Below are 230,686 nucleotides of genomic sequence, written 5' to 3'. Positions count from 1 at the left end.
CCAAAAAGCAAATGACAGAATTAGGACTGCTAGGCCCTGCCAACACGTACCACGACATTACCAGAAAGCGGTATTTGCCACACCTTTCTTACCGATACTTCTTCAACTTCAACGATATATTTGAAGCATTGAACAATGGCACCATTGGTAAAGCACTGGTTGCCGTTAAAAACAGTTCCTCGGGCTTGGTGAACGACAACCTCGAAAGAATCTCTCAGGATTACAACCATCTCGAAACGTTCGAGCTGCCAATTAACCTGTGCTTAGGCAGCGCATTCCCCAACACGGTAGCGAGTATCAAAAAGATCTTTTCTCACCACATGGCGATTAAAGAAACACAACACTACTTCAGCAAATACCATCACATTACTTTTATTGCCAGTGCCAGTACCGCTGGTGCTGTAGACGAGTTGCTGAACAATAAAGAGAAGCATGCTGCGGTAATTTCCAGTAAAGAAGCGATTGAAGCGAACAACCTACTTTTACTTGCTGAAAACATAGAGGACGAACAAAACAATGCAACAACGTTCTATCTTATTAGCAAATAATGAGTATTAGTTTTAGACTAAACCATAATAGCAGGCCAATGCAAAACATTTCAATCGTTTTCCGAACTAAATTGAAATAAAATTTTTGACTATTAAAGAATAGTCATATGTTTAGGGCATGAACAGAACAGCAACTGCTTACTTTTACTTTTTTTACTTTATCAGCTTGGGGAAGGTGAACCGTTGCTAGTGACTATATTTTAAAGAAACTTGAAGCCCGGTTCACCAGAATCGGGCTTTTTTTATGCCAAAAAAATGGAAATTGTAGACATCAAAGATTGGGGTTTAGGTTTATCAGAACACTTGTTGATTGCCGGTCCGTGCAGCGCGGAAAGCCCAGAACAAATTGAAGCGATTGCGAAAGGATTAAAAGGCAGCCGCGTAGAACTATTCAGAGCAGGTGTATGGAAACCTAGAACTCGTCCGGGGTCTTTCGAAGGCATTGGCGAAGATGCATTGGGTTGGCTAGAAATAGCCCGCGAAACACTCAATGTACCGGTAACTGTAGAGGTAGCCAATACTGAACATGTAGAACAAGCGCTAAAAGCCGGAGTAGAAGTACTTTGGATTGGCGCCAGAACTACCGTAAACCCATTCTCAGTACAGGAAATATGTGAGGCACTTCGTGGTACCGACATTCCTGTAATGGTAAAAAACCCAATTAACCCCGATCTACAATTATGGCTTGGCGCTTTTGAAAGACTCAACAAAGTGGGCATTAAAAAGCTAGCCGGTATTCATAGAGGTTTTAGCGATCCTTACGAAAAACGCTACCGAAACAAACCAGAGTGGAGTTTACCAATACACCTTAAAAGATTGCTCCCGGGCATTTCTGTAATCTGTGACCCTAGCCACATTTGCGGAACCCGAGAAATCATTGCATCGGTAAGCCAGCGTGCCATTAACTTTGGATTGGACGGGCTAATGATCGAAACGCACCACGATCCGGATAACGCATGGAGCGATGCCAAGCAGCAAATTACGCCAGACACCCTCAAGATCATTTATGAGAACCTGAACTTCCGTGAATCTATTGAAGCTCACCCTGAAGCAATTAGCGAGCTTGACAAATTCCGCCAGAAAGTTGATTTAGTAGACACCCAGATCATCGAACTGATGGCCGACCGTTTTCAGGTAATAAAACAGATAGGAGAATATAAGAAAGGCCATAACTTAGCAGTTTTTCAGCCGAGCCGCTGGCAAGATGTAATGGAGTCTCGTATTCAAAGCGGGGTTAACAAAGGCATGACGGAGAAATTCATGAAAAGCATGCTTTTCGCCATTCACGAAGAATCTGTTAAAATCCAAGAGGCCCAGTTGAAAGAAGCTAAAACTTCAAATAAAGTATGAGCCAAATCATCATAGATGATATTCAAACAAGCCTCAGCGATTTTTTCGCAGAGCATACATTTTCTAAGGTAGCAGTGCTGGTAGACGAAAACACCGTTGAGCACTGCTACCCTAAAATAAAGTCGCTACTTCCTGCCCACCTGCTTATCGAAATTAAGTCGGGCGAGGCACATAAAAACCTAGATACCTGCACCCATATTTGGAATGCACTTACCGAGCACAGCTTTGATAGAAAAGCACTATTGGTAAACTTAGGCGGTGGAGTAATTGGCGACATGGGTGGTTTTTGTGCGGTAAGCTATAAGCGCGGCATACAGTTCATCAACATTCCCACTACCCTATTGGCGGCTGTAGATGCCAACGTGGGTGGAAAACTAGGAATTGACTTTAACGGCTTTAAGAATCACATTGGCTTTTTTAAAGAGCCGCATTCGGTACTAGTAGATGCCGATTTTCTTAAAACTTTACCTGCCGAAGAATTACGTTCGGGCTTTGCCGAAGTAATTAAACACGGCTTAATAGCCGATAGCGACTATTATACTGAAGTGTGCAAAGATGGCCTGAACCAAATTAATTGGAATGCTATAATTGCGCACTCCATTGAGATAAAACAACAGGTGGTTGCAGCCGACCCGTTTGAGGGTGGATTGAGGAAAGTACTCAACTTTGGCCACACCATTGGTCATGCTATTGAAAGCCATTATTTGGGTAGCAAAAACCATTTATTACATGGTGAAGCGATAGCCATTGGGATGATTTGTGAAGCGTACTTATCAAAAAAAGTACTGAATTTGGCGCAAGCAGAACTAGATGAAATTTGTGCTACAATTTTAAAAATTTATCCCGACCTTTCTATTGACAAGAGAGACTACACAGCTATCATCGCCCTGATGTATCAAGACAAAAAAAATGTCAATAACCTACTGAATCACTCCTTGCTTTACAAAATTGGAGAGGCTACCTACGACATAGCCATAGACGAAAAGCAGGTGTTAGATGCGCTTTATTTTTATCAAACTTTAAAGAATTAGCTTGGAATACTATTTACTGAAGCATCGACCAAATTTAAAGAACGCAGAGGTTCAACTAGAGGCTTCGAAAAGCGAGAGCAACAGAGCGCTCATTATCAATGCGCTCTCAGGAAATAAGTCTGTTTTATACAATCTTTCCAATGCAAGAGATACGCAAACCATGTTGCGACTGCTTAAGTCGGACGATGAGGTATTAGACGTACTTGATGCTGGAACCACCATGCGCTTTTTAACGGCTTACTCCATTTTTGGGGACAAACCCATTTTGCTTACAGGCACCGAGCGCATGCAGCAGCGGCCTATTAAAATATTGGTAGATGCACTGAAGAAAATTGGCGCTAAAATCAAATACAAAGGCGAAGAAGGCTATCCTCCACACAAGGTTAAGCCTTTGCAAGAACAAAAGTCTGAAACGGTAAAAATTCAAGGCGATGTTAGCAGCCAGTACATTTCTGCCCTGCTAATGATTGCTCCTTCATTGCCACAAGGACTAAACATTCATCTAAAAGGCAAAATTGGTAGCCGCCCATATATTCAAATGACATTGGATATGATGAAGCTATTTGGGGTGAAGGCAACTTGGACCAACAATACCATTGAAATTCCGAAGCAAGACTACAAAGAATACCCGTACGTAGTGGAATCCGATTGGTCGGGCGCCAGCTACTGGTATAGTTTTGTAGCCTTGGCCGATGAAGCCAAACTGAAGCTTTTAGGGCTAAGACAAAAATCGCTTCAGGGCGACATTGCGATTGTGCGGATTATGAATCAGCTGGGTGTAATGAGCACTTTCGAAGATGACGGAGTGGTACTGCAGAAAATCCCGCATAGCAAATCGTTCGAGTTCGACTTTACCGATTGCCCAGACCTGGCACAAACCGTAGCAGTAGTTTGTGGCATCAAAGGCATTCATTGCCGCATGACAGGCCTTGAAAGCTTGAAAATCAAAGAAACGGATCGTATCAAAGCACTTAAAAAGGAGCTTAAGAAATTCAAGGTAAAGCTTAAAGAGGTTGAACCGGGCGTATGGGAGATCAAGTCGAAGTTTGAGCCGACCAAAGAAGTAATTGAGGTGGAAACTTACGAAGACCACCGCATGGCCATGGCCTTTGCGCCAATCTCAACCCATCAATCCATTAAGATTTTAGACCCTAGTGTTGTTAACAAATCTTACCCAAGCTTTTGGGAGCATGTGGAAATGGTAAGAGATGAGTGAAATACTCCTCTGGGAGTTTTCATAACAAATTCAGAATGATGGGAAACCACTTAGACCGTCATTCTGAATTTATTTCAGAATCTCCCCCTACTCCTCCACCAACTCAAACAACATAAAGGAAAAATAATCCTCAAGATTGTCAGGGTGATCTGGATGGTTAATGGAAATATAAAGCCCCTTTGGCCCAACAAACACATTGCCTGGTGCTAGCTGACTTTCTTTTTCAATCAACTTCTCTCCGAGTACCTTAAACTCACGATCTAAAATCATAATGGAAAAGGCAGGCGGGAACTGAACAAGTGACCTTACATCTTCGCTGCCATTCAAATCAACTTTCGGGTAGCAAAACCGATAATAGACATTGCGATACCCGTCATAAATTAGGCTACCATAATGCTGGGTGGTTGCAAAATACCGTAACCTATCCTCGCGGGAGCCAGCTTCGGGCAAACGTTCAAAATCTGCTGGTAGGTAATTGCTTTTAGCCATAATAGGCCTCAGTTCCTCATCAAATGAGCTTGCCACGTAAATGTTATGATCCCCGTAAAAGGAAAAAGCAAACTGCCCACCATTTACTGCCGTGCTAAACTCATAAGATGTTTTTCCATCTGCCCAATAATCATCTGGAAAAGTGAAATGCGCAAATTCTACCGCACCACTAGCTACATTCACCCGATACATCAACGGCTTTTCAGATAGCTCTTCATTTTCCATCAGCATGTAATTCCCTCCAAACAAGGTTCTGGTGTAAATATACTGCCCATCCGTATAGGCTGGCGAACTGAAATAGTTCGTCATGGAGCGAATAGGAGAATATTCATCTGGTTTATTGTAAGCCACTTTGTTCAAGGCAGCATCACTAAATCTTGATTGATAAAAGGAGTTATCGAATGGCGGAAATATCAACACACTATCTAAACCCAAAATGCCAATTTCAATCAGCGTACCAACACCTTTAGGTCCTTCTCTGTCGTAGGTCATTTTATCAAAGAGTTTACCGTCTTGGAGCGAGTAGCGCTCAATCTCGTTACGAACCGGGTCAACCGAATACAGCAGCCCTGAATCTAGCTTCGCATCATAATAATAGCCCAACCAGCTACTGATGTTAGAGGTAAGACTATCCAGCTCAATCCTCAATAAATCGTCAGAGGGTTTTAATGTATAACCATTTTCAACTTTTTGTTGATTGCAAGACACCAAGCAAGCCAATACAAAAAGGGTCAACCAGAAATTTCGATTCATGTTGTTAAATCAATGATTAGTTTCTGCTAAATAAAAAATTGCATACATAATAACTAACCATTTAGTCAACTTACAACCACGACTTAAGCTTTTACACTACATATCTTTTCCTAAATTGAATCAATTCTTTATGTGTGGCGTTAGTCACCGGTTACCGTTAATTTATGGCAAAGAAAAAACTCAATAACATAACTGTTCGACAAGTATTCAATGAGATTATTTGGCCGAAAAGAGGCATGCTCCTAATGGGCTTAATCCTTATTCTGCTTAAAAGTGCAGCCACTATTATTCCACCTAAAGCCACACAATACCTTATAGATGATGTAGTAGTGAAAGGCGACATTGAAGAGCTTAAATACATAGTTGGTGCTATTGTATTCGCTATTGTAATTCAGGCCTCTACCTCGTTTATCCTTACACGAGTATTGAGCGTTCAGGCACAAAAGCTGATTGCCACGCTGAGGGTACAAGTGCAAAAGAAAATTCTCTCCTTACCTGTCAACTTCTTCGATAGTCAAAAATCGGGAGCTTTGGTTTCTCGCATTATGACCGATGTAGAAGGGGTAAGAAACTTGGTAGGCACCGGCTTTGTGCAGCTTATTGGTGGCTCCATTACCGCCATTGCCGTACTCATTATCCTTATCGATATGAATGCGAAACTCACCGCACTCATTGTTTTGCCCATTATCCTATTTGGGGTAATAGCTATACGGGCTTTTAAAATATTAAGACCAGAATTTAGAAAGCGAGGAAAACTTAATGCTGAAGTAACCGGTCGATTAACCGAAACCTTAAATGGCATTAGAGTCATTAAAGGATTTGGAGCTGAAAAGCAGGAAATCAAAGTATTTGATGATGGTGTAAATTCGCTTTACAAGGTAATAAAGAAAACACTCACGGCTACTGCGGTTGTTTCTAGTTCCGCCACTTTCCTACTCGCTGGAGTAGCTACTACAAGTATTTTGGGTGTAGGTGGATACTACATTATCCAGGGAGAAATGACTTCGGGTCAACTTTTCGCTTTCATTGCTTATTTGGCTGTGGTAGTAGCCCCCCTATTGCAAATGTCAAACATTGGTAGCCAAATTACCGAAGCATTTGCTGGTCTCGACCGAACGGAAGAGATCATGCAAACCGCCTCTGAAGAAGATGATGACGCCAGAACAGTTGCATTGGAGAAAATTGAAGGCAACGTAAAATTCAACGATGTGAGTTTTGCCTATGAAGATGAAAACGATGTAATCAAAGGCATCAACTTCGATGCACCAGCAGGTTCTGTTACAGCCTTGGTTGGCTCATCTGGCTCGGGCAAATCGACCATCGCAGGTTTGGTGGCTACCTTCTTAAATCCACGCGATGGAAAAATCACAGTAGATGGCACCGACCTTTCTACCGTTCAGTTAAGAAGTTTTAGGAGAAAGCTTGGCGTTGTTCTGCAAGACGATTTCTTGTTTGAAGGTACTATTCGCGAAAACATACTTTTCCCTAGACCCGAGGCCACAGAAGAACAATTGCAAGCCGCTGTAAAAGCAGCCTATGTAAACGAGTTTACCGATAGGTTTGAAGAAGGTTTAAACACGGTAATTGGCGAGCGTGGCGTTAAACTTTCTGGTGGCCAAAGACAGCGTATTGCCATTGCCAGAGCTGTTTTGGCAGACCCAAGGATTCTCATTTTAGATGAGGCAACTTCTAACCTAGATACCGAGAGCGAATCGTTTATTCAGGCCAGTTTGAATGAGTTAATGAAAGGAAGAACCACCTTTGTAATTGCGCATAGGCTAAGTACCATTAAAAAAGCTGATCAAATATTGGTGATTGAAAAGGGCGAAATAGCGGAACGTGGCACGCATGACGAATTGATTACCAAAGAAGGCAGATATTATCAACTTTACACCTACCAAGCCAGAATTTAAAAATGAGTGATAGAATTAAGATCATCAATGAGAAAGTGATCTCCGATAGATGGTTCACTTTGAAAGACATTTCATTCGACTATACCAAAAACAACGGTGAGGTACAGCGCCAAGATCGTGTTGTTTATCACAAGGACAACTACTCGGCCATTCTGCTTTATAACAGCAATAAAAACAGCATAATTCTTACCAAGCAGTTTCGCATGCCTGCTTATGTAAACACGCCAGCAGATGGATTTGTAACCGAGGTTTGTGCTGGTATGTTAGACAATGATTCTCCGGAAGGAGCTGTGATTAGAGAGGCGGAAGAAGAAACCGGCTATCGAGTAAAACAAGTGCAGAAAGTATTTGAATGCTACACATCACCTGGAACTTTAAGCGAATTGGCGCATTTGTACGTGGGCGAATATGAAGACAACATGAAAGTAACTGAAGGTGGCGGAACGGATGCAGATGAAGATATTGAAGTTTTGGAAACTCCTTTTAAAGCAGCACTAGAAATGGTGAAAACGGGAGAAATTAAAGATGCCAAAACGATAATGCTCATTCAATATGCACAGCTCCAAGGGCTTTTAAAGTAACACCCCACCTCCATTGACTTTACTTACAAAAAAACGGTTTTATAAAAACCTGCTTTCCCTTACTTTACAAGTATGAAACGCATTATAATTTTTTCAACACTATTGGTGGCCTTGGTTAGCACACATGCCTTCGCCCAAGACCCCGCCCGATTTGCCGAAGAGGTAAAGAAATTCGAAAACGCTGCAGCCAATTACCCTGAAGCAAATAGAATTGTATTTACCGGTAGCTCTAGCATTAGACTTTGGGTCGACTTTAAAAGTTACTTCCCAAACCACAATGTGATTAACACCGGTTTTGGTGGATCAGAAACTTCGGACCTACTTCATTACAAAGACCTTTTGATTTCGCAATTCAAGCCAAAGCAGGTGTTTATTTATGAAGGCGACAATGATATTAACTCGGGAAAAGCCCCTAACGCAGTAATTGGAGATATAGCGGTACTGGTTACTCAACTACTAGACGAAGGTGTTGAGAGCATAGTACTTATTTCCGCCAAACCGAGCATTGCCCGCTGGGAGCTAAAAGAAACCTATGAGGAGTTTAACGAAAAGCTGGCTAAGCTTTCCATGATAATTCCTAACGTATATTATGCCGATACTTGGTCTACCATGATGCTGAATGATGGCACCTTGCAGCAAGACATCTTTTTAGAAGATGACCTGCACATGAATAAAAAAGGTTACGACTTGTGGATAGATGAAATAAGACCACTCCTTATTCAAGAAAAGTAACCCTAAACGAACGGAAACATCAAAGCCTCTAGATCCAATCTAGGGGCTTTTTTCGTTTGTAATTACCTATCGATCAAGGCCTCACCTTTAGCAACCCTTGAATCGAGCATATTGTATTCAAAAAACTTTTTATGAATATATGTTGAAAATTACATATTAATTATTCACCTTTGAAACGTAGTAACCTAAATATATGAAGACCTTAGCCCTATACATACTTGTGTTAGGTGCGGGCCTAGTAACAGCTTTGACCTCTTCTAGCACTGAGGAAAACACGAGCCACTACGCCCAATTGCCTACCATAGCACTAGGTACTCCAAGTGAAATTAGCACCGCTAGCATTGAGGTAGAACCAATTGGTCATGCAAAAGAATCTCTTCGATACAAAAAGCAGTACCACATTTACTACGAAAACCGTTCGACAGAAGCCATTGAAGTAGCCATAAGGTACAAGGCATACAATGGTGAGTGGAACACCACCGGCTTACTCACCCTAAGCCCTGGCGAAAAAAAGTTAATGGGTCTTTCTGACCAGAAAACTTACTACTCCTATGCTGAAACCAAGCGAAGATGGAAAAAGAAAACTTGGCGCGGAGCACACAAATTTGCGCTTACGGAAGATTCGGCCAATAAAAAGGCTTTTAAGAAACAAGAAATTTGGGAGTGTTACGACTCACGAATGTGTAATACATTCGCGGTGTTTAAGTAACGTTTAGACTGAGGGGGTCTGCTGGGGACCTCCTTTCCTTTTCACATCAAAGTCTGGAAGTATGTCGTGGCTAATCTTAACCTGCTTCCATACCAGCTAAACATTTCACCATCCACAAGTTTAACCTCGCTATTCGGTGTAATCGCTTGTAGTACCTTCAGGTGTTTTTCCTTGAATGGATAAGGCTCTGAAGAAAGAAAGATCAAATCGGGCTTTAGGGCCTGAATCTCCTCTACGGTAAGTGCTGGATAACGACTTTCTGATGCCGCATTCACCAACCCGCATGCCTTCAGCATTTCATCTATAAAGGTTTGTGACCCCGCGGCCATATATGGTTTTTGCCAAATAAGATAAAGCACACGCTTACCCGTGTTTTTTAACTCAAGCTTTGAAAAACCGCCTTTCACATCTGCAATCAGCTGCTCTACCCTATCTTGAAGACCAGTTATTTCACCGACTCCACGCATCATCTCAAATGCATCGGCTAGCGTATAAATATCGCTCATCCAAACCGGGTACGACTGTGCCAATTGCTCAATCCCCTCCCGTTCGTTTTCCTCTTTGTTACCAATAATTAAATCGGGCTTGAGCGCATCAATTTGGTCAAAGCGATAGTTTTTGGTACCACCAACAATAGTCTTTGTTTTGCGCCAATCCCTAGGGTGAATACAGAATTTGGTTACACCAACCACACGATCTCCTAGGCCTAAATCGTAAAGCAGTTCTGTCTGTGAGGGTACTAACGAAACGATGCGCTGAGGTAACTCTGGTACCCCAACGCTTCGTCCCATTTGGTCTCGCACAAGCGACATTATTTTAGGTAACTAAAATCGTGACCGCTCTTTAATTGTACTAAGAATTCGTACATCAGGTTAATTACTTCCTCTATATCTTTTTGGTGGGCAGTTTCAACCGTTGTGTGCATATATTTTAGCGGCAGTGATATCAATGCAGAAGGTACACCCTCATTGGAGTATGCAAAAGCATCGGTATCGGTACCTGTTGATCTAGACGATGCAAATCGCTGGAATGGAATTTCCTTGTCTTCCGCCACGCCAATCACCATATCGAGCAAGTTGTTGTGTACCGCAGGACCATATGCTAGCACAGGCCCACTACCACATTTCTGATCTCCCTGCTTTTTCTTGTCGTACATTGGCGACTGCGTATCGTGGCAAACGTCCGTAATAATCGCCACATCAGGCTTAATTCTGGCTGCAATCATTTCCGCACCGCGCAAACCAATTTCCTCTTGTACAGCATTCACAACGTAAAGGCCAAAAGGCAATTCAACCTTGTTTTCCTTGAGTCTTCTAGCCACCTCAGCTATCATAAAACCACCAATGCGGTTATCTAGGGCTCTGCCACAAAGGAATTTATCATTTAGCTTGAATAGCTCGTCTTCAAAAGTGATTACCGTACCCACATGGATTCCCATTTCGAGTACCTCCTCTTTGCTTTCCGCTCCAACATCGATAAAGATATTTTCAAGAGTTGGCGATTCTTCCTTGGCCTTATCCCTTACGTGAATGGCCGGCCAACCGAACACACCTTTAACCACACCTTTAGCACCATGCAAATTCACGCGCTTGGAAGGGGCAATTTGATGATCGGAACCACCATTACGCACTACGTAGATGTAACCATTATCACTAATGTAGTTCACAAACCAAGCAATCTCATCGGCATGCGCCTCAATCACAACTTTGTAAGGAGCATCAGGGTTAATAACACCAACTGCTGTTCCGTAATTATCTGTAAAATAGCTATCCGTGAACGGCTTAATATAGTCTAGCCAAATCTGCTGCCCAGAACTTTCGAAGCCCGTTGGAGAAGCATTATTCAAATATTTAAATAGAAATTCTTCGCTTGTCTTATTCATATTCAACCTTTTCAATTCCACTTAAAGCGGAATATTTCCATGTTTCTTTTTCGGTAAAGTATCTACCTTGTTTTCTAGCATTCCGAATGCCCTGATTAGTTTTTTGCGCGTATCATGTGGCTCAATTACCTCATCAACATACCCTCTTCTGGCTGCATTATAAGGGTTGGCAAACTTGGCCGTATATTCATCAATTTTCTCCTGTAGTTTAGCCTCAGGGTCGTCCGCAGCGGCAATTTCTTTTCTGAAGATAATTTCCGCAGCTCCCTTTGCACCCATCACAGCAATTTCGGCCATTGGCCACGCGTAATTCATATCTGCACCAATGTGCTTCGAGTTCATCACATCGTAAGCCCCTCCGTATGCCTTGCGGGTAATCACCGTAATTCTCGGCACCGTAGCCTCGGAGAATGCGTAAAGTAGCTTAGCCCCGTTGGTTATAATACCGTTCCACTCTTGGTCTGTACCTGGCAAGAAGCCCGGCACATCTTCCAACACCAACAAAGGAATATTGAAACAGTCGCAGAAACGCACAAAACGTGCGCCTTTATTACTGGCATCAATATCTAACACCCCAGCTAAAGAAGCCGGCTGATTGCCCACAATACCAATGCTTTTTCCGCCCAATCTGGCAAAACCAACAATTATATTATCTGCAAAGTTCTTGTGCACTTCAAAGAAAGAATCACCATCAACCAAGTTGTTGATTACCTCGCGCATATCGTAAGGCTGGTTCGGGTTATCAGGAATAATATGGTCAAGCGCTGGTCTTAACTCTTCAGTAGCATCATAATCGTAAGCAGAAGGCTTGTCTTCACAGTTTTGAGGGATATAGCTCAGCAACTTCTTAATGTCTTTTAGGCATTGCACCTCATTAGGCGATGCAAAATGTGTTACCCCACTTTTGGTACTGTGCGTGCTTGCACCGCCCAGTTCTTCGGAAGTCACATCTTCTTGTGTTACGGTTTTCACCACGTTTGGCCCTGTAACGAACATGTAACTGGTGTTTTCAACCATAAAAATAAAGTCAGTAATGGCCGGAGAGTACACCGCTCCGCCAGCACATGGCCCCATAATGGCAGAAATCTGAGGGATCATTCCTGAGGCGCGTGTATTCCGGTAGAAAATGTCGGCATAACCGCCAAGTGAAACCACGCCCTCTTGAATACGGGCACCACCAGAGTCATTGAGCCCAATAATCGGAGCGCCATTCTTCATGGCCAAATCCATCAGTTTGCAAATTTTCTCGGCATGAGTTTCGGAAAGTGAACCTCCAAAAACAGTGAAATCTTGAGAGTAAACGTAGATCAATCGGCCGTTAACTGTACCGTAACCCGTAACCACGCCATCGCCCAAATACACTTCTTTGTCAAGACCAAAATCGGTCGCTCTGTGCTCTACAAACTTCCCAATTTCTTCGAAAGAACCTTTATCCAAGAGCAAATCTATTCGCTCTCGGGCTGTTAGTTTTCCTTTTTTGTGCTGCGATGCAATTCGCTTTTCACCACCGCCTTTTTCTGCCAAAGCATTCTTCTCGTTTAGGAGTTCATACTTCTCTTTCTTACTCAGCAGTTTTGGGTTAGAATTTGGTTTGGAATTTGTTGCCATAGGTAATAAAGTTGTGGCTCAAAGATATAGAGAACCCTTTAAAAATGAATTCTGAGCCGATTTATTTATAGGCTTTGACCTTAGTTTATTCGCAAAGAACAACTATATTCGGCCAGCCTAAAAAAGAGAGAGTTAGTGCATGCGCAGGGCCGTTATTGACTTAGGAACGAATACTTTTCACCTCTTCATCGTTGAAATCAACGACAAGTCACTCACGTCTTTATACAGAGAAAAAATAGCGGTAAAAATTGGGCAAAACGGCATTAGCAAAGGTCGAATTGCCAAAGACGCCATTAAGCGCGCACTCCATACCCTTAAAGTTTTCAAAACCGTAATTGACCAGTTTGGTGTTACCGAAGTTTGTGGAGTTGCCACAAGTGCCATTCGCAATGCGAAAAACGGCCAAGAATTGATCGATGAAATCAAATCAACTACAGGAATTCCCATTGATATTATTTCTGGAGATCGCGAAGCTGAATTGATTTTTAAAGGCGTACGTGCCGCCATGGATATGGGCAACACCAACCACTTGGCAATGGATATTGGCGGTGGTAGCGTAGAGTTCATAATCGGCAACCAGCAGGATATTCTGTGGAAACAAAGTTTTGAAATTGGTGCGCAGCGCTTGCTTGATAAATTTCACAAGCACGACCCAATGCCAAAGGAAAGTGTGGATGATATGTTCACTTTCTTCAAAGCGGAGTTAAGCGAATTACTTGAAGCCATAACAAAACATCAACCCGAAGCCATAGTTGGTTGCTCTGGCACTTTCGATACGCTTTGCGAAATTTACAGAAAGGAGCAGGAAATTGAGGAGAAAGGAAATGGCACAACTTACAACCTGCCGATCAAACACTATCGTGACATTCATCGAGAGCTGTTAATCAAGAACAAAGCTCAGCGCCTTGAGATTCCGGGCATGGTAAGCATGCGTGTGGATATGATCGTAGTGGCTTCTTGTCTGATCTCTTTTGTTACGGAATATCTTCCTGTTGATGAAATCATTGCTTCATCTTATGCGTTGAAGGAAGGACTTCTATATGAAAAAGAGCGAAAACCAATCGCTCAAGAATTATCTTAGCAATCCATATGTCTACATATTCATACCAATCACTTTACAATTTCGCTTTGTCGGTTTTTGAAAAAATGGGATGCCCTACCGAAGAAGCTGAAACCGCTACCAAAACCTTACTTTCGGCCGACCTCAGAGGAGTTGACTCACATGGCGTGGCCAGACTTAGCGGATATGTACGACTGTGGGAGAAAGGCAGAATCAACGCCACTCCTAACATAAAAGTAACTTACGAGACTCCCAGCACTGCCGTAGTTGATGGTGATGCAGGTCTTGGGCTTGTGGTGGCACCTTACGCCATGAAAGTGGCCATGGAGAAAGCCAAAGTGGCCGGCACCGGCTGGGTGGCTGTTCGTAACTCTAACCATTATGGTATTGCAGGCTACCATGCCATGCAGGCATTAAAAGAAGACATGATTGGCATGTCTATGACCAATGCAAGTCCTTTGGTTGCACCTACATTCTCGAAAGAAAGACTGCTTGGCACCAACCCAATTGCAGTGGCTATTCCGGCAGATAAAGAGCCTCCGTATGTAGGCGACTTTGCTACTACAACAGCCGCAAACGGCAAGCTTGAAATTCTACAAAGAAAGGGTGAAGACGCACCTAACGGATGGATTCAGAACAAAGAAGGTGAACCTACCAATAATGCCTATGGTGTAAAAGAAGGCGGTGCTTTGAGACCATTGGGCGGAGACCGAACTAACGGCAGCCACAAAGGCTATATACTCGGCTCGATGGTAGACATTTTTTCAGCAGTGCTTTCTGGCGCTAACTATGGTCCTTGGGCACCACCATTTGTAAGCTTTATGGATCCGGCCAAAGACCCAGTTGGTGAAGGTTTAGGGCACTTTTTTGGAGCCATGCGGGTAGATGCCTTCCGCCCTGCAGATGAGTTTAAGGCACATATGGACAAATGGATTCAGCGCTTTAGAAACTCTGAACCAGTAGATTCAAGTACACCAGTACAAATACCAGGCGACCAAGAACGCTACTTTGAGGCAGAACGCACCAACAACGGCATACCTTTGCTAACACCAGTTGTTAACGATCTAAAAGCTGTTGGGGAAAAGTTTGGGGTTGAACTTAAAGGGTAAAACCAGCCCTTAACACCCAAGCGCTAGAATAAGGCGACTTGTAATCATCGTAAAGCAGGTTGTAGAGCACAAAGAAACTTATTCCGCCTCTTTTGAATGCGGGTTGAAAAATACCGCCACCAATGTAGAAACCTGGCACCCACTCTCGGGCAAAGTCACCTGAGCCATTCATAAGTGGCACTTCATTATTCAGCGATTCAAACTCTGAGTGGAAATAGAAGTTTTCGAACACTCTATAACGTAGAAAAGTACGGCCACCATAAACGCTGTTTTCTACTTTGTAATTGTTGCTATACTTTCTGGAGAAGTACATATATGTGGCACCCGCTCCAACCGAAAAATCGGGCGTTACCATATAGCCCATTAAAGGCGAAACTTCAATATAAGTTACTGTACCAAAGCTTAAGGATAGGTTGCCACCAAAATAGGTTTTGTCCCAAAAAGTTAATCCATCATCTTCTTCAGGCTCTTCGTAATAGATTTGTGCATTGGCCAATTGAACCGTAGCCAATAGTAAAAGTGCGCTAATTAAGAGTTTCTTCATGCCTTGATAACGAAAAAGTCCTCGAATGAGGACTAAATATTTTAAGTTTTTAATCTTCAGAAACCACTATGAAGAGATCTTCGGACGATTTCTTCATAAGGTACTTTTCGCGAGCGAATTTTTCCAGTAGCACCTGGTTGGTCGTAAGCTCTTCCCTATCCTGTAGCACTTCTTGCTTCTTTTCTATGTAATACTGTTTTTGACTCTCTAGGCTACTCTTTTTCTGCTTAAGACTAATTTGTGAAACAAAGTCGTTGGAGTCCACAAAGAGCATCCAGAACAGAAAAAATGACCCAAACAGGAAGTAGTAGTTCTTTACGAATTTAGGCAGCTTGGCGAAAGGCTTCATATGTTAAAGATACGCAGTTTTCTATGACTTTGTCAATAGCGTGAAGTCAGGTGCGTGAAGCATAATGCTTGGTGACAGTCTAAAGACCGAAGACAGAAGATCGAAGTTAGATTGATTCACCCTTTAGGGTTGGGGGTAAATTAGACCGAAGACTGAAAACTAGTGGATTGGTCACCAGTCAATTGTCATTGGTAGATGCAAACTTAAATGACAAATGACCATTGACTATGACTATTAACGAAAAAAGCCTCCCCAAAATGAGAAGGCTTCTAATCTAATATCTATGTACTATATACTAATATGCTTTTCTGAAATCTTTTCCAGGGAATTTAGCCACCTCAGCCAATTCTTCTTCAATACGAAGTAATTGGTTGTACTTAGCCATTCTATCCGATCTAGAGGCAGAACCAGTCTTGATCTGACCTGTGTTCAATGCTACTGCCAAGTCAGCAATAGTATTGTCTTCAGTTTCGCCAGAACGGTGCGACATAACAGCTGTGTAACCGTTTCTGTTAGCCAAGCTTACCGCTTCGATGGTTTCTGTTAAAGTACCAATTTGGTTTACTTTGATAAGGATTGAGTTAGCGATGCCATTATCAATTCCTCGCTGAAGTCTGGTCACATTCGTTACGAACAAATCGTCACCAACCAACTGAACTTTATCACCAATTTTATCGGTCAAAGCTTTCCAGCCTTCCCAGTCATCTTCGAACATACCGTCCTCGATAGACACAATTGGGTACTTTTCGCTTAGAGAAGCCAAGTAATCGGCCATCTCTACTGGCGTAAGTTTTTTACCGGTAGAATCTTTGAAGTAATATACCTTCTCGTCTTCCAAGTAGAATTCTGAAGAAGCAACGTCAAGTGCGTAAACAATATCCTCACCTACTTTGTAACCAGCGTTTTCAACAGCAGTTGAAATCACCTCTAGTGCTTCATCGTCAGAACCAAGGTTTGGTGCGAAACCACCTTCATCACCTACGTTGGTAGCCAAGCCTTTTTCCGAAAGTACCTTCTTAAGGTTATGGAATATCTCAGCACCCATTCTAATCGCCTCAGAGAAAGAAGATGCACCAACTGGCATAATCATAAACTCTTGGAAGTCGATGCTATTATCTGCATGAGAACCACCGTTTATGATGTTCATCATCGGCACAGGAAGCGTGTTAGCGTTAACACCACCTACATATCTGTACAAAGGAATTCCAAGTTCTGCTGCTGCAGCTTTGGCTACGGCCAAAGAAACACCCAAAATAGCGTTTGCACCCAGCTTGCTTTTGTTCTCGGTGCCGTCAGCTTCGATCATGATTTTGTCGATCAAGTTCTGCTCGAATACAGAAAAACCGATCAACTCAGCTGCCAATACATCGTTTACGTTTTCTACCGCTTTGGTAACGCCTTTTCCAAGGTAAGTACCCTTATCTCCATCGCGCAATTCTACTGCTTCGTGCGCACCTGTAGATGCACCAGAAGGAACTGCCGCACGGCCTAACACACCGTTTTCGGTGATTACATCAACCTCTACGGTTGGGTTACCTCTTGAGTCAAGTATTTGTCTGGCGTGAATGCTTTCTATTAAGCTCATGATCTGTTGTTATTTAAGATTTAAAAAGGTTCAAAAATTGATCGAACAAATAACGTGAATCGTGAGGTCCCGGTGAAGACTCTGGGTGATATTGTACGGAAAACGTTTTCTGTCCCTTTACTTGCAGCCCAGCGCATGTTTGGTCGTTCAGATTGATGTGCGTAAGCTCTACCACATCAGAGTTTTCTACGTCTTCTCTGCTCACAGCAAAACCGTGGTTTTGAGAAGTAACTTCACTCTTGCCACTTACTAGGTTTTTAACCGGGTGGTTCAAGCCTCTGTGGCCATTGTGCATTTTGAAGGTGCCAATTCCACAAGCCAAAGCAATAATTTGGTGACCTAAGCAAATACCAAATGATGGTTTTCCGCTGGCCATAATATCTTTTGCAGTGTTAATAGCATACTCCATAGCCGATGGGTCACCAGGACCATTAGACAAGAAGTAACCATGAGGTTGCCATTCTTCCATTTCAGCGAAAGAAGTTTTGGCGTTGAATACTTTTAGGTAGGCACCGCGGCTAGCCAAGTGCTTCAAAATACTGGTTTTTACACCAAGGTCTAGCACTGCTACTTTATACTCAGCATTCTCATCTCCTACAAAGTATGGCTCTTTTGTACTTACAAAAGATGAAAGCTCTAGTCCATTCATTGATGGTACTTCAGCCAATTTCTCTTGCAGTTGCTCATCTGTTAAATCTTCAGAAGAAATAATGGCATTCATAGCCCCTTTATTTCTGATCTCGCGTACCAAAAGGCGCGTGTCCAGCTCTGAAATTCCAACAATATTATGCTTTTCTAAATACTCTTGTAGTGAGCTATCTCCAGTAGGTCTACTAAAATCGTTAGAGAAGGTATTAACAACCAAGCCCCTGATTTTTGGTGCATCAGATTCTTGTTCAGAATCTAACACTCCGTAGTTACCAATATGCGAGGTAGTGTTCACTACAATTTGGCCGTAGTAAGAAGGATCTGTATAGATCTCCTGATACCCCGTCATTCCTGTGTTAAAGCAGATTTCTCCGCCTACTGTACCGATTTTTCCGATGGCAATTCCTTCGTAACGCGACCCGTCTTCCAGGTATAGGACTGCCTTTGTTTGAGTTTGCTCTTGATTATGCGACATATTCTGATTGGCGTGCGATTTTTCGCATCGTGCAAAAATAATGAGTAAAGCTTGTAAGCCAAAGGAAGGCACGAGATTAAGTGAGGAAAGATGGCGGGAAGAGGGAAGTCGGAAGACGGATGACCGAAGATGGAAGATGGAAGATGGAAGTAAGGATAAAGACAAAAGTTGAAAGCACCTAATGTCTGACGCACCCTAACATGGCAGAGAATCTCCTATTCAGAAGTTTTGGTTATATTTCTTGTTAAAAGAACACACATGGGATATAAGGATTTACATGAAACTCCTTTTGGAGAAAGTACAATTGTAAAGCTTAATTTTTTTGAAGATTATACTCAGGCTTGGCTACCTACATGGATAATGACCCCTAAGATCACCGAAGTTCATATTTTCGATTTTTTTCGCAGGAACCGGCTACGACAAACGTGGTATCCCTGGTAGTCCCATAAGAATATTATATAAAATACAAGAACACCTGGACATTCTTACTAGCAATGGTTGCCATGTGACAATTCATCTTAACGAATTCGAACCCAATAACAGGAACCAAAGTAAGTTCAAGCTCCTAAAACAATCCTGTCAAACGTTCATCGAGGAAAAAACACAACTAAAACAAAAAATAACAATTGAGTATTACAATGAAGACTTTGAAATACTATTTCCGAAACTACTTCCTTTAATTGACCAAGTTCCCGCCTTAGTTTTTCTAGATCAAAATGGGATTAAATTCTTATCTGCAAAATACTTTTTAGAGCTTGAGAAAACTAGGCAAACGGACTTTCTATACTTTGTTTCTTCCTCATACATATGGAGATTCGGAGAGAGACGTGAGTTTAAACTCCACTTAGACATTGACATGGCACAAATCAGAAAAAAACAATACCATAAAATCCATAGGTCAATTACGGAGCAAATAAGGAACAAGCTACCTGCGGATTCTAGGTTAAAACTCTATCCATTCTCGTTAAAAAAGGGAGCCAATATACACGGAATAATATTTGGGGCTACACACCCTCGAGCCGTTGATAAGTTTCTTAGTATTGCATGGAAAACCAATGAGGTAAACGGTGATGCTAATTTTGACATTGATGATGAAGCCTCAAAATGTCAATTGAATATGTTTGAAACACCAAAACCAAGCAAAATAGCCGCTTTTCAAATGGAGCTAGAAAAACAAATACTATCAGGAAGTATAACGAATAATTTAGAAGCTCTAAACTTTACATTCGAGAATGGCCATATACCCAAGCATGCCAGAGACTGTGTAACTAGGTTAAAAAAATTTGGTAAAATAGACTATAATGACAAAACACCATGTATCAGTTACAACTTGGTATATAAGGAGCAAAAGTTAGTCCCTTACTCGTTATTAAAAAGATAAAGATGTCAAAAATTGAATGGACAGAACTTACATGGAACCCAACTACTGGTTGTACAAAAATATCTCAGGGGTGTAAGTTTTGTTATGCAGAAATAATGTCTAAAAGACTACAGTCTATGGGCATTGACAAATACAAAGACAACTTCAAAGTACGAACCCACGAATCCGCATTGGATACGCCTTATAAATGGAAGAAATCTAAAATGGTATTCGTGAATTCTATGAGTGATTTATTTCACAATGATGTACCATTAGAATTTATCCAAAGAGTTTTTAAGGTAATGCGGGATAACCCTCAGCATGTTTTTCAAATACTCACCAAAAGAGCTGAAAGACTACTAGAACTAGACCCTCATCTTAAGTGGTCTCACAATATATGGATGGGGGTTTCAGTAGAAGACAACCGAGTTGAAGACAGGATAGACTTTTTAAGAAAGACTTCTGCTCGTACAAAATTCCTGTCGTTAGAGCCTCTAATTGGTCCTTTACCAAATCTAAATTTAGAATTAATTGACTGGGTAATAGTTGGAGGAGAAAGCGGACATAAACCGCGCCCAATGAATCCGGAATGGGTTATTGATATTCAAGAACAATGTCAAGCTAAGGACGTGGCATTCTTCTTCAAACAATGGGGAGGTAAAAACAAAAAGAAGGCCGGTCGTATATTAAATGGCCAAACATATGACGAAATGCCAGAAATAGAACTCCAGCGCAGCATATAAAAAAGCCCAAGCTTTCGCTTGGGCTTTCATTCGTGTTTTATAAAAAACTACTCTTTGCTTATTTCTTGTCTTCAGCTTCTTCAGATGCATCGTCAGCCTTAGCCTCTGGTGCTTCTTCTGTAGCTTCAGCAGCAGGAGCTTCTTCCACTACTTCAGCTTCCTCTACTACTGGTGCTTCTGCAACAGCAGCTTCTGGCTTAGCTTCAGTAGCTTTTTTAGCGCTACCTCTTCTGCTTCTTCTAGACTTCTTAGCTGTAGATTTCTCTTCGCCACCTAACAATAGCTCGTTGTAGTCTACCAACTCGATGATACACATATCAGCATTGTCACCTAAACGGTTACCTGTTTTGATAATTCTTGTGTATCCACCTGGTCTTTGTGCTACTTTTTCAGCCACTTCATTGAAGAGTGTAGTCACAGACTCCTTGTCTTGCAAGTAAGAGAATACAATCCTTCTTGAGTGAGTAGAATCTTCCTTAGCTCTAGTGATCAAAGGTTCCACATATTTTCTCAATGCTTTGGCTTTGGCCACCGTAGTGGTAATTCTCTTATGCTGAATCAAAGAAGAAGCCATGTTAGAAAGCATCGCTTTTCTGTGAGATGCTGTTCTGCCTAAGTGATTAAATTTCTTCCCGTGTCTCATTTCTTACTCTTCATCTAATTTATACTTCGCTAAATCCATACCGAAGGTTAGGTTTTTATCAGCTACCAATTGCTCTAGCTCGGCTAGTGACTTTTTACCGAAGTTTCTGAACTTCATCATGTCAGAAATTTCAAGTCTTACAAGGTCGCCCAAGGTTCTAACATCTGCAGCCTTCAAGCAGTTGTAAGCTCTCACTGAAAGATCTAGATCGTTCAATGATGTTTTCAACAACTTGCGCATGTGCAGCATTTCTTCGTCTACCTGCTCTGGCTCATCCAACGCTCCGGTTTCTAAGATCATGTTCTGATCTGAGAATAGCATGAAGTGCTGAATTAGAATATGAGCAGCTCCTTGCAAGGCCTTTTCAGGGTGGATAGAACCATCCGTTTTGATATCAAGAACCAACATTTCGTAGTCAGTCTTTTGCTCTACACGGGTGTTTTCCACACTGTACTTTACGTTTTTGATTGGCGTAAAGATGGCATCGATCGGAATAAAGCCGAACACTTGCTCAGATGGTTTGTTTTCTTCTGCTGGCAAGTAACCACGACCTTTTTCTACGGTCAATTCGATTTCGAATCGAACGCCTTTGTCTAGGTTACAAACCAAATCTTCAGGGTTCAGAATTTCGAACGCGCTAGTGAATTTTCCAATGTCACCAGCAGTGAACTTGTTCTGACCTTCGATTACTACATTGATCTTATTATCTACAGTGTCAGAGATTTTCTTGAATCTTACTTTTTTCAGGTTAAGAATAATCTCAGACACATCCTCCACAACACCTTCTATAGTCGAGAATTCGTGCAATACGCTAGGTATTTTAATACCCGTAATTGCGTAGCCTTCCAAAGAAGACAGGAGAATTCTCCTCAATGCATTACCAATAGTAACCCCGTATCCTTTTTCTAACGGCTTGAACGTAAACAGACCGTGAAAATCGTCTGCCTTCTCCATCACCACTTTCTCCGGGATTTGAAATGCGAGTATTGACATATACTTTAAAGTTTAAAAGGTTCTTATTAAATAGATTATTTAGAGTAGAGCTCGACAATAAGCTGTTCCTTGATGTTTTCAGGAATATCTTCTCTAAGTGGCACATTTACCATGTTACCAGTCATGTCAGACTTATTCCACTCTAACCAAGGGTACTTCTGTACGCTATTGCCTGCTAAGCTATCACTGATAGCCTCTAAAGACTTAGACTTCTCTCTTACACCCACAACATCGCCTGGCTGTACGTGAAACGATGGTACGTTCACGATTTCGCCATTAACAACAATGTGTTTGTGAGAAACCAATTGTCTTGCTGCTCTTCTCGTAGGAGCAATTCCTAGTCTGTAAACTACGTTGTCCAATCTAGCTTCCAAAAGCTGTAGAAGGATTTCACCAGTTACACCAGATTTACTAGATGCTTTATCGAATAGGTTAGCAAACTGCTTTTCTAAAACACCATAAGTGTATTTAGCTTTTTGCTTTTCCATTAGCTGGATAGCATATTCAGATTGCTTTCTTCTACGTCCTCTACCGTGTTGGCCTGGAGGATACGCTTTTTTCTGTAATGCTTTGCTATGACCAAAAATTGGTTCGTTAAAACGTCTTGCAATTTTTGCCTTAGGGCCTCTATATCTTGCCATTGCTAATTACTTTCTAAATTAAACTCTTCTTCTCTTTGGTGGACGACAACCGTTGTGTGGTAGTGGAGTAACATCTTTAATAAGGGTTACTTCAATTCCAACGTTTTGGATTGTTCTGATAGCAGATTCTCTACCAGCACCAGGACCTTTAACAAATACCTCAACTTTTCTCAAGCCTAATTCGTAGGCTTTTTGAGCACAATCTTGAGCGGCCATTTGAGCAGCATATGGGGTGTTCTTTTTAGAACCTTTAAAGCCCATTTTTCCTGCTGACGCCCATGTAATTACCTGCCCTTGTTGGTTAGTCAAAGAGATGATAATGTTATTGAAAGACGCTTTAATGTGCGCCTGTCCAAGAGCATCAACTTGTACTACTCTTTTCTTAGCTTTATCTTTTCTTTTCTGAGCCATCTTAAAATATCTTTTTCGGCATTAAAAACTTACCAATTACTTAGTTGCTTTCTTCTTGTTAGCAACAGTTTTTCTCTTACCTTTTCGTGTTCTAGAGTTATTCTTAGTATGCTGACCACGAACAGGTAGGCCTTTTCTGTGTCTCAAACCTCGGTAACAACCGATGTCCATTAAACGCTTGATGCTCAACTGAATTTCTGATTTAAGAACACCTTCAATCTTAAACTCTTCGCTGATGATGTTTCTTACTGTCTTCTGCTGCTCATCGTCTAGATCACCAATTTTGGTATTTACATCAATACCTGCTTTTGTCAGAATATAAGTGGCTGTGCTTTTTCCGATACCAAAAATATAGGTTAAGCCAATCTCTGCTCTCTTGTGATCTGGAATATCAACTCCTGAAATTCTTGCCATAATTACCCTTGTCTTTGTTTGAATCTAGGATTCTTCTTGTTAATCACGTACAACTTTCCGTTTCTGCGGATTATCTTACAATCGGCACTACGCTTCTTGATAGACGCTTTTACTTTCATGTTTCGTTATTTATACCTGTAAGTAATTCTTCCTTTTGTTAAATCATATGGTGACATCTCCAACTTTACACGGTCGCCCGGTAAAATTTTGATGTAGTGCATTCTCATTTTACCTGAGATGTGTGCCAAAACGATGTGGCCATTCTCAAGTTCAACTCTGAATGTAGCATTCGGCAACGCTTCTACAATTGTGCCGTCTTGTTCTATCGATCCTTGTTTCGCCATATTAAAAATTTACAACTTCCTCTATATACTTATGAGTTGTCAAAATTTCTGTTCTGTCTTTGAAGATTGCCACGGTGTGCTCAAAGTGAGCTGAAGGCTTACGGTCTTTGGTTCTGATGGTCCAACCATCACGTTCTTGTACAATGTTTCTCGTTCCTAAGTTCACCATTGGTTCAATGGCTATCACGAGACCTTCCTGTAGTTTAGGACCTCTGCCTCTTTTACCATAGTTTGGAACTTCAGGAGACTCGTGTAAGTCGCGGCCTAAACCGTGCCCTACCAGCTCTCTCACTACGGTGTATCCTCTATCCTCTACATACTTTTGTATGGCAAAGGCTAAGTCACCGATTCTGTTACCAAACTTGGCTTCTTCAATACCTACATACAACGACTCTTTCGTTGCTTTAAGAAGTGATAATGTCTCTTGTGGAACGTCTCCTACGGGGTAAGTATAAGCGCTATCGCTATGAAAACCTTGGTAGTAGACTCCACAATCTATAGAGATTATATCACCGTCTTTTAATTCATAATCACTCGGAAAACCGTGAACGACCACTTCGTTCGTAGAAATACAGAGTGTTGCTGGGAAACCACCATAACCTTTGAAAGATCCTGTGGCGCCATGATCTCGGATGAATTCTTCCGCGATCTTATCCAGCTCTTTTGTTTTTATCCCTGGCCTAACGTGTTTGGCCACTTCACCGTGAGTTTTGCCCAAAATTAGGGCACTCTCACGTATTTTTTGAATTTCTTCTTCTGTTTTGTACTTGATCATATTACGAGGCAACAGCTACATTCTGAGATCTTCCTCTCATCTTGCCAGACTTCATCATTCCCTCATAATGTCTCATAAGTAAATAACTCTCGATCTGCTGCAACGTATCTAAAATCACACCTACCATAATTAGCAAAGAAGTACCACCGTAGAAGTAAGCGAACTGGTCGCCAACACCTGCGTTTCTTGCGAACACTGGCAATACAGCAATAATTGCTAAGAAGATAGAACCCGGAAGTGTAATTCTGTCAATTACCCCACCAATAAATTCAGAAGTTGGTTTACCAGGCTTAATACCCGGAATGAATCCACCGTTTCTCTTTAAGTCATCAGCCATGCTAGACGGGTTAACCGTAATAGCAGTGTAGAAGAATGTGAAAGCGATGATCAATACAGCAAACACAATGTTGTAAACTGCCGAGTAAGGGCTGCTAAACACATTGGTTACGCCATACCAGAATTCGCTATCTTCTGCCCAAATATTACCAATCAAAGTTGGCAATACCATCAATGCCTGAGCAAAGATGATTGGCATAACACCAGCTGAATTAACTTTTAATGGAATAAATTGTCGCTGACCACCGTATACTTTACCGCCAACTACTTGCTTAGCGTATTGTACTGGGATTCTTCTAGTAGCTTGTACCAATGCAACGGTAACTACTACTACAAAGAACAAAGCAACAATTTCAACTACCGAGAACAATGCTCTATTGATACCGTTGGTTACGAAGAACTCATTAATAGCTGCAGGTGGCAACGATGAAATGATTCCGATCATAATCAACATAGAGATACCATTTCCAATACCCTTATCGGTAATTTTCTCTCCTAACCACATACAGAACATTGTTCCTGAGGTAAGTAGAATCATTGAAGAAATGGTGAAGAATGTAGGATCGATGTTTGGTGAAATAGCCTCAGCTGGAATAGTTACTTTTAAATAACCAATCGACTGTGCTAGTGTTACCAAAATAGTCAATACTCTAGTGATTTGAGTAAGCTTTTTACGGCCTGATTCCCCCTCTTTTTGCATCTTTTGGAAGCTTGGCACTGCCACTGTCATCAGCTGAATCACAATGGATGCAGAGATGTAAGGCATAATACCTAAACCAAAAATAGATGCTCTACTGAAAGACCCTCCAAGCATGGCATTCAAAATACCAAATATACCACTATCCATATCGGATAGCTGTGTTGGGTCAACTCCAGGTAGTACAACAAATGAGCCTAAACGAAAAATCACTAAGAATCCCAGCGTAGCCAGGATTCTATTTCTAAGCTCTTCTATTGAAAAAATGTTCTTTATGGTAGTTATGAATTTCTTCATAAGATTAAAGCGTTGTAACGGTTCCTCCTTGTTTCTCTATGGCTGCAGCGGCAGTCGCAGAAAATTTGTGAGCCGTAACGTCAACCTTAGTTTTTAATTCTCCTCTGCCCAAAACTTTGATCAAGTCGCTCTTAGCAGCCAAACCATGCTCTACCAAAGTATCGATAGTGATTGCTTCAACTTTAGCAGACTCTGCTAGTTGTTGCAATGTATCAAGGTTGATTGCTTTGTACTCAACTCTGTTAGGGTTTGTGAAACCAAATTTAGGCACACGTCTCTGCAATGGCATCTGACCGCCTTCAAAACCAGACTTTCTTGAGTAACCTGATCTTGATTTAGCTCCTTTATGTCCTCTTGTAGAAGTTCCACCTTTACCAGATCCCTGGCCTCTACCAATTCTCTTTTTGTTTTTGGTTGAACCTTCTGCAGGTTGTAATGTATTTAGTTTCATCTTATGCTTCCTTTACAGATACTAGGTGACTAACTTTATTGATCATGCCAGCAATCTGTGGAGTTAATTCAACTTCTACAGTTCTGTTGATCTTACCTAAACCTAAAGCCTGGATAGTCCTTTTTTGGTTTTCCGGCTTCTTGATCGTGCTTTTAACTTGCGTGATAAATACCTTACCCATCTTCTTATCCGTTAAAAACTGTTTCTAATTCAACACCTCTTTGCTGTGCTACAGTGTAAGGGTCTCTCATTTTCAACAACGCATCGAAAGTTGCCTTTACTACGTTGTGAGGGTTTGAAGAACCTTTAGACTTAGCTAACACGTTGTGAATACCTGCACTTTCGAAAACTGCACGCATTGCACCACCTGCAATTACTCCAGTACCTTCAGAAGCCGGCTTAACAAGAACCAAACCTCCTCCGTACTTTCCTAATGTTTCGTGAGGAACGGTACCTTTCAACAAAGGAACTTTTACCAAGTTCTTCTTTGCATCATCGATTCCTTTTGTGATAGCATCGGTAACCTCGTTTGCTTTTCCAAGCCCGTAGCCTACAACACCATTTCCGTCTCCTACTACTACGATAGCTGAAAAGCTGAATCTTCTACCACCTTTTACAACTTTGGCAACACGCTTAATTGCAACTACCTTTTCGGTAAGTTCAATATCGCTTGCTTTTATTGATCTACTTAATTTTTGGCTCATCTCGATTAAAATTTAAGTCCACCTTCTCTGGCTCCGTCTGCCAAAGCTTTTACTTTACCGTGGTAGATATAACCGTTTCTATCAAATACTACACTTGAAATACCGCTAGCAACTGCTTTCTCTGCTAACTTCTTTCCTACTTCTTTAGAAAGTTCTACAGAAGTATTCTTTTCTGCACCAAGTTCGGCAGAAGAAGCTGATACAAGTGTGTGACCTTTTTCGTCATCAATAATTTGAGCATAGATTTTAGTATTGCTCTTGAATACAGAAATTCTAGGCCTTTCAGCAGTACCAGAAATCTTGTTTCTGATACCTCTCTTAATTCTTAGTCTACTTTTAGTTAAAGCCATGTCTCAATTATTTAGCAGCAGTTTTACCAGCTTTTCTTCTAATTTGCTCACCAACAAAGCGAACACCTTTACCTTTGTATGGCTCAATTTTTCTAAGTGATCTTAGTTTAGCAGCTACCTGCCCGATCAACTCTTTATCTGAGCTCTCCAATGTTACAATTGGGTTCTTACCTTTTTCCATTTTGGCAGAAGCAGCAACCTCTGCAGGAACTTGAAGGTAAATATTGTGAGAGTAACCTAAGTTAAGCTCCAACACATTGTTAGTAACTGCAGCCTTATAACCTACACCAACTAACTCCAACTCTTTAGTGTAACCTTTGCTTACACCTTCCACCATGTTGTTGATAAGTGAACGGTATAATCCGTGCAAAGCCTTATGTCTTTTCTGCTCAGTAGGTCTTTTAACCACAACCTGAGCGTCTTCAACTTCTACAATCATGTCAGGATTAACCTCCTGAGTCAACTCGCCTTTAGGGCCTTTTACTGTAACCACGCTATTAGCTACTGAAACAGTAACTCCCTGAGGGATTTCGATAGGTTTATTACCAATTCGTGACATTTCCTATTCTTTTAATAAACGTGACACAATACTTCTCCACCGATATGAAGCGATCTTGCTTCCTTATCAGTCATAATTCCTCTAGAGGTAGAAATGATGGCAATACCCAAACCATTAATAACTCTAGGAAGGTTTTCAGCACCTGCATACTTTCTCAAACCTGGCTTAGAAATACGCTTAAGGTTTTCGATTGCAGGAAGCTTAGTACCTGGTTGGTACTTCAAAGCAATTTTGATATTGCCCTGAGGTCCGTTCTGTTCGAACTTGTAATTAAGGATGTAGCCTTTTTCGTGCAGCACCCTTGTGATCTCCTTCTTCACATTTGAAGCAGGAATATCAACGATACGATGATTCGCCTTAATGGCGTTTCGTAATCTTGTTAAATAATCTGCTATTGGATCAGTCATAATTTTTTATTTTCTGCCTTTCGGCAGTGCTTACTCTAGCGATATCTCCTAGTTATAAGCGATTAGTATAAACATTAAAATACCTTCCGGCCGAAACCGGCCTGCAAAGGTATTAAATATTTTCTTTTATTAAAAGAAAAAGAAATTACCAGCTCGCTTTAGTAACACCAGGGATCTTACCAGCTGATGCCATTTCTCTAAATGTTACCCTTGAGATACCAAATTTTCTCATGTAACCTTTAGGACGACCAGTTAACTTACAACGGTTATGCAAACGAACCGGAGAAGAGTTTCTTGGAAGTTTATCCAATGCCACGTAATCTCCTTCAGCCTTAAGCTGAGCTCTTTTCTCGGCATAACGAGCTACAAGTTTTTGTCTTTTTCTTTCTCTTGCTTTTACTGCTTCTCTTGCCATTGTGATTTATTTTTTACCAGAAGCGAAAGGCATACCCATCGCTTTTAGCAATTCATAACTTTCTTCATCAGTGTTGGCAGTAGTCACAAACGTGATGTCCATACCAGTAATTTTGTTCACCTTATCGATAGAAATCTCAGGGAAGATGATCTGCTCCTTAACACCTAGTGTGTAGTTACCACGACCATCAAAGCCTTTGTCTTTCACACCTCTAAAGTCTCTTACACGAGGTAGCGCGATGTTCAACAAACGATCGATGAATTCGTACATTCTGTCACCTCTAAGGGTTACTCTTGCACCAATTGGCATACCTTCTCTCAACTTAAAGTTTGAGATAGAGTTTTTAGCGATAGTTTGAACTGCCTTCTGACCAGTAATGGTAGTTAACTCTTCAACCCCAACATCAATCAATTTCTTGTCGGCTACAGCAGCACCAATACCTTTGTTCACTACAACTTTAGTGATTTTAGGCACTTGCATAACTGAAGTATACTCGAACTTCTCCTTAAGTGCAGGAGATACCTCATTAAGGTATTTATCTTTTAATCTTGGATTAGCCATTTTTAATTACCTCCCCAGATTTTTTAGCGTAACGAACTAATTTTCCATTTTCATCAGCCTTACGACCGATGCGAGTAGCCTCACCGTTTGAAGGATCTACAACCATAAGGTTAGAAAGGTGCACTGAAGCTTCAGTTTTCTCGATTCCACCTTGTGGGTTAGCTGCAGAAGGTTTGATGTGCTTAGAAACCACATTAACGCCCTCAACGATAGCTCTATATTTTGAAGGGAACACTTCCAATACTTTTCCGGTTTTACCTTTTGAGTTACCAGAAAGCACCTTAACAGTGTCGCCTTTGCGCACGTGAAGTTTTGCCACTTTGTTTTCTTTTGCTTTCATTTTACAATACTTCTGGAGCCAATGAAACAATCTTCATGAATTGCTTTTCACGCAATTCTCTAGCCACAGGTCCGAACATACGAGTACCTCTTGGCTCATCGTTCTGGTTCAGCAATACTGCTGCATTATCTTCAAACCTGATGTAAGAACCGTCCTTTCTACGAACTTCTTTCTTTGTTCTTACAATTACTGCTTTTGATACAGTACCTTTTTTCAGGTTACTAGAAGAATGAGCAGACTTCACAGAGACCACAATTTTGTCGCCTACGGTAGCGTACTTTTTCTTAGTACCCCCCAACACGCGGATAACCAAAACTTCTTTGGCTCCACTGTTGTCAGCAACGTTCAATCTACTTTCTTGTCTGATCATGATTACTTAGCTCTTTCAATAATTTCTACTAATCTCCAGCGCTTATTCTTACTCAGCGGACGAGTCTCCATGATTTTAACAGTATCACCGATACCGCAATCATTTTTTTCGTCATGAGCCGCAAATTTGGTAGTTTTCTTAATAAACTTACCATAAATCGGGTGCTTCTCTTTACGCTCAACCTGCACAGTAATGGACTTATCCATTTTGTTGCTGGTCACCACACCGATTCTCTCTTTTCTAAGATTTCTGGTCTCCATGCGATTCTTATTTTGCAAGTTCCTTTGCTCTCAATTCAGTTTTCAATCGAGCAAGCGTTTTCTTTGCTTGCTTAATTTTCATTGGATTTTCAATCGGAGAAATTGCATGAGCGAAATTAAGCTTTTGAAGGCCATCAGACTCAGTTTTAATTTTCTCTTGAAGCTCCTCAACAGTGAGCGCTTTGATTTCTGAATTTTTCATAACTATCCAACGTAATCTCTACGTACAACAAATTTTGTTGATATCGGAAGCTTCTGAGCAGCAAGTCTCAAGGCTTCTTTAGCCAACTCAACATTTACACCGGCAGATTCAAATAGAATAGTACCAGGCTTTACTACAGCTACCCAGTATGAAGGAGCACCTTTACCTTTACCCATCCTTACTTCGGCTGGCTTAGAGGTAATTGGCTTGTCTGGAAAAATTCTAATCCAAACTTGACCTTCTCTTTTCATAGCTCTTGTCATCGCAATACGAGCTGCCTCAATTTGGCGGCTGGTAATCCAACCTGGCTCTAGCGATTTTATACCAAATGTTCCGAAGGATAAAGTGTGACCGCGTTGTGCAACGCCTTTCACACGACCCTTCTGCATTTTTCTAAATTTCGTTCTTTTTGGCTGTAACATCTTCTCTTCTTTTTAAAGGTGAAAACTTACTTCTTTCTTCTGTTTGGTCTACGGCCACCTCTGCCTCCGCCACCCATTTGGTTGGAAGCACCTACGTTAGGAGAAAGGTCTCTTTTACCATAAACCTCACCTTTGAAGATCCAAACTTTGATTCCGATTTTACCATACACCGTGTCTGCTTCAGAAATAGCATAATCGATGTCGGCTCTTAATGTATGCAAAGGAATTCTTCCTTCTTTATACATTTCGGTACGTGCCATTTCAGCACCACCCAAACGACCTGAACACTTGATCTTGATCCCTTGAGCACCTACTCTAACAGCCGATGCAATGGCTTGCTTCATGGCTCTTCTGTAAGAAATTCTTGCCTGAAGCTGTTGTGCTATAGATTCACCTACAAGTTTAGCATCCAATTCTGGGCGCTTAATTTCAAAGATGTTGATTTGAACATCTTTGCCTGTAAGCTTCTTCAATTCTTCCTTAATACGGTCTACTTCTTGACCACCTTTACCGATTACAACACCTGGTCTGGCAGTGTGCACAGTAATAGTGATTCTTTTGATCGTACGCTCGATAATTACTTTAGAGATTCCGCCTTTAGGAATACGTGCGCTGATGTATTTTCTGATTTCCTGATCCTCTACCAATTTGTTAGAGAAATCTTTTCCACCGTACCAGCTAGAGTCCCAGCCTCTTACGATTCCTAATCTTAGACCTACAGGGTTTACCTTCTGTCCCATGTCTTAATTATCTTTTTCGTTTGATTCTACTTCAGTTTCGTCAGCGGTAACAGCAGCCTGATTCTTAGCATCAACTACTAGTGTTACATGATTCGATCTTTTTCTGATACGGTGAGCTCTACCCTGAGGAGCAGGTCTCAAACGTTTCAGCATTCTGCCACCGTCTACACGGATCTCTTTGATGAAAAGGTCAGCATCTTCCAAACGAGCATCTTCGTTTTTCGCTTGCCAGTTAGAGATTGCAGATAACAAAAGTTTCTCAAGTCTCGCTGCACCTTCTTTAGGCTCGAACTTCAAAATGTTCAGGGCCGTGTTCACTTTCTCACCTCTGATCAAGTCTGCAACCATGCGCATTTTACGAGGAGAAGTAGGAACGTTATTTAATTTAGCTACTGCTTCCATGATTATCTCTTCTTATCCTTTTTAGCAATGTGACCTCTAAAGTTTCTTGTAGGTGCGAATTCACCTAGTTTGTGGCCCACCATGTTCTCTGTTACAAAAACAGGGATAAACTTGTTACCGTTGTGCACGGCAAAGGTGTGGCCTACAAAGTCTGGAGAAATCATTGACCTTCTTGACCAGGTCTTGATTACTGATTTCTTACCTGACTCATTCATGGCATCTACCTTATTCTCAAGTCTGAAATCAATGTATGGTCCTTTCTTTAATGAACGTGCCATGTCTTATTTCTTTTTACCGATGATTAGTCTGTTAGAATACTTCTTAGGTGTTCTGGTCTTTTGCCCTTTAGCGTACAAACCGTTTCTAGATCTTGGGTGACCTCCTGAAGATCTACCCTCACCACCACCCATTGGGTGATCAACTGGGTTCATAGCTACACCTCTTACTCTTGGTCTTCTTCCTAACCAGCGTTTTCTACCGGCCTTACCAAGTTTTACGTTCATGTGCTCAGCGTTACCAACAGAGCCAACGGTAGCCATACATGTAACTAACACGTTTCTCATTTCTCCTGAAGGAAGTTTTACCGTAGCATACTTACCATCACGAGCAACTAACTGAACATAAGATCCTGCGCTTCTTGCCATAGCTGCTCCTTTTCCAGGTTGCAATTCCACGTTGTGGATGATTGTACCCAAAGGAATTTTCGACAAAGGCAGTGCATTACCCACTTCAGGAGCTACAGACTCACCAGAAATTACTTGCTGGCCAACCTTGATTCCTTCTGGAGCAATGATGTATCTTTTTTCACCATCAGCGTAGAACAAAAGTGCTACTCTTGCTGAGCGGGTGGGATCGTACTCTACAGACTTCACAGTAGCAGGAACATCGAATTTCTCACGCTTGAAGTCTACGATTCTAATTTTCTTCTTGTGACCACCACCAATGTAGCGCATGGTCATTTTACCTGTATTGTTACGACCGCCAGATCTCTTTGCAGGAACTAAAAGTGACTTTTCCGGAGTTGATGAAGTCAAATCCGCGAAGTCAGGAGCTAGTCTGTTCCTGGTACCTGGAGTCATTGGTCTAAGTTTCTTAACGCCCATTTTTCTTCAATTAAATTCCGCTGTAAAAGTCGATTACTTCTCCTTCTGCAACTGTGACGATTGCTTTTTTAAATGAATTCGTTCTACCAGACACAATTCTAGACTTTGTGTATCTAGACTTAGCTTTGCCTTGGTATTTCATAGTGTTTACGTCTTCAACGGTTACACCATACATATCTTCTACAGCCTTCTTGATTTCTACTTTGTTGGCGTTTACGTCAACAATGAAACCATACTTACCTTTTTCGTTTAAGGCTGATACTTTTTCCGTTACTAAAGGCTTCTTCAAAATGCTCATCTTGATATTACTTTAGAAGGTTTTCAATTTTCTCTATTGAACTCTCACTAAGCACCAAGCTTTCAGCATTCAATACATCGTAAGTATTTAATGAATCGGCTGTAGTAACCTTAGCATTCTGTATGTTTCTACCAGAAAGGATTACATTCTTATTGTTGTCGCCCAACACTACCAATGTTTTCTTTCCGTTTACAGAAATGTTATTCAGCACGTTGATGAAGTCTTTAGTTTTTGGTGCCTCGAAGTTGAAGTCTTCCAAAACCAATACGTTCTGATCTTTAGCTTTATAAGCCAATGCTGATTTTCTAGCTAACTGCTTAAGTTTCTTATTCAGTTTGAAGCTGTAGTTTCTAGGTTGAGGACCGAATACACGACCACCACCTCTAAACACTGGAGATTTGATACTACCCGCACGGGCTGTACCTGTACCCTTTTGTCTCTTGATCTTTTTTGTAGATCCAGCAATCTCTGCTCTCTCTTTAGACTTATGCGTACCTTGGCGTTGGTTAGCCAAGAATTGCTTAACATCTAGGTAGATCGCGTGATCATTTGGTTCAATGCCGAAGATTTCGTCAGAAAGATTTACTTTTCTTCCGGTATCTTCTCCGCTATTTTTTAATACTGCAATCTCCATCTTCTTATTTCTCTAGGACTACGATTGAATTTTTAGCACCAGGGATAGATCCACTGACTACGATAAGGTTCTTTTCAGGAACCACTTTCAACACTTCAAGGTTGATCACTTTAACGCGATCGTTACCCATTCTACCTGCCATTCGCATTCCTTTGAATACTCTTGCAGGGTATGAAGCACCGCCAATAGAACCAGGAGCTCTCATTCTATTGTGCTGACCGTGAGTAGCCTGACCTACACCACCGAAGTTGTGTCTCTTCACAACCCCTTGGAAACCTTTACCTTTAGAAGTTCCAATGGCGTCTACAAAATCACCCTCTTTGAAAACCTCGTCTACTTTGATCTCGCTACCGAGCTCTACTTGGCCTTCAAATTCCTCACGGAAATTTCGGAACTCAACTACATTCATCTTAGGAGTAGTGTTCGCTTTTTTAAAGTGTCCTTTTAGCGCTTTAGGCGTGTTTTTTTCTTTACGCTCACCATACGCTAACTGAACTGCTTTATAACCGTCTTTCTCCTCATTTTTTACTTGCGTTATTACGCAAGGACCAGCCTGTATCACTGTGCATGCGACATTACGTCCATCGGCACCAAATACGCTAGTCATTCCGATTTTTTTTCCGATTATTCCAGACATTTTCTTAACTGTTTAAAACACTGTACACACAGTGCTCCCGAGAAACGGACTGCAAAGATATGGAATTAATATTTTCTTCCCAATAGGTTAGGAAAAATTTCATCCAATATTTTAGAATCAGTTACAATACCGTAACTCCTTAATTATTAACCATAAAAAAGAGGCTATTCCTAAACGGAAAGCCTCTTTTGTATTATTCGTTTATAGGTATTAAACCTTGATTTCTACATCTACACCAGATGGCAATTCCAACTTCATCAAAGCGTCTACAGTTTTAGCGCTTGAAGAGTAGATATCTACCAATCTTTTGTAAGTACAAAGCTGAAATTGCTCACGCGACTTCTTGTTCACGTGTGGTGATCTCAACACTGTAAACTTCTCCTTTACTGTTGGCAATGGAATTGGACCACTAACAATAGCACCGGTAGTTTTTACGGCTCTCACGATTTTCTCTGATGACTTATCCACCAGGTTGTGATCGTATGACTTTAGCTTAATTCTAATTTTTTGTGTCATCTTTTTCTTATTTACAGCTTATTCACCTTTGCTTTTCTTGATAACCTCTTCTGCAAGGTTATTTGGTACTGCATCGTAGTGAGAGAATGTCAATGAAGCCGTAGCTCTACCAGAAGACATTGTTCTCAAATCAGTTACATAACCAAATAGTTCAGACAAAGGAACAGCAGCTTTAATAACAGTTGAAGTACCTTTTGTATCCATACCTCTCATGATACCACGTCTTCTGTTCAAATCACCAGTAATAGAACCTGTGTACTCATCTGGTGTTACAACATCTACAGACATAACTGGCTCCATCAATTTTGGACTAGCTTTTCTACCAGCTTCTTTGAAACCGATTCTTGCTGCTAACTCAAAAGATAGTGCATCTGAATCCACATCGTGGAAAGAACCGTGGAACAAACGAACCTTCATGGTTTCTACTGGGTAACCAGCCAAAGGACCGTTAATCATTGCAGACTTGAACCCTTTTTCAATTGCAGGGATAAATTCTTTAGGAATTACACCACCTACAATTTGGTTTACGAACTGAAGACCTTCGCCTTCGAAATCCTCGTCTGCAGGGCCAAGCTCAAATGAAATATCTGCGAATTTACCCTTACCACCTGATTGTTTCTTATAAACCTCTTTATGCTCAATATTGCTATTGATAGACTCTTTGTAAGCTACCTGAGGAGCACCTTGGTTTACTTCAACCTTAAATTCTCTCTTCAAACGATCCATGATGATATCAAGGTGAAGCTCACCCATACCTCTAAGGATAGTTTGTCCAGTTTCTTCGTCAGTATTTACAGTTAGGGTCGGATCTTCTTCTACCAACTTAGCGATAGCCATACCTAACTTATCTACGTCAGCCTGAGTTTTAGGCTCAATAGCATAACCGATTACTGGATCAGGGAATACCATTGATTCAAGAACAATCTTGTTTTTCTCGTCACAAAGGGTATCACCCGTTTTAATATCTTTAAAACCAACTACTGCAGCGATATCACCAGGGTGCAATGATTCAATTGCGTTCTGCTTGTTAGCGTGCATTTGGAAGATACGCGAGATACGCTCTTTCTTGTTAGTTCTAGTATTGAATACGTAAGAACCTGAATTCAATGTACCAGAGTAAGATCTTACGAAGCAAAGGCGACCTACAAATGGGTCGGTTGCAATTTTGAAGGCCAAAGCTGCAAATGGACCATCTGCTTCTGGCTTTCTTGTAGTCTTCTCTTCTGTATCTGGATCAGTACCTACGATGTTATCTCTGTCAAGAGGAGAAGGAAGTAGCTCCATTACGTAGTTCAGCATAGACTGAACACCTTTGTTTTTGAAGGCAGAACCACAAAGCATTGGCACAAAGTCCAAGTTAATAGTAGCCTGTCTCAAGGCAGCAATAATTTCCTCTTTAGTAATCGAGTTAGGATCTTCGAAGAATTTCTCCATCAAAGTATCGTCATACTCTGCAATAGCCTCAAGAAGGTACTCTCTGTACTCTTCTACTTCATCAGCCATATCAGCAGGAATCTCGATTTCCTCGTAAGTCATTCCTTGGTCTTCCTCGTTCCAAACGATGGCTTTGTTTTCAACCAAGTCAACAACTCCTTTGAAAGTTTCTTCAGCACCGATAGGCAACTGAAGAGGCACTGCTTTAGTACCCAACATTTCTTTAACCTGCTTACACACGTTTAAGAAGTCAGCACCAGCACGGTCCATTTTATTTACAAAACCAAGACGAGCAACATTGTAGTTATCTGCAAGTCTCCAGTTAGTTTCTGATTGTGGTTCAACACCATCTACAGCCGAGAACAAGAACACTAGACCATCCAACACACGCAATGAACGGTTTACCTCTACGGTAAAGTCAACGTGACCAGGAGTGTCAATAATGTTGATGTGGTACTCGTCTCCTTTATAAGGCCAGAACACGGTAGTAGCAGCAGAAGTAATAGTAATACCTCTTTCCTGCTCTTGCTCCATCCAGTCCATGGTTGCAGCACCATCGTGCACCTCACCAATTTTGTGAGAAACACCAGTATAATAAAGAATACGCTCGGTGGTAGTCGTTTTACCGGCATCGATGTGAGCTGCGATACCGATATTTCGAGTGAATTTTAAATCTCTTGCCATTGTAGTTTAGGAATTAAAATCTAAAGTGTGAAAATGCTTTGTTTGCATCGGCCATTCTGTGGGTGTCATCCTTCTTCTTAACCGCTGCTCCCTCACCTTTAGAGGCTGCGATGATCTCGCCCGCTAGTCTTTCCATCATTGTCTTCTCACCTCGTTTTCTAGCGAACATAATCATCCACTTAATGCCGAGTGAAGTTTTACGGCCAGGTCTTACTTCTGTAGGAACCTGAAAAGTAGCACCACCTACTCTTCTTGACTTCACTTCGACAGATGGCATGATGTTACTCAATGCTTTCTTCCAAGTCTCAAGACCATTCTCACCAGTACGCTTTTCTACAAGCTCAACTGCATCGTAGAAAATACTGTAGGCAATACTCTTCTTTCCATCGACCATAAGGTAGTTCACAAACTTTGTTACCAAAGTATCTTTGAACTTCGGATCGGGAAGAATATATCTCTTCTTTGGTTTAGCTTTTCTCATTGCTTAATAAAATTGTCTATTTTTTGTCTTTAGGGCGTTTAGCACCGTATTTCGATCTTCTTTGAAGACGTCCATTTACACCAGCAGTATCGAGTGCACCACGAATGATGTGGTATCTTACACCTGGAAGGTCTTTTACTCTACCTCCTCTGATCAATACAATTGAGTGTTCCTGAAGGTTGTGACCTTCTCCTGGGATATAGGCGTTTACTTCCTTACCGTTTGTTAACCTTACCCTTGCTACTTTTCTCATAGCAGAGTTTGGTTTTTTAGGCGTGGTAGTGTAAACCCTTGTACAAACCCCTCTTCTTTGCGGGCAGCTATCAAGTGCTGGAGATTTTGACTTCGAAGTCAATTTCTTTCTGCCCTTTCTTACTAGTTGTTGTATAGTAGGCATTTACCGTTCTTTAGATTTTAATTATTCCTAGTTACAATTTTCGGACTGCAAAGGTAGTGAAAGGATTAATAAGAACAAATAGCTGAAAGTAAATTAAATAGCGAAGCAAATTCGATGATTTGAAGATATACTGATTAGGTAATTTTGTAGCGAGGTTGGAAAGTGTTGAGGTGTTTAGTTCTGGGGCAAGAAGTAATGAAGTGATTGGGTGAGTAAAGGATGATTCAGTAAACTAGATTCCAATCCAAAAAAACGAGTCAAATTACTTAAAACGAAAAAAAGCCAGTCATTCGACTGGCTTTACTATTTTTTAGGCTTCTCCTACCGTACCTCCGAAGTTCATCGGAAACTTAGGTGGTTCGTCTGCTTGCTTTATTGACCCAAAGTGTTTCTCGTACTTGTCGACATTGTCCTTTAGGGCGTAAAGCAATCGCTTGGCATGTTCAGGAGTTATAACAATTCTCGACTTTACTTTTGCCTTAGGCACGCCCGGCATCATTTTAATAAAGTCAATTACAAACTCACTGTTTGAATGAGCGATCATGGCCAAATTTACATATTCCCCTTCGGCTACTTCTTCCGAAAGTTCAATGTTTAACTGCCCCTGATTCTTCTGCTCTTTCTCTTCTGCCATAACGAATTAAGCCTCTACGTTCTCTTCTTCAGATTCAGCTCTGTAAGCTTCTTTAGCTGCCTTCAGTTGCTCGTACTCTTCCTTATTACCAACAATAATGTCGTTGTACTCGCGCATACCTGTACCAGCTGGGATTAGGTGACCTACGATCACGTTCTCCTTCAAGCCATTCAGTTCGTCTTGCTTACCTCTGATAGACGCTTCACTCAATACTTTGGTAGTTTCCTGGAAGGAAGCTGCCGACAAGAAGCTATCCGTACCCAAAGATGCCTGAGTAATACCCAACAACTTAGGTTTAGAAACTGCAGGTTGTGCTTCACGCACCTCTACAAGCTTCAGGTCTTTTCTTCTCAAAGTAGAGTTTTCGTCTCTTAATTCACGAGGTGTTACAATCTGACCTGGCTTCAAGTTGGTAGAATCGCCAGCTTCAGCAACCACTTTCATGTCGAGAATCTTATCATTTTCCTCTCTGAACACGAACTTGTCAACTACTTCCCCTTTCAAGAATTGAGTATCTCCAGAGTCGATGATCTCAACTTTCTGCATCATCTGCTTCACAATAGCTTCGATGTGCTTATCGTTGATTTTCACCCCTTGCAGACGGTAAACTTCCTGAATCTCGTTCACCAAGTATTCCTGTACTGCAGTTGGTCCTTGAATGTTCAAGATATCGTTTGGTGTAGTTGCACCATCAGATAGTTGGTAACCAGCTCTTACAAAGTCATTGTCTTGAACAAGGATGTGCTTAGACAATGGCACCATGTATTTCTTCTTCACACCGTCTTTAGACTCGATGAAGATTTCTCTGTTACCACGCTTGATACCACCGTAAGTTACAACACCGTCAATCTCAGAAACTACCGCTGGGTTCGATGGGTTTCTAGCCTCGAATAGCTCAGTTACACGTGGCAGACCCCCGGTAATATCTCTCGATTTACCCATTGTTCTAGGAATCTTAGCCAATGGCTGACCTACTTTGATTTTATCACCCTTATCTACTGCCAAGTGAGCTCCTACAGGAATGTTGTATGCCTTAGAGTCCTCTTTGTAGTTTACAACTACAGCAGGGTTTTTGGTTTTATCTTTCGTATCAGTAATTACTTTCTCTCTGTGACCAGTTTGCTCATCAAACTCCTCACGGTAAGTAATACCTTCTTCAATCGCATCGAATTCAACAGTACCATCGAACTCAGAAAGGATTACTGCGTTGTATGGATCCCACTTACATAGTTGGTCTCCTTTAGCTACTTTCTGACCATCTTTTACCTGAAGGATAGCTCCGTAAGGTACGTGGTTAGAAATTAATACTTTCTTAGACTTTGGATCGATGATTTGCACCTCACCGGTACGTCCCATCACTACATTGATCTCGTTGCCTTCATCATCAGTTGTTGGCAGTGATCTCAACTCTTCGAAAGCAATTACACCATCGAATTTCGCTTTGATGCTTGCATCTACCGCAATGTTAGATGCTGTACCACCCACGTGGAATGTTCTTAGCGTAAGCTGAGTACCAGGCTCACCAATTGACTGTGCAGCAATTACACCAACTGACTCACCTTTCTGTACCATTTTGTTAGTAGAAAGGTTTCTACCGTAACATTTAGAACAAACACCACGCTTGGTTTCACATGTAAGTACCGACCTGATTTCTACTTCCTCGATTGCTGTTTCGTCAATATGCTCAGAAATTGCTTCCGTGAATTCTTCACCAGCACCGATAATCAACTCTTCAGTGATCGGATCGTAGATATCATGAACTGATACACGACCAAGGATTCTTTCAGAAAGTGGTTCAACGATATCCTCGTTATCTTTCAACGCTGAAACTGTAAGTCCGCGAAGTGTTCCACAATCTTCCTCGTTCACCACACAGTCTTGTGCCACGTCTACCAAACGTCTGGTTAGGTAACCTGCATCGGCAGTTTTCAAAGCCGTATCTGCAAGACCTTTACGTGCACCGTGTGTAGAGATAAAGTACTCGAGTACATCCAAACCTTCCTTAAAGTTCGAAAGGATTGGGTTTTCAATAATGGCACCTACAGAACCTGCTAGGTTTTTCTGTGGTTTTGCCATCAGCCCTCTCATACCACCCAACTGACGGATCTGCTCTCTAGAACCACGAGCTCCTGAGTGCATCATCATATAGATTGAGTTGAAACCTTGACGGTCTTCCTCCATCTCTTGCATCAATCCGTTAGTCAAACGAGTGTTTACCCTTGTCCAGATATCAATTACCTGGTTGTATCTTTCGTTATCTGTAATAAGACCCATCAAGTAGTTTTGCCATACAGCGTCCACTTCTTGCTTAGCCTCTTCAATTAAGCTCTCTTTGTTTTCTGGAATATGGATATCATCCAGACCCATTGACAGACCACCTGAGTAAGCCATTTGGAAACCAAGCTCTTTGATATCATCCAAGAACTTAGCTGTTTTAGCTACACCACAGATGTTTACTACTCTTTGAATAATCTTCTGAAGTTTCTTCTTAGTCAACAATTCGTCAACAAAACCAACTTCTTCAGGTACTCTCTCATTGAATAGTACTCTACCCGCAACAGTTTCAATTACTTTATCAACTAGCTCCTCACCTTCACGAACCTTAGTTTTAACGTGAATGTGCGTATGCAAGGTGATTTTACCTTCGTTCAAAGCAATGATCACTTCCTCAGCAGAGTAGAATCTCATTCCTTCACCTGGTACTTTTTCCTCTTCAGTAGATCTACGGCCCTTAGTTACATAGTAAAGACCCAAAACCATATCCTGAGAAGGTACAGTAATTGGCGCACCGTTAGCAGGGTTAAGAATGTTGTGAGAAGAAAGCATCAACATACTCGCCTCCATCACAGCATCATGGCCTAGTGGTACGTGAACCGCCATCTGGTCACCATCAAAGTCAGCGTTAAAGGCAGTACATACTAGTGGGTGCAATTGAATCGCTTTACCTTCGATAAGTTTCGGCTGGAATGCCTGAATACCCAAACGGTGAAGCGTAGGAGCACGGTTAAGTAGTACTGGGTGTCCTTTCAATACGTTTTCAAGGATATCCCAAACAACAGGATCTTTTCTATCAACAATTTTCTTAGCAGACTTAACAGTCTTTACAATACCTCTTTCAATCAGCTTTCTGATGATAAAAGGTTTGAAAAGCTCGGCTGCCATATTTTTAGGAAGACCACACTCGTGTAGTTTCAATTCTGGACCTACAACGATTACTGAACGACCAGAGTAGTCTACCCTTTTACCCAATAAGTTCTGACGGAAACGACCTTGCTTACCTTTAAGCATATCACTCAAAGACTTCAATGCACGGTTACCATCCGATCTTACTGCGTTTACTTTTCTAGAGTTATCGAAAAGTGAGTCAACCGCCTCTTGAAGCATACGTTTCTCATTTCTAAGAATTACTTCAGGAGCTTTAATATCGATCAATCTCTTCAGACGATTGTTTCTGATAATTACCCTTCTGTAAAGGTCATTCAAATCAGAAGTTGCGAAACGACCACCATCTAGTGGTACTAGTGGACGCAATTCTGGTGGAATAACTGGCACCATCCGGATAACCATCCACTCAGGTCTGTTTTCGATTCTGGTTTTAGCATCACGGAATGCTTCAACCACTTTAAGACGCTTCAACGCCTCAGCTTTACGCTGCTGAGAAGTATCGGTAGCAGCTTGGTGACGCAATGCATAAGACATGCTGTCTAGATCCAATCTTGCCAAAAGCATTTCTAATGCTTCAGCACCCATCTTAGCGATGAATTTTTGAGGATCTTCGTCATCCATCATTTGGTTCTCTCTCGGAAGTTTATCCAGAATATCCAGATACTCATCTTCCGTTAAGAAATCCATATAGCTAATACCTTCCTCTTCTTTGATACCCGGCTGGATCACTACGTAACGCTCGTAGTAAATAATCTGATCCAACTTCTTGGTTGGTAAACCAAGTAGGTAACCAATTTTGTTAGGAAGCGACTTGAAATACCAAATATGCGCTACAGGAACCACTAGCTCGATGTGTCCCATGCGCTCTCTACGCACTTTCTTCTCGGTTACTTCAACACCACATCGGTCACAGATAATACCTTTATATCTGATACGCTTGTACTTCCCACAATGACATTCCCAATCCTTAACAGGCCCGAATATTCTTTCGCAGAATAAACCGCCCATTTCAGGCTTATAGGTTCTATAGTTAATGGTTTCCGGCTGGGTTACCTCTCCATGAGAAGACTCAAGGATAGACTCCGGGGAAGCCAAACTAATAGTGACTTTGCTAAAGTCGTTGTTAAGTTTTTTATTCTTTTTAAATGCCATAGCTTTTTAAAATTCTTTGTTAAGGCTTAAACCAAATCTTCTGTTGTAATTAGTCAAGGGTAATTTCTAGTGCCAAACCTCTCAACTCGTGAACCAATACGTTGAATGATTCAGGAATATTTGGTTTAGGGATTGAATCACCTTTTACGATAGCCTCGTAGGCCTTGGCTCTACCTATTACATCATCCGACTTAACTGTCAGGATTTCTTGAAGAACGTGTGATGCACCGAATGCCTCGAGTGCCCAAACCTCCATCTCTCCAAATCGCTGACCACCGAATTGTGCTTTACCACCCAATGGCTGCTGTGTAATTAACGAGTAAGGACCAATTGAACGGGCGTGCATCTTATCATCTACCAAGTGACCTAGTTTCAACATGTAGGCAATACCTACAGTCACTGGCTGATCGAAACGCTTACCTGTCAATCCATCGAACAAGTGTACACGGCCTGCAGAAGGAAGACCCGCTTTAGCCAATTCAGCTTCCACTTCTTCCATACTTGCACCGTCAAAGATTGGTGTAGCATATTTTTTACCTAGCTCAAGTCCGGCCCAAGCCAAGATGGTCTCGTAAATCTGACCAATGTTCATCCTTGAAGGTACACCAAGTGGGTTCAATACGATATCCATTGGAGTTCCATCTTCTAAGAATGGCATATCCTCTTCTCTAACAATACGTGCAACCACACCTTTGTTACCGTGACGACCCGCCATCTTATCACCCACTTTAAGCTTACGCTTTTTAGCGATGTATACTTTAGCAAGCTGTACGATACCAGTTGGAAGTTCATCACCTACTTCGATAGTGAATCGCTGACGCTTGAACTCACCCATAATCTCATTACGCTTCAGGTTATAGTTCTTAACCATCTTCACAATAAGTTCGTTGATGTGCTCATCATCTGTCCAACCTTCTAGGTTCAAGTCAGAAATTAGGTTAACCTCTTCCTGAACACTGTAGTTACTTTCGTCTCTGTAAATGTTCTTTTCAGGGAACATGTTGTTAGAGATATTCTTCTGGCCGAATTTCACACCTTTAGAGATAATCTCATCTCCAAATTTGTGCTTCACTCCTTGAGATGTTTTACCATCAAGAAGCTTAACCAATTTATTGATCATTTGAGCTCTTAGGCCAAGTAGGTCTTTTGAGTATCTAGCTTTCAACTCTTCTACCTCTTTCTTAGCTTTTGCTCTTAGATCTTTGTCCTTTTTAGGACGAGAGAACAATTTAGTATCGATAACCACACCTCTTAGTGAAGGAGAAGCTTTCAACGAAGCATCTTTTACATCACCAGCCTTATCACCAAAGATCGCTCTCAATAGCTTCTCTTCTGGAGTTGGATCCGTTTCACCTTTTGGTGTAATCTTACCGATTAGAATGTCGCCTTCTTTAATTTCAGCACCAACACGGATGATACCATTCTCATCCAAGTTTTTCACTGCTTCCTCACTTACGTTCGGAATCTCAGAAGTCAACTCTTCTTCACCACGCTTGGTGTCTCTTACTTCAAGTTCGTACTCATCAATGTGGATTGAGGTGAACACATCATCTCTTACCACTCTCTCAGAAATTACAATCGCATCCTCGAAGTTGTACCCTTGCCATGGCATGTAAGCCACTCTAAGGTTTCTACCAAGTGCTAACTCACCGTTCTGAGTAGAGTAACCTTCGCAAAGCACCTGACCTTTTGAAACCTTATCGCCTTGAACAACAATAGGTTTTAGGTTGATACTTGTGTCTTGGTTAGTTCTACGGAACTTAACAAGCTTATATGTTTTGTATTCGTCATCGAAGGTCACCAACTCATCTTCATCAGTTTGGTTGTACTTCACAACAATTTTAGATGCATCTACAAAGTGTACTACACCGTCTTCTTCAGCAATTACCAAAGCTCTAGAGTCACGGGCAGCCCTACCTTCAAGACCAGTACCTACAATTGGAGCCTCTGCTCTCAACAATGGCACAGCCTGGCGCTGCATATTCGATCCCATCAATGCACGGTTGGCATCATCGTGCTCCAAGAAAGGAATCAACGAAGCCGCAACCGATACAATTTGGTTAGGCGCCACGTCCATGTAAGTAAGCTCTTTTGGCTCTACCACAGGGAAGTCACCCTCAAAACGTGCTTTAACTCTATCGTTTTCGAAATTACCGTTGTCTTTAAGAGGCGCATTTGCCTGAGCAATGTTGTGCGTATCTTCTTCTTCTGCAGTAAGGTAAATTACATCTTCACCCATGTTTACTTTTCCATCATTCACCTTTCTATATGGTGTTTCGATGAATCCCATGCTATTTACTTTAGCATGCACACAAAGTGAAGAAATCAAACCAATGTTTGGACCCTCTGGAGTTTCAATAGTACAAAGACGACCGTAGTGCGTATAGTGAACGTCACGTACCTCGAAACCGGCTCTTTCTCTTGAAAGTCCACCAGGACCTAAGGCAGACATTCTCCTCTTGTGCGTAATTTCCGCAAGAGGGTTTGTTTGGTCCATGAACTGAGAAAGCTGGTTAGTTCCGAAGAACGAGTTGATTACAGAAGACAATGTTCTTGCGTTGATCAAATCAACCGGCTTAAAGTCCTCGTTATCTCTAACGTTCATTCTTTCTTTTATGGTTCTGGCCATACGTGCCAAACCAACACCGAACTGAGCGTAAAGTTGCTCACCTACGGTTCTTACCCTTCTGTTAGAAAGGTGATCAATATCATCAACAAGTGCTTTAGAGTTGATCAAACCGATCAAGTACTTCACAATTGAAATGATATCTTCAGTTGTCAATACTCTCTTCTCTGAATCGATCTCTAGGTTCAATTTCTTGTTGATTCTGTATCGACCAACTTCACCTAAATCGTATCGCTTATCTGAGAAGAAAAGTGATTGAATAATATCTCTTGCAGTCTGCTCATCTGGCGCTTCAGTGTTTCTCAACTGACGATAGATTTGCTCAACCGCTTCTTTTTCCGAGTTTGAGTTATCTTTCTGAAGTGTATTGTAGATAATGGTGTAATCTGCAATGTTGATGTCTTCTCTGTGAAGAATAACCATTTCAACACCAGACTCAATGATCAATTCAACGTCTTCTTCAGACAGCACTGAGTCACGCTCTAACAATACTTCGTTACGGTGAATAGAAACTACCTCACCAGTATCTTCATCTACAAAATCTTCAACCCAAGTTCTAAGCACCCTAGCCGCTAGTTTACGGCCGATCGCCTTTTTAAGGGAAGTTTTTGTAGCTTTTACTTCTTCAGCAAGACCAAATAAGTCTAGGATATCCTTATCTGTTCCGAAACCAATTGCTCTTAAAAGCGTGGTTACCGGGAATTTCTTCTTTCTATCGATGTAAGCATACATTACGCTGTTCACATCGGTAGCAAATTCAATCCAAGAACCTTTGAAAGGAATGATACGTGCAGAATAAAGTGCAGTACCGTTTGTGTGCTTACTTTGGGCAAAGAACACACCAGGTGAACGGTGCAACTGAGAAACAATTACACGCTCGGCTCCATTAATAACGAAAGAACCTTTCTCCGTCATGTAAGGAATATTTCCTAAGAAAACCTCTTGTTCGATGGTTTCGAAATCTTCGTTGTCCTCGTCATTACAAGTTAAACGAAGCTTAGCTTTCAAAGGCACAGAATAGGTTAACCCTCTGTCAATACACTCATCAACATTATACTTTGGAGGATCTACCAAATAGTCGATGAATTCTAAAACAAAGTTTTCTCTAGAATCCGAAATAGGGAAGTTTTCAGAAAAAACCTTGAACAATCCGTCTTGAGTTCTTTTTTCAGCAGGAGTTTCTAGCTGAAAGAAGTCTTTAAACGACTTTACCTGAACATCAAGAAAATCAGGATAATCTAATACTGATTTAATGGATGAGAAATTAATTCTGTCTGATTGATTTGCTAGAATAGCCAAGACTTTAAAATTTTTGTTACCAATGTTTTGTGCACTTATAAAATGCACAATAAGATAAAATAAGTACTAAACAAGTACAAACAGGAAAAGACCCGTGATCGCGAAGTCCTCGCAACCAGGGCCTGTTCCTAAATGCCATAAGAACTATGGCTAAACAAATTACTTAAGCTCTACTTCAGCGCCAGCTTCTTCAAGTTGCTTTTTCAACGCTTCTGCTTCGTCTTTAGCAACACCTTCTTTTATAGCTTTAGGAGCGCTATCTACGATTTCTTTAGCTTCTTTAAGACCTAGACCAGTTAATTCTTTAACTAGTTTTACCACTGCTAGTTTAGAAGAACCAGCTGCCTTAAGTACAACATCGAATTCTGATTTTTCCTCAGCACCGCCTTCGCCATCAGCACCACCTGCTGCTGGACCTGCTACTGCTACTGCAGCTGCAGCTGGCTCAATACCGTACTCATCTTTAAGGATGTCAGCTAACTCATTTACTTCTTTTACAGTCAAGTTAACTAACTGCTCTGCAAATTCTTTCAAGTCTGCCATTTTGATTATTTGTTATAAAGTTTTTAAATCTTGTTTTAATATTAGTTTTCGCGTTCAGATAACGTCTTAAGAATTCCTGCCAATTTACCTCCAGAACCTTTAAGGCCAGAGATAACGTTTTTAGCAGGAGATTGAAGCAATGTAATTACCTCACCGATAAGCTCTGCCTTAGATTTAAGTGAGCTTAACATATCTAAATTCTCTTCTCCGATAAAAAGATCAGTATCGATGGAAGCACCTTTCAATACCGGAGATTTACTACCTGATTTCTTACGGAATTCTTTGATTGTTTTCGCAGGAAGGTTAGCGTTCTCACCAGAGAACATAACACCTGAGAATCCTCTCAAAACACTCTCATCAAATGGGGCGTAGTCGGTATCCATTTTCTCCAACGCCTTTTGAATAAGTGTATTCTTAACTACTTTGTACTCGATTCCCTTCTCAAAACATAATCTTCTAAGAGCATTTGTTTGAGCTACCGACATTCCAGAAGCATCAGTAATGTAGAAATTATCGTTCGAAGAGAACTTAGCGTACAATTCGTCTATAACAATTGCTTTTTCTTCTCTAGTCATGATTACAATCCGGAAATAGAGTTTTTATCAATTTTAATACCTGGACTTTGTGTAGTCGATAGGTTGATGCTCTTAAAGTAAGTTCCCTTAGCTGAAGCTGGCTTCAGTTTAGAGATTGTTAGGATTACTTCAGCAGCATTCTCAGCAATCTTCTCTGGAGAGAAAGATGACTTACCAATGCTAGTATGAATAATACCAAACTTATCTACTTTAAAATCTATCTTACCGCCTTTTACATCGGTAACCGCTTTACCTACTTCTAAAGTCACAGTTCCTGCTTTAGGGTTTGGCATAAGACCTCTTGGCCCTAATACTCTACCTAAACGCCCTACTTTAGCCATTACTGTTGGCATTGTAATGATTACGTCAATATCTGTCCAACCACCTTCAATCTTAGTGATGTAGTCATCTAGACCTACGTAATCTGCCCCAGCATCTTTGGCTTCTTGCTCCTTATCAGGAGTACAAAGTACTAATACTTTTACCTCTTTACCAGTACCGTGTGGAAGGGCAACAACGCCTCTTACCATTTGGTCTGCTTTTCGAGGATCCACTCCAAGACGAACGTCAATATCTACTGAAGCATCAAAACTAGCGCTGTTAATTTCCTTAACAATACTAGCAGCTTCATTCAACGCGTACTGCTTGGCAGGATCATATTTAGTTAAAGCTTCTTTTTGCTTCTTTGTCAACTTTGCCATCTGTCAAATCTTTAGTTTTCCCAAGGTGCTGTACCAGTCACTCTTAAACCCATACTACGTGCAGTACCTGCTACCATTTTCATAGCAGATTCTACTGTGAATGCATTCAAGTCTGGCATTTTCACTTCAGCAATTTCCTTGACTTGATCCCAAGTTACACTACCTACCTTGTTACGGTTAGGCTCAGGTGACCCCTTTTTCTTCTTCGATGCTTCTAAAAGCATTACCGGAGCAGGAGGAGTTTTGATAACAAAGTCAAATGACTTATCAGAATAGATAGTAACGAGTACAGGAAGAACCTGACCCATTTTATCCTGACTACGTGCATTGAATTGCTTACAGAACTCCATAATGTTAAGTCCTTTAGCACCAAGTGCTGGACCTACCGGTGGAGAAGGGTTGGCTTGGCCTCCCTTTACTTGCAACTTCAGATAACCAGAAATTTCCTTAGCCATCTTAATCTTGTTTTTCTACTTGCATGTAACTTAATTCCACAGGAGTATTTCGACCGAAGATTTTAACCATAACGTTAAGTTTTCTACGCTCTTCAAATACTTCCTCAATCGTACCCGTAAACCCACTGAAAGGACCGTCCATTACTTTAACGGTCTCTCCGACTATATATGGACTATCTAGTTGCTCGTCAAAATCATCAATCTCCTCGACCTTACCTAAAATACGATCGACTTCGCCTTGACGTAATGGAACTGGCGGAGTGGAAGCATCGCCAGCCTTTTGACCTAAAAACCCTATAATACCGGGAATATTTTTAATTAGGTGAACTACTTCACCGTTGCTCAAATCAGCCTGAACCATAACATAACCAGGGAACATGTTACGATCTCTTGAACGCTTTTTACCGTTGCGGATTTCGTACACTTTTTCTGATGGGATTAAAACCTGTGGAATGTGGCTAGAAAATTGCTCTCTTTCGACCTCGTTTTCTAAATACTCCTTGGCTTTTCTCTCCTGACCAGAAACGGCCCTTACCATATACCATTTAAGTTCAGACATATTCTAAGCGCTTAATTTCTTATAGGTTGTAAAACAAATCCATGACATTGTCGAAGCCCAAATCAATTACACCAATCAACAGTGCAAAGATCAAAGAGGCTACTAGCACCAATACTGAACTACTCTGAAGATCCGAATATTTCGGCCAGCTTACTTTATGTCTCATCTCATCTGCAGACGAAACGATAAAAGACTTCAACTTACTCATAGGTTTTTACTTCTATTTGCACGGGCGGTAAGATTCGAACTCACGACCCTTGGTTTTGGAGACCAATGCTCTACCAGCTGAGCTACACCCGTGTATGTATATTCACTAAAAATTTTACGATTACCAGCCTTTGCCAGCTCCCGTTTTAAACGTCTTTTTCAGTTTGAAAAAGACACTTGCCACACTACAGCAACCACAAACGGGCTGCAAATGTAGAGAAATATTATTAATGAAACAAACGCGCTCCCGAAAAATCGAGAACGCGTTTGGAATTATTTATTTCTATTCCTTAGAAGGATTAGTCTAGAATCTCAGTTACCTGACCGGCACCTACTGTTCTACCACCTTCTCTGATAGCGAAACGAAGTCCTTTTTCAAGAGCAACAGGGTTGATCAAGTTAACTTCGATAGTTACGTTATCACCTGGCATTACCATTTCGATATCTGCAGGAAGTTTGATCTCACCAGTTACGTCAGTTGTTCTTAAGTAGAACTGAGGACGGTACTTGTTAAAGAAAGGAGTGTGACGACCACCTTCTTCTTTAGAAAGAACGTAAACCTCTGCTTTGAAGTGAGCGTGAGGAGTTACAGAACCTGGCTTACAGATGATCATACCTCTTTTGATATCAGTTTTCTCGATACCTCTAAGCAATAGACCTACGTTGTCACCAGCCTCACCTCTATCCAAAATCTTACGGAACATCTCTACACCAGTGATAGTAGACTTAAGGCCTTCTGCACCCATACCGATGATATCTACAGGATCACCAGAGTTGATTACACCTCTTTCGATTCTACCAGTAGCTACAGTACCACGACCAGTGATCGAGAATACGTCCTCAACAGGCATCAAGAAGTCTTTGTCAGTCAAACGCTCTGGAAGCGGAATGTAATCATCAACAGCAGCCATAAGCTCTTCGATCTTACCTACCCACTTGTCATCACCGTTCAATCCACCAAGAGCAGAACCCTGAATTACAGGAATGTCATCACCTGGGAATTCGTAGAAAGAAAGCAATTCTCTTACTTCCATTTCAACTAGCTCAAGAAGCTCTTCGTCATCAACCAAGTCAACTTTGTTCATGAACACAACAAGAGCAGGAACACCTACCTGGCGAGCCAAAAGGATGTGCTCTCTTGTTTGAGGCATTGGTCCATCAGTAGCTGCAACCACAAGGATAGCACCGTCCATCTGGGCAGCACCAGTAACCATGTTCTTTACGTAGTCAGCGTGACCTGGACAGTCAACGTGAGCATAGTGTCTGTTTGCAGTTTGATATTCAACGTGCGAAGTATTGATAGTGATACCTCTTTCTTTCTCTTCAGGAGCGTTGTCAATAGAAGAGAAGTCTCTTAGTTCAGCAAAACCAGCTTTTGCAAGAACTGTAGTAATCGCTGCAGTTAAAGTGGTCTTACCGTGGTCAACGTGACCGATAGTACCAATATTAACGTGCGGCTTGGAACGGTCAAAGGTTTCTTTAGCCATGATTGTAAATTAGTTAATATTAATTGTAAATTTTAATTTCTATTTAAGAGCAAACACTCTTATTATACCGTAATGCGATACAAAACCCAATCCTTTCAGTATTAAGTCCTGATCGCACAAATAATTCAACATACACAGCCCCTAAGGACCATTGAGCCAATGACGGGATTTGAACCCGTGACCCCTTCCTTACCAAGGAAGTACTCTACCCCTGAGCTACATCGGCTTTTCTGTTTTAAGCTTAAAGTCTCTCGTTATTAAGTTCTTAAAAACCGAAACTCAAAACCTTGAACTTTCAACTCAAAGGATTGAGCGGGTGACTGGGTTCGAACCTGCGACCTACAGCTTGGAAGGCTGTCGCTCTACCAACTGAGCTACACCCGCTTGTTCATCGAAGCCTTGCGTAGAAGAACTTGTTCTTCAATATCAAAACTCTAATGAAGTGTGCTCTTTGCTAAAGCTTAAGAGCACAATGTGGGGGGAGAAGGATTCGAACCTTCGAAGTCATAAGACAACGGATTTACAGTCCGTCCCAGTTGGCCGCTTTGGTATCCCCCCAGTTGATTTCTCAGTATGTAAATGAACTTTTCAAGTGCCCCTCTCTGCAAAAGGGACTGCAAAATTAGACCCTTTTTTATTTTATTCAAACATTTAGAAAAAAAAGATCGTTGCTTTTTGTTACCGGTGCAATTATCGGGCTTTACGCTGAATAAACATCGATTTTCTTCAAAAAAAATCTTCTAAAAAAGAGTTCAACATTTACTCCCCCCAATTTTCAAATAGTTATCTATATTTGCGTGGTTGTCTTTACAGCATTGCACAAGTTTAATCTTAAAACCTAAAGCAACTCCTTATACAACATATGTATACTTCTAAGACAAAAGACGGCAAAGAAGCCACACTTGAGTTTTCCAATAATCAGTTACTTTTTAACGGACAGTCACTCGACTTTCAGATTAGCAAAAACCAATACGGTCATTATCAATTCACTAAGGATGGAACGACTGTAAAGGCAGAGATATTGGAAGTGGATGAAGCCAAGAAAAAATTCATTATTCAGGTAGGTAGAGGCCGCTACCCAATTAGCTTAAAAGACGACACGGACTTGCTACTAGAAAAGCTTGGCATGTCGCACTTGCAAGAACAAACATTAAAAGACATAAAAGCACCAATGCCTGGGTTGATTCTAGATATTTTGGTTGAGCCTGGTCAAGAAATTAACAAAGGCGACCAAGTTATGATTCTGGAAGCGATGAAAATGGAGAACGTTTTAAAATCTCCGGGCAGCGGAACCATTTCTTCTATTGAAGTAGAGAAAGGGCAAAGTGTAGAAAAAAATAGCATTCTGATAAAATTTTAATCGAGGGAGAGGAAATGGCATATAAGAGAATACTCTTAAAACTTAGCGGTGAAGCACTAATGGGCGAGCAGAATTATGGAATTGATTCTGCAAGACTAGAACAATACGCTAAAGACATAAAACAAATACACGACCAAGGCATAGAAGTAGCTATAGTAATTGGTGGTGGAAATATTTACAGGGGTGTTCAGGCCGAAAAATCTGGTATTGACCGCGTACAGGGCGATTACATGGGCATGCTAGCCACTGTAATTAATGCCATGGCCATTCAGAGTACACTGGAAAAGCACGGCATGTATACCCGCTTAATGTCGGGTATTAAAATGGAAGCTGTTTGCGAACCATTTATTAGAAGAAGAGCCGTGCGTCACCTAGAAAAGGGGCGCGTTGTTATTTTTGGAGCAGGTATTGGTAACCCATACTTCACTACCGACTCTACGGCCAGCTTAAGGGCCATTGAAGTAGAGGCCGATGTGGTTTTGAAAGGTACACGTGTAGACGGAGTATATACAGCAGACCCAGAAAAAGATCCTAACGCAACTAAATTTGATAACCTGACCTTTGACGAAGTGATTAAGCAAGGCTACAATATTATGGATATGACAGCCTTTACACTTTGCCATGAAAACAATGTTCCAATCATTGTTTTTGATATGAATAAAAAGGGCAACCTTCAGAAATTGGTTTCTGGAGAAAAATTGGGAACTTTAATCAGCTAATTAATCATGGAAGAGATAGAATTATATTTGGATACTGCCAAAGAAATGATGGAAAAGGCAGTGGATCATGCCAAAACCGATTTAGCAAAAATTAGAGCAGGTAAAGCCATGCCAAGCATGCTCGATGGACTAATGGTTGAATATTACGGCACTCCTACTCCAATTAACCAAGTAGCTTCTGTAACTACTCCGGATGCGCGTACCCTATTTGTTAAACCATGGGAGAAAAGCATCATATCAGAAATTGAAAAGGCCATAATTAACAGTGACCTAGGCTTTAACCCACAAAATGATGGTGAAAGCATTATTATAAACGTGCCACAGCTTACTGAGGAGCGCAGGGTTCAGCTTACTAAGCAAGCCAAAGCGGTAACCGAAAACGGCAAAGTTTCTGTAAGAAATGCACGAAAAGAAGCCAATGACGAGCTGAAGAAGCTTTTGAAAGATGGAGTTTCTGAAGATATGGTAAAAGGTGCTGAAGACGATGTGCAGCAGCTCACTGATAAGTTCACCAAAAAAATGGACGACCTTCTAGAGCACAAGGAAAAAGAAATTATGACCGTGTAAACGGCAACCTCAAATCAACAACTAAAAAGCACTCAATCGAGTGCTTTTTTTATTTAAAGATATAGGTCTTTAGAAACTCTTCCGAAGAAAGCACAGGCATCTCCGAAAAGTAAAAATCACCTCCGTTTTCTGTGACAATACAGCTACAGCCAGCTTCAACAGCTGCATAATATTGAAATCCATCCTCCACATCTTCTACTTTAAGGTTTCTCATAGCTTTATGAATTGCAGCGGTATCAATGGATGCAACAGTAATGTGCTCGCTCAAAATCGCTAGCTTCTTTTTGGCCATCTTTCGCCCCGATTTCTTTGAGGCAAAGTAAAACCCTATGGCCAAACAGAGTGGGCTGGTATAAAGCTCAACCCCTTTCAAAGCGCCTGAAGAAAGTACCCTTGAAGAATAAGTAAACAGCGGATACTCCTTATTGAGTACCGATACAATCACATTGGCGTCAACGAAAGCGCTAACCATTACTTCTTTTCATAAAAATCTGCCTTGGAGATTTTACGGGGTTTGGTATGGTACTCGGCCTGCCCCTCGGCAACTGCATTTACCCAATCTGCAATCGGAAAGTCTTCCAGCGAATTGTAGCTATTGGAAGTTATTTGACGATAGAGGTATTCTGTAAGGCGCGAAAGGCTAATATTATGCTGTTCTGCAAATGCCTTTGCTGACGAAATTACTTCTTGATCGAAACTGAGGGTAACCTTTGCATCCATAGCTTTAAAGTTATACGACAAAGTTATAAATTTTATACGTAACTGAAAACAGGCTGCATAGCCAAAGGTTCGGGGCACCAACTGGCCAACTCAGCACCAGTAATTTACAACTCAGTACACTAGGCTTTTACAAAGCAAAGATGATCCTTACCTATGCAAGGTGAAGATTGAATCAAGCATATATTCACTATTTGTATAAAATTGATTTTAGCCATATTTATTTTTTATACATTTAATGAATAAATAAAATAATATGAAAGGAACGAACCTTGGAGAGTTTGAAGAATTGGTACTGCTAACCATTGCAGCCCTAATGGAAGAAGCTTATAGCGTTTCTATTTGCGATGAGATTGAAAAGGTATCGGGGCGCGAGGTAAAACTTAGTGTGGTACACGCTGTATTGAATCGACTTGAGAAAAAAGGCTTTGTTAATTCTCACCTAGGCGAGCCTACATCCGAAAGAGGCGGTCGCAGAAAACGCTTCTTCACGGTAACGCATGCCGGAAAAGTAGCCCTAACAAAAATAAAGGAACAGCGCGACCAGCTTTGGAGCGTAATTCCTGAATTCAAACTCAACTTTATATGAACAATAAAAGTATTCAACCACCCAAATGGGCCAATCGATTACTCGAATGGTACTGCAAGCCGAGCCTCTTGGAGGATCTGCAGGGTGACTTATATGAATACTTTGAACGTGACTTAAAAGAAAAGGGTAAACGAAGAGCAAGAATCAATTACACGGTCAATGTATTGAAGTTCTTCAAACCCTATACCATTAAAAAACTCGAAATACTAGATCAATTAACTCAATTCATCATGTTTAAAAATTACTTCAAAACATCGCTAAGGAGCATAGCTAGGAACAAGCTATTCTCTGCCATTAACGTTTTTGGCTTGGCCGTAAGCATGTCAGTATGCCTGCTTATGATCTCTATTTACACCGAAATATCGGACTACGACCGCTTTCACCAAGATGTTAATAACCTGTACAGGATCAACAATTTTCAACAGTACATGGAAAGTGAGCCAAATCGCTTTGCCTCCACCTCGCTGTACTTGGGCAAACGCATGAAAGAGGATGTGCCGGGAATAGGTGCAATTACCCTATTGAGACGCAATGCAGGTGGAGATGCCACGGTGGGCGAAAACACCTTCCCCATTTCGGCCATATATGCAGATGAGGGTTTCTTTGATGTGCTGACCTTCTCTTTAATAAGAGGTAACAAATCTACTGCGCTTTTAGAGCCCAACAGCATAGTAATTACCGATGAAACAGCAGAAAAGCTTTTTAAAGGATTAGACCCCTTAGACCAAGTGCTGAAGCTTGGTAAGGAAGATTTTAAAGTTACAGGCGTAGTGGAAAAGCCTCCATTCAACTCACACATGAAGTTTCAGGCATTGGTATCCATGGCTACGCATGAAAAACGAATGAACGAAGAGTATGAAGACTCCAATTGGCTAAACTTTAGCAGCATGTGGATGTACTATATCTACTTCCGCCCAGAGCAGGGAGCCGCCATTAGCGATATTCAGGCACGGCTCGACATAATCTGTGACGAGGAAAACGAAAAGATGGAACACACCACCATCACCACTACTATTCAGCCCATTACCAACATAATGACCGGCCCTTCTAACATCTCCAACCAAATTGGGAGTAGTATGGGCAGAGAGGTACTTTTGATTCTTGCCGGCCTCTCATTCATTGTAATTCTTTCAGCTGCTTTTAATTACACCAACCTTTCCATTGCCCGATCGCTCAGGAGATCAAAAGAAGTAGGCATTAGAAAGGTTGTAGGTGCCAAAAAGGGTCAAGTATTCAATCAGTTTATTGTAGAAGCCTGCATTATATCTATCGGTTCTTTAATCATTTCCTATTTCCTGTTTTTCCTACTAAAGCCCCTGTTTTTAACCGTAAATCCTAATATTCAGGAAATTGTAAAACTTGAAACCAACGCGAGTCAACTCGTTTACTTCTTGCTATTTGCCCTAATTGTGGGTTTGGTAGCCGGTTTTTTACCAGCCATGTTTCTTTCCAAACTGAAAGCCATAACCGTACTCAAAACCGATTCTAACACTAAACTCTTTTCAAGGATAACGCTAAGAAAATCGCTACTCGTTGTTCAGTTCACCTTATCGCTAATGTTCATTATTGCGGCCTCTATTGCGAACAAACAGTTTAAGTACGCCATGAATTACGACCTTGGCTTTACTACAGAAAACGTGCTAAATGTGCAACTTGAGGGCAACGATGCAGCAGACATAGAAGCTATCTTTAAACGCATACCAGAGGTTCAAGAGATTTCAAGAACCTCACACGTATTGAGTGTTGGCAGTACTTATGGCACGCAAATGTTTAGCGAAGACAAGCTCGATTCGGGCACAGTATATTACTCCTCTATAGACCATAAGTATATTCCGATGATGGAGCACCGCCTATTGGCAGGCAGCAATTTTCCAGAAAAAAGCGCTGTAGAAAAAGAAGAGAGCATTATACTAAACGAAACAGCTCTTAAGAAGTATAACCTTGGCACGCCTGACGAAGCCATTGGTAAAATTGTGGAGTTTGACGACCAAGACTTAATGATTATTGGTGTTGTTGAAGACTTTAACAATCAAACAATACTATCGAAAATTGAACCCTTTGCCTTTAGGCACAACTTAAGTGACACTTATGTATTGAGCCTAAAGCTTTCTTCGAACGACATAATTGTTACCAGGGATAAGATTAAAGCCGAATGGGACGCCTTTGATAGCGTTCACGAATTTAACGGTTCATTTTACAAAGACAATATTGAACGCGCCTACCAAGAGTTTTCAACGCTGACCACCATCATTGGTTTTTTGGCCTTCTTAACCATATGTATTGCATCGCTTGGTTTGCTAGGCATGGGTGTATATACAGCTGAAACAAGGCTAAAGGAAATTAGCATTCGCAAGGTACTGGGCGCTACAGAAGGTAGTTTGGTAAAACTACTTTCAAAAAGTTTTATGCTGCTGCTATTGCTTGCCGCAGCCATTGCACTTCCCATAACTTACTTCCTATTCGATGCGGTAATTCTTGTAAACCAAGCTTACAGGGCGCCTATTGGCGTACTAGAACTCTCAGTAGGTGTAGTCATCATTTTTGCCATCGGATTTGTAACCATAGGCAGTCAAACATGGAAGGCAGCCAAAGCTAACCCTGCACAAACGCTACGCAGCGAATAACTCTTTTTGATTTATCAACCAGGCGGCTTGAAAATGAACATTCCCTTTTCAAGCCGCCTTGCTATTCCGCCCTCCTCCTAAAACACTTAAAGTCAATATTTCCCTATTACCTCTTCATTTAAGAATTTAATATTCTATATTTAGTCTTCATTTAAGAACTAAATAAAATGAAGGGTACATACCTCGGTGAATTTCAGGAGATAGTCTTGCTCACAATTTTAGTGCTGGACGAAAATGCCTATGGCGTTTCCATTCAAGAAGAGATTGGTGAACGCACTGGTAGAGCTGTAAGCCGCGGTGCATTACACACGGCACTCACAAGGCTTGAAGAAAAAGGCTTCATCCAATCGGAATATGGTGGTGCAACTGCCGAGCGTGGCGGTAGAAGAAAGCGGTTTTACCAAGTAACCAACTTGGGTAAAAGTGCGCTGGAAGAGGCCAAAACTTTAAGAGAAGATTTGTGGAGCAGCGTTCCGAAAGTGGCACTTCAAAAAGTTCAGGGCTAATGGAAAGCAATCAAACACCACGATTCTGGAGTAAACTCTTTAAATGGTTCTGCAACGATAGCCTTTATGAAGAACTACAGGGCGACTTAGAAGAAGCATACATAAACAACACCAATACCAGAGGAGCAAAAAAAGCCCGGTCCATTTATCGGAAAGAGGTGCTTCGCATGATCAGGCCTTCGGTAACTAAAAAAACAAAACTTCCGCACATGATCAGTCAAGCCTTTATTTTCCATTACTTCAAAGTCAGCTTTAGAAACCTAAAGAAACACTTTGCTTACAGCATACTTAATGTGTTGGGATTTGCCGCTGCCTTGGCTGTTTGTCTTTTCTGCATTAACGCCATTTACTCTAATCATCAGCTTGATCAAAAATTCACTGATAAGGAGCGTATTTATCGCGTATCACTAAAGATAAACGATCAATTTGGGCCAAACCTTAGCGCCAAATCTCAAATCCCGCTAGCCAATAAACTTGAGACCACTTTGCCTGAAATTGAGTCACTGGGTTTGATTCAAATGCAGGGAGAACCTATGAGTGCCTACTTGCTGAAAGGGCAGCGCGTAACGTTTAAAGTAGACAAAGTGAACGAAGACTTTTTTAAAGTCTTTGATTACGAAATGATACTTGGCAATGTGAATGACCTATTCGCCAACCCAAGTAACATTATCATTACCAAGTCAATGATGGACAAGTATTTCACCCCAGAAACAGTCATCGGGAAAAAACTTGGGAAGTACATTATCAGCGGAGTGATTGAAGACCCATCCAAAGTTTCTCACATCGACTTCGAAATCCTGAACAGCCAATACAAAGACCACACTGCGTCTAGTTATTATACTAGCTGGAATTCGTACTATTTTCAGCAACTATACATCAAATTACAGCCGAATACTTCTCACGAGTTGGTGAGTGAAAAACTTCACAGCATGGCAGCCGAAGTAAATGAGGAACTGAAAGGTAACAAGCAAAACGCTACTTATGATTTTGTGCTAGAGCCATTAACCTCGCTTGCCCAATCAGACGCCAGCTTTAACAATGCCGTACTCTTAAACAGCAACGCGCAGAAAGCTGCGAAAATACTGATCGTGGTTTTGCTGGCCATCGCAGCATTTAACTACACCAACCTCGCCATGGCAGGCGCACTTTCTCGCACTAAAGAAGTTGGCGTAAGAAAGGTAATGGGTAGTAAAAGAACCCAGCTTATCATTCAATTTTTGATAGAAACCACTTTGCTCACCCTATTCGGTTTTGTCTTTGGCTTGTTGATATTTTGGCTACTCGCACCAAGTTTCGCTTCTTTTTCTGATTTCACTTTTCAAACGACCTTAAGCTTTGGTCAAGTAGCTATTTTCTTTGGTTTCGCTTTAGGCGTAGCGTTTATTTCTGGGCTTATTCCAGGCCTATTCTTCTCTCGAATATCTGTGCTTGGCCTATTTAAAACAAACGTATCGCAGCGTAAACTTTCTTTACAAACCTTAAAGAAAGGCCTCATTGTGTTTCAAGTATCACTGAGCCTATTGGTTTTTACACTAGGCTTTATCTTGCTTAATCAAGCTCATTTGATCAACAAACAGAAGTCTCCGTTCACAGGTGAAAACATTGTAGCCATAGAACAACCATCATCAGACTCACTCGGTATAGTTTTCCATCACAACCTTAACAAAATTTCAGGAGTAGAATCTGTAACCAGCCTTAGTCAAGTTCCATTTGGAACAGATGCGCCTTCCTATCGATTAGAAAAGCATCACTTAGAGAACAAAGAAAAGTTTGAGTCTGTAAGGATATTACAAGCTGATAGCGGTATTATTAGCATTTTCAAAGACCAGATAGAATGGCACAGCGGTAATGACTACAAAAATGAAAAAGCATACTTTCTTGTCAACAAGGCGTTCGAAGAACAAATAAGCGATTCGTTAAAAAACTATAGAGAAGGAAGCTATTCTATTGGCACAGACTTTTTTCCTGTTTTTGGAACAATTGACAATCTAAACTTAGGCGACCCAATTAGTGAAACTAGGCCTTCTGCAATTTTGGTCTACAACGCTCACAGGTATTCGACCTTATTGATAAAGCTAAATAACACCAGTTTTAAAAACACCCTCTCGGAAATTGAAGCCATGTTCCAAAATAGCTTCCCTGAAGAATCATTCTTTCCGCTCTTCTTAGATGATATCCTTTACAATCGCCTGAGACAATTTAGAAGCATTGTCCGTTCATTCATCTTTATCTTTTCTGCCATTATCGCTATCACCTTAATGGGGCAAATCGGCATGGCGATGTACAGTGCACAAACAAAGGAAAAAGAAATCGGGATTAGGAAGGTGCTTGGCGCCAGCTTTAAGCAAATCACCAGCTTGTTACTGAAGGGAACATATGTGCAACTGCTTATTGCAGGTTTAATTGCCTGCCCCCTAGCCTACTATATTTTTAATGAGTTAAAGCCCGATTTCACTGTGCCATTGCAAGTTCAATTCTATCATTTACTGGCAGCGTTTATCAGTTTCGCCCTACTTATTATTGCTTTGGTTACCAGTCAAACCTGGAAAACCAGCAATGCTAACCCGAGCGAAATACTCAGGAATGAATAGTTTTGTTTGAAGGCGAATCGATTAGAAGATTTGAGCATATAGTAGACACTACTCAAATCTTCCAATCAACTTTCAAATCCTTTATTTTTTAAACATGCCTGAGCCAACAAAGCTCTCTGCACTATTCCAAAGCGGCCTCCAATAAATGGTCGTCTCATGCATTTTATCTTTGTCAAAATCGGTCTGATAAGCATTAATGCGCAGGTACTTCCAATTAGCCCCCTGTTGTTCCATCACATAGCTTATTGGAATCGCAACTTCAACAGTATAGCCATTATTGGCTGGTTTAGTTACTACTTTGGTGCCTTCCGGTAAGCGGTTAGCTCTAAATACTTCATTGTTCAATTTACCGTTGCTCAATGGACTTGTGCTTATAGCCAAAGCGCCCCAAGTAGCCTGTGCGCTATCCATGCCCTTGGCATCTAAAATGAAATGAAAGCCATCTTGGCGTGCAGGATTTACACTTCGCACACCATCAATATCATCATCCTGCACATTGGCAGCCAGGTACACATAGTCCTTGTCATAAGCCACATCAAATTGAAAGGCAGCATCCTTACTACCTTGATGTGAAAACGGATCAGTCTTGATTGATTTCCCAACTCCCGACTGTTTGCTCAGCTTTCCCCAGTCACTCAAGTCGCCATCAACTTGAATCGTTTTGGAGGCAATAGCAGACCAACTTTCAGGGCGAATACCATAATTGAAATCAGCCTTTACTTCTGGTGAATTACTCGGCTTGTAAACAAAGTTCCCTTTAAGAGTAAGATTGTTAAACTCGGCTACCAAATCGGTTTTAAAAGACTCCAATTCAACGTCTATCAGTTCGACTGAGTTGGGTGCCACCTCTATGCTACGCTTGCCCCATGTGGGAAGTAAATTAGGGTTATAATCGAAAGACAAGTCGGCCGTCATTGGCACATTGCTGTCGTTGGTCAGCTTCAATTTTAATACAGCATTTTTAAATTCGCCACCATCAATCAATACAGGGCTAATTTTTAGCGGGCTGTTACTTACCATTGGGCTGAAAAAAGCTTTGCTCTCATCCGTTACCATGTCTTCCCTCCAAATTCCTTCCAATTGAAGGTTCGCCATAATTGGCCCCTCGTCTGTCATGGTAATCCAAACCACATGATCGAACTCTCCTAACTCCGGACCTCGCAAAGAACTACCGCCACCGGTGGTAGCCAATATGTAATATTTACCATTATTGCGCTCATACTGCACATAAGCATGGCGGTGCCCGGCATAAACAGTGTGTTCTCTGTCTACTAGAAGTTTTTCAACTTCAGGCCACATAAGCGTTTCGGCCTCTTGCGCCCAAAGCGGCTGATGTAAAAAGAACATCGTCCATTTTACATCTTGGTTTTCGGCCAAAGTCTTTTTTATCCAATCATATTGCTCTTTGCCTATCGTTCCCCTGCCCGACCCTCGGTAATTATCCTCCGAATTCAAGCACATAAAAAGTACATCTTGGTAAACAAACGAGTAATATGTTTTGCCATACAATTCCTTCCACTTATCCTCCATCACCTTATTGGTGATATCGTGATTGCCCGGCACATAAAAGAATGGCATTTGCAACTGATCAATGAATCCATTGAACTCTTCCCATTCTCTATCCAGCCTTTCCTCATTAGTGGTATAGCCCTCAATCAAGTCGCCCACACTCATTACAAATTCTGGCTGAAGCAGATTGAGTTTCTTCACACCATCTAAAAATACACCCGGTCTGTGCCCTCCCGTTCTGTCGGTTACAATGGCAAATTGAAAATTTTTGGGATTGTTGTTTAGGTCGAGGCTAGTGTACGGCTTGGGACCAGTAATAGACTCAATTTTTACGGTAGCCTGCTGCCCAATTGCCGTAAAAGTGGCAATAAGTAAGGCGATGGAAAGTAGCTTTTTCATAGTTAAGGTTGATGTATGGTAAATTTAGTTTTCTCAAAAACCTCAATTCTAATCAGCGTATTAAGTTTTGATTATCTAATTTCTAAGCACTTAAGCAGAAAAGTTTTAGTTTAGAATGCTCTTCAACCAAAGCACAAATGTCAACACGCAAACTGAAACTTAATTGGCGCTACGCCATTGGCGAAATCATTCTCATTTTTATCGGCATAAGCCTAGCCATTGCCTTTCAAAACTGGAACGACAACAGAAAGGAAAATAGACAACTGGCAGGTTACCTTTCTACCATCTCCAAAAACCTGCAATCAGATGTGGTTGCCATTGAAGTTTACGGCAACTTCAGAAGACAAATTGCTAAAAATGGCCAGCGCCATATGGAGCTGTTTTTAAAAGACTCTGTGTCTTTAGAAGTATTCACCGAAACCAGCAGCATCTTAGGAGAAAGCTACCTAAGGCTAGACATGACAGGATTTGAAGCACTCAAAAACTCGGGCTACTTTAGCAACCTGCAAGGAACAGAAATTGAAAGTTCTCTTTTAGAATATTACCAACTCTTTAACGACATTCACGAGCAAGAAATAAGCTTTAACAACTTTGTGGAGAACATGGAGTATAGGATTTACAATATCGACTCAGATGACCTGAGAAACTTCTTTTCGGCATCCGAAGGACTTCAAAGCGGACGAACTTCTCTAACTCGGCAAGAACAGAAAGCTGTTGAAATAGCCTTTAACAACGCCAACATTATTGCCATTATGCAGCGTGCTGCAGACCTAAACGAGCCGTATCTTTCAAAATACGATAGTCTAAAGAGTAAAGCAGAAACATTAATAGAACTGATAGATAATAAAATTAATTAAGGCCAATCTGTCACCCCATTAGAAAAAAGCCCCTTCTACTTTTATAATCTTTTGATTAGCTTAAGGTTATCACAATTCAACCTTAACTATTATGCTTAAAAGAATACTCTTCCTTTTCGCATTTGTCATTTTTCATCAGACATATGCACAAGAAACAAGCCCTAAGCCAATAGAGCGGCCAACTCCTCCCGTTAGCTCTTCAGGCGCTGTAAAAATCGATGGAGAAACCATCAATTACACCGCCAAAGCTGGCACCATGCCGCTCCGCAATGAAAACAACGAAGTAATCGCGCACTTTGGCTTTACAAGCTATACTAAAGAAGGAGGTGCTAGCGACCGACCAATCATGTTTGCTTATAATGGTGGCCCTGGCTCTTCATCATTTTGGTTGCATATGGGGCTTTTAGGACCAAAGCGCATTGCCGTTGACGACCCTAACTTTAACAAAGCAGCCCCTTACCAGATAGTAAATAACGACTATTCAATTCTCGACATAGCAGACTTGGTTATGATCGACCCTGTGGGTACTGGCTTGAGTGTTCCTGCCGGGGAGGCAGAATTCAAAGACTTTTGGGGTGTTGATCAGGATAGTAGAAGTATTGCGCTTTTTATTACTCAATACTTAATAAATGAAGGCCGAATGAATTCCCCTAAGTTTTTACTGGGAGAAAGCTATGGGACTTTTAGAAATGCTACCGTAATGAATAGGCTGCTAAACCAAGGAGTAGCTATGAATGGCGTCATCATGGTTTCGGCAGTTTTCGACCTAAGAACATTGATGTTCCCTCCAGATGATGACATTCCTTATATTGTAAACTTCCCTACTTATGCTGCTACCGCCTTCTACCATAAAAAAGTGCAAGGCAATTGGAATAACATGGACTCTTTTGTACAGGAAATAAGAACTTTTACTGAAGAAGAATATATGCCGGCCTTGTTTAAAGGAGACCAAATAAGCGGTGCTGACAAACAAGCCATGGCAACAAAACTAGCCAACTACACAGGCACTAAAGCCGACTATTGGTTGAAAGCCGACTTAAAAGTCACGGCAAGCGAATTCTTTGCAGAATTTTTAAGAGATGAAGATAAGATCGTTGGCCGCTTAGATTCTAGATACATAGGCCACAGCTTTGATGGCATTGCACAAAACGGAGCCTACGACCCGCAGAGTTCGGCCATTTCACCCGCTTATATTCAAGGCTTTTTGCACTACCTACATAACGACCTTGGGGTGAGCAAAAATCAAATGTACACCATTACTGCTGGCCGCAGACCCGGCTTTAACTGGGATTGGTCGCATGCAGGCAATGGTGGCTGGGGCGGAAGCATGGCAGCTATTAACACCGGACCAGATATGGCCGAAGCGTTAACAAAAGACCCGAATATGAAGATGTTGGTTCTAAACGGCTATTTGGATATTGCCACAGTATTTTATGGTGTGGAGCATTCTTTAAATCATCTCGGTTTACCAAAAGCTGTAAAAGACAACATTACAATGAAGTACTATGAGGCTGGCCACATGATGTACACGGATATGGCCTCATTAATCAAAGTAAAAGAAGATCTTTCCGAATTCATTAAAGGCGCACTGAATTAAACTTTCGGTAACAAGACCAAACAATTACAATGGATATTTGCTTTAGCCACTGGTGAAAAAGCAGATATCCATTGTTTGGTTTAAGCGGGACCTCCGCCTAAGGGATCATGCACCACTCAAGCAAGCCATTGAGTCTCAAACTCCACTAGTGCTCTTATATTGCTTCGAGCCTGATCTAATAAAAAACCCTCATTATGATATTCGTCACTGGCGGTTTGTTTGGGAGTCTCTTGCCGACATGCAAGTACTACTCTCCAAATTCAATCAAAACTTGGAAATTGTACACGCACCATTCACCAAGGTACTTTCAAAGCTAAACGAGGCCTATGGCATCAAAGCAATTTATTCCCACGAAGAAACGGGACTCCAAGTGACTTATAATATTGACAAGTGGGTGAATAGATTCTGTCAAGAACACAGAATTGATTGGCATGAAACACCCAACAACGGAGTAGTTCGTGGGCTAAAGAACAGACAATCGTGGGTAGACAATTGGTACAAATCAATGCAAGAAGATATTCAAACGCCCGATTTAAGTCGACTTAAAACCATAAAAACAGATAAAAGTACATTCACTAGTTTCGCCAATAGTATCCCACCAGTATTCCAAGAGCGTAACGAGTACTTTCAACCAGGCGGTGCAACTTATGCGAATAAGTATCTCAAGAGCTTTCTCAACGAGCGAGTTGCCAGATACAACAGTTCCATTTCGAAGCCTGAGGCCAGCCGAACAGGCTGCAGTAGAATTTCGCCTTACTTAGCGTGGGGAAACATTAGCCTGAAGGAAGTTTACCAAGCCAGAATGGCTGCAAAAAAGGCAGAACAAAACCTAAGAAACCTAGCAGCTTTCGGTTCGCGCTTACAGTGGCACGATCACTTTGTTCAGAAATTCGAGTCGGAAGACCGCTATGAGTTTGAAAACATTAACCGCGGTTACAACCAATTGAATAGAACGCACAGCCCAACACTTTTTGAAGCTTGGAAGAATGGCCGTACTGGAATCCCCATGGTTGATGCTTGCATGCGCTGCCTTCATAAAACAGGCTATATCAATTTTAGAATGCGGTCCATGTTAGTCAGTTTTCTAACACATCATTTATGGCAACACTGGAAAGAAGGAGCCGTTTATTTGGCCTCTCAATTCTTAGACTTTGTACCGGGTATTCATTACACCCAATTTCAAATGCAAGCCGGAACAACTGGGATAAATACCATTAGAATTTACAACCCAATTAAACAGGGGCAAGACCATGACCCCGATGGCGTGTTTATTAAAAAATGGCTGCCTGAACTCGCAAATATTCCTGCACAATACATTCACGAACCATGGAACATTCCACCAATTGAAGCGCAACTTTTAGGCATATCGCCATCAGTCCTAAAGCCACTAGTAGATATAAAGCAGGCTGCCGAACATGCCAGAAAAGCACTTTGGAAGCACAAAAAATCGGATTTAGTTAAGAAAGAGGGACAAAAGATATTAGCCAAACACACCCTGCCCAACCGAAAAATGCAGTAACATTTCATTAAACAAGCTGTTTACAGCTAAATGAAAAAAGGACACCTGCCGACTAAAATTTGCATTGTCTGCAACAGGCCATTCGAATGGCGCAAAAAATGGAAAGACTGTTGGGAAGAAGTCCGCTACTGTAGCAATAGATGCAGGGGAAACAGGCAAACTATTAAAGCATGAAAACGCTCAGACTCCTTCTTGGTGATCAGTTGAACCAAAACCATTCTTGGTTTAAAAAGACAGACCCTCAACATATATACGTGTTGATGGAAATGGAGCAAGAGCTCAACTATACCACACACCATATTCAAAAAATCATCGGCTTCTTTTTGGCCATGCGAAGTTTTGCCGGCATGCTCGAAAACAAAGGGCACCAAGTGATTTATCTAAAACTGGATGAAAAGGAGAACCAACAGAAGCTAACCAAAAACCTAAGAAACTTAATTGAGGAGCACAACATTGAAAGGTTCGAATACCAATTGCCAGACGAGTACCGGTTAGACAAGCAACTCTGTGAATTTTGCAAAGACCTATCCATCGAAACATCAGTATTCGACACCGAACATTTTCTAACCGAACGAAACGAATTAGAGCGCTTCTTCGGGGGAAAGAAACAACTTCTGATGGAACCCTTTTACCGAATGATGCGCAAAAAGCATGATGTGCTCATGGACAATGGCGAACCCGAAGGCGGCAAGTGGAATTACGACCATAAAAACCGCAACAAAATGCCTAAAAACACTCAGGTTCCACCACCAAAAACTTATGCTAAAAAGGTAAATGACTTAGTAAACCTACTTGAATCGAGAGGAATTAAATCGATTGGCTCGGTAGCTCAAGAGAACTTCATTTGGCCTACAACAAGGGAAGAGGCGCTCGATTTACTCGAATATTTCTGCAAAAACCTGCTAAAAGACTTTGGCACATATCAGGATGCCTTAACCACCAAAGGTTGGTCACTTTTTCACTCCAGGCTTTCCTTTGCGCTCAACATAAAGCTCATCTCAACAAAGGAAGTAATTGAAGCTGTAGAAACATATTGGCGAAATCATCAGGAAGTCATTCCACTATCATCAGCCGAAGGTTTTATTCGCCAAATACTAGGTTGGCGCGAATATATGCGCGGAATCTACTGGATGCACATGCCTGAGTATTCTCGTGAAAATTACTTCGCGAACAATCGTGCCCTCCCCTCTTGGTTTTGGAACGGCCAAACAAAAATGAAGTGCCTTTCGCACAGCATCCAGCAGTCGCTCGAGCATACCTATGCACATCACATACAGCGATTAATGGTAACAGGAAACTTCGCATTGCTCGCAGGTATTCATCCCGATGAAGTTGACCAGTGGTATTTAGGTATTTATATAGATGCCATTGAATGGGTAGAAATTACCAACACCAGAGGTATGAGCCAGTATGCCGATGGTGGTATAGTAGCTACCAAACCTTATGTCTCTTCGGCCAACTATATGCACAAAATGAGTCACTACTGTGAACAGTGCCATTACAACTACAAGGCAAAAACGGGCGAAGGATCCTGTCCCTTCAATAGTCTCTATTGGAATTTCATAGATCAGCATCGTACCAAGCTTTCAAAAAACCCTCGCATGAGTATGATTTACAGAGTTTGGGATAAAAATTCTGCAAAAGATCAAAACCAAATACTTGAACAAGCAGCTCTTTACTTAGACAAAATTGAGGAGTTATGAGTACGGTAGTGTATTGGTTTAGAAATGATTTGAGGCTGGAAGACAACCCTGGTTTTAAGGCTGCGGTAGAGGAGAATACGGCTGTAATCCCTGTTTATGTTTTGGATGAAAGCTGGCTTTATAAAACACAGTTCGGCATAAAACGCATGGGTAATTTTAGGCTGAACTTCCTTTTAGAGTCGTTAAGCGAGCTAAAAGAAAACCTCAAAGCCATTGGTAGTGATTTACTCGTGAAAGTTGGCAACCCATTGGAACAAATTCCCGCGATATATCAACAGTATAACTGCGCAGGGGTATATGCACAAGCCCTGGTTGCTTATGAAGAAACCACACTTCAAACCGCACTCAACCACCTTGTTCCATGCAAATTTGTTTGGGGGCATACATTATTTCACGAGCGATACCTACCTTTTCGGATTATCGATACACCTGGCGTTTTTACAGATTTCAGAAAGGCGGTTGAAAAAAACGCAAAGGTGAGACCTGTAATCAAGTCACCCCTCAATGTCAAAAGTCCCGATAACTTCGGGAATGAAGTACCTACTCCAGAAAAGCTCGGCTTTGAAAGACCTTTTTACGATGAAAGAAGTGTGCTAAACTTTGCTGGGGGCGAATCTCAAGGCTTGGAAAGACTGAACTACTATTTATGGGAAAAGGAATTACTCTGCAACTACAAACAAACCCGAAATGGCCTGATTGGTGGTGACTATTCAAGCAAATTCTCTCCCTGGCTAGCACACGGCTGTATATCGCCAAGGCAGATATACTGGCAAGTGAAAAAATTCGAAAAATACATTAAGAAAAACAGCTCTACCTATTGGCTCATTTTCGAATTGATTTGGAGAGATTTCTTTCAGTTTGTAGCACTACAGCATGGTGCTAAACTCTACCGAAGAAAAGGCATAACCAGCAAGGAGAAAATAACATGGAGTACCAATAAGCATTTTCATCTTTGGGCCGGTGGCCAAACCACCGAACCATTTGTAGACGCCAACATGAATGAACTCAATCGCACGGGCTTTATGAGCAACCGAGGTAGACAAGTTGTGGCCTCTTACCTTATTCATCGCATGCGGATTGATTGGCGCTTGGGAGCAGCATACTTTGAAAAAATGCTGATCGATCACGATCCTGCATCTAACTATGGCAACTGGCTTTATATTGCTGGTATTGGCAATGACCCAAGAGGTGGTAGAGAATTCAATATTGAAAGACAAACACAACAGTACGATGCCGAAGGAAATTACGTCAAACTCTGGGCGTAACCATATTTTAAGCACAATACCGCATCACTGACAATTTGAAATTATTTATTCATCAAAAACCCAAGTGTAACACAACTTTCGTAAGTTAATACGTGTTAGTGTCAGGAAATACGCGGTGATGTTTGGACCATTTCAAATTACAGATGGAGGACCTTGGTATGCCGAAACGCATATTACGGACAATCTAATTGTTGAGCCTTGGAACGCTTTTTCTTCCTTGGCCATAGCTGCCCCTGCAGTTTACTTTCTTTGGAAGATTAGGAAGAATCCTCTTCAGTATAAATTTCTGCTGCTTTGCATTCCACTACTTTTCTTAAATGGATTGGGCAGCACGCTCTTTCATGGATTGCGAACGTCCAGAATATTTCTTTACATGGATTTTATGCCAGCCCTTTTGCTCACATTATGCATTACGGTTTACTTTTGGGCCAAAGCACTGCCAAAATGGTGGATGGGCCTGTTGGCTGTAGCTCCAGTTTTCCTTCTTCGTTTTGGCATTATTCAGTGGTTCCCAGGGCAAGGCGGCATCAATACATCTTATACTATAAGTGGTGTATCTTTTCTGCTCCCTATTTTTCTTATCCTCAGAAAATACGAGTACAAAAAGTCTTACAACATAGTTATAGGCGCCATATGCTTTGTGCTGGCTATTTACTTCAGGCAGGTAGATCAGGATTTCACAAACATCTTTTCTTTCGGAACTCACTTTCTTTGGCACATATTTTCTGGAATTGGCGCCTATTTTCTAGCAGATTACCTCTATTTCATAAGAAATCAAGAATTAAAGATGGAAGCCAAATTATCCTGACTTAAATTCGCACCCTCAATAACAAATAGGCCATTTGGCCATACATCAACGAACTAACCTATTGAAAATATCATGGACGATGTTTATAAACGGTCGGTTGAACTGCATAAACAAATGCAGGGCAAAATTGAAATGACCAACAAAATCCCTGTAGATAATTCCGAAACACTTTCTTTAGTATACTCTCCTGGCGTGGCCCAGCCTTGCTTGGAAATTGAAAAGGACGAAGAAAAAGCCTACGACCTAACCATGAAAGGCAACACCATTGCGGTGGTTACCAATGGTACGGCAGTACTTGGGTTGGGCGATATTGGACCAACAGCGGCTCTTCCGGTAATGGAAGGTAAAGCCATGCTCTTCAAAAAATTTGCTGGTATAAATGCAGTTCCAATCTGTATCGACAGCAAAAATACCCGCCACATTATCGAAACCATTAGGAGGATTTCTCCTGCTTTTGGTGGTATTAACCTTGAGGATATCAAGGCACCAGAAAGCTTCGAAATTGAAGAGAAGCTTCAAGATATTGGTATTCCGGTTTTTCATGACGATCAGCATGGAACAGCAATTGTAACTTTAGCCGCCCTAATTAATGCTGCCAAAGTAGTTGGCAAAGACATTAACGAAATGAAAGTGGTAATTAACGGTGCCGGTGCCGCTGGTATTGCAATTGCCAAACTTCTTCGTTGCTTTGGTATCGACTCTGACCTTTGCATGTCGGTTAAGCAATTGATTGTTTGCGATAGCAAAGGCTCAATCCACAGGTTCAGAAGAGACCTTAACAAAGCTAAAACCGAACTTTTGAAATACTCTAACTTTGATGATGTTGACGGTTCAATCCAAGAAGTAATCAAAGGAGCTGATGTATTCATTGGTGTGAGTAAAGGTAACTTGCTTACTCAGGAAGACATTAAAAACATGGCCGATAAGCCTATCATTTTTGCAATGGCCAACCCAACTCCTGAGATTATGCCAGCAGATGCAAAAGCCGCAGGTGCAGCAGTAGTAGGCACAGGCCGTAGCGATTTCGCCAACCAGATCAACAATGTGTTGGCTTTCCCAGGCATTTTCAAAGGAGCACTTTTAGCCCGAGCAAGTACAATTAGTACCGAAATGAAATTGGCCGCTGCACACGCCATTGCCAAGTATGTAGAAAATCCTACTGCCGAAGAAGTTATTCCTTCTGCCTTAGACACTTCAATGGCAAAAGTGGTAGCCGAAGCCGTAGAGCAAAGTGTTTATCACGAACGCGAAATGGCCAAGCGCATTGCCGATGCCGATGCTGAGTATGACGCACTTTAGTCGTTAATAGGACATTTTAAAACATTGGGCGCTTTTGTTCTGAACAAAGGCGCCTTTTTTATGCTTTAGTAGTAAAATAAAAAGTATGAAAGCTATTTGGAATGATGCTGTACTGGCAGAAAGTGACGAGACTATTCTGATTGAAGGAAATCATTACTTCCCTTCTCAATCAATTAACAAAGCTTACTTTAAGTCTTCCGAAACGCACACAAATTGCCCATGGAAAGGTGAAGCGAGCTATTACACCCTAATGGTTAACGGTAAAGAAAATATCGATGCAGCGTGGTATTACCCTGAGACCAAAGAACTAGCCAAACCCATAGAAGGAAGAGTAGCCTTTTGGCGTGGGGTAGAAATTGTAGCATAAAAAAAGCTGTTTCGGTAACCGAAACAGCTTTTTTTATCATTAAGATCATCAAACCTTACTCAGGCGTTTTCTCATCCGGATACTCTTTCTTAAAGCCCGACCAATAATCATTGATGGTGTTTTTCATGTCTTTACGAAGCATGATAATACCTACCAAGTTAGGCAATGTCATTAGCGCAATGGCAATTGCGGCTACTGTCCAAATTATTGTGGTATCGGCAATTGCAGCAATAAAGAATCCAGCTACGTACACAATTCTATAGTATTTTACTGAACCAGATCCAGCCAAAAATGTCATTGCTCTATCTCCATAGTAAGACCAAGAAATTGCCGTACTGAAAGCAAACAACAACAATCCAATTGACACAATGTATTGCCCTGCATTACCTAACCATCCCTTTGTAAAGGCAATGGCCGTAAGCGGAGAACTATGAACCAATGATTTTCCGTAGAAAGAGATACTGGCATCTTGCAAAATTCCATCCTTAATCTCCACCTCACCAGTTAGTGGGGCACCACCGAAAGACTCGTTAACCACCACTTCTTCGGCAACAGAACGCGCGTGAATCACAGTTACATCACTCACAATCTTTCCGTTCTCTACCTGCAACATTCCGTCAAATACTGGCAAAGGATTTTCACCCGACAAGTGCTCTTTCAATGCTTTTCTGTCTTCTTTGTTGTCGTCAGTATACTCCGTACCAACCAAAACCGACATATCCGTTACAGCAAAGTCGTTATAGTGTTTGTCTTGCCATGCGCCAGACGAAAGTAAAGTTAAACCTGTAATTGAACAGATAATGATGGTATCGATAAACGGCTCGAGAATAGCCACCATACCTTCAGACACCGGCTCGTGCGCTTTGGCCGATGCGTGTGCAATTGGCGCAGAACCTTGACCAGCTTCGTTTGAAAACAAGCCTCTACCAACCCCTGTATTAAAGGCATACATTACTGTAGCACCTAAGAAACCACCCGTAGCGGCAGTTGTGGTAAACAAACTAGAGAATATCGAAATGATAGAAGGAATTACATTCTCAATGTTGGCGAAGATTACCGAAAAACAGCCCAAGAAGTAAATTACTGCCATTGCTGGCACCAACTTTTCTGTAACCGAAGCAATCCTTTTAATACCTCCAATAATTACAAAAGCCAGAATCACTGAAAGTACTGCTCCAGTAATCCATGGTTCGATCTGGAAGGTAGATTTTACCGCCCCAGCAATACTGTTGATTTGCGGCATGTTACCCGTACCGAATGAAGAAAGAACCGTAGCTATAGCAAAAATAACTGCGAGCCACTTCATGTTCAGCTTATTCTTCATATAGTACATTGGCCCACCAGCCATTGAACCATCTGCAGCTTTCTCTCTATACTTATGCGAAAGCGTTACCTCCACAAATTTGGTACACATACCTATGGCGGCTGTAATTACCATCCAAAACAATGCAGCAGGGCCACCCAAGTGCAAGGCAAGCGCTACACCTGCAATATTTCCTGTACCCACAGTACCCGAAAGTGCAGTGGTTAACGCCTGAAAGTGAGAGGTATCACCCTCATCTCCTTCTTTATCGTACTTTCCTCTAACTACGTTAAAAGCAAAGCGGAAATACCTGATTTGTGGAAACTTAAGATAAATGGTAAAAAAGAGTCCCGTTCCTAAAAGTGCAAAAGGGAACCACCATGAGCTACCAATATAGCTATCGATTACCTTAAGAAAATCGTTGAGTTGCTGCATAAAATGTGTATTAAGTTTTATGGATGCTGCAAAAATAGGAATTATCCCATGCGAACAAAGTCATTTAATCCTTATGGCAAGGATTGTTCACAGCAAATAACATCTTGAACATTCTCCCCATCGTCTGACCAAATCTTTTATTTAAATCAGATCAACACAAAAAACCCTCACCTACAAAGGCAAGGGTAAATAACCGTCTTCCAAATACTGGATAAACGCTTGTTACTTCTTAAGCGGGAATTTCATGCGGTATTTTACATCCACCTTGCCCTTTGATATATTCACCAACTTGGCACGTAGCATTTGCTTTTTAAGGCCTTTAATGTAGTCTGTAAAAAGCACACCATCTAGGTGATCGTATTCGTGTTGAATAACACGCGCGGTTAGGTCATCAAACTCCTCTTCGTGCTCATTCCAAAGCTCATCAAAGTATTTGATGGTAAGTTTTTCCGGTCGAATAATATCTCCATGTACATCCGGAATACTCAAGCAGCCCTCTTCAAAAGACCATTCGTCCCCATATTCGTCAAGAATAATTGGGTTAATAAAAGCACGTTTCACACCCTCATGATTTTCATCTCCCATTTGGGTAGAATCAATCACAAAAATTCGGTGGCCCATACCAATTTGTGGTGCCGCTAAACCAACACCATTGGCTTTATACATGGTTTCGAACATGCTTTCCACTAATGGAGTTAAATCCTTAGCATCCTGTGGGTAATCTTCTGCTTCTGCTCTTAAAATGTTATCTCCGTAAGCAACAATCGGGTAAATCATAAACCTTTACTTTCCAAGTAAGACTGTAAGATGACCGCTGCGCTCACCTTATCAATATTACCTTTATCTCTCCTGTCTTTTTTCTTTGCTCCACCCGCAATCATTGCATTAAGCGCAATTTTCGAGGTGAATCTTTCATCATGCAAATAAACAGGTTTTTCCGGAAAGTGTTTTTGTAACAATCTGTGAAATTGCTCTACATGGGGAGTTGCATTGGTTGGCGTGCCATCGAGCTTCTTAGGCATACCCAAAACAAAGGTTTCTATACCTTCAGTTTCGTTGTATTTTTTTAAATACGCTATTACATCTTTGGAATGTACGGTATCTAAGGGTGAAGCAATGATTTGAAGTGGGTCGGTTACAGCCAAGCCCACACGTTTGGTGCCATAATCTATGGCCAAAATTCGTCCCATTAATTTAATTTAGAAAGGTCGTGAAAGCGAAGTTTCACTTGTCGTTCAAGCTGAAGCGCCTTTGGTAAAAGCACCTCATCTTCTACTTTAGCATGAATTTTCAGGTCAGATTCAAAGCGTTGCAACTCTGAAAATAGCACCTTGATCTGCAAATCGGCATCGGCTGAATAGCTATAACCATTGGTAAACTGCCTAAAGCCATCCATCTCGTTCTCGTGCATTTCATTATCAAGTGCAAATTCCTTGATAGAAAACTTCTCCATTGAGAAAATTAAATCCGAGCCTGACTTCTCACCCTTAATAAAGGCGCTCATATCTCTTACGTATGAAAAGAGCGTATCTTCCTCCTCATACATGTGCGCTACAAAATCCTCAACAAACAAGGGAAATATTGACTTCAAATCTCTTGAAAGCACCTCGTAACGCTCGTTTACTTCGGTTAATCCCTCAATTAGCTGACCGATATATGGCAGGCGCTTCTTCACAAATAAATAGTGCGCATGCTTTAGGTACTCAATCACCAAATCGACAGGAAAACGCTTGATTTGCGCCAAAGTGGTAGGCGAACCATCGGCTATTAAGTCGAGAGCATTAATCAAGGTCTCTTCCCTCAAACCATGCTTTTTGCATACTTCTGCCAGTGTTTCGCCTTTGTAATCATAATAACGTACCCCAAAATAATAGAGCACAGAGGCTCTGATGTGGTTTTCAGCGACTAAATCAACTAGCTTTCTTTGAAGTATTTTTTCCATTTGAGAGATTGGTAAAACGAATCTAATAATTTTGACCTTAATTTTTCGCCTTCAGCAGTAGAAAAGCGAAAACACAAACCAAATCAATTCGTTAGATTGATACCATGACATTTACCCATGTTTTGGGTAAGATTGTGAAATATTTAAAAAAAGATTTCAATCGCGTGAGTGACAAGAACAACTCCTCCTTTCATATAAGACTTCCGATTTTACTTTCCGTAGCGCTCATTATTGGCATTATGCTCGGAAAGAATTTTGCAGAACCTAAAGGCAACAAAAAGTACCTGAGTTCTTTCCAGAAGTTTCAACAACTGCTTGAGTATATAGAAAATGACTACGTAGATACGGTTGACACTGAGTCACTAATGGAAGAGTCTATTCAAAACATGTTGGATAAGCTCGACCCACATACAGTTTATATTCCACCAAAAGACCTAGCGTTAGCACAGTCAGAGCTGCGAGCCACTTACGATGGCATTGGCGTAGAATTCAACATTCTGCGCGACACACTTTATGTGGTGAATCCGCTACCAGGCGGCCCATCTGAAGCTGCAGGTATTTTGGCGGGAGATAAAATTGTGACGGTAGATGATGACACCATAGCCGGTGTGGGCATAAGCAACCGCACAGTTTTCGACATGCTAAGAGGGCCAAGAGGCACAAAAGTAAATGTAGGTGTGGTTAGAAGGGGCGAAGATGAAGTGCTGGATTTTGAGTTAAAGCGTGGCGCAATACCGCAGTTTTCCGTTGATGCCAGCTATATGGTTGATGACCAAATTGGTTACATCAAAGTGAACAAGTTTGCAGAAAGAACTTACGAAGAATTTAAAGCAGCCTTAGAAGATTTGAAGGAAAAAGGCATGTCGAAGCTTATTCTAGACCTACAGAATAATTCTGGTGGTTACATGAGTGCGGCCATTAATATGTGTGATGAGTTTTTGGAGGAAGGCAGCCTGATTGTAAGTCAGAAAGGGCAAAGTGCTAAATACGATAGCGAGGCTTTTGCCACTGACAAGGGGATTTATAAAGAAGGAGCGCTAATGGTATTGGTGAATGAAGGTTCGGCTTCTGCCTCGGAAATTGTTGCCGGAGCATTGCAAGACAACGACCGTGCACTGATTGTTGGTAGAAGGTCTTTCGGTAAAGGGTTGGTTCAGCTCCCCTTCGATCTGAACGATGGTTCTGAACTACGCATGACCATTGCCAGATATTACACACCAAGTGGCCGCTCTATTCAAAAGCCTTACGATGATGGTGAAGCCAGCTACAACTCTGATTACTACGAACGATATACTTCTGGCGAATTATTCTCAAGAGACAGTGTTCATTTTGATGAGAACCTAGCCTACGAAACCTCAGGGGGCAGAAAAGTATATGGCGGTGGCGGCATTATGCCAGACTATTTCGTGCCGCTCGACACAGCCGACAACAGTATCTACATTAATCGATTGGTAGCAAGCAATACCATTCGTGAATACACGCTGGACTATCGAGACGAACACCCTGAACTGAAAGACTTAACGGCAGACGAGTTCATTGAGCAGTTTGAAGTAACCAAGCAAATGATTGATGACATTGTGGCTATTGGGGAAGATAAAGGTATTCGCAGAAGCAACAAGCAATTAGCTAAGTCAGAAGAGTTTATGAAGCACCTGATAAAGGCAAGAATTGCCCGCGACCTTTTTGATGATGATGCTTTCTACAAAGTGTACAACAACACAAACGAGGTGTACAAAAAAGGTATTCAATTATTCTTAAACCCTGGCTTGTTACAAAATCAAGTAAACGGTTCGCTTTTACAGTCGCGCTAACAACATTGGCAATAGACTTGCGTTAGCCCAATACTGGGTCACAAAGCGTTTTGAACTACTGATTCGAAGCGCTTTGTGTTTTAATAATATCAGATACTATTCGCATGAAAACTCTTTTTGCAATTGCGCTTTCACTTTGCACTGTTTCATCCTTTGCGCAACAAACAACACAAGACGATATCAACAGAGACGTTTGGTATAACTTTATGCAGGCCTACCAAGACCTAGACGCAAGCCTATTCAACCAAATACACACTGACGATGTGATACGCGTGGTTATAGACCAAAATATGATGTTTGTCGGACAGGAATACAAAGACCGTAACCTAGAAAACTTTAACCGATGGAATGCCAATAATGTAAAACAGAAAATTGAGTTCAGCTTTTACAATAGGGCCAGCAAAAATGGTATTGCGTACGAAACAGGCATCTTTAAACTAACCCGATATCAGGGCTTCGAATCGAAATCGTATTACGGAAAATTTCACGTGACTCTAAAGAAAATTGCCGGCACATGGAAAATATACATAGACTCCGACACCAATGAAAGTGGCACCATAAACGAAGAAGATTTTTTAAAGGGCGATGAACTAGGGTTTTAAAAACTTGAATTTTATTACAGTTTAAATACTATAATTTCCTAGTAAATAATTATTCACCCATTCAACTAAAAACTTAAGTCAAAAAGTATTTTGAGCAGTCTAATGAATAACAATAAACTTATTCATTATGAAAAAACTCATTTTAGCAATCACTTTTTTATCATTTTACTCACTAGCCAATGCTCAAATACAAAAGGGAGACATTCAAGTTGGTGGAACCGTTTCGTACTCACACAGTACTACATCAGGAATAGAGGTCGACAATTTCAATTTTTCACCTAGAGCTGGGTTATTCTTAAGTGATTTAACCTCAGTAGGAATTCAGTTGGGATATAGCAATAACAAATATGGGGGAATTACTAACACGGCTTTTGAGGTTGGTGTCTACTCTAGGTTCCACAAACTTATTGCCGATAATTTCTACCTATTTTATCAACCCTCATTATCTCTTTCATTCCAAGAGTTTGAATCAAATGACGGAACGAAAACAGAATCTGACGCCATCAATATTGGCTTTTCACCTGGAGTATCCTACTTTTTTTCCTCCAAGTTTGCAGCAGAAGCCACCGTTGGTAGAGTATACTTTAGTAGAGATTTAACAAACGACACTTCCGATTATGGAATTGGGCTCAATTTTGATTCAATCTCATTTGGCTTCAGTTATTATTTTAGATAAAACCCTATCCCCTGTTCGGTTTGCTGTGCGGGGGATTCTTTTCTTACCCATTCAAAAACCCATTTTCAAAACTTCCGTATATTTGCCTTAGTTGAAAAAATCAGCAACCATATTATTTGCAACCCTTTACCTTTTGGCCTCATCAGGCATTTTGGTAGGCGAGCACATTTGCATGGGGCGCGTAAAAGAAACCGCACTCTTCAAAAAAGTTGAAGTGCAATGTGGCATGTCCATGGAAATGCACCAAGATATGGATGACTGCTGCAACGATGAATGGTCGCTAAAAAAGGTTGAGGACAGCCAACAATCGGTATCGGCAAAAGATGTTCCGGTTGCTAATTACTTCTTATTGGCCGAGCTCACCTTCAGTGAACTACCTCCTGTTCAGCTTACCTCAAAACCAAAAGTAGAAATTAAGAACACCGGCCCTCCGGACACCTCACAACCCGAGTTATTTCTACTTTATCAAAACCTCAAAATACCATTCGGTTCACAAGCTTAAGGTGAACCCAACTTACCCTTTATTTAAGATCAAGGCTACATAAAAAGCGTTCTGCATAACGCTTTACCATAGGTTCACCAATCCAATTTACTTTTTCAAACACAGGATTGTAAAACCTAGAATGATCAATACACTTATAAAATTCTTTTTAGAAAACCGGCTCGTCACATTTTTACTAATTGTGCTGCTGGTTGGCTGGGGCTTAGTAACTGCTCCTTTTTCGTGGAATACAGGACTGCCCAAAGACCCAGTTCCTGTCGATGCTATTCCCGACATTGGCGAAAACCAACAAATCGTTTTTACTGAATGGGCAGGTCAATCTCCTCAAGACATAGAGGACCAGATTACTTACCCGCTCACTTCATCATTGCTGGGAATTCCGGGTGTAAAAACCATCCGCAGCTCTTCAATTTTCGGAGTAAGCTCTATCTACATCATCTTTAATGAGGACGTAGAATTTTACTGGAGCAGAAGTAGAGTATTAGAAAAGCTGAACGCTCTACCCAAAGGCCTATTGCCAGATGGCGTTCAACCTGCACTCGGGCCAGATGCTACCGCGCTTGGGCAAATATTCTGGTACACTATAGAAGGACGCGATGAAAATGGACAGCCGACAGGCGGTTGGGATCCACAAGAGATTCGCACTGTACAGGACTATAATGTACGCTATGGTTTGGCTGCTGCCGAGGGTGTATCTGAAGTCGCTTCAGTTGGTGGGTTCGTTAAGGAATATCAGGTTGATATTGACCCAACAGCCATGGAAGGCTATGGTGTTACTTTAACTGAAATTGTAAAAGCAGTAAAAGAAAGTAACCTAGATGTTGGCGCAAAAACCCTAGAGGTAAACCAAGCCGAATATTTGGTGCGTGGTTTAGGCTACATTAAAAATCTAGAAGACCTGGAGAATGCCGTAGTCAAGGCCAATGAAAACACGCCAATTCTTTTGAAAGACGTGGCCTTTGTAAACCTTGGACCAGCCTCAAGAAGGGGTGCCTTGGATAAGTCTGGTGCTGAAGCAGTGGGTGGCGTAGTAGTTGCTCGCTACGGGGCAAATCCGCTAGAAGTAATAGAAAATGTAAAGGCAAAAATAGAAGCCATTAGTAGTGGCTTACCTTCCAAAATACTCTCTGACGGCACAAAATCTCAGCTTACCATTGTGCCTTTTTACGACCGCACGCAGCTTATTAAAGAAACCATTGGCACTTTAGAAGAAGCCCTAACGCTAGAGATCATCATTACAATAGTGGTGGTGTTGGTAATGTTGCTGAACCTGCGCGCCTCATTACTTATTTCATCGCTACTACCCATTGCGGTACTTATGTGCTTTGTAGCCATGCGCTACCTAGGCGTAGACGCCAATATTGTCGCGCTTTCAGGCATTGCCATTGCCATAGGCACCATGGTTGATGTGGGCATTGTGCTTACCGAAAACATATCGCGGCATATGGAAGAGCAAAAGTCAAAAACACTGCTCGACACCATATATACAGCCTCTAAAGAAGTAGCTCCGGCAATTATTACCGCGGTAATGACTACGGTGGTCAGCTTTGTTCCTGTTTTTACTTTGCAGGCCTCAGAAGGCAAGCTGTTTAGGCCTTTGGCTTATACCAAAACCTTTGCCTTAATAGCTGCAATCCTAGTAGCGCTACTCATTCTACCCACGCTCGCCTATTGGTTCTTTGGTTTTCAACCAAAATCGAAGTGGTCTAAAATCGCCATCCACACAGGCGTAAGCATTTTTGGCATTTGGGTGCTAGTCTTAGGCCATTACCTAGCAGCATTTATGCTACTGGGTTATGGTTTAGTGGGTTTGGTAAAGGCTTTAGTCACAAACACACAGCAACTACTCAAGCATGCCGAAATCACCATTGCGCTAATAGGTATTTCTATTTTGCTAAGTCAAAGCTGGCTACCGTTGGGAGTTCAGTCTACCGCCTTTACCAACTGGCTATTTGTTGCCTTGGTCATAGCCACCACACTAGGGATTTTCAGTTTGTTTATCCGCTTTTACCCACGCATACTCAATTGGTGTTTAAGCAACCGCAAGGTATTTCTCATTATTCCAACCTTTGTTATACTCTTTGGAGTTACCATTTGGCAAGGTTTCGATCGTGTTTTTGGTTTTATACCGTCTGCTTTTGGCGATAGCATTCGCACACAAAAAACATATTCCAAACTCGCACATTCACTACCTGGTATCGGCAAAGAGTTTATGCCATCGCTGGGTGAAGGAGCCTTTTTATTAATGCCCACTTCCATGCCTCATGCGGGTATTGAACAAAACCGACAGGTACTCCGAATGCTCGATATGGCCGTGACTGCCATACCAGAAATATCATCGGTAGTTGGCAAAATGGGCCGAACCGAAAGTGCTTTGGATCCTGCGCCAATTTCGATGTACGAAAATGTGATCAATTACAAAAGCGAGTACAAAACAGACGAGAATGGTCACAGAATCAGATTTAAGTATAAAAACGATGCGTTCGTAAGGGATGCAAAAGGCGAGTTAATTCCAGATAAGAACGGCAGGTATTTTAGGCAATGGCGCGACCACATTCAGTCGCCAGACGACATATGGAATGAGATTGTGAAAGCCACCAAACTACCTGGTGTAACTTCTGCCCCAAAACTTCAACCCATAGAAACACGCTTGGTAATGCTACAAACTGGCATGCGTGCGCCAATGGGCATAAAGGTAAAAGGGCCAGACTTAAAGACTATCGAGTCTTTTGGGCTAGAGCTTGAAGAAATACTGAAAGAAGTTTCTTCTGTAAAAGCGGAAGCAGTCTTTGCCGAGCGCATTGTCGGAAAGCCATATCTGTTATTAGAGCTAAAGCGCGATGCCTTGGCTCGTTATGGCTTAAGCATAGCACAAGTGCAGCAGTACTTGCAAGTGGCTATTGGCGGAATGAATCTCTCCACCACTGTTGAAGGGCGAGAGCGCTATCCCATTCGTGTGCGTTACCCTCGCGAGCTTCGCGATGACCCCGAGGCACTTAAGAACATCCTAATCCCAACTTCAAACGGCAAGAACATTCCACTAGGAGAAGTTGCTCAAATCGAATACACGCAAGGGCCACAAATGATCAAAAGTGAAGACACTTTCCTTGTAGGTTATGTGATTTTCGACAAACGGGATGGATTTGCAGAAGCCCAAGTGGTAGAAGCCGTACAAGACCTGATTGATCAAAAAGTTGAAGCTGGCGAACTGAACATTCCGGCCGGTGTGTCTTTCGACTTTGCAGGGAATTACCAAAACCAAATTAGGGCAGAACAGCGGCTTAGCTTGGTGATTCCAATTGTACTGGTCATCATTTTCTTAATCCTCTACTTCCAATTCAAGTCGGTGCCCGTATCGCTTATGGTTTTTAGCGGAGTGGCAGTAGCATTTGGTGGTGGTTTTATCATGCTATGGCTTTATGGTCAAGAGGGCTTTCTCAACTTCGACCTATTCGGCACCAATATGCGCGAGCTATTTCAGGTGCATCCAGTCAATCTGAGTGTAGCGGTTTGGGTAGGCTTTATTGCGCTGTTTGGCATTGCTACGGATGACGGAGTACTTATGGCCACTTACTTGGACCAATCATTCGAAAAAAGTCAATCGCTTTCAAAGGCAGAAATTAAACAAAGAGTGATTGAGGCAGGGAAAAAACGCGTACGCCCATGCCTTATGACAACCGCCACCACCCTGCTGGCACTACTGCCGATTCTCACCTCCACTGGCAGAGGATCCGATGTAATGATTCCAATGGCAATTCCTTCATTTGGTGGAATGGCCATAGCACTTATCACACTTTTTGTGGTGCCTGTGCTCTATTCATACTACAAAGAATTTCAATTGAAATACAAACAGAAAGGAGGCCTACTATGAAAAACACCTTCCTTATAATTCTGATTTTCTGTGCTGGCAATTTATTGGCACAAGAAAGCCTGAACGACTATTTGCGAGTTGCTGCAGAAAATAATCCCGCTCTAAAGGCAAAATACGACAGCTATTTAGCCACGCTCCAAAGGGTTGATCAATCGAAAAGTTTGCCTGACCCAACGCTGAGTTTTGGCTACTTTATCTCTCCGGTCGAGACCAGAGTTGGTGCCCAACAATTCAAGCTTTCGGTAAGTCAGATGTTCCCTTGGATGGGCACGCTGAAAACGCAAGAGTCGCTAGCAGCAGCTCAAGCCAAAGTGCAGTTCGAAGCATTTTTAGAAGCCAAAAACCAGCTCTTTTTAGAGGTGAAAAATGCTTGGCTAGCGCTTTATGCCTTGGAAGAGGAAATTAAGCTCAGCCGTGCTAACCTGGGCATTCTAAAGAGTTACGAACCCGTTACCAAAACCAAATACGAATCGGACTTGGTTTCTCTGGCCGACTTGGTGCGTGTTCAAATCTCCATTGACGATGCACAAACAAAGCTCAAGATTCTGGAGATGAAAAGGGCTCCACTCATCAGCAACTTGAACACTTTGCTAAATAGACCAATTGATAGCGAGATAACTATTGGTGCACTAAGCCAAATTACTACCGAAAGGCAGCTTTTACTCGATTCAGCACTTGCACAACACCCCAGTGTGCTAGAGGCACAGAGCCGAATAAGTGTAGCAGAAACTCAAATTGAGTTGAGCGATCTAAAACGCAAACCAAACATTGGCGTTGGCCTTGACTATGCCTTTGTGAGCAAACGAACCGATATGTCGGTACCAGATAATGGCAAGGACATTTTAATGCCTATGGTTTCTGTAAGCTTACCAATTTTCGGTAAAAAGAACAGGGCATTGAAAAAGGAAGCTATACTGAATAAGGAAAGTGCAGAATCAAACCTGATTGCCACCCAAAACAATATTAAAAACAGTTGGGAGCAAACAGCCTTTGCAGTGCAAAAAGCACAAATGGAAACCACCCTTTTCGAGAAAGAAATTGCACAAACTAATCTGCTGCTTAATGTCCTACTAAGCGAATACAGCAACGACAGCCGCAATTTCGAAGACCTTTTGGCTACACAACTACAGCTTTTGCAGTTGCAGTTGGCAGCACTTAGCGCTGAGGTAAGCTTTTACCAAGCGCATTTCAACAAAGAATATTTAACAGGTAATAACCTACAAGACTTTATTTCCCATGAAAATCAATAAATCTATCATACTCACTATTGCTGCCTCACTGGTTATAGGCGCAATATTCGGGGCGGTTTTCTTCGGAGGAAACTCACACACCGAAACTGCTACCGAAACCCACGATCACAGCGGAGAGTCCGGGCTTTGGACCTGCTCTATGCACCCGCAAGTACGACAGTCGGAACCAGGTAATTGCCCGTTCTGTGGCATGGAACTCATTCCATTGAGCAGCGAAGAAGATAGCGACCCTACTCTTTTAAAGATGAGCAATGCGGCCCTGCAACTCGCCAATATTCAAACCACCATTATTGGCAATGAGAACGCCTCTTCACAGCTCGCTCTAAACGGAAAGATTAGGCTCGACCAGAGAAATGTTCATGCCCAATCGGCTCATTTTGGCGGAAGGATTGAAAAGCTCTACAAGCAATTTGTTGGCGAAGAAGTAAAAAAAGGTGACCTCATCGCTTCGGTTTATTCACCTGAAGTATTGGCCGCACAACTAGAGCTAATTGAAGCTAAAAAGGTAGAAAGCTCAAATCCTTCTTTGTTAGAAGCTACCAGACAAAAACTAAGAAACTGGAAGATTTCTGAAGCGCAAATCAGTGCCATGGAAAACCGCACCGAGGCTTCTGAAAACATTGACATTTATGCTCACCATGGTGGTACCATTACGCAACTATTGGTAAAAACGGGCGATCACCTGATGGACGAAAAGGCCTTTATGGAAGTGGCAGACCTTTCTGAATTATGGGTGGTTTTTGATGTGTATGAAAAAGACCTCGGCAATATCAAACTGGGCGACAAGGTTAGCTTCACTCCTAACAATTCCAGCAAGGTTTATGAAGCCTCTATCTCTTTTGTTTCACCCAACGTTGACCCAACCACTCGAGTAGTTGAAGTACGTGCCGACATTAATAATCAATCGGGAGCGCTTAAGCCCGATATGTTCGTAAAAGGTGCCATTGCCAGCCCAACAATCAACGGTTTGTTGGTGCCAAAGTCGGCTGTATTATGGACGGGCAAAAGGTCGGTCGTTTACACAAAAACCGGTGAAGGCCTCTCATTTAGACTTAACGAGGTGACACTCGGCCCACGCGTGGGCGATGCCTACTTGGTTGAATCTGGATTAAATGCGGGAGATGAAGTAGTGACTAACGGAGCCTTCACACTCGATGCCGAAGCGCAGCTGCAAGGCAAAATCAGCATGATGAACCAAGTAAAAACTGCAGCAAGCCCCACCGAAAACACATTTACCGAGGTAAGCCTTCCTCAGGCTAAAAACTTCGAGAACTCTGTCAATTCGACTTTTCAAGATCAACTACTAGCGTTGGCAATGGCCTACTTACCGCTCAAAGATGCCATGGTAGAAGGAAATGCTTCAGCCATTCGCAAAGCAGCCACTCCTGTTCAAACCAACCTTGAAAAAGTAGATATGACATTAGCAAAAGGTGATGCCCACATGCACTGGATGGCACTTTTGAGCCCAATGCAAGACGCATTGGCTCTAATCACCTCAGCCGAAAATCGCGACACACAGCGCTTACAGTTTATTAACCTTTCTAAGGCGCTGATCAATGCCGTTAGATCTTTCGGCACAAACTACGAAAGCCCACTTTACGTGCAATTTTGCCCCATGGCCAATAACGACCAAGGCGCTATTTGGCTCAGTACAGAAGAAAAAATTGTAAACCCATATTTCGGTGACATGATGCTCACCTGCGGATCTATTGAAGAAACATTAACTAAATAATCATGAGAAACACCTTATTAATTATCGCACTTGCTTGTTTGGCTGCCTCTTGTGGCGGCACTCAAACCGAAACCAACCCACTAGACAATTACTTCGCTATTAAAGATGCTTTGGTAGCCACAGATGCTATTAAGGCCCAAGAGGCGGCCAATACTTTTATAGCAAACACCGACAACCCTGTTTTTACAGCGGCACTTGAGAAAATAGCCAATACAACTGACGTAAAAGCACAAAGAGCGGCATTCGATGCATTATCTGAGAGCATGTATGCTTTTGTGAAAAGTAAAAGTATAAGCAGCGAACAGCCCATTTACAAGCAGTATTGTCCAATGGCATTTAACAATGAGGGTGCCTTTTGGCTAAGCGCGCAAAAAGAAGTGCGCAACCCATATTTTGGCGATATGATGCTAACTTGTGGCAGTGTCCAAGAAACCCTAAACCAATAATGCAAAGGCTAACAAAGCTTTTTATAATAGCACTCTGCTTGTCGGTTTTTGCTTGTTCCGGTAAAAAAGAAGAAGCATTCATCGACAAGTTGAAGCTTACCAAACTTGACGGCACTCCACTTACTAGTCAAGATTTGGAAGGAAAAACCGTATTTGTAAACTTTTGGGCCACTTGGTGCGGACCATGTTTAAAAGAAATGCCATCAATAGAAAGGGCAAAAAATGAGCTGGAAGAAGAAGGCTATGTATTTCTAGCTGTTTCGAATGAAGAAATGGACAAAATTCAAACATTCGAACAAAAACAAAGCTATACCTTCACCTTTGCGCAAAGTGGCCTTGAGCCAGAAGCCTTAAACATCTACTCTTTGCCGGCCTCATATATCATCAATGCCCAAGGAGAGGAAGTGTTTAAACACATTGGTGCCAAAGAATGGGACTCTGCTGACAACCTCGCCACTTTTAGAAGTTACTTAAAGCCTTAACAATTATGCTGCGACAATCATACTTACTCCTCCTCACCATTTTGTTCTTTTCCTGTAGTTCGGGCGACAAAGATGAATTGGCAAAGGTTAATCCGATAGGAAGCCCAGCCAGCCAAAGTAGTGAAGAGCCTTTTCTGTTTACTGCCGCGGATGGAGCAGTTTATCTCTCCTGGATAGAAAGAAAGGAGAATAAAGACCAGTTTAAGTTCTCTAAAATGATCGATGGAAAATGGTCTACTCCGCAACTAATTAGCGAAGGTAATAATTGGTTTGTCAATTGGGCCGATTACCCATCTATTATGGTTAATAGCGAGGTAATGGCCGCGCATTGGCTACAAAAAAGAGCGGAAGGAACCTACGACTACGATGTGCGCATGAGCCTATCTACCAATAAAGGCAATGCTTGGAACGACTCGTTTATCCCGCACACCGATGGTGTAAGTGCCGAACATGGTTTTGTAAGCATGCTACCAATGCCCAACAACAGAACCTTTGCCACTTGGCTCGATGGAAGGTTTACCAAAGGAGAAAAGCATTCAGAAGGCAGCCACGGTGGAGTCGGAGCAATGACCTTACGCGCTGCTATTTTCGATAAAAGCGGGAAGCCCGAAAGTGAATGGGAACTTGACAACCGTGTTTGCGATTGCTGCCAAACTACTGCTGCTATGACCAGCAATGGCCCTATTGTGATCTATCGTAACAGAACGGAAGATGAAATTAGAGACATGGCTATCGTAAGGTGGGAAAACAATGCCTGGACCGAGCCTTCAATTGTACATGCGGATGACTGGAATATTGCTGGCTGCCCAGTTAATGGCCCCTCTGTTGCTGCAAATAAAGATTTTGTCGCAGTTTCTTGGTTCACTGCAAGCAATGCCAACCCTACCGTTAAGCTTTCGGTGTCTGAAGATGCAGGCAAGAACTTCGCAGAGCCAATCATAATCAGTCAAGGAAACACCAATGGCAGAGTGGGCACTACTTTGTTAGCCGACAACTCAATAGTTGTTACTTGGATGGAAACAAAGAATGATGCTGCTCAAATCCTCCTTGGCCACTTTGATAAGAGCGGAAATCACCTCGCAACAAAAACTATAGCACAATCTAGCGCTGCTCGAAGCAGTGGTTTCCCTGTTCTGAGTAGTACCGGAAATAAAGTAATTCTAGCCTGGACAGAGGTTGGAGAAACTAAACAGGTACAAACGGCTTCGGTACAATTTTAAAAACAAGCAGAGCAGTCCACAAATCTGATAGAATTTGTAAAAAAACATTAAACGTAAAGCTTACCAGATAATTGACTTTAAACTACAAAAACATGGATAATACAGCTTTAATCGGCTTTTTATCAAGAATAGTTTGGCAGTTAAAAAAAATAGCTATTAATTCGAATATAATTTGAACAAAAAGACGATAACGATCGTTTTAAAGATAATCTGGAGGTTCCATATCCTCTGGTATTGTGTGTGTTTATTGGCCATCCCGATTATGTCGGGATGGTTTTTTTATGCCCATCCCGTTTTAAACACAGGCAAATGTCGCGCAGCCTCCCTTTTTAGTTCAGTTAGATTTTTTAAAGATTTTCAATTGCCGAGTATTTGCTAAATTCCAGCACCAAACGAGATTTTCCCTTATATGAAAAATTTAATATTACTTTGCCTCATCTCTTTCACTATTCTGGCCTGCACTCCCCCGCAAAAAGAAGAATCCCAAACAGCAATTCCTAAAGCCCAAGAAGTAGTGAATAATGCAATTGAATTTCATGGCATAAGCGGCTTAGGTAATGCTAGTTTTTCCCTCACTTTTAGAGATTACAAATACACCTACACCAATAAGCAGGGCGCATACGAATACACCAGAGCCTTTACAGACAGCATTGGAGCCAATGTTTACGATGTACTAACCAACAATGGGCTCACAAGAACAATCAATGGTGACAGTACAGCGGTTGACGAGGAGAAAAAAGCAGCTTATTCCCGCTCTGTGAACTCTGTAATTTACTTTTTCAGACTACCATATGGATTGAATGACGATGCCGTCAACAAAACCTATAACGGAACCACAACTATAAAAGACAAGACCTACCATGAGGTAAAAATCACCTTTGCTCAGGAAGGTGGCGGAGAAGATTTTGACGATGTGTTTCTTTACTGGTTCGACACAGAAGATTACAGCATGGACTACCTCGCCTACCTTTATCACACCGATGGTGGCGGCCTAAGGTTTAGAGAAGCCATCAACCAAAGAAGAATTAATGGCGCCTTAGTGCAAGACTATATTAACTACAAACCGGCCGATGAAACTGTACCAATAGACACACTGGTAACCCTCTACAACGAGGGTAACTTAGAAGAACTATCAAGAATCATGAATGAAGAAGTTAAACTCGAGCTTAACTAGTGTTATTTGCCGATAACAATTAATTATTTACCGCTTACTCTGAGCCATAATTCTTATTTCCTTTTTTATGTGTTAGTTATAGTTAATTCAATAAATTGAATCACTAACCTTAAACTAGATGGGTAACTTTTCAGAATGGTGGAGTAATCTTGACACGGTCCATCAAATTTATTGGGGTTTGGCAATCCCCTTTTCGCTAATATTTCTAATCCAAATGGTGCTAACGTTTGTTGGTGGCGAGGTAGATATAGATGGTGATCCTGATTTTGATGTAGAACATGACACAGGCGGGGGCTTTCACTTTTTCACCCTCAAAAACTTCATTGGCTTCTTCACTATATTCTCTTGGGCAGGAATAGCCAGTCTTGATTCAGGCTACAGCGTTGAAACAACACTAATCATATCTACACTTTCCGGCCTATTAATGATGACCATTATGGCCTCACTTTTCTATGGCTTTAGCAAGCTTACCGATAGTGGCACAATGAACATTAACAATGCTAAAGGAGGAATTGGAGAAGTTTACCTTTTAATAAAAGCCAACAGAGGCAACGTGGGTAAAGTATCAATAAAAGTGCAAGGTTCACTACGTGAGCTCGAAGCCATAACCGATGATGATAATGACATCACCTCAGGCTCAGTTATCACAGTAAAGGAAGTAATCAACAACAACATTTTATTAGTCTCAAAACAATAACACAAGTCAAATGAGCGAGTCGTTTATCATTATTATTGCCGCAGCGGTAATTTTTGTCTTTGTTCTGTTAATCGGAATATTCAGACGCTACAAAAGATGTCCTTCGGACAGAATTCTAGTTGTTTATGGAAAGGTAGGCTCTGCCAAAGGTACCGACACTGGCCGATCAGCTAAATGTATTCACGGGGGCGCGGCCTTTATTTGGCCAATTATTCAAGATTATGCATTCCTAGACCTTACCCCTACCTCTATAGAAGTTAACTTAACCAATGCCCTGAGTAGACAAAACATTCGTGTTGACGTACCTTCTAGGTTTACCGTTGGTATTTCTACAGAAGAAGGCATAATGACCAACGCTGCAGAAAGACTTTTGGGACTTTCGCAGCAGAATATTCACGACTTAGCCAAAGACATTATTTTCGGTCAGTTGAGATTGGTTGTTGCTACCATGGACATTGAAGAAATCAACAGCAACAGAGATAAATTTTTAGCCAATGTAGCTTCAAACGTGGAAGCGGAACTTAAAAAGATTGGTCTAAAACTGATCAACGTAAACGTAACCGATATTAAGGATGAGTCTGGCTACATTGAAGCACTTGGTAAAGAAGCAGCTGCAAAGGCAATAAACGATGCCATTAAGAGTGTTGCTGAAAAAGATAGAGATGGACAGATTGGTCAAGCCAACGCACTTCAAGACCAGAGAACTCAAGTAGCCGCAGCAAATGCTCAGGCAAAGATTGGTGAGGCAAATGCAGGCAAAAAGGAACGAATTGAAATAGCTGAAGCCGATGCCATGGCGAAAATTGGTGAAGCGGACGCAAGTCAATTGGAGCGTATTAAAACTGCAGAAGCAAACGCAAAAGCCGTTGAAGGTGAAAATACCTCACAAATTGCGATTGCAAAATCTGATGCCCAACGAAGATCTGAACAAGCCGAAGCAGAAAGACTGGCTAAGGCAGCAGAAAAAGTTAAAGAAGCAAAAGCCCTTGAAGAAGCTTATGTGGCAGAAAGAGAAGCTGAAGACGCTAGAGCTGAAAGAGATAGAGCCACACAAAATGCTAACATTGTAATTCCTGCTGAAATTGATAAGAAGAGGGTTGAAATTGATGCAGAAGCAGAAGCCGAAAATGTACGTAGAAGAGCAAAAGGTGAAGCCGATGCTATTTTCTTAAAAATGGATGCAGAAGCAAGAGGTACATTCGAAATCTTAAGTAAACAAGCCGAGGGCTTTAAACAACTTGTCCGTGCAGCTGGCGATGATAGCAAAGATGCAGTCTTGATCATGATTGCCGATAAGCTACCTGAGTTGATAAGACTCCAAGCAGAAGCAATCAAGAACATTAAAATAGATAAGGTAACCGTTTGGGACAGCGGAAACTCGGAAAACGGTAAAACTTCTACCGCTAACTTTATTTCAGGACTTTACGGCTCTGTTCCACCGCTTCAAGAAATGTTCAATATGGCGGGGCTTCAACTACCAGACTACCTAAAAGGAAAGTCAACTGAAGAAATTCAGGTAATGGCTGAGGAAGCCAAAAAGAACCAGGAAGAAGAGGCTGGGGAAGAATAATGCATAAAAAAGTAAGAATCGCAGTAGTTCAGGCAGCTCCGGAATACCTCAACGTTTCCAAATCGATGGAAAAGGTTGAGGCGCTGCTAAAGGAGGCTGCCGACCAAGGCGCACAACTAGCCACATTCGGAGAAACCTGGTTTACCGGTTACCCTGCTTGGATAGACTATTGCGATGAATACGCCAAATGGGATTTTCAGCCTACCAAAGAAGTATTTGCACTAACGCATGCCAATAGCCTAGATGTAAATGGCAAAGAAGTAGCGCAAATAGGTAAATGGGCCAAATCGCTGGGGCTTTCCGTTGTAATGGGCATTAACGAAAAAGTGGCTCAGGGTCCAGGCAATCGCACCATTTACAACAGCTTACTCACTTGGAATGAAAAAGGCGAGCTAGCCAACCACCACCGCAAACTTATGCCAACCCACACCGAAAGGTTGATTTACGGCCAAGGTGATGGTAAGGGGCTACAAGCTGTTGAAACCAGTGCAGGCCGAGTTGGCGGACTGATATGCTGGGAAAACTGGATGCCATTGGCTAGGCAAACCATGCACAATAGTGGCGAGCACATTCACGTGGCAGTTTGGCCCAAAGTGCACGAAATGCTACAAATTGCTACGCGCTCTTACGCCTTTGAAGGTCGGTGCTTTGCGGTTGGTGTGGGCCAGATAATGCGCGTAAGCGACATCCCAGAGCAACTCAATTTGCCCGAAGAACTGAAAAACACACCGGATAAGCTACTTCTAAATGGCGGCAGTTGCATTGTAGGACCTGATGGCCAATACGTAATGGAGCCCGTGTGGGACACTGAGGGAGTATTTACTACAGAAGTAGACCTGAACCGCTGTTACGAGGAAAGTATGGCACTTGATGTTTCGGGGCACTACCAACGAAATGATGTATTTACGCTGAATACAACAAAAAAGAGATTGTGATTTAAGACACAATCTCTTTTTAATGAACTGGGTTAACTTCAATAACCTCCTCAATTACAGCCCGCTCTTTCGTCAATTTTCTCTTTGTATTCGCTTTCGTTTATCGTGAAAGAAGCTCCTGAAATATCGGTACTAAAGCCAGACAGCTCATACCTATATACTGTACCGAAATCATCTTCAAAAGCAACGGCTTTGATCTCATCACCCGAAAGCTCAAGCATCGCTGCAACATAAGCAGCCTCGCCAGCAGATTTTAATTTAATATGCTCACCATCAAACTCTGCTGTGTGATTATTAGCATAAAAAGTAAGCAACATAGTAAAGTTTACAATTGCTTCCTCGTTTTGGCCTGGGCAGAAGTAAAGTATCTGAGAATGATCATCCTCTTTTGTACCGATATATTCAGTTTTACCATCACTCAGCCACTTTTCAGTTGAGCCAAAAGTCAGCACATATCGCTCACTATCTACGGCTATTTTCCCGGTTTGGGTGTTTGAAAAGCCCATGCGTTCATTAACAGTTGAATAGCTCACATCTGCAGAAAACTGATCAATCCTCTTATACTTTTCCGCCAACGACTTAATTTTTTCATCGGCAGTTTGTGCCTTTGCCCCCATTGCGACAAGCAACAAGCTTATAATAAAAATCTTCTTCATGAATATTAATAACCAATAAAGTGTGTGTTGAATGCTCAAAGGGTTGAACACTCTAAAATAAAAAATCCTGTAGATTTTCACCTACAGGATGTTGTTTTGAATTATCGTTCAACTACATTTTTCTGATGTATATATCCCCATTTCTGGTTTTCATTGTCACTTCAGCGCCTCCGCCATTCAAATCGCCTTGCACCCAATTCTCATATTTCACGGAAAACCCTCTCCCTGAATCAGATTTACTTGTAGTAGGCTTTGGGTTTGAAAGCGAGAAGTTTTCGAAGTCCGTAAAAATATCTCTATTGGTTTTCATTTTGGTGGTAAACTTTGTACCATCCGGCACGCTAATATCCACATTGCCATTATAGGTATTGAAAGTCATTGGCATGTTAGCAGTTACTTTAGCGAAGCTCACCTTTACCGCGCCATTATAAGTAGATGCTGATGCGGCACCACTAATATTCTCCAAAGTAATAGGGCCATTGTAGCTCTCCACATCTAACTCACCGCTTACATCCTTAACATTGATATGGCCGTTATTGTAAGACTCGGCCTTGATATCGAAGTTTTTCGGCACCTGAATCTCAAAATCTACACGGCTACCCCAGCCTTCGTTTTCAATTTGCACCTCGTTGTTGTATTCGCTGGCTTCAAAGTTAAAGCCACCGCTACTGATCAATCGCATACCATCTCCTGAAGCTGATTTCTCCACTTTCTTACCATACTTGATCATTTTAACTTTTACTGTTACACCGTCATACCCGGTAATCGTGATTCTGCCGTTGCGAGAATCGACATGTAGAACACCTCGCTCTCCCGGCTTGGTAAGAGGAATTTCTACCTCTTGAGTAGATTGTTCATATCGCGAACCATCATCGTCATCATCACCCCAGCCACTCATTGCTGAGTGTACAGCTGCTTCGGTAATGGCTTCTACATTCACCCTAATATCAGGATCTACCTGAACATCGATTGACTGGGCAAAAGCCTGCCCCGTAACCAATAGAGCAGTAATTGCTAATACTAACTTTTTCATATTTGTCATTTTCTTTTTCATCGTTACATGATTTTATCAAGGTTCTCACGTAGCGTTGTTTTCACTTCTTCCGGGGTATTATCGCCTTCCAAAACAGGCTTAAATTCTTGTATTGCTTTTTCTTCCTGCAAATCCACCATTAATTCGGCCAAAGCCACCTGCATAATGGGCGATTGCTGCTGCGAAATACTGTTTATTAGCCCCGCTCTAATATTCGGGTCGCTTGCATATTCGGCCAACATATTAAGTGCAGCCAAACGCACGTTTGTACTTTCATCATGATTGAGCGTAACGAAAAGCGCTTCCGTCACCTGGCTGTTCGACTTAACCAACTGGCTGCTCATTTGTACACCTTTCAGTCTATCGCTCACCGATTTGTTTTCGAGCATAGCCATCATCATCATCTCTTTCATATCGGCCATCTGATTGGAAAGGTTATCCATTTTACGCTCATACGACATGCCTGAGTACAACCTGCCAACTGCTACGCCTATAATAAGCACAGCAAAACCAAACGCTAACCTGCCCTTTATGGAGCCGAACAAAGCAGCCCATAGGTTTTTAATCCCTGCTTGGTTAACCTGCTGCTTTTGCAAGGCAACCTCTTCTCCCAACGCCTGATAAAACGTTTCTTTTAATTGTGGTGTAGGTTCAGGTTGATCAGCCTGTTGCACTTTTGCATCGAGCTCCAGTAGCGCCTGCACCTCTGTCATATCAATGTGTCCTTCGGCTACGTAGCGATCAAACTCCGCTTTGCGCGCTGCAGTCAGGCTTCCATCGATATAATCGGTAATCAAAGACATATACTGATCTTCCATCATTACTAATTTTTCTTTCTGATTTTGATATTACCATTTAGGGTTTCGAAAGCCATTTCCGGACCTCCTTGCCCAATTTTATAGCCATTCGAATTGGCTACCTTAAAGCGCGTCATGTCGCCATCTTTCAGCTTGGTCATTTTAGGCGCTACTCTTTCATCAAATTCGAAATCGCTATAAACCTTTCCCCACTGGCTTTCAAAGTTGAAAACTCCACTGGCGTTGTTTGGGGCAAAAAGCTCTATATCTCCGTTTACCGTTTTAAATGAAGCGAACTCATTAGGCATTTGCAGGTATTCTACTTCCAATTTTCCGTTGACAGTGTTGGCTTTTGTATTGCCTCTAACACCTTCCAAGGTCACATCACCATTTACATTCGAGGCATAAATATCACCACCAACATTTTCAACCCAAACCTCTCCATCATTTACGGTAGAAACTTTTACGCTAATGCCTTTGGGTACTTTCACCTTATAATCTAACCGATAACGGTAGTCGGGTCTGCTCCCTGAATTATTGCGCCAATTCCAGCTGCATGCCAATGGATCGTCTTTTTCTTCTAGCTCCTGCTGATTAGAAACCACCAAGACTTTGGCAAAACCATCGCCATCAAACGATACCAATTCTAAGTCCTTCATACCTTCAGCCACATCGGACTGACTTCTAGCACTAACCTGTTTATTTACTTCCACCTCAATGGTGTTTCCATCGTAAGCTTCCACTTGAATATCACCGGTAATGTTGCACACACAAAACCAAAACTCACTTGAGTTGTCGTTTACAGCGAAGTTCTTTTTAAGCACTTCGCTATCCTTTTGCCCTAAAAGCACCAGCTGACCAAAGCAGAGCACCAAGCATGTTAATATTATCTTTTTCATCATTCAGATGGTTTAAGTCCCTATTCCTTCTGTTTCGAGTTGCTCATACACTGCCTTAAGCTCTTTCAGCGCCCGGAAAATGCGCACCTTCACGGCACTTTCCGATAGTTCTAGTACCTCGGCAATGTCCTGATAGCGCATACCTTGCAACTTACTTAGCACAAGAATTTCCTTCTTATCCGCAGCAAGCCTATCGAGCGCCATTTGCAGTGTATCCAGCTCCTCATTCTGAATCCTTCTATACTCGGCATTGTCTCCATCCGACAAGTACCTGTCGGTAACTTCTGGGTCTTCCTTCCAGCCGCGCTTTTTTTCTTTTCTATAATGATCGGAAAACAAGTTGCGCGCCATGTGGTACATCCATGTGGTGAATTTCCCGTCTCCTTTGTAAGTATGCCGGTACTTTATCATCCGCATGAACACATTTTGCACAAGGTCTTCGCTAATGGCGCCATCAGCGGTCAGGCGGAAAAAATAGCCATACAATGGCTTATGATGCCGCTCGAAGAGTAGTCCAAGTTGATCAAGTTGGCCGTCTCTGACCTTGAGCATTAATGTGTTGTCCGAAAGTGAATCCAATGCTTTGTTTTGAGAATTCAGAGGGTGAAACCGCCACTTTTCTGAATGGTTACATTCAAGTTACAGTTTTTTGAAAAAGTTTTGAAGTAAAGGATTCTGCACTGAAAATTGGCTACCGTTTCTAGAGAAACAAATTGGTTATTCTAATACCCACCCAGAGAAAAACTCTATTTTTTCGAAGAAGAAATGAGAGTACATGGAACCTCTGAATTTGAATATTAGTTGAGATGCTTTATATTCATATACCCAACACCCAAATGACAAACCCCATGGAACTAACAAAAGAACAATTAGAAAAAGAGATTGAATCTTTGAATGGTCAGTTGACTGGAGACATGTTTCAAGACATGGATATTAAAGACAAAATCCACAATCTGACGATGAAGTTGAAAGGTGTAAAGCCAATGGATTCGAGCATTGATTGTGTAGGCTGCGGAAGCTAATGCGAAAGATAGCGTCATTTTCAACCTTAAAAACCGAGCTCTTAACAGGAGCTCTTTTTTTGTTTTTGGTCTTTGGCTGTAGCCCAAAAGACCAAAAACCTGTTGTGCCAAGCGATTCGCCATACCTGATGGTGCTGGGCATTGCCCAAGATGCTGGCTACCCACAGGCTGGCTACGAGGCAGAGTGGCAAGCCATTAAAGAAGGCAAGCGACAGAGCGCACTTACTGTTTCGCTAGGCTTGGTGGATCCGGTACATAATAAGCGCTACCTGTTCGAAGCCACTCCCGACTTCAAAGAGCAGTTACACCTGATGGATCAGGTTTCTGAAACCAACAACTATCCTTTTGATGGAATATTCTTGACGCATGCCCATATTGGCCACTACACAGGCCTTATGCATTTAGGCAGAGAAGTGATGGGCACCAATAGCACGCAAGTTTATGCCATGCCTAAAATGAAGGTCTTTTTAGAAGAGAATGGCCCATGGAGCCAGTTAGTAGCACTCAATAATATCAGCATTAAAGAAATGAGAGGAGCTGCTACTGTTCGACTAGGCGGCAATATTTCTGTCACTCCTTTTTTAGTACCACACAGAGATGAATATAGCGAAACCGTAGGCTATCAGATTTCGGCAAATCAAAAATCGGTAATCTTTATTCCTGATATTGATAAATGGGAAAAGTGGAACATTGATATTGCTGAAGTAATAAAGGAAAATGACATCGTTCTAATTGACGCCAGCTTTTTTAAAGACGGAGAATTGCCTGGACGCGACATGAGTAAAATACCACATCCATTTACTACAGAAAGCATGGATTTGTTGGAAAAACTAAGCCCCGAAAACAAGGCGAAAGTTTACTTTATCCACGCCAATCACTCCAACCCTATACTGGACAAAACCAGCGCAGCCTATAAAGAGGTAATAGATCGTGGTTTTAATGTAGCCGAACAAGGACAAGTATTCCCATTCTGATCATTCCATAGCCGCAAGCACAAGCTTGTTTAAATGAAATTAATTCTTCATTTTACAATAAGGATAAAAATTTCATTCATTCACTTCAAGCTTAACTTATATGGAAATTGAACAACTAGAAACCTATGTAGACAAGGCGGTAGGCCTTGTTATTGAAAGAGGGCCAAATATTCTATTGGCTATCCTCGTACTGCTAATTGGGCTTAGGCTAATTAAATTCTTCACCAAAGTACTTCAAAAGGGGTTCGAAAAAAGGAACATTGACCCAACGCTCCGCCCATTCCTATCCAACCTTATCAACTGGAGTTTAAAAGCACTACTCTTTGTTAGTGTAGCAGGAATGATTGGCATTGGTAATACTTCATTTGTTGCCGTAATTGGTGCTGCTGGTTTAGCCATTGGCTTTGCATTACAAGGTAGCTTGGCAAACTTTGCAGGTGGGGTATTAATTATGTTATTCAAACCTTATAAGGTGGGTGACTTAATTGAAGCTGAAGGCCACTTGGGTGTGGTAGAAGAAATCCAAATCTTTGTCACCAAGATTCTTTCGCCACAAAACAGGCTTATTATTATCCCCAACGGCACCATGTCTAATGGGAACATTAAGAACCTGACAGCCAAAGACCATGTACGTGTGGACTTAACCATTGGCATAGCCTATGATGAGAATATTAAAGATGCCCGCAAAATACTAATGAGTGTAATGACAGCGCACCCTAAGGCGCTTGCAGAGCCCGCCCCATTTGTAGGTGTTACCGAATTGGCCGATAGCTCTATCAATTTAGCTGTAAGGCCTTGGTGCCACCCGAGTGACTATTGGGATGTGTATTTTGAGGTTTTAGAAGAATGTAAAGAACAGCTTGACAAAGCTGGTATAACCATTCCGTTCCCTCAGAGAGATGTTCACCTCATTCAGCACAGTACGGATACCAAATAACAAGCATAAAAAAAGCGACTTCGAAAGAAGTCGCTTTTTGATTTTATACTAAACGAGTTAATTACCCGATAGAAACCCTTTTGAAAGCAGAAACTGTCAAACCTTTCTCTACAGAGTTAAGGTATTCAGCAACCGACTGCTTAGGCTCTTTTACGAAAGACTGGCTCAACAAAGTGTTCTCTTTGAAGAACTTCTGCAATTTACCTTGAGCGATTTTCTCAAGAATTGCCTCTGGCTTACCTTCCTGACGTGCTTGGTCTTTACCAATTTCGATTTCCTTCTCAACAGTAGCAGAATCAACACCATCTTTATCAAGTGCAACTGGGTTCATAGCAGCAATTTGCATACCTACATCCTTACCAGCATCAGCAACATCAGCACCGTTAGTATTAGCCAAAGCTACCAACACACCTAGTTTACCGTTTGAGTGAATGTAAGAAGCAACTTGATCACCAGTCAATTGCTCGAACTGAGTAACCTCTAGTTTCTCACCAATTTTACCCAAAAGCTCAGTTACTTTATCTTGAACTGTTAACTCACCAAGGCTAAGGGCCTTTACTGCATCAAGGTCAGCAGCATCGTTTGCCAAAGCAGCATCAGCGATTTCGTTACCTAATGCTTGGAAGTCGTCATTCTTCGCTACGAAGTCAGTTTCGCAAGTAAATGCAACTAGGATAGCTTTAGTGCCATCTTCGCTAGTTCTTACAAATACAGCTCCTTCAGTAGTTTCTCTGTCAGCTCTTTTCTCAGAAAGTTTCTGACCTTTTTTACGAAGAATTTCGATGGCTTTGTCAAAATCACCATCTGCTTCAACCAATGCCTTCTTGCAATCCATCATGCCGGCACCGGTCATTTGTCTTAGTTTGTTAACTTCTTTTGCTGTAATAGCCATTTTATGTATCGTTTTATTTCAAGCGTTGGAATAAACAAAAATTGAACATTGAAATAAATCCAATGTTCAATTTTATGTTATGCTTATATAAAATATGTTTTGAACTTATTTTTCCTCAGGTTGAGCGTCAGCTGCCTTCTTTTCTTGCTCAGCTTTATCTCTCTCCTTTTCTTCTTTGTCTTGCTTTCTCTGGCTCAATCCTTCTTCGATAGCTTTACCGAAAGTTTTAGTGATAATTTCAACAGACTTGAAAGCATCATCATTACCTGGGATTGGGAAGTCTACGCTAGTAGGGTCAGAGTTAGTATCGCAAAGAGCAAATACAGGAATACCCAATTTCTTCGCTTCAGCGATTGCAATGTGCTCTCTTTTCACGTCTACCACGAAAAGTGCAGCTGGCAATCTTGTCAAATCAGAGATACCGCCCAATAGCTTCTCAAGCTTAGCTTTCTCACGCGTTTTCATCAAACGCTCTCTTTTCGCTAGTGCTTTGTAGCTATCTTCCTTCATCATTTTATCGATTCCGGCAAGCTTCTTCAATGATTTTCTGATAGTAGCAAAGTTTGTTAGCATACCACCTAACCAACGCTCGGTTACGAATGGCATGTTTAATCTTGCAGCTTCTTCAGAAACGATCGCTCTCGCCTGCTTCTTAGTAGCAACAAACATTACTTTTCTACCTGAACGAACAATGTTCTTAACGGCATTTGACGCTTCTTCGAGACCGTTAATTGTTTTGTTTAGATCGATCACGTGGATACCGTTCTTCTCCATGAAGATGTACGGTGCCATACGTGGATCCCACTTTCTCGTTAAGTGTCCAAAGTGAACACCAGCATCAAGTAAGTCTTTGTATTGTAATTGAGACATATATAGTTTGAAATATAAATTCGATTAACGTTTCGAGAACTGGAATGATCTTCTCGCTTTTCTCTTACCGTATTTCTTACGCTCAACCATTCTAGGGTCACGAGTCAAGAAGCCTTCGCCTTTCAAAGGAGATCTGAATTCAGCATCTACTTCGCAAAGTGCTCTTGAAATAGCCAATCTGATTGCTTCAGCCTGACCTTTCAACCCGCCACCGTCAACATTAACTTTAATGTCGAAGTTTTCAACTTGGCTAACTTTAACCAATGGTTGTTTTACGATAATTTGAAGAACATCTGATGGGAAGTAATCTGCGATTACTCTTCCGTTGATATTGATATCACCTTTACCAGGAGTCATGTATAGCCTAGCAACAGATGTTTTTCTTCTTCCGATTGTATTGATAACGTCCATCTAAACGATCTTAAATTTCTAAAGCTTTTGGTTGCTGTGCATCGTGTGGATGCTCAGTACCTTCATAAACATATAGGTTGTTGAACAACTGTCTTCCAAGTCTGTTCTTTGGCAACATGCCTCTTACAGCTCTCTCTACCAATAGCGTTGAAGACTTCTCTTTCAACTGTCTTGGAGTAGTTGCTTTTTGCCCTCCAGGGTAACCAGTGTAAGAAAGGTAAACTCTGTCAGTCCACTTCTTACCTGTTAGTCTTACCTTATCAGCATTGATAACAATCACATTATCACCACAATCTACGTGTGGAGTGAAGCCTGGCTTATTCTTACCTCTAATAACCTTAGCTACTTCACTTGCCAATCTTCCTAATACTTTTGAATCGGCATCAACGATAACCCACTGCTTCTCTACAGTTGTCTTGTTCGCTGATTTCGTCTTATAACTTAGTGTATCCACTTTATTATATTTAATTGAATTTCAATACTTTATACAGACCTTCCCCTAAAAAAGGGACACAAAGATAGATGTTTGGATTTTCAAATCCAACACAGTATCGTAAATAATTCTGTTCCTGATGGTTTAGGCTCGAAAGGTGCCGCGAAATTACGGTCTTAAATGTGAAATAAAAAGCCCTTAACGGTTATTCTCCAACTGTTTTACCAAAACCCGCATATCTTTTGGGTATGGCGCAGAAACTTTAATTTCTTTTCCGGCTGAATCTTTGAAGGCCAGTGAATTGGCATGCAAAGCAAAGCGCTTGATCAATGGCTGCTCTTCCGTATCTCTTTTCAGGTTGAAGTTTCGCTTTACCTGCGACAAGTACAGAAAGCTTCCCCCATAAGTTTCGTCATTTACAATAGGTGCATTCAGAAAAGCCAGGTGCACACGAATTTGGTGCATTCTTCCCGACTCTGGCAAGCATTCTACCAACGTGTGCTTCTTGTAAAGCTTTAGAGAATTGAAAGTAGTTTTTGAAGCCTTCCCTTTTGAAGAAGTGACCACCTTACCGTTTGAAAGCACCTGCAAAGGCAGGTCTACTGTTTTGGCTTCCCACTCTTGCAAACCCTCTACCACTGCATGGTATACTTTTAATACCCTTCTCTTTTCAAACTGAATAGAAGCGTTTCGATAAGCGTCTTCGTTTTTTGCCAACAACAAACAGCCAGAAGTCTCTTTATCTAGCCTGTGGCATAGCATTAGACCTGCCTCATGTTCTTGCGCCAACTTTTGAATATTGTAAAAGTCATTCCTGTCTTCCAAAGAAGAAATCATTGGCGGTTTATTAATGATGAGGTATTCATCATTCTCAAAAATGATCAGGTCTTTAAATTTAATCTTCATATTTCGGGATTAATCATACTCCTCTTCTTCCATCAACTCCATTTCCCTGCGGGCGTCCTCTTCCATTTCGGCTGTGGATTGACCAATAGGAAGTTTGAAACTAAATATTGAGCCTTTATTAACGGTACTTAGCACACTCACTTTAGAATCGTGCGCTTCTAGAATGTGCTTAACAATGGCCAAACCAAGGCCAGTACCGCCCTTCTCTTTAGAGCGCGATTTATCTACCCTAAAGAAGCGCTCAAAAATGCGCTTAAGATGCTCTGGTGGAATACCTACTCCGGTATCTTTCACCGCGACCTCCACTTTCTGATCTGTAATCTCGAAGCCAACAACTATTTCGCCCTCATCAGTATACTTTATTGCGTTCGAAACCAGGTTCATCACCACGCGGTAAATACGCTCGGCATCTGCATATACAAAAATTGGATCCTTGTATGGCTTATCAAATCGAATAAGCAGGTCTTTTCTCTCCGCCTTATTCTCCAGCTGGTCGATCACATCAGAAACAGTGTTTACAATATTAAAATGCTCAAAATGCATCTTAATCTCACCCGTTTCAATCTGCGAAAGCGTTAGCAAGTCTTGAATCAGTACATCCAAATTATCTAAACTACGGGCTGCACGTTTCAAGAATTTCTTTCTGATTTTCTTATCCTCGGCAGCACCATCGAGCAGGGTATGCACAAAACCTTGAGCCGCAAAAACAGGGGTTTTCAATTCATGACTCACATCGGCCAGGAATTCCCTACGGAAAGCTTCAAGTTTTTTAAGGTCTTCAATCTCCTTGTGGCGATTGATACCATAATTATAAATCTCTCGGTTGATTTTCTTAAGCGGATTGGAAACATCTTCGGCATTTCCCTCTTCAATAAAAGAGAAATCCTTCTTGCGCATTTTGTTCAGCACTTTGTATATCTCGCCAATTTCACGAAACACCAAAAACTCAAACACCACATACACCAACAAGTAAGTAGCCGCAAAAGAAATTAGGCCGGCCACCAGTAAGCCCAGTGCCGCAACCTCGGGCACTAAAGACAAAAAAGCCGTGGTCACTGCTGCTACAACTGTAGCCAGCACCAATGCCACGACTCTCGAATTATGAAGCATGTATTTAGCTTATGTCGAATTTGTATCCTACGCCCTTTACGGTTGAGATGTAACCGTCTCCGATTTTCTCGCGCACTTTTCTAATATGCACATCTACCGTTCTGGCCAATACGTAAACGTCTGTTCCCCAAATGTTTTGAAGCAGCTCATCGCGGCCATAAACCTTGTTCGGGTTTTGCGCCAAGAAGTAGAGCAATTCAAACTCCTTTTTAGGTAGGGTAAATTGGTTGCCATTTGCCGTAACCGTGTAGCTAGACCTATCGATAGTAAGGCCACCTGCCACAATTTGCGGTTTAGACTTAGACTTGCTCTCCTTACGGAAAAGCGCCCCAATTCTACTCATCAAAGCCCTAGGTTTAATTGGCTTTGTAATGTAATCATCGGCACCTGCCTCGAAAGCCGCCACCTCAGAGTACTCCTCAGCACGCGCAGTAAGAAAGGTTATGTGCGAGTCGACCAATTCTGGTATTTCACGCAATTGCCTGCAAGTTTCTACCCCATCTTGCTGGGGCATCATAATGTCTAATAAGATTAGGTCGGGGTGAAATTTTTTCGCTGTCGCCACTGCCTTCATACCATCATCAGCAGTTTCCACATCGTAACCCTCCTTCTTTAAGTTGTACTTCAGAAGCTCCAGAATATCCGGATCATCGTCTACCACCAATACTTTGGGGCTTTGTTTGTTTGCCATGGATTTTTGTATTTACGCTACAAAGATATAGTTAAATCTATCTTATGTCATAAAAATAAAGGTTAGTCGACACGCGCCAAAGGATGTCGCAAATTCTTTGCATCCGTTAGCTGTACCTTTAAGTAACCTACATAAATCTTCGCCTGTAGTTTAAGCGGTATTTTATTCAAGTCGTCAGACAGCCAAACAGTTATGGTGTTATCTTCTTCAAAAAGGCTGTCTTTTTTGATAATAGGCACCAGTACCAATGTGTTGATATCGCCCAAATCCGTATCAAGTACTTCTCTTTTTACAAGTTTCACCCTAAAGGGTTCTAGCTTATCGTCAAAGAAAGTGTCTATGGTAATAATATCTCCTATTTGAACTTGGCTAAAATCGATTGAGCGCAGATAATAGTAGCCGCTCACCATGTCTTGCACGTTATTCGGCACCGCATGCATCACGGTTTTTTCCAACTTGCGCGATTCTTTGTGCAGCTTGGCCACTGTGACCGAATCCTGTTCATGATCGAAATAAAGGATTTCGTTCTTTCTGAACCTCCCTTCTTTTATATAGCGGTAAAACTGATGAGGCACATAATTTACGGTATCGTAATAAGTACCCCAATTGTCTCGCACCGAAGAGATGAAATCGAAGATACCAACCGTTCTTGCATGAATATCAATTTTCCAAGTTGGCCGGTCATTAATATTATAGATAACCTCGCTTACACCAAAAGTTGCTTCGGCAGCCTTTACAAAACCAACGGTAGCTTTTAATTCTAGCAGTTCTCCTGGCTGAAAAGGAGGCACATCGGACAGCTTGTGCCCTTGCCCCTGCGCATTGGCAACACAACTAATACAAAGTAAGATGAGTGAAAGAAGTTGTATTCTCATTTAACTTTTTATGGGGCTTATGACAAACAGCGTACCAAATAGCTACACCGATGGATACTTCTCCTTTAAGTACTCCAAATACGCCTTAAGGTTGCCATTGAATTTTTCGTCCATTTCTTTTTTAAATACGTCTTGCTGCGCATTATACCTCAACATAGACATAAAAAATGTATTGTTAGGAGTGAAATCACTAAAATAACCCGAATACCTTTCAAATAAGAAATTTAATGTGTCATAATTGACCTTAATACGCTCAATCAGCTCTGCCTTTAACTTCTGTTTGGTAGCATCAGGCGTTTCATTCATTCCTTTATATAATGAATCCAAGGCCTTCGCGGCACCAAGCATGTACTGCTTAAAGGTAATTTCATCTGCCAATTGGTTTTGATAGCGTGTTACAGCCTCACTTCCCTTACCATACTTATTTTCTAAAAACAAAACTGCTCCGTTGTCACCGATAAACGTAGCCAGGTTTTCATTAAAGGTTACTGAATCCTTTACGAACAAAGTACCATGGGTGAGTTCATGAATAATTAGACTAGCCAAATCGCCCTCGGACCGATTGAGCATATTAGAAAGCACGGGGTCTTGAAACCAGCCTAGAGTAGACCATCCGCCCGCTGTTCTCAAGCCGGCATCATAGCCTTGCTCCTTCATATTTTCGTATTCGGCAATGGCCTTTTCTCTAATAAAGTAACCTTTGTATGGCATGCGCCCAACCACAGGGAAGTTCCACAAGTGCGAACGAAAACTGTAAGGATCGCACGCGGTTACCACAAACATGGAAGGCTTTCCTTCCTGGTCAAAAATGGTGGAGTAGTTTTCGGAATAATTGATTCCCAATTCGCCAAATGCAAACTGCTTCGCTTCCTGAATGATCTTTATTTTTTCCTTCTGTTCTTCGGTAGTTGTTGGCAGTGCTACAAACTCCTCTAGCGGCACGGCCTCACGAACAACTTTCAACTGGCCCTGCAGCTGCATCCAGCCATAACCAACCAAATCGCGATAAATTACAGCCAGCACCACTATTACCAGCAACAGCCCAAGCAAGGTCCTTCCTATTATCTTTTTAAGCTTCATCCAATCTCAATTTAGTCAAAACTAATGGTTGTGAATTGCCCACTAACCCACTATCTTCACAAACTATTCTAAATGCTAAAGACACCATAAAGATGAGTGACAATTCTGAAAAATTAAAAGCCCTTCAGTTAACGATTGACAAACTAGAGAAAGCCTATGGAAAAGGCGCGGTTATGAAACTTAGCGATGAGCGCGTGGTTGATATTCCGAGTATTCCAACAGGTTCTTTAGGTTTGGATATTGCATTGGGCATTGGCGGAATTCCGAGAGGAAGAGTGGTAGAAATTTATGGACCAGAATCTTCAGGTAAAACAACTTTAACCATGCACTGCATTGCCGAAGCACAAAGGCAAGGCGGTTTGGCTGCCTTTATTGATGCGGAGCACGCATTCGATAAAGTGTATGCTGAAAAGCTGGGGATTGACACAGAAAACTTGTTGATATCGCAACCTGACAATGGTGAGCAAGCATTGGAAATTGCCGAGCACCTGATTCGCTCTGGCGCCATCGATATTATTGTGATTGACTCCGTAGCAGCCCTAGTACCTAAAGGCGAACTAGAAGGCGAAATGGGTGATAGCAAAATGGGACTTCAGGCCCGATTGATGTCGCAGGCATTGAGAAAGCTAACCGGAGCTATTAATAAAACTGGTTGTGCCTGTATTTTTATTAACCAACTACGCGAAAAGATTGGCGTAATGTTCGGTAACCCTGAAACAACCACTGGTGGTAACGCCCTTAAATTCTACGCCTCTGTTCGTTTGGACATTAGAAGAATCGGCCAGATTAAAGAAAGTGCCGACAACATTTTGGGTAACCGCACCAGAGTAAAAGTTGTAAAGAACAAAGTTGCACCTCCATTTAAGGTAGTAGAATTCGACATTATGTACGGACAAGGCATTTCTAAATCGGGCGAAATTCTTGACTTGGGCGTGGAATACGGCATTGTGAAAAAAGCCGGCTCGTGGTTCTCTTACAACGGAGAAAAGCTAGGCCAAGGACGTGACGCTGTGAAGTCACTAATTGAAGACAATCCGGAACTAGCTGAAGAACTAGAAACTGCTATTAAAGCTTACATTAACGGAGAAACAGTAGAAACTGCTGAATAAGCGTTTTAAGAAATAATAAACCCTTTATAGGGTAACAAAAGAAAGGCTAGCCCAAATGGACTAGCCTTTCTCTTTTATATCTGTTAATGGCGGTTTAAGCCGACCTCATTGCATCAACTGGATCAAGTCTTGCCGCTTTAGCCGAAGGAATGATTCCTGAAACCACTCCAATAACACTCGACACGACCACTCCTAGCAAAATGTTCTTCATTGAAAGTGTTACTTCTAAGGTTCCAAATGGAATAAATGTGAGTAGATAAACAATAAACACACCTATTAATCCTCCAAACAAACAAAGGAAGATCGACTCAAAAAGGAACTGGAAAAGGATAAAGTAGTTCTTGGCACCGAGTGACTTTTGAATACCAATGATTTTGGTGCGCTCCTGTACCGAAACGAACATAATGTTCATAATACCAAAACCACCTACAAGTATGGCAAAGCCCCCGATAATCCAGCCGGCTGTACCCAAAATATCGAAAATACCACCAAGCGCATCGGCAATAGCTTCTGGTCGGTTAAGCGCAAAGTTGGTATCTTCCTTTGGCCTTAGCCCACGTACCTTTCGCAGCATTCCCTCCATCTCGTTTTGCAGCTCAACCATACCAATATCATCGGCATAGCCCTTCACGGCAATCTGCGGATTAATGCCCCACATACGACCTATGTAATAGGTTTTGGTAAACATTTTATAAGGAATATAAACACGATCATCGCTGCTTGGTGTACCTATAAAGCTTTCTCCCTCGCGCTCCATTACACCTATTACGCGCAATTTGTAACCTCGTATTTTAATGTCTTTACCCACGGCACTTTCGTTAGGAAAAAGTGTTTGAGCGATTTCATCGCCTATAATGGCTACGGGTCTCCCGCCTTCAATTTCTTGTTGGGTAAAATACCTGCCAGCTCCTAAGGCCACCTCGTACACATCCTTATACTGATAGGTCATCCCCCACAAATCCACACTATTTAAACTACTACTAGCGTATTTTACAGTAGTAGATGCCCTACCAACAATAGTAACTGCTGCGGCATTTCTAAGGTTAGCGGAAAGGAACTCGTATTCTGCATAGTTGTTGTTGGGTCTTCTAAAGTACTTCCACCATGGGTAATTAGGATCTGGCCCACCAAAAGGGAATTTTTCCACTGTCACCACATTGGAACCCAAGAAATCGAGGCTGTCTTTGATATTCTTCTCCAAAGAATCCACCATGGTAAACACCGCGATAATCAGCATAATACCAATGGTAACCCCAAGCAAAGAAAGTGTAGTTCTCAATAGGTTGGTGGTTAACACTTGCACCGCAAAGCGAATGCTTTCCCCCATGAGTTTTAAGAATATTCCTAACCGCATATGTACGAGCTTATAAAATCGACCTTACAATTTGATAACGTAAAGAATCAAAAAATGTAAACGCACTCAAACTGTATTTGGTTAAAAAAGATAATCGCTCTAGTGAAAGGACAATGAGCCACCTGAATGGGAGGCCTGTAGTAATTAATAAATTTGCCTGTATGATACTGTCAATACACAGCTTGTGGTGTGGGGCGCTAGTTTTTTCCTTATGCGATCTAATTAAGCAAGCCTAATTTGTTATTAGAAACTCGCCCACTTGTAAGTCAAAAAAGATTCAGTTCTATATCTTTATGAAGCTAAGGCTTTTATCCCTATCTTTGCCAGCTATTTAAATCTAAGCGACAATAGACGAGTATCTATGAAATTATCTGCATTCAAGTTTGAGCTTCCAGAAGATCGAATTGCTAAATATCCTACCGAAAACCGTGACGACTCAAGATTAATGGTATTGCACCGCGATACAGGTGAAATTGAGCACAAACAATTCAAGGATATTGTAGAGTATTTCGAAGAGGGCGATGTGATGGTCAACAATGACACTAAGGTTTTCCCAGCGAGACTTTATGGTCAGAAAGAAAAGACCGGGGCGAAGATTGAAGTATTCTTGTTAAGAGAGCTCAATCCAGAAATGCACCTATGGGATGTTTTGGTAGATCCTGCCAGAAAGATCCGTGTAGGCAACAAGCTTTACTTTGGTGAAGGTGAATTAGTTGCCGAGGTAATCGACAACACAACCTCTAGAGGTAGAACAATCCGCTTTTTGTATGACGGAACCGATGAGGAGTTTTACAACACCATCGACCAACTAGGAGAAACGCCTCTTCCAAGAACCATTCCGCGCGAAACCGAGCCAGAAGATAGAGAGCGTTTTCAAACTATTTATGCCAAGAACGTAGGTGCAGTAGCCGCTCCAGTAGCTGGTTTGCACTTTACTTTGCAGGTACTTAAGCGTTTGGAAATTATTGGTGTTGACGTTTCTCCTATCACCTTGCATATTGGTTTAGGTACTTTCCGTCCAGTAGACGTGGAAGATCTTACCAAACACAAAATGGACTCTGAGAACTACACCATTACTCAAGAGACTGCCGATTTTGTAAACCGTGCGCTTGACAATAAAAAGAGAGTTTGCTCTATTGGAACAACCTCTATGAGGGCACTAGAATCTTCAGTTTCTGCCAATGGTAGATTGAAGGCTAACGAGGCGTGGACAGACAAGTTCATCTTCCCTCCTTACGAGTTCAAAATCTGTAACTCATTGGTTACAAACTTCCACCTACCTGAATCTACCTTGCTTATGCAAGCTGCCGCTTTTGGTGGTTACGATTTGGTTATGGAAGCTTACCAAGTAGCTATTAAAGAAAAATACAGATTCTTTAGCTATGGTGATGCCATGTTGATTCTGTAAGAAATTTCAGTATAAAGTTTCAAAGCCTCCTAGTTTACTGCGGAGGCTTTTTTATTTTTGGTTGTGCAGAAATACGCCATTATAGTAGCCGGAGGCAGTGGGAGCCGCATGAAGAGTGAAATCCCAAAGCAATTCTTAGAACTGAACGGTCAGCCTATACTAATGCATACTTTGCGGGCTTTCTATTTCGATAGTACCGAACTGATCCTTGTACTTCCGGAGCCTCAATTTGCATATTGGATATCACTTTGCGAAAAACACTCCTTTATAATTCCTTACAAACTGGTTAAAGGCGGAGAAACTCGGTTTCACTCTGTAAAGAATGGACTGGATAGTATTGAAGGCACTGAAGGTCTGGTAGCTATTCACGATGGTGTCCGACCAATCATCAAAAAAGAAGTAATAGACAACGCATACCATTTGGCAGCAAAGCATGGCAGCGCCATTGCTTCAGTACCGTTGAAAGACTCCATAAGAGTAATGAACAAAGAAGGGAATAGCCATGTAGACAGGGTGAATTACCGGCTTATCCAAACCCCTCAAACCTTTCAACTACAACTGATTAAAAAGGCTTTTGAAGCTGGTTTTAGGCAATCGTTTACAGACGATGCATCCGTTTTTGAGTTTTCAGGACAAAAAGTCCATTTATTTGAAGGAGACTACCGAAACATAAAAATTACCACACCAGAAGACCTACAGATAGCAGAAACTTTTTTAGCCCTATAAAAGCGGCTTGTATTCATTGATAAATTCTTTAACTTTTAGCCCTATTTTTATGTTGAAACGCGCTACACTTACCTCAATTTGGGTTGCCCTGGTACTGTGCACCCTTTCCTGTACGGATAAAAAAGAAGACGAATGGGTTAGCCTATTCAATGGCAAAGACCTTACCGGCTGGACACCTAAAATAACAGGCTACCCGGCAGGCGAAAATTACGGAAACACCTTTAGAGTAGAAGACGGTTTGCTAACCGTTGGCTACGAAAAATACGCCAGGTTTGAGAACAGGTTCGGTCACCTTTTCTATGAAAAACCACTCTCCAATTACATTCTAAGAGTAGAATACCGCTTTATTGGCGAACAAGCCACAGGCGGAGCAGCTTGGGCCACACGCAATAGCGGTGTAATGTTCCATTCGCAATCGCCAGAAACCATGGGCGAACAGCAGGACTTCCCTATCTCTTTAGAAGCTCAGTTTTTGGGTGGCCTTGGCGAAGGTCCGCGCCCTACAGGCAGCCTTTGTACGCCAGGTACTCACGTAGATATTGATGGTAAATTGGAAATTAACCATTGCATAACTTCTACCGCAAAAACATACGATGGCGACCAATGGGTAACCATGGACATTGTGGCTAGAGCAGATGGCAGAATTGCCCATGTAATAGAGGGCGATACTGTGATGCAGTACACCAACCCGGTAATGGGCGGTGGCAATGTGAGCAATTTGCAAGAAGGTGTAATGCAGGAAGGTAAACCATTGAATAGCGGTTATTTCGCCCTGCAAAGCGAAAGCCACCCTATTCAATTCAGAAAGGTTTTGCTCAAACAACTCGATTAAGAAATTTTCGGCCATTGGCCACAACACATATATTGACTTAAACTACAACACTTATGAGCTCTAATTCATTAGGAATAAGCATTAGACTCAGTGTAATGATGTTTCTCCAATTCTTTATTTGGGGAGGCTGGTTCGTTACGCTAGGGTCTTACTTGGGCAACAACCTTCAGGCTACCGATGCCCAGTCTAGTATGGCGTTTTCAACCCAATCGTGGGGAGCCATTATTGCACCATTTATTATTGGCCTAATTGCCGACCGCTTTTTTAACGCAGAGCGTATTCTTGGTGTGTTGCACTTAATTGGTGCAGTACTAATGTACATGATGTACCAAGCAACGGATTTTGCAAACTTCTATCCGTATGTATTGGCATACATGATTCTTTTTATGCCAACATTGGCATTGGTAAACTCTGTATCGTTCCGCCAATTAACAGACCCATCAAAGCAATTCTCAAAAATTAGAGTATTCGGTACAATAGGTTGGGTAATTGCTGGTATTGTAATTAGTGCCTTGGCTTGGGATTCGCAGCAAGGTGCTCAAGAGGGTATGCTAAAATATACTTTCCTAATGGTGGCAATCTGTTCTGCCGTACTAGGTATTTACAGTTTCACCTTGCCTAAAACACCACCACAAGTTGACAAAGGCGAAAAGGTTACGATTTCTGATATTTTAGGCCTCGATGCATTGAAGCTATTGGCGAATAAAAACTTCGCAGTATTCTTCTTCTCTTCTGTACTCATTTGTATTCCGTTGGCTTTCTACTACCAAATCACCAACCCATTCTTGTTGGAAATTGGAATGAGCAACGCTACGGGTAAACAAGCCATCGGCCAAGTGTCAGAAGTTGTATTTATGCTATTGCTACCAGTATTCTTAACCCGCTATGGCATTAAGAAAACCTTACTTTTCGGTATGCTGGCTTGGGCAATTCGCTATGTATTATTCGCTTACGGCAATGCCGACTCTGGTACATGGATGTTGCTAATCGGTATTGCCCTACACGGCATTTGCTACGACTTCTTCTTTGTATCGGGTCAGATTTATACCGACTCAAAAGCAGGCGCAAAAATTCAAAGTGCAGCACAAGGCCTTATTACATTGGCAACTTACGGTGTTGGTATGCTAATTGGTTTCTGGGCTGCCGGCCAAATTTCGGGCATGTACACAAATGCAGACGGAACCCACACTTGGGAAAACATTTGGTTGATTCCTGCAGGTTTCTCTGTATTGGTATTTATACTGTTCTCTGTTTTCTTTAAAAACGAGAAAGTAGCTTACAAGCAAGACTAAGAGTAGAACTTAAAAATCAAAAAACCTCAAAAATTTATGTCTACACATAGAAAAATTAGAATGGGTATGATTGGCGGTGGACTCAGTTCCTTTATCGGAATCGTTCACCGTATAGCCGCTTACATTGGCGAAGAATACACCCTTGTGGGTGGTGCTTTCGATACAGATTATGACAAAGCACTAGAATTTGCCAAAAAGCTGGAGCTAGACCCCAACCGTACCTACCCTAACATTGATACGTTTATTGAAAAAGAACTTGAATTACCTGCTGAAGAGCGAATTGAAGCAGTGGTGGTGGTTACACCAAACTTCCTTCACTACCCAATGGCAAAACAGCTAATTGAGGCAGGTTTTAACGTGATTTGCGAAAAACCTGTTACCAACACGGCTGCTGAGGCAGTTGAGCTGGAAGAACTGGTTGCAAAACACAAAGTAGTATTCGCCCTTACGCACACTTACACTGGCTATCCAATGGTTCGCCAAATGAAGGCCATGATTGCCGAAGGTGCAATTGGAGAAATCCAAAAAGTAGATGCGCAATACTACCAAGGCTGGATCAACCCGGTAATTCACGACAAAGAAAAACGTGCTTCTGTGTGGAGATTAGACCCTGCGAAAGCAGGTCAGAGCTGCTGCATGGGCGATATTGGAGTGCATGCCTTTAACATGGTGGAATACACCACAGGCTTGAAAACCGCTAAAGTGCTTTCAGACCTAAACACGCTTTACGAAGACAATCCGCTTGATATTGACGGAACAGCCATGTTGCGTTTCGATAATGGCGTGAGAGGCTTAGTAAGGGCGAGTCAGATTGCTACTGCAGAAGAAAACAACCTTCGCATTGCGGTTTATGGCACCAAAGGTTCTTTAAAGTGGGAACAAGAAAACCCTAACTACCTATACCATTTGCAGGAAGGTGAACCAATGCATGTACTTAAGCCTGGCCATGAGTACAACAGCGAATTTGCTGCTATAAGTACTAAGATGGCACCTGGCCACCCAGAAGGAATTTTCGACTCAATGGCGAACATTTACTTGGGGACTGCCAAAGCTATTCGAGGAGAAGAGTACATTGACGGTGCTTTCCCAACCATTCGCGATGGTGTACGAGGCATGAAATTTATTGAGGCCGTGCTTGCTTCTACAGCAGACGGTAACACTTGGACTGAAATTGACGACTAGATGAAGACGATTAAAGGACCTGGAATATTTTTGGCTCAGTTTGCCGATGATGTTGCACCATTCAACTCGCTAGATAGCATAGGGAAATGGGCTAGCGACTTAGGCTACAAAGCCGTACAGATACCAACAAACGACCCACGCCTTTTCGATTTAGATAAGGCAGCAGAAAGTAAAACTTACTGTGACGAAATTAAAGGCACACTTGGCCAGCATGGCCTTGAGGTAAGCGAGCTTTCAACGCACATTCAGGGACAGTTAGTTGCTGTTCACCCTGCGTACGAGGAGCTTTTTAAAGGCTTTGCTCCAAAGGGAATGAATGCCAAACAACGTAATGCTTGGGCAATTGACCAAGTAAAGAAAGCTGCTGTAGCTTCTAAAAACTTAGGAATTGACGTGCATGCTACATTCTCTGGCGCTTTGGTTTGGCCGTATTTTTACAACTGGCCACAGCGACCTGCCGGATTGATTGAAGAAGGATTTAAAGAATTAGCCAAGCGTTGGCGGCCAATTCTTAACCACTTTGACGAAAACGGTGTAGACGTTTGTTACGAAGTGCATGCTGGTGAAGACCTGCACGATGGAACTACCTTCGAGATGTTCTACGAGGCTACTGGCAAGCACAACCGCGTAAAACTATTGTACGATCCATCGCACTTTATTTTACAGCAACTGGATTACCTGGCTTATATCGATCATTATCATGAATTCTTCGGCATGTTTCACGTAAAAGATGCCGAGTACAACATGAATGGCAAGTCTGGTGCCTATGGTGGCTACCAAGACTGGATTGATAGACCGGGACGCTTCCGCTCTATTGGCGATGGTCAGGTAGATTTTCAAGCAATCTTCTCTAAACTAACACAGTACGGTTATGGCGGCTGGGCAATTTTAGAGTGGGAATGTTGCATTAAATCTCCAGAGCAAGGAGCTCGCGAGGGAGCAGAATACATCAGCCAGTTTATTATTGAAGCAACAGAAAAAACCTTCGATGATTTTGCCGATGCTGGCATTAGCCAAGATGAATTCAAGAAACTACTAGGAATAGATTAGTATGAAATGCCCGGGTAAGGCCTTCAGCCACTCGGGCGTTCCATCTGAATTTGACAAATAATCATATCAACAGATGAAAAAGACAATTTTAACATTAGCATTGATCTTTGTGGGAAGCGCGCTTTCTGCTCAGATTACCGACCCAAAAGCTACCGAAGTTTGGGATCCGGTACCGCGTAAGGTAACCCCGGGCAAAAACGGAGGCGCACCTTCCGATGCAATCGTTTTATTTGACGGCACCAACTTAAGTGAATGGAAGTCGAAAAATGATGGATCGGCAGCAGCCTGGAAAGTTGAGAACGGCTACATGGAAGTAGTTGGCGGCAAAGGCGACATTATGACGAACAAAAAGTTTGGTGATATTCAGCTGCACATTGAATGGAGTGCACCAACCAAAATTGTTGGCGAAGGTCAAGGCCGTGGTAACTCAGGTGTTTTTCTTCAGGAAAAATACGAGGTTCAAGTATTGGATAGCTACGTAAGCAAAACCTACTCTAATGGGCAAGCTGCTTCACTTTACAAGCAATCAATTCCATTGGTGAATGCCACAGTTGCACCAGGAGAATGGAACGTTTATGACATTCTTTACACTGCACCTCGTTTCAACGAAGACGGCATTAAAGTATCAGATGGCTATGTAACTGTAATTCACAATGGTGTTGTAGTTCAAAACCATCAGAGACTGTTAGGAACTACTGAATACATCGGTTTCCCTAAAAACGATGCGCATGGCGAAGGATCAATTGTACTACAAGACCATGGCAACCCGGTTAGATTCAGAAATATTTGGATCAGAGAACTATAAAACGTTCGATATTATAAAAACTGAAAGCCGCTAAATGCGGCTTTTTTTATGTCTCTGTATGTAAGTAAAGGACATCCTATATCCACCCCATGCGAATGCACTTGGCTACCAAAGCCGTAGTGTTTGGGGCAGTTGTTTTGCTCAGAATATTCTTACGATGAGTGGTCACCGTATTCACCGACACAAACAGCCGATGCGCGATTTGCTTGGCACTGGCACCATCGGCCAATAGACTAAGAATTTCAAATTCTCTATCAGTAAACTTCTCATTGATTTCGGTAGGGTACATAATATTATCGATTTAGCTTACCCAAAGTGAGTCAAATCCAAGCTCAATTCTATCAGGGAATAATTGCATTCAAACAATTAGTGGTTTTCCGCTACCCTAATTCGGGTAGTGGTTTTCTGCCATTATTAGAACACCCGTTTTCCATCTACAAAAAACTGGTAACCAACCCGCTACCTTTATTGCAATAGCCTGAAAGAAATTGTAGCTTATTAATAATTTAATCAACCAACACTATGAATAGAAAAGTCCCCACCAGAAAACCTGGGTCACATTCACGTGGCTATAACAGGGATGAATTTAAGGAGTACACAAATCAACATGTATTGGCCTTTGTGAAAAGAGGCAAAAAGGTAAATCAAGGAGGAAAAAATTACTTTCCGGTATCTGTAGTTTTCTTTTTAGAAGGTTATGAAGAACCTGATTTCATTACTAATGTAACAGGAGTTCCTGTAGCCTCCCCAAAAATGTACGTTGTTGAGAAGCAGGACATGAAACAAGATTTAGCCAATAAGAAGTGGACACTAGAAATGAGTGCCAACCCTTCTTCAGATCCAAGAGCTGAATTTATGGTAAAACTTGAACTGTTGTTAAACGAAGAGTGGAAAGGATGCGAAACTTTATCCATTGTGGTTAATCCTTTAGACCACAAAGAGAAGAAAGAAGACTTTATACTAACCGTAGAATGCGACATCATTATTCCACCTCCAGGTGGAGGCAATGGATAATAGATCAATGAAAAAAATATTTACATGCACAGCCTTATGGCTGTGCCTTGTCTTTTCATTAAATGCTCAAGAGAGCAGTGAGAACCTTTTGAATAAGTTCACTCACTTTTCACTCTCAGATGCCGACTCGGCCAGAATTATCCAGGCCAAAATAGACACCACTTCATTTAACACCGAACAAAAAATCAGATATCAGCAATCGTTGGGGCGTGTTCTATCCCTAGAGAACAAATATGAAGAAGCCGTTGCTGTTTATATTGAATCGCTCAAAAGCATTCCAGAAAATGCCTCTTTTGCCAAACTGATAAGTGAAATCTATGATGACATTGGGTCTATTTACAATAGTAACCTAAAAGACTTCAACTTGGCCGAAACCTATTACCTAGAAGCACTAAAAGTAAGGCAACGGTTCAAGCTCAATAGTGAACTTGGAATGAGCTTTTACAGCTTGGGCACCATTGCCTTTAGAAGAAGCGAGCACTACAAAGCCATTGACTACTTTAAACAAGGATTAAATAGTATTAGCGGAGAAAGCCAGCTTTCTATTGCGGCTAATTTAAATTACATGACGGGTATGGCCTATGCAAGAATTGCCGATGAAACTGACCCTGCGAAATTAGATAGTGCCGTAACCTACCTAAAGTCTGCAAAGGGAATGTATCGGGCTATGGGCAACGCATACTACGAGGGTGTAGTTACAATGGAAGAGGCTGGTATTTTACTACAGCTTGGTCAGTATGCTGAGTGCGCTAAAAGCCTAGAGCAAATCCTAAGCAATGACAACATCAAGAAGGACATCAAAATGTACATCCGGATTTTTGCTCAGCTTTCCATAGCATATGAAGGACTTAAAGACTACAAACGAGCATTTGAATACAAACGCCTAGAGGCAGACTCCTTTCGCGTGGAGCTTTCAAATAACCGACTAAGCTCAATTGCCCAAATAACCGAAGACTTTCGTACCGATAAACAGCTAGACGAAGCAGAAGCCACTGCATTTTTTGCCAGTAGGAAGGCCCGCATATTCAGCATTGTAGTTATTGTACTAGCCATAGTGCTGGTAATCTCCTACCTTATTTTTGTCCAAACACTTCAGAAAAAGAAGTTAGAAAACCTACAAGCCATGGTAATGGGTGAAGAGCAAGAGCGCAAACGAGTGGCGAAGGATTTACACGATGGCATAGGCGTTTTGTTAACCAGCGTAAAACTTAGGCTGAGTAACTTCGAAGATAAAGTTGATGACAAAAAAGCTTATCAAGATTCGCTGCAACAAATAGACAATGCCTGCACAGAGGTAAGAAGAATATCGCATAACATGGTGCCTGCCAGCTTAACCAAACTTGGTATTGAAGAAGCCATATTAGACTTACTCGACAATGTAAAAGCCTCCACTCAAATTGAGATTAATGAAGACATACAGGTAGAAGAGGGCTTGTTAGCGGAAGAAAAAGAAGTGCTCATTTATCGCATTATTCAGGAGCTAATAAACAACAGTATTAAATATGCTGAGGCCAGCACAGTTAGCCTTTCCATAAAAAACCTCAGCAACGAAGTAAAAATCACCTATAAAGATGATGGAAAGGGCTTTGATAAATCGGAGATTAAAGCCGGAATTGGACTTAAAAGCATTGCCTCGCGTATAGACATTCTAAAGGGCAAGCTAAACATAACCACTGCCCCAGGTGCTGGTGTTCAGTTCGATATTAACTTACCACTCTATGGATAAAATTAAAGTTTTGGTGGCAGATGATCATCAAGTGATCATTGATGGACTAGAAGCCATTATTAGCGATGTGGCCGAATTGGAATTTGTAGGAGGCGCACTTAACGGCAATCAGGTAATTGAAATGGTAGAATCTAAGGCCGTTGATATGGTTTTGATGGACATTAACATGCCCGAAATGGATGGCCTAGAATGCACGAGCTACCTCAACAAACATTACCCACAAATACGCATAATAGCCTTGAGCATGCATGATAATCCTCGCTTAGCCAAGCGCATGATCAAAAATGGCGCTTTTGGCTTTCTACTTAAGAACTCAAGTAAAGAGAATATTCTAAAAGCGATTTTTGAGGTAAAAGAAGGCCGCAACTTCTTCGACCCACTCTTAATGCAGAACTTTTTAGATGTTTCCAATCAAAAGAACTCCAGCTCTTTTGCAAAGAAAGACCTGCTCACAAAAAGGGAACTGGAAATCATTCAGCTCATTTGCCAAGAAAAAACTACTGGGGAAATAGCAGACGAACTTTCAATTAGTACCCACACTGTAGAGAGTCACCGTTCCAACATCCTCCTAAAGCTCGAATTGAAAAACTCCGTTGGTCTAGTAAAATGGGCCATTCAAAACGAAGTGATAGAGTTATAGAAGTACAGAAGTTTTAAAACAAAAAAACCAGTCAGCTGACTGGTTTTTTTGTTCGATTTATGATGGTTACACATTCGACCAAGACATTTGTCCTGGCTCTAGTGGAAGACATCCTTGATATTGCACTGGAATCGGATCGTAAGGCATTACTGTCTCACCAACCAACTCTGAAGTAAAGTAAGCGTAAAAAGTTGAATCAACCACTTGGGTAACAAAATGCGTTTCTAAGAACTGCGCACTTTTTTCTCCAGCCTTATCCGAAGCAGACTCTCTGTAACTTTTCAAAATGCTCGGGTCACTATCGTACTTTTTGTAGTACTCATTAATAGCAGTAGTTACCTGCTCAGTAGTGGCTTTGTTAAATTTAACCGGCTGGTTTTTGTCGAAGTTTTCAACAAATACTGCCATTCCTTTTCTAAAATGATCTGCCTCTGGGTGTTTTTCAATCACCTTCATGCTCTGATCTAAATAGTTAGGAACACCTGCCTCAACCGCCCCTGGAGTTGATGTTGGAGGGCAAATACCTTCACAAATTTTCTCCAATTGCGCTGCCTCTTCTGGCGTGAAGAAGGTAGGTACCCAATCTACAGTTGGTGCTGAAGAACAGCCTTGCAAAGCACCGAACAACATGCTCGATGTAAACAAAGCGGCAGAACCAAACCCAATGTTTTTTAATGCTTCTCTTCTTTCCATAATTATAGATTGTTCTTTTTCAATTGATCTGCTGCGTAGTTCGCTGCTCTTGCAGAGAATGCCATATAACCTAGTGATGGGTTATGGCAAGCTGCTGAAGTCATGAACGAACCATCAGTTACAAACACGTTTTTAACAGCGTGTACCTGGTTCCACTTGTTCAGTACCGAAGTTTTAGGGTCGTGTCCCATACGGGCAGTACCCATTTCGTGAATACCAAGTCCCATGTTAGGCCCATTATCGTAAGTATAAACGTTTTTGAAACCAGCTGCTTCAAGCATTTCTGCTGCGGAAGCCGCCATATCCTTACGCATTTCATACTCATTATCATGGAAATGCCCAGCATCAAACCTCATTTGCGGAAGTCCCCATGCATCTAGGTTATCATGATCTAAGTACATGTGGTTTTTATGCTGCGGAAGCGTTTCTCCAAAGCCCATAAAGCCCATGGTCCAGCCTCCTGGCTCCATCAAAGCATCTTTGATGTTTCCACCAACTCTACCCGCTCTCATTTCGGCAATATTTCTACCCCATCCTTCGCGGGAAGCACTACCTTGGTAACCATAACCACGCTTAAAGTTTGGCATATTAGAAGAACCACCTAAGTTTCTGAAACGAGGGATATAAATACCATTCGCTCTTCTTCCTTTGTAATACTTGTCTTCATAGCCTTCAACCCTAGAGCCAGCTCCCACGCCCAAGTGGTGATCCATTATGTTGTGGCCAAGCTCGCCACTGTCGTTACCCAAACCGTTAGGGAAACGATCACTTTTCGACATCAGCATGATACCAGCAGATGCGATAGCCGAAGCACAAAGGAAAATCACTTTAGCGTAATACTCCTTAGACTCCTTAGTATTTTGATCAATTACTCTAACACCTGTTGCTTTGCCGGTGCTATCATCGTACATAATTTCATGAACGATTGAGTCTGTTTTAATTGTAAGGTTTCCTGAAGCCAAACCAGCAGGAAGAGTTGATGATAAACTTGAAAAGTAACCTCCATAAGGGCAGCCTCTCATACATCTATCTCTCATCATACACTGGCTACGACCACCTTGGTTAGGGTGGTTAGGGTTACCAACATTTAATGGTTGCGTTAAGTGTGCAGTTCTTCCAACTGTAACCCACCTATTATTCCATTTGCTTTCAACTGCTTTACGGAAGTCTTGCTCAACACAGTTCAACTCCATTGGCGGAAGAAACTGACCATCAGGCAGCTGCTTAAAGCCTCTATTTTCACCAGAAACACCAATGAACCTTTCAACTTTATCGTACCATGGTTTAATGTCCTTGTATCGTACCGGCCAATCAACCGCAATACCTTCTTTTAGGTTTGATTCAAAGTCGATGTCGCTAAGACGGTAAGACTGACGTCCCCAAGTGATAGAGCGACCACCAAGGTGGTAACCTCTCATCCAGTCGAAACGGGAATCTTCTTGATAAGGGTGCTCGCTATCTTTTACAAAGAAATGACGGTGAGCCTCAGCAGTGGTGTACCCAGTTCTGTTTTGTTTAGGGTAATCCTTTTCAATTACGTCTCTTGGTGTTCTGCCTCGGTTTGGCAAGTCCCAAGTGTCCATTGTTGCCGTATGATAGTCTTTAATGTGTTCGATCTTACGACCGCGTTCCAGTACCAGCGTTTTTAGGCCGTTTTCACTAAGTTCTTTAGCAGCCCAACCCCCACTGATTCCTGAACCTACCACAATAGCATCAAACGTTTGCTCCTGCTTTGCTTTTAGGTTTAAGTTCATTGAGATTATTTTATGGATTTCAATAGTAATTCTTCTATCCTGCGCGTTTAGGATAGTTTAGAAATATAAGGAAACATATTAAATAATCCCCAGAACTATTGGGTCAAGTGCCGATTATCGTATAACAGCGGTGCGGATATTAGACCAAAGTGTCGAATAGACACAATGACGTAAGTTATACGGTAAGTATTTAAATTTATTCTAAAAAAGAAAAAGCCTCACTAGGAGGCTTTCTTTAATATTCGTCTTCGTTAAAGAAGAAATCTTCTTTAGTCGGATAGTCTGGCCAAATTTCTTCAATATTCTCGTATGGTTGTCCGTCATCTTCCAGCTCCTGCAGGTTCTCTACCACCTCTAGGGGAGCACCCGAACGTATCGAGAAATCAATCAATTCATCTTTAGTTGCCGGCCATGGGGCATCTTCTAAATATGACGCTAATTCTAATGTCCAATACATTTCTCTTCTCTTTTAACAGGCGTGCAAAAGAATACAATAAATCATTAATATTCAAATAGATACACGCATTTATTTTTATATAATAAAATAGCCCTTTACAGGCTTATTTGGCGGTTTCTGACCTATTCGCTTCTCGAATTTGACTTAAAATCGCCTCTTTCACTTTTACTTTTCGCTCTTGCTGTTGCAATTTCTTGTCCAACAAACTGTCTAAACCCTTAGACGTATTGAACTTACCAAGGTTCTCTTGAAAATTCAAAAGCTCCCTTTTGTCTCGCTCCAATAAGTCGCGACACACCTTCAACTGCAACTTGATCAAATCGGTTTCAGAACTTCCCTTTTTTGCTTTCTTTTCTACCAAGCCAGCCATAAAGCTCTTCTCAGAAACCATTGCCGAATGGAACAAGTATTCTTCGTTCAAATCGGCAGGTGCTTTACCCGCCAACTTCCAAGCATGCTTCAATTCTTTTAGGTCAACGGTTGGCACCATTGATTTATTGGCTTCTTTCAGTTGGTCAACAATTGCTTGTTTCTTTTTCAATGAGTCGCCTTTGGAAACGGCCTTCTTTTTCTTCTCAACCTTTTTAGCCGCACCAAGTGATTTTTTAATAATTCCTTGAAACTCTTCCCAAAGTTCATTGTGCCTTTTTGGCTTTACTTTACCCAGCGATTTCCACTCCTCTGTAAGCTGAGAAATAGATTGCTTAATGGCACTAGTGTCTTTTAGTGCAGAAAGTTTCTTTTCAGCATTTTGGAGAAAGTCATTAAAGTCCTTCTCTTTTTCTTCCATCATTTGCTCCAAGTCGGCATAAAACTCGGCTCGCTTAGCATAAAAGTCATCAATAATTGCCTTGAAATTCTCTTCAATGGCCTCCTTATGTTCCTCCGCTACAGCCCCGGTTTTAATCCACTTTTGCTGAATTTCCTTTACAGCTGCAGAAGCAGACTTCCACTCCTTACTTTCAGCAATTGGCTTCAACTCATCCAGTAAAGCAGTTTTTATCTGAAGATTTTTATGACGATTGGCAGTAATGTAGGCATCAAGTTCTTTGTAAAGCTTGTCTAGCGTTTCGTGCAAGGTTTCATAAGCCCCTAAACCATCATGCTCTGGCAAAGTATCAAGCAAGTGCTTCACCTTTGTCATAAAAGAACCCTTATTAGCGTTTTCTTCTACCTTCTTTTTAATCTCCTCCACCTCATTTTGTAAGGCGGCAAAGCGTTCCTGAAAGTATGCAACTGTCTTTTCTTCGGTTTCTTTTACCTCACCAATCACTCGTTCAGGAAAGTCCAAAAAAGACTTCCTTATTAGCTTACCATCTTCAACTCTACCGAATTCCGAATATTCCACGTGTACTTTGTTTAAAGCCCGAAATTAGTTATTCTAATTTTTTAGCCTCACATCGAGCATAATTTTTACCATATTTGATGCAAAATCACCCAAAATGAGCGACAATAAGATCATTTTTTCTATGGCCGGGGTGAATAAAATTTACCCGCCTAATAAACAAGTACTAAAAAACATATACCTATCCTTCTTCTATGGTGCCAAAATTGGCGTTTTGGGGCTCAACGGAGCTGGTAAATCTTCCTTGCTGAGAATTATTGCTGGTATGGATAAAGAATATCAGGGCGAGGTGGTTTTCTCTCCTGGTTACACCGTAGGCATGCTAGAGCAAGAGCCAGATTTGGATCCTGAAAAAACTGTGAAACAGGTAGTAGAAGAAGGTGCTGGCGAAGTAACCGAACTACTAAAAAAATTCGAAGATATTAACCTCAAATTCGCTGATCCTGCAGTGTTGGATGATCCAGACGCTATGAACAAGCTGATTGAGGAGCAAGGTAAGGTACAGGAAAAGCTAGACCAGCTAAATGCATGGGAGCTAGATTCTAGACTAGAGCGCGCCATGGACGCACTACGCACCCCACCTTCAGACGCCATTATTAAAAACCTTTCGGGTGGTGAAAAAAGACGGGTTGCCCTATGCCGCTTGCTTATTCAGGAGCCAGATGTACTGTTACTGGATGAGCCGACCAACCACTTAGATGCAGAATCAGTGCATTGGCTTGAGCAACACCTTAAGCAATATAAAGGAACCGTAATTGCCGTAACACACGACCGTTACTTCCTAGACAATGTAGCCGGCTGGATTTTGGAACTAGACCGTGGTGAGGGTATTCCTTGGGAAGGCAACTACTCTTCTTGGTTAGACCAAAAGCAGAAGCGTCTGGCACAAGAGCAAAAAAGCGAATCGAAGAGACAGAAAACTTTGGAGCGCGAGCTTGAGTGGGTACGCATGTCGCCAAAAGGCCGTCAGGCAAAAGCAAAAGCACGTTTGAGCGCTTATGACAAACTTGTCGGACAAGAAGCAAGGGAGAAAGAAGAAAAGCTGGAACTATATATTCCGGCTGGCGAACGACTTGGTGCGAAAGTAATTGAAGCTAAAGGCGTTTCGAAAGCATTTGGCGATAAGCTTTTGTATGAAAACCTTGAGTTTTCACTACCTCAAGGTGGTATTGTGGGAATTATTGGGCCAAACGGAGCTGGTAAAACCACACTCTTTAATATGATTACCGGTAAGGAACAACCAGATGCAGGAACATTCGAGGTTGGTCCAACAGTTGACATTGCCTATGTAGATCAAGAGCACACCAAGCTCGACCCTAACAAAACAGTATGGGAAGTTATCTCCGAAGGCAACGAACTGATTAACCTTGGCGGAAAGGAAATTAATTCTCGTGCCTATGTTAGCCGATTTAACTTTAACGGAACCGACCAAAGCAAAAAGGTAAGCGAACTTTCTGGTGGTATGAGAAACAGGGTGCATTTAGCCCTCACCTTAAAGCAAGGTGCCAACCTACTCCTACTGGATGAGCCTACCAACGACTTGGATGTAAATACGCTGAGAGCGCTTGAAGAAGGACTGGAAAACTTTGGTGGTTGTGCGGTGATCATTTCTCACGACCGTTGGTTCCTCGATAGAATTTGTACGCACATTCTGGCTTTTGAAGGAGAGTCTCAAGTGTATTGGTTCGAAGGTTCATATTCTGAATATGAAGAAAATCGCAAGAAAAGATTAGGTGACTCAGGCCCTAAACGAATAAAGTACAAAAAGCTAATGGCTTAAATTTAAAGAGGCTGTCGCAAAAGCAAAGCGTCATTCCCGACACCGATCGGGAATCTCTTTAAACTAGGTCTAAAGCCTGAATGAGATTCCCAGTCAAGCCTGCCTGCGGCAGGCAGGCTGAGAATGACGAAAGTGGTTAACTTTTGAGACAGCCTCTTTTTTATTAATAGCGGTAAATCTACTTACCTAGATTTCGAGGGATGGGTTTTATATTTTGCAACCGCTCCCTGCCCGTAAAAGCAAGCTTCCACAAACGACTCTGTGACGCTGTGAAGACACAGCTTGTGGCGGAAAGAAATAGCTTTCTTCCGATGTAATCTAAGACCTATAAGGCTCTTTAAAAATGGAAAGTAATTTCCTGTCTTAGGCTTTCCGACAGACTTAACGCCACCGGGCAGTTTCTTCCAATCTCTTTCAACTTGGCTCTATCTTCCTCAGAAGCAGTACAACCATCCCAATAAAAATCCACTTTTAAAGCAGAAATTCTGCGCGGGCTGGCCGACATTACCTTGGTAACTTCAAGGCGCATTCCGCTCATGTCGATGCCGTTCTTTTCGCCATCTATCGCCATTACGGTCATCATACAGCTACCCAACGCTGCTGCCACGGTATCGGTTGGCGAAAAAGTTTCGCCCTTTCCGTTATTATCTACCGGAGCATCTGTTTGCATGGTGTTTCCAGACTTTACGTGCTCCATGGTGGTTCTTAAACCGCCCTCATATTTCGATTTGATCGTGATCATAAACTATGCAGAATAATTTTTCGTTAATTTAGAGACCTTGAAAATAGCAGCAAAACTCTATGCGCAAATTCGCTCTCTATGCCCTACTCCTTTTTGTAACCACGCTTAGCGTGAATGCTCAACGATCACCCAACGATGTTGATGAGGCATACGAAAAAGAGAATGTATTCGGAATTGTAAAAGCCACCAATGGAGGACTAATTAGCGGTATATTCTACCGACATTCAAAAACGCTGGGCCCTAGAGACCTTTCTCACATTGCATTTGAAGCTGTAAACATTAAGCACCCAAGAGAAAGCCGAGTAAATACTGTTACCGGAAGTTCATTTGTTTATGGAAAATCAAATTATTTGGTAGCCTTGAGGCCAATGTATGGACGGGAAAAGATTCTTTTTAGAAAAGCCCCACAGCAAGGCGCTCGCATTTCGGGCTTAGTTGCAGTTGGCCCATCTATAGGAATGGAAATTCCTTATTATGTTGAATTAGGCGGCTCCAGAAAAGAACAATACGACCCTAACAATCAAGGACATTCGCCTGGCTTTATAAGTGGAAAAGCAGGGCCTTTTAGAGGTATCGGAGAGTCAAGCTTTGTTTTGGGTGGCTTCGCAAAAGCCTCACTTACCTTTGAAACCAATTCTACCAAACAGAAGGTTTTTGGCTTCGAAGTTGGCTTTACCGTTGACGCTTACACCCGAGAAATTAACATTCTGCCACTAGCCGATAACCAGAGTGTTTTTACCGCTGCCTTTCTAGCCATTTACTTCGGTAAAAGAAGATAGTCCGCAGCACTGCTATTTGGAACCTTTACCTTACCTTTGTGTTCTACTTAGACAGAGGAGAAAGCTATGATAGAACTACCTGTCGTTTCGAAAGAAACTGAAAATAAAAGACGCAAGCCCAACTGGTTAAGAGTTAAACTACCGGTTGGTCCAGAATACGCCAAAGTGCGTAAACTAGTCGATAAAAATAAGCTTCATACGATATGCGAAAGTGGCAACTGCCCAAACATGGGTGAATGTTGGGGAGCAGGTACTGCCACCTTTATGATTCTTGGTAATGTTTGTACACGTTCGTGTTCTTTCTGTGCGGTAGCTACTGGCCGTCCGCCAGAGTACGATTTAGAAGAGCCTAAACGCGTAGCAGAAGCTATAAAAACAATGGGCGTTAAGCATGCGGTTATTACATCGGTAAATCGTGACGAGCTTAAAGACAGAGGTGCTGAGATCTGGTACCAAACTGTGGTACAAACCAAGCAACTTAGCCCAGAAACCACTATAGAGACGCTTATTCCAGATGTAAAAGGAAACTGGGAGGCACTTTACCGAATGATTGACGCAGGTCAAGAAGTGGTATCTCACAATGTAGAAACAGTAAAGGAATTGTACCGACCGGTACGTCCTCAAGCAAAATACCCAAGAAGTTTAGAAGAGCTAAAACGTATAAAGGAGTACGGCAAAAGATCCAAATCTGGTGCTATGCTTGGCCTTGGTGAAACGGATGATCAAGTTTTCCAATTGATGGACGATTTGGCTGAAGTAGGTTTGGATATTCTTACACTTGGCCAGTACTTACAGCCAACCAAACGCCACCACGAGGTAATTGAATACGTTCACCCAGATAAGTTTGAATTCTTTAAAGAAGAAGGACTGAAAAGAGGCATTAAGTATGTAGAGTCGGGGCCATTGGTTAGATCTTCTTACCATGCCGAGAGACACGTGCATGTTTAGACATCAGACGTCAGATATTAGACGCTAGACCTGAGACAATGAATAATAGAGAAGCCGCTTAATTGCGGCTTTTTTATTCCCCTAACCCAAACTTGGATAGCGCATCTTTTAAGTTGTCTTTATAGGTTCTTGAAACAGGTAACACTTCCCCGTTTTTCATTTCCACTTTGTCAGAGAATTTTATTCTAACCTCTTTCAAATTGATGATATAAGACCTATGAATTTGAACGAAATAATCTGGCAATACTTCCAATACGTTCTTTAGTCTGTTCCTGTCTATTTCCGGTTTATCTTTAGACTTAAGGTAAAACTCCAAGTAGTTGCCGTCTGACTTTACAGCTACAATTTCCTCAGCCTCTAGTATAGCCTTACTCTTTAGCTCAATTATCTGGGTTTTCTGCTTCTCAATTTGCTTGCTCAAATTTACATTTTCAGCCGCTTGCACCGCTAGCCCTGAGACCGTTTTTCTATAGTTTCTAAAGTAGATGTACAAAATAATTATCAGCACAAAAACAGCAACAATCAGTAAAATGCGCTGCATAGTGTACACCTCTATTTTCTGGTTGGAAGCATCTAAATCACCTTCCTTAACGGCCAATAAATAGTTAGCTTTTGCCTCTGCCAAAAAGCGTTCCCTTTCCTTTTCCCTCATATTTTCACCCAAAGCATTATGCTGTTTTAGGTATTCATTACTCTTGGCTATTTCCCCCTTCTCTTCATAGGCTTGCGATAGCAATAAATACACATCACCCCTTAAACCCAAAAAACGAGGCGATGCTGTATTCTCTATGTGCTCATTAAAACGAGCAATAGCCGAGTCAAGCTGGTTATTCTGATAATAATAGGTACCTAAAATCAAATTATAGCGAAACTTATCATCAGGGCGTCTTAAATAAGAAAGTTGCATGCTTGCACTATCCAAGTAAGCCTTCGCTTCTACCAAGTTTGCTCGCTCTAGTAGCTTCTCAGCTAATGTCATTTGATTAAAATAAAGACCATCAAAACGGTTTATCTGCTTGTTAATTGCAATGGAAGCCTTCCAATAGTATTCAGCAGAATCGGGTTGATTCAACTCATAAAAAACTCTCGCCAAGTTGTTATAATATGCAGATTTGATTGGCTGAGGTTCAAACCCAGTAACATCCGACCCTCGTAAGCTTCGAAGGGCATCTTCAAACAGCCCCATTTCCAGAAACATCAGACTCACATTCATTGTGGTATTTAGGTTTCCGTACTCATTAGCAGGGTCTACTTTTTGAGATTCTTGAAAATGGTAAATGGCTTTTCCATACTCACCAATGCGTTTATAAGCCAAGCCAATGTTTCCGTTTGCTGAGTACATTGCATGCAGATTGCTTGAAGGTGCCGTTTGCAACACATCGTTAAATACATATATGGCCGAATCGTTTTCCTGACCATACAGATATGAAAGGCCCAAAACATTCTTCGCTCGAAAAAACAAATCCTCATTCTCCCCTTCCAGTTCAGCTATACTCAACTTTAAATACTTCTTTGCTAGGGGAAAGCTCCTCGATTTGAAGTAACTGACCCCCTTTAGGAAATCGCTAGTTGCTTGGTAATAGGCGCCCGATTCACCCAACAACAAAACGCTGTCTGCAAGCCCCATGACTTCTTCTGATCGGAAATTTGGAAGGGCATTACCATATTGAGCCAGCGCATCGGCACGCTCTCGGTTCGATTCGGCTTGTAATACAACCCGTCTTAAAGAGTCTAAATTGGGAGCTTGGGCAGAAAGACTGAACCCAATCAACAACAAGATTAGGCTAACGAATGGGCGAAGCATAACAGTTTAGTAGATGAAGTTGGCAAAAGAATCTCTACATAAACTTAAAAAATATTTACAGATCTGCCGAATTTGCAATACATAGAATTATGATGTATTATTGTTCTATGTATTCACGAGAATTATTAAAAGGCATACTCAAACCCATAATTCTAAAGCTCTTAAACGACCACGGAAAAATGTATGGGTACGAGATTGTTCAGCACGTAAAGGCGAGCTCACAAGGCAAAGTACTTATAAAAGAAGGCTCTTTATACCCTAGCTTACACGCCTTAACCAAAGAGGGCTACTTAGAAACAGAAGCCGTAATGGTTGGCAACCGCACCCGCAAATACTACCGACTTACTGGCAAAGGAAAAGAGGCCGTAGCACCTGCGGTTAATGAAGTAATCGAGTTTCAAGCAACACTTAGTACGCTCTTTGGCAAACCAAAAACCGCACTATCATGAGTAATGCTGAAATAAACACAATTAGGGAATACCTAAAGCAACATGGCTTTAGTAACGTGGCTCTAATAGACGATTTGGTAGATCATTTAGCCACGGAAATTGAGCTAATACAAGCCGATACTGGTGCTGACTTTGAAGAAGCCTTCACCTCGGCAAAAGAGAAGCTTCTACCAGAGACTCCCCATGAATTAGAAATAGATTTAAAATTATTAACCACTCAAAAACACAACATCATGATCAAGAAAATCGCATTTATCGGAGGCTATTTAAGTGCAATCTGTTTAACTGTTTCTATACTATTTGCCATTCTCTCTTTCCAAAACAATTATCAAGTGAGTATTAGGCGCAAAGTAATAAAATCACAATATCTAAGTTCAAACATCCAAGAGGAAGCAACACCAGAAACTATAAGCGATATCTACAATACATACCACAATGAAACATCTCTATTAAAACTGCAGTCCTTGAATCAGCTCGGTATTAGTCAAATGTTAATGGTAGTTTCAATTTTAATTTTCTCCACCACTTACCTTCCCTACCAATTCTACTCACGATACCAGCGGAGCGAATTAGAACTACTAGCCTCATAAAACAAAAAAACCCAAGCCTTCACTTGGGGTTTTTACTTTCTTATAAATACAATGGCTTAGGCCATTGCTTTGTGGTAATATCCAAGGTTCCACTTCAAGCTTGTCCTAAGGGCTTTTCTCCACCGCCAATGCAATGGCTACCAACTCTGAACAATACAGTCTTTGGCTCAAATACTTTTGATATTCAATCGGCTTTTAGTGTTTCACCATTACTTTCTTGATTACCGTTCCCTTTTCTGTAGCAACTATTAACAAATACATGCCTGAACTGAAGCTCGAAACATTCACACTCACCTGCTTTTCTGTTTCCTCAGTAAGTTGCCAGCTAATGCTTCCTTGGGTATCGATTAAACTCAGGTTGGCTTTATTGGCCGGAGAATCTGTAAGGTCGATACTTAACCATTCGTTCGATGGGTTCGGATACACCCTCACCTCTGCAATATCCAGTTGATCATCATCAATAGCCGCAACGACCTTTCCTTCACCAGATATAGCAATACTCTCTTCTCCATTATTAGAAGTAATTGTGATATCACCAGAGTAAACCTGTTCAACTGTAGGAGTAAAGGTTACTGTAAATGCTCCATTAGATCCTGCGTTCACATCAAAAGCGGCTTGATCTACTGAGTAACCTGCTGGCAGCGCAATACCCGTAACATTCAACGCCCCATCTCCCATATTCTCGATGGTTACTTCCTCAGACTGCGTATCTCCTATAACTACATTATTGAATGCAATAGTACTTGGCAAACTATATACGGGTCCCGTAATAGTGAGCGTACCATTGATATTCGCAAACTCATAATTATCAGCTTCTCCACCAGTAACCTCGATAGCATAAGTACCTCTATCACTTGTTGCAGTAGCCGAGGTATTTACCTCGGGAGCCTGACTCAGGACTGACACATCTTCTCCATTAACAAAGCCCTCATATTGAATGGTCAATGCTGGAATATCATCTCCTTTGTTGATGATAGCATCGTCTGCTGTTACTGTTAGGACCGCTGGTTCAATGCTAAGAATACCTGTGCTAAAAAAAAGAGTATAGTTCTCTGATAACCTCAACGTGTTATCATCAATTTCATATTCACCCACATTTTCGCCCGGGTCTCTGGAAAGTTCTCCCTCAAACTGGTCGTCAAAAGCAAGAGATCCATCGGTTATAGTGAAAGTAAGCTCAGGGTCTTGCTCTCCATAATTTTTAGTGAGATCATCAATTTTAACCGTTATCTCACGCACAAAAATACTCAAATCGGCCCCTTTAAATGTCAAATTATAATTAACTCCAGCAGTTAAAGATCCCTGCTCAATCGCATAGGCACCTGCCGACTCTCCTTCAGCTCTCAATAGGTTACCGCTTAAGTCATCCGCTCCAACAAGCCGACCTTCAGACACAAACCATGTCAATTCAGGATCATTTTCACCATATATTTTACTCTGCTCTTCTGCGCTAATGGCAATATCGGCTTTACCAACAGACATAAGAGTAGCTCCTTGAATCGATTGATAGAAATCGGCTCGATCTTCAATAGCAATGATATCCGCTTGGCCTGCGCCATTTATTGTAGCAGTACTTCCGTCAAAAGAAACAATATTGGGGTCTGAACTTGACAATTGAACGACTTCTCCTGATGATGCTGTCACAATTACTTCAAATGGTTGATCTCCATAAACTTTATTTGCAATGTCAGCTATGTTATTATAGGATAAACCTTGTTGCTCTTTTTCTATCTTCCACAAATCATTAAGCTCATTTGATCTTCCATTTTGATCTTTACCAATACCGCCAAAAAGATAAAATGTTCCATTTGATCCGATCCATGAAGACGCCCCTACTCTTGCACTAGGTTCATTCTCAGGAGCTTGAACACCACGCTCTCCTAATATACCAACCGAATCGATAGTGTCCGCCCCTTTTAACCAAGTCCAAGCTTCACCATCCCATCTCCAGAGATCATTAAGTAAGCCCTGACCACCTCTTGCATCGAGGCCATTTCCACCAAAAACATATAGATTTCCGCTATTCGTGACCCAGCCTGCTGCTAGCTGCCTAGCACTAGGTGCATTCTTAGTATCAGGCACTCCTTTTTCACCGTAATTACCTACTGCTTCACCATTTGTACTACCAGCTAACCATGTCCAGTTTGCTCCGTCCCATTTCCAAAGGTCATTCAAATATGAAAACTCCCCGTCAGCATCATACCCATAGCCACCGAATAGGTAAACCTCATTCTGGGCAGATTGAAACACAGTGGCGTAATATCTTGGCCCAGGAATAGAAGATTCACTTGTCACTCCTTTTTCCCCATAGATTCCATACTGTTGTTCAAAAAAACTACTCGGTCCATCAACCCAAGTCCAATTTTGACCATCCCATTTCCAAAGGTCAGCCATCTCCCCAACCCCTCCACTTTCGAAAGCAACTAATCCACCGAATAGAAATAAGTTACCAGAGTTATCTTTCCATTGTACAGCTCCATATCTACTACCAGGATCATTTGATGGGGCTGCAACTCCTTTTTCACCATAATCGGCTAGCTGATTTGATGTTTTATCACCGCTTAACCAAGTCCAATTTTGACCATCCCATTTCCATAAATCATTTAAGCTCACAAAACTTTCACCGTCTCTTGTAAATCCTCCGTATAAATAAAGATCCCCATTACTGGTCTTCCAAGATGAAGCCAGACTTCGAGATCTAGGAAGGTTACTTTCAGCAGCAACGCCTTTCTCTCCATAATTACCCAAATCATCGCTTGTTGATGTACCAGAAAGCCAGGTCCAATTACTGCCGTCATACTTCCAAAGATCATTTAAGAATACCTCTGAATTCCCATCTCCTCTTCCTTGACCACCAAATAAATAAAGATCTCCGTTTACCTCCCATGTAACTGCACCCATACGAATCCCGGGATGATTAGAGGCGTTTGCAATACCAATTGTCCCATAATTCCCTTCTTTTTCAACACTTGGTTGACCTGATTTCCAAATCCAGTTTGTTCCATCCCATTGCCAAAAATCGGCTTGACATCCATCTCCCCCGTAAAGGTTAACCACTTCTCCATTAAGCCAAATACCACTACCAAACCGAGCATCAGGAGAATTGGATTCTTGCGGTGTGTCTTTGATTCCAAAACTACCCTTTCCATCGCCTACATCTGAACCTGATATCCATTGCCAGATGGCTCCGTCCCATTTCCATAGATCATTTAATCTTATTGGGCCTCTATCTTTATCGAATCCGAATCCAGAGAATAAATAAAGATTATCGTTTGCATCAGTCCAACCAATGGCCCCCGCTCTTGACCCAGGCATGTTTATCGTTGATTCTTGACCTATATCTCCATAAATACCAGTTTGGCTTCCATCCTTTAATCCGTTAACCCAAGTCCAATTAGAACCATCCCATTTCCAGAGGTCATTAAGATATGAAAAGCCGGAGTTTTCGGCAAAGCCAAAGCCACCATAGATGTAGAAGTTATCTTGAGAATCAACCCAAAAAGTTGCGCCATATCTTGCACCTGGTACATTGGAAACATTCGCTTGTCCTTGAATTCCATATACACCAAAGTTACTGGCTATATTACTTCCATCAAGCCATGTCCATGCTGTTCCGTTCCATCTCCAAAGGTCATTTAGATAACCTCCATTTCCTGATCCATCACGACCTTCTCCCCCGAAAAGCAGAACTTCCCCATTCGATACTTGAACTATTGAGGCACCCCGTCTTGCGCTTGGAACATTGTCTGCATCTGCAACTCCTTCCGTACCAAATTGACCCAAACTATGAATATTATTTGAGCCTTTGACCCAAGTCCAATTTTGACCATCGAACTTCCACAGATCATTCCACTCGCCAGTTACACCAGCACTATTCTTACCCTGACCACCAAAAAGCCAAAAATTGCCATCAGCATCGGTCCATGAGACGGCATCTACTCTACCTGAGGGTATATTATCAGGCTCAGCAACTCCTAAGGCTCCATGATCGCCACCACTATCTAAGGTGCTATCGCCACTAATCCATGTCCAAGTTTGGCCATCATACCTCCAAAGGTCATTTCTGAATCCAATTGTTCCGTCAGAGTCCTTTCCTCGCCCTCCAAACAGATAGTTATTCCCTTGACTATCGGTCCAAGTAGCAAACCCAAACCTATCACCAGGAGAGTTTAATTCATTTGAAACACCCATTTCTCCATAAATAGGCGGATTAGAATTATCATAATTAGAACCTGAATGGAAGGCCCATTTTTGTGCATTTGAAATTGAGGAAAGACAAAAAAAAGTTGTAATTACTAGAAGTAGTTGTCTGTGTTTAAACATAAATTTTAGGTTTAAAGAATCCCCCAAGATAAAAGGTCAAGGATAATTTTGGTATACACTTTTATGTATTCTACATACCGCTTATTTGAAAAAATATTACAATTATTTGAATTAGTTTAACCTATTCAAGTCCCTCATGACAAACCTGGATGAGCGTAAATTAAGACTGGAGATAATCAAACAAAAAACCCCAAGCCTTCACTTGGGGTTTTTACTTTCTTATAATTACAATGGCTTAGGCCATTGCTTCTTCTTCCTGATAATCTGAAACTGGAATACAGCTACACATTAGGTTTCTGTCGCCATAAGCAGAATCGATTCTGGCAACTGTTGGCCAAAACTTAGCCTCCTTAACATAAGGCGCTGGGTAAACGGCCTTCTCTCTAGAGTATGGCATTTCCCACTGCCCCTCCAACACCATTGCGGCCGTGTGCGGAGCATTTTTCAATACATTACTACCTTCTTCGGCAATTCCATCAGCAATTTCTCTGATTTCCTGACGAATGCTCAACATTGCTTCGCAGAACCTATCCAGCTCAGACTTAGACTCAGACTCAGTTGGCTCAATCATTACAGTACCTGCAACAGGGAATGACACTGTTGGTGCGTGGAAACCATAGTCCATCAAACGCTTAGCGATGTCTTCTACTTCTACCTTTTGGTTTTTGAAGTCGCGGCAATCCACGATCATTTCATGAGCACAACGGCCTTTGCTACCTGCATAAAGAATCTTAAACTCTTTCTCCAGCTTCGCTTTGATGTAGTTGGCGTTTAGAATAGCCATTTTAGTTGCATTGGTCAACCCTTCGGCACCCATCATGGCAATGTAAGCGTAAGAAATTGTTAGAATACTTGCGCTACCCCAAGGCGCTGCAGAAACCGCAGTTATGGCGCTATCACCACCGCTTTCTATCACTGGGTTACCCGGCAAGAATGGCGCAAGGTGCTCTGCAACACCAATTGGCCCCATACCAGGCCCACCACCACCGTGAGGAATACAGAACGTTTTGTGCAAGTTAAGGTGACAAACATCGGCCCCAATAATACCAGGGCTTGTTAAACCAACCTGCGCGTTCATGTTGGCACCATCCATGTAAACTTGTCCGCCATGCTCATGAATTAGCGCACACATGTCTTTAATGCTTTCTTCGAACACCCCGTGAGTAGACGGGTAAGTAACCATTAGGCAAGAAAGCTCATTGCTGTGCTGCTCTACTTTAGCCTTTAGGTCTTCTACATCAATATTCCCCTTCTCATCACAGTTTACAATTACCACCTTCATGCCGGCCATAACCGCAGAAGCAGGGTTTGTACCGTGAGCTGAAGAAGGAATTATAGCAATGTTTCTGTGTCCTTCGCCACGGCTTTCGTGATAAGCACGAATAACCATTAAGCCAGCATACTCACCTTGAGCACCAGAGTTTGGCTGCAACGAAACATCATAGAAACCAGTAATTTCAGACAACCAATCCACCAAATCGTGGAACATCATGTGATAACCACGGGTTTGGTACGTTGGTGCAAATGGGTGAATACCACCGAACTCAGGCCAGGTAACTGGCACCATTTCGGCAGTTGCATTCAACTTCATAGTACAAGAACCTAGTGAAATCATTGAATGCACCAATGAAAGGTCCTTGTTCTCTAATTTTTTGATATATCTCAGCATCTCATGCTCTGAGTGGTATTGGTTGAATACCGGGTGAGTCATGAAATCACTCTTTCTTTCTAAATCGGCTGGCAACGCTACCTCTAGATCAGCTGCTTCACCATCCAAATCGAAATCCATTACCTGACCAGTAGCCTCAGCAAAAATTTCGAAAATAACCTGAACGTCTTCTACTCGAGTAGTTTCGTCAACCGCAATACCAATGCTACCATCTTCGAAATAACGGAAGTTCACTTGGTTTACTTCAGCAATAGTTTTCACTTTCTCAGCCATGGCCAAGTCAGTCTCTATTCTTAGTGTATCGAAGTAAAGGTCATTTAACTGATTAAAACCTAAGTGCTTCAATCCTTTGTTCACCAACTGGGCAAAGCCATGGATTTTGAAAGCAATGTGCTTAATACCTTGCGAGCCGTGATAAACACCATACATACCCGCCATTACACCTAACAATACCTGCGCTGTACAAATATTTGAAGTAGCCTTCTCTCTACGAATATGTTGCTCTCTGGTTTGAAGGGCCATTCTATAAGCCTGATTGCCTTGGCTATCGATAGAAGCACCGATAATTCGACCAGGAATTTGGCGTTTGAAAGCTTCTTTAGTAGCAAAGTAAGCCGCGTGTGGACCACCGTAGCCCATAGGTACGCCAAAACGCTGCGTTGTACCAACTACAGCATCGGCACCCATTTCACCCGGAGGTGTTAAAAGAGCCAGCGACATTAAATCGGCAGCTGCGGTTACAAATACATTGTTTTCATGAGCACTAGCGATAAGCGAGCTATAATTGATCACTTTTCCGTCACCAGCAGGATATTGGATTAAGATACCGTAAAGGTCTTCTCTAGTTAAATCTAAATCTGCAACAGCACCAATTTCCAAATCAATACCAACCGGAATTGAACGTGTTTTTAACACTTCAATCGTCTGAGGAAAAGTATTCTCATCTACGAAAAACGTGTTGGCCGATTTCTTATCCTTCTTGCGCTGACCAGCAAACATAAACATTGCCTCTGCAGCAGCAGTGGCCTCATCAAGTAGAGATGCATTCGCAATCTCCATCCCAGTAAGGTCCATTACCATGGTTTGAAAATTCACCAAGGCTTCCAGTCTACCTTGAGCAATTTCCGCCTGGTAAGGCGTATAAGCCGTGTACCATCCCGGATTCTCCAAGATATTTCGCTGAATTACACCCGGCACAATGGTATCGTAATAGCCCATACCAATGTAGGACTTAAACATTTTGTTTTGCGCTGCAATGTGTCTTAGGTCTTTCAAGAACTGAAACTCTGACTTAGGCAAAGGCAGGTTCAACGGCTCCTTCATTCGAATTCCGGCCGGCACAGTTTCTTCTATTAAAGCATCGAGGCTTGGTGCTCCAATCACCTCTAACATTTCCTGAACTTCCTTAGCGTCAGGGCCATTATGGCGGTCTTCAAACTTCTGGGTTTTCCGTAGATCGATTTTTGTCATATCCGCTAGTTTACTTAGCTAAAATTTCCTCTCAATTTCTGGCGGCAAAGGTAATTCACAATGACTTGATTTCCTTACATCTACAAAATAAAAACCTGCCCGTTTTGGATAAACGGAGCCACACACATTTAAAAATATCATTAGCTTTATGGCGCTAATTTTTAGAACCATAAAACAAACCAGAAAATGAGGAGATTATTATCATTTGTTGGTGCGGCTATTATGCTCCCTATGGGCGTGGTTGCTCAGCAACAAGATGCTTCTGTGAAGTATGCAAATACGATTACCCCACAAGACATGCGCAGCAAGCTTTCTATTCTTGCTTCAGACGATTTCGGTGGTCGTGAAACAGGTACAGAAGGTCAGAAAAAAGCATCTAAATTCTTAGAGGATTTTTATAAAGAAATAGGCCTAGAAGGCCCTGTCGATGGTACTTACCGTCAAAAATTCAACATGTATCAGTCAGACTGGTCTGATGTGTACATAAAAACTAGAAAAGGCAAGAAATTAAACGGTGAAGAAATCATTTTCCTTGGCTATGAAAACATGAGCAAAGAAGCTAAGCTTGATGCTGTTTATGTTGGAAAAGGCACTAACCTTGAAGGACTTGATTTAGAAGGCAAAGCAGTGATTGCTATGGCCGGAGATCGTTCGTTAATGAGAACACTTTCTGAAGCTGGCGCTAAAGCTGTAATGATGATGGCGGCTGACGATGAGCAATTCAAGCAAACGCTACCTCGTCAAAGAAGAGCCTTCATTATGGGCAGACTTCGCTTTGAAGAAGAGTACTCAGGCGATCCTTCTATGATTTTCTACATTACTCAAGAAATTGCTGCTGAGATATTCAGAACCTCAACAGAAGAGTTGACTAACAATGCGGAAACTCCATCTAACATCAAGGCTAGAACAGTAAATGTTTCAGTTAAAGAAAAGCTAAACACTATTTCTACTGAAAACATGATGGCTTTCTTGGAAGGCACCGACCTTAAAGATGAGGTTTTGGTAATCTCTTCTCACTATGATCACATCGGTCAGAACGAAGATGGTTCTGTAATTAACAACGGTGCTGACGATGATGGTTCTGGTACTACTGGTGTAATGGAAATTGCTGAAGCATTTGCCCAAGCAGCCAAAGAAGGCCACAGACCAAGAAGAAGCATTCTTTTCTTAAACGTAACAGGTGAGGAAAAAGGACTTTTAGGTTCTGCTTACTATTCTGACAACCCAATCTTCCCAATCGAAAACACGGTTAACAACCTTAACATCGACATGATTGGTAGAGTTGACCCTGAGCACGAAGAGTCTGGCAACAGAGACTATGTTTATGTAATTGGTTCTGAAAAGCTTTCAAGTCACTTAAAAGTTATTTCTGAGTACGCTAACATTACTTACACTAAGCTTGACTTAGATTACCGCTATGATGATCCAAACGATAGAAACAGATTCTACTACCGATCTGACCACTACAACTTCGCCAAAAAAGGCATTCCGATTATATTCTACTTTAACGGTACACATGCTGACTATCACAGGCCTACCGATACTGTAGAGAAAATCACTTTTGATGTAATGGCAAAAAGAGCGCAGTTGGTATTCCACACTGCATGGCTTTTAGCGAACAGAAACGACAGAACACCTGTAGATCGTGAAGACGATATGGACTACGGTTCTAGATAAAAGATTGTACAGTTCAATACAGAAAGCTACCTTCACCGGTAGCTTTTTTTATGCCCAAAAAAGATAGAATTATATGAAAACCATACACATTTTAAACGGTGACAGTACACTGGCAATTTTCAACAAATCAGGCCTTGAAGGAGAAATCTTGGTTTGGAGAGACGTATTGAGCCAAGGACCTGTAAACGCTCCATTTGGCAGCGATCAATTCTGGGCAGATAGGGAGGCTTATATGACAAGCTCTTTCGAAATTGAGCCAGGCAAATTCCAAACCGATGTAATAGACCCATTCAAAGCATTTGTATCGAAAATAGGAACATACAAACAGGTAGTATTGTGGTTTGAATATGACCTATTCTGCCAAATCAATATGCTCGCCCTTATGTCATATTTGGGTGAAAAGGTTGAACCTGGCACTGAGCTTTCCCTTGTTTGCACGGGCCACATTGAGGGATACGATAAACTGATGGGCCTAGGCGAGCTACCTGCAGACATATATACTCAGCTATACAATACGCGTTTAAAATTAGGTACTCGTGAGTTTGAATATGCACAAGGGGCATACAGCACTTATACCTCAACCGAGGCAGACGATTTGTACACTTACATGATCATGCCTTTCCACGAATTGCCTTACTTAGCCGCAGCCTTCGAGGCACATTGGAAGCGTTTTCCCTCAATCGAAACTGGGCTATCCGAAATTGAAGAAAAGATGCTTGAGTTTATAAAAGAAGGAGTAAAAACGGACAGAGAACTAGTAGGCAAAATGCTTAGATGGCAAACTACCCACGGCTTTGGAGACCTTCAGTATTTCGAAATACTTGAGCGCATCAAGCCACTCTTCACCAACTTTGAGACGCTTGAACTGAAACCAAGTTTAGACAAAGCCACCATCGAATCATTGATTGACAGAAACTACTGGCTTGGGGGCGCCAAAGCCAACAAATGGCAATACAATCCCGATACGCAAGAAATTGAAAGAAAGTAGATTTCTTAAAAAAAGCAATCCCCTCCCACTCAGGAGGGGTTAATGAATTACTTTTTCGACAAACGAACCCGACCGTCATTAGTGCGAATTCTTACGTCTGCTTCTCCCGAAGGGAGCTTATATTCTACTCTATAGTCTGACTCATGAATTAGATCGAAAGCACTTGAGGCCGTTACTCGCCCATCGTCTTTCGAAATATCAAAATCGCCACCGCCACTTAGCACCACCAGCTCAAAGCTGGCATCATCTCCAGAAAAATCGTACTTGCCTGCGTTTGAAAGCGAGGTTTCTATAAGCACATCACCATCTTCAGAGCGAATTTCTATGTCTTTGAAGTTTCCGTTACGGATATCGGCATCGCCATCTTCCACGTTTACGTATAACGATCCATTGCCGCCATCCATTCGTAAATCACCATCTTCCAATTCTATTTCGAAGTCATCGCCCATGCACTCAACCAAGTCCACATTGCCGTCTTCCGTTTCAATTGAAATCGTACCATTCACTGATTTGATTATGTAATCATCATCCTCACCCTGAATCCTGAGCGAACCAGTTTTAGGCATCTCAATGGTAATCTCATAGTCAAGGCGGTAATAGCCCATGGTAAAACGAGCATTCGGCTTTCTTTCACGAATAAAAAGATCCCCATCTCGCTCTTCCACGTCCACGTCAAAGCGGCCGCGGGCAGAGCTCATTCCCTTCACCTCTTCATTCCGCTCTATGTAAACATGCACATCGGAGCGATCGGTACCGGTTATTTTTACATCGGCATCCTCCGAACGCAAATGCAGCGTTCCGTTGCTACTCATGTTATATACTTCGTCTAGTTTAAAATTGCCCGAGTCTTGGGCTGCTGCGGTAAATGAAATTATGCTGAACATCAGCATAACCAGTGTTGATTTGAGTTTCATAATTTTGAGTTTTTTGACCTTACTAATTTAGTCAAAGCAACTCAAAAGTGAAACAGCAAGCTACCTTCTCCTTCTTTTACGGTTACCCTTGTTGCTTGGCTTTTTCTTATTGTTCGAAGGGAACTTCCTTTTTTTCTCATGGAAAGCCCCCTTAAAGTCAGGGTTAGCCTTTCGCTTTAACTGATCAATTGCGCGGTCAATTTCCTGCTTTTCATTAAAAGGAGTCTTCTCCACCTGAACATTATCAGGAATACTCAACCTTGGAATTTCTTGCTGAATCATGGCCTCAATTTTCGGTACATGATGCATCTCCAGCTCATTGGCAAATGTAATCGCCACCCCTTCGTTCTTCGCCCTTCCCGTTCTACCAATGCGGTGCACGTAATCTTCGTAAATCAACGGAACATCAAAATTGATCACGTGCGAAACCATGCTTACGTCCATTCCGCGTGCCGTTACATCGGTAGAAACCAGCATGCGCACATCGCCCTCCTTAAACTCATTCATGGCGTTTATTCGTGTATTCTGCCCCTTATTGGCATGAATTACACGAACACCACCTTCATGCTTTCGGTCTAAAAACTTTGCAATCTGGTCGGCATTTGTCTTTGTCTTCACAAATATGATCACCCTTGTTAAGGATTCATCCTTAAGCAAATTGCTCAGTAAGTTAAGCTTTGTTCTAAAGTTGGGAACTTCGTAAAGCCATTGCTCAATCGTTTCGATTACCGTAGCTTGCGGTGCTACTTCTACCTTTTCCGGAAACTCCAAAAACTCCTCGGTAAGGCGAATCACTTTTTCGGGCATGGTGGCAGAAAACAGTAAGTTTTGGCGCTTTACGGGCACAATTTCCAGAATGTTCCGAATCTGCGGCATAAAGCCCATGTCCATCATCTTGTCGGCTTCATCTAGCACCATCGTTTTAATTTCCCTCGTGAAAATTCCTCCCTTGGCATAAAGGTCTAGAAATCGACCGGGGGTACTCACAATCGCATCAACGCCTTCTTCCAGCGCTGCCAATTGTTGCTTAGGGCCAAGCCCTCCGTAAGTAGCCAAAACACGTAAGTCGGTATACTTGGCCAGCGCCTTAAAATGCTCATGGATCTGAATTACCAGTTCTCTGGTAGGGGCTAAAATCAATGCGCGTGGATGAGTTCCCTGCGCATACTTTAGTTTCATAACGATGGGCGTAACAAAGGCTAAGGTTTTACCTGTACCCGTTTGGGCAATTCCTAACACATCGTGCCCGGCCCTAGCAAGCGGTATGGCCTTTTGCTGAATCTCTGTTGGCTCCTCAAACCCGAGTTCCTCAATGGCATTCAATACTTGACGATTCAGCTTCAAGTCTTCAAATTTTTTCACTTCTACTGCCATTTTCGGTTTAATCTGGTTTGTTTTACAATGCAATTACGTCAAACGGCAAATAAAACAAAATCCTTATGGCATCGATACTTATTCTAAATGGAACTGTAGTTAATGAAAACCGCATTTTTGAAGCTGATATTTTTGTGAAAGACGGCCTAATTGAGGCCATTGGCAAAGATCTTCAGCACAAAACGGCCGATCAAGTAATTGATGCCACGGGGCTTCACATTGTGCCGGGACTTATCGATGACCAAGTTCATTTTCGTGAGCCAGGCTTAACCCACAAGGCAGAGCTCTATACTGAATCTAGAGCGGCTGTGGCAGGTGGTGTCACCTCGTTTATGGAAATGCCCAACACTGTTCCGAATACTTTAACCCAAGAATTACTCCAAGAAAAGTACGATAGAGCAGCACAAGCAAGCTTGGCTAACTACAGCTTTTTTATGGGAGCCTCAAACGACAACCTGGATGAAGTGTTGAAAACAAACCCTAAAGATGTTTGTGGTGTAAAGGTTTTCATGGGCTCATCTACCGGAAACATGTTGGTAGACAACCAAAAGACACTTGAAGGTATTTTCGCCAACTCTCCTACGCTCATTGCTACACATTGCGAGTCTGAAGAAGTGATTCAGCGCAACACGGCTGCCGCCAGAGAGCAATTTGGAGAAAACGTACCAATTGGTCAGCATCCAATCATCCGCAGCGAAGAAGCCTGTTTTGCGTCATCATCCTTTGCAGTGAATTTGGCTAGAAAAGCTGGAGCCAGATTGCATATTTTACACATTTCAACAGCCAAAGAGGTTGGCCTATTCGATACAGATATTCCATTAAAAGAGAAGAAAATCACTTCGGAAGCCTGTATCCACCACATGTGGTTCTCCGATGCTGATTATGCTGAAAAAGGCACTTTGATTAAATGGAACCCAGCTGTTAAAACTGCCAACGACCGCGATGGGATTATTGCAGGGGTAAACAGCAATGCCATTGACGTTATTGCTACCGACCATGCACCGCACACTTTAGAAGAAAAGCAAAACAACTATTTCAAAGCACCATCGGGTGGGCCATTAGTGCAGCATTCACTAGTTGCGTTGCTAGACCTTTACCACCAAGGAAAGTTTACCCTAGAAAAAATTGTAGAGAAAAGCGCTCATGCCGTAGCCGACTTATTCGAAATTGACAGAAGGGGATATCTGAAAGAAGGTTACCATGCCGATATTGCCATTGTAGACCTCAACAGTCCGTGGCAGGTGACTAAAGAAAACCTGCTTTACAAATGCAAATGGTCACCATTCGAAGGCCATCAGTTTAAGTCGAAAGTAATGCACACTATAGTTTCCGGGCAACTGGCCTATAGCAATGGCAAACTCAATGAAGTTGGCTCGGGACAAAGACTTGCCTTCGATAGATAAAAATCTAAAAAAGTCTATTTGCAATTTCATTGCTTTGACTTACCTTTGCAGACCCAAACACGAAAGGCGTTTGGTTATGATTGGCTCAGCTAGGGCTACCAAGGCTGCAAAGCTTTGAAATCATAAACACGGTGGTTGTAGTTCAGTTGGTTAGAATGCCTGATTGTGGTTCAGGAGGTCGCCGGTTCGAGTCCGGTCTTCCACCCTTTAAAGCCAGTTACTTTTGTGACTGGCTTTTTTATTGGCCCTAGCCGAAAAAATAAAAGCGCTCCCTAACCAAGAGCGCTTTTCACCTAAACTATGACTAGGGATAATCAACCTATCTATTACTAACTCCCTAGATTTTTTTAACTTCTTTGTATTGACTTAAGTCTGTTGGTTTCAAAATGTTATCCAACAACTCAGAATTAACAACTTCAATACTGCTATTTTCTTTTTTAAATGGCTCTATGTGCTCAATACTCACTACTGAGTACTTTGGGTCGCAATTAGAAAACACAACCATATTGGCCTTATTACGCTCTATCCTTAGGTTAGCATACTCACCAAAAGTACCTACCTCTAAAATCTCAGAGCAGTTATCAGTAATAAGCATTTCATTAAAACACTCAGGACAGAAGAAGATTTCTGATTCAAATGAGTTCTTACCAATACTTCCATTGCCGGCAACAACCCCTTTCTTAATAAAAGAGCCGCAGCCAATATGAATACGCTTATAAATAGGGTTGTCTGTAACTTTCAGGCTGTCGCACTTACTGCTATTCAGCCTGAATTCATAAAATTCTTGCGAACCGGCAACTTCCAACTCACCTAGTCGGCAATGTTCAAATTCAACACTGTGGAGCTGAGAGTTAATCAATGAGAAGCGGTCGATGCGACAATTCACAAAACGAAGGTTTGCCGAAGCCCTTGTGCCATCAAAAATGAGCTCTTTGAAATAGCAATTCTCAAAAGTCAAAGGCTTGGGTACGTGCTGGTCCTTTAGCGAAACAGTTGCTCCAACCTTAAACTCATAAGGCACAATTCTAAACTCTAAGTCTTTTCCCTTAAAGATATCTTTTACCTGTTTTGAATTAAGTAATCTGGAATCCATAGCACCTACGTGAACAATCGATATGTAATATTATCTAGAATAGCCCAAGTGCCCAATACCACGCCCTTGGTATTTTACATGTAGCAACTTATACCGTACATACAAATATTCTAAAATCAGAATCGTATTTGCTTGATTTTATGAATGTTAAGCCTTTTATTAGAATCAAGCTAAATAACTTAGCGTTTATGTAAAACTCGATTTACTCAGAGCCCCCTACAAATTTTATGAAGACAACTCAACTGTCCTCTAGCATACTTAACTACAATCTTTCTCAAGACAAAGTGCTTGATAAAATCAAGGCTTGGATCGATTCTAACTCCATGTTTCAAGATCATCGGTTTATTTGGCGCATTGGCGTTACCAATGCGGAATCAATCTTCGCGGTGGAAGGTCAATTAAGAGCCGATTACCAGTGCAAGCACTTTAAATATTGGCGAACAGATTCTTTTAATGAATCTGTGAAAACAATTAGTAAACTGACCAAATATCATTTTGTTTTCAAATCGCCATTACACAATTATATTGGGAAAGGGCAATACATATTTGTCTACAAAATGCCAACGCCTTATAAGCACCACTTTTACCACACTCAGCATTACTAAAAAGCTTCAGAATCGTTATATTTCGCCATGAATAAGCGAAATGGAACTGATTTTTTCGACCAACCTATAGTAGAGCAGGCACGCACGCTTTACTTAGAAGGCTCGTTTATGGTTGCTATTCGCTATTATGGTTACAAAGTGAACCTTTACCTGCTGAATGGGGAATACATTGAGGTTTTTTATAACCATAAGGAAGACAAAATTGAAAGAATTGCTCCCTTAGATTACACCCACAGCAGAATGAAGTTTTATGCCGATCAGATTAGGATCAGTTCAGTGGCTAGTTAAGCTCAAAAGTGCCTGGTGTATCTCCATTACCTGTGGAATAACCATCTGCGAATCATTATTATCAATCAAAAAGTCAGCGAGTTTTCTTCTCTGATTATCACTCGTTTGTTTAGCCAAAATATCATCTACCTGAGCAGCGCTTCTTTGAGGGTCACGTAGCAACACTCTTCGCTTTCTAAGCTCTTTCTCAGCCATTACTGCAATATTCTTATCCATTGCCTTATAACCGCCATGTTCAAAGAGGATGGCAGCTTCCTTTATTAAATATGGTGCGCTGCAATTTAACTTTGCCCATGTTTCAAAATCGCGCACCACGGCAGGGTGTACCAAACCATTCAGCTTTGCCAACTCATCATTGTTGCTAAATACCTTCTCGGCCAAGTATTGACGGTTTAAAGAACCATCTCCATTGTAACTGCTTTCTCCAAAAGTCGCAGTCACTTCTTTTCTTAACTGTTCATCTTCAGTTAAAAGGGCTTTGCCCCTATCATCTGCATAGTAAATAGGAATACCCAGGGACTGAAATACACGGGCAATCGTTGACTTTCCAGAGCCAATCCCTCCGGTTAGTCCTATCAGCAAGGGCTTAGTCATTTTTAATAAGTTTTACACGCAAAGGGGTAAAAGTCACATTGTCGATCTTAGGATTACGCTTTTCCACCTCAATGTAAATGGTAGAGTCTGCCGGATCGAAGTTATTGAAGTCAACCGTTAGCTCTAGCTCTGTGGAGTCGGTTGCATCAAACTCTAATTCACTTATAGCGTAAGTTACATCTAGCCTTTTGGGCTCAAAATCTATGGCATCAATTGGAAAGTTTTTCTTTTGTACAGGAAAGCTTTCTGTGATTTTGAGATACCTAACCACCGGAAAGCTAAGGCCAATTTCTTTAGTATTTGCTGAAACAAACTCGGGCAAATTCTCGAGCGTTATAGTACCCGAATAATCGGCATCTACACCCCTTACATTGGGAGTAACCAATATCTCTTCTATCGAGGCCAAAGTCTCTTCTGGTCCGGTGAGTAAAACGCTGTCGGGTCGAACTCTTATGCCTTCCAATATTCTATAGTTGTTATCTAGCCGGATTTGACTTTCGTCTACCGCCACAGGCACTGTCTTTTCAACTTTACGCTGAATATCAAACTTAATAGAATCGTTTGGGATGTAATTGATTACAACCGGCTCAAGATTGGCAGCAATTTCAGACCGTAGAGAACTCACCAATACAAACGGGCGCGAATCAGGCCTCTCCACATAAACATCAAGCGTTTCCATATTAAAGCCGAAGCTTCTAGTCATAAGGTCCCAGCCTCCGCCAGATACTTCTAGCGTTAGCCTTTCAGGCAATGGTTTGGTGGCTATATAAGCTTCTTTATCGTAGCTTATGGAAATAGGAAAGCTGATTTGAGAAACGTAGTTGTCTTTGTTCAGCGCACTAAAAAACCAAAAGGTGGTAGATATGACAACGCATATCAATACCACCTTAAGTCTTTCGTCTTTTCTACTTGGTGTTTGAAAAGACTTTTTAAATTTTTCGATTATCTCTTCAGCGCTCATTAACGACCGTTATTTTTTGTCGGCCATTTTTTTACTCGCTTCAAGCGAGATAGCTGTTTTTTCGAAAGTAAGTTTAGTGCCTTTATCAACCTCTAAGGTTACGGTTTCATCGTCTTGTGCAAGCACCTTTCCATGAATACCACCTATGGTAATAATAGTATCACCTTTTTTAATCTCGTTGATAAAATTCTTCTGATCCTTCTGCTTTTTTTGCTGCGGACGAATCATAAAGAAATAAAACACTAACGCAATCCCACCAAAAAGTATTAGTTGGGACATCCATCCACCACCTTGTGGTGCCGCCTCTGCCTGTAATAAAATACTATAAATCATTCCTAAATTATGGAGCTGGGGCAGCGTTCACTTGAACGAAGCCTCTTAAACTTAATCTTGTTTGTGCAGGGTTGGTATTAGCAACCACTGTAATTACAGGGTTCTGCTGACCATTTTTACCCTTGCTATCAAATCGTACCACGATTTCGCCAGTACCACCTGGAGGAACAGCCTCTTTAGTGTGCTGAGGCACTGTACAACCGCAAGAAGCTGAAGTACTTTGAATTCTCAAATCTTCAGTACCAACGTTGGTAAATTTGAAAGTATAGTTAACAACTTCACCTTGCTTAATAGTACCGAAGTTATATAATGTTTCGTCCCACTTAAAAGCAGCTTTAGCCGATACATTAGTTTCGATAGATGAAGCAGAAGGAGTGCTTGTTGGAGTTACGGTATTTCTTACCACACCGCCATTTTCCAATTGATTCACCCTTCTTTCTAGGTTAGCTAGTCTCTTTTCAGTTTCTGCATCGGAACAAGACGCTAAAAATAGCGCACATGCCAACACACTTAGTAGAGTTAGTTTAGTTTTCATGGTTATTGTTTTTATTCAGTTATTTCATTCGATTCTGTCGACTTGATCTGACCGATAAGGTCGTCAACATCACTCAGTAACTGTTCTGCCTTTTGGCGTGCCTGAGAAACAACTTTCTGCCCTTCTTCCTTTGCCATAGAAGAAACCTCCACTTTACCGTTAATGAGGTCTTCCAACAAATCTTCCAATTGCTGCTTGTACTTATCTAACTGATAAGACAGCTTGTCTCTTGTGTTCGATCCTTTATCAGGAGCATAAAGAATGCCCAGAATAGCTCCGGTGGCGGCTCCTAATACAAAAGCAAATAAGTTACTAGACCCTTTACTCATAATCTCTCTATTTGTTGTCTAACAATCCTCTTCCTGTTTTCTTCAAACGACCATCTTTCTTGAATTCGTTTGAGATCACATCTAAGATTCCGTTAATAAATTGTTTACTCTTAGGTGTACTGTAGTTTTTAGAAAGCTCAATATACTCATTAATAGTAACCTTCACAGGAATGCTTCTAAAATTAAGCATCTCTGAAATGGCCATTTTGAGTATAATTTGGTCGGTTACAGCCAGTCTGTCTATCTCCCAGTTTTTGGTTTTAGATGCAATTATCTCGCTGTATTCCTTATCATTTTCTATGCTACTGTCATAAATCAGTTCGAAGAAATCCTTGTCTTCTTCCCAATTATTAGAAAAATCAGGCAGTTCAAAATCTTTTGGATCAGAGTCTTCTTCCAAATCGCGAACGGTTCTGGTTACCAAACTCCTTACAATAGATTTATTTTCTACCCAACGAATATCCTTTTCCTCAAAGAAAGATAGAATCACTTCGGTCTTAAAAACGACTTGCTTAATTAAGTGTTCTATTAATTCTTTGTCTTGCTCAAAAGTAGGATTAGCGGTTCTGCGGTACTCAGCAAAAGTCTCATCTTTCTTGATGATGTCTTTGTACCAGCTTTTCAAATTATCCTCTTCATCTTCCCACTGCACATTCTTTTTTACAGAAGCTACCTGAAGTTTAGAACACTTGCGGAAATACTCTGTCACTCTGTTTTGCGGAAAGTTGAAATCACCAGTAAGCAAACGTTCCGGTGATAATCGCTTCTTTTTATCTGCTTCGGTCTTAGCCAAATCGCTCCAAGCTACTAACAGCCCAATGGCCCAAAGAAAGTAGTCAGTCAAAGACTCTGCATCTAGAATCATGGCGTTTTTTAAACGCTCTTTGTCTTTAGCAGAATTGTTGAGAAATGTTTTGTAAACCGACTTGGCTACTGTTTCAGCCTCTTTCGAAATGGTTAGGCCTTCTGGTAATTGTGTTCCTAAAACTTGGTTAGAAAGTACCGCTTTCGCCTCCTGCTTATTGGCTTTAAGCAGTTCATGATTTTGAGGCTCCATGGAATTGAGGTCCGGTTTAAAGGCCTCATCAATTTCTGCCAGCCCTATGTTGTAGTTGGCCTCCTTGCATTGGCCATAAGCAAAGAGCGACTGCATTGCTTTAACCCTTAAAGATCTCCTATTGAGCATACTAGATTCGTAAAATCGTTAGTTTTTAATGGCTCGAAACAGATTTAGCCTCCGTTTCGAGCCATAAAGTTAGATGGATAGTTTTACTCTACCTACATCTTCTATGCGTTTTTCAGCTAATTTCATTGCTGCGTCTTGTGCAGGAATGTTCTCAGCTTCCGCTTTATTCAAAATATTAAGCGTTGTATCGTATATTTTTTCGGTCCACGCGTAAGCCAAATCTTTGTTGTAAGCTCCGGCCAATTCAGACGAAATATTAATAATTCCACCCGCATTTACCACAAAATCTGGTGCGTAAGTAATGCCTTTATCTAAAAGCATTTGCCCGTGAATACGCTCATTAGCCAATTGGTTATTAGCTGCTCCGGTAATTACTGGCGCCTTAATTCTGTTGAGCGTAGCATCGTTTAGGGTTGCCCCCATAGCGCATGGTGCGTAAATATCTACATCAAGGTCATAGATTTCGTCCATACCAACTACGGTAGCACCAGTATTGGCCGACACCTTTACCAAACGCTCTTCGTTAATATCGGTAATAAATACCTTAGCGCCTTCTTTAACCAAGTGCTCTACCAAGTACATACCTACTTGGCCAACACCTTGTACGGAGATTTTTTTACCTTCTAATGAATCTGAACCAAAGCCCTTTTTGGCTGAAGCTTTCATACCCATATAAACACCATAGGCTGTAACTGGCGAAGGGTCGCCACTTCCGCCCATTTCTACAGGCAAACCAGTAACATGCTTGGTTTCCATACCGATATACTGCATATCGGAGGTTTTCATGTTCATATCTTCGGCAGTGATGTACTTGCCATTCAGGCTATTTACAAACTTACCGAACCTTCTCAGGAAGGCTTCATTTTTCAACTTGGCCGGGTCGCCAATAATCACGGCTTTACCTCCACCTAAATTTAGGCCAGAGATGGCAGCCTTGTACGTCATACCACGCGAAAGGCGCAAAACATCAATTGCAGCTTCCTCTTCGGTAGCATAATTCCAAAAACGGGTACCACCAAGTGCTGGTCCCAAAACGGTATTGTGAATACCGATAATTGCTTTTAAGCCGGTAGCCTCATCGTGGCAGTAAACCACCTGCTCGTGACCGAGCTTAGAAGCCTCCTCGAAAATCGAGATACTTCCGACTTTTTCCATTTCTTGAATTCCTTCCATTACTATTAATACTAATTCCTTTACTTTTGCCCCTTCAGCATAATGAAAGGGGCCTTTTCCCCGACCGCAAAAGTAACCAAATAATCCAGATATACTAAAGATTATAGACTGTGCGGCAACCTTTAACCAAACGATGCTGTTAGTAGAAACGTGAAAGAACTTAGCCACTTAAACAAGTACCTTTTTAAGTACAAATTCCTGCTCATTCTGGGCATAATCTTTCTGGCAGTATCTAACTATTTTGCCGTTTGGCCTGCAAGGGTTGTACGCTATGCGCTCGATTATGTGACAGAAAGTTTTGGGCTTTATCGTGCTGCTGATGGTTCGGCAATAAGCAGTAGCCTATTTGATGATTTTGAAACTGGTATTTTAATTCTAGGTGGGCTCATTATTGTTATGGCACTTACCCGTGGCTTCTTTCTCTTTCTGGTTCGACAAACAATTATTGTGATGTCGAGAAAGATTGAATTCGATCTGAAAAACGAAGTCTTCGACCAGTACCAAAAGCTGCCGCTTAGCTTTTACCGAAAGAACAATACGGGCGATTTAATGAACCGCATTTCGGAAGATGTTACACGCGTGCGCATGTACCTAGGGCCGGGCATTATGTATGGCATTAACCTGCTTATTCTCTTCCCAATGGTGATTTACGAAATGCTAAGAGTGAATGCTGAGCTTACATTTTACGCCTTGTTACCGCTGCCCGTCCTTTCTGTGAGCATTTATTTGGTTAACAACATTATTAACAAGCGGTCTGAAGAAATTCAAGAGAGCCTTTCCGACCTTTCTACTCATGTGCAAGAGGCCTTTTCGGGCATTCGTGTACTCAAAGCTTTTGTACGCGAAATGGATTCATCGCGCAAATTCAACATTGCCAGCGAAGAATATAAGGACAAGTCGCTTAAACTAACTTTTGTGAACGCCCTGTTCTTTCCATTAATTATGGCACTTATCGGGCTAAGCATTATTCTAACCATATATATAGGTGGAAATAAGGTGATTAAGGGCGAAATAACTTACGGTAACATTGCCGAGTTTGTGCTTTATGTAAACATGCTAACTTGGCCTGTAACGGCACTCGGCTGGATCACCAGTATTATTCAGCGGGCTGCGGCTTCACAAAAAAGAATCAATCAATTTCTTAAGGAAGAAAACCACATTCAGTCTACCGAAAACCTAGATGTGGACATTGTTGGAAAACTAGCGTTCGAAAACGTTTCGTTTGTTTATCCCGACTCAGGAATTAAAGCATTAGACCAAGTAAGTTTTGAAGTGAGCCCTGGCGAATCTATTGCCATAATTGGTACTACAGGCTCCGGAAAAAGCACCATTGCCAACCTTATCTTAAGACTTTACGACACCACTCAAGGAGGGGTGAAAATTGATGGGAAACCTATTGAAGCTTATGACATTTCGAGCATGCGCTCGCAAATGGGCTATGTGCCGCAGGATGTATTCCTATTCTCCGATTCAATAGAAAACAACATTGCCTTTGGCGGAGATGACATCACCAAAGAGCAGATCATTCAAGCCGCCAAAGATGCCGATCTTTATGACAACATTGATGACTTCCCAGAGGGCTTCCAAACCATGTTGGGCGAAAGAGGCATCACGCTATCGGGTGGGCAAAAGCAGCGCACGTCAATTGCTCGAGCGATTGTGAAAAATCCAAAACTATTGATTTTGGACGATGCCTTAAGTGCAGTGGATACCAACACGGAAAACACCATTTTAAAGAGCCTAGCAAGAATTATGAAGGGCAGAACCTCGGTTATCATTTCTCACCGCGTTTCGTCAGCCAAACTTGCAGACAAAATCATAGTGCTGGATGATGGCAAAATCATTGAGCAGGGCACAAACGAGTCGTTGTTAGCTGCAGGCGGTGTTTACAAAGAGCTTTACGATAAACAGCTTAAGCAGGAAGAGGAAGCATAAAAATATTATTGATCTTCCAATTAACCTATTTAGCAGGCATATCAATAATCAGTTGCTGCTCAGAAATGTATTGTTCAATTGTAAAATCCTGAAGTTTAAAACCATACTCAGCAGCTTTTTCTATCAGGTTATCCTCAATAGTTTCTGGGCTTGGCATAACTACATTATGCGCCTCAATTGTTGCACGCATAGCACGCTTAGCCGGAATAGTCAAGCGTTGATAGCCATCAGGCAAATTCGCAGTTCCCTTGTTCAGCGCTACACCAATAAATAGCTTGATTTCCTTATCTACCAAGGTAGTATCATTGTAGTGCACAAGGGTTAAAACACCATTGAGTGTACCGTCTTCCACATAACCTCTTGCTCTAATAAAGGCTTCTTCAATCTTGGTGTCATCTCCATTTCCCTGAAAGTGCTCCCCTACCAAATTGTAATCCGAAATGTTTTCAACGGAGTAATCGATTTTATTCAAACCACCCAAGTACATATAGCCAGCCGTAATCGCGGCAATGGCCAAAATGCCAATAACTGTAATTGTTTTTTTGTTCATCAGGCAACTACTTCTTTGTATTGCATATTATATAGGTTGGCATAAAAACCCTCCTTTTCTAGCAGTTCTTTGTGCGAACCAACCTCTTTTATCTCTCCTTTATCGAGCACTATAATTTTATCTGCCCCTTGAATGGTAGAAAGTCTGTGAGCAATCACAATAGACGTTCTGCCTTTCATTAGCACCTCAATAGCATTCTGGATCAACTCTTCAGTTTCCGAGTCTACAGAAGAAGTAGCCTCATCAAGCACAATGATTTTAGGGTCGTAAACCATGGCACGCACAAACGATATCAGCTGGCGCTGGCCTACCGAAAGTGTAGATCCCCGCTCCATTACGTTGTAATCGTAGCCCTGCGGCAAACGCTCAATAAACTTTTTAGCCCCCACCAACTCGGCCGCTTGTCTTATCTTCTCATCAGAGATATTGTTATTGCCGAGGGTAATGTTCTGTTTAATTGTATCGGAAAACAAGAATACATCTTGCAAAACCACTCCGATACGTTCACGCAAGGCACCAAGGTCAAAGTCCTTAATATCTCTACCATCGATAGTGATTTGCCCTTTGTTAATATCGTAAAAGCGCGAAAGCAGATTGATGACGGATGATTTACCGGCACCGGTAGCGCCTACCAAAGCCACCGTTTGCCCTTCTTTTACCTCGAAAGAAATATCCTTCAGCACATAGTTTTCTTCATTGTAAGCAAACCATACGTTTTTAAAAGAAACATCTCCCTTCAGCTCTTTTGGTGCGTAGCTTCCATTATCATCTAAATGCTCATCGCTATCCAACAGTTTAAAGATCCTGTTCGAGCTCACAATCCCCATTTGCAAGGTGTTAAACCTATCTGCAATCATTCGGATTGGGCGGAAGAACATCTGAATGTACATGATGAAGGCGATGATTACACCCGGCCCAGCATCAAGCCCTACGAGCATACCGCGGGCACCGTACCAAACCGCCATACCAATAGCTATGGCTTGAATAATTTCTGCCACGGGGAAATAAATGGCGTAATATAGGACGGAGCGAATATGGGCCTTTTTGTGTTCCGAATTGATCTGTTTAAACTTATCGAACTCTCTTTCTTCAGCATTAAAAATTTGCACAATGCTCATGCCCGTAACATGTTCCTGAACAAATGAATTGAGATTCGAAACGGCATTTCTTACCTGATTGAACGTTACCTTGATTTTCTCTTTGAAAACGTAGGTACTGAATATCAGCAAAGGCAGTGTAGAAAGACTCACTAAAGTCAATCGCCAGTCGAGGTAGAACATATACCCCATAAGGAAAACCAGCTGCAGCAGGTCTCCAATTAGAGCCGCAATTCCTTCGCTAAATACGTTCGAAAGAGTTTCTATATCCGAAACGTTTCTGGTTACTAACCTACCGATTGGTGTTTTATCGAAAAACTTAAGCTTTAAACTCAACAGGTGCCTGTACAACTTAACGCGTATGTCGCGAATAATTACTTGCCCAAACCAACCAGAAAGGTATGTGTGAGAGTACTGCACTATAGCCAGCACTATAAGGTGGGCCACCAAAACCCCTAGTATAAAAACCAAGCCGTTATAATCGCCTTGAGGCACGTATTCGTCTATTGCTTTTTGAACCAAAATTGGCCTAATAGGCATTAACACCGCCAAAAACACGGTTAAGAATACAAGAAAGTAGAAATGCTTGATATAGGGCTTAGCAAACTGAAACAGTCTTCTCAGCACCTGAAAGTCAACAACATTCCCTCCTTTAATTTTATCTTTTTCCTTCTCCAAAATCTAAATAGATATCCTCAGGGTAGTCAACCTGAGTTAAAAACAATCCATGCGGAGCTGCAGCTTTGCCTGCTGCTTTTCGGTCTTTCGCATTGATGATATTAACAAAATCTTCGGGAGTTAGTTTCCCTCTGCCCACATCAATTAAAGTTCCTACCAAGGCACGGATCATTCCTCTTAAAAAACGGTCGGCCTTCACTTCAAAAACAAGCAAGTCTCCTCGCCAAATGAATTCAGCTTTGCGAAGGTCGCAAATAAAATTATTAACCTCGGTTTTCACTCGGCTAAAACTTTCAAAGTCTTGCTTACCGATAAGCTTGCTGGCCGCTTGGTTCATTAATTCAACATCTAACTTATAAGGCACGTAAAGCGATTCTTGTAAGCCAAAAGGAGACCGTTCCATCCTTAGAAAATACTCATATCCACGCTCTACTGCATCGAAGCGCGCATGGGCATCATCCTTTACCAAGTGTACTTTGTTTATCACTACATCATTGGGCAGAATGGCATTCAACTTATACGTCAACTGGCTGGGTTCCCAACTCTGTACCACATCGAAATGTGCGACTTGCTTTTTGGCGTGCACACCAGTATCGGTCCTACCGGAGCCTACAATGGCAGTTTCTGCCCGCAACATCTTACTGAGGGCTGACTGAATTTCGGCCTGCACTGTGTGGGCGTTTGGCTGAATTTGCCAACCGTGGTAATTTGTTCCGTTGTAAGAAATATCGAGGAAGTAGCGCACTGTTTTTTAATGAAGCCGCAAGTTAGTAAAAGCGCGGGAAGTCTGATTACAGAGATACATCCATCTTATTACCTACTTCTTACGTCATACCGCGCACGACTTACTATATTTGCACTCCAAAAAATTAAGAAGAAGATGATTCAGAGAATTCAGACTGTATTGTTGCTTGGTGTAGCCATTTGTATGGGTTTGGTTTTGGCCTACCCTATTTGGTTCGAAGAAAACCCTGATCAAACACAGGGCATTATTATGACAGCATTTAATACCGAAGTAGTAGACTTTGGCGGCACACTTGACAGAGGAGATGACGACACAATTGTAGAGTCAAACGCTAACTGGCACATTGCGAGCCTTGCTATTATCGCCTCTTTAGTAGCCCTTTTCTCCATCTTTCAATTTAAAAGCAGACTGAACCAAATGAAGCTAGGTGCGCTAAACGCCCTTATTATGGCCGCAACCTTGGGGCTTTCTTATTACCAGGTATTCCAGTTAGAAAGTAGCTTTTCCCCAGAAACACAAGGCTCTATATCGCTAGGTTTTTATCTACCAGCCTTTGCCATGTTGCTAAATATTTTGGCCAATCGCTTTATTAGAAAGGACGAAAAACTAGTAAAGTCTGCCGATAGAATGAGGTAATCTTCAAATTACTAAAGACATAAAAAAAGCCTGACTGGAAACTCCAATCAGGCTTTTTTAATATTCAACAACCACTATTGCTCTACCTCAACTAAGCTGATTTTGAACAACAAATTTTCATTCGGCATTACACTTGTAGATCCAATATTTCTGTAGGCCAACACCGAAGGAATGTAAAAGTCTCCACTGCCTTCCTCAGACAATAATAGTGTCGCAATTTGGAAACCAGGGATCAACTGACTAGTTCCTAAAGTAAATCTTAAAGGAGCATAATCTCTGTCAGAGTTGTAAATCCCCTCTTCTTTCGCCAAGTCTTCTTTACTCGTGTCGAGCAAGCTTCCACCAATTCTGTACAGTTCATAATCTACAGAAACCACTTGTCCTTCTTCTGGAAAAGTACCATTGCCTTCTGCAGTAATTACATACCTAATACCCGTGTCATGAGTTTCGGCCTGTATATCATTTGCCTCAAGATAAAGGTCGATTTTTTCTCCATCAACCTCCAATTGGGCAACAGGGTCGTAGCTTGGCCCATCGTCACTATTCAAACATCCGCTTAATCCAAAGGCCAAAAAAACAGATAGCCCTAATACCAACTTCTTCATGATAACATTTAGTTTTATAAGTTATTAAATGCCCAATGCCCCAAAATATTGCTTGGCATCAGGCCTTTTCATCTCCACTAGACATCAAAGGTAAACTAAAGGTTGGAATAGGAGGTGAGTTATTTTCAATTCCACCAAACTGCCAACCTGTCACATAAGCGGCATTGGTATGGCATTTGATTTTAGGCTGCCAGTTCAAAAAAACTGATAAATCGCTATGCAAGAAAAAGGTACTATCTCGATACATACCGAGAATATTTTCCCCATTATTAAAAAGTTTCTTTACTCAGATCACGAGATCTTTTTAAGAGAGCTGGTTTCTAATGCTGTAGATGCAACGCAAAAAGTTAAGCGCTTGGCATCTTTGGGCGAATACACGGGCGACCTTGGAGAAACACGTGTTGAAGTAAGCGTAAACAAAAAGAAAAAGACGATCACTATTAGCGATGCCGGTATAGGTATGACGGCTGAGGAGATCAAAAAATACATCAACCAAATTGCCTTTTCTGGTGCTACGGAATTCGTAGAGAAGTTCAAAGATGCTGGTGATGCCAAAGAGATCATAGGTAAGTTTGGTCTTGGTTTCTACTCTGCCTTTATGGTAGCTGGTAAGGTAGAAATTGACAGTTTGTCGTACCAAGAGGGTGCCGCGCCTGCCAAATGGATTTGCGATGGCAGCACCGAATTCGAAATTACCGAAGGTAAGCGCAAAACACGCGGTACAACTATTACCCTCCACGTAAATGACGATTCCGAAGAGTTCTTGGAAGACTTCAGAATTCAGCAGATTCTTGACAAATACGCCAAATTCTTACCTATCGAAGTAAAATTCGGTGAGAAGGACGAGCAAGTTGAAGATGGCACCGACAAAGAAGGCAAACCGAAATACAAAACGGTTAAGAAGGACAACATCATCAACAATACTGATCCGATCTGGACAAAGTCGCCTGCCGACCTAACCGATGAGGATTATCTTAACTTCTACAAAGAACTTTACCCATTCTCTGAAGATCCATTGTTCTGGATTCACCTGAATGTGGATTACCCATTTGAGTTAACAGGTATTCTGTATTTCCCTAAGTTGAAAAACGACTTCGAAATGCAGAAGAACAAAATTCAGCTTTACTCTCGCCAAGTATTTATTACCGATGAGGTGAAGGATGTAGTACCTGAATTCTTGATGCTATTGCACGGAATTATTGACTCACCAGACATTCCGCTGAACGTATCGCGTTCTTACCTACAGTCGGACGGTAACGTAAAGAAGATCAATTCTTACATTACTAAAAAGGTAGCCGACAAACTGGGCGAGCTTTTCAAAAAAGAGCGAGAATCTTACGAAAGCAAGTGGGACGATATCGGGCTATTTGTGAAGTACGGAATGATTTCTGAAGAGAAGTTCTACGACAAAGCAAAAGACTTTGCCCTAGTGAAAAACGTAGATGGCAAATGCTTTACTATTGAAGAATACGAAAAGCATATTGAGGCTAACCAAACCGATAAGGATAAGAACAAGATCTGGCTTTACGCTTCGAACCCAGCTAAACAAGATAGCTTTATCAGTGCAGCAAAAGACAAAGGTTATGACGTTTTAGTGCTCGACTCGCCAATCGATAGCCACTTTGTAAACCACATGGAACAGCAACTAAAAACTACGCAGGTAAAACGCGTAGATGCTGACAACCTGAACAAGCTGATTGACAAAGACGAGAAGCCAGAATTGGTGCTGAATGATGAGCAAAAAGAAAGCCTGAAAGGCGTATTCGAAAAAGCTATCGACAGTAAAACTTACACCGTGAACGTAGACGGATTAAGCCCTAACGATGCGCCTGTAACCGTTACCATGCCTGAGTTTATGCGCAGAATGAAGGAAATGCAAGCAACCGGTGGTGGCGGTGGTTTCAATATGTTCGGTGCCATGCCAGACAATTACGAAGTTACCGTAAACGGTAACCACCCGCTAGCCGATAAGATTTTGAAAGCTGATGCAGAAGAAGCACAAGGTGGTTTGGCCAAGCAGGCCTTCGATCTTGCCCTATTATCGCAAGGCTTGTTGGAAGGAAAAGACCTTACCGACTTTATCAAAAGAAGCACAGAGATTTTGGGTAAATAACTAACCCTTAATCCAAAGCATAAAATGCCTCACCGTTTGGTGGGGCATTTTTTTTGTTAATAGGTTTTACTATAATTAATCATTGAAAATCAACACAAACACAAAAGGTCATGAAAAACGCTCTCCTATTATTTCTTGCATTTGTTTCTTTTCAAACCCTTGGTCAAACAGAAAAAGTTACCATTAAACAGTCTGGTTTCAACCCCGAAGATTTTATGCGGGTAACTATCGGCAACAAAGTAGTCGAAATGAATAATGAAGGTGAAACCCTGTTTGAGGGTGATATAGATTTATCAAAACCCATAAAGGGAAGGATTCTGCTAAAAACAGGCCGCTATTCAGATTTCTTTGTAGAAAAAGGGGCTACTGAAGTAACTGTTTATAAAAAAGGATACCCTGCTTCTTTAGAAGTTCCGGGCTCAAAATCTCATCAGGTTTACCATGCGGTACACCATGCCAAGAACAAAAAGGCTTTTGTGTCCAACACCCTTAAGTACATTGATGACCCCATTGCACTTACCGAATTCAACAGCGGGTTTAAATTCGAAAAACTCGATAGAGCAGACTTAGAAAAAGTTTACAATGCCACCGCAGAGGATTTAAAGCCTTATTTAAACAATGTAAAGGCTTTTATGAACACCATGGATTTGGCCAAAATTGAAGTTGGCGGCCAGATAATTGACTTCACTGCAGCCGATAAAGATGACGAATATTTCGCCACCGATAAATACCGAGGCAAATACTTACTATTAGACTTTGCCGCAACGGGTTGTGGCCCGTGCTGGGCTGGCTATCCAGACATGATTGAGCAAACTTCGAAATACGAAAACCTACAAGTACTCACTTACAACGAAGACAACGCGATTGAAGCATGGCAAAACATTGCAGCACAAAGAAATGTAACCCTTGATTGGCCTGTACTTTGGAAAGGAGAAAACAAGCTTGAAGTATTCGAACTTTATAAGGTAGAAGGCTGGCCACTGCATTACCTTATATCACCAACAGGTGAAGTGCTAGAATCGTGGTTTGGCTCTGGTGGCGACACGTTGAAAAAAAAGCTACAAAAGCATTTGAACGATTAAAACAACTACCGACCGCTAGCGAACACTACCGTCCTCTACAGAACGGAATAGCAAATTATTAGACTTCAAAAAGCCCGAATAACCTTCAAAACCGGGCTTTTTGTTTTGGCACTGCTTTTGGCTTATGTTGAACAAAAATAAGGTCAAATGCTCAAAAACATGTTTACCATTGCCTGGAGAAATGCCATACGCCACAAGCAATTCTCTTTGCTCAACATCCTCGGTCTCTCAATTGGCATCACAGCTTCAATTACCATTGCGCTATACATCGTAAACCAGTATAGCTACGACAATTTCCACACAAAAAAAGACCGAGTTTACCGCATTAACCAACCTATGATTTGGGGAGATTGGAATGAGCAATTTGCCTCCACAGGCCCCAACCTAGCTGTTGCACTTCGCAGTGACATTCCTGAGTTTGAAGCCGTAACGCGCCTACACACCCTAGGCGAATTGGTGGTAAGCTATGAGCCAACTAATGGCACACCTGTTTCTTTCAATGAGAGTAAACTCTTTGTGGCCGAACAGAATTTCTTCCAACTCTTTACATTTCCGTCCATCGCTGGCGACCTGAATACTGCCTTAGAACTGCCCGGCAGTTTAGTTATTACCCAAGAAACTGCCACCAAATACTTTGGGGACAACAACCCAATTGGGCAAACATTAACCCTGAATAGCAGTGGCCAAGACACGCCATTTAAAGTAACAGCTGTTATTGAAGACATTCCAACCAACTCGCACCTGCAGTTCGACATGCTGGCCTCTATGAGTTCTTACCAGCACATTAAAAACCGCGAACACCAGTGGATATGGACCACTTTTGTTACCTACGGGCTACTTTCGCCTAGTGCAAACGCCAGTGCAGTGGAGGCCAAACTACAGGCTATACCTCCAAAATGGGCCGAACAGGAAATCCAGAACGTTTTTGGCCAATCGTATGCTGAATACATGAAGGGCAAGAAGTGGACGCTTACCATGCAGCCACTTACCGAAGCTTATATTCACACGCCAAACTCGGGCAATCGCTTAGGGCCATCTGGCAACATTGTTTACACACATATTTTCACTGCTGTGGGAATTCTTATTTTGTTGCTTTGCAGCATCAACTTCATGAATCTCTCTACTGCCAAATCGGCTAATCGCGCCAAAGAAGTTGGCATTAGAAAGGTTTTGGGTTCTCATAAAAAGTCCTTAGTCCGTCAGTTTATTTTCGAGTCGGTACTTTACGTTTTTGTAAGTACAGTGATCGCATTGGTAGTTACCGAAATTTCACTGGGGGCATTCAACCAAATAGCCAATACCGAACTGAGCCTTTACAACTACTTGGTAGACCCAACTTTCGCTGCCATACTTGTAGGCTTTGTATTGCTGCTTGGTATTGCAGCCGGTAGCTACCCTGCATTCTACCTATCATCTTTTAGCCCTATTAGTGTTTTAAAGGGAAAACTAAGCAGCGGCTTTAAAGCCAGCGCTGTCCGAAATGGCTTGGTGATCTTTCAATTTACTATCTCCGTTACGCTTATTATTTGCACCTTCTTTGTGCAAAAACAATTGAACTATGCATCGGGAATGAATTTAGGCTTTGACAAGGACAACATTCTGCACGTTCAGAATATTGAAATGTTGACTGATGCCCAACAGGAAACACTACAAACTCAGTTAGCGCAGGAAGCAGTATTTAGCAATGTGGGTTTGTCGGACCTTGTTCCGCCAGAAGTATGGAACGAGGACAAATACAGGGCATACGGACCAGGTACAGAAGTTGTGACCCTGAACAGAATAAGGTGCAATGAGGAATATGTTCAGCTACTAGACCTCAAATTTGCCGCAGGCAGAAACTTTGAAAAAGCACGCGGTAATGAAAAACATAAGGTGATTTTAAATGCTTCGGCAGTAAAAATGTTGGGCTGGGAATACCCCATCAATCCAAATAATTCGCCCGTTGGCCAACACATTACGTTCCCAAACAGTCACCAAGCACTTTTTGAAGTGATTGGTGTGGTGGAAGACTTCAACTTCAATAGCGTTAAATATGAGATATCTCCGCTATTAATCATTCACCAAGACAATGACCATATGTGGGAAAGCGGAAAAAGCTACCTATCGCTTCGCTTAAACCCTAGCCTTTCAAACATAACAAAAGAAATAGAAAGTAGCCTTGAAACCATTGAAGAAACCCTGGCTGGCATAAACCCAAGCATACCATTTGAGTACTCGTTTATGAACCAAGAGTTTGAAGCCAACTTTAGAACAGAGCAACGAATGGGGCAAATACTAAATATATTTACGGCCATGGCATTGATTATTGCCTGCCTTGGTCTATTTGGTTTAGCTGCTTTTGCAGCCGAACAGCGCAAAAAAGAGCTTGGTGTTCGCAAGGTTTTAGGTGCATCGTTACAGCAATTAGTTTACTCATTTACTAAAGAGTTTTCGGTACTAATTTTTGTAGCGATACTAATAGCCAGCCCGCTCGCTTACTTTTTGGTAAATGGTTGGTTAGCTTCTTTTGCCTACAAAACACCAATAGAAGTTTGGGTATTTGTAGCTGTGGGAATTGCCTCTATTACCATTGCATGGTTAACCATTGGCATTCATTCCATTAATGCTGCAAGACAAAATCCGGCAGAAGTTTTAAGAGACGAGTAGCTACTTATTCTTTTGTTCAGCCATGGCTGCATCAGCCTCCGCTTTGCTGTACTTCCACCTTTTGTGCGACCACAAATAACCAGAAGGGTTCAGTTTAATAGACTCCTCTAATAGCGAAGCGTAGGCTTGAATAACATTTACTTCTTTGCCAATTGGCGGAACAGCTATTTGCTTGTACTCCAACTTATAATGGCCTCTTTTCACCTTTTCTACATGTACAAAGTAAACTGCGTAACCTCCAATTCGGGCAATTTTGTTGGTGCCTGGATAGAAAGCGGTTGCTCTATTAAAAAAGTCTACCCAAACTTTTTTGGAACGTAGCATAGGCGATTGATCCGCTACCATACCCATAATTCGTGGGTACTTGTTGCGGAGCATTTCTTTACCCGACTCCTCCTTTTCAATAACTCTGTGCACATGCCTTGTCCGTAAGTTGATCATCAGGTTATCGAAGAATTTGTTCTGAACCTTTTTGTAGACAAAGTCCACATCGCAGTTGTTTGTAGCGCCCATTACGCAGCCGTTCCACTCCCAATTGGCCTTGTGCCCAGAGAGTGCAATAACTGGAATTCCAGCCTGCACCAGTTTCTCCAGTTCGTCTCTGTTAACCAGTTCAAAACGCGCTTCCCAATCTGCCTTTGTAAACCTATAAGACTTGAATAACTCCACAAAAGTCGCCAGAAAATGACGGTAGAATTCGCGCTCAATAGACCTCTTTTCGGCCTTGGTTTTATCTGGAAAGGCTATATCCAAGTTTCTTCGTACAACCCTTAACCTATAGCGAACAACTCTTCGCCCAACAAAGGCAGCAAAATCTGAAATGCCGTACAAAAACCAGAATGGTAAAAGAGAAATGACCTTAACTAAAAACATGCTACTGAATTGGCACGCAAAAGTCGCTACTAAGAGAGTTATAAGCAATAAAAAAGGGCTTAGAAAGCCCCCTTTTACCAATATCGTGTAAAAACCTTAGCTCAACCGAAAAAGAAATGGTTTTTACCCTCTATTTCTACATGTAAGAAACTTTAGAAGTTTAATACCCTTACAAGGAATTCATTTTTTTGCAATTTATCACAAACACACAGCCATTATTTACACCAGGGCAAACGTTTGCCCGAGAAAACAGCAGCAAAATAGGTTCATATTTAAACCTACAAATACTCAAATCACAGGTTTTGAATAATTAATCACGAAAAAGCCACATAACGGCAGTAGCAAATTCGGTATTCCAAAACTGCTCATTATGTTCGCCCTCAGGGTTTACTTTAGAGGTTATATTTTTCGATAAACCTTTTGCTTTCATCAAGTCAACCATACGATTAAAACTGCTCAGCATTTCATCGCCTTCTTTTCCACCCATTAACAAGTATAGGCGCGTATTATTAGGCAAAGCTTGCTCTTGAACTTGTTCAAAAGGCCCTTCTCCCCACCAATAACTTGGCGACAATATGCCTGCCTTACTAAAGACTTCTGGATATTGAAAAACAGCGTAGTGCGTGATCAAACCACCTAAAGAACTGCCCATAATTGCTGTATTGCTTCTACCGGGCTTGGTGCGATAATGCTCGTCTACATAGGGCTTAATGGTACTAACAATAAACGACATATAAGCTTGCCCCTCGGCTTTACCGTACTTTTCATGGCCCCAAGCCGTGAGTTCGTGAATTCGGTTTGCTCCTCCGTTATCTACACCAACCACAATTAGTTCGAGACCAGCCGAATAATATAGGCTATCCAGAATTTCATCCACACCCCATTCACCCACAAAGGAGGTAGCATTATCGAATAAATTTTGGCCATCGTGCATGTAAAGCACAGGGTAACTTTTGGCCGAGCCTTCATATTCGGGTGGTAAATAGACTCTGATTTGTCTATTTCTTTCAAGGCCGGGAATATCAAATTCCTTTTCTACTATATGTACGTTTTGCGAGGCCGTGCTTTTGGTTTCTTGTCCAGACAGTACATTAACACCAGCACAAACCAGTAATAGGAAAACAGCTTTTCTAAGGATCATAATAGGTCAATATAACTTCAAAGTAATAAATAGCCCCGAGCTACGCTCTAACTGCCAAATAAGTTAGAAACCTCGTTCCCAGCGACTTGCCTCTTGCTTCTTTTTCATTTCTCCGGATTCAATCATCTCCGCAAGCCTTCGGTTTTGTTCATGCGTCTTAGAGGTAAGGTGCCAATAGCCACAATGCTGACATTCATAAACGTTTTGAGGGCCTTCATGAGGTAAAAAGCCTTTGTAAATATGCTGATCAACCAAAGCCGTTTCGGCCAGGTCTTCGCTCATGTATTGATATTTGCCAGTAGAACAACGCATATGAATAGGACTTCAAAGAAAGCGGGTCTTGCTTTAAACAAAAAGAATTAGCTTCCACATTTTGCACCAACCTACATTGCCAATCGAGTAGAAACAGCTACTGTTCTTCAATTTTAAATTCTAGTCACTAAATTTGGACAATGCCGGAACTGCAACACACCAATAGCACACTAAATGAAGTGGCACAAATAGCCGCAGAATTTGTAAATACTACCAACCGCCATGTTTTTTTAACGGGAAAGGCAGGAACCGGAAAAACCACCTTTCTTAAACATATAGTAAAAAACACCCACAAAAAAGCCATTGTAGCAGCACCAACAGGCATTGCAGCTATTAATGCTCAGGGCGTTACACTTCACTCGCTGCTTCAACTGCCGTTTGGAGCTTTTATACCCGAACGCACCATGCAGCCAGTGGCCAATTCGCAATTCACTACACTTTACAATTTATTTTCGGGCCTGAGATTTAATAGCGCAAAACGGAATCTGCTACAGGAAATGGAGCTGCTGATTATCGATGAGGTGAGTATGCTCCGTGCGGATTTGCTCGACTGTATAGACCACATGTTGCGCTACCTGCGCAAAGAAAGAAATATTCCTTTTGGGGGTGCGCAAATTCTATTTATTGGTGACCTGCTACAGCTTCCTCCCGTAGTAAAAGACGATGAGTGGAACATTCTCAAAAACCATTACAATTCGTCATACTTTTTTGAGGCCAAGGCACTGCAAGGTAGTCCGTTGGTACATGTAGAACTTGAGAAAATTTACCGCCAGAGCGATGAAAAATTCATCGGTATTCTGAACAGATTTAGAGAAGATAAGCAAACCAATGCCGACATCGGTTTCTTGAATCAATACTACAAGCCTAACTTTGACGAACAAGCAGCACAGGGCTACATTCACCTAACCACACACAACCGCAAAGCCGACCAAATAAACAGCGATAGGCTAGTTGAGCTAGACACCAAACCTTACACTTTCGAAGCAGAAATTAGCGGTGACTTTCCAGAAAACTCCTTTCCTATTTCAGAGCATTTAGTGCTAAAGGAAGGCGCACAAGTGATGTTCATTAAAAACGACCCAAGTGGTGCAGGCCAGTTTTTTAATGGCAAAATAGGACAGGTTGCTTCTCTTTCGAGCTCCACCATAAAAGTAAAGTTTGAGAATGGCGAAACGGTTATCGTTCCGCAATACACTTGGGAAAATAAACGCTATACGCTCAATAAAACCACCAACGAAATTGACGAGAAAATTCTTGGCAGCTTTACGCACTTTCCGCTCAAACTTGCTTGGGCAGTAACCGTGCACAAAAGCCAGGGCCTTACTTTCGAGAAAGCAATTTTAGATCTGGCCGGGTCATTTACGCAGGGGCAAGTATATGTGGCATTGTCCAGACTGACTTCACTAGAGGGGCTGGTACTTTCATCTAAAATTCCAACTGATGGATTTGGTATCGCCAGCTCTATGAAGGAATTTGCAGAAGCCAAACCAGAGCTAAATCAGCTACACGAAAAACTGGCAAACGATAAGCGGGTTTACCTCTACGAACTCATCAGCAGACATTTTGATTTCGAAAGTGTGGTAAGAAGCTTTAATACCCACATCCGTAGTTTCGATAAACAGGAGAACAGATCGCTAAAGCAGCAGTTTTTAACTTGGACAACCGATTTGGTCGCCACACTAACCCCACTAATAAAAGTAGGTAGAGGTTTTCAGAGCCAAGTATATAAAATCACACAAGAAGATGACTTTGAAAGCCAACTTTCAGAGCGCGTAAAAAAGGCCACCCACTACTTCTCCCCTATTTTGAAGAATGCCTTGGAGGCCATAAAGACGCACGACAAAAACTTGAAGGACAAAACCAGGCTGAAAACATATCGAAAAGAGTTAAAAGCCTTACAAGAAGAACTCTTTAACAAAACCATTGCCCTGCTGCGCACCAGTTTGTATGTAGAGTTTTTGGCAGAAGGAAAAACGCTCACCAAGCAAGACATTGATGAGGTGCTCACCTCAATGATCGTTCCTGAGACACCAAAAAAGGACAAAACACCAACTCATGAAATCACTTTCGCTCTTTATAAGGAAGGCAAAACGGTAGAAGAAATTGCAGAAGCCAGAGGATTTGTGGCCTCAACAATTGAAGGACATTTGTGCAAGTACTTGGCTACAGGAGAAGTGATGGCTACAGACTTGGTAGATGAGCAAAAGCTAAAAAACATGCTCAGCCTGATTACACCAGAAACCGAAACCATGGGAGAGATAAAAGCCCAACTTGGCGATGAGTACTCTTACGGTGAGGTGCGCGTTGCGCTAGAAGAGTGGAAAAGGCTAAACCCAGATAAGACAAAGTAAGCGTCTTAGATTTCAGGAAAGGTACGCTGTAGCATTTTCGCTTTGCTAGCTGGTATTCCAGCTTTTTCGGCAAACGCCAACCAATTGGAAACAGCCTCCTGAATTTCATCCACTATCCTATTGGCCTTTTTAATACTGTTTTCTTTAGCGATGCTTAACAAATCAGTCTTTGTTACCCCTTCTTGCTTACCTCGTATTAGCATTGTATGGTTATGCAACCAATAGTTGTCTGGGTTATAAGCATAGCAAATATCATATGCGGGGGTCAATTGCCATTTGCCATGTTTTTTAAGCATAAAGGCAAAATTCTTGGTGTGGTCATCGCAGTTTTTGGCCAGCACATTAAACACCATCCTTCTAAACATTTGCTCTGCCTCTGGATACGTTAGGCGAAGTTGGCGCATAGTCTGAAAAACCTGCTCATAACTATATACGCCCCTTTGATTATAATCGTAGTGCTGCAAGCCACATAACGTTTGAACGTGATGTTTTGCTGAATTTTCACCTCTATCAAATCGCTTGGTCATAAAGTGTGCCCTACCATTTTCCTCAAGCAATTCAGACTCCATCATATCAATACCGCAACTTGTGGCCATTAAATAATAAGCGAACTCTATCCTACCCCAGCCTGAACTTTCACCAAACTGAGCATCACTTACTCCGTCAAGCTTTAACAACCAATGTTCAAACCCCTTAGGCGCATTTAACTGCCCCGACCGAGCTTCTCCGCTCTGCTTGTTGTAAGCAATTACGGCCTTTGGCCTTGCCCCCCCTGCCGATGTACCGACACGTAAAATTTGTTGAAGTGCCTGTAGCTCGTCTCCTGAAAGATTAGCATTCAATCCCTCCTTTTTCGACAACATTTTACGTGCTACCTCAACCAAACTGTCCACTTCAATTTTAAATGCACTAGATCTTGTTGGCAGTTGCGCTGGTTCAAACTCCAAAGCCCCCATTCCTCTTTTGCCAATAAAACACAGTTGTTCTACTGGGTTCATACTGTTTTCCGGGCGACCCTGCTGTGTTAGCCATACATTTATTAACTGACTTCCGTACCTATCGGGCAGTGCATCGGCCAACAAACCTGGCAACCCTTTAAAAGTATCGTAAGCGGCTTCCTTTCCCTTTCTAAGTGCAGGAAAACTGTAAATACGGCTACCGTTATCTATTGGCATTTTCAGTGGAGACAAGTCCCACCCCTTCTTTACAAAAGCTGGTGCATATTCAAAACTGGCAAGTTGTGTTTGGGCATCCCAACGAACTGCACCAACCAGTTGACCCCAAAGCCTAACTTCAGCTACATCTACCATCCCAAATCTTCTTTAGATTCGTTCGACTTTTTACTCCTTCTAACGCGCTGTTGCTGTTTTTTCTTAAGTTTAGCGTAAGCCAAGGGGCTAATTTCCTCCTTCACACTAAAAGCCTCCATTACATGGAGTAACTCTAGCACCCGTAACACCTGAATAAGTGTTACGAAATTCACACTTTCACCTCGCTCCAACAGACTTAAAGTGGACCTGCTTATTCCGGCCGCCTTGGCAAGCATATCTTGGGTCATTTGCTGTGCTTGTCTATGATGCTTAACAAAACCACCCACCGCCACATTAATGGCCTTATCGCTCATTGACGACCAATTCATGTATGAGTTATCATTCATAACAACTAAATATAAACATTATTGAATGAATTATCATTCAAAATAGTAACTATTTAAACAAACATGTTCGAATGAAAAACCGTTCACTAAATATACATAATACATATAACGAATGATTATTCATACAATCAATACATTACATCTTCTTAAGCAAGAATTAAAACATTCCATTACTCATTTTACCTAATCGAATAACTTTTAAGCATTGGTCTATTTGATTGGCATGGCAAACTTTTTATTGCCTATCTTTTTCCTTCAATAAACAATTACACACACATGTCAAAACCAACAGGGATTTCCTATGTGGAAGTTAACATCACTAATAATTCGGGCATTGAAGACAGCCAATTGTACATTTTTCTTCAGAGCCAAACGCAGATTTATCAAATCAATAATCAATTAGCTAGCGTATTTAACGCTCCCAAACCGGACCAAACAGCCGCCCCTTCGGTAACGCTCTCGGAATTAAAAAACTCAGACGGTACGTATTCATTGTATATCAATTCGGATAACAAACTAAAGTCTGGCAGATTGTATTTCAGCAACAGTGCATCTGCAGTTCAAATCACCCAATCGGGAGGAGAGGTAACCGCCATTAACGGTCCTTCTCCCACCGCAGATTTCATCTTCGATTTTGTTGAACTCACACTAAATGCTGGTTCAGATATAAACCTAGATACCACCCAAATCGATCAGTTTGGCGTGCCGATCACCGTGCAAGTTTCTCCTAACGACCCTAACTTCCCGAATGGTACTGGAATAATCATTGGTGATAGTAGAAAAACCGTAATTGATAATTTCAACACACTATGTAGCAAACTGGGATTTGCCGACTACGCTCCATGCGCAACTACTTCGCAAAGCATTCCTCGCCTGCTCGGCCCACAACACGTAATTGATTCGCAGACTACACAAACTCAGCTTACGGGAGATTTAGCCATCACCACAAGCGGCAACACTTACACTGGTACCTTCACGATGTCAACGGGAGGAACTGGCTCGGTTAAAGTGGGGCAATTCTCCAGTGGCCCAGGCATTCCAGCAGGCGCTACCGTTCAAAGTGTTGATACAAACACAATTACCATAAGCGGCACTAAAAGTAGTTTCGGAACAAACAGCAGCTATCAAAAAGTTGCGATAGTTTTCTACGAGAGAAGTGAGACTACCTTGAGTACAAGTATGGATACTGCTATCTACAACTTCTTTAAACATTACGAACAAAACACGCTCTACCTAGTAGCCAATGGCACCAACAGCGGCACAGAAATTTATGCTGGAAAAGTTAAAACTGACTTTATACTACCAAGCGGACTTACGGATATAAATGGTAATTCGGACACTAAATACACTGTATTTGAGTTTACAGGAACAGGGTATAAATATGATTCTGCCACCAACGAGCTTAAAAAACTAGCTCCACCAGCCAATGGGCAAACCAATGTTTATCAGGTCTTTTACCCTTACTTTTCAACCAACTGTAGCGAATCGCCTAATAGTAACGACTTAACACCTCAAGGACCTCCGCCTCCACCAGCGTGGTGGAATGCAGGCTGGGGAGCAAATGTATCCACCGCCAAAAAATATGGTGGGCCGTTGGGTAATATGAATACTATCTCTCCTGCTTCACAAATGGTGTTGGCATGCGCAGGTGTTTTTGGCGACAGCAGTTATCAAAATTGGGCATACCATAACCTATCAGGTTTCGAATTACAAGATGACACTGTGCTTGGCAACCTAGAAAATCAGGTGGTGACCATGCTCAATCGTGGAATTACGCCAAACGCTGAAGGGATAAACAACTTACATACCCGAGTAGGCTTTATTAACAGTAATGACATCGGTCCAATTGACTTGAAAAACGTTCAAAACTTCTTGCAAACCAACCCCGTTGCGCTTATTCAAACACCTAGCTCGGCCATCACCACAATTAAACTTAGCGATGTTGTAGAGAACGATTCTTCCTATAAAAAACTAAGCAATCCAAAAGGCTTTGTAGGAAGCAAAACCTCTGGAAAAATCTATTTTCAAGGAACACATATCCAAAACTTTACGATTGACGAAAAGAATGCTGGTGTTTTAACAGCTGTTCCGAACACGAGCCCTTCCAATACTGTAAGCCGCATAAGTTTTGACACAACCAATGCCGAGCTAAGTTTTTTCTGGGAAAGTGCGGTCGACTTGGGTAACACACAAGCTGAAATAACTTGCTCTTTTGGGCCTGTACTTGATGGTCACTATGCCACACTACACTTGCTCGACCCGAACAGTCCGGCACAGGCGGTTACTTTTAGTAGCGACATTGGCACCGACAACACCAATATTGTTGAAGGCATGGAAATGACCACACTCTCACAGTTTTCGCAACCCATGACGGTATATTACTCGGCCAATAATGGTGGGAAATCACTCATTCTGCATTCTCCTATTCCATTTAAACCTTTTAATACTGGCATTCTCCTATTCTCTAACTTCTATCCGCTTAAGGATAATGAGCCTTTGGGTGAATGGAATATCTACTCTTATTACTTCCATAATGGCGTTTTAGGCCTAGACATTCCAACAATAGACGGCAGGGGTTACGCTTTTCCATTTGATGATAATGGCGGTTATAGTTCAGACCTTACCCTGAACCTAGGCAGTAATAACCCAACGGGTATATTAGATGTTACTTTGAATAAGGTGATTTAAACATTGCCGAGTGTTTAGCTTGGAACAAAAATCCCTTTACATTTGTAGTCCTCTTGAAAAGTCGAGAGGATATACTTGGGGCCGACCGGAATTGACAGTAGGTGTAGCGCAAGTGTAAGCATGTCGGGAGTTGTGCGTATTTCCCGTAAATAAAACGTTCAACCTTTTTAAATGGCGAAAGACAATACGCCCTTGCTGCCTAATCAGATTTAGATAGCAATGTGTCTCTCTCACCCCTCGTTCTGCCGGGTGGGAACATGAGACATCACAAAGCAGAACTGGTGTTGGTAGGTTCGTGATATCAGCATAAGATTAACTGCGAATAAGGTAAGGCTTAGGATGGTTGCTGTCCTTGTCCGGCTCGAAAATTAATCAGCAAATAAGCATGTAGAAGGCACTTAGTGTTCCTTATCTGGACGAGGGTTCGAATCCCTCCGGCTCCACCTATGCCCTCCGAAGCTTTAGCATAGGAGGGCTTTTTTTATCCACCGAAGCTTAAGCGAAGGTGGATTTGTCTTACTTAGGGCTTCGGTGGAGACCTCCACCGATTCTTGATTTAATTCCAGCCTCCAAACATTAAACTCCTCTATCTTACTAAAGCTTCAACAACAGGGCATTAAGAATCTCCACAAAATTTTACTACTTTGAACAATGCACACAGTTTACATACTGCTTTGCTCTGATGGAAAATTCTATACTGGATGCACTTCAAACCTTGAAAACAGACTGAAAAAACACCTTAAAGGTGAAGTAACATCTACAAATTATAGATTACCTGTAGAGCTTGAAACCTACATAGTTTTTAAGGATAAGTATAAAGCATACTCTTTTGAAAAATACCTCAAGTCTGGTTCTGGTATAGCATTCAGAAATAAGAGGCTAATTTGACAGTAAATGGAACTGAAGAATGAATCAATTATCACTCATCAAAAAATCAGCTGAAACTAATAAGCGGAGAGGAATTTCAAGAGTTATGTGATTTATTTTTGAGTTTAAGACACAGAGGCTATAAGGCTTTTGCTCGCAGTGGTGTCCACGACACCAAGTAGAAAACCACCAAGCTTGCTTGAGTGTTTTTTTACTTTTAAGAGCCTGTATTAAACGCACAGCAGGCTGCATTTGTAAGACGGTAGCAATTAGGGATCATTTTATGATACCCCCTCCGGCTCTACCACGAACAGTTCACATTATCCTTTTTATTTTCATCCTGAACGAAGTCAAAAGATTGACCAAGTCTTGTTATTTAACAGACCCCACCACTACGGTCGGGATGGAAAAATAAAGAAACACCTTTGCTCACTCCGCGCCCTGAGCGGTTCCTTCTCATTTTTTCCTCAATCTTTGAACTTTCAACTCTGAACATCTAACGCAAATTTATATCTTGCAGCGATGGAAAAATTCGTTGTCTCAGCACGTAAGTACAGACCGGTTGGATTTGAAGAAGTAGTAGGCCAAGAACACATTACCACTACCCTTAAAAATGCTATTGATAACGAACAATTGGCTCAAGCACTGCTTTTTTGTGGTCCGCGTGGTGTGGGTAAAACCACTTGTGCACGTATTGTGGCCAGGCTTATTAACGAGCAATCCATCGACAACCCGTTATTGGGCAACGATAGTTTTAATATATACGAGCTCGATGCTGCCTCTAACAATTCGGTAGACGACATTCGTAACCTAATAGACCAGGTACGCTACCCTCCACAACAAGGAAAATACAAAGTTTACATCATAGATGAGGTTCACATGCTTTCGAATCAGGCTTTTAACGCCTTTCTGAAAACATTGGAAGAACCACCTTCTTACGCCATTTTTATTCTGGCCACTACGGAAAAGCACAAGGTAATTCCAACCATTCTTTCCCGTTGTCAAATCTTCGATTTCAATAGAATCGAGATAAGCGACATTTCAGGTCAGCTGAAAATGATTGCCGAAAAAGAAGGCATTGATGCTGAGGATGAAGCCTTAAGCCTTATCGCTCAAAAGGCAGATGGTGCCATGCGCGATGCGCTTTCACTGTTCGATTTGATCGTGACATTTAGCGGCAAGCATGTTACCTACAGAGCTACCATCGATAATCTGCACATTCTGGATTATGATTATTATTTCAGAATGACGGAAGCACTCTTTGAGCAAAAGACTTCTGAGACCTTATTGATCTTTGATGAGATATTGAAGAAAGGTTTCGATGGACACAACTTTGTTGTTGGACTTAGCAGCCACTTCCGCGACCTGATGGTTTGCAAAGACAACGCGACCATTAATTTGTTAACGGTTTCAGACAACATTAAAAAGGGCTACCAAGAGCAAGCCAATGCAATTCCGCTTTCGTTTTTACTGTCGGCACTCAGTATTATCAATCAGTGCGACATTAACTACAAAGCCAGCAAAAATCAGCGACTGCACGTTGAACTGGCGCTTTTAAAGATGGCTCACCTAACTTCAGCTATTTCATTGGCTCAAGTGAACGCCAACGGTGATTCATCAAAAAAAAAATCCTAGTTGAGCCGAAAACTGAAGCTCCAGCTCCTAATAATGAGGTAAAAGCAGCTCCTTCCCCACAAGCAGAAGCTGAAAAGCCTGCTCCCACTCCAGTTCAGGAAGTTGCGCCACCACCTCCGAAACCAGAAGAAGCACCAGAAACTCCTGCTGCACCAATTCCCTCGGCTACTAAAAGGCCAAGTTTAAGAAGAGGCAATAGGGCGAAAACGCTTGGTATTCCTACTGATTTGAACGCCCTTAAGTCTGTAATCAACCAACCAGAAGTGAAAGCAGACGCTTCAGAGGAAGTAATTGAAAGCAACAAACGCTCTACTCCTTACACGGATGACGTATTTGCAGCAGCCTGGAAGAAATTCATTGAGATTTCGGAAAGCCAAGGCAAGCACCAAGAGGCACTTATTCTGAAAGATGAATATGCCAAAGAAGAGCATACCATAACCGTTTTTATTGCAAACGAAGCACTTGAACCTAGTTTCGAAAAGCTTAGAACGGACTTATTGGAATACCTGAGAAACGAGCTTAAGAACGATCACATTCAGTTGAGAAGTGTGATTAAGGAAATTGAAAAGCAAAAGATGCTCTATACCGATAAGGAAAAATTTGAGCACCTAAAGCGTAAATACCCTGCGCTAAAAGACCTGCAAGAAAAACTGGGCCTAGACCCTGAATTCTAGCATTCGCCTTTCTTATTCATGTAAAAACTGATAGAATACTTATTCTTGGTTGAGTCAAGTCGTGTCACTTAAACCCAATGGTTAGGCCTACGTTGATCACGTTTTTGATTTGGAGCGCCCTCCCCTGCGTTCCATCATCAAAGTTAATCATCACGTCATCGTCATAAATAATTTGCGATGTAATGGTTGAGGCAATGTAATCATTCACCTTCAATACTATTTCTGCCAAGCCATTAACCACCGTGTTAGGGAATTTCTCATAGTTAGAGAAAAGGTTGATACCCATTTTAAAGTCCACGTTCTTCATGAGTTTGGCTTTTACGTTACCGTTAAAACTTATCCCGGCCTCTGCCCTAAAAGTTTCTCCTGGCAAAACCCCAAACGCACCCGCATTAGCCAAAGAGTCGTTCATAACAAAAGTAAAACGACCAGTAAATGGAGAGAGGGTCATATCCATAATATCGCCTTCACGATAGGTAAGACCGAGCGAGGCCTGCATATAGCCTGGCGCCAAAAAATTGGATATCAACACCCTACGTTTATCCGAACTATTGGGAATATCCTCATATTTATAACCTTCGTCCATCTGTGTTTGAAACAGAATGGCTGAAGTCATCAATACTTTTTCGCTAAACTTTTGACTGTATTTTGAGCTTAGGTTGATGATATCATCGGTTTTCTCAAACCTGTTATCAACAGCCCCTTGACGCAAAACACCATAGGCAATTCGGGCGTTATTCTCCCAAACCACTTGATCCTTTTCGTACTTTCCATTGGCTTGCAGTACCGCTCCCAAGGCAAGTGAAGATTCACCACCGGCAGCCCAATTGGTTAAGCCAACTTGCTGAACATTAAAACTAAACTTAGCCTCTGTTTTCCAATAATTAATAGTGTCCTCAGCCACAGGGTCAGGATCCAAGTCAGGATCTACCTGAGCATAACTTATGGTACACAAGCTTGCCAGAAAAAGAACGACAAATAGTATTTTCCGATTCATTAAGTTGTTTAATCGAGTCTACATTTAAACAAATTACTTTGTTGTATAGATCTTCAGTTTTTCACCCAATGCAAGATTAGCATCTTTCTTGTCATTCCATTCTAAAATCTGATCAACGCTCACACCATACTTTCGAGATATAGCCCAAAGCGTTTCGCCAGCCTGAACCGTATGCATGACCAATGCGGGTTCTTCAACCGGTTTTTTCGGAACAACAAGCTTCAACTCTTGACCAATCTGGAGTCCTTCCATCACATTCAAGTCATTCCAATCCAGTATGTCGTCAATCTCTACGCCATACCGTTTGGCAATACCAAAAAATGTCTCTTTAGGTTGAACGGTGTGTGTTATAATTTCTTCTCCTTCTTCCGGCTTTAGTTCCTTCTTTTTTCGAGGCTCAATATAAACCTCATCTTCTATACTTAGCTCCACAGTTTTCGTGGCAGGCCGCTCAATATCGGGCTGTTTTTCTTTAGCCGGTTCCACCTCATTTAAAAGCCTATCTTCAGCTGCGGGCTTCTTTGTTTCCACAATCACATTGCTATACTCGATTGGTACATGTGCCGGACGAATAAAACGAAGCCACAATACACGACCCACCTTAAGCTGTTCAACTTCACGCATCCTATTTTTTCTCAGTAGCTTCTTCAGCTTTATGCCGTAGTCTTGAGAAATTCCCCAAAGCGTTTCGCCCGGCTGCACCACATGGTAGTGTACCCTACCCTTGCCTCGCTTGTTTTTCAGGTAGTAGTACTTCTCTGGCCTTACATTTCCGCGTTCGCCAATATCGTTGAACTTACGCAGCCTTCTCACTTTTACGCCAGTTCTTGCCGAAAGCGTTTGCAAGGTCTCGTTTGGCCCTGCCTTAATCGCCTTAATACCGTTTACTTTTATGGCTCCCGGCTGATAGGCATTTCTCAAATTACCTTTGATTTCGGGATACACGCCTGTATTGCCAGTAACAGGCTTTATGCCGTACCTATCGCGCACCGATGATGATGAAGGGCGAGAAGTATTCGTTTTGTCTTTACCCGTGGTAGGTTGGCTGCCAGTGCCGGTGTTATTAGTTGGTCTGTTGTTTTGCGCAACGGGTTTTTGACCCGATTTAAGCGGATAAATTACTGGATACGATTTGTCGTCAGGAATTCTACTTTGGTTCAACCACTTATTAAAACGCTTTACTTCTTCGTAATCAACGTCCACCTTTTGGCTTACACTTCGCAAGGTTTGCCCTTGACCTTCGTATGAAGCCAAAGCCACTTCTGGGTGCTTTCTTCCATCACCAACAAAGTCTTGAAAAGCCAATTTGTGTGCTATAAACTTTTTGATATACCAGTGCGATTTACCAGTGATGTTCATGCTTTTGGCACCATAAAGCTTATCGGAAACTGAACGTTGCGTACCAGTAAGCCCTTGCAAATAAGACTGCATAGAAAGCACCCAGTTATCAAACACAAAGTTCGATCGCTTAAGGTATTTGGTAGCACCTACCGTTGAGGCAATGATGTGCTTGCGTTCGTCAACCAGGTTATCTACACGTAAACCAAGTTCTTGTGCCGAAGCCTTTTTGAACTGCCAAAACCCCACTGCATTAGATGTTGAAACAGCATCGGCAATAAACTCACCTTCTTGAATTGCCAAGTACTTAAAGTCATCAGGAATGCCTTCTCGCCTTAGTACTTCTTCCACAAAGTGCATGTAAAGGTTAGAGCGGTCTGCCTTTAATTGAAAATGATACTGGCTTCGGGTAAGTAAGTCCAGCGTTTCTTCTACCTCCTTCTTTGCCTCATTGTTAAGCTTAAGCTTTACACCGGCAACCTCAATTTGGTCGGGGACAATCATAGGTGCTTGGGCAGTAAGCTGCAAGCAGGTAAAAAGTACAAAAATGATTGTGAGTAGGGGTTTGCGCACTATTTTTTTCTTACAATCATTAGACCATCTCTAATCGGGAATAACACATTTTCCACCCGATCATCTTCCTGTACGAAACGGTTGAAGTCAAGAATTACTTGTGTGTCTTTGGTGATTTTTTCGGTCTGTACCACTTTTCCGCTCCAAAGCACATTATCAGCAATTATAAATCCACCCGACCGTACCTGATCGATCACTAAATTATAGTAATTGAGGTAATTTTTCTTGTCTGCATCAATGAATACTAGGTCGAAAGGTTCATTTATTTCAGGAATGAGCTCCATGGCATTACCAATACGGTAATCTATTTGGGCAGAATAATCCGACTCATCAAAATAACCCTGTACCTGATCATGCAATTCCTCATTTATATCGAGGGTAATGAGTTTACCATCTTCAGCCAGCCCTTCGGCCATACAAAGTGCAGAATAGCCGGTGTACGTACCCACTTCCAAAATCACTTTTGGTTGAATCATGTGCGTAAGCATAGAGAGCACACGCCCTTGCAAGTGGCCAGACAGCATTCTTGGCATCATTACACGCGCGTGCGTTTCGCGGTTAATTTTGCTCAATAATGGTGACTCTACATCACTGTGGTCTTCTACATATTGCTGAATATCTTCCGGAATAAAGTCCATTAATCCTGTGGTAAAAAAGTTAGAAAACTCATTTTATCGTCTTGCAGTGTGGCATTGGCTATGTCCAACAGCTCGGTGCTTGTTACACTACGAATATTTTTAAAAATAGAATCAAGGCTTTCAATACGCTCTAGGTCGAGAATACTTTTGCCCATCATCAGCATAAGATTCACATTATTTTCTTCGGCCATGGCCAACTGCCCTACTAACTGCTCTTTGGCACTATGTAGCTGCATGGTACCGAGCGGCTTTTCCCTCAATTTCTTCAGCTCTTTCATTACCAAGCGCCTGCTACGGTTAGTTTGGCTTTTTTCTGTTCCATAAAAAATAGCGAACAGGCCAGTATCTGAATAAGGATGATAGGCCGCCTCCACATTATATACAAATCCGTATTTTTCGCGCAGTGCTAAGTTAAGCCTTGAGTTCATTCCTGGGCCACCCAAAATATTCAGCAGCATAAAGAACTTTAGCCTATCGTCATGCCCTAGCTCAAAAGCAGTACTGCCAATGGCGCAGTGTGCTTGAGAAATAGCTCTTTCTTCTACCTTAGTTTGTGGCAAGTATGTTCCGAAAGCAATACGCTGTTTCTCTGCCTTAAAATGCGGCACTTTACCAAAGTACTTTTCTGCTAAGCGCTTCACCTTTTTGAGCGGAATACCTCCAACACAAGAAAACACCACCCGTTCAGTATTCAGGTTTTGCTTTACAAAATTCTGGAAATCTGCCCTGCGGAAAGACTTTACACTATTCGGTGTACCCAAAATATTCTGCCCCAGCGGGTGCTCACCAAAAACTACATTATCAAATTCATCCTGAATGGCATCTTCGGGGCTATCCTTATATAAGGCCATCTCTTCCAGAATTACGCCACGCTCATTTTCAATCTGCTTTTCAGGAAAAATAGAATCGAAAGTAATGTCTTGTAGTAGCTCAAAAGCGCTATCGGTATGTCGCTCCAATGCCGAGGCATAAAAGCAAATCTTCTCTTTGGTGGTATAGGCATTCAACTCACCTCCAACAGAATCGAGCCGATTGAGAATGTGGAAGGCCTTTCGCTTTTTGGTCCCTTTAAAAGCCATGTGCTCCCAAAAGTGCGCGATACCCAGCTGGTTCTCGCGTTCATCGCGACTACCGATATCCAAAATAAAGCCACAGTGCACAATTTTGGTATTTGGAACCTCTTTGTGAACTATGCGAATGCCGTTTGGTAATTGGAACAAATTGTAGTCAACCATCTCCTATCCTTCTGAAAGGCACAAAGATACTAGAAATCATTGGCTTGAAAACCAAAAACGAACTTATCGGGCATTGTTTCAGGCTTGTGCATTTCCCTTATCTTTACCGCGCAAAGTCTATGGAAAAACCTAAGTTTCTAGTCATTCAAACCGCTTTTATTGGCGATGTAATTCTTGCCACCGGTGTTTTGGAAAAACTCCATGCCCATTTTCCCGGTGCGCAAATCGATTTTATGGTGAGAAAAGGCAACGAATCGCTGCTAAAAAACCACCCCTTTCTGCACAAAACTTGGGTTTGGAACAAAAGTGACGGCAAGTACAAAAACCTACTGAAACTGACAAAAGCCATTCGGAAGGAAAAGTACGATTACGCCATTAACGTTCAGCGTTTTGCCAACTCTGGTTTTGTCACGGCTTTTTCTAAGGCCAAAACAAAAATCGGGTTCGATAAAAACCCTTGGTCTCGCTGGTTCAATATTGCTGTTGAACACCAAATAAACAATGGCATGCACGAAGTAGAACGCAACCAAAAACTGATTGAGTCAATTACCGACTCGGTTGCCGAAAACCCAGTGCTTTACCCCAGCGCTACCGACTTTGAAAAAGTATCAGAATACAAGCAGGAACCCTTCATCTGCCTAGCGCCTGCATCAGTATGGTTTACCAAGCAAATGCCGAAGGAAAAATGGATTGAGCAAATTCAAACCACACCTTTCCAAGGCAACATATATGTAATAGGAGCGCCAAGCGATGCTGACTTGGCCGATGAAATTATAGCCAGAGGTAATCGGGACAAGGTTTTTAACCTTTGCGGCAAATTGAACCTTTTACAGTCGGCAGCACTCATGAAAGATGCCGCCATGAACTACGTAAATGATAGCGCACCTATGCACTTGGCCTCTTCAGTAGATGCCAAAACCACAGCCATTTTCTGTTCTACCATTCCTGAGTTTGGCTTTGGTCCATTAGCGAGCGAATCGCATGTGGTGGAAGTAAAAGAAAAACTGGCTTGCCGACCCTGTGGCTTGCATGGCAAAAAGGCCTGCCCCGAAGGCCACTTTGACTGTGGGTTTAAGCTAGAAATGGAGCAGCTGCATACGGTTTTAGACTAAGTCTGTCCGCGGCTTTTCATTCCTGTACTTTTACTGATTAACTTAGGCGCATAAACAAAAAACCTATGCATAAATACGAAGCAATCGGTAAAGATCTATTCATTCGCAATCGCGAAAAACTTGCAGCCAAACTCAAGCCCAATTCTGTGGTGGTGGTCTGCTCAAACGACATTATGCCAACCAATGCAGATGGCACCATGGCTTTCCGCCAAAACAGCAACATGCTCTACCTTTCTGGTATAGACCAAGAAGAGTCTATTTTGGTAATCGCCCCTGACTTCCCTGACCCTAAGTTCAGAGAAGTACTTTTTGTGCGAGAAACCAACGAGCACATTGCCGTATGGGAAGGCCACAAATACACCAAAGAAGAAGCCACTGAAGAGTCTGGTGTCCAAACCGTGCTTTGGAAAGAAAACTTCGAGCAAACTTTCAATACCATACTTGCCGAAACTGAAAACATTTACCTCTACCAAAACGAGCACATTAGAAACAGCACCGAGGTAGAAACCCGCACCGACCGATTTAACAAGTGGTGCCATGCTACCTACCCAAATTACGAGTATGAGCGCCTAGCACCAATCATTTATGATTTGCGCACCAAAAAGGAGAAGCGCGAAATCGAAATGATGCAGGTAGCTTGCGACATTACCGAAAAGGCATTCCGCAGAGTTTTAAAATTTGTGAAGCCAGGGGTAATGGAATACGAAATCGAAGCAGAACTCCTGCACGAATTCATTCGCAACAGATCCAAAGGATTTGCCTATACACCAATTATAGCAAATGGTGGCAATGCCTGTGTATTGCACTATATTGAAAATGCCGACAGCTGTAAAGATGGCGACCTTATTCTTATGGACGTAGGTGCCGAATATGGCAACTACAATGCCGATATGACCCGTACCATTCCAGTAAACGGCAAATTCAACAAGCGCCAAAGAGAAGTTTATGATGCTGTGCTCCGCGTAAAGAAAGAAGCTACCGCCATGCTTACCCCAGGCAACCGCATTCCTGAATTCCACAAAGAAGTGGGCAAAATAATGACCAGTGAACTGATTGGTCTTGGCCTGCTTGACCAAACAGATGTAAAAAACGAAAACCCTGATTGGCCAGCTTACAAAAAGTACTTTATGCATGGTACTTCGCACCATATTGGGCTAGATGTGCACGATGTGGCAAGCATTTACACAGAGTTTACTCCGGGCATGGTTTTCACTGTTGAGCCAGGAATTTACATTCCGAACGAGGGCATTGGTATTCGTTTGGAAGATGATATGCTAATCACTGAAGACGGTCAATTCAACCTAATGGGCAACATTCCATTAGAGGCTGAAGAGATTGAATCAATCATGAATTCATAAGATGAAAATCACCATCGAGCCGGCCGATATGCGTGTTGCCATTAAGGTGCTCAGCGACTTACCAGAGTTCGACCCCATGTTTGAATTGGAGTACTACAACTCCAAAATCAAAACTACAGACCATCTTATTTTGGTTGCTTCTGTAGACGGTCAACCGGTTGGCTGCAAGCTTGGCTACGATCGCTTTAAAGACGGATCGTTCTACAGCTGGCTCGGTGGTGTACTTCCTGATTACAGGAATTTAGGAATCGCCAAAAAACTAGCCCAAGCCCAAGAAAAATGGGTGAAAGAAAAGGGGTATGCCTGCATTAAATTCAAAACACTTAACAGGCACAAAAACATGCTTCAGTTTGCTCTGAATAACGGTTTTAGCATTTATAATGTAAAACCACAAGACGAATTGGAGAACTACAGAATAGAGTTAATTAAGCATTTTTAGATGGAAAAATTTAACAGCGAAAAAGCTCCAGAACCAGTTGGTTTGTATCCTCATGCTCGCAAAGTAGGCAACCTGCTTTTCCTTTCGGGTGTTGGACCAAGGGAAAGAGGTACTAAGAAAATTCCTGGTGTTGAATTAGACGAGCATGGCAACATTACCTCTTACAATATTGCCGAACAATGTCATTCTGTGTTTAAAAATGTACGCCTGATTCTAGAAGCATCTGGCAGTAGCTGGGACAAACTGGTTGATGTAACTGTTTTTCTCACCAACATGGATGCAGATTTCAAAACTTATAATGCCATCTATGCTGAATACTTCAAAGACAATCAGCCCTGTAGAACAACGGTAGAAATCAACAAATTACCTACCCCTATCGCCATTGAACTGAAGTGTATTGCTACAATTGATTAAGTCCCAATTCCGACTTAAAAAGTCCCAAGCTGGGAGCTTGAAGAAAATTAATATTAGAACAATACGCATTTAAGTAGGGTTTACACACAAAATAACGTAATTGGTATGCTGATTGATGCTAATCAGCACCAACCACCAACTCTATGTTAGAAAAAGTACCCACTAATATAAAGCGCTTAATTCACCCGCTATCGAATGCTATTTGCGGCATGGTCCTCAAGGTATTTAAGCCTTTCAAACATGGCGACTTTTTAGAGGTTCGAGGAAAACTCGGAGCAGTTAAATCCCGAGGAATAAGAAAAACCACGCTTGCCTCAATAGATGGCAAAGAAATCGAACTAAACAACACCGTTTTTTATACCGGGCCTTTCCACAATCTCACGGCTAAAAATATTGTACAGCTTGACCTGAAAGTACAGGTGAACTACCAAAGTGACATGGCTGCCGTAAAGCAAACCATTATGGACTTTTTGGCTCAGTCCCCCCACATTCTAAAAACACCTACGCCAAAAATTAAGGCAGGTAAACTCAGCGCGAATTATCTAGAACTAAACATCTCACCTTGGTGCACACTAAACAACTACGATGCACTGAATTTAACAATCAAACCACACCTAATGGAACACCTTGACAAACAAGGTTATCTGGCCAATACAGCCTTACACAAAAACAAAGTGCGCTTCGCTTAAAGCACATTAAGCCTTTCAAGCTAAAATCAATGCGATATATTTGTGGAAAATCAAGTATATGGAATTCGTTTGGCTTTTTTCTGGAGTAATTTTAGGGGCAATCATTGGTTGGTTAATTGGGCGTGTTAAAGGCAAGGAGCAAGTCGACCACGAGCCAGAGTTAAACCAACTTAACAACCAATTGTCTCTTGAGCAGGAAAAAAACAAGCTACTCAATAATGAGATAAGCGAGTTAAAACCACAACTGAATAGCGAGAGAGAAAAAGCCGTAAAACTAAGCAATGATTTAGCCAGCTTAAATGCCGACCACCATAACTTAAAACAAAGACTGGAAGAGCAAAAAACTGAAATTGAGCAACTTAACGATAAATTCACCAAAGAATTCAAACTGCTGGCAAACGAGATTTTTGAAGAGAAAGGGAAAAAATTTGCCGAGCAAAACAAAGTTAACCTCACCGAAGTATTAGGACCGCTAAAAGAGCGAATAGGTGAGTTCCAGAAAAAAGTAGAAGACTCTAATAAGGAAGATGCCGAGCGAAATGCTGGACTGGTACAGCAAATCAAAAACCTTAGTGAGTTAAACAAACAAATTACCAAAGAAGCCGAAAACCTAACAAAAGCACTAAAAGGAGATACCAAAACTCAGGGTAACTGGGGCGAAGTAATTCTGGAAAGAATTCTTGAAAAGTCAGGACTTGAAAAAGGCAGGGAGTATGAAACGCAAGTTTCGGAAACAGGAGAAGATGGCAAGCGCTATCAGCCTGATGTAGTGGTACACCTACCCGATAACAAGCACATTATTATAGATAGTAAAGTTTCGCTGGTTGCCTATGAGCGCTTTGCTAACCTAGAGGATCAAGGCGACCAACTAGCACAACTCAAACTTCATATCAACTCCATAAAAGCACATGTAAAAGGGCTAAGCGAAAAGAGTTATCAAAACCTGTATGGCTTAGAAGGACTTGACTTTGTTTTGCTCTTTATTCCAATTGAACCGGCATTTACACTCGCTGTTCAGCACGATCCAGAGCTATTTAACGAAGCCTATGCTAAAAACATAGTAATAGTAAGTCCAACCACACTTATTGCAACTTTGCGCACTATCTCTTCTATATGGAAGCAAGAGTACCAAAACAAGAATGCACTGGAAATTGCACGCCAAAGCGGTGCCCTTTACGATAAATTTCAGTCATTCACCGAAGACTTACTCAATTTGGGAAAACACCTATCTCAATCGCAGAAAGTATATCAAGAATCCATGAAAAAACTCACGGAAGGTAGAGGAAACCTTGTAAACCGTGCGGAAAACATCAAAAAACTAGGTGCAAAAACCGCAAAACAGATCGACAACCGCCTTATTGAGCGTTCTCAAGACTAAAAACCCACTGCGTAGAAACACCTGATTTTGTAAAATCAGCTTGAAATACAGGTGTTTATGGTTAAATAAATTTCGTTTTAATGTATGTGAAATGCAGATTTTTGTATATTCGTGCACTTTCACCAATCTATCGCCTAAACATAACTCTGCCGAGGAGGATATGTGCATGGTAAAAAGCTGTTGTAGAGCTGTTTAGAACGATAGGAGGATCGACCAACGACCAACTGAGCCTTTAACCAAAACACTGTAATACTATGCGCACATATGTACTCTCCCCACGGAGGTCTGCATATTTCTTTAAGGTATTGTTAACACTAAGTCTGGTAATTCTGACTAGCAATACTATCCTAGCTCAAACCACCACGGTTCAACTAGAGTTGAATCAAAATGGCTTCTCTACGCTAGACCTCACACAATTTGATAACTGCCTCGGACTATCCGAAGGAGTTACCGTTTCCGCAGATAAGCAACTATTCTCTTGCGATGATCTTGGAGAAAACACCATAACGCTTACATCGAAAGACGGAAGCGAAAACATTTGTACTCAGCAAATAACTGTTTCGGTTGTAGATAAGTTAGCCCCGGTAGTTGTTACGCGTAATATCACCAAGTACATAACGAACGGCAGTATAACCATTACGCCTCAAGAAGTGCTAAGAATGAACTGTAGTGGCGGTGGAATATCGATGATATTAGATGGCAACAACAGTCAATTTATTGAAGCCGCTCCAAACGGAGATGAAGCCCCACTTTTCGAATCGGCCAGCTGTACCTACGACAATTGTGGAATAGCCACCTATAAACTAGATAAGTCAACTTTTACGTGTAATGACGCTGGACAAAACCTAGTAACAGTTACTGTTACCGATCATAGTGGTAATAAAACATCGGCAACTGCCATTGTTACAATTAAAGACAATCAGGCTCCTCAGGTTTATGCAAACAACCTTACAATTGAACTAGGAGCTGATGGCAACGCGATCATTACACCAGAAATGGTTGATGACAATTCAATAGATCCTTGTGGAAACCTAACCCTAGAGCTTTCTAAGTCAGTTTTTTCATGTGAAGACCTAGGTGATAATCAAATATCGCTGATTGGTACTGATGACAGTGGCAACACATCTACTGCCCAAGCAACAATAACTATAGTTGATAACCTGGGCCCTGAAGTAGTAACTCAAAATATCACAATTACACTAGACGACAACAACCAAGCAACATTGGATCCAATGGATATTTTGGTGGTTTGTGATGATGCGGTAATTGACCTAGAAAGTGACGATGATGATGACGGAGGCGATTTCGATTTTGGCGGTTTCGAATTCGGTGGTTTCGATTTTGGAGGCTTTGACTTTGGAGGATTCTCTCCTAGCAATCAAGATTTCGACATTGTACCTGCAACAGGAATCTACAGAGCTCCTTCTCCTTTTATAGTAAACAGCTATTCTGGCGAAGGATGCACTGCAGACAATTGTAAAATCACTGGCATAGAAGCAAATATTACAGAGTTTGACTGTAATAACATTGGCGAAAACATTGTAACTGTAACCGTAACAGACGGTGAAGGAAATTCGACAGAGGCAACAGCAATTGTGACCATTGTAGATGAAATTGTTCCAGTTGTTACCGCTCAAGATTACACGCTAAATCTTGATGAGAACGGAACCGCTACTTTAACGGTACAAAACGTTGAAACAAGCAGTTCAGACAATTGCTCAATTGTTTCAAAAGAGCTTTCTAAAACGGTATTTACTTGCGATGACCTAGGCACCAATACCGTAACACTTACAGTTAAAGATGGCAGTGGAAACGAAGCTTCTGAAACTGTTACAATTACGGTTCAAGACAACATTGCTCCTACAGTAATCGCTCAGGACATTGAAGTTTACCTAGATGAAAACGGTAATGCATCAATTACAGTAGAAGACATTAACAATGGCTCTTCTGACAACTGTAGCCTTAGCTTAGCGCTTGATAATTTAGCTTTCGATTGCAACGACCTTGGCACAAATACAGTAACACTAACTGGAACCGATGGCTCTGGTAACACAGCAAGTGCTTCAGCAACAGTTACTGTAAAAGACAACATCAACCCTATTGTTACCGCTAAAGACTTCCTTGGCTACCTTGATGCCAATGGCGAATTGACCATCTCGCAGAATGATGTGGTAGAGACACTTTCAGACAACTGCTCAGTTGTTAATGTTACTATCAGCAAAACGGAGTTTGGTTGTGCAGAACTTGGCGAAAACACGGTAACCATTACTGTAACCGATGCTGCTGGTAATACGGCTATAGCTACCTCGACTGTAACTATTGAAGACAAAACTGCTCCGGTAGTAACAGTGCAAAACGTTAGCCTAAACCTTGACGCAAGCGGAAACGCTACTTTGGAAGTTTCGGATGTTGAAACCAGCAGTAACGACAATTGCGGTATCGCTTCTAAAGTACTTTCTCAAACAGCATTCGACTGTGATGATTTAGGTACAAACACTGTTTCATTGACGGTAACTGATGCTTCAGGAAACGAAGTAATTGAGGAGTTCACCGTAACGGTAGTTGACAATATTGCTCCGAACGTAGTAGCGCAGGATGTAACGGTTTATTTGAACAGCAATGGTGAAGCCTTGATCTCCGTTCAGGATGTAAACAACGGTTCTACTGATAATTGCAGCCTAACACTTGAGCTTAACAAAACAAGCTTTAATTGTAATGATCTTGGCGCCAACACAGTAACCCTAACAGGTACCGATGCTGCCGGCAACACCGCTTCTGCAACAGCTACCGTGACAGTAATCGACAATATTGCTCCGGTTATTCAAACCGTTCAATCTTTAAATGTTGAGCTTGGCGAAGATGGAACTGTAACCATTACTCAACAGCAAGTGGTTACAAGCGTTGGTAACGACAATTGTGGCTCAGTAAACATTACTATCAGCCAAACAGACTTCGACTGTGATGACCTTGGTGAAAACACCATAACAGTGACAGCCACTGATAGCAATGGAAATACTACTACGACTCAAGTAGATGTATTCATTATTGATCCATCGACACCTGTATGGACTAACCCAACATCGGGCGGCTCAACCTCAGTTACAAACGCCAACCCGCTAAGCCCAGCATTGAACTTCAACGTATTCATCAAAGAAGACGTAACATTCAAAAGCAATGAAACTGAAGGCGCTGTTGCCCTTGGAGGTGACCTAACTATCAATGGCAACTATCAAGTTTCTACTAATAGCATTGGAAGTTTCCAAGTACAAAATGTGCCGGTTACGCTAGTTGTTGGCGGAAAAGTAAACTACACAAGTGGTAACTCATTGCAGGTAAATCAGAATGGTTATGCAAAAATTGGTGAGCAAAATGGCTCTAAGGTTTGGTACCAAGACATGAATGGTGCTTACACCACCATGCGCGTAACCAAAAACAATAATTACAATAGCAACCCAAGGCTGCACCTTCAAGCACATGCCAATCAGTTGGGTGTTAGCGAACAGAACAACCATATCTTCGAAGCCAATGTAATTGACTTTGATGCTGCCTTTACGCAATTCGAAGCAAGCTCCGAAGCCATGAGCCAATTGGCTAATAATGCCAACCTTACCAATCCAAACGGTCAGCCTATTAGCAATACAAACCTTCCAAATCAGGTTAAAATCAACCTTCAAGATGGATTGAATGTGCTAAATGTAACCGGCAGCGACTTGAACAACGTTTCTGTTTTCACTTTCAACAACCAGCCAAGTGCCAACAGAATCTTATTGATTAACGTAGATCAGCCGGGTAGCTTCTACTGGAACGCCTACAACACAGGTGGAATTGGAGAACATGTAGCTCCTTATATTATCTACAACTTCCACAATACTACTTATTTACAAGTACAAGGTAATGGCTCTTTAATAGGCTCTCTGTTTGCTCCATTTGCTCACATCAACAAAACCAGCCACAACAACATCTCTGGTCAAATAGTGGGTAAATCAATGATGCAAGCTTCTGGCGAAAACCACATGTTCGCCTTCAACGGAGAAATTGCGGGTGAAACCTCTGGAGGAGAAACAACTGAAATAACACAAGGAAGCACTGTTACTAAAAGTGTAGACGAAGCGAATTGTTCTTATACAGTTCAAGGAACTGAGTTTACGCCTGGTGCATCTGACACCTTCTGCTCTGAAGTAAGCCTGAGCTACACACTTAGCGGTGCTACTACCGGAACAGGTACAGACCTTGCAGGTGTGGCCTTTAATGTCGGCACTACTACCGTAACTTGGACTGCTACTGATGGACAGAACACTACAACATTTAGCTTTAGCGTACAGGTTGAAGATACAACTATCCCTACTGCAGTAGGACAAGACATTATAGTGAACCTTGATGCCAATGGCAGCGCCTCAATTACGGCAGCACAAGTAAACAACGGTAGCAGCGACAACTGCGGAACACCAAGTTTGGCAATTGATAAAACGAACTTTACTTGTGCCGATTTAGGCGAAAACACGATAACGCTTACCGCAACCGATGCGAGCGGAAATGAAGCCTCAACAACAGTAACCGTTACTATCGTTGATGACATTAAGCCAACGGTAATCGCTCAGGACATTGAAGTCTACCTAGACGAAAACGGTAATGCATCAATTGCGGTAGAAGACATTAACAATGGCTCTTCTGACAACTGCAACCTAAGCTTAACGCTTGATAATCTAGCTTTCGATTGTGCTGATTTAGGCACAAATACAATAACACTAACTGGAACCGATGGCTCTGGTAACACAGCAAGTGCTACAGCCACAGTTACTGTAAAAGACAGCATCAACCCTATTGTTACCGCTAAAGATTTCCTTGGCTACCTTGATGCCAATGGTGAACTGACCATCTCGCAGAACGATGTGGTAGATGCGCTTTTAGACAACTGCTCTGTTGCTAATGTCACTATCAGCAAAACAGAGTTTGGCTGTGCAGAACTTGGCGAAAACACGGTAACCATTACCGTAACCGATGCCGCTGGTAATACGGCTACGGCAACCTCGACTGTAACTGTTGAAGACAAAACTGCTCCGGTAGTAATAGTACAAAACGTTAGCCTAAACCTCGATGCTAGCGGTAACGCTACTTTGGAAGTTTCAGATGTTGAAACCAGCAGTACTGACAATTGCGGTATCGCTTCTAAAGTACTTTCTCAAACAGCATTCGACTGTGATGATTTAGGTACAAACACTGTTTCATTGACCGTAACAGATGCTTCAGGAAACGAAGTAATTGAGGAGTTCACTGTAACCATGGTTGACAATATTGCTCCGAATGTAGTAGCGCAGGATGTAACGGTTTACTTGAACAGCAATGGTGAAGCTTTGATCTCCGTTCAGGATGTAAACAACGGCTCTACCGACAATTGCAGCCTAACACTCGAACTTAACAAAACAAGCTTCGATTGTAGCGACCTTGGTACAAACACTGTACTTCTTACGGGTACAGATGCTTCTGGCAATTCAGCGGCTGCCTCGGCTATAGTTACCGTGGTTGATGCTATCAACCCTGTTGTTACCGCTAAAGACTTCCTTGGCTACCTTGATGCCAATGGTGAATTGACCATCTCACAGAATGATGTGGTAGATGTGCTTTCAGACAACTGCTCTGTTGCTAATGTTGCTATTAGTAAAACGGAGTTTGCTTGTGCAGAACTTGGCGCAAATACTGTAACCATTACAGTAACCGATGCGGCTGGTAATACGGCTACAGCAACCTCTACTGTGACCATTGAAGACAAAACTGCTCCGGTAGTTACAGTGCAAAACGTTAGCCTAAACCTTGATGCTAGCGGAAACGCTACTTTGGAAGTTTCGGATGTTGAAACCAGCAGTACCGACAATTGCGGTATCGCTTCTAAAGTGCTTTCTCAAGCAACATTCGACTGTGATGATTTAGGTACAAACACTGTTTCATTGACGGTAACTGATGCTTCAGGAAACGAAGTAATTGAGGAGTTCACCGTAACGGTAGTTGACAATATTGCTCCGAATGTAGTAGCGCAGGATGTAACGGTTTATTTGAACAGCAATGGTGAAGCTTTGATCTCCGTTCAAGATGTAAACAATGGTTCTACTGATAATTGCAGCCTAACACTCGAACTTAACAAAACAAGCTTTAATTGTAATGATATTGGCACAAACACTGTACTTCTTACTGGCACAGACGCTTCTGGTAATTCAGCAGCTGCCTCGGCTGTAGTTACCGTGGTTGATGCTATCGACCCTGTTGTTACCGCTAAAGATTTCCTTGGCTACCTTGATGCCAATGGTGAACTGACCATCTCGCAGAATGATGTGGTAGATGCGCTTTCAGATAACTGCTCAGTTGCTAATGTTACTATCAGCAAAACAGAGTTTGGCTGTGCAGAACTTGGCGAAAACACGGTAACTATCACAGTAACCGATGCGGCTGGTAATACAGCTACTGCAACCTCGACTGTGACTATTGCAGATAACATTGCCCCTTCATTAAGCAGTATGCCTACTAACATTACAGTTCAGGCTACTAATGGCTGCAGCGCAATCGCCAACTGGACAACCCCTCAAGTTTCAGACAATTGTTCAGCTACAATCACCAGCGACTATACTTCTGGCCAGAGCTTTAATGTAGGAACAACCACAGTTACCTACACTGCAACAGATGTAGCAGGAAATACAAGTACGGCAAGTTTCAATGTTACAGTACTGGCTAGCCCAATTACTGTAACACTATCGCCAAACGAGCAAAGCAATGGCTACAATGTTTCATGTTATGGAGCTTCTGATGGTTCAATTACGGCAACAGTTACAGGTGGCTGTGGCTCCTATAGTTATGTTTGGTCAAACGGAACTACCGGCTCAAGTGTATCGAACCTTTCTGCAGGAACCTACTCTTTAACGGTAACTGATGGACAAGGGAACACAAAGTCAGCAACTGTTAATGTTACCCAACCAGATGTACTGGCAGTAAACACTTCAATGACGCCTGTTGCTCCAGGAGGAAATGGAGCAGAAGACCATGTGATTTACCTAGGCTATGGACAACAGTCTGTTACACTAAGTGCTAATGCTACAGGCGGAAGCGGCAACTACAACTATACTTGGTCTCCAAACCAAGCTATGGGCTGTGTGGATGGAAACACTGTAGAAGTGGCCCCTCTCGTTACAACAACTTACTCAGTACTTGTTACTGATGCTATGGGATGTACAGCAACAAAAGATATTACGGTAACCGTAATTGATGTTCGTTGTACTGATAATGATAACGGGGACGATGATGATGATGATCATGGGGACGATGACGATGACCATGGGGATGACGATGATGATGACAGCCATGATAGTGATGATGATCATTACGATGATGACGATGACGATGGCGGCTACCCAGGAGGCGGAAGCGGTTCTGACCAAGACTGTCAATGCGAGGGTAAAATGAAGAACTTCACCGTTGTTTACAACGGTTACTCTGGAGCTACTGTAAAGGCTTACAATAAAAAGAAAAACACAGTCATCAAAACATTCTACAATGTTCAGAATGGCCAATCTTTAAAGGTTGAAGGCTTTGACCACAAAGGTAGACTCGACTCTAAAACCTACTTAAAGGTTGGCAACAGCTATACCGAAATTCACACATCGTGCTCTATTGACATCTTGGGTGAAACTTATGGGCCTTTTAAGGTAATGGAGTACACCGATGGTGAAGGAGTTACCTGTCAGGATCCTGGCTTGTCAGACTTTAACGACAGCGACAATGGTTCCCACAACGATGATGACGATGATGATAGCGGAAATCATGATAGCGATGATGACGATGACGATCGTGATGATGATGATGATGACAAAGGGAAAGACAAGAGTAAAAAGGATAGTGGAAATAGCTATGACTTTGACCATAGTAATGGGTATAAAAACATCAGCACTTCCTCGTCTAACAGATCTTATGGCATGAGCGCTGTCTCTAATAGCCAGAGCACCAGTTCTGACTGTCAATGTGAAGGAAAAATGAAAAACTTCACTGTTGTTTACAGAGGTACTTCAGGTGTTACGGTAAAGGTTTTCAACAAGAAAAAGGATACGATCATCAAAACATTTTACAATGTTCAGAACGGTCAAGAATTAAAAGTAGAAGGCTTTGATCATAAAGGTAGGTTGGACTCAAAGACTTATCTAAAGGTCGGCAATGACTATACTGAAATTCATACTTCTTGCTCAATTAATATTCTTGGTGAAACCTATGGCGACTACAAAGTTATTGAATACACCGATGGAGAAGGCTATACATGTAGCCTAAGCACTAGCGAACCTAATGAATGTGGACTTACCCTAACACAGTGGTCAGGCAATGTTACCATTTGTTACAATGGCCAAGCCATGTGCGTAGAGCAAACACAAGTTGATTTATACCTTAGCCAAGGAGCTACACTCGGAAGTTGCGGGGATGGAAATAGCGCTAAAAATACTGGTAAACTAGTTTCTAACATTGGAGGTGAAGTGACATCTCCATTGCCTGCAATCGAAATAGATATAGACGCTTACCCTAACCCTACTAAGGACTATGCCAACATTACTTTCTCTACCAACACAACTGCAAATGCAAACGTAGCAGTTTACGATACTCGCGGCATGATAGTAGGCAAGCTATTCGAAGGGACAGCAGAAAAAGGTGAAACATACAAAGTAGAATTTAACGGTTCGAACGTGATAAACGGAGTATACCTGATAAGGGTAAACTTGGGTAACCACGTAGAAACCAAAAAGCTTCTGATAAAACACTAAATCAGGTTATAACTCAAACCAAAAGGCCGCATTGTCGGCCTTTTTTTATTTACCCTTTCAAGTATATTTGTCCAAAATTTTCAGATGGAACTTACGGCAGATAACAAGCTAAAGAAGATTATTGTAGTTGGGGATCGCGTGTTGATCAAGCCAAAGAAATCTCCCGAAAAAACCAACGGAGGACTCTACCTCCCTCCCGGTGTTCAAGAAAAAGAAAAGGTGCAAACAGGCTACATCATAAAGGTTGGCCCCGGCTACCCTTTACCGTTGGCAGCAGAAGAAGACGAATATTGGAAGGATCAAGACGAAAAAGTAAAATATATCCCACTACAGGCACAAGAGGGAGATTTAGCCATTTTTCTGCAAAAAGGTGCAGTTGAGATTGTTTACGAAGGCCAAAAGCTCTTCATTGTTCCGCAATCGTCTATTTTGATGCTAGAAAGAGAGCAGGACCTTGTGTAAAATGTAAAGCAGACAGAACGTACGTTTTGTCAATCGCAAGAAATGCCTCAATAATAAACGTAAGTAAATGTATATTTGCTGATTCTTAGTTCGTTCTAAGAAAGCAAGCCCTCGATAAATGTTGCTTTCATTAAAAATGAATCGTATTTTTTCGGTGGTCAAACTAGAGGATTAGTGCCGGCTTTCGGCATAGAATTATAGAATACATGAATCACAAAAGCGTAAGATTTTCTCGGTCAAACCATGCAGACTTTATTGCCGACCTCAGAAAATCCGTTAACAATTATTTCGATACAAAGGACATATCGGTGTACGCCAATGCCAACATGGTGCTCAAAACCGTATTTATGTTCGCCTTATTCTTTGTACCCTACTTCCTAATGATCTTTGGAGTAGTTACCAACAACTACTTGGTACTGCTTATGTGGGTATTAATGGGTTTTGGTACAGCGGGCATAGGTCTTTCCGTAATGCACGATGCGAACCACGGGGCATATTCCAAAAACAAATACGTAAACAAATACCTGAGTTACGTAATGAACATGGTGGGAGCCAGTTCCTTTAACTGGAAAATCCAGCACAATATTCTGCACCATTCTTACACTAACATAGAAGGGATGGATGAGGACATTGATCCAGGTAAATTAATGCGACTTTCTCCGCATGCCCCACTTTTAAAGGTACATAAACACCAGCACATTTACGGATGGTTTTTGTATGGTATGATGACATTCCTTTGGCTTACAACAAAAGACTTTCGCCAGCTCTATCGCTATAAGCAAATGGGGCTACTTAAGTCTCAAAAAAGAACTTACAACGGTGTGTTAATCGAAACAATCATCTCCAAAATCCTCTATTACGGTTATGCATTGGTAATACCTATGGTCTTTATCCAAGCACCTTGGTGGATCATTTTTATTGGCTTCTTCATTATGCACTACATCACTGGCTTATCATTAGGGCTAATATTTCAGCCAGCCCACGTAATGCCGTCTGCCGACTACCCTATGCCAGACGAAACAGGAAACATGGAGAACAATTGGGCTGTTCACCAATTATTTACCACCACCAATTTCGCTCCAAAAAGTAAGTTATTCAGTTGGTATGTAGGGGGGTTGAATTTCCAAATTGAGCATCACCTCTTCCCTAACATTTGCCATGTTCACTATAAAAACATTGCAAAAATTGTTGAGGCGAAGGCTAGAGAGTTTGGCCTACCATATAACAGCGAAAAAACATTCTATTCTGCATTGGTTAAACATGGCCAAATGCTTAAGAAATTAGGGCGTGAGCCGCTCGTAGCTTAAACAAAAAGCAAACGATAAACAAAAAAGGGACAATTTTTCAATTGTCCCTTTTTTGTTTTCTAGCTGCCCCCCTTACTATTTAGCCAACTGAGCAAACTCCTTGGCATGATAGGTTAAAATAATATCTGCACCCGCCCTTTTAATGCTCAAAAGTGTTTCGGCCATGGTTGGCTCATAGCTTAGCCAGCCCTTTTCTGCAGTTGCTTTAAGCATGGCATATTCACCGCTAACATTATAGGCAGCAATTGGCTGTGTATAATTGTCTTTTAAAAGCTTAATTACATCGAGGTAAGCCAATGCAGGCTTTACCATCAAAAAGTCGGCACCTTCATCCACATCTAAATCGGCCTCAATAAGCGCCTCTCTTTGGTTGGCTGGGTTCATCTGGTAGGTTTTCTTATCTCCACTTTTGGGAGCAGAATCTAATGCATCGCGGAATGGACCGTAGAAGGCACTAGCATATTTGGCAGAATAAGACATTATCGAAACATCGGTAAAACCGTTGTCATCCAACACCTCGCGAATATAGCCCACTCTCCCGTCCATCATATCGGAAGGCCCAATAATATCAGCACCACTTTGCGCTTGGGAAAGCGCTTGCTTGCCGAGCACCTCTAAGGTTTCATCGTTCAATATTTTTCCGTCTTGCACTATACCATCGTGACCATCGGAACTATAAGGGTCCATGGCAACATCGGTCATTACAGCTGCCTCAGGAAAAGTATCTTTTACCCTTCGCAAAGCCTTGTGGTAGAAGAAATCAAGATCGTGGCTTTTAGTAGCCAGCTTATCTTTGTGATGCTCGGCCACTACAGGAAAAATATCAAATGCTTTTACACCAAGTTTTAGGCATTCTTCTATTTCATTCAACATTTTATCAATACCCAAACGGTAAATGCCGGGCATTGAATCTACCTCCACTTTTTCGTTTGCCCCTTCTAACAAAAAGAGCGGAAAAATAAAGTCATCAGTAGTTACTTTGGTTTCTTCAACCAAGCTTCTAATTGCAGCTGATTTACGGTTTCTTCTAGGTCTGATATCCATTTCCTTTGCGATTTACTGCACAAAGGTAATACTGAATGGGTATTTAAAAAGCTTTCCTTTATCTGCTTCAATAGTAGCTAGAATAACGCAGATTAGGTTGATAATCGGCAGCACCAAAAGAAATGGTAGACCAATTAAAACCAAGGCCAAAATACCGGCAATGATAGTATAAATAGCCATTGATATTTGAAAGTTGAGAGAGGCTTTAGCATGCATGGCAATTACTTCTGACTCATCTTTTTTAGAGAGCCAAATAATAAGTGGTACGATAAAATTGCCTAACGCTACTGCATAACCTAAAAGTGTTCCTATATGGGCTCCTAATACCCACGGTCTATCCAAATTGCTCATATTATTCTTCGTTTTCAAAAGCTAGTATATCGCCCGGCTGACAGTCCAATGCTTGACAAATGGCCTCTAATGTAGAGAACCTAATCGCCTTGGCTTTTCCTGTCTTTAAGATAGAAAGATTCGCCAAAGTAATCCCCACAATCTCGGCCAGTTCTTTGCTCTGCATCTTTCTTTTGGCCAGCATTACATCCAAGTTCACTATTATGGCCATAATTATATGGTTAGTTCTTGCTCTTCTTTCAACTTAAGGCCATGTGCAAAAGCCTCGGCTATTATAAGTACCAAGAGGCCTACAATTATTGGGGAAGAGAAAATATTTGGAAATAGATTAAACACGCTTCTTACATGTACGATATCAGTAGATACCAAGTATCTATTGAAAAACCACACTTTAACATATGAAGAACCCCAGTCAACAAGTTGACTCAAAAGCACCATTATTCCTATAATCCGCAACCTTACTACATTCTTGTATATAAAGAATGAATTAGCCTTAACTGACCGGACAATATTACTTAACAAAACAATAGTATATAGATAGAGGCCAGCATAGATCAAAACGGGCAATACAACCCCCAACTGTCCAATCGTATTTAGTTCTAAACTAACCCTATGTTCAATTGGCTCTACCTCAAGTACTTCAAAAACGCCCTCCATGCCAGGCCCGGGTTCAATATTGGGGCGATCTACCAAAGATTTAAATTCTTCATTAAGATGAAGGGAGAAGAACCCGTTCCCACCAAGCTTACCAACAAAGAGTAAAACAAGAAACGCTATCAATATAATTACATATAGACCAATCAGTGTATCAAGCAACCAGCTTGATGCATTCAATATAAGCTTCCTCCATTTCATTCTTAAAATTTATTGTTTATCAATAAATATATCTCTTAAAACAATAAAAACAAAACCCAATTAAACCTTCTTGATTTTGTTGCTGTCCAAACCACAATGAAAGCAAGACCTTACTTCCTCATTGTCAGTCTTATGGCAATTTGCTCAATAGCCCAAGCACAGTTTTGGGTAGTAAAGGGTACCGTTTTAGATAGTGCCGAACAAAAACCATTGCAACAGTCTACTGTGGTTTTACTCAACCAGCAAGACTCAACAATGCGTGCCTTTTCCACTGATTTGGAGGGGCAATTTAGAATTACAGGAGTTGCTGATGGCAACTACCAATTGGCCATTAGTTTTGTCGGGTTTAAGAGCTACCAAATAGGACTAGAAGTACAGGGCAAATCGCTCGACCTTGGTAACATTATTCTAGCTGAAGACTTCAAAAGTTTGGATGAGGTAACCGTGGAAGGCTTGGCTCAACGAGTGGTACAAAATGGTGATACCACCGAAATGATTGCTAGTGCTTTTAAAACGAATCCAGATGCGACTGCTGGCGATTTGCTAGAAAAAATGCCAGGCATTGTAGTTCAAAACGGTACTGTACAGGCGCAAGGTGAAACAGTACAACGCGTATTGGTTGATGGCCGCGAGTTTTTTGGTGACGACCCTAACGCAGCCCTACAGAACCTACCTGCAGAAATCATTGAACGCATTCAGGTTTACGATCAGGCAAGCGACCAAGCACAATTTACTGGCTTTACCGATGGAGAAACCACTAAAACATTGAACATTATTACCAAAGCCAGTATGCGCAATGGTGAGTTTGGAAAGGTTTACGGGGGCGTAGGCACTGACGAACGATACAATGTTGGCGGTAGCATCAACTTGTTCAGAGAGAAATCCCGTACCACCATTTTAGCCCAAACCAACAACATCAACATCCAAAACTTTAGCACCAGCGATTTGCTAGGCATTACTGCTGGTGGCAGGCGTGGCGGTGGCCGAGGTGGTCGTGGCGGTGGCGGTGGTGCACCAGGAGGAGGCGGATTCTCTGGGGGCGACAACACCAGCGACTTTCTGGTAGGCCAAGAATCGGGTATATCGGAAACGAAAGCCTTCGGAATAAACTACTCTTATGAACCAACCGATAAACTAAAGCTTACAGCTAGTTACTTCTTTAATCAATCGGACAATAATGCCAATGAGCAGCTTTGGAGAAGTTATACTTTGCCAGAAAACGAGGGGCAAACTTATGATGAGCTAAGCCTGAACGAAAGCACCAACATCAATCACAGGTTCAGTGCAGAATTGGAATACAAGATTGATGATAAGAACTCGATTATTGTTCGCCCTAGGCTTACCCTGCAAAACAATTCGGGTATCTCTTCTACTAGCGGACAAACCATGAGTTTTGACGATTTGCTCAATGAAAGCAACACATCTAACTCATCGGACCTTACCGCATATACATTTAGCAATAACCTTTTGTACCGTCATGCATTCGAAAAAAGAGGCCGAACTTTCTCCATTAACCTCAACACGAATATGAATGGTAACACAGGTGATGCTTACCTTCTTTCAGAAAACATATTTTACGCGGATAACGACAGAGAAGTAAACTTCAATCAGAATTCGGATCTTTTACAAGATGGGCTTAACCTTCGCGTGAACGCCACATACACCGAACCATTGACCGATAAAAGTCAACTATTGGCCAGCTATCAATATGGCTACCAATACACCGATTCGGACAAAGAAACCTATGATTTTAATGAAGGCACCGGAGAATACTCTGACCTAAACACAACGCTTTCAAACACATTTAAAAGCGATTATGTTACCCATAGTGCTTCTCTTGGTTACAATTTAAGGGGCACAAACGCGAACCTTTCTTTAAGAGCCACTTTTCAGAATGCCAATTTAGACAATGAGCAAACTTTCCCGCTAGAAGGCACTACAGCTCGAACTTTCAACAACTTTTTGCCTACAGCCAACTACCGTTACAGGTTTAGTAGAGGCGAATCGCTGAGCATAAATTATCGCACCAGCACTGATGCTCCATCGGTAACGCAGCTACAAAATGTAGTTGACAACACCGACCCATTGAATATTTCGGCAGGTAACCCTACTCTTGACCAAGCTTACCAGCACGCTGCAACGGTTCGCTACAACAAAGTGGACATGGAAAGCTCAAGCAACTTTTTCACCATGTTTAGTGGTACCTATTCCGATAATTACATTGGCAATACCACTGTAGTGGCTGGCAGCACTCCTGTAGAAGTTGATGGAATTACATTAGAACCTGGAGCACGCTATAGCAAGCCAACTAACCTAAGCGGCTATTGGAACATTCGCAGCTTTATTAGTTATGGCTTACCATTAGGGGGAATAAAGTCTAACTTGAACTTCACTGGCTCACTCTCATACAACAAAACCCCAGAAGTAATTAATGATGAACTGAACTACGCAAAAACCCCAACTGCAGGACTAGGCCTAGTACTAAGCAGCAACATTAGTGAAAAAGTTGACTTCACGCTTTCGAGCAACTCCAGCTTTAGCAACGTTACCAATACACTTGACGGCATTGATGCCACCAGCTACTTTACCCAAAGTTCAAGGTTAAGAATGAACCTAATTTTTGGTAAGGACTGGGTTTATAGAACCACGGTAAACCATACATTATACTCTGGTTTGTCCGAAGGTTACGACCAAAACTTCGTTTTGTGGAACATGGAGTTAGGTAAGAAGATTATTCAGCAAAAAGCAGAAATTAAATTGAGCGTATTCGATTTATTGAAGCAGAACCAGAGTATTAGCCGTAGCGTAACCGGCTCTTATATTCAGGATAGCCAAACACAAATTCTTACTCAGTATTTTATGTTAAGCTTTGTGTTTAACATTAGAAGTTTCGGGCAAGGCGAAGCCCCTCAGCTAGACGATAGAATGCAGCGAATGCAAGAAATGCGTCAGCGTTTTGGTAGAGGTTAAGTTTAGTAAAGTTGTCAATGTACCTATCAAATGAAGGGCTTTAAAAAGCCTACCATCTGGCACCGATAAGAAATATCGGTGCCAGACTCAACTAATTGAACTGACAACTTTAAGAAGCCACTGCTGCTAGACAAACCTCCATTTTCAATGAGCCTGGACTCAGGCCTTCTTCATCAGTTCTAGTATTCAGTACCGCATTTAACTCATTAAGCCTAACCGAAATACGTTTCCAAACCGCAGCTTCACTAAACGAATCATCCATTTCCAATTTGGAGTTATTAGCAATAATGTATAAAGTGGCTCGCCCCTTCTTCCTTTCAAATCCAATATGGATTTCCGAAGGCACATTATTCGCTAGCAAAACTTCCACCCAATCTTGAGCAATTCTAAACAACCCCAATTCTTCTGCGGATGTCAGGCGTTGATTATTATCGGTAACCGCAACATGACAGGCTATACCATGTACACGTTCCAAAAGTGCCCCAAATTCTTTTAATGTTGCCGTAAGCCCTCTCTTTAGGAGTGTCTGCGGCATTAGTTCAAAACAGACCTTTTTTAATTCATCTTCTAGCTCGTTTATTACCGAACCACTATTCTTGAATATTTCCTGCTGTTTCTCTTGATCGACTGGCTTGGCTGCCTTTAGCGGTGACAGATTTAGGTTTAAAACAGAGAACAACTTTCCGAAATTTTCGGCCATGGCATTCGCCAATTGTTTTTTCTCCAAGTCTTGAGCCTTTACAAAAGAAAGTAGCTCCTGATCCTTCTCCTCTATCAGCTTTTTATACCCATCAAGTTCTTCCGTATGTTTCACCTTAATCTTCTTAACCAACAACCAGCCAACTAATAGACCAATCGCGATAAGAATTAAAACGCCAATTAAGTACTGAAACTCAATGGGTTTTTGAAGTGGAGCACTAAACAGATATTTTACCAACACCTCCATTTAAACTTCATTGCCATGTATCAAATATTACTTTGCCCAAAATTGAGGGATAAATTATGAAAAGAGAACACATAAAAAAACCTCTTTAAAAAAGAGGTTCTATTTATTAGTTAAATGTTCACTTCAATTTGGGTCAGACATCTCGAACTGTTGGTCGTAAAAACCATAGTCGGTAGTATCTGATACTTCAAGTATCATAATCTCGGCAGGTTTATTTGCAAATACAGGTTGTGCATTTTTAGCTTTTTGGTACTTTAAGTAGAAGCCAAAGCCCATGCAGCCAATCGCCAAAGTAAGCGAGATAGCGTGAAGAATTTTTCTTTTGGTTGTTGTTAACATCAGGGTATTTATTGCATGTAGAATAAACCTCAGAAGAAGTTTACCCTACCTCACAATCGTAAAACTGCTACAAAAATATAACTATTTCAATTTCAAGCTTCGCTTTTTGTGCAATCGTTAATTGTTCTTTCAATAATGTCACAACAATCATGCAATTGTTCCTCTGTCATAACCAAAGGAGGGGCAAAACGAATAATGTTTCCGTGAGTTGGTTTTGCCAACAGCCCGTTTTCCTTCAGCTTAACACAAATATCCCATGCAGTAGAGCTGTCTTCAGTATCGTTAATAACAATTGCGTTCAGCAAGCCTTTTCCCCTCACCAACGAAACCAAATCGCTCTTTTGTATAAAGGCATTCATTCTTTCTCTGAAAATTTCGCCCAAGCGCTTTGCGTTATCTGCAAGTTTCTCATCGCGAATAACATCTAATGCTGCCATTGCGACCTTAGCTGCCAGTGGGTTACCACCAAAAGTACTTCCATGCTGGCCAGGGCCAATTACATCCATTACCTCATTGTTGGCAAGCACTGCAGAAACAGGGTAAACACCTCCAGAAACAGCCTTACCCAGCACCAAAATATCTGGATTTACATTTTCATAATTGCAGGCCAAAAGTTCGCCCGTTCTTGCAATTCCGGTTTGCACTTCATCGGCAATAAACAATACATTGTTTTGCTTGCAGAGCTCATTAGCTTTGGATAGAAAACCATCTTGCGGCACGTAAACGCCCGCCTCACCTTGAATAGGCTCTACCAAAAATCCGGCCACATTTTCTTCTTTCAAAGCGGCCTCCAACGCATCAATATCATCGTAGGCAATTTTTATAAAGCCCTCTGTATAAGGCCCAAAGTTCTTTCTGGCCACCGGATCGTTCGAGAAGGAAATAATGGTAGTAGTTCTACCATGGAAGTTGTTTTCGCAAACAATAATCTTCGCTTCATTCTGGGAGATACCCTTCTTCTCATAAGCCCATTTCCTACATAGCTTAATAGCTGTTTCCACAGCCTCGGCACCTGTATTCATAGGCAACACCTTGTCGAAGCCGAAGTATTCACTCATATACTTCTCAAAAACACCAAGCACATCGCTATGGAAAGCGCGCGAAGTAAGGGTTAGCTGCTCAGCCTGCTCTTTTAGTGCGCCAACAATGCGTGGGTGGCAGTGGCCTTGATTTACCGCACTGTAAGCAGAAAGAAAGTCGTAATACTTCTTACCTTCAACATCCCACAAAAAGACGCCTTCACCCTTCGAAAGCACCACCGGCAGTGGGTGATAGTTATGTGCTCCGTACTTATTTTCTAATGCAATTGCTTCTTTACTCGATTGTACCATTTCCATAGGTTACTAAATTTGAGAATTAATCATGATTACCTTTGACAAAGGTATCAAAACAAAACAAGCCTAAAAACATGTCGAAGCATTCTAAAGGCCCTTACGACTTTGCTGGTAAAAAGGAAGATTACTACATTGACGAAAATGGTAATTTGGTATTTACTGCCCATTACCACAAAAAGCGTGGCTATTGCTGCAGAAATGGATGCAGACACTGCCCTTACGGATTTAAAAAATGAGTCAGATTTTTGAGAACCTACCGGTAAAAGTTGCCGAACTACCCGAGCTAACCCCTACCGATCTTCAACCTATAGACAAGCGTTACCTTAAGGTTTTGCTAATTATGCAAAGCATTATTTTTACACTACTCACCATTGGCGGAGCTGCCATAGTTTACTTTTCGCCAGATATTGAGCCCACCTTACTACATTTTGCCTATGCTTGCGCACCAACTCTTGTCCTTTGGGGGCTTAGTGCCGCTTTAACTTTAAAAGGTTTTAAGAAAAAGAAATATGCGCTGCGCGAAAGAGACCTCCTTTACACCAAAGGCCTCATATGGTCGGTTCGCACATCTATCCCTTTTAATCGTATTCAGCATGCAGAAGTAAAGCAAGGTCCACTCGACCGAATTTTTAAACTGCATAGCATAAAAATTTATACCGCTGGCGGTAGCCAAAGCGACCTTTCCATACCCGGTTTACCTGAAGAAACCGCCTTAAGAATTAAAGAGTTTGTATTAGGAAAAACGGCCGAGGATGGAGCAATTGAATAATCCATTTGCAGCACCCAGCCGGCAGTCGCGCATTGCCATCGGTATTATTCTAATCAAGTTTATTAGAACTACCATTCGTGCCTTTTGGCCAATTCTGCTCAGTCTTTTTATTGGTCGAAAAACAGGCAATTCGTTCGAGGTTTATATTGGCTATGTAGCCCTTGCCTTTGCGGCCATCAACTTGGGCGGCTCTATCCTCACCTACTTTCGGTTCTACTTCCATATAGATGAGAACTCTATTGTTATAGATAAAGGCGTTTTAAAACGGTCGAAAACCAACATTCCGTTTGAACGCATTCAAACCATCAACTTTAAGCAGAATATTCTGCATCAGTTTTTTGGTGTGGTCAGTATTGAAATTGATACGGCCGGAGCGAAAAAGTCGGAAATGACCATTGATGCCCTGGACAAAGAGCAAGCCATGGCTTTTCGCGACTTTGTGATGAAGGAGAAAGCCGAAAAGACAGAGGACCAAACCGATGAACAGGTTGCCGTTGAAACAGCCGAAGCTAACAGCGAACTGATCATGAAGCTCTCTGTTTCGGATTTGTTTAAGGTTGGGGTAAGCCAAAACCATTTGCGCTCAATGGGTATTTTGTTTGCTTTCGTTTTTACTACGCTCAATGAGCTTACTGACAATATTGAGGAGATGGTTTTTGAGGAGCTTTCTGGCTACGAAGAGCAAATTCTTAATAACACTTGGGTGCTTATTGGTGCCACCATGCTTTTGGTTGCCATTATCGCCTTTCTTTATTCGCTCATTAGTACAGTTTTAAAGAACTACGACTTACACCTTAGCCTACAAAAAAATGGTTTAAAGTTGGTAAAGGGGCTTTTAAACAGAGAAGAGATTTCCATTAACAAAAAGAAAGTGCAAGTAATCTCTTGGTCGGAAAATCCGATTAGGCGCATGTTCAATATGTGGACTTTGGGCTTGGAACAAGCGAGTAGTGAGGATGCCAGCCAACTAAAATCGAAGATTGACGTGCCGGGTGCTTACATGCAGCAGGTAGAAAAAGTGATTACTTCAATTTTTCCTGCTGAGTTTTTCCGACCAGAGGAGCAGCATGCTGTAAGCAAGCTGCTTATGTTCAGAATTATTTTGTTTTTAGGGGTATTCCCAGCGCTAATCGCAGGAGCCATATTGTTTTATCACTTTCAGATACAAGCACTTTATGTGCTCATTTGGCCTTTAGTGGTAGGCATTCTTTCTAACCTATATTACCATAAGCGTTCGTTCGAATTGAACGAAGAATTACTCAAGAACAATAGAGGAACGTTAGGGCATATTTATGAACTTACCCAAATTCATAAAATTCAAGCAGTAGAAATAAGGCAGAGTTGGTACCAGCGCAGAAAAGCCCTCGCCAACGTAAAACTCTACACCGCTGCAGGCTCTTTAAGCATTCCCTTTATACCGCTAGAAAAGGCTATGGCATTAGAAAAATTCGTTCTGTACCGTGTGGAAACTGATAAAAGAGAGTGGATGTAAAAAAGTTCATCTATTTTCTAAGTCATTGTTTGTCAGTTCGGGAATAATTCGGATATTTGCAGTCCGTTTAAGAAAAGCGGCTTAATATAATAAAGATCATGGCAAGAGTTTGTGATATTACCGGCAAGAAAGTTCAAGTGGGAAACAACGTTTCACACGCTAACAATAAAACGAAGAGAAAATTCTACCCAAATCTTCAGAAAAAGAGATTCTACATTGCAGAAGAAGATAAGTGGATCACTTTAAAAGTGTCTACCTCTGCAATCAGAACCATTAATAAAAACGGCATCGCTGCTGTTCTAAAAAAAGCAAGACAAAACGGTAACATTTTAGTATAATAGCGTCCTCGAACGTTATTGTACTACTATGAAATCTACTTCAAGATATTTCATCCTGATAGCGTTTATGTTATCAGGATTTTTTGTTTCTACCGCTCAAGAAACTCCATCTGACTTTCTTTCTTCAGAATTCCATAAAGGAAGAAGGGAAGCCCTAAGAGCCGAACTACCGGCCAATTCAGTAGCCGTATTTTTCGCTAACCCTGTGCGCAACCGCGCCAACGATGTAGATTACATCTATCATCAAGACCCTAACCTTTATTACCTAACAGGCTACAGAGAACCGCACGCTGTACTGCTTATTTTTAAAGAAGATCAGCAAGGAGAAGATGGTAACTACAACGAGATCTTCTTTATTCAAGAGCGCAATGCCATGCAAGAAATGTGGGCTGGCCGCAGACTGGGTACTGAAGGCGTAAAAGACAAACTAGCCATTATGAATACTTTTAATGGCTCTGCTTTCAAAGATTACAATATCGACTTCGAAAAATTCGACAAAGTACTGTTCTACGACTTCGAAAACGATGTTCGTGACGATCGTAGAAATACGGCCGATCTTTTCAGCCTGATTGAGCAGTTTAAAACTAAGGTTGGCTACGGTATGAACACTTCTACACTAGGTGCCGAACCCAAAAAGAACAACATTGACCTTGAATCGCTCGATGAAATGATGAGCAAACTAAGAGGCATTAAAACCGAAGAAGAGCTTGACCTTATCAGAAAGGCTGTATTCATTTCTACGGTAGGCCAAGTAGAGGTAATGAAGGCCATGAAGCCTGGCATGTCTGAAACCGAAATTCAAGGAATTCATGAATATGTATTCAAAAAATATGGCTCTGAATATGAGGGCTACCCTTCTATTGTAGGTGCTGGTAACAACGGCTGTATTCTTCATTACATAGAAAATCACAAGCCAAACATTGAAAGCAAAGAAATGATTTTGATGGACTTGGGTGCTGAATACCATGGCTACACTGCCGATGTTACGCGCACCATTCCTGTTGATGGAGAGTTCTCACCTGAAGAAAAAGCCATTTACGACTTGGTGTACAAAGCACAGGAAGAAGCCATACAAAAGTGCAAGCCTGGTACCAGCTTTAGAGAAATTACCGTACTGAGCCAGAAGATAATCAACGAAGGCCTAGTGGAACTCGGAATTATTGCCAATGTAAACGAAAGACACCTTTACTACCCGCACGGCCTTTCTCACCACATTGGCTTGGATGTGCACGATAAAGGCATGTACGGTGATATGGAAGAAAACATGGTGATTACCGTAGAGCCTGGTATCTACATTCCTGAAGGTTCTAAATGCGACAAAAAGTGGTGGGGCATTGCTGTAAGAATTGAAGACGATATTTTGATTACAAAAGACGGTTTCGAACTACTTTCATCTTTTGCTCCAAGAACTACAGAGGAGATTGAGAAAATGATGAAAAAGAAGAGTCCTCTTGATTCTTTTGAACTACCAAAATTGAAAGGCAGCAAATAGTTTATATTGATTATTGCTCAAAGCATTATTGGAAGGAAACCCTAGTGGGTTTCCTTTTGTTTTTGGTGCTCAGCACAAACAAAAGACGCATGACACCCAAAGAAAACCTAGCAAAATACGGGCATCAACTACCCAACGCATCGACACCAGGCGGTAGCTACTCATCGGTTAACATCAGAGGAAACATCGCCTACATCGCCATTCAATTCCCTATTCTAAATGATGAGTACTTATACAAAGGCCGACTTGGAGAAGACCTTGACACGGCTGAAGGCTACAAAGCAATGGAACTCTGTGCACTGAATGTTTTAGCTCAAATTGACAAAAAAGTTGGCTTTGAAAACCTGGTTGGGCTCAATCACTTTGATGCTTACTTTCAATCAGCAGCAGATTGGGATGAAGGGCCAAAGGTAGTTAATGGCGCTTCTGACCTATTTGTGAAAATTCTGGAAGATAAAGGAACACACTCCAGGGCAATATTCGGGGTACATAAACTACCCAGAAACTTCAGTGTTGGTTTAACGGCTTCTTTCACCATCAAACCTAATTAACCAATAAAAAAAGGCTTTCCATCAGTTACTGATAGAAAGCCTTTTTGTCTTTAGGTTCTCCTAAAACTTAGAATGTACCAATGTAGTGGTTACCTGGCTTGTTTGCCAAAGTAGCACCTTTTTCAACCTCGCCAGTTTGGCTGTTGAAAACGTAAATGTTTCCATCTTTACCAATTGGTGCAATGGCCATTAGCAAGTAATCGCCATAAACCAAGAAACCTTGATATTGATGTAGACTCAAATCAGCATCATTAGGAATATCCATTACTTTCTCTGCAGTTCTGTTATTCAGGTCAACTCTGGCAACATAGCTTTGGTCAGAATCACCATGACGATAAGCAATGTAACCGATGCCGTTTTTCACGTATCTCCAAGTTTGAACGTAAACATCTTCAACACCCAATGCAGCATCTAAGCTAAACACATACGAGTTATCGTACTCGTTAGCAGAAGTGATTTTTAGGATATGCGAACCGTTAGGATCTCTTTGAGTGGCTTGGTAAATGCTACCATCCTCTGCCAAAAAGTTCACATTACTTCTGTAACCAGAGCAATCGCCAAATGCAACTGTAGAAGTAATTACAGTTGGATTCTCCAAAGATGGATAGTCAACCACAACGGTTTTAGTACCCAATCTCTCCCACTCACTTTCTCTATCGCCAGTAGCTGGGTCGTATTTACGCATCCAAGTACCAATCAACAACTTGTCGCCAGCCTGATTCAATACAGGAGCATCTAAACGGAAAATAGCATGGCCTTCAGCCTCCTCAGCTTCAGAAAGGGCAATTTCGTATTGCTTGTAGTTAGAGATCAATACATTTTGTAAGTCCAAAGCAAGTACGGTAGCTGTACCTCTGTAGTACTTAAAGTCCTCTTCGTTTTCAGCATTATTCGCTGCAATGTTGGCTACATTAACTGCAATACCAGTTTTATCACCATCATATAATTTGGCCCAACGAGGAGAAGTACCAGCGTACTGAGCAATGCTCACCGTTACATCTTCTTCAACATAATTGGCTCCGCCTTCTACAGCAAACCTAGAAAACTCACCACCGTTTTCACCAGCGTAAGCAATGTTGAACATGGTGTTTCCGTCTTCAGAAACTTGCAAACGGGCAGTACGGTTCGACTTTACAGGCTCACCTTCATCGTATAGATTAATCGTTTTAGTCGGGTCGATTGCATCCTCATAGTTTACAGCGTAAATCAAGGTTCCACCATTCCCGTCACCAGGGTTGTCGCCCATTACAGCACCGGCCACAGTTACCCAACGCTCTGCATCAAGCTCCTCTTCAGGAGTAGTTCCATTGTCATCTTCACAGGCAGTAATTGCAAACACTGTTAGTACTGCAAACAGCCAAAATTTAGAAAATAGCTTATTCATTTTATCTCAGTTATTTAGAATTATAGATTGCTTATGGTATAGTTTAGTTTCAAGTAAAATGCTCTCCCAGGCTTCTGCACGGCAAAATTGTCGTACACCTGCTTGTCGAAAATATTTCTTACATCGGCACTCACTACCAGCTTTTTGTTTGGGAAAGTGTAGTTGGCTCCAAAGTCGTGAATGAACTGGCGAGGCGTTCGAAAGTCTTCTATCTCAAGCCAAGTGGTATAGAAGCGATCGACAAAACCGAAATTGTAAGAAAGATTAAGCGCAGAGTTTTGTGCCAGTACATTTGTAAAAGTGTATTGTGCCGAAGCATTAGCCGTAAAGAAAGGCTCATTTGGCAGCTGCTGCTTGTAGTTATCAAACACATTGCCATTGCTATCATACTTCATGTTGAATACCGAGTTGAACTTCGACATGTTCAGTATGATATTCAGGTTCTGCTCAAAGGTGTATTTCACCTCCGCCTCAAAGCCAATAGACTGTGTTTTGCCTAGGTTTTCATAAGGATTGGTTTGCACCGCATCATTAATCCTTGGGTTAATGCGTTGCACAATCTTATCACGCGTATCTCGCAAAAAGCCAGTGGCAGAAAATGAAACTTTATGCTCATCAAAATGAAAGGCGCCTGCCTGAAAGCCGATGTTCAGGTTATTGCTTATTTCAGGGTTGATGCCGATGTTCTCAACAATATTTTCACCTGGGCTACCGAATATCTCGTTTTCAGAAGGCATTCTTACCGCCTTTTCACCCGATGCTAAAATGATAAGCTTTGGCAATGCAGTATAAGAAAGTGCCGTACCAAAACCAGTGGTATTTCTATTACTCGAAACACGATCTTCTGTGCGCACCTGCTCACCGTTTTCTTCAACCAAAAGCGGATCCATCCTATCAATACGCTGCTGATAATATTTACCAAAAACACTCCCCTTAAATCGGTTATTCAAGGCCGTTAGCTCATATGCCAACGAACTGATATTCTTTCTCAGATCTCGCGTTCCAATAAAATCGCGTTCCACGGCACTACGCTTAAAATCTTGCTGTGTTCTGGCTATATCGAAGAACACATGGTTAAGAATCACCTTGTGGTTAGCATTGATGGTATAGTTTAAGCCAGACCTGAAAGTGATAATATTTCTATTGATGTGATTGATGGTTGGCGCCCCCTGCTGCGCTCCTTGTGGGGTTAAAATTGGTTCACCATTTAGCCCTACACTACGCTCCCCAAACCAGTTGTAATTCCATTTCACTGTGTCGTTTACAACGGTAAGCCTATCACTATAAAGTCCATTAAAGGTAAACTCAAGGCCTTTGGTGAACAGGTCGTCCTTTACATAAGTAATACCTGTGGCCTGCACTTCCGACTCAGTGAACCTTCCTTTATATGGAATCGACATGTAAGTACCATGTTGAATTTCATTATAGTCGTCAGAGGCATTAAAGTTCACAAAGAACTGATCGGCCCACTTAACATCGGTAAAGCCCAGGGAAATCTGACCTCCGATAGACTTGTACGCATCGTTAAATCGCTTGGCCCGCACATAATCATATCGGCCATTCGGTAAAATGTTTCGCACAAACTTACCCCAAACCTCATAATCATTATCCGAGTAATTGTAGAAACCAGAGGCTTTCACCGTTAAACCAGAAGACTCACTGCGGTGCATTCCACTAAAGTTGGCCTGAAAAGTATTGAAAGAACCGTAGGACACGGATGCATTCAGATTGTTCGACATTTGTTTTTTCAGCACTACGTTAATTGCTCCCCCTAGTGCATCATCTGCCAAGTGAGCCGGCAAAACGCCTTTGTAAACCTCAATGCGTTCAATCAATGCTGGCGGTATACTGTTAAGGCTGAACGATCGACCATAAGTAGAGGCAGGCAGTCCATCCACAAAAATGCGCACAGAGTTACCAGACATACCGTTAAGGTTATAGTCAACCGAAGAACCTAGCCCACCGTTTTGCCTTACACGAATTCCCGCGGTTCGGTTAAGCAAATCATTCGTCTGTACCGATTGCAAGGCAGCCTTACTGGTCTCAAGCACTTCTACTGCAAAGCCCTTAGTTTCTAACAAGCGCTCCTCGGTTTCCCCTTCAATCACTACCTCATTAAGCACAGTGGCATCTGCACCCTTTAAAATAAAGTTGCGCCTTACATCTATAGCTTTAATGTTTACACTGTAGGCCGTATCTCTAACTTCGATGCTACTGATTTCTAATCTATAGGTGCCAAAAGGGATGTCTGTTAATTGATAAAATCCAGACTCATCGGACAGGGCGTGTTTTTGAACAGAAGGAAGAAAAACCATTGCAAAGGTTACTGGCGTGCCATCTTCAAATGCCAGCTTTCCTGAAATCTCCCCTTTTTGTGAAAAGCCAATATTACAGGCCAATAGGAATACCGCAACTAACGTATGGGTTAGCCATCTGTTCATCTTTCTCTAGTTTAGGGCAAATACGTACTCGCCTCTTCGGCCCTAAGTAGAACTTAAGTACCGCTGAGATATTTAGCACCTCTCTTGTTTCCATTTAGACTAAATCTAAATAGACTGCAAGTTTAGAGGCGGAACAGTTATAAAACAAGCTATTTAGAAGAAATCTAAATAAAAGATTTCAGAATTAAATTTGGATACACAGGCAACAATCGTTCAAGAACAAAAATCCTTTGGATTGTAGAGGCCGAAACCAAATTATTAAGAAGAACTACTAAACACTACTAACCAGCGTGTTACCATTTCTAGGTGATTCCTTCTATCTAGAAAAGCTGACAAATGGAACTATAATGGAGCAAGCAAACCTTGTGACATTGATTAATGACTTTCAGCTGACCTTTTGTTGTACAGAAAGCCATAGAACCTTAGCTACAAGCCACTTTATTATTACCCTTGCAAAATGAAAATTACGCAAAAACCTACCCTCTACACTCTCCTCACTCTAGCAATCTTTTTGCTTTATTCTTGCGGTGAAAAAACAACACAAGACACCAATACAAACCAATCACCAAGTTTTGAAAACAAAGGGCACGAATTGGTTTATCACATGGTGAAAAAGGTAGGCGATTACCAAACCTTGGCCAGTAAAAAGGACGTAACATACACTTATACCTACACCACGCCCGATGGCAAGTCTGATATCTCTACGGAAAAGTACATTTTTGATGGTGAACTATCGTATGGCCTATATCAACAACACGAACGCACTTTACCTGAACTAAACGGCCCAATTGAGCAAGGCTATGACGGGCAAACTTTTTGGCTAAAGCATAATGGGAAATTACTAACTGACACTACAGCCTTAAAACGGGTCGCTTTTAACAGACCTACCAACTTCTATTGGTTCGCCATGTTTCAAAAATTATTAGACCCAGGCTTGAACTATGAATTTATTGGCGAACAAAGCATTGAAAGTAACAACTACAATGTGGTAAAAATAACCTTTGACCAAGTAGGCGATAAGGTAACAGACACCTATCAACTTTACATTAATAAGGAAACCAGTTTAGTCGATCAATTCCTTTTTACCGTGGCCGATTTTGGTGTGATAGAAGAGCCTTACCTGATGCAGCTGACCTATGAGCCAGTAGCCGATATGCTAATTCCAACAAAGCGCAAATACAAACCATCGGACTGGAATGCCACTGTTACAGATGCCCCTTGGATTACCGTAAACTGGACTAACATACAGTTCGATAATGGCCTGGAAATAGCTGATTTTAAAAAGTAAGAATCAGCTATTCCTGTTGTCAGTTGATACAGGGGAAGAATCAAACATAGCTTAAGCTTGCTGCCCATTCCCAAATAATCCTTTAACTTCAAGCCTGCGTTTTGAAGTTAAAGCAAGCCACAATACTTGTCACACTAATGATTATTGGAGAAAGCATTTTTCTCCTACCATTTGTGGTTACACGGGTGTTTCGACCAACTTTTCTCACAGCTTTAGGTATCGACAATCTCCAATTAGGTACAGCCTTTTCGGTTTATGGCACAGTTGCTATGGTCTCTTACTTCTTGGGTGGCCCTTTAGCGGACAGGTTCCCTCCAAAAAAGCTCCTAATATTTTCACTTTTGGCCACTGCTGCAGCTGGCTTCTCAATGGCAACCATTCCATCGCTTACCACACTTACACTGCTTTATGGTTTCTGGGGCTTCAGCACCATCCTCTTCTTTTGGTCTGCCTACATAAAAGGTATTCGCCAATTTGGTGGAGAAAACGCCCAAGGAAAATCGCATGGTTTGGTTGATGGAGGGCGTGGCTTTGTAGCAGCCTTAGTTGCCAGCGGCTCAGTATTCTTGCTCGATGCCTTTTTGCCAGTTTCGGCTGAGGTTGCCACTGCTGCTAACCTCTCCAATGCACTTAGCAAAATCATTCTTTGCTTTACAGCTATAGTAATACTCTGTGCTGTCTTAGTTTGGTGGGTTATTCCATCTGAAACAGACAGTACCCCTTCCGACAAACTTTCTCTTAAAGGCGTGAGGCAAGCACTAAAGCATCGCTCTGTGCGGCTACAGTCCATTATACTCTTGTGCGCTTATGTGGGCTATAAATGCACCGATGACTTCGGTCTTTATGCGCAAGACACCTTTGGCTATGACGATGTGACTTCGGCACATATTGCCACTATTTCCTTCTGGATGCGACCAATAGCTGCAATCTTAGCGGGTTACCTGGGGGATAGACTGATTCACTCACAAGTGGTAAAGTATGCCTTTATTATTATGATACTCGGTGCCATAATCATTGCCACCGGCATTTTACAACATACTGCTTTCGCCTTTGTGGCCATCAGCATTGCTTCCACCAGTCTGGGCATTTATGCGCTTCGTGGTTTGTATTACGCACTGTTTCAAGAGTCTCAAATTCCGCTCACTTATACCGGAGCAGCCATTGGTTTTATCTCGGTAGTAGGCTACACGCCCGATGTTTTTATGGGCCCACTAATGGGCGTAATACTCGACAATAATCCAGGTGCTTTGGGACACCAATATTTGTTTGCAGTACTGAGCGTTTTTGGCTTAATAGGGCTAATTGCAGCTCAACTATTTAAAAAAGAAACTGCCGAAACTATTTAAAGAACCATTGCGTTAGATAAGACTCTGACCAACAGGCAATTTATTTTCAATAAATTTTCTGCTCGGGGTTTTAATATCAAAATCCCATTCGTATATTTGCAGTCCGAATTTTGAAAGCATAGAGAAATGGCTAAGAAAGGCAATAGAGTTCAAGTGATTTTAGAGTGCACAGAGCACAAAGAAAGCGGTAAGCCCGGAACTTCTCGTTATATCACTACAAAGAACAGAAAGAACACAACAGAGCGTTTGGAGTTGAAGAAATACAACCCAATCCTTAAGAAATATACTATTCACAAAGAAATTAAGTAATTATGGCTAAGAAGGTAGTTGCAACCCTGAAGAAAGAAGGTGGTGTAAAATACGCCAAAGTGATCAAGGCGGTTAGGTCTCCAAAAACAGGGGCTTACACCTTCAAGGAGGAAATGGTTACTGAAGATATGGTTAAATCTGTTTTAACCGATAAATAAGAAATTACCATTTTAAGTAATATATTAAAGTCCCTCTTTAGGGACTTTTTTGTTACCATACCTTAACTCACCTCGCATATGGCACTGTTTGGATTATTCTCGAAAGACAAAAAAGAGTCGCTCGACAAAGGGTTAGAAAAAACCAAGGAAAGCTTCTTCGGTAAATTAGGCCGCGCAGTTGCCGGTAAATCGAAGGTAGACGATGAGGTTTTGGACGAACTCGAAGAGATCCTTATAACCTCTGATGTAGGGGTAGAAACCACCGTTAAGGTGATTCAGCGCATTGAAGAACGCGTTGCCCGCGATAAATACATGGGCACATCTGAGCTCGATCAGATTTTGCGCGAAGAAATTGCTGAGCTACTTACCGAGAACAACACCGAAGACCTAGCTGACTTTAAATTACCGGAAGGTCACAGACCACACGTAATTTTAGTAGTAGGCGTAAATGGCGTGGGTAAAACCACTACCATTGGTAAACTAGCTGCACAATTTAAAGGCAAAGGCAAATCGGTTGTACTTGGCGCTGCCGATACTTTTCGCGCTGCAGCAGTAGACCAACTGAAACTATGGGGTGAACGCGTTGGCGTGCCAGTAATAGCTCACGGTATGAACACCGATCCTAGCGCTGTTGCTTTCGATGCAGTAAAACAAGGTGTAGAAACTGGTGCCGATTTGGTAATTGTAGACACCGCGGGTCGTTTGCACACCAAAGTAAACCTGATGAACGAGCTGAGCAAGATCAAGCGTGTAATGCAAAAGTTCATTCCTGAGGCACCTCACGAAATCCTTTTAGTACTCGATGGCTCTACAGGCCAAAACGCTTTTATTCAGGCCAAAGAATTCACCAAAGCCACCGATGTTTCCGCATTGGCCATTACCAAGCTAGACGGAACCGCCAAAGGCGGAGTTGTTATCGGAATTTCCGATCAATTCAAAATACCAGTAAAATATATTGGCGTTGGTGAAAAAGTAGAAGACCTACAGGTTTTCAACAAGGCTGAATTTGTGGATTCGTTGTTTAAGAAGTAATTCTTAGCAACTGATTATCAGGCAAAAACCTGCTCATTACCGTACATTTCCCTGTGCTCAATCGGTCAATTTTGGTTGGCCCTAAAACCATACACACTGTAAGTCAGTTAGTTAAATAAATGGCACCTATCTTGTTAACTATTTAACGGATAGAAAACATTTGTACATTAACGAACAAACTTATGAGCGCAATAGCCATTCAAATTCCGCAAATCACTGGCGAACAAGACATTGAAGTAGAAGTAAAAGTTAACGGCCAGAAAAAATCGTACAACTACAGGGTTGAAGTATTCTACTGGGCTGATTGCGAAAACCCAAGCGATGACCGCGTAGACTGCATCCGCCAAATCCTTTCTAAATATGATCCAGCTTGGGAGCTCTACCAAATCGGTATGCCGACAGACGAACTGGTACCAATTACTTTTAGAAAGAAAAGAGTATAGAACAAGCTGGTTTCTTCTGGCAACCAATCATTTACCAATCAAAGGAAAGCTGCTATAGCCTGCTTTGAAAGTTTAACTATTAATAATCGGTACTTCTATTTTCAAGCTTCTGTCTTCCGTCATTTTCACTACCTTTGCGGACTAATTAACTCGGTATGAAGGCGAAGGGAAATCAAAAAACGAAGGTGAACATTGTAACACTAGGTTGTTCAAAAAACTTGGTGGATTCAGAAGTTATGCTCACCCAGTTGCGAGGTAATGGCATTGACACTACACACGAGGCGCAGAATGACGACTCCAACGTAGTAATCATTAACACCTGCGGGTTTATCGACAATGCCAAGCAAGAGTCTGTCGACACTATTCTTCGCTACGTTGATGCCAAAGAAGAAGGTTTGGTAGAAAAGATCTACGTTTCTGGCTGTCTTTCACAACGCTATAAGGACGACTTAGAAAGGGAAATCCCTCAAGTAGATGCCTTTTTCGGCACAAGAGATTTACCTGCCATTCTGAAAAAGTTCAAAGCAGACTATAAGCATGAGCTTATTGGTGAGCGCCTAACTACAACAAACAGTCATTATTCATACCTAAAAATAGCAGAAGGCTGCGATAGACCTTGTTCATTCTGTGCAATTCCATTAATGCGTGGCGGGCATGTTTCTCGCCCAATCGAAGAGTTGGTAAAAGAAGCACAAAACCTAGCGAAAAACGGCACCAAAGAGCTTTTGTTGATCGCACAAGACTCTACTTACTACGGGCTAGACCTTTACAAAAAACGTAACCTGGCCGACCTAATGCGCAACCTTTCCGATGTGGAAGGCATTGATTGGATTCGTCTGCACTATGCTTTTCCAACAGGTTTTCCGATGGACGTTCTAGATGTGATGGCCGAGCGCGACAACATCTGCAACTATCTTGATATTCCGCTTCAGCATGGTTCTACCAAAATGCTAAAACTTATGCGTAGAGGAACTACAAGAGAAAAAACTGAGGCTCTACTGCAAGAAATGCGCATGCGTGTGCCGGATATTGGCATTAGAACAACTTTGATTGCAGGCCACCCGGGTGAAACAGAAGCCGATTTTGAAGACATGGTTGACTTTGTAGAGAAAACCCGCTTCGACCGACTTGGAATCTTCAATTATTCGCATGAAGAAAACACCCATGCCTTTAGTATGGAAGACAATGTACCCGATGAAGTGAAACAAGAGCGCGCCAACATCGTAATGGATGTTCAGGAGGGCATTTCCCGTGAGATAAACGATGCAAAAATTGGCAAAACCTTTAAGGTACTGATTGACCGAAAGGAAAGTGGGAACTTTGTTGGAAGAACAGAGCATGACAGCCCTGAGGTAGACAACGAAGTGCTAATTGATGCATCGAAACATTATCTGAGAGTTGGGGACTTTGCCGACATCAAAATTAATGATGCTACGGAATTTGACCTTTATGGTGAACCTGTTGCCTAACAAATAAGTTTACCTATAAGCCAAACCAAAAAAACCTATATTAACTGCATGAGCACTCTGGAAAAACCTGCCTGTTTACTTTCAAAAATACCATTCGAGCAAACAAACAGTTTTTCCAGGTTCTTTCTCGATTACATTCAAGGCGCTGAAAGCTTAAAGGGTTTCCATAATGGATTGCCTACAACAGAGAATTTACTCGCTCAAATTGAAAACAGGGACTTTCCTGATGCGCACCGCTCGGTTTTGCACCAAGTACTGATTGAACAGTACAGCAAAACAGAAAAGAGTGAAAGGCTTGAGGCCAACCTTGAAGCGCTAAAATCGGGTAATACTTACACCATCACTACAGGCCACCAGCTCAACATCTTTACCGGACCGCTTTACTTTATCTACAAAATCGTAACAGTAATTCGCGCTTGTGAGGAGCTTAAAACACTTAGGCCTGACTGCGACTTTGTACCAGTGTATTGGATGGCCAGTGAGGATCACGACTTTGAGGAAATCTCTTACTTCCGATATGGTGGCAAAAAGTTTGAGTGGCAAACTAATCAAACAGGTGCGGTTGGACGCTTCGAAACCAAGTCGATCAAACATATTTTCGATGATTTTTTAGGTCTGCCGGAATTTTTCCGAACTGCCTATTTAAAGCATAAAACCTTAGCTGAGGCCGTTCGCTATTACGTGAATCATCTATTTGGCGATTATGGTTTGGTAGTGGTTGACGCTGATGATAGCCGATTGAAAAAGCTCTTTCAGCCAGTTATTGAAAGTGATATTTTTGAGCACACGCCTCAGCAAAAAGCAATAACGGTAACAGAAAAACTAGAGCAACTCGGATACGGAACACAAGTTCATCCGCGTGAGATAAACTTCTTTTACCTTAAGGATGATGTGAGAAGCCGAATAGTTGAAGAAGGGGACAAGTTTGCTGTTTTAGATACCGACATCCTTTTCACCAAAGAGGAAATGAAGGTAGAAATCGCACATCATCCCGAGCGGTTTAGCCCAAATGTAGTACTCAGACCACTTTATCAGGAGTTCTCACTACCCAACTTAGCTTATGTTGGCGGGCCTTCCGAGTTGGTCTATTGGCTCCAGCTAAAGGGCATTTTCGATAATTTCGAAACTGCCTTCCCGCTCTTAATGCCAAGAAACTTTGCCGGTATTATAACCGCTCCAATTCAGCGCAAAATAGAACAGCTAGGCCTCAGCTTTGAAGAACTCTTTAAGAACGACCAAGATTTGGTGAATGAAAAAGTAGTTGAACAATCGACTTATTCACTCGATTTGGACGAAGAGAAAAGACGCATTCAGCAAATTTTTAAAGATGCCCACCAGCAAGCAGAGAAAATCGATACAACATTAGAGCGATTGATTTGGGCAGAACACCGAAAGGCAGAAAAATCGCTAGAGAAGATTGAAAAAAAACTACTAAAGGCCGAGCGAAGAAATCAGGAAGTATTGGTAAACAGAATTTACGCTGTAAAAGAAGCCCTGTTTCCGGGTGGAGCTCCTCAAGAAAGAAAGGACAACTTCCTTAATTTCTACCTAAATGACCCTAACTTTATTGCACGATGCATGGAAGCATTCGATCCGTTCGATTATCGCTTCCACCTAATCAGTGCCAATGAATAAGGAAACACTTAGAAACCTTTACCTAGAAAAACGAAAACTACTCACCCCTAATGAGTATAAAAGGCGCTGTTCGGTCATTGAGCAACAGCTTTTACAGTTTCTTGCCAAACACCCAGAATTTAAAAACATTCATATTTTTCTTAGCATGGAAAGCCAGAAAGAGGTGAATACTTGGGGTATTTTTGAGCACCTACTGCTCTCTAAAGAACATAAGGTTTACGTTCCTAAAACGCGTAAAAAACCTGTACTCTCTCATCATTTAATGCACTCCAAAACCGAGCTATTGGTAAACAAATGGGGGATTTCAGAACCTACCAACAATGACACTTTCGAAGCCTCAACCTTCGACTTGGTGCTGGTTCCGTTACTTTGTTTTGATACAAAAGGCTACCGCATTGGTTATGGCGGAGGATTTTACGACAAATTCCTTTCGGAATGTCGCCCCAACTGCCTCAAACTTGGTGTTTCACTAGCCCCTCCACTCGACAACCTAGATTACGTTGAACCACATGACATACCTCTAAATATGGTATTGAGTCACCTAGGGTTTGACAAATTCTAACGGCTTTGTTTTAGAAGTTTTACTGAAGCAAACTTCCCGTTCTTCTCTGCTCTAAGCATATATACACCATCAGGTGAATTAGTAATATCAACTTCCACAGCTTCACCAGCAACATGGCTCTCAATATCTAAATCCGTTACTTTTTGGCCATTCAACCCTACTATTACCAATGAAAAATCTCCAGAAAAATAACTCGGGAAAGTCAGTTCAAAAATACCTGTAGAAGGGTTTGGCCCAGCCAAAACATCACCTACATAACTTGGATCTTCCTCAATTGAGGTAATGATATTTTCGATGGTATAAGTCTCTTCCGAAGTAATAGTTCCAGCAAAACCATTGCCTGAGGCATCCTCAATATCTCCTGTAATCAGAATATCTAAATCTATCAGGCCATCCTCTTCAATCTCGGTTACCTCTATAGAAAAAATTCTGCCCGCGGTGACCTCATTTATTGCACTCAAATTAGCTGCTACCGAGCCAATTGACAGTTCGAAATCATCCAAAGTAACATTCACTACAGGCTCGTTAAAAGCTACTTGAAAAGTAACTTCCGCTTGGTTAGTAATTTCGTTCGCAGGGCTCAACCTGGAAATAGCAGCGGTTGGACCAACAACATCTACCACTGTGTAAGTTTCTTCAGACACAATCGCTGTACTCAAATCATTACCCGCTTCGTCAGTAATATTCATTGCTGATGAAAGGTTCAAATCGAGCAAGCCAGCACCACCAATATTGGACACATCCACCAAGTAAGTTGAAGATGAAAGTTCCGTAACTTCAGCAATTGTTCCGCTAACATCTCCGCCCACCTCAAAATCCGAAACATCGACATTGATCACATTCTCAGAGAAAGTAAGTTCGAACAGCACCGAACTTGCCGAGGTCTCTTCTTCTAGGGGTAGCAATCGGGCAATTGAGTTAAGCACTGGGGCCTCACTATCCAGGTTAACAAATACAGTATTCGATAAGGCACTTTCAGTTTGAGATATAAACAGACGTACTTGGTAGTTTCCTCCTTCCGTAACGGTAAGTTCGCTGTTATTAGCACCGTCAATTGGTTCTCCGTTCTTTATCCACTGGTAAGCGAAAGGCGTGTTTGCATCTAAAGACCCATTTGCACTAAGCACAAATTCTTGCCCACCATTTTCTACGGCACAAAAGATTTCTGGGTTTAAGCCCACATCATAATTTCCTTGAAAAACACCGTTACCATGTGTTGCCGCCACAACACGACCTTCAATAGGGCGAATAGCGATTGAGCTAACCACTACATTACCGATTACATCGGCACCTTGTTGTTCCCAAATGGTATTGTCACCATCAAGTGTTTGTGTCATGAATAACCCCACAGAAGTACCCACAAAGTAGTAGCTTCCACCATTGCCATCAGGCATAATTTCTACTGAACGAATAGACGGGCCAGCACCAGAGCCATCTGGGTTTTCTTCCAGGTTACCTGAAATACTGCTCCAGTTGTCACCTCCATCTGTAGACTCCCAAATACTTACAATTCCATAATTGGAGTAAGTTACAATTACATGGTCGCCATCCTTCGGGTTTACCGCAATACCAGTAACATAGCCAGTGGGTAAATCCAGAGACCCCACTTTGGAAGCAGAAACATTACCACTTAAGCTTTGAAGGTCTGTCAACTTAAACACCTGCCCGCTATCGGTCCCAAAGAATAGAACCTCTTCTTCTGAGTCCACAGAGATGCCAAAAGCTGTTATTTGGTCGGCACTACCGTTCAGTGCGGTACTTGTTATTTCACTCCACTCTCCTTCACTAGGGTTCTCCCTCACATCGTTTGTGTAGAAGACTTTTTCACGTGCTGCTACAAAAAACTGGTCAGGCCGTACCGGATTATACGTATATGGGTTGATGAACAAGAAATTCTCTTCGCGTTCTTCCGAATCGACAATTGGGCTAACATTGAAGAAGTTGTTGAAATCTACATTATTATCTACAATAGGAGTTCTGATTATTCTCCCATTCTGTACAGAGGTGAAAATACCACTGTATGTATAAGCCGTGTTTGCACCATCTCCACCATCAATAAACGACCAAGTAGCATTTGACGCCTCTGAGTCCGTTAAGTAAGTACCATTATCCTGCAAACCTCCGAATAGAATTGGATCCCTAAGGTTCCATCTATTTAAAGAAACGTGATAGAATTGTGTGGTGAGGTATCCGTTATTAAGCGATTGCCAAGTAACAGGAAACTGAGTGCCGTCATCAGCAAGAATATCGCTTGTGATATGTACACCTCCATCGCTACCCGATAATGCGCCCGAGCTATTGGAGTTAAGAAAGGTTAGCACGTGCTGATCGGGGTGATGGTTGGGGTAAAAACCATTAGACGTGTTACCATAGCCTGCAATCTGATCTCGCTCTAATGAATTGCTAAAAGCGTTAGTTGACCTTAACATATTCGTCCCCCCCACAAATACTGTCTCACTATTATCAGGGTGAACTTTCACATACATATCATAGCCACCTTGCGGGTTATAGCCACTCCTTACGTTGGTAGAAAAACCCAAGCCGCTAGTCCTATTTGTCCAAGTGTCAGTAGACACTGTGTAGCGCATAATTTTATCACCACCCAATAGCCAAACAAAATCTTCATTCTGTGGATCAATGGAGAGTTCCATTCTCAACTCCTCATCAAACCCAGTATCAGGTGTAATTTCAGTCCAGCTAATACCATCATCAGACATAAAAACGCCTTCTTGCCCGGCACCTCCATTGTCAAATTGGTTACCAATAGTTGCAAAAACTTTACCCGTGCTACTTACTACAACATCGGCCATGTTGCTTATTTCGTTATTAGCCCCCAACACTGTATTGAAAGTTTGAAAACCATCAGTGCTACGAATGATTTTGCCTAAACCTGCGGCATAAATCTCCGTTCCCGCAGCATTGGAGAAGTCAATTGCCAACTCATCTACCAAAGTAAAAGACCCAAAATTTCTGACCACGTCAGTCCCAGAAGTTCCCGGCTGAGCTGTAGCAGATATCAAACTCCAAGTAACCCCATTATCTACAGACTTATAAATACCGTTACCCCTGTAAAAACTTGAGCTTTCTATGTTTGCAGAGTTCCCGCTACGTTCTCCTGTTGCATAATACCATTCATTTGTGTGGCCATCTCGTTGATCTTGAATAATGGCCGATACTGCGGGGTGCTGATCGAGCTTACTCGCTCTTGTCCAGCTTTCGCCTTGATTTGTACTACGCCAAACACCTCCTGAAATCCCTCCTGCCAAAAGAATATTTTCATTATTAATATCGAAAGCTAAGGCTCTTGTTCTACCTCCCACATTAAATGGCCCTCTGTTATAAAAGGCAGAAGCGGTCATTTGTTCTAAGTTAGCAGCCCCAGGCAAGCCCACACCATTGGCCTTGCTTGGCAGTGGCAGGGTCTCTCTAAAACTAGTTTCTATATAATGAAGCTCCTTTGTCCTAATCCCTTCAGGTATCAACCCTGTTTTGGGATCTTTCAGCTTATTAAACTCATACAGAAACCGCTTTCTTGGGTTCTCGCTTTCCGTACCTTCTTCGTGTTCAAACTCTTCTCGCTCTTCAGGAGCAGCAAAACTTAATTTGAGAGGAGATTTAGTGTAAAAACTGGGGCCATTAAAATGATGTACAATGGCAAATACCACTAAACCCAAAACTACTAGTGGCGGCAGAATTAAACGCTTTCTCTTATTCATCTAACAACTTTTAAAGCATTGAAATGGAAAGCAAATCACCTTCTTTCATTAATGGCGTAACGGCATCAACCATTAACCTATCTCCGTTTTTGAATTTAGTCAAATCGGAAACAGCTAGTACAACCACTTCTCCTTTACTAGGCAAAACTGTTCCGAAAGTACCACCCTTTGCGACTACTTCTGTCACCCTAAACAAGTAGAACTTTTTTGTTTCACTTTGCTCTTTCAAATCAATTATTTCGCCCATTAAACGAACAGCCGATTTCGGAATACTATTTTGAGTAGCCATAATTACGCCATTTTCATTTACTGGAAATTTCTGTGCGGATTTACATCCCACAAAAACAGCCAAAGAAACTGCTATAAGAACTACCTTGATTGCTTTAGCCACCATAGGAATAGATTAGATAAGCGAATATACAATTAATAGACTTGATTGAACCAAGGACAAATCGTTATGAATGAATTACGTTTTACTGCTTCACTCCCCTAACCATCTCCTTTTTTCCCGGAGGGCCTTTTAGGGTTTCCACCGTCAGACCTAAAGCAGCCAAATCTCTTTTAAACTGCCCCCTTGCGCAATAAGTAACCAAAACGGCTCCTTCGGCCATTAGGTCAGCCGTTTTCTCCAACACGTCATAGTCCCACATTTCAGCCTGTTTGCTTGGGGCAAATGCATCGTAATAAACTAGGTCAAAGTCTTTTTCCGACTGAAAGTCTTGGAGTTTAGACTGCGTTTTAAAAAACGTGAAATTGTCGGTAAGCTGATGTTCCTGCTCCCATTCTGCCTCGTGCAAATGCTTAAGATCTGCTTGATTTACCGAACCATTAATAAGCTCGTGATAATTCAGTTGTGTGTAAATGTCGGCAGCCAACGGAATCGGCTCCAAAGTGCTATATGTTATTTTCTGCTCGTGAGATTTAGCCCAATCCAGTGTTAAAAGCGCATTTAACCCTGTGCCAAAGCCAACTTCCAATATAGAAATGGACTCTCTTCCTTGTTCAGAATGAAAATCTAAACCGTGTTGAATAAAAACGTACTGAGACTCGGTAATAGCGCCATGCGTTGAATGATAGGTTTCATTCAAATCTTTGCGATAAAGCGACTGCGAACCATCACTGGTCTCTATAATGCGGATATCAGGCATGCTTTTGAATTAGCACCGTAGCATAAGCAGCCACACCTTCCTCTTTGCCTACAAAACCTAGTTTTTCGGTTGTTGTAGCTTTTATAGAAAGGTCTTCTTCATCAATTCCCATTACTTCCGCCAGGCAAGTTTTCATAGCCGGAATGTGAGGATTAACCTTAGGCTGCTGCAAGCAAATGGTAGAGTCTATGTTACCGATTTCAAAACCTCTCTCGGTTATTAGCTTTACCACGTCTTTCAACAAAATCTTGCTATCTATACCCTTGTATTTTGGGTCTTTATCCGAAAAATGAAAGCCAATATCACGCAAGTTGGCAGCGCCTAAAAGTGCATCACAAATCACATGAATGAGCACATCAGCATCGGAATGGCCAACCGCTCCATGCGTATGTGGCACCTTAATTCCGCCAAGCCAAAAATCTTCTCCTGCTTCTAATTTGTGTACATCGTAGCCGAAACCTACTCTTATCTTCATGATTACTTTTGCTTTGCGTGATACCTCAATACTGAGGCATTCGTTTTTCTAATTACTTCTTTGGCTACTGCTCTAATATCTTCTATCGAAACTGCACGAATTTTAGCAGCTTCTTGGTTAGCCAAGTCAGCATCGCCCAACATTTCGGCATAAGCTAAATTCATTGCCCTATTCAACAATTCCATTTCAGAAAAAACCTGCGTAGACTCCGCTTTGTTTTTAACCTTCTCAAGTTCTTCAGCAGTAATTCGCTCGTCCATAAAGTCGTCCAACACTTTCCAAACAGCTCCTTCCGCCTGTGCGAGGTTAAATTCGCTATTTACTTTTCCGTGAATAGTGAGCAAACCAGGATCGATAGAACCAGTAACATAAGCACTTATGGAGCTAAAAACTTTATCCTCGTCAACCAAGCGCTTATACAACCTACTCGACTTCCCTCTTCCCAAAATATCGCTCAGCAAGTCAGTAGCATGATAAGCTTTATCATTTCTACCACACATATGGAAAGTCATATAGAGAGAATCTAGCGGAACATCCTCCTCCACATCTAAGCTACGGTACTCCTCCTGCCTAGGCTCTTTCGGCAATGCACGCGTTTCAATTTCTCTTGCAGGAATTGGCCCAAACCATTTTTCGGCCAACGCCTTAACCTGGTCAACCGTAACATCTCCACCTACTACCAAAATCGCGTTATTCGGCACATACCAGTTAAAGAAGAAGTCCTTAACATCTTCCATAGTAGCCTCTTCAATGTGGGCTATTTCTTTACCAATGGTATTCCATTTGTATGGGTGCTTTTGGTAAGCCAGCGGCCTTAGCTTAAGCCATGCATCGCCATAAGGCTGATTTAAGTAACGCTGCTTAAACTCTTCTATCACCACCGATCGCTGCACCTCCAGCACTTCTGGATCGAAAGAAAGGCTCAACATTCTGTCAGACTCTAGCCAAAAGGCTGTTTCTATGTTGGCAGAAGGCAACGTGATGTAGTAGTTGGTTATATCGTTTGAAGTAAAGGCGTTGTTATCTCCACCTACCTTCTGCAACGGTTCGTCATAAGAAGGTATGTGTTTTGAACCGCCAAACATCAAATGCTCAAAAAGGTGAGCAAAGCCCGTTTTCTCTTCGTTTTCATCTCTCGCTCCTACCTGATAGAGTAAATTAACAACAGCTATTGGAGCTGAGTGATCTTCGTGAACGATCACTTTTAGGCCATTGTCTAGTACAAATCTCTCGAATTCCACCATATGCTTATGGAGCGCTAAATTAAAAATTATGCCCTTTAATTTCTGACTTTGTGGCTTTACTTTATTTTTGCTCGATACCTATGGCACAAATACATGCGTTTTAACAAAACCGGATACTCAAACGAAGACCTATTATTCCTTTATGAGCAGATTCTTCGCCCTCGAATGATTGAGGAAAAAATGCTCATTCTCCTACGACAAGGCAAAATTTCAAAATGGTTTTCTGGCATTGGACAAGAAGCTGTTTCAGTTGGTGCGGTAAACGCCCTAAATAGCGATGAATACATTTTACCAATGCACCGAAACCTAGGCGTTTTCACGGGTAGAAATATTCCTTACGCCAGACTATTCGCACAATTTCAGGGTAAACTAAGTGGCTTTACCAAAGGCAGGGACAGGTCTTTCCATTTTGGTTCGGCAGAGCATAATATAGTGGGCATGATCTCTCACCTTGGCCCACAAATGGCGCTAGCCGATGGCATTGCCTTAGCGCATAAGTTAAAGCAAGCAGAAAAGGCAACACTGGTTTTCACCGGAGATGGCGCTAGTTCAGAAGGTGATTTTCACGAAGCCCTCAACGTAGCAGCGGTTTGGGATTTACCCGTAATATTTGTGATAGAAAACAACGGATATGGCCTTTCAACCCCAAGTAGCGAGCAATTCAGATTTAAACAGTTTACCGACAAAGGGCCGGGCTATGGCATAGAGGCCATACAAATTGATGGCAACAACTTGTTAGAGGTACACCGCACCATTAAAGATGCTGTTGAAAAGGTAAGAAAGGAACCTAGACCAATCATAATCGAAGCACTCACTTTTAGAATGCGAGGGCATGAAGAAGCCAGCGGCACCAAATACGTACCCAAAGCTTTAATGAACAAATGGGCAAAAAAAGACCCCGTTGAGAATTACGAAGCCTACTTACTTAAACAGGGCGTATTAAATGAAGAATTGATTCAAGAAATTCGTACCAAGGTTAAAGCAGATATTGAACAGGGACTAGAAACTGCCTACAGCGAAAATATTCCAACAGCAAATACACAAATCGAAACGAAAGACCTCTTTGCACCATTTAAACAAGAGGTGGTTGTACCTAAAAGCCAGACTGTTTCTGAAAAGCGTTTTGTTGATGCTATTTCAGACGGCTTGAAGCAAAGCATGGAACGCTACCCCAACTTGGTTTTAATGGGGCAAGACATTGCTGACTATGGCGGTGTTTTCAAAATCACCGAAGGGTTTATTAATGAATTTGGCAAAGACCGAGTACGCAACACTCCACTCTGTGAATCGGCCATTATCGGTACCGCATTGGGGCTTTGTATTAATGGCTACAAGGCCATGGTAGAAATGCAGTTTGCAGACTTTGTGACTTGCGGCTTTAACCAAATTGTAAACAACCTGGCCAAAATACATTATCGCTGGGGGCAAAATGCCGATGTGGTAGTGCGCATGCCTACTGGTGCTGGAGTTGGTGCTGGGCCATTCCACTCACAATCGAACGAGGCTTGGTTTTTCCATGTACCTGGTTTAAAGATTGTTTACCCTTCGAGTGCAAAAGATGCAAAAGGACTTTTAAACGCAGCTTTAGAAGACCCTAACCCTTATTTATTCTTCGAGCACAAAGCACTCTATCGTTCGCATACGCAAGAAATTCCAGACGACTATTACACTACGGAAGTAGGTAAGGCCGCCTTGGCCAGCGAAGGAAACGACCTGACTATAGTAACTTATGGTATGGGCGTGCATTGGGCACTAGAAGCAATTTCTCAATTAGAAGGTATTACTGCCGACATCGTAGATTTAAGAACCTTGCTACCTTGGGACAAAGAAGCCGTTAAGGAATCGGTAAGTAAAACAAACAAAGTTCTTATACTGCACGAAGACACACTTACAGGCGGTATAGGTGCTGAAATA

At 41.8% G+C, this 230,686-nt stretch carries 223 protein-coding genes, 5 tRNA genes and 1 other RNA gene (2 of these 229 running past the window's edge); 105 read left to right on the top strand and 124 right to left on the bottom strand.

Annotation, left to right across the window (positions count from 1 at the left end; genetic code table 11):
* The 5 genes from BMW98_RS08090 to BMW98_RS08070 all read left to right on the top strand — a co-directional run.
* Positions 1 to 15 carry the final stretch of a chorismate mutase gene (locus tag BMW98_RS08090; RefSeq protein WP_090257993.1) on the top strand. 1,083 nt of this gene lie to the left of the window's left edge, so 15 of the gene's 1,098 nt are visible here — the last part of the coding sequence; the start codon falls outside the window, past its left edge; its stop codon occupies positions 13 to 15.
* The gene (locus BMW98_RS08085) at positions 12 to 548 is read left to right on the top strand and encodes a prephenate dehydratase domain-containing protein (RefSeq protein ID WP_090257992.1); all 537 of its coding nucleotides are present in this window, start codon (positions 12 to 14) and stop codon (positions 546 to 548) included. Before BMW98_RS08090 ends, BMW98_RS08085 begins: the two co-directional genes overlap by 4 nt.
* A gap of 255 nt (positions 549 to 803) precedes the next feature.
* On the top strand, positions 804 to 1,898 hold the full coding sequence (locus BMW98_RS08080) for a bifunctional 3-deoxy-7-phosphoheptulonate synthase/chorismate mutase type II (RefSeq protein WP_090258247.1): 1,095 nt from the start codon (positions 804 to 806) through the stop codon (positions 1,896 to 1,898).
* A complete protein-coding gene (gene aroB, locus BMW98_RS08075) occupies positions 1,895 to 2,929 on the top strand; it encodes a 3-dehydroquinate synthase (protein WP_090257991.1) in 1,035 nt (344 codons plus the stop codon). Before BMW98_RS08080 ends, aroB begins: the two co-directional genes overlap by 4 nt.
* Position 2,930: 1 nt before the next feature.
* Positions 2,931 to 4,145, top strand: coding sequence for a 3-phosphoshikimate 1-carboxyvinyltransferase (locus BMW98_RS08070; RefSeq protein ID WP_090257990.1), 1,215 nt, complete (start codon positions 2,931 to 2,933; stop codon positions 4,143 to 4,145).
* Positions 4,146 to 4,232: 87 nt separating this feature from the next.
* On the opposite strand, the gene BMW98_RS08065 is transcribed toward BMW98_RS08070, so the two are convergent.
* A complete protein-coding gene (locus tag BMW98_RS08065; RefSeq protein WP_090257989.1) occupies positions 4,233 to 5,387 on the bottom strand; it encodes a DUF4221 family protein in 1,155 nt (384 codons plus the stop codon).
* A 164-nt stretch (positions 5,388 to 5,551) separates the two neighbouring features.
* Between BMW98_RS08065 and BMW98_RS08060 the strand changes: the two genes are divergently transcribed.
* From BMW98_RS08060 to BMW98_RS08045, 4 genes are all read left to right on the top strand, one after another.
* On the top strand, positions 5,552 to 7,300 hold the full coding sequence (locus BMW98_RS08060) for an ABC transporter ATP-binding protein (protein ID WP_090257988.1): 1,749 nt from the start codon (positions 5,552 to 5,554) through the stop codon (positions 7,298 to 7,300).
* A gap of 2 nt (positions 7,301 to 7,302) precedes the next feature.
* Positions 7,303 to 7,881: an NUDIX domain-containing protein gene (locus BMW98_RS08055; protein WP_090257987.1), complete on the top strand. Its 579-nt coding sequence runs from the start codon at positions 7,303 to 7,305 to the stop codon at positions 7,879 to 7,881.
* Between the two features lie 72 nt (positions 7,882 to 7,953).
* Positions 7,954 to 8,613: a GDSL-type esterase/lipase family protein gene (locus tag BMW98_RS08050; RefSeq protein WP_090257986.1), complete on the top strand. Its 660-nt coding sequence runs from the start codon at positions 7,954 to 7,956 to the stop codon at positions 8,611 to 8,613.
* Between the two features lie 193 nt (positions 8,614 to 8,806).
* Positions 8,807 to 9,322, top strand: coding sequence for a DUF1036 domain-containing protein (locus BMW98_RS08045; protein ID WP_090257985.1), 516 nt, complete (start codon positions 8,807 to 8,809; stop codon positions 9,320 to 9,322).
* Positions 9,323 to 9,363: 41 nt separating this feature from the next.
* Here BMW98_RS08045 and BMW98_RS08040 read toward each other — a convergent pair whose 3' ends face one another.
* From BMW98_RS08040 to BMW98_RS08030, 3 genes are read right to left on the bottom strand one after another with little or no spacing between them, the layout of a single operon-like run.
* Positions 9,364 to 10,134, bottom strand: coding sequence for an ABC transporter substrate-binding protein (locus BMW98_RS08040; RefSeq protein WP_090257984.1), 771 nt, complete (start codon positions 10,132 to 10,134; stop codon positions 9,364 to 9,366).
* Positions 10,134 to 11,204 (bottom strand): M42 family metallopeptidase, encoded by a 1,071-nt coding sequence (locus BMW98_RS08035; RefSeq protein WP_090257983.1) that lies wholly within the window; start codon positions 11,202 to 11,204, stop codon positions 10,134 to 10,136. Before BMW98_RS08035 ends, BMW98_RS08040 begins: the two co-directional genes overlap by 1 nt.
* Before the next feature lie 21 nt (positions 11,205 to 11,225).
* The gene (locus BMW98_RS08030; RefSeq protein WP_090257982.1) at positions 11,226 to 12,812 is read right to left on the bottom strand and encodes an acyl-CoA carboxylase subunit beta; all 1,587 of its coding nucleotides are present in this window, start codon (positions 12,810 to 12,812) and stop codon (positions 11,226 to 11,228) included.
* Between the two features lie 139 nt (positions 12,813 to 12,951).
* On the opposite strand from BMW98_RS08030, the gene BMW98_RS08025 reads away from it, so the two are divergent.
* A complete protein-coding gene (locus BMW98_RS08025; RefSeq protein ID WP_090257981.1) occupies positions 12,952 to 13,893 on the top strand; it encodes a Ppx/GppA phosphatase family protein in 942 nt (313 codons plus the stop codon).
* An 8-nt stretch (positions 13,894 to 13,901) separates the two neighbouring features.
* Entirely contained in the window at positions 13,902 to 14,981 is a 1,080-nt protein-coding gene (locus BMW98_RS08020; protein ID WP_090257980.1) for an Ldh family oxidoreductase, read from the top strand.
* Here BMW98_RS08020 and BMW98_RS08015 read toward each other — a convergent pair.
* The 4 genes from BMW98_RS08015 to carA all read right to left on the bottom strand — a co-directional run bounded on the left by BMW98_RS08015 (position 14,971) and on the right by carA (position 18,582).
* Complete coding sequence (locus BMW98_RS08015) at positions 14,971 to 15,525, bottom strand: hypothetical protein (protein ID WP_245733514.1); 555 nt, start codon at positions 15,523 to 15,525, stop codon at positions 14,971 to 14,973. The genes BMW98_RS08020 and BMW98_RS08015 overlap by 11 nt on opposite strands.
* A gap of 49 nt (positions 15,526 to 15,574) precedes the next feature.
* Positions 15,575 to 15,874 (bottom strand): FtsB family cell division protein, encoded by a 300-nt coding sequence (locus BMW98_RS08010; protein ID WP_090257979.1) that lies wholly within the window; start codon positions 15,872 to 15,874, stop codon positions 15,575 to 15,577.
* 295 nt (positions 15,875 to 16,169) lie between these two features.
* On the bottom strand, positions 16,170 to 17,459 hold the full coding sequence (eno, locus tag BMW98_RS08005; RefSeq protein WP_090257978.1) for a phosphopyruvate hydratase: 1,290 nt from the start codon (positions 17,457 to 17,459) through the stop codon (positions 16,170 to 16,172).
* A gap of 13 nt (positions 17,460 to 17,472) precedes the next feature.
* Positions 17,473 to 18,582, bottom strand: a complete 1,110-nt coding sequence (carA, locus tag BMW98_RS08000; RefSeq protein ID WP_090257977.1) for a glutamine-hydrolyzing carbamoyl-phosphate synthase small subunit — start codon at positions 18,580 to 18,582, stop codon at positions 17,473 to 17,475.
* 385 nt (positions 18,583 to 18,967) lie between these two features.
* On the opposite strand from carA, the gene tcmP reads away from it, so the two are divergent.
* On the top strand, positions 18,968 to 19,963 hold the full coding sequence (gene tcmP, locus BMW98_RS07990; protein WP_090257975.1) for a three-Cys-motif partner protein TcmP: 996 nt from the start codon (positions 18,968 to 18,970) through the stop codon (positions 19,961 to 19,963).
* A 2-nt stretch (positions 19,964 to 19,965) separates the two neighbouring features.
* A complete protein-coding gene (locus BMW98_RS07985; RefSeq protein WP_245733513.1) occupies positions 19,966 to 20,685 on the top strand; it encodes a DUF5131 family protein in 720 nt (239 codons plus the stop codon).
* A 58-nt stretch (positions 20,686 to 20,743) separates the two neighbouring features.
* Here BMW98_RS07985 and rplQ read toward each other — a convergent pair whose 3' ends face one another.
* The 47 genes from rplQ to BMW98_RS07750 all read right to left on the bottom strand — a co-directional run bounded on the left by rplQ (position 20,744) and on the right by BMW98_RS07750 (position 52,564).
* Entirely contained in the window at positions 20,744 to 21,328 is a 585-nt protein-coding gene (gene rplQ / locus BMW98_RS07980) for a 50S ribosomal protein L17 (protein ID WP_090257973.1), read from the bottom strand.
* Between the two features lie 3 nt (positions 21,329 to 21,331).
* Positions 21,332 to 22,321, bottom strand: coding sequence for a DNA-directed RNA polymerase subunit alpha (locus BMW98_RS07975; RefSeq protein ID WP_090257972.1), 990 nt, complete (start codon positions 22,319 to 22,321; stop codon positions 21,332 to 21,334).
* A 35-nt stretch (positions 22,322 to 22,356) separates the two neighbouring features.
* Complete coding sequence (rpsD, locus tag BMW98_RS07970) at positions 22,357 to 22,962, bottom strand: 30S ribosomal protein S4 (RefSeq protein WP_090257971.1); 606 nt, start codon at positions 22,960 to 22,962, stop codon at positions 22,357 to 22,359.
* Positions 22,963 to 22,980: 18 nt separating this feature from the next.
* Positions 22,981 to 23,373, bottom strand: coding sequence for a 30S ribosomal protein S11 (gene rpsK / locus BMW98_RS07965; protein WP_090257970.1), 393 nt, complete (start codon positions 23,371 to 23,373; stop codon positions 22,981 to 22,983).
* Positions 23,374 to 23,409: 36 nt separating this feature from the next.
* Positions 23,410 to 23,787, bottom strand: a complete 378-nt coding sequence (gene rpsM / locus BMW98_RS07960; RefSeq protein WP_090257969.1) for a 30S ribosomal protein S13 — start codon at positions 23,785 to 23,787, stop codon at positions 23,410 to 23,412.
* A 2-nt stretch (positions 23,788 to 23,789) separates the two neighbouring features.
* Positions 23,790 to 23,906, bottom strand: coding sequence for a type B 50S ribosomal protein L36 (gene ykgO, locus BMW98_RS07955; RefSeq protein ID WP_084375668.1), 117 nt, complete (start codon positions 23,904 to 23,906; stop codon positions 23,790 to 23,792).
* 6 nt (positions 23,907 to 23,912) lie between these two features.
* A complete protein-coding gene (infA, locus tag BMW98_RS07950; protein ID WP_090257968.1) occupies positions 23,913 to 24,131 on the bottom strand; it encodes a translation initiation factor IF-1 in 219 nt (72 codons plus the stop codon).
* Between the two features lies 1 nt (position 24,132).
* Positions 24,133 to 24,906: a type I methionyl aminopeptidase gene (map, locus tag BMW98_RS07945; protein ID WP_090257967.1), complete on the bottom strand. Its 774-nt coding sequence runs from the start codon at positions 24,904 to 24,906 to the stop codon at positions 24,133 to 24,135.
* A gap of 1 nt (position 24,907) precedes the next feature.
* The gene (secY, locus tag BMW98_RS07940) at positions 24,908 to 26,236 is read right to left on the bottom strand and encodes a preprotein translocase subunit SecY (RefSeq protein ID WP_090257966.1); all 1,329 of its coding nucleotides are present in this window, start codon (positions 26,234 to 26,236) and stop codon (positions 24,908 to 24,910) included.
* Between the two features lie 4 nt (positions 26,237 to 26,240).
* Entirely contained in the window at positions 26,241 to 26,687 is a 447-nt protein-coding gene (gene rplO / locus BMW98_RS07935; protein WP_090257965.1) for a 50S ribosomal protein L15, read from the bottom strand.
* 1 nt (position 26,688) lies between these two features.
* Positions 26,689 to 26,868 carry a 50S ribosomal protein L30 gene (rpmD, locus tag BMW98_RS07930; protein ID WP_090257964.1) on the bottom strand — a complete coding sequence of 60 codons (180 nt, stop codon included), beginning with the start codon at positions 26,866 to 26,868 and terminating at the stop codon, positions 26,689 to 26,691.
* A 4-nt stretch (positions 26,869 to 26,872) separates the two neighbouring features.
* Positions 26,873 to 27,391: a 30S ribosomal protein S5 gene (gene rpsE / locus BMW98_RS07925; protein ID WP_090257963.1), complete on the bottom strand. Its 519-nt coding sequence runs from the start codon at positions 27,389 to 27,391 to the stop codon at positions 26,873 to 26,875.
* A 5-nt stretch (positions 27,392 to 27,396) separates the two neighbouring features.
* Positions 27,397 to 27,741: a 50S ribosomal protein L18 gene (gene rplR, locus BMW98_RS07920; RefSeq protein WP_090257962.1), complete on the bottom strand. Its 345-nt coding sequence runs from the start codon at positions 27,739 to 27,741 to the stop codon at positions 27,397 to 27,399.
* Positions 27,742 to 27,748: 7 nt separating this feature from the next.
* Positions 27,749 to 28,300 (bottom strand): 50S ribosomal protein L6, encoded by a 552-nt coding sequence (gene rplF / locus BMW98_RS07915; protein WP_090257961.1) that lies wholly within the window; start codon positions 28,298 to 28,300, stop codon positions 27,749 to 27,751.
* Positions 28,301 to 28,311: 11 nt separating this feature from the next.
* Positions 28,312 to 28,707 carry a 30S ribosomal protein S8 gene (rpsH, locus tag BMW98_RS07910; RefSeq protein ID WP_090257960.1) on the bottom strand — a complete coding sequence of 132 codons (396 nt, stop codon included), beginning with the start codon at positions 28,705 to 28,707 and terminating at the stop codon, positions 28,312 to 28,314.
* A gap of 145 nt (positions 28,708 to 28,852) precedes the next feature.
* Complete coding sequence (gene rpsN, locus BMW98_RS07905; protein ID WP_090257959.1) at positions 28,853 to 29,122, bottom strand: 30S ribosomal protein S14; 270 nt, start codon at positions 29,120 to 29,122, stop codon at positions 28,853 to 28,855.
* A 6-nt stretch (positions 29,123 to 29,128) separates the two neighbouring features.
* Complete coding sequence (gene rplE / locus BMW98_RS07900) at positions 29,129 to 29,683, bottom strand: 50S ribosomal protein L5 (RefSeq protein WP_090257958.1); 555 nt, start codon at positions 29,681 to 29,683, stop codon at positions 29,129 to 29,131.
* Positions 29,676 to 30,023 (bottom strand): 50S ribosomal protein L24, encoded by a 348-nt coding sequence (rplX, locus tag BMW98_RS07895; RefSeq protein WP_090257957.1) that lies wholly within the window; start codon positions 30,021 to 30,023, stop codon positions 29,676 to 29,678. The genes rplE and rplX overlap by 8 nt, the downstream gene beginning before the upstream one ends.
* A gap of 1 nt (position 30,024) precedes the next feature.
* Positions 30,025 to 30,393 (bottom strand): 50S ribosomal protein L14, encoded by a 369-nt coding sequence (rplN, locus tag BMW98_RS07890; protein ID WP_090257956.1) that lies wholly within the window; start codon positions 30,391 to 30,393, stop codon positions 30,025 to 30,027.
* Between the two features lie 2 nt (positions 30,394 to 30,395).
* Positions 30,396 to 30,653 carry a 30S ribosomal protein S17 gene (rpsQ, locus tag BMW98_RS07885; protein ID WP_090257955.1) on the bottom strand — a complete coding sequence of 86 codons (258 nt, stop codon included), beginning with the start codon at positions 30,651 to 30,653 and terminating at the stop codon, positions 30,396 to 30,398.
* A gap of 7 nt (positions 30,654 to 30,660) precedes the next feature.
* Positions 30,661 to 30,855, bottom strand: a complete 195-nt coding sequence (gene rpmC / locus BMW98_RS07880) for a 50S ribosomal protein L29 (protein ID WP_090257954.1) — start codon at positions 30,853 to 30,855, stop codon at positions 30,661 to 30,663.
* 2 nt (positions 30,856 to 30,857) lie between these two features.
* Complete coding sequence (gene rplP / locus BMW98_RS07875; RefSeq protein WP_090257953.1) at positions 30,858 to 31,277, bottom strand: 50S ribosomal protein L16; 420 nt, start codon at positions 31,275 to 31,277, stop codon at positions 30,858 to 30,860.
* A gap of 26 nt (positions 31,278 to 31,303) precedes the next feature.
* On the bottom strand, positions 31,304 to 32,017 hold the full coding sequence (gene rpsC, locus BMW98_RS07870; protein ID WP_090257952.1) for a 30S ribosomal protein S3: 714 nt from the start codon (positions 32,015 to 32,017) through the stop codon (positions 31,304 to 31,306).
* A 3-nt stretch (positions 32,018 to 32,020) separates the two neighbouring features.
* A complete protein-coding gene (gene rplV, locus BMW98_RS07865) occupies positions 32,021 to 32,419 on the bottom strand; it encodes a 50S ribosomal protein L22 (protein WP_090257951.1) in 399 nt (132 codons plus the stop codon).
* Positions 32,420 to 32,421: 2 nt separating this feature from the next.
* On the bottom strand, positions 32,422 to 32,697 hold the full coding sequence (gene rpsS / locus BMW98_RS07860) for a 30S ribosomal protein S19 (protein WP_090257950.1): 276 nt from the start codon (positions 32,695 to 32,697) through the stop codon (positions 32,422 to 32,424).
* Between the two features lie 3 nt (positions 32,698 to 32,700).
* Positions 32,701 to 33,522 carry a 50S ribosomal protein L2 gene (rplB, locus tag BMW98_RS07855; protein WP_090257949.1) on the bottom strand — a complete coding sequence of 274 codons (822 nt, stop codon included), beginning with the start codon at positions 33,520 to 33,522 and terminating at the stop codon, positions 32,701 to 32,703.
* 10 nt (positions 33,523 to 33,532) lie between these two features.
* A complete protein-coding gene (rplW, locus tag BMW98_RS07850; RefSeq protein ID WP_090257948.1) occupies positions 33,533 to 33,820 on the bottom strand; it encodes a 50S ribosomal protein L23 in 288 nt (95 codons plus the stop codon).
* Positions 33,821 to 33,827: 7 nt separating this feature from the next.
* A complete protein-coding gene (rplD, locus tag BMW98_RS07845; protein WP_090257947.1) occupies positions 33,828 to 34,454 on the bottom strand; it encodes a 50S ribosomal protein L4 in 627 nt (208 codons plus the stop codon).
* Positions 34,455 to 34,458: 4 nt separating this feature from the next.
* On the bottom strand, positions 34,459 to 35,091 hold the full coding sequence (gene rplC / locus BMW98_RS07840) for a 50S ribosomal protein L3 (protein ID WP_090257946.1): 633 nt from the start codon (positions 35,089 to 35,091) through the stop codon (positions 34,459 to 34,461).
* A 210-nt stretch (positions 35,092 to 35,301) separates the two neighbouring features.
* Positions 35,302 to 35,607, bottom strand: coding sequence for a 30S ribosomal protein S10 (rpsJ, locus tag BMW98_RS07835; RefSeq protein ID WP_068221223.1), 306 nt, complete (start codon positions 35,605 to 35,607; stop codon positions 35,302 to 35,304).
* A gap of 18 nt (positions 35,608 to 35,625) precedes the next feature.
* A complete protein-coding gene (gene fusA / locus BMW98_RS07830) occupies positions 35,626 to 37,725 on the bottom strand; it encodes an elongation factor G (RefSeq protein ID WP_090257945.1) in 2,100 nt (699 codons plus the stop codon).
* A 13-nt stretch (positions 37,726 to 37,738) separates the two neighbouring features.
* The gene (rpsG, locus tag BMW98_RS07825) at positions 37,739 to 38,206 is read right to left on the bottom strand and encodes a 30S ribosomal protein S7 (RefSeq protein WP_090257944.1); all 468 of its coding nucleotides are present in this window, start codon (positions 38,204 to 38,206) and stop codon (positions 37,739 to 37,741) included.
* A gap of 16 nt (positions 38,207 to 38,222) precedes the next feature.
* A complete protein-coding gene (gene rpsL / locus BMW98_RS07820; RefSeq protein ID WP_068221218.1) occupies positions 38,223 to 38,603 on the bottom strand; it encodes a 30S ribosomal protein S12 in 381 nt (126 codons plus the stop codon).
* 310 nt (positions 38,604 to 38,913) lie between these two features.
* Positions 38,914 to 39,237, bottom strand: a complete 324-nt coding sequence (locus BMW98_RS07815; RefSeq protein ID WP_090257943.1) for a DUF3467 domain-containing protein — start codon at positions 39,235 to 39,237, stop codon at positions 38,914 to 38,916.
* A 6-nt stretch (positions 39,238 to 39,243) separates the two neighbouring features.
* The gene (gene rpoC / locus BMW98_RS07810) at positions 39,244 to 43,554 is read right to left on the bottom strand and encodes a DNA-directed RNA polymerase subunit beta' (protein ID WP_090257942.1); all 4,311 of its coding nucleotides are present in this window, start codon (positions 43,552 to 43,554) and stop codon (positions 39,244 to 39,246) included.
* A 49-nt stretch (positions 43,555 to 43,603) separates the two neighbouring features.
* Complete coding sequence (gene rpoB, locus BMW98_RS07805; protein WP_245733511.1) at positions 43,604 to 47,479, bottom strand: DNA-directed RNA polymerase subunit beta; 3,876 nt, start codon at positions 47,477 to 47,479, stop codon at positions 43,604 to 43,606.
* Between the two features lie 159 nt (positions 47,480 to 47,638).
* Complete coding sequence (rplL, locus tag BMW98_RS07800) at positions 47,639 to 48,022, bottom strand: 50S ribosomal protein L7/L12 (protein ID WP_090257941.1); 384 nt, start codon at positions 48,020 to 48,022, stop codon at positions 47,639 to 47,641.
* Between the two features lie 41 nt (positions 48,023 to 48,063).
* Entirely contained in the window at positions 48,064 to 48,597 is a 534-nt protein-coding gene (rplJ, locus tag BMW98_RS07795) for a 50S ribosomal protein L10 (RefSeq protein ID WP_090257940.1), read from the bottom strand.
* A 2-nt stretch (positions 48,598 to 48,599) separates the two neighbouring features.
* Positions 48,600 to 49,298, bottom strand: a complete 699-nt coding sequence (gene rplA, locus BMW98_RS07790) for a 50S ribosomal protein L1 (protein WP_090257939.1) — start codon at positions 49,296 to 49,298, stop codon at positions 48,600 to 48,602.
* Positions 49,299 to 49,309: 11 nt separating this feature from the next.
* Positions 49,310 to 49,753 (bottom strand): 50S ribosomal protein L11, encoded by a 444-nt coding sequence (gene rplK, locus BMW98_RS07785; RefSeq protein ID WP_090257938.1) that lies wholly within the window; start codon positions 49,751 to 49,753, stop codon positions 49,310 to 49,312.
* A gap of 1 nt (position 49,754) precedes the next feature.
* Positions 49,755 to 50,312 (bottom strand): transcription termination/antitermination protein NusG, encoded by a 558-nt coding sequence (nusG, locus tag BMW98_RS07780; RefSeq protein ID WP_090257937.1) that lies wholly within the window; start codon positions 50,310 to 50,312, stop codon positions 49,755 to 49,757.
* 19 nt (positions 50,313 to 50,331) lie between these two features.
* Positions 50,332 to 50,520 (bottom strand): preprotein translocase subunit SecE, encoded by a 189-nt coding sequence (gene secE, locus BMW98_RS07775; protein WP_090257936.1) that lies wholly within the window; start codon positions 50,518 to 50,520, stop codon positions 50,332 to 50,334.
* 19 nt (positions 50,521 to 50,539) lie between these two features.
* Positions 50,540 to 50,612 (bottom strand) — tRNA-Trp (locus BMW98_RS07770).
* 206 nt (positions 50,613 to 50,818) lie between these two features.
* Positions 50,819 to 52,006 carry an elongation factor Tu gene (gene tuf, locus BMW98_RS07765; RefSeq protein WP_090257935.1) on the bottom strand — a complete coding sequence of 396 codons (1,188 nt, stop codon included), beginning with the start codon at positions 52,004 to 52,006 and terminating at the stop codon, positions 50,819 to 50,821.
* Positions 52,007 to 52,160: 154 nt separating this feature from the next.
* A tRNA-Thr gene (locus tag BMW98_RS07760) sits at positions 52,161 to 52,232 on the bottom strand.
* Positions 52,233 to 52,317: 85 nt separating this feature from the next.
* Positions 52,318 to 52,390 (bottom strand) — tRNA-Gly (locus BMW98_RS07755).
* Between the two features lie 91 nt (positions 52,391 to 52,481).
* A tRNA-Tyr gene (locus tag BMW98_RS07750) sits at positions 52,482 to 52,564 on the bottom strand.
* A gap of 304 nt (positions 52,565 to 52,868) precedes the next feature.
* Here BMW98_RS07750 and BMW98_RS07745 point away from each other — a divergent pair.
* Genes BMW98_RS07745 through frr form a run of 3 tightly spaced genes read left to right on the top strand, consistent with a single transcriptional unit; the run spans position 52,869 to position 54,652 of the window.
* On the top strand, positions 52,869 to 53,366 hold the full coding sequence (locus BMW98_RS07745) for an acyl-CoA carboxylase biotin carboxyl carrier protein subunit (RefSeq protein ID WP_090257934.1): 498 nt from the start codon (positions 52,869 to 52,871) through the stop codon (positions 53,364 to 53,366).
* 14 nt (positions 53,367 to 53,380) lie between these two features.
* Positions 53,381 to 54,085 (top strand): UMP kinase, encoded by a 705-nt coding sequence (gene pyrH, locus BMW98_RS07740; protein WP_090257933.1) that lies wholly within the window; start codon positions 53,381 to 53,383, stop codon positions 54,083 to 54,085.
* Between the two features lie 6 nt (positions 54,086 to 54,091).
* Positions 54,092 to 54,652, top strand: coding sequence for a ribosome recycling factor (gene frr, locus BMW98_RS07735; RefSeq protein ID WP_090257932.1), 561 nt, complete (start codon positions 54,092 to 54,094; stop codon positions 54,650 to 54,652).
* Between the two features lie 49 nt (positions 54,653 to 54,701).
* Here frr and BMW98_RS07730 read toward each other — a convergent pair whose 3' ends face one another.
* Together BMW98_RS07730 and BMW98_RS07725 are read right to left on the bottom strand one after the other, a co-directional pair.
* A complete protein-coding gene (locus BMW98_RS07730; RefSeq protein WP_090257931.1) occupies positions 54,702 to 55,124 on the bottom strand; it encodes a type II toxin-antitoxin system VapC family toxin in 423 nt (140 codons plus the stop codon).
* Positions 55,124 to 55,372 (bottom strand): DUF6364 family protein, encoded by a 249-nt coding sequence (locus BMW98_RS07725; RefSeq protein WP_090257930.1) that lies wholly within the window; start codon positions 55,370 to 55,372, stop codon positions 55,124 to 55,126. The genes BMW98_RS07730 and BMW98_RS07725 overlap by 1 nt, the downstream gene beginning before the upstream one ends.
* 253 nt (positions 55,373 to 55,625) lie before the next feature.
* On the opposite strand from BMW98_RS07725, the gene BMW98_RS07720 reads away from it, so the two are divergent.
* The 4 genes from BMW98_RS07720 to BMW98_RS07705 all read left to right on the top strand — a co-directional run bounded on the left by BMW98_RS07720 (position 55,626) and on the right by BMW98_RS07705 (position 61,679).
* Complete coding sequence (locus BMW98_RS07720; RefSeq protein WP_090257929.1) at positions 55,626 to 55,958, top strand: PadR family transcriptional regulator; 333 nt, start codon at positions 55,626 to 55,628, stop codon at positions 55,956 to 55,958.
* On the top strand, positions 55,955 to 58,582 hold the full coding sequence (locus tag BMW98_RS07715; RefSeq protein WP_090257928.1) for an ABC transporter permease: 2,628 nt from the start codon (positions 55,955 to 55,957) through the stop codon (positions 58,580 to 58,582). The genes BMW98_RS07720 and BMW98_RS07715 overlap by 4 nt, the downstream gene beginning before the upstream one ends.
* A 167-nt stretch (positions 58,583 to 58,749) precedes the next feature.
* The gene (locus BMW98_RS07710) at positions 58,750 to 59,088 is read left to right on the top strand and encodes a PadR family transcriptional regulator (protein ID WP_090257927.1); all 339 of its coding nucleotides are present in this window, start codon (positions 58,750 to 58,752) and stop codon (positions 59,086 to 59,088) included.
* Entirely contained in the window at positions 59,088 to 61,679 is a 2,592-nt protein-coding gene (locus tag BMW98_RS07705) for an FtsX-like permease family protein (protein ID WP_090257926.1), read from the top strand. The genes BMW98_RS07710 and BMW98_RS07705 overlap by 1 nt, the downstream gene beginning before the upstream one ends.
* Positions 61,680 to 61,760: 81 nt before the next feature.
* On the opposite strand, the gene BMW98_RS07700 is transcribed toward BMW98_RS07705, so the two are convergent.
* The gene (locus BMW98_RS07700; protein ID WP_090257925.1) at positions 61,761 to 63,587 is read right to left on the bottom strand and encodes a metallophosphoesterase; all 1,827 of its coding nucleotides are present in this window, start codon (positions 63,585 to 63,587) and stop codon (positions 61,761 to 61,763) included.
* A 137-nt stretch (positions 63,588 to 63,724) separates the two neighbouring features.
* Here BMW98_RS07700 and BMW98_RS07695 point away from each other — a divergent pair, with 137 nt between their 5' ends.
* The 9 genes from BMW98_RS07695 to BMW98_RS07655 all read left to right on the top strand — a co-directional run bounded on the left by BMW98_RS07695 (position 63,725) and on the right by BMW98_RS07655 (position 73,002).
* Positions 63,725 to 64,444, top strand: coding sequence for a hypothetical protein (locus BMW98_RS07695; RefSeq protein ID WP_090257924.1), 720 nt, complete (start codon positions 63,725 to 63,727; stop codon positions 64,442 to 64,444).
* A 91-nt stretch (positions 64,445 to 64,535) separates the two neighbouring features.
* Positions 64,536 to 66,041, top strand: a complete 1,506-nt coding sequence (locus BMW98_RS07690) for a S10 family peptidase (RefSeq protein ID WP_090257923.1) — start codon at positions 64,536 to 64,538, stop codon at positions 66,039 to 66,041.
* 52 nt (positions 66,042 to 66,093) lie between these two features.
* Positions 66,094 to 67,560: a cryptochrome/deoxyribodipyrimidine photo-lyase family protein gene (locus tag BMW98_RS07685; RefSeq protein ID WP_170151086.1), complete on the top strand. Its 1,467-nt coding sequence runs from the start codon at positions 66,094 to 66,096 to the stop codon at positions 67,558 to 67,560.
* A 30-nt stretch (positions 67,561 to 67,590) separates the two neighbouring features.
* A complete protein-coding gene (locus tag BMW98_RS07680) occupies positions 67,591 to 67,734 on the top strand; it encodes a DUF2256 domain-containing protein (protein ID WP_090257921.1) in 144 nt (47 codons plus the stop codon).
* Positions 67,731 to 69,263 (top strand): cryptochrome/photolyase family protein, encoded by a 1,533-nt coding sequence (locus BMW98_RS07675; protein ID WP_090257920.1) that lies wholly within the window; start codon positions 67,731 to 67,733, stop codon positions 69,261 to 69,263. Before BMW98_RS07680 ends, BMW98_RS07675 begins: the two co-directional genes overlap by 4 nt.
* Entirely contained in the window at positions 69,260 to 70,528 is a 1,269-nt protein-coding gene (locus tag BMW98_RS07670) for a DASH family cryptochrome (RefSeq protein ID WP_090257919.1), read from the top strand. Before BMW98_RS07675 ends, BMW98_RS07670 begins: the two co-directional genes overlap by 4 nt.
* 118 nt (positions 70,529 to 70,646) lie before the next feature.
* Positions 70,647 to 71,336, top strand: coding sequence for a ceramidase domain-containing protein (locus BMW98_RS07665; protein ID WP_090257918.1), 690 nt, complete (start codon positions 70,647 to 70,649; stop codon positions 71,334 to 71,336).
* A 114-nt stretch (positions 71,337 to 71,450) separates the two neighbouring features.
* A complete protein-coding gene (locus BMW98_RS07660; protein WP_281492474.1) occupies positions 71,451 to 72,635 on the top strand; it encodes an NAD(P)-dependent malic enzyme in 1,185 nt (394 codons plus the stop codon).
* 85 nt (positions 72,636 to 72,720) lie between these two features.
* Complete coding sequence (locus tag BMW98_RS07655) at positions 72,721 to 73,002, top strand: DUF427 domain-containing protein (protein ID WP_090257916.1); 282 nt, start codon at positions 72,721 to 72,723, stop codon at positions 73,000 to 73,002.
* 55 nt (positions 73,003 to 73,057) lie between these two features.
* Here the strand turns inward: BMW98_RS07655 and BMW98_RS07650 are convergent, their stop codons facing one another.
* From BMW98_RS07650 to BMW98_RS07635, 4 genes are all read right to left on the bottom strand, one after another.
* Positions 73,058 to 74,740 (bottom strand): alanine/glycine:cation symporter family protein, encoded by a 1,683-nt coding sequence (locus BMW98_RS07650; protein WP_090257915.1) that lies wholly within the window; start codon positions 74,738 to 74,740, stop codon positions 73,058 to 73,060.
* A gap of 222 nt (positions 74,741 to 74,962) precedes the next feature.
* Complete coding sequence (gene def / locus BMW98_RS07645) at positions 74,963 to 75,517, bottom strand: peptide deformylase (RefSeq protein WP_090257914.1); 555 nt, start codon at positions 75,515 to 75,517, stop codon at positions 74,963 to 74,965.
* Complete coding sequence (ruvX, locus tag BMW98_RS07640; RefSeq protein WP_090257913.1) at positions 75,514 to 75,930, bottom strand: Holliday junction resolvase RuvX; 417 nt, start codon at positions 75,928 to 75,930, stop codon at positions 75,514 to 75,516. The genes def and ruvX overlap by 4 nt, the downstream gene beginning before the upstream one ends.
* A complete protein-coding gene (locus tag BMW98_RS07635) occupies positions 75,930 to 76,682 on the bottom strand; it encodes a hemerythrin domain-containing protein (protein WP_090257912.1) in 753 nt (250 codons plus the stop codon). Before BMW98_RS07635 ends, ruvX begins: the two co-directional genes overlap by 1 nt.
* A gap of 104 nt (positions 76,683 to 76,786) precedes the next feature.
* Here BMW98_RS07635 and BMW98_RS07630 point away from each other — a divergent pair, with 104 nt between their 5' ends.
* The 14 genes from BMW98_RS07630 (at position 76,787) to BMW98_RS07565 (ending at position 93,650) form a co-directional block, all read left to right on the top strand.
* On the top strand, positions 76,787 to 78,493 hold the full coding sequence (locus BMW98_RS07630; RefSeq protein WP_245733509.1) for a S41 family peptidase: 1,707 nt from the start codon (positions 76,787 to 76,789) through the stop codon (positions 78,491 to 78,493).
* A gap of 104 nt (positions 78,494 to 78,597) precedes the next feature.
* Positions 78,598 to 79,095, top strand: coding sequence for a hypothetical protein (locus tag BMW98_RS07625; RefSeq protein WP_090257911.1), 498 nt, complete (start codon positions 78,598 to 78,600; stop codon positions 79,093 to 79,095).
* 127 nt (positions 79,096 to 79,222) lie between these two features.
* On the top strand, positions 79,223 to 79,771 hold the full coding sequence (locus BMW98_RS07620; protein ID WP_090257910.1) for an outer membrane beta-barrel protein: 549 nt from the start codon (positions 79,223 to 79,225) through the stop codon (positions 79,769 to 79,771).
* A gap of 91 nt (positions 79,772 to 79,862) precedes the next feature.
* Entirely contained in the window at positions 79,863 to 80,273 is a 411-nt protein-coding gene (locus tag BMW98_RS07615) for an HYC_CC_PP family protein (protein WP_090257909.1), read from the top strand.
* Positions 80,274 to 80,394: 121 nt separating this feature from the next.
* Complete coding sequence (locus tag BMW98_RS07610) at positions 80,395 to 84,144, top strand: efflux RND transporter permease subunit (RefSeq protein WP_090257908.1); 3,750 nt, start codon at positions 80,395 to 80,397, stop codon at positions 84,142 to 84,144.
* Entirely contained in the window at positions 84,141 to 85,394 is a 1,254-nt protein-coding gene (locus BMW98_RS07605) for a TolC family protein (protein WP_090257907.1), read from the top strand. The genes BMW98_RS07610 and BMW98_RS07605 overlap by 4 nt, the downstream gene beginning before the upstream one ends.
* A complete protein-coding gene (locus BMW98_RS07600; RefSeq protein WP_090257906.1) occupies positions 85,381 to 87,126 on the top strand; it encodes an efflux RND transporter periplasmic adaptor subunit in 1,746 nt (581 codons plus the stop codon). Before BMW98_RS07605 ends, BMW98_RS07600 begins: the two co-directional genes overlap by 14 nt.
* Before the next feature lie 2 nt (positions 87,127 to 87,128).
* Positions 87,129 to 87,572 carry a DUF3347 domain-containing protein gene (locus tag BMW98_RS07595; protein ID WP_090257905.1) on the top strand — a complete coding sequence of 148 codons (444 nt, stop codon included), beginning with the start codon at positions 87,129 to 87,131 and terminating at the stop codon, positions 87,570 to 87,572.
* Positions 87,572 to 88,054, top strand: a complete 483-nt coding sequence (locus BMW98_RS07590) for a TlpA family protein disulfide reductase (RefSeq protein WP_090257904.1) — start codon at positions 87,572 to 87,574, stop codon at positions 88,052 to 88,054. Before BMW98_RS07595 ends, BMW98_RS07590 begins: the two co-directional genes overlap by 1 nt.
* 5 nt (positions 88,055 to 88,059) lie before the next feature.
* Positions 88,060 to 89,274, top strand: a complete 1,215-nt coding sequence (locus tag BMW98_RS07585; protein WP_090257903.1) for a hypothetical protein — start codon at positions 88,060 to 88,062, stop codon at positions 89,272 to 89,274.
* 409 nt (positions 89,275 to 89,683) lie between these two features.
* Entirely contained in the window at positions 89,684 to 90,448 is a 765-nt protein-coding gene (locus BMW98_RS07580; protein WP_090257902.1) for a DUF6503 family protein, read from the top strand.
* A gap of 214 nt (positions 90,449 to 90,662) precedes the next feature.
* The gene (locus tag BMW98_RS07575) at positions 90,663 to 91,145 is read left to right on the top strand and encodes a hypothetical protein (RefSeq protein ID WP_245733508.1); all 483 of its coding nucleotides are present in this window, start codon (positions 90,663 to 90,665) and stop codon (positions 91,143 to 91,145) included.
* Positions 91,146 to 91,155: 10 nt separating this feature from the next.
* Positions 91,156 to 92,715, top strand: a complete 1,560-nt coding sequence (locus tag BMW98_RS07570; RefSeq protein ID WP_090257900.1) for a flotillin family protein — start codon at positions 91,156 to 91,158, stop codon at positions 92,713 to 92,715.
* Positions 92,715 to 93,650: a carbon-nitrogen hydrolase family protein gene (locus tag BMW98_RS07565; protein ID WP_090257899.1), complete on the top strand. Its 936-nt coding sequence runs from the start codon at positions 92,715 to 92,717 to the stop codon at positions 93,648 to 93,650. Before BMW98_RS07570 ends, BMW98_RS07565 begins: the two co-directional genes overlap by 1 nt.
* Positions 93,651 to 93,700: 50 nt before the next feature.
* Here the strand turns inward: BMW98_RS07565 and BMW98_RS07560 are convergent, their stop codons facing one another.
* The 5 genes from BMW98_RS07560 to BMW98_RS07540 form a co-directional block, all read right to left on the bottom strand.
* Positions 93,701 to 94,306, bottom strand: coding sequence for a LolA family protein (locus tag BMW98_RS07560; RefSeq protein ID WP_090257898.1), 606 nt, complete (start codon positions 94,304 to 94,306; stop codon positions 93,701 to 93,703).
* A gap of 112 nt (positions 94,307 to 94,418) precedes the next feature.
* Positions 94,419 to 95,339 carry a DUF4097 domain-containing protein gene (locus tag BMW98_RS07555; protein WP_139177448.1) on the bottom strand — a complete coding sequence of 307 codons (921 nt, stop codon included), beginning with the start codon at positions 95,337 to 95,339 and terminating at the stop codon, positions 94,419 to 94,421.
* A 23-nt stretch (positions 95,340 to 95,362) separates the two neighbouring features.
* Positions 95,363 to 96,160, bottom strand: a complete 798-nt coding sequence (locus BMW98_RS07550) for an anti-sigma factor family protein (RefSeq protein ID WP_090257896.1) — start codon at positions 96,158 to 96,160, stop codon at positions 95,363 to 95,365.
* A gap of 2 nt (positions 96,161 to 96,162) precedes the next feature.
* Complete coding sequence (locus BMW98_RS07545; RefSeq protein WP_090257895.1) at positions 96,163 to 97,038, bottom strand: DUF4097 family beta strand repeat-containing protein; 876 nt, start codon at positions 97,036 to 97,038, stop codon at positions 96,163 to 96,165.
* A gap of 9 nt (positions 97,039 to 97,047) precedes the next feature.
* Complete coding sequence (locus BMW98_RS07540; RefSeq protein ID WP_245733507.1) at positions 97,048 to 97,614, bottom strand: RNA polymerase sigma factor; 567 nt, start codon at positions 97,612 to 97,614, stop codon at positions 97,048 to 97,050.
* Positions 97,615 to 97,883: 269 nt separating this feature from the next.
* Here BMW98_RS07540 and BMW98_RS20435 point away from each other — a divergent pair, with 269 nt between their 5' ends.
* The 3 genes from BMW98_RS20435 (at position 97,884) to BMW98_RS07525 (ending at position 99,968) form a co-directional block, all read left to right on the top strand.
* Complete coding sequence (locus BMW98_RS20435; RefSeq protein WP_162844702.1) at positions 97,884 to 98,057, top strand: hypothetical protein; 174 nt, start codon at positions 97,884 to 97,886, stop codon at positions 98,055 to 98,057.
* Positions 98,057 to 99,031 (top strand): MBL fold metallo-hydrolase, encoded by a 975-nt coding sequence (locus BMW98_RS07530; protein WP_090257892.1) that lies wholly within the window; start codon positions 98,057 to 98,059, stop codon positions 99,029 to 99,031. Before BMW98_RS20435 ends, BMW98_RS07530 begins: the two co-directional genes overlap by 1 nt.
* A 100-nt stretch (positions 99,032 to 99,131) precedes the next feature.
* Positions 99,132 to 99,968, top strand: coding sequence for a mechanosensitive ion channel family protein (locus BMW98_RS07525; RefSeq protein WP_090257891.1), 837 nt, complete (start codon positions 99,132 to 99,134; stop codon positions 99,966 to 99,968).
* 61 nt (positions 99,969 to 100,029) lie between these two features.
* Here the strand turns inward: BMW98_RS07525 and tsf are convergent, their stop codons facing one another.
* The 9 genes from tsf to BMW98_RS07480 all read right to left on the bottom strand — a co-directional run bounded on the left by tsf (position 100,030) and on the right by BMW98_RS07480 (position 107,236).
* The gene (tsf, locus tag BMW98_RS07520; RefSeq protein WP_090257890.1) at positions 100,030 to 100,860 is read right to left on the bottom strand and encodes a translation elongation factor Ts; all 831 of its coding nucleotides are present in this window, start codon (positions 100,858 to 100,860) and stop codon (positions 100,030 to 100,032) included.
* 105 nt (positions 100,861 to 100,965) lie between these two features.
* On the bottom strand, positions 100,966 to 101,730 hold the full coding sequence (gene rpsB, locus BMW98_RS07515; protein WP_090257889.1) for a 30S ribosomal protein S2: 765 nt from the start codon (positions 101,728 to 101,730) through the stop codon (positions 100,966 to 100,968).
* A gap of 24 nt (positions 101,731 to 101,754) precedes the next feature.
* The gene (gene rpsI, locus BMW98_RS07510) at positions 101,755 to 102,141 is read right to left on the bottom strand and encodes a 30S ribosomal protein S9 (protein WP_090257888.1); all 387 of its coding nucleotides are present in this window, start codon (positions 102,139 to 102,141) and stop codon (positions 101,755 to 101,757) included.
* Positions 102,142 to 102,151: 10 nt separating this feature from the next.
* A complete protein-coding gene (rplM, locus tag BMW98_RS07505) occupies positions 102,152 to 102,595 on the bottom strand; it encodes a 50S ribosomal protein L13 (protein ID WP_090257887.1) in 444 nt (147 codons plus the stop codon).
* 177 nt (positions 102,596 to 102,772) lie between these two features.
* Entirely contained in the window at positions 102,773 to 103,480 is a 708-nt protein-coding gene (locus BMW98_RS07500) for an RluA family pseudouridine synthase (RefSeq protein ID WP_090257886.1), read from the bottom strand.
* Positions 103,481 to 103,489: 9 nt separating this feature from the next.
* On the bottom strand, positions 103,490 to 104,590 hold the full coding sequence (locus BMW98_RS07495; protein ID WP_090257885.1) for a sensor histidine kinase: 1,101 nt from the start codon (positions 104,588 to 104,590) through the stop codon (positions 103,490 to 103,492).
* A gap of 4 nt (positions 104,591 to 104,594) precedes the next feature.
* Positions 104,595 to 105,281, bottom strand: coding sequence for a response regulator transcription factor (locus BMW98_RS07490; RefSeq protein WP_090257884.1), 687 nt, complete (start codon positions 105,279 to 105,281; stop codon positions 104,595 to 104,597).
* Positions 105,282 to 105,343: 62 nt separating this feature from the next.
* Positions 105,344 to 106,156: a DUF3108 domain-containing protein gene (locus tag BMW98_RS07485; RefSeq protein WP_090257883.1), complete on the bottom strand. Its 813-nt coding sequence runs from the start codon at positions 106,154 to 106,156 to the stop codon at positions 105,344 to 105,346.
* A 42-nt stretch (positions 106,157 to 106,198) separates the two neighbouring features.
* Positions 106,199 to 107,236 carry an aminopeptidase gene (locus tag BMW98_RS07480; RefSeq protein ID WP_090257882.1) on the bottom strand — a complete coding sequence of 346 codons (1,038 nt, stop codon included), beginning with the start codon at positions 107,234 to 107,236 and terminating at the stop codon, positions 106,199 to 106,201.
* A gap of 92 nt (positions 107,237 to 107,328) precedes the next feature.
* Between BMW98_RS07480 and recA the strand changes: the two genes are divergently transcribed.
* Positions 107,329 to 108,345 (top strand): recombinase RecA, encoded by a 1,017-nt coding sequence (gene recA / locus BMW98_RS07475; RefSeq protein ID WP_090258243.1) that lies wholly within the window; start codon positions 107,329 to 107,331, stop codon positions 108,343 to 108,345.
* Positions 108,346 to 108,439: 94 nt separating this feature from the next.
* On the opposite strand, the gene BMW98_RS07470 is transcribed toward recA, so the two are convergent.
* Positions 108,440 to 109,699 carry an ABC transporter permease gene (locus BMW98_RS07470; RefSeq protein ID WP_090257881.1) on the bottom strand — a complete coding sequence of 420 codons (1,260 nt, stop codon included), beginning with the start codon at positions 109,697 to 109,699 and terminating at the stop codon, positions 108,440 to 108,442.
* 361 nt (positions 109,700 to 110,060) lie between these two features.
* Here BMW98_RS07470 and queA point away from each other — a divergent pair, with 361 nt between their 5' ends.
* The 7 genes from queA (at position 110,061) to BMW98_RS07435 (ending at position 116,994) form a co-directional block, all read left to right on the top strand.
* On the top strand, positions 110,061 to 111,107 hold the full coding sequence (gene queA / locus BMW98_RS07465; protein ID WP_090257880.1) for a tRNA preQ1(34) S-adenosylmethionine ribosyltransferase-isomerase QueA: 1,047 nt from the start codon (positions 110,061 to 110,063) through the stop codon (positions 111,105 to 111,107).
* Positions 111,108 to 111,170: 63 nt separating this feature from the next.
* Positions 111,171 to 111,833 (top strand): 2-C-methyl-D-erythritol 4-phosphate cytidylyltransferase, encoded by a 663-nt coding sequence (locus BMW98_RS07460; protein WP_090258242.1) that lies wholly within the window; start codon positions 111,171 to 111,173, stop codon positions 111,831 to 111,833.
* Positions 111,834 to 111,882: 49 nt separating this feature from the next.
* The gene (locus tag BMW98_RS07455; RefSeq protein WP_090257879.1) at positions 111,883 to 112,665 is read left to right on the top strand and encodes a 3-keto-disaccharide hydrolase; all 783 of its coding nucleotides are present in this window, start codon (positions 111,883 to 111,885) and stop codon (positions 112,663 to 112,665) included.
* A gap of 53 nt (positions 112,666 to 112,718) precedes the next feature.
* Entirely contained in the window at positions 112,719 to 113,957 is a 1,239-nt protein-coding gene (locus BMW98_RS07450) for a nucleoside permease (RefSeq protein WP_090257878.1), read from the top strand.
* Positions 113,958 to 113,993: 36 nt separating this feature from the next.
* Positions 113,994 to 115,139: a Gfo/Idh/MocA family protein gene (locus tag BMW98_RS07445; protein WP_090257877.1), complete on the top strand. Its 1,146-nt coding sequence runs from the start codon at positions 113,994 to 113,996 to the stop codon at positions 115,137 to 115,139.
* Complete coding sequence (locus BMW98_RS07440; RefSeq protein WP_090257876.1) at positions 115,140 to 116,189, top strand: sugar phosphate isomerase/epimerase family protein; 1,050 nt, start codon at positions 115,140 to 115,142, stop codon at positions 116,187 to 116,189.
* Between the two features lie 73 nt (positions 116,190 to 116,262).
* A complete protein-coding gene (locus tag BMW98_RS07435; RefSeq protein ID WP_090257875.1) occupies positions 116,263 to 116,994 on the top strand; it encodes a 3-keto-disaccharide hydrolase in 732 nt (243 codons plus the stop codon).
* Between the two features lie 76 nt (positions 116,995 to 117,070).
* On the opposite strand, the gene BMW98_RS07430 is transcribed toward BMW98_RS07435, so the two are convergent.
* Complete coding sequence (locus BMW98_RS07430; protein ID WP_090257874.1) at positions 117,071 to 117,283, bottom strand: response regulator transcription factor; 213 nt, start codon at positions 117,281 to 117,283, stop codon at positions 117,071 to 117,073.
* Between the two features lie 233 nt (positions 117,284 to 117,516).
* Between BMW98_RS07430 and BMW98_RS07425 the strand changes: the two genes are divergently transcribed.
* Genes BMW98_RS07425 through BMW98_RS07415 form a run of 3 tightly spaced genes read left to right on the top strand, consistent with a single transcriptional unit; the run spans position 117,517 to position 120,374 of the window.
* Positions 117,517 to 118,008, top strand: coding sequence for a hypothetical protein (locus BMW98_RS07425; protein ID WP_090257873.1), 492 nt, complete (start codon positions 117,517 to 117,519; stop codon positions 118,006 to 118,008).
* Between the two features lie 7 nt (positions 118,009 to 118,015).
* A complete protein-coding gene (locus BMW98_RS07420; RefSeq protein ID WP_162844701.1) occupies positions 118,016 to 119,734 on the top strand; it encodes a tetratricopeptide repeat-containing sensor histidine kinase in 1,719 nt (572 codons plus the stop codon).
* On the top strand, positions 119,727 to 120,374 hold the full coding sequence (locus BMW98_RS07415; protein ID WP_090257871.1) for a response regulator: 648 nt from the start codon (positions 119,727 to 119,729) through the stop codon (positions 120,372 to 120,374). Before BMW98_RS07420 ends, BMW98_RS07415 begins: the two co-directional genes overlap by 8 nt.
* Positions 120,375 to 120,440: 66 nt before the next feature.
* Here the strand turns inward: BMW98_RS07415 and BMW98_RS07410 are convergent, their stop codons facing one another.
* The 4 genes from BMW98_RS07410 to BMW98_RS07395 all read right to left on the bottom strand — a co-directional run bounded on the left by BMW98_RS07410 (position 120,441) and on the right by BMW98_RS07395 (position 124,626).
* Positions 120,441 to 121,067: a gluconate 2-dehydrogenase subunit 3 family protein gene (locus BMW98_RS07410; RefSeq protein WP_090257870.1), complete on the bottom strand. Its 627-nt coding sequence runs from the start codon at positions 121,065 to 121,067 to the stop codon at positions 120,441 to 120,443.
* A gap of 2 nt (positions 121,068 to 121,069) precedes the next feature.
* Entirely contained in the window at positions 121,070 to 122,821 is a 1,752-nt protein-coding gene (locus BMW98_RS07405; RefSeq protein ID WP_090257869.1) for a GMC oxidoreductase, read from the bottom strand.
* 235 nt (positions 122,822 to 123,056) lie between these two features.
* Entirely contained in the window at positions 123,057 to 123,278 is a 222-nt protein-coding gene (locus tag BMW98_RS07400) for a DUF2795 domain-containing protein (RefSeq protein WP_090257868.1), read from the bottom strand.
* A 103-nt stretch (positions 123,279 to 123,381) separates the two neighbouring features.
* Positions 123,382 to 124,626, bottom strand: a complete 1,245-nt coding sequence (locus BMW98_RS07395) for a DUF349 domain-containing protein (RefSeq protein WP_090257867.1) — start codon at positions 124,624 to 124,626, stop codon at positions 123,382 to 123,384.
* 94 nt (positions 124,627 to 124,720) lie between these two features.
* On the opposite strand from BMW98_RS07395, the gene ettA reads away from it, so the two are divergent.
* Positions 124,721 to 126,403 carry an energy-dependent translational throttle protein EttA gene (ettA, locus tag BMW98_RS07390; protein WP_090257866.1) on the top strand — a complete coding sequence of 561 codons (1,683 nt, stop codon included), beginning with the start codon at positions 124,721 to 124,723 and terminating at the stop codon, positions 126,401 to 126,403.
* 337 nt (positions 126,404 to 126,740) lie between these two features.
* Here the strand turns inward: ettA and BMW98_RS07385 are convergent, their stop codons facing one another.
* Positions 126,741 to 127,145: an OsmC family protein gene (locus BMW98_RS07385; RefSeq protein ID WP_090257865.1), complete on the bottom strand. Its 405-nt coding sequence runs from the start codon at positions 127,143 to 127,145 to the stop codon at positions 126,741 to 126,743.
* A 59-nt stretch (positions 127,146 to 127,204) separates the two neighbouring features.
* On the opposite strand from BMW98_RS07385, the gene BMW98_RS07380 reads away from it, so the two are divergent.
* The gene (locus tag BMW98_RS07380; protein WP_090257864.1) at positions 127,205 to 127,924 is read left to right on the top strand and encodes a hypothetical protein; all 720 of its coding nucleotides are present in this window, start codon (positions 127,205 to 127,207) and stop codon (positions 127,922 to 127,924) included.
* Positions 127,925 to 127,990: 66 nt separating this feature from the next.
* The gene (lipA, locus tag BMW98_RS07375) at positions 127,991 to 128,872 is read left to right on the top strand and encodes a lipoyl synthase (RefSeq protein ID WP_090257863.1); all 882 of its coding nucleotides are present in this window, start codon (positions 127,991 to 127,993) and stop codon (positions 128,870 to 128,872) included.
* Positions 128,873 to 128,945: 73 nt separating this feature from the next.
* On the opposite strand, the gene BMW98_RS07370 is transcribed toward lipA, so the two are convergent.
* Entirely contained in the window at positions 128,946 to 130,676 is a 1,731-nt protein-coding gene (locus BMW98_RS07370; protein WP_090257862.1) for a LytTR family transcriptional regulator DNA-binding domain-containing protein, read from the bottom strand.
* Between the two features lie 107 nt (positions 130,677 to 130,783).
* Between BMW98_RS07370 and BMW98_RS07365 the strand changes: the two genes are divergently transcribed.
* The gene (locus BMW98_RS07365; RefSeq protein WP_090257861.1) at positions 130,784 to 131,125 is read left to right on the top strand and encodes a PadR family transcriptional regulator; all 342 of its coding nucleotides are present in this window, start codon (positions 130,784 to 130,786) and stop codon (positions 131,123 to 131,125) included.
* Positions 131,122 to 131,715 (top strand): hypothetical protein, encoded by a 594-nt coding sequence (locus BMW98_RS07360; RefSeq protein WP_090257860.1) that lies wholly within the window; start codon positions 131,122 to 131,124, stop codon positions 131,713 to 131,715. Before BMW98_RS07365 ends, BMW98_RS07360 begins: the two co-directional genes overlap by 4 nt.
* 195 nt (positions 131,716 to 131,910) lie before the next feature.
* Here the strand turns inward: BMW98_RS07360 and BMW98_RS07355 are convergent, their stop codons facing one another.
* Both BMW98_RS07355 and gcvP read right to left on the bottom strand, forming a co-directional pair.
* Positions 131,911 to 136,038, bottom strand: a complete 4,128-nt coding sequence (locus tag BMW98_RS07355; protein ID WP_090257859.1) for an MBG domain-containing protein — start codon at positions 136,036 to 136,038, stop codon at positions 131,911 to 131,913.
* Between the two features lie 235 nt (positions 136,039 to 136,273).
* Complete coding sequence (gcvP, locus tag BMW98_RS07350) at positions 136,274 to 139,177, bottom strand: aminomethyl-transferring glycine dehydrogenase (protein ID WP_090257858.1); 2,904 nt, start codon at positions 139,175 to 139,177, stop codon at positions 136,274 to 136,276.
* Positions 139,178 to 139,363: 186 nt separating this feature from the next.
* Between gcvP and BMW98_RS07345 the strand changes: the two genes are divergently transcribed.
* Together BMW98_RS07345 and BMW98_RS07340 are read left to right on the top strand one after the other, a co-directional pair.
* Positions 139,364 to 140,854, top strand: coding sequence for a M28 family peptidase (locus tag BMW98_RS07345; RefSeq protein ID WP_090257857.1), 1,491 nt, complete (start codon positions 139,364 to 139,366; stop codon positions 140,852 to 140,854).
* A gap of 73 nt (positions 140,855 to 140,927) precedes the next feature.
* Positions 140,928 to 141,842 (top strand): DUF1835 domain-containing protein, encoded by a 915-nt coding sequence (locus BMW98_RS07340; RefSeq protein WP_090257856.1) that lies wholly within the window; start codon positions 140,928 to 140,930, stop codon positions 141,840 to 141,842.
* A 47-nt stretch (positions 141,843 to 141,889) separates the two neighbouring features.
* Here the strand turns inward: BMW98_RS07340 and BMW98_RS07335 are convergent, their stop codons facing one another.
* Together BMW98_RS07335 and BMW98_RS07330 are read right to left on the bottom strand one after the other, a co-directional pair.
* The gene (locus BMW98_RS07335) at positions 141,890 to 142,756 is read right to left on the bottom strand and encodes a DUF4097 family beta strand repeat-containing protein (protein ID WP_090257855.1); all 867 of its coding nucleotides are present in this window, start codon (positions 142,754 to 142,756) and stop codon (positions 141,890 to 141,892) included.
* Positions 142,757 to 142,816: 60 nt separating this feature from the next.
* Entirely contained in the window at positions 142,817 to 144,130 is a 1,314-nt protein-coding gene (locus BMW98_RS07330) for a DEAD/DEAH box helicase (RefSeq protein WP_090257854.1), read from the bottom strand.
* A 65-nt stretch (positions 144,131 to 144,195) separates the two neighbouring features.
* Between BMW98_RS07330 and BMW98_RS07325 the strand changes: the two genes are divergently transcribed.
* Both BMW98_RS07325 and BMW98_RS07320 read left to right on the top strand, forming a co-directional pair.
* A complete protein-coding gene (locus tag BMW98_RS07325; RefSeq protein ID WP_090257853.1) occupies positions 144,196 to 145,533 on the top strand; it encodes a dihydroorotase in 1,338 nt (445 codons plus the stop codon).
* A 130-nt stretch (positions 145,534 to 145,663) separates the two neighbouring features.
* A tRNA-His gene (locus BMW98_RS07320) sits at positions 145,664 to 145,739 on the top strand.
* A gap of 131 nt (positions 145,740 to 145,870) precedes the next feature.
* Here the strand turns inward: BMW98_RS07320 and BMW98_RS07315 are convergent.
* Entirely contained in the window at positions 145,871 to 146,626 is a 756-nt protein-coding gene (locus BMW98_RS07315) for a hypothetical protein (RefSeq protein ID WP_090257852.1), read from the bottom strand.
* 227 nt (positions 146,627 to 146,853) lie between these two features.
* Here BMW98_RS07315 and BMW98_RS07310 point away from each other — a divergent pair, with 227 nt between their 5' ends.
* The gene (locus tag BMW98_RS07310) at positions 146,854 to 147,231 is read left to right on the top strand and encodes a hypothetical protein (protein ID WP_090257851.1); all 378 of its coding nucleotides are present in this window, start codon (positions 146,854 to 146,856) and stop codon (positions 147,229 to 147,231) included.
* Positions 147,232 to 147,258: 27 nt separating this feature from the next.
* On the top strand, positions 147,259 to 147,519 hold the full coding sequence (locus BMW98_RS07305; RefSeq protein ID WP_090257850.1) for a hypothetical protein: 261 nt from the start codon (positions 147,259 to 147,261) through the stop codon (positions 147,517 to 147,519).
* Here BMW98_RS07305 and coaE read toward each other — a convergent pair.
* From coaE to BMW98_RS07270, 7 genes are all read right to left on the bottom strand, one after another.
* Positions 147,505 to 148,113, bottom strand: coding sequence for a dephospho-CoA kinase (coaE, locus tag BMW98_RS07300; RefSeq protein WP_090257849.1), 609 nt, complete (start codon positions 148,111 to 148,113; stop codon positions 147,505 to 147,507). The genes BMW98_RS07305 and coaE overlap by 15 nt on opposite strands.
* Positions 148,106 to 149,074 carry a CdaR family protein gene (locus BMW98_RS07295; protein ID WP_090257848.1) on the bottom strand — a complete coding sequence of 323 codons (969 nt, stop codon included), beginning with the start codon at positions 149,072 to 149,074 and terminating at the stop codon, positions 148,106 to 148,108. The genes coaE and BMW98_RS07295 overlap by 8 nt, the downstream gene beginning before the upstream one ends.
* Before the next feature lie 9 nt (positions 149,075 to 149,083).
* Entirely contained in the window at positions 149,084 to 149,407 is a 324-nt protein-coding gene (gene yajC, locus BMW98_RS07290; protein ID WP_090257847.1) for a preprotein translocase subunit YajC, read from the bottom strand.
* Between the two features lie 7 nt (positions 149,408 to 149,414).
* Complete coding sequence (locus BMW98_RS07285; protein ID WP_090257846.1) at positions 149,415 to 149,942, bottom strand: DUF1573 domain-containing protein; 528 nt, start codon at positions 149,940 to 149,942, stop codon at positions 149,415 to 149,417.
* 11 nt (positions 149,943 to 149,953) lie between these two features.
* Complete coding sequence (locus tag BMW98_RS07280) at positions 149,954 to 150,271, bottom strand: YtxH domain-containing protein (protein ID WP_090257845.1); 318 nt, start codon at positions 150,269 to 150,271, stop codon at positions 149,954 to 149,956.
* Positions 150,272 to 150,278: 7 nt separating this feature from the next.
* A complete protein-coding gene (gene nusB / locus BMW98_RS07275) occupies positions 150,279 to 151,457 on the bottom strand; it encodes a transcription antitermination factor NusB (RefSeq protein WP_090257844.1) in 1,179 nt (392 codons plus the stop codon).
* 69 nt (positions 151,458 to 151,526) lie between these two features.
* Positions 151,527 to 152,630, bottom strand: a complete 1,104-nt coding sequence (locus tag BMW98_RS07270; protein WP_090257843.1) for a Glu/Leu/Phe/Val dehydrogenase dimerization domain-containing protein — start codon at positions 152,628 to 152,630, stop codon at positions 151,527 to 151,529.
* A 150-nt stretch (positions 152,631 to 152,780) separates the two neighbouring features.
* Between BMW98_RS07270 and BMW98_RS07265 the strand changes: the two genes are divergently transcribed.
* The gene (locus BMW98_RS07265; protein ID WP_090257842.1) at positions 152,781 to 154,565 is read left to right on the top strand and encodes an ABC transporter ATP-binding protein; all 1,785 of its coding nucleotides are present in this window, start codon (positions 152,781 to 152,783) and stop codon (positions 154,563 to 154,565) included.
* A 25-nt stretch (positions 154,566 to 154,590) separates the two neighbouring features.
* On the opposite strand, the gene BMW98_RS07260 is transcribed toward BMW98_RS07265, so the two are convergent.
* The 3 genes from BMW98_RS07260 to truA are packed head-to-tail and all read right to left on the bottom strand — an operon-like array spanning position 154,591 to position 157,635.
* Complete coding sequence (locus BMW98_RS07260; protein WP_090257841.1) at positions 154,591 to 155,115, bottom strand: hypothetical protein; 525 nt, start codon at positions 155,113 to 155,115, stop codon at positions 154,591 to 154,593.
* A complete protein-coding gene (locus BMW98_RS07255; RefSeq protein ID WP_090257840.1) occupies positions 155,115 to 156,890 on the bottom strand; it encodes an ABC transporter ATP-binding protein in 1,776 nt (591 codons plus the stop codon). Before BMW98_RS07255 ends, BMW98_RS07260 begins: the two co-directional genes overlap by 1 nt.
* A complete protein-coding gene (gene truA, locus BMW98_RS07250; RefSeq protein ID WP_090257839.1) occupies positions 156,871 to 157,635 on the bottom strand; it encodes a tRNA pseudouridine(38-40) synthase TruA in 765 nt (254 codons plus the stop codon). The genes BMW98_RS07255 and truA overlap by 20 nt, the downstream gene beginning before the upstream one ends.
* A gap of 135 nt (positions 157,636 to 157,770) precedes the next feature.
* Between truA and BMW98_RS07245 the strand changes: the two genes are divergently transcribed.
* The gene (locus BMW98_RS07245; RefSeq protein WP_162844700.1) at positions 157,771 to 158,271 is read left to right on the top strand and encodes a DUF4293 domain-containing protein; all 501 of its coding nucleotides are present in this window, start codon (positions 157,771 to 157,773) and stop codon (positions 158,269 to 158,271) included.
* A gap of 74 nt (positions 158,272 to 158,345) precedes the next feature.
* On the opposite strand, the gene BMW98_RS07240 is transcribed toward BMW98_RS07245, so the two are convergent.
* The gene (locus tag BMW98_RS07240) at positions 158,346 to 158,876 is read right to left on the bottom strand and encodes an FKBP-type peptidyl-prolyl cis-trans isomerase (protein ID WP_090257837.1); all 531 of its coding nucleotides are present in this window, start codon (positions 158,874 to 158,876) and stop codon (positions 158,346 to 158,348) included.
* Positions 158,877 to 159,093: 217 nt separating this feature from the next.
* Between BMW98_RS07240 and htpG the strand changes: the two genes are divergently transcribed.
* The 3 genes from htpG to BMW98_RS07220 all read left to right on the top strand — a co-directional run bounded on the left by htpG (position 159,094) and on the right by BMW98_RS07220 (position 164,717).
* On the top strand, positions 159,094 to 160,989 hold the full coding sequence (gene htpG / locus BMW98_RS07230) for a molecular chaperone HtpG (protein WP_090257835.1): 1,896 nt from the start codon (positions 159,094 to 159,096) through the stop codon (positions 160,987 to 160,989).
* Positions 160,990 to 161,099: 110 nt separating this feature from the next.
* Positions 161,100 to 162,071, top strand: a complete 972-nt coding sequence (locus BMW98_RS07225; protein ID WP_090257834.1) for a TlpA family protein disulfide reductase — start codon at positions 161,100 to 161,102, stop codon at positions 162,069 to 162,071.
* 147 nt (positions 162,072 to 162,218) lie between these two features.
* Positions 162,219 to 164,717 (top strand): ABC transporter permease, encoded by a 2,499-nt coding sequence (locus tag BMW98_RS07220; RefSeq protein ID WP_090257833.1) that lies wholly within the window; start codon positions 162,219 to 162,221, stop codon positions 164,715 to 164,717.
* On the opposite strand, the gene BMW98_RS07215 is transcribed toward BMW98_RS07220, so the two are convergent.
* From BMW98_RS07215 to BMW98_RS07205, 3 genes are all read right to left on the bottom strand, one after another.
* A complete protein-coding gene (locus tag BMW98_RS07215; RefSeq protein WP_262501587.1) occupies positions 164,718 to 165,638 on the bottom strand; it encodes a lysophospholipid acyltransferase family protein in 921 nt (306 codons plus the stop codon).
* Positions 165,639 to 165,900: 262 nt separating this feature from the next.
* Entirely contained in the window at positions 165,901 to 166,731 is an 831-nt protein-coding gene (locus BMW98_RS07210) for an alpha/beta hydrolase (RefSeq protein WP_090257831.1), read from the bottom strand.
* 63 nt (positions 166,732 to 166,794) lie between these two features.
* A complete protein-coding gene (locus BMW98_RS07205) occupies positions 166,795 to 167,013 on the bottom strand; it encodes a hypothetical protein (RefSeq protein ID WP_090257830.1) in 219 nt (72 codons plus the stop codon).
* Positions 167,014 to 167,183: 170 nt separating this feature from the next.
* On the opposite strand from BMW98_RS07205, the gene BMW98_RS07200 reads away from it, so the two are divergent.
* Complete coding sequence (locus BMW98_RS07200) at positions 167,184 to 169,394, top strand: helix-turn-helix domain-containing protein (protein ID WP_090257829.1); 2,211 nt, start codon at positions 167,184 to 167,186, stop codon at positions 169,392 to 169,394.
* Positions 169,395 to 169,399: 5 nt separating this feature from the next.
* Here the strand turns inward: BMW98_RS07200 and BMW98_RS07195 are convergent, their stop codons facing one another.
* Both BMW98_RS07195 and BMW98_RS07190 read right to left on the bottom strand, forming a co-directional pair.
* Entirely contained in the window at positions 169,400 to 170,704 is a 1,305-nt protein-coding gene (locus tag BMW98_RS07195) for a type II toxin-antitoxin system HipA family toxin (RefSeq protein WP_090257828.1), read from the bottom strand.
* Positions 170,698 to 171,051 carry a helix-turn-helix domain-containing protein gene (locus tag BMW98_RS07190; protein ID WP_090257827.1) on the bottom strand — a complete coding sequence of 118 codons (354 nt, stop codon included), beginning with the start codon at positions 171,049 to 171,051 and terminating at the stop codon, positions 170,698 to 170,700. Before BMW98_RS07190 ends, BMW98_RS07195 begins: the two co-directional genes overlap by 7 nt.
* Positions 171,052 to 171,327: 276 nt before the next feature.
* On the opposite strand from BMW98_RS07190, the gene BMW98_RS07185 reads away from it, so the two are divergent.
* From BMW98_RS07185 to dnaX, 4 genes are all read left to right on the top strand, one after another.
* On the top strand, positions 171,328 to 173,739 hold the full coding sequence (locus BMW98_RS07185; protein WP_090257826.1) for a beta-1,3-glucanase family protein: 2,412 nt from the start codon (positions 171,328 to 171,330) through the stop codon (positions 173,737 to 173,739).
* Positions 173,740 to 173,816: 77 nt separating this feature from the next.
* Positions 173,817 to 174,185: a transfer-messenger RNA gene (ssrA, locus tag BMW98_RS07180) on the top strand.
* A gap of 205 nt (positions 174,186 to 174,390) precedes the next feature.
* Complete coding sequence (locus BMW98_RS07175) at positions 174,391 to 174,627, top strand: GIY-YIG nuclease family protein (protein ID WP_090257825.1); 237 nt, start codon at positions 174,391 to 174,393, stop codon at positions 174,625 to 174,627.
* 501 nt (positions 174,628 to 175,128) lie between these two features.
* Positions 175,129 to 176,241: a DNA polymerase III subunit gamma/tau gene (dnaX, locus tag BMW98_RS07170; protein WP_090257824.1), complete on the top strand. Its 1,113-nt coding sequence runs from the start codon at positions 175,129 to 175,131 to the stop codon at positions 176,239 to 176,241.
* Between the two features lie 94 nt (positions 176,242 to 176,335).
* Here the strand turns inward: dnaX and BMW98_RS20430 are convergent, their stop codons facing one another.
* The gene (locus BMW98_RS20430) at positions 176,336 to 176,494 is read right to left on the bottom strand and encodes a hypothetical protein (protein WP_170836510.1); all 159 of its coding nucleotides are present in this window, start codon (positions 176,492 to 176,494) and stop codon (positions 176,336 to 176,338) included.
* 10 nt (positions 176,495 to 176,504) lie between these two features.
* On the opposite strand from BMW98_RS20430, the gene BMW98_RS07165 reads away from it, so the two are divergent.
* On the top strand, positions 176,505 to 176,915 hold the full coding sequence (locus tag BMW98_RS07165) for a hypothetical protein (protein WP_139177446.1): 411 nt from the start codon (positions 176,505 to 176,507) through the stop codon (positions 176,913 to 176,915).
* Between the two features lie 64 nt (positions 176,916 to 176,979).
* Here BMW98_RS07165 and BMW98_RS07160 read toward each other — a convergent pair whose 3' ends face one another.
* From BMW98_RS07160 to BMW98_RS07145, 4 genes are read right to left on the bottom strand one after another with little or no spacing between them, the layout of a single operon-like run.
* Positions 176,980 to 177,912, bottom strand: a complete 933-nt coding sequence (locus BMW98_RS07160) for a DUF3078 domain-containing protein (protein ID WP_090257822.1) — start codon at positions 177,910 to 177,912, stop codon at positions 176,980 to 176,982.
* A gap of 33 nt (positions 177,913 to 177,945) precedes the next feature.
* Positions 177,946 to 179,823, bottom strand: coding sequence for a LysM peptidoglycan-binding domain-containing protein (locus tag BMW98_RS07155; protein ID WP_139177444.1), 1,878 nt, complete (start codon positions 179,821 to 179,823; stop codon positions 177,946 to 177,948).
* On the bottom strand, positions 179,823 to 180,461 hold the full coding sequence (locus BMW98_RS07150; protein ID WP_090257820.1) for an O-methyltransferase: 639 nt from the start codon (positions 180,459 to 180,461) through the stop codon (positions 179,823 to 179,825). Before BMW98_RS07150 ends, BMW98_RS07155 begins: the two co-directional genes overlap by 1 nt.
* The gene (locus tag BMW98_RS07145; protein ID WP_090257819.1) at positions 180,461 to 181,696 is read right to left on the bottom strand and encodes a M16 family metallopeptidase; all 1,236 of its coding nucleotides are present in this window, start codon (positions 181,694 to 181,696) and stop codon (positions 180,461 to 180,463) included. The genes BMW98_RS07150 and BMW98_RS07145 overlap by 1 nt, the downstream gene beginning before the upstream one ends.
* 119 nt (positions 181,697 to 181,815) lie before the next feature.
* Here BMW98_RS07145 and BMW98_RS07140 point away from each other — a divergent pair, with 119 nt between their 5' ends.
* From BMW98_RS07140 to BMW98_RS07100, 9 genes are all read left to right on the top strand, one after another.
* The gene (locus BMW98_RS07140; protein WP_090258241.1) at positions 181,816 to 182,808 is read left to right on the top strand and encodes a glycosyltransferase family 9 protein; all 993 of its coding nucleotides are present in this window, start codon (positions 181,816 to 181,818) and stop codon (positions 182,806 to 182,808) included.
* Between the two features lie 65 nt (positions 182,809 to 182,873).
* A complete protein-coding gene (locus BMW98_RS07135) occupies positions 182,874 to 184,166 on the top strand; it encodes an aminopeptidase P N-terminal domain-containing protein (protein WP_090257818.1) in 1,293 nt (430 codons plus the stop codon).
* 1 nt (position 184,167) lies between these two features.
* A complete protein-coding gene (locus BMW98_RS07130) occupies positions 184,168 to 184,605 on the top strand; it encodes a GNAT family N-acetyltransferase (RefSeq protein WP_090257817.1) in 438 nt (145 codons plus the stop codon).
* Positions 184,606 to 185,019 (top strand): RidA family protein, encoded by a 414-nt coding sequence (locus BMW98_RS07125; RefSeq protein WP_090257816.1) that lies wholly within the window; start codon positions 184,606 to 184,608, stop codon positions 185,017 to 185,019. It abuts the gene before it with no gap.
* A gap of 143 nt (positions 185,020 to 185,162) precedes the next feature.
* Positions 185,163 to 185,708, top strand: a complete 546-nt coding sequence (locus BMW98_RS07120) for a mechanosensitive ion channel domain-containing protein (RefSeq protein ID WP_090257815.1) — start codon at positions 185,163 to 185,165, stop codon at positions 185,706 to 185,708.
* Between the two features lie 58 nt (positions 185,709 to 185,766).
* Positions 185,767 to 187,086, top strand: coding sequence for a DNA recombination protein RmuC (locus tag BMW98_RS07115; RefSeq protein ID WP_090257814.1), 1,320 nt, complete (start codon positions 185,767 to 185,769; stop codon positions 187,084 to 187,086).
* A 254-nt stretch (positions 187,087 to 187,340) separates the two neighbouring features.
* Positions 187,341 to 195,872 carry a collagen-binding domain-containing protein gene (locus tag BMW98_RS07110; protein WP_090257813.1) on the top strand — a complete coding sequence of 2,844 codons (8,532 nt, stop codon included), beginning with the start codon at positions 187,341 to 187,343 and terminating at the stop codon, positions 195,870 to 195,872.
* 84 nt (positions 195,873 to 195,956) lie between these two features.
* A complete protein-coding gene (locus BMW98_RS07105; protein ID WP_090257812.1) occupies positions 195,957 to 196,334 on the top strand; it encodes a co-chaperone GroES in 378 nt (125 codons plus the stop codon).
* A 206-nt stretch (positions 196,335 to 196,540) separates the two neighbouring features.
* Positions 196,541 to 197,641: a fatty acid desaturase family protein gene (locus BMW98_RS07100; RefSeq protein ID WP_090257811.1), complete on the top strand. Its 1,101-nt coding sequence runs from the start codon at positions 196,541 to 196,543 to the stop codon at positions 197,639 to 197,641.
* A 75-nt stretch (positions 197,642 to 197,716) separates the two neighbouring features.
* On the opposite strand, the gene hemB is transcribed toward BMW98_RS07100, so the two are convergent.
* The 4 genes from hemB to BMW98_RS07080 are packed head-to-tail and all read right to left on the bottom strand — an operon-like array spanning position 197,717 to position 199,891.
* Complete coding sequence (gene hemB, locus BMW98_RS07095; RefSeq protein WP_090257810.1) at positions 197,717 to 198,685, bottom strand: porphobilinogen synthase; 969 nt, start codon at positions 198,683 to 198,685, stop codon at positions 197,717 to 197,719.
* Between the two features lie 12 nt (positions 198,686 to 198,697).
* Positions 198,698 to 199,036, bottom strand: a complete 339-nt coding sequence (locus tag BMW98_RS07090) for a DUF4870 domain-containing protein (RefSeq protein ID WP_090257809.1) — start codon at positions 199,034 to 199,036, stop codon at positions 198,698 to 198,700.
* Position 199,037: 1 nt separating this feature from the next.
* Complete coding sequence (locus tag BMW98_RS07085) at positions 199,038 to 199,247, bottom strand: helix-turn-helix domain-containing protein (protein ID WP_090257808.1); 210 nt, start codon at positions 199,245 to 199,247, stop codon at positions 199,038 to 199,040.
* A 2-nt stretch (positions 199,248 to 199,249) separates the two neighbouring features.
* A complete protein-coding gene (locus BMW98_RS07080; RefSeq protein WP_090257807.1) occupies positions 199,250 to 199,891 on the bottom strand; it encodes a DUF2975 domain-containing protein in 642 nt (213 codons plus the stop codon).
* A 96-nt stretch (positions 199,892 to 199,987) separates the two neighbouring features.
* Here BMW98_RS07080 and BMW98_RS07075 point away from each other — a divergent pair, with 96 nt between their 5' ends.
* Complete coding sequence (locus BMW98_RS07075; RefSeq protein WP_090257806.1) at positions 199,988 to 202,861, top strand: TonB-dependent receptor; 2,874 nt, start codon at positions 199,988 to 199,990, stop codon at positions 202,859 to 202,861.
* Positions 202,862 to 202,970: 109 nt separating this feature from the next.
* Here the strand turns inward: BMW98_RS07075 and BMW98_RS07070 are convergent, their stop codons facing one another.
* The 3 genes from BMW98_RS07070 to rocD all read right to left on the bottom strand — a co-directional run bounded on the left by BMW98_RS07070 (position 202,971) and on the right by rocD (position 205,483).
* Positions 202,971 to 203,807, bottom strand: a complete 837-nt coding sequence (locus BMW98_RS07070) for a sensor histidine kinase (RefSeq protein WP_090257805.1) — start codon at positions 203,805 to 203,807, stop codon at positions 202,971 to 202,973.
* A gap of 123 nt (positions 203,808 to 203,930) precedes the next feature.
* Entirely contained in the window at positions 203,931 to 204,146 is a 216-nt protein-coding gene (locus BMW98_RS07065; protein WP_090257804.1) for a hypothetical protein, read from the bottom strand.
* Positions 204,147 to 204,238: 92 nt separating this feature from the next.
* Positions 204,239 to 205,483: an ornithine--oxo-acid transaminase gene (rocD, locus tag BMW98_RS07060; RefSeq protein WP_090257803.1), complete on the bottom strand. Its 1,245-nt coding sequence runs from the start codon at positions 205,481 to 205,483 to the stop codon at positions 204,239 to 204,241.
* Positions 205,484 to 205,554: 71 nt separating this feature from the next.
* On the opposite strand from rocD, the gene BMW98_RS20425 reads away from it, so the two are divergent.
* From BMW98_RS20425 to BMW98_RS07030, 6 genes are all read left to right on the top strand, one after another.
* The gene (locus BMW98_RS20425; RefSeq protein WP_162844699.1) at positions 205,555 to 205,716 is read left to right on the top strand and encodes a C1orf53 family protein; all 162 of its coding nucleotides are present in this window, start codon (positions 205,555 to 205,557) and stop codon (positions 205,714 to 205,716) included.
* On the top strand, positions 205,713 to 206,249 hold the full coding sequence (locus tag BMW98_RS07050; RefSeq protein ID WP_090257801.1) for a PH domain-containing protein: 537 nt from the start codon (positions 205,713 to 205,715) through the stop codon (positions 206,247 to 206,249). The genes BMW98_RS20425 and BMW98_RS07050 overlap by 4 nt, the downstream gene beginning before the upstream one ends.
* Positions 206,233 to 207,741: a PH domain-containing protein gene (locus BMW98_RS07045; RefSeq protein ID WP_090257800.1), complete on the top strand. Its 1,509-nt coding sequence runs from the start codon at positions 206,233 to 206,235 to the stop codon at positions 207,739 to 207,741. The genes BMW98_RS07050 and BMW98_RS07045 overlap by 17 nt, the downstream gene beginning before the upstream one ends.
* A gap of 98 nt (positions 207,742 to 207,839) precedes the next feature.
* Positions 207,840 to 208,079 (top strand): 50S ribosomal protein L28, encoded by a 240-nt coding sequence (gene rpmB, locus BMW98_RS07040; protein ID WP_090257799.1) that lies wholly within the window; start codon positions 207,840 to 207,842, stop codon positions 208,077 to 208,079.
* A gap of 67 nt (positions 208,080 to 208,146) precedes the next feature.
* The gene (locus BMW98_RS07035) at positions 208,147 to 209,571 is read left to right on the top strand and encodes an aminopeptidase P family protein (RefSeq protein WP_245733506.1); all 1,425 of its coding nucleotides are present in this window, start codon (positions 208,147 to 208,149) and stop codon (positions 209,569 to 209,571) included.
* A gap of 89 nt (positions 209,572 to 209,660) precedes the next feature.
* Entirely contained in the window at positions 209,661 to 210,122 is a 462-nt protein-coding gene (locus BMW98_RS07030; protein ID WP_090257797.1) for a RidA family protein, read from the top strand.
* 67 nt (positions 210,123 to 210,189) lie between these two features.
* Here BMW98_RS07030 and BMW98_RS07025 read toward each other — a convergent pair whose 3' ends face one another.
* Together BMW98_RS07025 and BMW98_RS07020 are read right to left on the bottom strand one after the other, a co-directional pair.
* On the bottom strand, positions 210,190 to 211,506 hold the full coding sequence (locus BMW98_RS07025; protein WP_090257796.1) for a hypothetical protein: 1,317 nt from the start codon (positions 211,504 to 211,506) through the stop codon (positions 210,190 to 210,192).
* A gap of 20 nt (positions 211,507 to 211,526) precedes the next feature.
* A complete protein-coding gene (locus BMW98_RS07020; protein WP_090257795.1) occupies positions 211,527 to 213,947 on the bottom strand; it encodes a TonB-dependent receptor in 2,421 nt (806 codons plus the stop codon).
* A 457-nt stretch (positions 213,948 to 214,404) separates the two neighbouring features.
* On the opposite strand from BMW98_RS07020, the gene BMW98_RS07015 reads away from it, so the two are divergent.
* From BMW98_RS07015 to BMW98_RS06975, 9 genes are all read left to right on the top strand, one after another.
* Entirely contained in the window at positions 214,405 to 215,235 is an 831-nt protein-coding gene (locus tag BMW98_RS07015) for a DUF6503 family protein (protein ID WP_090257794.1), read from the top strand.
* A gap of 101 nt (positions 215,236 to 215,336) precedes the next feature.
* On the top strand, positions 215,337 to 216,581 hold the full coding sequence (locus tag BMW98_RS07010) for an MFS transporter (protein ID WP_139177442.1): 1,245 nt from the start codon (positions 215,337 to 215,339) through the stop codon (positions 216,579 to 216,581).
* Positions 216,582 to 216,707: 126 nt separating this feature from the next.
* A complete protein-coding gene (gene rpmG, locus BMW98_RS07005) occupies positions 216,708 to 216,890 on the top strand; it encodes a 50S ribosomal protein L33 (RefSeq protein WP_090257792.1) in 183 nt (60 codons plus the stop codon).
* Positions 216,891 to 216,892: 2 nt separating this feature from the next.
* On the top strand, positions 216,893 to 217,048 hold the full coding sequence (locus BMW98_RS07000) for a DUF4295 domain-containing protein (RefSeq protein ID WP_090257791.1): 156 nt from the start codon (positions 216,893 to 216,895) through the stop codon (positions 217,046 to 217,048).
* Positions 217,049 to 217,126: 78 nt separating this feature from the next.
* Entirely contained in the window at positions 217,127 to 218,080 is a 954-nt protein-coding gene (ftsY, locus tag BMW98_RS06995) for a signal recognition particle-docking protein FtsY (RefSeq protein ID WP_090257790.1), read from the top strand.
* Positions 218,081 to 218,262: 182 nt separating this feature from the next.
* Positions 218,263 to 218,523, top strand: coding sequence for a hypothetical protein (locus BMW98_RS06990; RefSeq protein ID WP_090257789.1), 261 nt, complete (start codon positions 218,263 to 218,265; stop codon positions 218,521 to 218,523).
* Positions 218,524 to 218,678: 155 nt separating this feature from the next.
* Entirely contained in the window at positions 218,679 to 219,992 is a 1,314-nt protein-coding gene (rimO, locus tag BMW98_RS06985) for a 30S ribosomal protein S12 methylthiotransferase RimO (RefSeq protein WP_090257788.1), read from the top strand.
* A 48-nt stretch (positions 219,993 to 220,040) separates the two neighbouring features.
* Positions 220,041 to 221,627, top strand: a complete 1,587-nt coding sequence (gene bshC, locus BMW98_RS06980) for a bacillithiol biosynthesis cysteine-adding enzyme BshC (RefSeq protein WP_090257787.1) — start codon at positions 220,041 to 220,043, stop codon at positions 221,625 to 221,627.
* A complete protein-coding gene (locus BMW98_RS06975; RefSeq protein ID WP_090257786.1) occupies positions 221,620 to 222,189 on the top strand; it encodes a 5-formyltetrahydrofolate cyclo-ligase in 570 nt (189 codons plus the stop codon). Before bshC ends, BMW98_RS06975 begins: the two co-directional genes overlap by 8 nt.
* On the opposite strand, the gene BMW98_RS06970 is transcribed toward BMW98_RS06975, so the two are convergent.
* From BMW98_RS06970 to BMW98_RS06950, 5 genes are all read right to left on the bottom strand, one after another.
* Complete coding sequence (locus BMW98_RS06970; RefSeq protein ID WP_090257785.1) at positions 222,186 to 225,905, bottom strand: T9SS type A sorting domain-containing protein; 3,720 nt, start codon at positions 225,903 to 225,905, stop codon at positions 222,186 to 222,188. The two genes, BMW98_RS06975 and BMW98_RS06970, sit on opposite strands and share 4 nt — an antisense overlap.
* A 10-nt stretch (positions 225,906 to 225,915) precedes the next feature.
* Positions 225,916 to 226,299, bottom strand: coding sequence for a hypothetical protein (locus BMW98_RS06965; protein ID WP_090257784.1), 384 nt, complete (start codon positions 226,297 to 226,299; stop codon positions 225,916 to 225,918).
* A 79-nt stretch (positions 226,300 to 226,378) separates the two neighbouring features.
* A complete protein-coding gene (gene mnmC2 / locus BMW98_RS06960; protein WP_090257783.1) occupies positions 226,379 to 227,053 on the bottom strand; it encodes a tRNA (5-methylaminomethyl-2-thiouridine)(34)-methyltransferase MnmC2 in 675 nt (224 codons plus the stop codon).
* Complete coding sequence (gene ispF, locus BMW98_RS06955; RefSeq protein ID WP_170836509.1) at positions 227,046 to 227,528, bottom strand: 2-C-methyl-D-erythritol 2,4-cyclodiphosphate synthase; 483 nt, start codon at positions 227,526 to 227,528, stop codon at positions 227,046 to 227,048. Before ispF ends, mnmC2 begins: the two co-directional genes overlap by 8 nt.
* A 2-nt stretch (positions 227,529 to 227,530) precedes the next feature.
* On the bottom strand, positions 227,531 to 228,772 hold the full coding sequence (locus tag BMW98_RS06950; protein WP_090257781.1) for a M16 family metallopeptidase: 1,242 nt from the start codon (positions 228,770 to 228,772) through the stop codon (positions 227,531 to 227,533).
* A gap of 93 nt (positions 228,773 to 228,865) precedes the next feature.
* On the opposite strand from BMW98_RS06950, the gene BMW98_RS06945 reads away from it, so the two are divergent.
* Positions 228,866 to 230,686 carry the 5' portion of an alpha-ketoacid dehydrogenase subunit alpha/beta gene (locus BMW98_RS06945; RefSeq protein ID WP_090257780.1) on the top strand. 159 nt of this gene lie beyond the right edge of the window, so 1,821 of the gene's 1,980 nt are visible here — the first part of the coding sequence; its start codon is at positions 228,866 to 228,868; its stop codon lies beyond the right edge, outside the window.

This window comes from Roseivirga pacifica, from assembly GCF_900111145.1.
In the GTDB taxonomy this organism is placed as follows: domain Bacteria; phylum Bacteroidota; class Bacteroidia; order Cytophagales; family Cyclobacteriaceae; genus Roseivirga; species Roseivirga pacifica.
Note: the sequence above shows the minus strand (reverse complement) of the source record. Positions and strands in the feature narration are given on the sequence as shown.

Coding starts and splice junctions, on each gene's coding strand:
- BMW98_RS08085 (WP_090257992.1), top strand. CDS start 12: ATGACAGAATTAGGACTGCTAGGCCCTGCCAACACGTACCACGACATT.
- BMW98_RS08080 (WP_090258247.1), top strand. CDS start 804: ATGGAAATTGTAGACATCAAAGATTGGGGTTTAGGTTTATCAGAACAC.
- aroB (WP_090257991.1), top strand. CDS start 1,895: ATGAGCCAAATCATCATAGATGATATTCAAACAAGCCTCAGCGATTTT.
- BMW98_RS08065 (WP_090257989.1), bottom strand. CDS start 5,387: ATGAATCGAAATTTCTGGTTGACCCTTTTTGTATTGGCTTGCTTGGTG.
- BMW98_RS08060 (WP_090257988.1), top strand. CDS start 5,552: ATGGCAAAGAAAAAACTCAATAACATAACTGTTCGACAAGTATTCAAT.
- BMW98_RS08055 (WP_090257987.1), top strand. CDS start 7,303: ATGAGTGATAGAATTAAGATCATCAATGAGAAAGTGATCTCCGATAGA.
- BMW98_RS08050 (WP_090257986.1), top strand. CDS start 7,954: ATGAAACGCATTATAATTTTTTCAACACTATTGGTGGCCTTGGTTAGC.
- BMW98_RS08045 (WP_090257985.1), top strand. CDS start 8,807: ATGAAGACCTTAGCCCTATACATACTTGTGTTAGGTGCGGGCCTAGTA.
- BMW98_RS08040 (WP_090257984.1), bottom strand. CDS start 10,134: ATGTCGCTTGTGCGAGACCAAATGGGACGAAGCGTTGGGGTACCAGAG.
- BMW98_RS08035 (WP_090257983.1), bottom strand. CDS start 11,204: ATGAATAAGACAAGCGAAGAATTTCTATTTAAATATTTGAATAATGCT.
- BMW98_RS08030 (WP_090257982.1), bottom strand. CDS start 12,812: ATGGCAACAAATTCCAAACCAAATTCTAACCCAAAACTGCTGAGTAAG.
- BMW98_RS08025 (WP_090257981.1), top strand. CDS start 12,952: ATGCGCAGGGCCGTTATTGACTTAGGAACGAATACTTTTCACCTCTTC.
- BMW98_RS08020 (WP_090257980.1), top strand. CDS start 13,902: ATGTCTACATATTCATACCAATCACTTTACAATTTCGCTTTGTCGGTT.
- BMW98_RS08015 (WP_245733514.1), bottom strand. CDS start 15,525: ATGAAGAAACTCTTAATTAGCGCACTTTTACTATTGGCTACGGTTCAA.
- BMW98_RS08010 (WP_090257979.1), bottom strand. CDS start 15,874: ATGAAGCCTTTCGCCAAGCTGCCTAAATTCGTAAAGAACTACTACTTC.
- eno (WP_090257978.1), bottom strand. CDS start 17,459: ATGAGCTTAATAGAAAGCATTCACGCCAGACAAATACTTGACTCAAGA.
- carA (WP_090257977.1), bottom strand. CDS start 18,582: ATGTCGCATAATCAAGAGCAAACTCAAACAAAGGCAGTCCTATACCTG.
- BMW98_RS07985 (WP_245733513.1), top strand. CDS start 19,966: ATGTCAAAAATTGAATGGACAGAACTTACATGGAACCCAACTACTGGT.
- rplQ (WP_090257973.1), bottom strand. CDS start 21,328: ATGAGACACGGGAAGAAATTTAATCACTTAGGCAGAACAGCATCTCAC.
- BMW98_RS07975 (WP_090257972.1), bottom strand. CDS start 22,321: ATGTCAATACTCGCATTTCAAATCCCGGAGAAAGTGGTGATGGAGAAG.
- rpsD (WP_090257971.1), bottom strand. CDS start 22,962: ATGGCAAGATATAGAGGCCCTAAGGCAAAAATTGCAAGACGTTTTAAC.
- rpsK (WP_090257970.1), bottom strand. CDS start 23,373: ATGGCTCAGAAAAGAAAAGATAAAGCTAAGAAAAGAGTAGTACAAGTT.
- rpsM (WP_090257969.1), bottom strand. CDS start 23,787: ATGGCAAGAATTTCAGGAGTTGATATTCCAGATCACAAGAGAGCAGAG.
- ykgO (WP_084375668.1), bottom strand. CDS start 23,906: ATGAAAGTAAAAGCGTCTATCAAGAAGCGTAGTGCCGATTGTAAGATA.
- infA (WP_090257968.1), bottom strand. CDS start 24,131: ATGGCGAAACAAGGATCGATAGAACAAGACGGCACAATTGTAGAAGCG.
- map (WP_090257967.1), bottom strand. CDS start 24,906: ATGATCAAGTACAAAACAGAAGAAGAAATTCAAAAAATACGTGAGAGT.
- secY (WP_090257966.1), bottom strand. CDS start 26,236: ATGAAGAAATTCATAACTACCATAAAGAACATTTTTTCAATAGAAGAG.
- rplO (WP_090257965.1), bottom strand. CDS start 26,687: ATGAAACTAAATACATTACAACCTGCAGAAGGTTCAACCAAAAACAAA.
- rpmD (WP_090257964.1), bottom strand. CDS start 26,868: ATGGGTAAGGTATTTATCACGCAAGTTAAAAGCACGATCAAGAAGCCG.
- rpsE (WP_090257963.1), bottom strand. CDS start 27,391: ATGAGCCAAAAATTAAGTAGATCAATAAAAGCAAGCGATATTGAACTT.
- rplR (WP_090257962.1), bottom strand. CDS start 27,741: ATGGCTTTAACTAAAAGTAGACTAAGAATTAAGAGAGGTATCAGAAAC.
- rplF (WP_090257961.1), bottom strand. CDS start 28,300: ATGTCACGAATTGGTAATAAACCTATCGAAATCCCTCAGGGAGTTACT.
- rpsH (WP_090257960.1), bottom strand. CDS start 28,707: ATGACTGATCCAATAGCAGATTATTTAACAAGATTACGAAACGCCATT.
- rpsN (WP_090257959.1), bottom strand. CDS start 29,122: ATGGCAAGAGAAGCAGTAAAAGCAAGAGAAAGAAAAAGACAAAAACTT.
- rplE (WP_090257958.1), bottom strand. CDS start 29,683: ATGGCTAATCCAAGATTAAAAGATAAATACCTTAATGAGGTATCTCCT.
- rplX (WP_090257957.1), bottom strand. CDS start 30,023: ATGAAAGCAAAAGAAAACAAAGTGGCAAAACTTCACGTGCGCAAAGGC.
- rplN (WP_090257956.1), bottom strand. CDS start 30,393: ATGATCAGACAAGAAAGTAGATTGAACGTTGCTGACAACAGTGGAGCC.
- rpsQ (WP_090257955.1), bottom strand. CDS start 30,653: ATGGAGACCAGAAATCTTAGAAAAGAGAGAATCGGTGTGGTGACCAGC.
- rpmC (WP_090257954.1), bottom strand. CDS start 30,855: ATGAAAAATTCAGAAATCAAAGCGCTCACTGTTGAGGAGCTTCAAGAG.
- rplP (WP_090257953.1), bottom strand. CDS start 31,277: ATGTTACAGCCAAAAAGAACGAAATTTAGAAAAATGCAGAAGGGTCGT.
- rpsC (WP_090257952.1), bottom strand. CDS start 32,017: ATGGGACAGAAGGTAAACCCTGTAGGTCTAAGATTAGGAATCGTAAGA.
- rplV (WP_090257951.1), bottom strand. CDS start 32,419: ATGGAAGCAGTAGCTAAATTAAATAACGTTCCTACTTCTCCTCGTAAA.
- rpsS (WP_090257950.1), bottom strand. CDS start 32,697: ATGGCACGTTCATTAAAGAAAGGACCATACATTGATTTCAGACTTGAG.
- rplB (WP_090257949.1), bottom strand. CDS start 33,522: ATGGGCGTTAAGAAACTTAGACCAATGACTCCAGGTACCAGGAACAGA.
- rplW (WP_090257948.1), bottom strand. CDS start 33,820: ATGAGCATTTTGAAGAAGCCTTTAGTAACGGAAAAAGTATCAGCCTTA.
- rplD (WP_090257947.1), bottom strand. CDS start 34,454: ATGGAGATTGCAGTATTAAAAAATAGCGGAGAAGATACCGGAAGAAAA.
- rplC (WP_090257946.1), bottom strand. CDS start 35,091: ATGTCTGGAATAATCGGAAAAAAAATCGGAATGACTAGCGTATTTGGT.
- rpsJ (WP_068221223.1), bottom strand. CDS start 35,607: ATGACACAAAAAATTAGAATTAAGCTAAAGTCATACGATCACAACCTG.
- fusA (WP_090257945.1), bottom strand. CDS start 37,725: ATGGCAAGAGATTTAAAATTCACTCGAAATATCGGTATCGCAGCTCAC.
- rpsG (WP_090257944.1), bottom strand. CDS start 38,206: ATGAGAAAAGCTAAACCAAAGAAGAGATATATTCTTCCCGATCCGAAG.
- rpsL (WP_068221218.1), bottom strand. CDS start 38,603: ATGCCTACTATACAACAACTAGTAAGAAAGGGCAGAAAGAAATTGACT.
- BMW98_RS07815 (WP_090257943.1), bottom strand. CDS start 39,237: ATGGCAGAAGAGAAAGAGCAGAAGAATCAGGGGCAGTTAAACATTGAA.
- rpoC (WP_090257942.1), bottom strand. CDS start 43,554: ATGGCATTTAAAAAGAATAAAAAACTTAACAACGACTTTAGCAAAGTC.
- rplL (WP_090257941.1), bottom strand. CDS start 48,022: ATGGCAGACTTGAAAGAATTTGCAGAGCAGTTAGTTAACTTGACTGTA.
- rplJ (WP_090257940.1), bottom strand. CDS start 48,597: ATGACTAGAGAAGAAAAAGCAATTGTTATAGACGAATTGTACGCTAAG.
- rplA (WP_090257939.1), bottom strand. CDS start 49,298: ATGGCAAAGTTGACAAAGAAGCAAAAAGAAGCTTTAACTAAATATGAT.
- rplK (WP_090257938.1), bottom strand. CDS start 49,753: ATGGCTAAGGAAATTTCTGGTTATCTGAAGTTGCAAGTAAAGGGAGGC.
- nusG (WP_090257937.1), bottom strand. CDS start 50,312: ATGTCTGAACTTAAATGGTATATGGTAAGGGCCGTTTCTGGTCAGGAG.
- secE (WP_090257936.1), bottom strand. CDS start 50,520: ATGAGTAAGTTGAAGTCTTTTATCGTTTCGTCTGCAGATGAGATGAGA.
- tuf (WP_090257935.1), bottom strand. CDS start 52,006: ATGGCTAAAGAAACCTTTGACCGTTCCAAGCCGCACGTTAATATTGGT.
- BMW98_RS07745 (WP_090257934.1), top strand. CDS start 52,869: ATGTATACTTCTAAGACAAAAGACGGCAAAGAAGCCACACTTGAGTTT.
- pyrH (WP_090257933.1), top strand. CDS start 53,381: ATGGCATATAAGAGAATACTCTTAAAACTTAGCGGTGAAGCACTAATG.
- frr (WP_090257932.1), top strand. CDS start 54,092: ATGGAAGAGATAGAATTATATTTGGATACTGCCAAAGAAATGATGGAA.
- BMW98_RS07730 (WP_090257931.1), bottom strand. CDS start 55,124: ATGGTTAGCGCTTTCGTTGACGCCAATGTGATTGTATCGGTACTCAAT.
- BMW98_RS07725 (WP_090257930.1), bottom strand. CDS start 55,372: ATGGATGCAAAGGTTACCCTCAGTTTCGATCAAGAAGTAATTTCGTCA.
- BMW98_RS07720 (WP_090257929.1), top strand. CDS start 55,626: ATGAAAGGAACGAACCTTGGAGAGTTTGAAGAATTGGTACTGCTAACC.
- BMW98_RS07715 (WP_090257928.1), top strand. CDS start 55,955: ATGAACAATAAAAGTATTCAACCACCCAAATGGGCCAATCGATTACTC.
- BMW98_RS07710 (WP_090257927.1), top strand. CDS start 58,750: ATGAAGGGTACATACCTCGGTGAATTTCAGGAGATAGTCTTGCTCACA.
- BMW98_RS07705 (WP_090257926.1), top strand. CDS start 59,088: ATGGAAAGCAATCAAACACCACGATTCTGGAGTAAACTCTTTAAATGG.
- BMW98_RS07700 (WP_090257925.1), bottom strand. CDS start 63,587: ATGAAAAAGCTACTTTCCATCGCCTTACTTATTGCCACTTTTACGGCA.
- BMW98_RS07695 (WP_090257924.1), top strand. CDS start 63,725: ATGTCAACACGCAAACTGAAACTTAATTGGCGCTACGCCATTGGCGAA.
- BMW98_RS07690 (WP_090257923.1), top strand. CDS start 64,536: ATGCTTAAAAGAATACTCTTCCTTTTCGCATTTGTCATTTTTCATCAG.
- BMW98_RS07680 (WP_090257921.1), top strand. CDS start 67,591: ATGAAAAAAGGACACCTGCCGACTAAAATTTGCATTGTCTGCAACAGG.
- BMW98_RS07675 (WP_090257920.1), top strand. CDS start 67,731: ATGAAAACGCTCAGACTCCTTCTTGGTGATCAGTTGAACCAAAACCAT.
- BMW98_RS07670 (WP_090257919.1), top strand. CDS start 69,260: ATGAGTACGGTAGTGTATTGGTTTAGAAATGATTTGAGGCTGGAAGAC.
- BMW98_RS07665 (WP_090257918.1), top strand. CDS start 70,647: ATGTTTGGACCATTTCAAATTACAGATGGAGGACCTTGGTATGCCGAA.
- BMW98_RS07660 (WP_281492474.1), top strand. CDS start 71,451: ATGCAGGGCAAAATTGAAATGACCAACAAAATCCCTGTAGATAATTCC.
- BMW98_RS07655 (WP_090257916.1), top strand. CDS start 72,721: ATGAAAGCTATTTGGAATGATGCTGTACTGGCAGAAAGTGACGAGACT.
- BMW98_RS07650 (WP_090257915.1), bottom strand. CDS start 74,740: ATGCAGCAACTCAACGATTTTCTTAAGGTAATCGATAGCTATATTGGT.
- def (WP_090257914.1), bottom strand. CDS start 75,517: ATGATTTACCCGATTGTTGCTTACGGAGATAACATTTTAAGAGCAGAA.
- ruvX (WP_090257913.1), bottom strand. CDS start 75,930: ATGGGACGAATTTTGGCCATAGATTATGGCACCAAACGTGTGGGCTTG.
- BMW98_RS07635 (WP_090257912.1), bottom strand. CDS start 76,682: ATGGAAAAAATACTTCAAAGAAAGCTAGTTGATTTAGTCGCTGAAAAC.
- BMW98_RS07630 (WP_245733509.1), top strand. CDS start 76,787: ATGACATTTACCCATGTTTTGGGTAAGATTGTGAAATATTTAAAAAAA.
- BMW98_RS07625 (WP_090257911.1), top strand. CDS start 78,598: ATGAAAACTCTTTTTGCAATTGCGCTTTCACTTTGCACTGTTTCATCC.
- BMW98_RS07620 (WP_090257910.1), top strand. CDS start 79,223: ATGAAAAAACTCATTTTAGCAATCACTTTTTTATCATTTTACTCACTA.
- BMW98_RS07610 (WP_090257908.1), top strand. CDS start 80,395: ATGATCAATACACTTATAAAATTCTTTTTAGAAAACCGGCTCGTCACA.
- BMW98_RS07605 (WP_090257907.1), top strand. CDS start 84,141: ATGAAAAACACCTTCCTTATAATTCTGATTTTCTGTGCTGGCAATTTA.
- BMW98_RS07600 (WP_090257906.1), top strand. CDS start 85,381: ATGAAAATCAATAAATCTATCATACTCACTATTGCTGCCTCACTGGTT.
- BMW98_RS07595 (WP_090257905.1), top strand. CDS start 87,129: ATGAGAAACACCTTATTAATTATCGCACTTGCTTGTTTGGCTGCCTCT.
- BMW98_RS07590 (WP_090257904.1), top strand. CDS start 87,572: ATGCAAAGGCTAACAAAGCTTTTTATAATAGCACTCTGCTTGTCGGTT.
- BMW98_RS07585 (WP_090257903.1), top strand. CDS start 88,060: ATGCTGCGACAATCATACTTACTCCTCCTCACCATTTTGTTCTTTTCC.
- BMW98_RS07580 (WP_090257902.1), top strand. CDS start 89,684: ATGAAAAATTTAATATTACTTTGCCTCATCTCTTTCACTATTCTGGCC.
- BMW98_RS07575 (WP_245733508.1), top strand. CDS start 90,663: ATGGTGCTAACGTTTGTTGGTGGCGAGGTAGATATAGATGGTGATCCT.
- BMW98_RS07570 (WP_090257900.1), top strand. CDS start 91,156: ATGAGCGAGTCGTTTATCATTATTATTGCCGCAGCGGTAATTTTTGTC.
- BMW98_RS07565 (WP_090257899.1), top strand. CDS start 92,715: ATGCATAAAAAAGTAAGAATCGCAGTAGTTCAGGCAGCTCCGGAATAC.
- BMW98_RS07560 (WP_090257898.1), bottom strand. CDS start 94,306: ATGAAGAAGATTTTTATTATAAGCTTGTTGCTTGTCGCAATGGGGGCA.
- BMW98_RS07555 (WP_139177448.1), bottom strand. CDS start 95,339: ATGAAAAAGTTAGTATTAGCAATTACTGCTCTATTGGTTACGGGGCAG.
- BMW98_RS07550 (WP_090257896.1), bottom strand. CDS start 96,160: ATGATGGAAGATCAGTATATGTCTTTGATTACCGATTATATCGATGGA.
- BMW98_RS07545 (WP_090257895.1), bottom strand. CDS start 97,038: ATGATGAAAAAGATAATATTAACATGCTTGGTGCTCTGCTTTGGTCAG.
- BMW98_RS20435 (WP_162844702.1), top strand. CDS start 97,884: ATGGAACTAACAAAAGAACAATTAGAAAAAGAGATTGAATCTTTGAAT.
- BMW98_RS07530 (WP_090257892.1), top strand. CDS start 98,057: ATGCGAAAGATAGCGTCATTTTCAACCTTAAAAACCGAGCTCTTAACA.
- BMW98_RS07525 (WP_090257891.1), top strand. CDS start 99,132: ATGGAAATTGAACAACTAGAAACCTATGTAGACAAGGCGGTAGGCCTT.
- tsf (WP_090257890.1), bottom strand. CDS start 100,860: ATGGCTATTACAGCAAAAGAAGTTAACAAACTAAGACAAATGACCGGT.
- rpsB (WP_090257889.1), bottom strand. CDS start 101,730: ATGTCTCAATTACAATACAAAGACTTACTTGATGCTGGTGTTCACTTT.
- rpsI (WP_090257888.1), bottom strand. CDS start 102,141: ATGGACGTTATCAATACAATCGGAAGAAGAAAAACATCTGTTGCTAGG.
- BMW98_RS07500 (WP_090257886.1), bottom strand. CDS start 103,480: ATGAAGATTAAATTTAAAGACCTGATCATTTTTGAGAATGATGAATAC.
- BMW98_RS07495 (WP_090257885.1), bottom strand. CDS start 104,590: ATGCTTCATAATTCGAGAGTCGTGGCATTGGTGCTGGCTACAGTTGTA.
- BMW98_RS07490 (WP_090257884.1), bottom strand. CDS start 105,281: ATGGCAAACAAACAAAGCCCCAAAGTATTGGTGGTAGACGATGATCCG.
- BMW98_RS07485 (WP_090257883.1), bottom strand. CDS start 106,156: ATGAGAATACAACTTCTTTCACTCATCTTACTTTGTATTAGTTGTGTT.
- BMW98_RS07480 (WP_090257882.1), bottom strand. CDS start 107,236: ATGAAGCTTAAAAAGATAATAGGAAGGACCTTGCTTGGGCTGTTGCTG.
- recA (WP_090258243.1), top strand. CDS start 107,329: ATGAGTGACAATTCTGAAAAATTAAAAGCCCTTCAGTTAACGATTGAC.
- BMW98_RS07470 (WP_090257881.1), bottom strand. CDS start 109,699: ATGCGGTTAGGAATATTCTTAAAACTCATGGGGGAAAGCATTCGCTTT.
- queA (WP_090257880.1), top strand. CDS start 110,061: ATGAAATTATCTGCATTCAAGTTTGAGCTTCCAGAAGATCGAATTGCT.
- BMW98_RS07455 (WP_090257879.1), top strand. CDS start 111,883: ATGTTGAAACGCGCTACACTTACCTCAATTTGGGTTGCCCTGGTACTG.
- BMW98_RS07450 (WP_090257878.1), top strand. CDS start 112,719: ATGAGCTCTAATTCATTAGGAATAAGCATTAGACTCAGTGTAATGATG.
- BMW98_RS07445 (WP_090257877.1), top strand. CDS start 113,994: ATGTCTACACATAGAAAAATTAGAATGGGTATGATTGGCGGTGGACTC.
- BMW98_RS07440 (WP_090257876.1), top strand. CDS start 115,140: ATGAAGACGATTAAAGGACCTGGAATATTTTTGGCTCAGTTTGCCGAT.
- BMW98_RS07435 (WP_090257875.1), top strand. CDS start 116,263: ATGAAAAAGACAATTTTAACATTAGCATTGATCTTTGTGGGAAGCGCG.
- BMW98_RS07430 (WP_090257874.1), bottom strand. CDS start 117,283: ATGTACCCTACCGAAATCAATGAGAAGTTTACTGATAGAGAATTTGAA.
- BMW98_RS07425 (WP_090257873.1), top strand. CDS start 117,517: ATGAATAGAAAAGTCCCCACCAGAAAACCTGGGTCACATTCACGTGGC.
- BMW98_RS07420 (WP_162844701.1), top strand. CDS start 118,016: ATGAAAAAAATATTTACATGCACAGCCTTATGGCTGTGCCTTGTCTTT.
- BMW98_RS07415 (WP_090257871.1), top strand. CDS start 119,727: ATGGATAAAATTAAAGTTTTGGTGGCAGATGATCATCAAGTGATCATT.
- BMW98_RS07410 (WP_090257870.1), bottom strand. CDS start 121,067: ATGGAAAGAAGAGAAGCATTAAAAAACATTGGGTTTGGTTCTGCCGCT.
- BMW98_RS07405 (WP_090257869.1), bottom strand. CDS start 122,821: ATGAACTTAAACCTAAAAGCAAAGCAGGAGCAAACGTTTGATGCTATT.
- BMW98_RS07400 (WP_090257868.1), bottom strand. CDS start 123,278: ATGTATTGGACATTAGAATTAGCGTCATATTTAGAAGATGCCCCATGG.
- ettA (WP_090257866.1), top strand. CDS start 124,721: ATGAGCGACAATAAGATCATTTTTTCTATGGCCGGGGTGAATAAAATT.
- BMW98_RS07385 (WP_090257865.1), bottom strand. CDS start 127,145: ATGATCACGATCAAATCGAAATATGAGGGCGGTTTAAGAACCACCATG.
- BMW98_RS07380 (WP_090257864.1), top strand. CDS start 127,205: ATGCGCAAATTCGCTCTCTATGCCCTACTCCTTTTTGTAACCACGCTT.
- lipA (WP_090257863.1), top strand. CDS start 127,991: ATGATAGAACTACCTGTCGTTTCGAAAGAAACTGAAAATAAAAGACGC.
- BMW98_RS07370 (WP_090257862.1), bottom strand. CDS start 130,676: ATGCTTCGCCCATTCGTTAGCCTAATCTTGTTGTTGATTGGGTTCAGT.
- BMW98_RS07365 (WP_090257861.1), top strand. CDS start 130,784: ATGTATTCACGAGAATTATTAAAAGGCATACTCAAACCCATAATTCTA.
- BMW98_RS07360 (WP_090257860.1), top strand. CDS start 131,122: ATGAGTAATGCTGAAATAAACACAATTAGGGAATACCTAAAGCAACAT.
- BMW98_RS07355 (WP_090257859.1), bottom strand. CDS start 136,038: ATGTTTAAACACAGACAACTACTTCTAGTAATTACAACTTTTTTTTGT.
- gcvP (WP_090257858.1), bottom strand. CDS start 139,177: ATGACAAAAATCGATCTACGGAAAACCCAGAAGTTTGAAGACCGCCAT.
- BMW98_RS07345 (WP_090257857.1), top strand. CDS start 139,364: ATGAGGAGATTATTATCATTTGTTGGTGCGGCTATTATGCTCCCTATG.
- BMW98_RS07340 (WP_090257856.1), top strand. CDS start 140,928: ATGAAAACCATACACATTTTAAACGGTGACAGTACACTGGCAATTTTC.
- BMW98_RS07335 (WP_090257855.1), bottom strand. CDS start 142,756: ATGAAACTCAAATCAACACTGGTTATGCTGATGTTCAGCATAATTTCA.
- BMW98_RS07330 (WP_090257854.1), bottom strand. CDS start 144,130: ATGGCAGTAGAAGTGAAAAAATTTGAAGACTTGAAGCTGAATCGTCAA.
- BMW98_RS07325 (WP_090257853.1), top strand. CDS start 144,196: ATGGCATCGATACTTATTCTAAATGGAACTGTAGTTAATGAAAACCGC.
- BMW98_RS07315 (WP_090257852.1), bottom strand. CDS start 146,626: ATGGATTCCAGATTACTTAATTCAAAACAGGTAAAAGATATCTTTAAG.
- BMW98_RS07310 (WP_090257851.1), top strand. CDS start 146,854: ATGAAGACAACTCAACTGTCCTCTAGCATACTTAACTACAATCTTTCT.
- BMW98_RS07305 (WP_090257850.1), top strand. CDS start 147,259: ATGAATAAGCGAAATGGAACTGATTTTTTCGACCAACCTATAGTAGAG.
- coaE (WP_090257849.1), bottom strand. CDS start 148,113: ATGACTAAGCCCTTGCTGATAGGACTAACCGGAGGGATTGGCTCTGGA.
- BMW98_RS07295 (WP_090257848.1), bottom strand. CDS start 149,074: ATGAGCGCTGAAGAGATAATCGAAAAATTTAAAAAGTCTTTTCAAACA.
- yajC (WP_090257847.1), bottom strand. CDS start 149,407: ATGATTTATAGTATTTTATTACAGGCAGAGGCGGCACCACAAGGTGGT.
- BMW98_RS07285 (WP_090257846.1), bottom strand. CDS start 149,942: ATGAAAACTAAACTAACTCTACTAAGTGTGTTGGCATGTGCGCTATTT.
- BMW98_RS07280 (WP_090257845.1), bottom strand. CDS start 150,271: ATGAGTAAAGGGTCTAGTAACTTATTTGCTTTTGTATTAGGAGCCGCC.
- nusB (WP_090257844.1), bottom strand. CDS start 151,457: ATGCTCAATAGGAGATCTTTAAGGGTTAAAGCAATGCAGTCGCTCTTT.
- BMW98_RS07270 (WP_090257843.1), bottom strand. CDS start 152,630: ATGGAAGGAATTCAAGAAATGGAAAAAGTCGGAAGTATCTCGATTTTC.
- BMW98_RS07260 (WP_090257841.1), bottom strand. CDS start 155,115: ATGAACAAAAAAACAATTACAGTTATTGGCATTTTGGCCATTGCCGCG.
- BMW98_RS07245 (WP_162844700.1), top strand. CDS start 157,771: ATGATTCAGAGAATTCAGACTGTATTGTTGCTTGGTGTAGCCATTTGT.
- BMW98_RS07240 (WP_090257837.1), bottom strand. CDS start 158,876: ATGAAGAAGTTGGTATTAGGGCTATCTGTTTTTTTGGCCTTTGGATTA.
- htpG (WP_090257835.1), top strand. CDS start 159,094: ATGCAAGAAAAAGGTACTATCTCGATACATACCGAGAATATTTTCCCC.
- BMW98_RS07225 (WP_090257834.1), top strand. CDS start 161,100: ATGAAAAACGCTCTCCTATTATTTCTTGCATTTGTTTCTTTTCAAACC.
- BMW98_RS07220 (WP_090257833.1), top strand. CDS start 162,219: ATGCTCAAAAACATGTTTACCATTGCCTGGAGAAATGCCATACGCCAC.
- BMW98_RS07210 (WP_090257831.1), bottom strand. CDS start 166,731: ATGATCCTTAGAAAAGCTGTTTTCCTATTACTGGTTTGTGCTGGTGTT.
- BMW98_RS07205 (WP_090257830.1), bottom strand. CDS start 167,013: ATGAGCGAAGACCTGGCCGAAACGGCTTTGGTTGATCAGCATATTTAC.
- BMW98_RS07200 (WP_090257829.1), top strand. CDS start 167,184: ATGCCGGAACTGCAACACACCAATAGCACACTAAATGAAGTGGCACAA.
- BMW98_RS07195 (WP_090257828.1), bottom strand. CDS start 170,704: ATGGTAGATGTAGCTGAAGTTAGGCTTTGGGGTCAACTGGTTGGTGCA.
- BMW98_RS07190 (WP_090257827.1), bottom strand. CDS start 171,051: ATGAATGATAACTCATACATGAATTGGTCGTCAATGAGCGATAAGGCC.
- BMW98_RS07185 (WP_090257826.1), top strand. CDS start 171,328: ATGTCAAAACCAACAGGGATTTCCTATGTGGAAGTTAACATCACTAAT.
- BMW98_RS07175 (WP_090257825.1), top strand. CDS start 174,391: ATGCACACAGTTTACATACTGCTTTGCTCTGATGGAAAATTCTATACT.
- dnaX (WP_090257824.1), top strand. CDS start 175,129: ATGGAAAAATTCGTTGTCTCAGCACGTAAGTACAGACCGGTTGGATTT.
- BMW98_RS07160 (WP_090257822.1), bottom strand. CDS start 177,912: ATGAATCGGAAAATACTATTTGTCGTTCTTTTTCTGGCAAGCTTGTGT.
- BMW98_RS07150 (WP_090257820.1), bottom strand. CDS start 180,461: ATGGACTTTATTCCGGAAGATATTCAGCAATATGTAGAAGACCACAGT.
- BMW98_RS07145 (WP_090257819.1), bottom strand. CDS start 181,696: ATGGTTGACTACAATTTGTTCCAATTACCAAACGGCATTCGCATAGTT.
- BMW98_RS07140 (WP_090258241.1), top strand. CDS start 181,816: ATGGAAAAACCTAAGTTTCTAGTCATTCAAACCGCTTTTATTGGCGAT.
- BMW98_RS07135 (WP_090257818.1), top strand. CDS start 182,874: ATGCATAAATACGAAGCAATCGGTAAAGATCTATTCATTCGCAATCGC.
- BMW98_RS07130 (WP_090257817.1), top strand. CDS start 184,168: ATGAAAATCACCATCGAGCCGGCCGATATGCGTGTTGCCATTAAGGTG.
- BMW98_RS07125 (WP_090257816.1), top strand. CDS start 184,606: ATGGAAAAATTTAACAGCGAAAAAGCTCCAGAACCAGTTGGTTTGTAT.
- BMW98_RS07120 (WP_090257815.1), top strand. CDS start 185,163: ATGTTAGAAAAAGTACCCACTAATATAAAGCGCTTAATTCACCCGCTA.
- BMW98_RS07115 (WP_090257814.1), top strand. CDS start 185,767: ATGGAATTCGTTTGGCTTTTTTCTGGAGTAATTTTAGGGGCAATCATT.
- BMW98_RS07110 (WP_090257813.1), top strand. CDS start 187,341: ATGCGCACATATGTACTCTCCCCACGGAGGTCTGCATATTTCTTTAAG.
- BMW98_RS07105 (WP_090257812.1), top strand. CDS start 195,957: ATGGAACTTACGGCAGATAACAAGCTAAAGAAGATTATTGTAGTTGGG.
- BMW98_RS07100 (WP_090257811.1), top strand. CDS start 196,541: ATGAATCACAAAAGCGTAAGATTTTCTCGGTCAAACCATGCAGACTTT.
- hemB (WP_090257810.1), bottom strand. CDS start 198,685: ATGGATATCAGACCTAGAAGAAACCGTAAATCAGCTGCAATTAGAAGC.
- BMW98_RS07090 (WP_090257809.1), bottom strand. CDS start 199,036: ATGAGCAATTTGGATAGACCGTGGGTATTAGGAGCCCATATAGGAACA.
- BMW98_RS07085 (WP_090257808.1), bottom strand. CDS start 199,247: ATGGCCATAATAGTGAACTTGGATGTAATGCTGGCCAAAAGAAAGATG.
- BMW98_RS07080 (WP_090257807.1), bottom strand. CDS start 199,891: ATGAAATGGAGGAAGCTTATATTGAATGCATCAAGCTGGTTGCTTGAT.
- BMW98_RS07075 (WP_090257806.1), top strand. CDS start 199,988: ATGAAAGCAAGACCTTACTTCCTCATTGTCAGTCTTATGGCAATTTGC.
- BMW98_RS07070 (WP_090257805.1), bottom strand. CDS start 203,807: ATGGAGGTGTTGGTAAAATATCTGTTTAGTGCTCCACTTCAAAAACCC.
- BMW98_RS07065 (WP_090257804.1), bottom strand. CDS start 204,146: ATGTTAACAACAACCAAAAGAAAAATTCTTCACGCTATCTCGCTTACT.
- rocD (WP_090257803.1), bottom strand. CDS start 205,483: ATGGAAATGGTACAATCGAGTAAAGAAGCAATTGCATTAGAAAATAAG.
- BMW98_RS20425 (WP_162844699.1), top strand. CDS start 205,555: ATGTCGAAGCATTCTAAAGGCCCTTACGACTTTGCTGGTAAAAAGGAA.
- BMW98_RS07050 (WP_090257801.1), top strand. CDS start 205,713: ATGAGTCAGATTTTTGAGAACCTACCGGTAAAAGTTGCCGAACTACCC.
- BMW98_RS07045 (WP_090257800.1), top strand. CDS start 206,233: ATGGAGCAATTGAATAATCCATTTGCAGCACCCAGCCGGCAGTCGCGC.
- rpmB (WP_090257799.1), top strand. CDS start 207,840: ATGGCAAGAGTTTGTGATATTACCGGCAAGAAAGTTCAAGTGGGAAAC.
- BMW98_RS07035 (WP_245733506.1), top strand. CDS start 208,147: ATGTTATCAGGATTTTTTGTTTCTACCGCTCAAGAAACTCCATCTGAC.
- BMW98_RS07030 (WP_090257797.1), top strand. CDS start 209,661: ATGACACCCAAAGAAAACCTAGCAAAATACGGGCATCAACTACCCAAC.
- BMW98_RS07025 (WP_090257796.1), bottom strand. CDS start 211,506: ATGAATAAGCTATTTTCTAAATTTTGGCTGTTTGCAGTACTAACAGTG.
- BMW98_RS07020 (WP_090257795.1), bottom strand. CDS start 213,947: ATGAACAGATGGCTAACCCATACGTTAGTTGCGGTATTCCTATTGGCC.
- BMW98_RS07015 (WP_090257794.1), top strand. CDS start 214,405: ATGAAAATTACGCAAAAACCTACCCTCTACACTCTCCTCACTCTAGCA.
- rpmG (WP_090257792.1), top strand. CDS start 216,708: ATGGCTAAGAAAGGCAATAGAGTTCAAGTGATTTTAGAGTGCACAGAG.
- BMW98_RS07000 (WP_090257791.1), top strand. CDS start 216,893: ATGGCTAAGAAGGTAGTTGCAACCCTGAAGAAAGAAGGTGGTGTAAAA.
- ftsY (WP_090257790.1), top strand. CDS start 217,127: ATGGCACTGTTTGGATTATTCTCGAAAGACAAAAAAGAGTCGCTCGAC.
- BMW98_RS06990 (WP_090257789.1), top strand. CDS start 218,263: ATGAGCGCAATAGCCATTCAAATTCCGCAAATCACTGGCGAACAAGAC.
- rimO (WP_090257788.1), top strand. CDS start 218,679: ATGAAGGCGAAGGGAAATCAAAAAACGAAGGTGAACATTGTAACACTA.
- bshC (WP_090257787.1), top strand. CDS start 220,041: ATGAGCACTCTGGAAAAACCTGCCTGTTTACTTTCAAAAATACCATTC.
- BMW98_RS06975 (WP_090257786.1), top strand. CDS start 221,620: ATGAATAAGGAAACACTTAGAAACCTTTACCTAGAAAAACGAAAACTA.
- BMW98_RS06970 (WP_090257785.1), bottom strand. CDS start 225,905: ATGAATAAGAGAAAGCGTTTAATTCTGCCGCCACTAGTAGTTTTGGGT.
- BMW98_RS06965 (WP_090257784.1), bottom strand. CDS start 226,299: ATGGTGGCTAAAGCAATCAAGGTAGTTCTTATAGCAGTTTCTTTGGCT.
- mnmC2 (WP_090257783.1), bottom strand. CDS start 227,053: ATGCCTGATATCCGCATTATAGAGACCAGTGATGGTTCGCAGTCGCTT.
- ispF (WP_170836509.1), bottom strand. CDS start 227,528: ATGAAGATAAGAGTAGGTTTCGGCTACGATGTACACAAATTAGAAGCA.
- BMW98_RS06950 (WP_090257781.1), bottom strand. CDS start 228,772: ATGGTGGAATTCGAGAGATTTGTACTAGACAATGGCCTAAAAGTGATC.